General features: G+C 62.4%; 206 protein-coding genes and 3 pseudogenes (2 of these 209 only partly in view). 73 read left to right on the top strand and 136 right to left on the bottom strand.

Annotated features, from left to right (window positions below; translation table 11 throughout):
• The 10 genes from ACTJKL_RS10620 to ACTJKL_RS10575 all read left to right on the top strand — a co-directional run.
• On the top strand, nt 1-1,041 hold the 3' portion of the coding sequence (locus ACTJKL_RS10620) for a glycosyltransferase family 4 protein (protein ID WP_411933553.1). 51 nt of this gene lie to the left of the window's left edge; 1,041 of the gene's 1,092 nt are visible here — the last part of the coding sequence; its start codon lies beyond the left edge, outside the window; the stop codon is at nt 1,039-1,041.
• 366 nt (nt 1,042-1,407) lie between these two features.
• Nucleotides 1,408-1,620, top strand: coding sequence for a hypothetical protein (locus tag ACTJKL_RS10615; protein ID WP_018099148.1), 213 nt, complete (start codon nt 1,408-1,410; stop codon nt 1,618-1,620).
• Between the two features lie 39 nt (nt 1,621-1,659).
• Nucleotides 1,660-2,517, top strand: coding sequence for an N-formylglutamate amidohydrolase (locus ACTJKL_RS10610; RefSeq protein ID WP_411933554.1), 858 nt, complete (start codon nt 1,660-1,662; stop codon nt 2,515-2,517).
• A complete protein-coding gene (locus ACTJKL_RS10605; RefSeq protein WP_440852850.1) occupies nt 2,514-4,400 on the top strand; it encodes a flavohemoglobin expression-modulating QEGLA motif protein in 1,887 nt (628 codons plus the stop codon). Before ACTJKL_RS10610 ends, ACTJKL_RS10605 begins: the two co-directional genes overlap by 4 nt.
• Nucleotides 4,401-4,411: 11 nt before the next feature.
• Nucleotides 4,412-5,458: a glutathione synthase gene (locus ACTJKL_RS10600; RefSeq protein ID WP_440852849.1), complete on the top strand. Its 1,047-nt coding sequence runs from the start codon at nt 4,412-4,414 to the stop codon at nt 5,456-5,458.
• Between the two features lie 160 nt (nt 5,459-5,618).
• Nucleotides 5,619-6,581, top strand: coding sequence for a galactofuranose ABC transporter, galactofuranose-binding protein YtfQ (ytfQ, locus tag ACTJKL_RS10595; protein WP_004434596.1), 963 nt, complete (start codon nt 5,619-5,621; stop codon nt 6,579-6,581).
• 142 nt (nt 6,582-6,723) lie between these two features.
• Complete coding sequence (ytfR, locus tag ACTJKL_RS10590; RefSeq protein WP_440852848.1) at nt 6,724-8,241, top strand: galactofuranose ABC transporter, ATP-binding protein YtfR; 1,518 nt, start codon at nt 6,724-6,726, stop codon at nt 8,239-8,241.
• A gap of 8 nt (nt 8,242-8,249) precedes the next feature.
• The gene (locus ACTJKL_RS10585) at nt 8,250-9,263 is read left to right on the top strand and encodes an ABC transporter permease (protein ID WP_411933570.1); all 1,014 of its coding nucleotides are present in this window, start codon (nt 8,250-8,252) and stop codon (nt 9,261-9,263) included.
• Nucleotides 9,260-10,228, top strand: coding sequence for a galactofuranose ABC transporter, permease protein YjfF (gene yjfF / locus ACTJKL_RS10580; protein WP_411933557.1), 969 nt, complete (start codon nt 9,260-9,262; stop codon nt 10,226-10,228). Before ACTJKL_RS10585 ends, yjfF begins: the two co-directional genes overlap by 4 nt.
• 18 nt (nt 10,229-10,246) lie before the next feature.
• Nucleotides 10,247-10,981, top strand: coding sequence for a FadR/GntR family transcriptional regulator (locus ACTJKL_RS10575; protein WP_411933558.1), 735 nt, complete (start codon nt 10,247-10,249; stop codon nt 10,979-10,981).
• Between the two features lie 136 nt (nt 10,982-11,117).
• Here the strand turns inward: ACTJKL_RS10575 and ACTJKL_RS10570 are convergent, their stop codons facing one another.
• The 6 genes from ACTJKL_RS10570 to ACTJKL_RS10545 all read right to left on the bottom strand — a co-directional run bounded on the left by ACTJKL_RS10570 (nt 11,118) and on the right by ACTJKL_RS10545 (nt 17,350).
• Nucleotides 11,118-12,269 (bottom strand): ABC transporter ATP-binding protein, encoded by a 1,152-nt coding sequence (locus ACTJKL_RS10570; RefSeq protein ID WP_440852847.1) that lies wholly within the window; start codon nt 12,267-12,269, stop codon nt 11,118-11,120.
• On the bottom strand, nt 12,266-13,093 hold the full coding sequence (locus tag ACTJKL_RS10565) for a carbohydrate ABC transporter permease (RefSeq protein WP_411933559.1): 828 nt from the start codon (nt 13,091-13,093) through the stop codon (nt 12,266-12,268). Before ACTJKL_RS10565 ends, ACTJKL_RS10570 begins: the two co-directional genes overlap by 4 nt.
• Nucleotides 13,090-13,992, bottom strand: a complete 903-nt coding sequence (locus ACTJKL_RS10560; RefSeq protein ID WP_100670334.1) for a carbohydrate ABC transporter permease — start codon at nt 13,990-13,992, stop codon at nt 13,090-13,092. Before ACTJKL_RS10560 ends, ACTJKL_RS10565 begins: the two co-directional genes overlap by 4 nt.
• Nucleotides 13,993-14,106: 114 nt before the next feature.
• Nucleotides 14,107-15,339, bottom strand: coding sequence for an ABC transporter substrate-binding protein (locus ACTJKL_RS10555; RefSeq protein WP_440852846.1), 1,233 nt, complete (start codon nt 15,337-15,339; stop codon nt 14,107-14,109).
• Nucleotides 15,340-15,402: 63 nt separating this feature from the next.
• Nucleotides 15,403-16,305, bottom strand: a complete 903-nt coding sequence (locus ACTJKL_RS10550; RefSeq protein WP_275599080.1) for a sugar phosphate isomerase/epimerase family protein — start codon at nt 16,303-16,305, stop codon at nt 15,403-15,405.
• A 13-nt stretch (nt 16,306-16,318) separates the two neighbouring features.
• Nucleotides 16,319-17,350, bottom strand: coding sequence for a Gfo/Idh/MocA family protein (locus ACTJKL_RS10545; protein WP_440852845.1), 1,032 nt, complete (start codon nt 17,348-17,350; stop codon nt 16,319-16,321).
• A gap of 222 nt (nt 17,351-17,572) precedes the next feature.
• Between ACTJKL_RS10545 and ACTJKL_RS10540 the strand changes: the two genes are divergently transcribed.
• Both ACTJKL_RS10540 and ACTJKL_RS10535 read left to right on the top strand, forming a co-directional pair.
• On the top strand, nt 17,573-18,622 hold the full coding sequence (locus ACTJKL_RS10540; protein ID WP_411933562.1) for a LacI family DNA-binding transcriptional regulator: 1,050 nt from the start codon (nt 17,573-17,575) through the stop codon (nt 18,620-18,622).
• Nucleotides 18,623-18,821: 199 nt separating this feature from the next.
• Entirely contained in the window at nt 18,822-19,121 is a 300-nt protein-coding gene (locus tag ACTJKL_RS10535) for a hypothetical protein (RefSeq protein ID WP_100670339.1), read from the top strand.
• A gap of 85 nt (nt 19,122-19,206) precedes the next feature.
• Here ACTJKL_RS10535 and ampC read toward each other — a convergent pair whose 3' ends face one another.
• From ampC to arfA, 7 genes are all read right to left on the bottom strand, one after another.
• On the bottom strand, nt 19,207-20,397 hold the full coding sequence (gene ampC, locus ACTJKL_RS10530) for a class C beta-lactamase (protein WP_440852844.1): 1,191 nt from the start codon (nt 20,395-20,397) through the stop codon (nt 19,207-19,209).
• Between the two features lie 278 nt (nt 20,398-20,675).
• Nucleotides 20,676-21,596, bottom strand: coding sequence for an ArsR/SmtB family transcription factor (locus ACTJKL_RS10525; RefSeq protein ID WP_018096984.1), 921 nt, complete (start codon nt 21,594-21,596; stop codon nt 20,676-20,678).
• A 126-nt stretch (nt 21,597-21,722) separates the two neighbouring features.
• Nucleotides 21,723-22,547 (bottom strand): carbohydrate ABC transporter permease, encoded by an 825-nt coding sequence (locus ACTJKL_RS10520; protein WP_440852843.1) that lies wholly within the window; start codon nt 22,545-22,547, stop codon nt 21,723-21,725.
• Between the two features lie 3 nt (nt 22,548-22,550).
• Nucleotides 22,551-23,426: a carbohydrate ABC transporter permease gene (locus tag ACTJKL_RS10515; RefSeq protein ID WP_018096985.1), complete on the bottom strand. Its 876-nt coding sequence runs from the start codon at nt 23,424-23,426 to the stop codon at nt 22,551-22,553.
• A gap of 79 nt (nt 23,427-23,505) precedes the next feature.
• Nucleotides 23,506-24,774 (bottom strand): ABC transporter substrate-binding protein, encoded by a 1,269-nt coding sequence (locus ACTJKL_RS10510; protein ID WP_440852842.1) that lies wholly within the window; start codon nt 24,772-24,774, stop codon nt 23,506-23,508.
• Between the two features lie 85 nt (nt 24,775-24,859).
• Complete coding sequence (locus tag ACTJKL_RS10505) at nt 24,860-25,948, bottom strand: ABC transporter ATP-binding protein (protein ID WP_440852841.1); 1,089 nt, start codon at nt 25,946-25,948, stop codon at nt 24,860-24,862.
• A gap of 61 nt (nt 25,949-26,009) precedes the next feature.
• Nucleotides 26,010-27,530, bottom strand: a complete 1,521-nt coding sequence (gene arfA, locus ACTJKL_RS10500) for an arabinosylfuranosidase ArfA (RefSeq protein WP_440852840.1) — start codon at nt 27,528-27,530, stop codon at nt 26,010-26,012.
• A 277-nt stretch (nt 27,531-27,807) separates the two neighbouring features.
• On the opposite strand from arfA, the gene ACTJKL_RS10495 reads away from it, so the two are divergent.
• Nucleotides 27,808-28,929 carry a site-2 protease family protein gene (locus ACTJKL_RS10495; RefSeq protein ID WP_440852839.1) on the top strand — a complete coding sequence of 374 codons (1,122 nt, stop codon included), beginning with the start codon at nt 27,808-27,810 and terminating at the stop codon, nt 28,927-28,929.
• 122 nt (nt 28,930-29,051) lie between these two features.
• Nucleotides 29,052-29,552, top strand: a complete 501-nt coding sequence (locus tag ACTJKL_RS10490) for a DUF1772 domain-containing protein (protein WP_440852838.1) — start codon at nt 29,052-29,054, stop codon at nt 29,550-29,552.
• An 8-nt stretch (nt 29,553-29,560) separates the two neighbouring features.
• Here the strand turns inward: ACTJKL_RS10490 and ACTJKL_RS10485 are convergent, their stop codons facing one another.
• A complete protein-coding gene (locus ACTJKL_RS10485) occupies nt 29,561-30,043 on the bottom strand; it encodes a DUF1772 domain-containing protein (protein ID WP_440852837.1) in 483 nt (160 codons plus the stop codon).
• Between the two features lie 175 nt (nt 30,044-30,218).
• On the opposite strand from ACTJKL_RS10485, the gene ACTJKL_RS10480 reads away from it, so the two are divergent.
• Entirely contained in the window at nt 30,219-31,469 is a 1,251-nt protein-coding gene (locus tag ACTJKL_RS10480; RefSeq protein ID WP_440852836.1) for a S41 family peptidase, read from the top strand.
• A 52-nt stretch (nt 31,470-31,521) separates the two neighbouring features.
• On the opposite strand, the gene ACTJKL_RS10475 is transcribed toward ACTJKL_RS10480, so the two are convergent.
• Together ACTJKL_RS10475 and ACTJKL_RS10470 are read right to left on the bottom strand one after the other, a co-directional pair.
• Complete coding sequence (locus ACTJKL_RS10475; RefSeq protein WP_004434515.1) at nt 31,522-32,520, bottom strand: ABC transporter permease; 999 nt, start codon at nt 32,518-32,520, stop codon at nt 31,522-31,524.
• A gap of 29 nt (nt 32,521-32,549) precedes the next feature.
• A complete protein-coding gene (locus ACTJKL_RS10470) occupies nt 32,550-33,290 on the bottom strand; it encodes an ATP-binding cassette domain-containing protein (RefSeq protein WP_440852835.1) in 741 nt (246 codons plus the stop codon).
• Between the two features lie 417 nt (nt 33,291-33,707).
• On the opposite strand from ACTJKL_RS10470, the gene ACTJKL_RS10465 reads away from it, so the two are divergent.
• Nucleotides 33,708-34,697, top strand: a complete 990-nt coding sequence (locus tag ACTJKL_RS10465; RefSeq protein ID WP_004434499.1) for a sugar-binding protein — start codon at nt 33,708-33,710, stop codon at nt 34,695-34,697.
• 58 nt (nt 34,698-34,755) lie between these two features.
• On the opposite strand, the gene exsH is transcribed toward ACTJKL_RS10465, so the two are convergent.
• Nucleotides 34,756-36,153, bottom strand: coding sequence for an endo-1,3-1,4-beta-glycanase ExsH (gene exsH / locus ACTJKL_RS10460; protein ID WP_440852834.1), 1,398 nt, complete (start codon nt 36,151-36,153; stop codon nt 34,756-34,758).
• Between the two features lie 177 nt (nt 36,154-36,330).
• Between exsH and ACTJKL_RS10455 the strand changes: the two genes are divergently transcribed.
• Nucleotides 36,331-39,054, top strand: coding sequence for a PAS domain S-box protein (locus ACTJKL_RS10455; protein WP_440852833.1), 2,724 nt, complete (start codon nt 36,331-36,333; stop codon nt 39,052-39,054).
• Nucleotides 39,051-39,434: a response regulator gene (locus tag ACTJKL_RS10450; protein ID WP_100670348.1), complete on the top strand. Its 384-nt coding sequence runs from the start codon at nt 39,051-39,053 to the stop codon at nt 39,432-39,434. Before ACTJKL_RS10455 ends, ACTJKL_RS10450 begins: the two co-directional genes overlap by 4 nt.
• Before the next feature lie 91 nt (nt 39,435-39,525).
• Here the strand turns inward: ACTJKL_RS10450 and ACTJKL_RS10445 are convergent, their stop codons facing one another.
• Nucleotides 39,526-39,777, bottom strand: a complete 252-nt coding sequence (locus ACTJKL_RS10445; RefSeq protein WP_018097005.1) for a helix-turn-helix domain-containing protein — start codon at nt 39,775-39,777, stop codon at nt 39,526-39,528.
• Nucleotides 39,778-40,614: 837 nt separating this feature from the next.
• Here ACTJKL_RS10445 and ACTJKL_RS10440 point away from each other — a divergent pair.
• Nucleotides 40,615-42,435, top strand: coding sequence for an ABC transporter ATP-binding protein/permease (locus tag ACTJKL_RS10440; protein WP_440852832.1), 1,821 nt, complete (start codon nt 40,615-40,617; stop codon nt 42,433-42,435).
• Between the two features lie 46 nt (nt 42,436-42,481).
• On the opposite strand, the gene queE is transcribed toward ACTJKL_RS10440, so the two are convergent.
• Genes queE through queC form a run of 3 tightly spaced genes read right to left on the bottom strand, consistent with a single transcriptional unit; the run spans nt 42,482 to nt 44,282 of the window.
• Nucleotides 42,482-43,219 carry a 7-carboxy-7-deazaguanine synthase QueE gene (queE, locus tag ACTJKL_RS10435; protein ID WP_440852831.1) on the bottom strand — a complete coding sequence of 246 codons (738 nt, stop codon included), beginning with the start codon at nt 43,217-43,219 and terminating at the stop codon, nt 42,482-42,484.
• Nucleotides 43,216-43,572, bottom strand: a complete 357-nt coding sequence (queD, locus tag ACTJKL_RS10430; RefSeq protein ID WP_440852830.1) for a 6-carboxytetrahydropterin synthase QueD — start codon at nt 43,570-43,572, stop codon at nt 43,216-43,218. The genes queE and queD overlap by 4 nt, the downstream gene beginning before the upstream one ends.
• On the bottom strand, nt 43,572-44,282 hold the full coding sequence (queC, locus tag ACTJKL_RS10425) for a 7-cyano-7-deazaguanine synthase QueC (protein ID WP_411922476.1): 711 nt from the start codon (nt 44,280-44,282) through the stop codon (nt 43,572-43,574). The genes queD and queC overlap by 1 nt, the downstream gene beginning before the upstream one ends.
• A 413-nt stretch (nt 44,283-44,695) precedes the next feature.
• Between queC and ACTJKL_RS10420 the strand changes: the two genes are divergently transcribed.
• From ACTJKL_RS10420 to ACTJKL_RS10410, 3 genes are all read left to right on the top strand, one after another.
• A complete protein-coding gene (locus tag ACTJKL_RS10420) occupies nt 44,696-45,235 on the top strand; it encodes a hypothetical protein (protein ID WP_440852829.1) in 540 nt (179 codons plus the stop codon).
• A 64-nt stretch (nt 45,236-45,299) separates the two neighbouring features.
• The gene (locus ACTJKL_RS10415; protein ID WP_440852828.1) at nt 45,300-45,677 is read left to right on the top strand and encodes a hypothetical protein; all 378 of its coding nucleotides are present in this window, start codon (nt 45,300-45,302) and stop codon (nt 45,675-45,677) included.
• A gap of 11 nt (nt 45,678-45,688) precedes the next feature.
• Entirely contained in the window at nt 45,689-46,135 is a 447-nt protein-coding gene (locus ACTJKL_RS10410) for a hypothetical protein (protein ID WP_440852827.1), read from the top strand.
• A 156-nt stretch (nt 46,136-46,291) separates the two neighbouring features.
• On the opposite strand, the gene ACTJKL_RS10405 is transcribed toward ACTJKL_RS10410, so the two are convergent.
• Nucleotides 46,292-48,106: an ABC transporter ATP-binding protein gene (locus ACTJKL_RS10405; RefSeq protein ID WP_018097013.1), complete on the bottom strand. Its 1,815-nt coding sequence runs from the start codon at nt 48,104-48,106 to the stop codon at nt 46,292-46,294.
• Nucleotides 48,107-48,638: 532 nt separating this feature from the next.
• Here ACTJKL_RS10405 and galE point away from each other — a divergent pair.
• The gene (gene galE, locus ACTJKL_RS10400; protein WP_026168811.1) at nt 48,639-49,625 is read left to right on the top strand and encodes a UDP-glucose 4-epimerase GalE; all 987 of its coding nucleotides are present in this window, start codon (nt 48,639-48,641) and stop codon (nt 49,623-49,625) included.
• 87 nt (nt 49,626-49,712) lie between these two features.
• On the opposite strand, the gene exoZ is transcribed toward galE, so the two are convergent.
• From exoZ to exoY, 4 genes are read right to left on the bottom strand one after another with little or no spacing between them, the layout of a single operon-like run.
• Nucleotides 49,713-50,720 (bottom strand): exopolysaccharide production protein ExoZ, encoded by a 1,008-nt coding sequence (gene exoZ, locus ACTJKL_RS10395; RefSeq protein WP_440852826.1) that lies wholly within the window; start codon nt 50,718-50,720, stop codon nt 49,713-49,715.
• Complete coding sequence (locus ACTJKL_RS10390) at nt 50,717-52,024, bottom strand: O-antigen ligase family protein (protein ID WP_440852825.1); 1,308 nt, start codon at nt 52,022-52,024, stop codon at nt 50,717-50,719. Before ACTJKL_RS10390 ends, exoZ begins: the two co-directional genes overlap by 4 nt.
• Before the next feature lie 7 nt (nt 52,025-52,031).
• Complete coding sequence (gene exoF / locus ACTJKL_RS10385; protein ID WP_100670360.1) at nt 52,032-53,297, bottom strand: exopolysaccharide production protein ExoF; 1,266 nt, start codon at nt 53,295-53,297, stop codon at nt 52,032-52,034.
• 53 nt (nt 53,298-53,350) lie between these two features.
• Nucleotides 53,351-54,031 carry an exopolysaccharide production protein ExoY gene (gene exoY, locus ACTJKL_RS10380; protein WP_100670362.1) on the bottom strand — a complete coding sequence of 227 codons (681 nt, stop codon included), beginning with the start codon at nt 54,029-54,031 and terminating at the stop codon, nt 53,351-53,353.
• 770 nt (nt 54,032-54,801) lie between these two features.
• On the opposite strand from exoY, the gene exoX reads away from it, so the two are divergent.
• Together exoX and exoU are read left to right on the top strand one after the other, a co-directional pair.
• Entirely contained in the window at nt 54,802-55,098 is a 297-nt protein-coding gene (gene exoX / locus ACTJKL_RS10375; RefSeq protein WP_440852824.1) for an exopolysaccharide production repressor ExoX, read from the top strand.
• Nucleotides 55,099-55,231: 133 nt separating this feature from the next.
• Nucleotides 55,232-56,260: a succinoglycan biosynthesis glycosyltransferase ExoU gene (gene exoU, locus ACTJKL_RS10370; protein WP_440852823.1), complete on the top strand. Its 1,029-nt coding sequence runs from the start codon at nt 55,232-55,234 to the stop codon at nt 56,258-56,260.
• On the opposite strand, the gene exoV is transcribed toward exoU, so the two are convergent.
• Nucleotides 56,251-57,201: a succinoglycan biosynthesis protein ExoV gene (gene exoV / locus ACTJKL_RS10365; protein ID WP_440852822.1), complete on the bottom strand. Its 951-nt coding sequence runs from the start codon at nt 57,199-57,201 to the stop codon at nt 56,251-56,253. The genes exoU and exoV overlap by 10 nt on opposite strands.
• A 114-nt stretch (nt 57,202-57,315) precedes the next feature.
• Nucleotides 57,316-58,275 carry a succinoglycan biosynthesis glycosyltransferase ExoW gene (gene exoW, locus ACTJKL_RS10360; protein ID WP_440852821.1) on the bottom strand — a complete coding sequence of 320 codons (960 nt, stop codon included), beginning with the start codon at nt 58,273-58,275 and terminating at the stop codon, nt 57,316-57,318.
• Between the two features lie 124 nt (nt 58,276-58,399).
• Between exoW and exoT the strand changes: the two genes are divergently transcribed.
• From exoT to ACTJKL_RS10335, 5 genes are all read left to right on the top strand, one after another.
• Complete coding sequence (exoT, locus tag ACTJKL_RS10355; protein ID WP_440852820.1) at nt 58,400-59,884, top strand: succinoglycan biosynthesis transport protein ExoT; 1,485 nt, start codon at nt 58,400-58,402, stop codon at nt 59,882-59,884.
• A 375-nt stretch (nt 59,885-60,259) separates the two neighbouring features.
• The gene (locus tag ACTJKL_RS10350) at nt 60,260-60,835 is read left to right on the top strand and encodes a thermonuclease family protein (RefSeq protein ID WP_275599051.1); all 576 of its coding nucleotides are present in this window, start codon (nt 60,260-60,262) and stop codon (nt 60,833-60,835) included.
• 19 nt (nt 60,836-60,854) lie between these two features.
• Nucleotides 60,855-61,112 carry a hypothetical protein gene (locus ACTJKL_RS10345; RefSeq protein WP_018097026.1) on the top strand — a complete coding sequence of 86 codons (258 nt, stop codon included), beginning with the start codon at nt 60,855-60,857 and terminating at the stop codon, nt 61,110-61,112.
• A gap of 142 nt (nt 61,113-61,254) precedes the next feature.
• Nucleotides 61,255-61,545: a type II toxin-antitoxin system TacA family antitoxin gene (locus ACTJKL_RS10340; protein WP_018097027.1), complete on the top strand. Its 291-nt coding sequence runs from the start codon at nt 61,255-61,257 to the stop codon at nt 61,543-61,545.
• Nucleotides 61,538-62,062: a GNAT family N-acetyltransferase gene (locus ACTJKL_RS10335; protein WP_440852819.1), complete on the top strand. Its 525-nt coding sequence runs from the start codon at nt 61,538-61,540 to the stop codon at nt 62,060-62,062. The genes ACTJKL_RS10340 and ACTJKL_RS10335 overlap by 8 nt, the downstream gene beginning before the upstream one ends.
• A 444-nt stretch (nt 62,063-62,506) precedes the next feature.
• Here ACTJKL_RS10335 and ACTJKL_RS10330 read toward each other — a convergent pair whose 3' ends face one another.
• The 11 genes from ACTJKL_RS10330 to osmF form a co-directional block, all read right to left on the bottom strand.
• Nucleotides 62,507-62,890 carry a VOC family protein gene (locus tag ACTJKL_RS10330; RefSeq protein ID WP_440852818.1) on the bottom strand — a complete coding sequence of 128 codons (384 nt, stop codon included), beginning with the start codon at nt 62,888-62,890 and terminating at the stop codon, nt 62,507-62,509.
• Nucleotides 62,891-63,038: 148 nt separating this feature from the next.
• Nucleotides 63,039-63,539: a GNAT family N-acetyltransferase gene (locus ACTJKL_RS10325; protein ID WP_440852817.1), complete on the bottom strand. Its 501-nt coding sequence runs from the start codon at nt 63,537-63,539 to the stop codon at nt 63,039-63,041.
• A gap of 2 nt (nt 63,540-63,541) precedes the next feature.
• Nucleotides 63,542-64,672: an ABC transporter ATP-binding protein gene (locus tag ACTJKL_RS10320; protein WP_440852816.1), complete on the bottom strand. Its 1,131-nt coding sequence runs from the start codon at nt 64,670-64,672 to the stop codon at nt 63,542-63,544.
• 88 nt (nt 64,673-64,760) lie between these two features.
• Nucleotides 64,761-65,990 (bottom strand): ABC transporter substrate-binding protein, encoded by a 1,230-nt coding sequence (locus tag ACTJKL_RS10315; RefSeq protein WP_018097032.1) that lies wholly within the window; start codon nt 65,988-65,990, stop codon nt 64,761-64,763.
• A gap of 29 nt (nt 65,991-66,019) precedes the next feature.
• The gene (locus tag ACTJKL_RS10310; RefSeq protein WP_440852815.1) at nt 66,020-66,877 is read right to left on the bottom strand and encodes a carbohydrate ABC transporter permease; all 858 of its coding nucleotides are present in this window, start codon (nt 66,875-66,877) and stop codon (nt 66,020-66,022) included.
• Nucleotides 66,874-67,758 carry a carbohydrate ABC transporter permease gene (locus tag ACTJKL_RS10305; protein ID WP_102764449.1) on the bottom strand — a complete coding sequence of 295 codons (885 nt, stop codon included), beginning with the start codon at nt 67,756-67,758 and terminating at the stop codon, nt 66,874-66,876. Before ACTJKL_RS10305 ends, ACTJKL_RS10310 begins: the two co-directional genes overlap by 4 nt.
• 12 nt (nt 67,759-67,770) lie before the next feature.
• Complete coding sequence (locus ACTJKL_RS10300) at nt 67,771-68,931, bottom strand: Gfo/Idh/MocA family protein (protein WP_018097035.1); 1,161 nt, start codon at nt 68,929-68,931, stop codon at nt 67,771-67,773.
• A gap of 187 nt (nt 68,932-69,118) precedes the next feature.
• Complete coding sequence (locus ACTJKL_RS10295) at nt 69,119-69,856, bottom strand: ABC transporter permease (RefSeq protein ID WP_440852814.1); 738 nt, start codon at nt 69,854-69,856, stop codon at nt 69,119-69,121.
• A complete protein-coding gene (locus tag ACTJKL_RS10290) occupies nt 69,856-70,794 on the bottom strand; it encodes an ABC transporter ATP-binding protein (protein ID WP_018097037.1) in 939 nt (312 codons plus the stop codon). The genes ACTJKL_RS10295 and ACTJKL_RS10290 overlap by 1 nt, the downstream gene beginning before the upstream one ends.
• Nucleotides 70,791-71,990: an ABC transporter permease gene (locus tag ACTJKL_RS10285; RefSeq protein WP_018097038.1), complete on the bottom strand. Its 1,200-nt coding sequence runs from the start codon at nt 71,988-71,990 to the stop codon at nt 70,791-70,793. The genes ACTJKL_RS10290 and ACTJKL_RS10285 overlap by 4 nt, the downstream gene beginning before the upstream one ends.
• A 78-nt stretch (nt 71,991-72,068) precedes the next feature.
• The gene (gene osmF, locus ACTJKL_RS10280; RefSeq protein ID WP_018097039.1) at nt 72,069-72,986 is read right to left on the bottom strand and encodes a glycine betaine ABC transporter substrate-binding protein OsmF; all 918 of its coding nucleotides are present in this window, start codon (nt 72,984-72,986) and stop codon (nt 72,069-72,071) included.
• 238 nt (nt 72,987-73,224) lie between these two features.
• Here osmF and ACTJKL_RS10275 point away from each other — a divergent pair, with 238 nt between their 5' ends.
• A complete protein-coding gene (locus ACTJKL_RS10275; RefSeq protein WP_440852813.1) occupies nt 73,225-74,598 on the top strand; it encodes an FAD-containing oxidoreductase in 1,374 nt (457 codons plus the stop codon).
• A gap of 216 nt (nt 74,599-74,814) precedes the next feature.
• Here ACTJKL_RS10275 and ACTJKL_RS10270 read toward each other — a convergent pair whose 3' ends face one another.
• The 6 genes from ACTJKL_RS10270 to ACTJKL_RS10245 form a co-directional block, all read right to left on the bottom strand.
• Complete coding sequence (locus tag ACTJKL_RS10270) at nt 74,815-75,609, bottom strand: dimethylarginine dimethylaminohydrolase family protein (protein WP_102762391.1); 795 nt, start codon at nt 75,607-75,609, stop codon at nt 74,815-74,817.
• Between the two features lie 32 nt (nt 75,610-75,641).
• Entirely contained in the window at nt 75,642-76,070 is a 429-nt protein-coding gene (locus ACTJKL_RS10265) for an OsmC family protein (RefSeq protein ID WP_440852812.1), read from the bottom strand.
• Nucleotides 76,071-76,089: 19 nt separating this feature from the next.
• Nucleotides 76,090-76,545, bottom strand: a complete 456-nt coding sequence (locus tag ACTJKL_RS10260) for an RbsD/FucU family protein (protein ID WP_437411545.1) — start codon at nt 76,543-76,545, stop codon at nt 76,090-76,092.
• 119 nt (nt 76,546-76,664) lie between these two features.
• Nucleotides 76,665-79,049, bottom strand: a complete 2,385-nt coding sequence (locus ACTJKL_RS10255) for an aldehyde dehydrogenase family protein (RefSeq protein WP_440852811.1) — start codon at nt 79,047-79,049, stop codon at nt 76,665-76,667.
• 4 nt (nt 79,050-79,053) lie between these two features.
• Nucleotides 79,054-80,058, bottom strand: a complete 1,005-nt coding sequence (deoC, locus tag ACTJKL_RS10250; RefSeq protein ID WP_275599044.1) for a deoxyribose-phosphate aldolase — start codon at nt 80,056-80,058, stop codon at nt 79,054-79,056.
• Between the two features lie 126 nt (nt 80,059-80,184).
• Nucleotides 80,185-80,928, bottom strand: coding sequence for a DeoR family transcriptional regulator (locus ACTJKL_RS10245; RefSeq protein ID WP_440852810.1), 744 nt, complete (start codon nt 80,926-80,928; stop codon nt 80,185-80,187).
• A gap of 262 nt (nt 80,929-81,190) precedes the next feature.
• Here ACTJKL_RS10245 and ACTJKL_RS10240 point away from each other — a divergent pair, with 262 nt between their 5' ends.
• Nucleotides 81,191-86,638: an alpha-2-macroglobulin family protein gene (locus ACTJKL_RS10240; RefSeq protein ID WP_440852809.1), complete on the top strand. Its 5,448-nt coding sequence runs from the start codon at nt 81,191-81,193 to the stop codon at nt 86,636-86,638.
• An 8-nt stretch (nt 86,639-86,646) separates the two neighbouring features.
• Complete coding sequence (gene pbpC, locus ACTJKL_RS10235) at nt 86,647-88,791, top strand: penicillin-binding protein 1C (protein ID WP_440852808.1); 2,145 nt, start codon at nt 86,647-86,649, stop codon at nt 88,789-88,791.
• 40 nt (nt 88,792-88,831) lie between these two features.
• Here pbpC and ACTJKL_RS10230 read toward each other — a convergent pair.
• From ACTJKL_RS10230 to ACTJKL_RS10215, 4 genes and pseudogenes are all read right to left on the bottom strand, one after another.
• Nucleotides 88,832-89,121, bottom strand: a pseudogene (locus tag ACTJKL_RS10230) (DUF982 domain-containing protein).
• A 48-nt stretch (nt 89,122-89,169) separates the two neighbouring features.
• Nucleotides 89,170-89,574 carry a type II toxin-antitoxin system VapC family toxin gene (locus ACTJKL_RS10225; protein WP_440852807.1) on the bottom strand — a complete coding sequence of 135 codons (405 nt, stop codon included), beginning with the start codon at nt 89,572-89,574 and terminating at the stop codon, nt 89,170-89,172.
• A complete protein-coding gene (locus ACTJKL_RS10220; RefSeq protein WP_100670420.1) occupies nt 89,571-89,804 on the bottom strand; it encodes an AbrB/MazE/SpoVT family DNA-binding domain-containing protein in 234 nt (77 codons plus the stop codon). The genes ACTJKL_RS10225 and ACTJKL_RS10220 overlap by 4 nt, the downstream gene beginning before the upstream one ends.
• 348 nt (nt 89,805-90,152) lie before the next feature.
• Complete coding sequence (locus ACTJKL_RS10215) at nt 90,153-90,458, bottom strand: DUF982 domain-containing protein (RefSeq protein ID WP_275599037.1); 306 nt, start codon at nt 90,456-90,458, stop codon at nt 90,153-90,155.
• A gap of 375 nt (nt 90,459-90,833) precedes the next feature.
• Here ACTJKL_RS10215 and ACTJKL_RS10210 point away from each other — a divergent pair, with 375 nt between their 5' ends.
• Together ACTJKL_RS10210 and ACTJKL_RS10205 are read left to right on the top strand one after the other, a co-directional pair.
• A complete protein-coding gene (locus tag ACTJKL_RS10210) occupies nt 90,834-91,313 on the top strand; it encodes an Hsp20 family protein (RefSeq protein ID WP_275599763.1) in 480 nt (159 codons plus the stop codon).
• A 119-nt stretch (nt 91,314-91,432) separates the two neighbouring features.
• A complete protein-coding gene (locus ACTJKL_RS10205) occupies nt 91,433-91,939 on the top strand; it encodes an Hsp20/alpha crystallin family protein (RefSeq protein ID WP_440852806.1) in 507 nt (168 codons plus the stop codon).
• Nucleotides 91,940-92,125: 186 nt separating this feature from the next.
• Here ACTJKL_RS10205 and guaD read toward each other — a convergent pair whose 3' ends face one another.
• Together guaD and ACTJKL_RS10195 are read right to left on the bottom strand one after the other, a co-directional pair.
• Entirely contained in the window at nt 92,126-93,469 is a 1,344-nt protein-coding gene (guaD, locus tag ACTJKL_RS10200; RefSeq protein WP_440852805.1) for a guanine deaminase, read from the bottom strand.
• A complete protein-coding gene (locus ACTJKL_RS10195; protein WP_018097053.1) occupies nt 93,466-94,704 on the bottom strand; it encodes a urate hydroxylase PuuD in 1,239 nt (412 codons plus the stop codon). Before ACTJKL_RS10195 ends, guaD begins: the two co-directional genes overlap by 4 nt.
• 149 nt (nt 94,705-94,853) lie before the next feature.
• Between ACTJKL_RS10195 and ACTJKL_RS10190 the strand changes: the two genes are divergently transcribed.
• Nucleotides 94,854-95,801 carry a LysR family transcriptional regulator gene (locus tag ACTJKL_RS10190; RefSeq protein WP_100670432.1) on the top strand — a complete coding sequence of 316 codons (948 nt, stop codon included), beginning with the start codon at nt 94,854-94,856 and terminating at the stop codon, nt 95,799-95,801.
• Nucleotides 95,802-95,812: 11 nt separating this feature from the next.
• Here ACTJKL_RS10190 and ACTJKL_RS10185 read toward each other — a convergent pair.
• Nucleotides 95,813-96,792, bottom strand: a pseudogene (locus ACTJKL_RS10185) (quinone oxidoreductase family protein).
• 100 nt (nt 96,793-96,892) lie between these two features.
• Between ACTJKL_RS10185 and ACTJKL_RS10180 the strand changes: the two are divergent.
• A complete protein-coding gene (locus tag ACTJKL_RS10180) occupies nt 96,893-97,285 on the top strand; it encodes a winged helix-turn-helix transcriptional regulator (protein ID WP_440852804.1) in 393 nt (130 codons plus the stop codon).
• Here ACTJKL_RS10180 and xdhC read toward each other — a convergent pair.
• From xdhC to uraH, 4 genes are read right to left on the bottom strand one after another with little or no spacing between them, the layout of a single operon-like run.
• Nucleotides 97,275-98,132, bottom strand: coding sequence for a xanthine dehydrogenase accessory protein XdhC (gene xdhC / locus ACTJKL_RS10175; RefSeq protein ID WP_440852863.1), 858 nt, complete (start codon nt 98,130-98,132; stop codon nt 97,275-97,277). The two genes, ACTJKL_RS10180 and xdhC, sit on opposite strands and share 11 nt — an antisense overlap.
• 35 nt (nt 98,133-98,167) lie before the next feature.
• On the bottom strand, nt 98,168-100,501 hold the full coding sequence (gene xdhB, locus ACTJKL_RS10170; RefSeq protein ID WP_440852803.1) for a xanthine dehydrogenase molybdopterin binding subunit: 2,334 nt from the start codon (nt 100,499-100,501) through the stop codon (nt 98,168-98,170).
• 13 nt (nt 100,502-100,514) lie between these two features.
• A complete protein-coding gene (gene xdhA, locus ACTJKL_RS10165; RefSeq protein WP_440852802.1) occupies nt 100,515-101,996 on the bottom strand; it encodes a xanthine dehydrogenase small subunit in 1,482 nt (493 codons plus the stop codon).
• Nucleotides 101,997-102,001: 5 nt separating this feature from the next.
• Nucleotides 102,002-102,373: a hydroxyisourate hydrolase gene (gene uraH, locus ACTJKL_RS10160; protein WP_100670442.1), complete on the bottom strand. Its 372-nt coding sequence runs from the start codon at nt 102,371-102,373 to the stop codon at nt 102,002-102,004.
• 167 nt (nt 102,374-102,540) lie between these two features.
• Between uraH and puuE the strand changes: the two genes are divergently transcribed.
• Both puuE and alc read left to right on the top strand, forming a co-directional pair.
• Nucleotides 102,541-103,956, top strand: coding sequence for an allantoinase PuuE (gene puuE / locus ACTJKL_RS10155; protein WP_440852801.1), 1,416 nt, complete (start codon nt 102,541-102,543; stop codon nt 103,954-103,956).
• A gap of 9 nt (nt 103,957-103,965) precedes the next feature.
• A complete protein-coding gene (alc, locus tag ACTJKL_RS10150) occupies nt 103,966-104,988 on the top strand; it encodes an allantoicase (protein WP_440852800.1) in 1,023 nt (340 codons plus the stop codon).
• 108 nt (nt 104,989-105,096) lie between these two features.
• Here alc and ACTJKL_RS10145 read toward each other — a convergent pair whose 3' ends face one another.
• The 4 genes from ACTJKL_RS10145 to ACTJKL_RS10130 form a co-directional block, all read right to left on the bottom strand.
• Entirely contained in the window at nt 105,097-105,504 is a 408-nt protein-coding gene (locus tag ACTJKL_RS10145; RefSeq protein WP_440852799.1) for a DUF2442 domain-containing protein, read from the bottom strand.
• Nucleotides 105,497-105,736: a DUF4160 domain-containing protein gene (locus tag ACTJKL_RS10140; RefSeq protein ID WP_440852798.1), complete on the bottom strand. Its 240-nt coding sequence runs from the start codon at nt 105,734-105,736 to the stop codon at nt 105,497-105,499. Before ACTJKL_RS10140 ends, ACTJKL_RS10145 begins: the two co-directional genes overlap by 8 nt.
• A gap of 169 nt (nt 105,737-105,905) precedes the next feature.
• Nucleotides 105,906-107,198: an NCS2 family permease gene (locus tag ACTJKL_RS10135; protein ID WP_440852797.1), complete on the bottom strand. Its 1,293-nt coding sequence runs from the start codon at nt 107,196-107,198 to the stop codon at nt 105,906-105,908.
• 278 nt (nt 107,199-107,476) lie between these two features.
• Nucleotides 107,477-108,187 carry a phosphoribosyltransferase gene (locus ACTJKL_RS10130; protein ID WP_440852796.1) on the bottom strand — a complete coding sequence of 237 codons (711 nt, stop codon included), beginning with the start codon at nt 108,185-108,187 and terminating at the stop codon, nt 107,477-107,479.
• 151 nt (nt 108,188-108,338) lie between these two features.
• Here ACTJKL_RS10130 and ACTJKL_RS10125 point away from each other — a divergent pair, with 151 nt between their 5' ends.
• A complete protein-coding gene (locus ACTJKL_RS10125) occupies nt 108,339-109,508 on the top strand; it encodes a M20 aminoacylase family protein (protein WP_440852795.1) in 1,170 nt (389 codons plus the stop codon).
• Nucleotides 109,509-109,514: 6 nt separating this feature from the next.
• Here ACTJKL_RS10125 and ACTJKL_RS10120 read toward each other — a convergent pair whose 3' ends face one another.
• The 10 genes from ACTJKL_RS10120 to ACTJKL_RS10075 form a co-directional block, all read right to left on the bottom strand.
• Nucleotides 109,515-111,296, bottom strand: a complete 1,782-nt coding sequence (locus ACTJKL_RS10120) for an adenine deaminase (protein ID WP_440852794.1) — start codon at nt 111,294-111,296, stop codon at nt 109,515-109,517.
• Nucleotides 111,293-112,216, bottom strand: a complete 924-nt coding sequence (locus ACTJKL_RS10115) for a nucleoside hydrolase (RefSeq protein ID WP_440852793.1) — start codon at nt 112,214-112,216, stop codon at nt 111,293-111,295. The genes ACTJKL_RS10120 and ACTJKL_RS10115 overlap by 4 nt, the downstream gene beginning before the upstream one ends.
• A 6-nt stretch (nt 112,217-112,222) precedes the next feature.
• Nucleotides 112,223-113,251 (bottom strand): ABC transporter ATP-binding protein, encoded by a 1,029-nt coding sequence (locus tag ACTJKL_RS10110; RefSeq protein ID WP_100670460.1) that lies wholly within the window; start codon nt 113,249-113,251, stop codon nt 112,223-112,225.
• Nucleotides 113,244-114,023, bottom strand: a complete 780-nt coding sequence (locus tag ACTJKL_RS10105; RefSeq protein WP_018097070.1) for an ABC transporter permease — start codon at nt 114,021-114,023, stop codon at nt 113,244-113,246. Before ACTJKL_RS10105 ends, ACTJKL_RS10110 begins: the two co-directional genes overlap by 8 nt.
• Entirely contained in the window at nt 114,020-114,847 is an 828-nt protein-coding gene (locus ACTJKL_RS10100; RefSeq protein WP_018097071.1) for an ABC transporter permease, read from the bottom strand. Before ACTJKL_RS10100 ends, ACTJKL_RS10105 begins: the two co-directional genes overlap by 4 nt.
• A gap of 88 nt (nt 114,848-114,935) precedes the next feature.
• On the bottom strand, nt 114,936-115,958 hold the full coding sequence (locus ACTJKL_RS10095; RefSeq protein WP_275599022.1) for an ABC transporter substrate-binding protein: 1,023 nt from the start codon (nt 115,956-115,958) through the stop codon (nt 114,936-114,938).
• Complete coding sequence (locus ACTJKL_RS10090) at nt 115,955-117,049, bottom strand: LacI family DNA-binding transcriptional regulator (RefSeq protein WP_440852792.1); 1,095 nt, start codon at nt 117,047-117,049, stop codon at nt 115,955-115,957. The genes ACTJKL_RS10095 and ACTJKL_RS10090 overlap by 4 nt, the downstream gene beginning before the upstream one ends.
• Nucleotides 117,050-117,162: 113 nt before the next feature.
• Nucleotides 117,163-117,912, bottom strand: a complete 750-nt coding sequence (locus ACTJKL_RS10085) for an FkbM family methyltransferase (protein ID WP_440852791.1) — start codon at nt 117,910-117,912, stop codon at nt 117,163-117,165.
• An 80-nt stretch (nt 117,913-117,992) separates the two neighbouring features.
• Entirely contained in the window at nt 117,993-118,457 is a 465-nt protein-coding gene (locus ACTJKL_RS10080) for a cyclic nucleotide-binding domain-containing protein (RefSeq protein WP_100670470.1), read from the bottom strand.
• Nucleotides 118,458-118,552: 95 nt separating this feature from the next.
• A complete protein-coding gene (locus tag ACTJKL_RS10075) occupies nt 118,553-121,264 on the bottom strand; it encodes an ABC transporter transmembrane domain-containing protein (protein ID WP_440852790.1) in 2,712 nt (903 codons plus the stop codon).
• 272 nt (nt 121,265-121,536) lie between these two features.
• Here ACTJKL_RS10075 and ACTJKL_RS10070 point away from each other — a divergent pair.
• Nucleotides 121,537-121,948, top strand: a pseudogene (locus ACTJKL_RS10070) (class I SAM-dependent methyltransferase); the annotation flags it as partial.
• Between the two features lie 127 nt (nt 121,949-122,075).
• Here the strand turns inward: ACTJKL_RS10070 and ACTJKL_RS10065 are convergent.
• The 9 genes from ACTJKL_RS10065 to ACTJKL_RS10025 form a co-directional block, all read right to left on the bottom strand.
• Nucleotides 122,076-123,248 carry a glycosyltransferase family protein gene (locus ACTJKL_RS10065; protein ID WP_440852789.1) on the bottom strand — a complete coding sequence of 391 codons (1,173 nt, stop codon included), beginning with the start codon at nt 123,246-123,248 and terminating at the stop codon, nt 122,076-122,078.
• The gene (locus tag ACTJKL_RS10060) at nt 123,230-124,477 is read right to left on the bottom strand and encodes a glycosyltransferase family 4 protein (protein ID WP_275599020.1); all 1,248 of its coding nucleotides are present in this window, start codon (nt 124,475-124,477) and stop codon (nt 123,230-123,232) included. The genes ACTJKL_RS10065 and ACTJKL_RS10060 overlap by 19 nt, the downstream gene beginning before the upstream one ends.
• Before the next feature lie 6 nt (nt 124,478-124,483).
• Nucleotides 124,484-125,698, bottom strand: a complete 1,215-nt coding sequence (locus tag ACTJKL_RS10055) for a glycosyltransferase family protein (RefSeq protein ID WP_275599019.1) — start codon at nt 125,696-125,698, stop codon at nt 124,484-124,486.
• Nucleotides 125,699-125,777: 79 nt separating this feature from the next.
• Nucleotides 125,778-126,953, bottom strand: coding sequence for an ABC transporter permease (locus ACTJKL_RS10050; protein ID WP_275599018.1), 1,176 nt, complete (start codon nt 126,951-126,953; stop codon nt 125,778-125,780).
• A complete protein-coding gene (locus tag ACTJKL_RS10045; RefSeq protein ID WP_275599017.1) occupies nt 126,950-127,948 on the bottom strand; it encodes an ABC transporter permease in 999 nt (332 codons plus the stop codon). The genes ACTJKL_RS10050 and ACTJKL_RS10045 overlap by 4 nt, the downstream gene beginning before the upstream one ends.
• A 1-nt stretch (nt 127,949) precedes the next feature.
• Nucleotides 127,950-129,851, bottom strand: coding sequence for an ABC transporter substrate-binding protein (locus tag ACTJKL_RS10040; RefSeq protein WP_440852788.1), 1,902 nt, complete (start codon nt 129,849-129,851; stop codon nt 127,950-127,952).
• Nucleotides 129,848-131,740 carry an ABC transporter ATP-binding protein gene (locus ACTJKL_RS10035; RefSeq protein ID WP_100670482.1) on the bottom strand — a complete coding sequence of 631 codons (1,893 nt, stop codon included), beginning with the start codon at nt 131,738-131,740 and terminating at the stop codon, nt 129,848-129,850. Before ACTJKL_RS10035 ends, ACTJKL_RS10040 begins: the two co-directional genes overlap by 4 nt.
• A 220-nt stretch (nt 131,741-131,960) precedes the next feature.
• A complete protein-coding gene (locus tag ACTJKL_RS10030; protein ID WP_440852787.1) occupies nt 131,961-132,929 on the bottom strand; it encodes a polysaccharide lyase family 20 protein in 969 nt (322 codons plus the stop codon).
• Nucleotides 132,930-132,937: 8 nt separating this feature from the next.
• Nucleotides 132,938-134,287, bottom strand: a complete 1,350-nt coding sequence (locus tag ACTJKL_RS10025) for an adenylate/guanylate cyclase domain-containing protein (protein WP_100670486.1) — start codon at nt 134,285-134,287, stop codon at nt 132,938-132,940.
• 447 nt (nt 134,288-134,734) lie between these two features.
• On the opposite strand from ACTJKL_RS10025, the gene ACTJKL_RS10020 reads away from it, so the two are divergent.
• Nucleotides 134,735-136,072: a nucleotide sugar dehydrogenase gene (locus tag ACTJKL_RS10020; RefSeq protein WP_275599014.1), complete on the top strand. Its 1,338-nt coding sequence runs from the start codon at nt 134,735-134,737 to the stop codon at nt 136,070-136,072.
• Here ACTJKL_RS10020 and ACTJKL_RS10015 read toward each other — a convergent pair.
• Nucleotides 136,062-137,264: a DUF3095 domain-containing protein gene (locus tag ACTJKL_RS10015; RefSeq protein WP_440852786.1), complete on the bottom strand. Its 1,203-nt coding sequence runs from the start codon at nt 137,262-137,264 to the stop codon at nt 136,062-136,064. The two genes, ACTJKL_RS10020 and ACTJKL_RS10015, sit on opposite strands and share 11 nt — an antisense overlap.
• 229 nt (nt 137,265-137,493) lie before the next feature.
• Between ACTJKL_RS10015 and ACTJKL_RS10010 the strand changes: the two genes are divergently transcribed.
• Nucleotides 137,494-138,324, top strand: coding sequence for an MBL fold metallo-hydrolase (locus ACTJKL_RS10010; RefSeq protein ID WP_440852785.1), 831 nt, complete (start codon nt 137,494-137,496; stop codon nt 138,322-138,324).
• Here ACTJKL_RS10010 and ACTJKL_RS10005 read toward each other — a convergent pair.
• From ACTJKL_RS10005 to ACTJKL_RS09985, 5 genes are all read right to left on the bottom strand, one after another.
• The gene (locus ACTJKL_RS10005; protein ID WP_411922503.1) at nt 138,311-139,081 is read right to left on the bottom strand and encodes a polysaccharide deacetylase family protein; all 771 of its coding nucleotides are present in this window, start codon (nt 139,079-139,081) and stop codon (nt 138,311-138,313) included. The two genes, ACTJKL_RS10010 and ACTJKL_RS10005, sit on opposite strands and share 14 nt — an antisense overlap.
• Nucleotides 139,078-140,175, bottom strand: coding sequence for a glycosyltransferase family 4 protein (locus ACTJKL_RS10000; protein ID WP_440852784.1), 1,098 nt, complete (start codon nt 140,173-140,175; stop codon nt 139,078-139,080). The genes ACTJKL_RS10005 and ACTJKL_RS10000 overlap by 4 nt, the downstream gene beginning before the upstream one ends.
• A 77-nt stretch (nt 140,176-140,252) precedes the next feature.
• Entirely contained in the window at nt 140,253-142,388 is a 2,136-nt protein-coding gene (locus ACTJKL_RS09995) for a mechanosensitive ion channel family protein (protein WP_411922505.1), read from the bottom strand.
• 261 nt (nt 142,389-142,649) lie between these two features.
• The gene (locus tag ACTJKL_RS09990; RefSeq protein WP_411922506.1) at nt 142,650-143,840 is read right to left on the bottom strand and encodes a glycosyltransferase family 4 protein; all 1,191 of its coding nucleotides are present in this window, start codon (nt 143,838-143,840) and stop codon (nt 142,650-142,652) included.
• 217 nt (nt 143,841-144,057) lie between these two features.
• The gene (locus tag ACTJKL_RS09985) at nt 144,058-144,204 is read right to left on the bottom strand and encodes a hypothetical protein (RefSeq protein WP_157813654.1); all 147 of its coding nucleotides are present in this window, start codon (nt 144,202-144,204) and stop codon (nt 144,058-144,060) included.
• 137 nt (nt 144,205-144,341) lie between these two features.
• Here ACTJKL_RS09985 and ACTJKL_RS09980 point away from each other — a divergent pair, with 137 nt between their 5' ends.
• Nucleotides 144,342-145,184 carry a sulfotransferase domain-containing protein gene (locus ACTJKL_RS09980; RefSeq protein ID WP_411922507.1) on the top strand — a complete coding sequence of 281 codons (843 nt, stop codon included), beginning with the start codon at nt 144,342-144,344 and terminating at the stop codon, nt 145,182-145,184.
• Nucleotides 145,185-145,221: 37 nt separating this feature from the next.
• Here ACTJKL_RS09980 and ACTJKL_RS09975 read toward each other — a convergent pair whose 3' ends face one another.
• The 4 genes from ACTJKL_RS09975 to ACTJKL_RS09960 all read right to left on the bottom strand — a co-directional run bounded on the left by ACTJKL_RS09975 (nt 145,222) and on the right by ACTJKL_RS09960 (nt 149,215).
• The gene (locus ACTJKL_RS09975; protein ID WP_411922508.1) at nt 145,222-146,412 is read right to left on the bottom strand and encodes a DegT/DnrJ/EryC1/StrS aminotransferase family protein; all 1,191 of its coding nucleotides are present in this window, start codon (nt 146,410-146,412) and stop codon (nt 145,222-145,224) included.
• A 68-nt stretch (nt 146,413-146,480) separates the two neighbouring features.
• The gene (locus ACTJKL_RS09970; protein ID WP_275599002.1) at nt 146,481-147,167 is read right to left on the bottom strand and encodes a PIG-L deacetylase family protein; all 687 of its coding nucleotides are present in this window, start codon (nt 147,165-147,167) and stop codon (nt 146,481-146,483) included.
• Between the two features lie 52 nt (nt 147,168-147,219).
• Nucleotides 147,220-147,900 carry a sugar transferase gene (locus ACTJKL_RS09965; RefSeq protein WP_411922509.1) on the bottom strand — a complete coding sequence of 227 codons (681 nt, stop codon included), beginning with the start codon at nt 147,898-147,900 and terminating at the stop codon, nt 147,220-147,222.
• 61 nt (nt 147,901-147,961) lie between these two features.
• On the bottom strand, nt 147,962-149,215 hold the full coding sequence (locus tag ACTJKL_RS09960) for a polysaccharide biosynthesis/export family protein (RefSeq protein WP_411922510.1): 1,254 nt from the start codon (nt 149,213-149,215) through the stop codon (nt 147,962-147,964).
• A 420-nt stretch (nt 149,216-149,635) separates the two neighbouring features.
• Here ACTJKL_RS09960 and ACTJKL_RS09955 point away from each other — a divergent pair, with 420 nt between their 5' ends.
• The 5 genes from ACTJKL_RS09955 (at nt 149,636) to ACTJKL_RS09935 (ending at nt 157,095) form a co-directional block, all read left to right on the top strand.
• On the top strand, nt 149,636-150,988 hold the full coding sequence (locus tag ACTJKL_RS09955) for a lipopolysaccharide biosynthesis protein (RefSeq protein ID WP_411922511.1): 1,353 nt from the start codon (nt 149,636-149,638) through the stop codon (nt 150,986-150,988).
• A 327-nt stretch (nt 150,989-151,315) separates the two neighbouring features.
• A complete protein-coding gene (locus ACTJKL_RS09950; protein WP_411922604.1) occupies nt 151,316-152,155 on the top strand; it encodes a sulfotransferase family protein in 840 nt (279 codons plus the stop codon).
• Between the two features lie 59 nt (nt 152,156-152,214).
• On the top strand, nt 152,215-153,450 hold the full coding sequence (locus ACTJKL_RS09945; protein WP_411922512.1) for a glycosyltransferase family 4 protein: 1,236 nt from the start codon (nt 152,215-152,217) through the stop codon (nt 153,448-153,450).
• Between the two features lie 50 nt (nt 153,451-153,500).
• Nucleotides 153,501-154,793: an O-antigen ligase family protein gene (locus tag ACTJKL_RS09940; RefSeq protein WP_411922513.1), complete on the top strand. Its 1,293-nt coding sequence runs from the start codon at nt 153,501-153,503 to the stop codon at nt 154,791-154,793.
• 313 nt (nt 154,794-155,106) lie between these two features.
• Nucleotides 155,107-157,095 carry a GumC family protein gene (locus tag ACTJKL_RS09935; RefSeq protein ID WP_411922514.1) on the top strand — a complete coding sequence of 663 codons (1,989 nt, stop codon included), beginning with the start codon at nt 155,107-155,109 and terminating at the stop codon, nt 157,093-157,095.
• 90 nt (nt 157,096-157,185) lie between these two features.
• On the opposite strand, the gene ACTJKL_RS09930 is transcribed toward ACTJKL_RS09935, so the two are convergent.
• The 5 genes from ACTJKL_RS09930 to ACTJKL_RS09910 form a co-directional block, all read right to left on the bottom strand.
• On the bottom strand, nt 157,186-158,634 hold the full coding sequence (locus ACTJKL_RS09930) for a pectate lyase (protein ID WP_411922605.1): 1,449 nt from the start codon (nt 158,632-158,634) through the stop codon (nt 157,186-157,188).
• Between the two features lie 40 nt (nt 158,635-158,674).
• Nucleotides 158,675-159,613 (bottom strand): sulfotransferase family protein, encoded by a 939-nt coding sequence (locus tag ACTJKL_RS09925; RefSeq protein WP_411922515.1) that lies wholly within the window; start codon nt 159,611-159,613, stop codon nt 158,675-158,677.
• A 67-nt stretch (nt 159,614-159,680) separates the two neighbouring features.
• Nucleotides 159,681-160,553 (bottom strand): ATP-binding protein, encoded by an 873-nt coding sequence (locus ACTJKL_RS09920; RefSeq protein WP_411922516.1) that lies wholly within the window; start codon nt 160,551-160,553, stop codon nt 159,681-159,683.
• A 307-nt stretch (nt 160,554-160,860) separates the two neighbouring features.
• The gene (locus tag ACTJKL_RS09915) at nt 160,861-161,163 is read right to left on the bottom strand and encodes an enoyl-CoA hydratase/isomerase family protein (RefSeq protein WP_411934378.1); all 303 of its coding nucleotides are present in this window, start codon (nt 161,161-161,163) and stop codon (nt 160,861-160,863) included.
• A complete protein-coding gene (locus ACTJKL_RS09910; protein WP_411922518.1) occupies nt 161,154-161,294 on the bottom strand; it encodes a hypothetical protein in 141 nt (46 codons plus the stop codon). The genes ACTJKL_RS09915 and ACTJKL_RS09910 overlap by 10 nt, the downstream gene beginning before the upstream one ends.
• Before the next feature lie 429 nt (nt 161,295-161,723).
• Here ACTJKL_RS09910 and ACTJKL_RS09905 point away from each other — a divergent pair, with 429 nt between their 5' ends.
• From ACTJKL_RS09905 to ACTJKL_RS09885, 5 genes are all read left to right on the top strand, one after another.
• Nucleotides 161,724-162,662 (top strand): methionyl-tRNA formyltransferase, encoded by a 939-nt coding sequence (locus ACTJKL_RS09905; RefSeq protein ID WP_411922519.1) that lies wholly within the window; start codon nt 161,724-161,726, stop codon nt 162,660-162,662.
• Between the two features lie 378 nt (nt 162,663-163,040).
• Complete coding sequence (locus ACTJKL_RS09900; protein WP_411922520.1) at nt 163,041-165,140, top strand: polysaccharide biosynthesis protein; 2,100 nt, start codon at nt 163,041-163,043, stop codon at nt 165,138-165,140.
• A 206-nt stretch (nt 165,141-165,346) separates the two neighbouring features.
• Entirely contained in the window at nt 165,347-166,573 is a 1,227-nt protein-coding gene (locus tag ACTJKL_RS09895; RefSeq protein WP_411934380.1) for a glycosyltransferase family 4 protein, read from the top strand.
• 65 nt (nt 166,574-166,638) lie between these two features.
• The gene (locus ACTJKL_RS09890) at nt 166,639-167,721 is read left to right on the top strand and encodes a glycosyltransferase family 4 protein (RefSeq protein WP_411922522.1); all 1,083 of its coding nucleotides are present in this window, start codon (nt 166,639-166,641) and stop codon (nt 167,719-167,721) included.
• A 255-nt stretch (nt 167,722-167,976) separates the two neighbouring features.
• Entirely contained in the window at nt 167,977-169,140 is a 1,164-nt protein-coding gene (locus tag ACTJKL_RS09885) for a calcium-binding protein (RefSeq protein ID WP_411922523.1), read from the top strand.
• An 81-nt stretch (nt 169,141-169,221) separates the two neighbouring features.
• On the opposite strand, the gene ACTJKL_RS09880 is transcribed toward ACTJKL_RS09885, so the two are convergent.
• The 7 genes from ACTJKL_RS09880 to ACTJKL_RS09850 form a co-directional block, all read right to left on the bottom strand.
• The gene (locus ACTJKL_RS09880; RefSeq protein WP_411922524.1) at nt 169,222-170,148 is read right to left on the bottom strand and encodes an NAD-dependent epimerase/dehydratase family protein; all 927 of its coding nucleotides are present in this window, start codon (nt 170,146-170,148) and stop codon (nt 169,222-169,224) included.
• 5 nt (nt 170,149-170,153) lie between these two features.
• On the bottom strand, nt 170,154-171,149 hold the full coding sequence (locus ACTJKL_RS09875; protein WP_411922525.1) for an ATP-grasp domain-containing protein: 996 nt from the start codon (nt 171,147-171,149) through the stop codon (nt 170,154-170,156).
• A complete protein-coding gene (locus ACTJKL_RS09870) occupies nt 171,146-171,886 on the bottom strand; it encodes a PHP domain-containing protein (RefSeq protein ID WP_411922526.1) in 741 nt (246 codons plus the stop codon). Before ACTJKL_RS09870 ends, ACTJKL_RS09875 begins: the two co-directional genes overlap by 4 nt.
• Nucleotides 171,887-171,932: 46 nt before the next feature.
• Nucleotides 171,933-172,769 carry a 3'(2'),5'-bisphosphate nucleotidase CysQ gene (cysQ, locus tag ACTJKL_RS09865; RefSeq protein WP_411934381.1) on the bottom strand — a complete coding sequence of 279 codons (837 nt, stop codon included), beginning with the start codon at nt 172,767-172,769 and terminating at the stop codon, nt 171,933-171,935.
• On the bottom strand, nt 172,766-174,667 hold the full coding sequence (nodQ, locus tag ACTJKL_RS09860; protein ID WP_440852783.1) for a bifunctional sulfate adenylyltransferase/adenylyl-sulfate kinase NodQ: 1,902 nt from the start codon (nt 174,665-174,667) through the stop codon (nt 172,766-172,768). Before nodQ ends, cysQ begins: the two co-directional genes overlap by 4 nt.
• Nucleotides 174,667-175,566 carry a sulfate adenylyltransferase subunit CysD gene (gene cysD, locus ACTJKL_RS09855; RefSeq protein ID WP_100670571.1) on the bottom strand — a complete coding sequence of 300 codons (900 nt, stop codon included), beginning with the start codon at nt 175,564-175,566 and terminating at the stop codon, nt 174,667-174,669. The genes nodQ and cysD overlap by 1 nt, the downstream gene beginning before the upstream one ends.
• A gap of 206 nt (nt 175,567-175,772) precedes the next feature.
• Nucleotides 175,773-177,002, bottom strand: a complete 1,230-nt coding sequence (locus ACTJKL_RS09850; protein ID WP_440852782.1) for an ROK family protein — start codon at nt 177,000-177,002, stop codon at nt 175,773-175,775.
• Between the two features lie 222 nt (nt 177,003-177,224).
• On the opposite strand from ACTJKL_RS09850, the gene ACTJKL_RS09845 reads away from it, so the two are divergent.
• The 6 genes from ACTJKL_RS09845 to ACTJKL_RS09820 all read left to right on the top strand — a co-directional run bounded on the left by ACTJKL_RS09845 (nt 177,225) and on the right by ACTJKL_RS09820 (nt 183,473).
• Nucleotides 177,225-178,463, top strand: a complete 1,239-nt coding sequence (locus ACTJKL_RS09845) for an extracellular solute-binding protein (RefSeq protein ID WP_411934384.1) — start codon at nt 177,225-177,227, stop codon at nt 178,461-178,463.
• A gap of 244 nt (nt 178,464-178,707) precedes the next feature.
• A complete protein-coding gene (locus ACTJKL_RS09840; RefSeq protein ID WP_100670577.1) occupies nt 178,708-179,589 on the top strand; it encodes a carbohydrate ABC transporter permease in 882 nt (293 codons plus the stop codon).
• Complete coding sequence (locus ACTJKL_RS09835; RefSeq protein ID WP_411922531.1) at nt 179,589-180,434, top strand: carbohydrate ABC transporter permease; 846 nt, start codon at nt 179,589-179,591, stop codon at nt 180,432-180,434. Before ACTJKL_RS09840 ends, ACTJKL_RS09835 begins: the two co-directional genes overlap by 1 nt.
• On the top strand, nt 180,431-181,456 hold the full coding sequence (locus ACTJKL_RS09830) for an SIS domain-containing protein (protein WP_411934385.1): 1,026 nt from the start codon (nt 180,431-180,433) through the stop codon (nt 181,454-181,456). Before ACTJKL_RS09835 ends, ACTJKL_RS09830 begins: the two co-directional genes overlap by 4 nt.
• Nucleotides 181,453-182,394, top strand: coding sequence for a PfkB family carbohydrate kinase (locus ACTJKL_RS09825; protein WP_411934386.1), 942 nt, complete (start codon nt 181,453-181,455; stop codon nt 182,392-182,394). Before ACTJKL_RS09830 ends, ACTJKL_RS09825 begins: the two co-directional genes overlap by 4 nt.
• The gene (locus ACTJKL_RS09820; protein ID WP_440852781.1) at nt 182,391-183,473 is read left to right on the top strand and encodes an ABC transporter ATP-binding protein; all 1,083 of its coding nucleotides are present in this window, start codon (nt 182,391-182,393) and stop codon (nt 183,471-183,473) included. The genes ACTJKL_RS09825 and ACTJKL_RS09820 overlap by 4 nt, the downstream gene beginning before the upstream one ends.
• 41 nt (nt 183,474-183,514) lie before the next feature.
• Here ACTJKL_RS09820 and ACTJKL_RS09815 read toward each other — a convergent pair whose 3' ends face one another.
• From ACTJKL_RS09815 to ACTJKL_RS09790, 6 genes are all read right to left on the bottom strand, one after another.
• Entirely contained in the window at nt 183,515-184,375 is an 861-nt protein-coding gene (locus ACTJKL_RS09815; RefSeq protein ID WP_440852780.1) for an IclR family transcriptional regulator, read from the bottom strand.
• Entirely contained in the window at nt 184,372-184,755 is a 384-nt protein-coding gene (locus ACTJKL_RS09810; RefSeq protein ID WP_275598974.1) for a RidA family protein, read from the bottom strand. Before ACTJKL_RS09810 ends, ACTJKL_RS09815 begins: the two co-directional genes overlap by 4 nt.
• Before the next feature lie 36 nt (nt 184,756-184,791).
• Nucleotides 184,792-185,559, bottom strand: coding sequence for an amino acid ABC transporter ATP-binding protein (locus ACTJKL_RS09805; RefSeq protein WP_440852779.1), 768 nt, complete (start codon nt 185,557-185,559; stop codon nt 184,792-184,794).
• 13 nt (nt 185,560-185,572) lie between these two features.
• Nucleotides 185,573-186,232 (bottom strand): amino acid ABC transporter permease, encoded by a 660-nt coding sequence (locus tag ACTJKL_RS09800; protein WP_411934390.1) that lies wholly within the window; start codon nt 186,230-186,232, stop codon nt 185,573-185,575.
• A gap of 5 nt (nt 186,233-186,237) precedes the next feature.
• Nucleotides 186,238-186,900 carry an amino acid ABC transporter permease gene (locus ACTJKL_RS09795; protein WP_411934391.1) on the bottom strand — a complete coding sequence of 221 codons (663 nt, stop codon included), beginning with the start codon at nt 186,898-186,900 and terminating at the stop codon, nt 186,238-186,240.
• Between the two features lie 63 nt (nt 186,901-186,963).
• Nucleotides 186,964-187,806, bottom strand: coding sequence for a transporter substrate-binding protein (locus ACTJKL_RS09790; RefSeq protein ID WP_440852778.1), 843 nt, complete (start codon nt 187,804-187,806; stop codon nt 186,964-186,966).
• A 157-nt stretch (nt 187,807-187,963) separates the two neighbouring features.
• On the opposite strand from ACTJKL_RS09790, the gene ACTJKL_RS09785 reads away from it, so the two are divergent.
• The 6 genes from ACTJKL_RS09785 to ACTJKL_RS09760 all read left to right on the top strand — a co-directional run bounded on the left by ACTJKL_RS09785 (nt 187,964) and on the right by ACTJKL_RS09760 (nt 194,635).
• Nucleotides 187,964-189,022, top strand: a complete 1,059-nt coding sequence (locus ACTJKL_RS09785) for a D-TA family PLP-dependent enzyme (RefSeq protein WP_411922539.1) — start codon at nt 187,964-187,966, stop codon at nt 189,020-189,022.
• Between the two features lie 265 nt (nt 189,023-189,287).
• Nucleotides 189,288-190,313, top strand: coding sequence for a sulfate ABC transporter substrate-binding protein (locus ACTJKL_RS09780; protein WP_411922540.1), 1,026 nt, complete (start codon nt 189,288-189,290; stop codon nt 190,311-190,313).
• The gene (gene cysT / locus ACTJKL_RS09775; RefSeq protein WP_018097151.1) at nt 190,310-191,176 is read left to right on the top strand and encodes a sulfate ABC transporter permease subunit CysT; all 867 of its coding nucleotides are present in this window, start codon (nt 190,310-190,312) and stop codon (nt 191,174-191,176) included. Before ACTJKL_RS09780 ends, cysT begins: the two co-directional genes overlap by 4 nt.
• Nucleotides 191,166-192,041: a sulfate ABC transporter permease subunit CysW gene (cysW, locus tag ACTJKL_RS09770; protein ID WP_411934392.1), complete on the top strand. Its 876-nt coding sequence runs from the start codon at nt 191,166-191,168 to the stop codon at nt 192,039-192,041. The genes cysT and cysW overlap by 11 nt, the downstream gene beginning before the upstream one ends.
• Before the next feature lie 15 nt (nt 192,042-192,056).
• On the top strand, nt 192,057-193,160 hold the full coding sequence (locus tag ACTJKL_RS09765) for a sulfate/molybdate ABC transporter ATP-binding protein (protein WP_411922542.1): 1,104 nt from the start codon (nt 192,057-192,059) through the stop codon (nt 193,158-193,160).
• Between the two features lie 110 nt (nt 193,161-193,270).
• Nucleotides 193,271-194,635, top strand: a complete 1,365-nt coding sequence (locus tag ACTJKL_RS09760; RefSeq protein WP_411934393.1) for an FAD-binding oxidoreductase — start codon at nt 193,271-193,273, stop codon at nt 194,633-194,635.
• A gap of 329 nt (nt 194,636-194,964) precedes the next feature.
• Here the strand turns inward: ACTJKL_RS09760 and ACTJKL_RS09755 are convergent, their stop codons facing one another.
• From ACTJKL_RS09755 to ACTJKL_RS09715, 9 genes are all read right to left on the bottom strand, one after another.
• The gene (locus ACTJKL_RS09755; protein ID WP_440852777.1) at nt 194,965-195,519 is read right to left on the bottom strand and encodes an RES family NAD+ phosphorylase; all 555 of its coding nucleotides are present in this window, start codon (nt 195,517-195,519) and stop codon (nt 194,965-194,967) included.
• A 6-nt stretch (nt 195,520-195,525) separates the two neighbouring features.
• A complete protein-coding gene (locus ACTJKL_RS09750; RefSeq protein ID WP_018097157.1) occupies nt 195,526-195,897 on the bottom strand; it encodes an antitoxin Xre/MbcA/ParS toxin-binding domain-containing protein in 372 nt (123 codons plus the stop codon).
• Between the two features lie 76 nt (nt 195,898-195,973).
• Nucleotides 195,974-196,759: a crotonase/enoyl-CoA hydratase family protein gene (locus ACTJKL_RS09745; RefSeq protein ID WP_411922545.1), complete on the bottom strand. Its 786-nt coding sequence runs from the start codon at nt 196,757-196,759 to the stop codon at nt 195,974-195,976.
• Nucleotides 196,756-197,625, bottom strand: coding sequence for a hydroxymethylglutaryl-CoA lyase (locus ACTJKL_RS09740; RefSeq protein ID WP_411922546.1), 870 nt, complete (start codon nt 197,623-197,625; stop codon nt 196,756-196,758). Before ACTJKL_RS09740 ends, ACTJKL_RS09745 begins: the two co-directional genes overlap by 4 nt.
• Nucleotides 197,622-199,610: an acetyl/propionyl/methylcrotonyl-CoA carboxylase subunit alpha gene (locus tag ACTJKL_RS09735; protein WP_440852776.1), complete on the bottom strand. Its 1,989-nt coding sequence runs from the start codon at nt 199,608-199,610 to the stop codon at nt 197,622-197,624. Before ACTJKL_RS09735 ends, ACTJKL_RS09740 begins: the two co-directional genes overlap by 4 nt.
• A 17-nt stretch (nt 199,611-199,627) precedes the next feature.
• Nucleotides 199,628-200,011 carry a RidA family protein gene (locus ACTJKL_RS09730; RefSeq protein ID WP_100670781.1) on the bottom strand — a complete coding sequence of 128 codons (384 nt, stop codon included), beginning with the start codon at nt 200,009-200,011 and terminating at the stop codon, nt 199,628-199,630.
• 14 nt (nt 200,012-200,025) lie between these two features.
• Entirely contained in the window at nt 200,026-201,633 is a 1,608-nt protein-coding gene (locus ACTJKL_RS09725; protein ID WP_411922548.1) for a carboxyl transferase domain-containing protein, read from the bottom strand.
• A 27-nt stretch (nt 201,634-201,660) separates the two neighbouring features.
• Nucleotides 201,661-202,824: an isovaleryl-CoA dehydrogenase gene (locus ACTJKL_RS09720; RefSeq protein ID WP_411922550.1), complete on the bottom strand. Its 1,164-nt coding sequence runs from the start codon at nt 202,822-202,824 to the stop codon at nt 201,661-201,663.
• Between the two features lie 184 nt (nt 202,825-203,008).
• On the bottom strand, nt 203,009-203,545 hold the full coding sequence (locus ACTJKL_RS09715; RefSeq protein WP_102764185.1) for a gluconokinase: 537 nt from the start codon (nt 203,543-203,545) through the stop codon (nt 203,009-203,011).
• Between the two features lie 250 nt (nt 203,546-203,795).
• Here ACTJKL_RS09715 and ACTJKL_RS09710 point away from each other — a divergent pair, with 250 nt between their 5' ends.
• From ACTJKL_RS09710 to ACTJKL_RS09695, 4 genes are all read left to right on the top strand, one after another.
• Nucleotides 203,796-204,254, top strand: a complete 459-nt coding sequence (locus tag ACTJKL_RS09710; protein ID WP_324763850.1) for a helix-turn-helix domain-containing protein — start codon at nt 203,796-203,798, stop codon at nt 204,252-204,254.
• Between the two features lie 83 nt (nt 204,255-204,337).
• Complete coding sequence (locus ACTJKL_RS09705) at nt 204,338-205,069, top strand: TfuA-like protein (RefSeq protein ID WP_440852775.1); 732 nt, start codon at nt 204,338-204,340, stop codon at nt 205,067-205,069.
• Between the two features lie 111 nt (nt 205,070-205,180).
• Nucleotides 205,181-205,771, top strand: a complete 591-nt coding sequence (locus ACTJKL_RS09700) for an ANTAR domain-containing response regulator (protein WP_100670625.1) — start codon at nt 205,181-205,183, stop codon at nt 205,769-205,771.
• Between the two features lie 40 nt (nt 205,772-205,811).
• On the top strand, nt 205,812-207,110 hold the full coding sequence (locus ACTJKL_RS09695; protein WP_440852774.1) for a CmpA/NrtA family ABC transporter substrate-binding protein: 1,299 nt from the start codon (nt 205,812-205,814) through the stop codon (nt 207,108-207,110).
• A 489-nt stretch (nt 207,111-207,599) separates the two neighbouring features.
• Here the strand turns inward: ACTJKL_RS09695 and ACTJKL_RS09690 are convergent, their stop codons facing one another.
• The 11 genes from ACTJKL_RS09690 to ACTJKL_RS09640 form a co-directional block, all read right to left on the bottom strand.
• A complete protein-coding gene (locus ACTJKL_RS09690; RefSeq protein WP_440852773.1) occupies nt 207,600-208,877 on the bottom strand; it encodes an L-fuconate dehydratase in 1,278 nt (425 codons plus the stop codon).
• Nucleotides 208,878-208,997: 120 nt separating this feature from the next.
• The gene (locus ACTJKL_RS09685; protein WP_018097170.1) at nt 208,998-209,843 is read right to left on the bottom strand and encodes a fumarylacetoacetate hydrolase family protein; all 846 of its coding nucleotides are present in this window, start codon (nt 209,841-209,843) and stop codon (nt 208,998-209,000) included.
• A gap of 23 nt (nt 209,844-209,866) precedes the next feature.
• Entirely contained in the window at nt 209,867-210,601 is a 735-nt protein-coding gene (locus ACTJKL_RS09680) for an SDR family oxidoreductase (protein ID WP_003534628.1), read from the bottom strand.
• Nucleotides 210,598-211,059 carry a MaoC/PaaZ C-terminal domain-containing protein gene (locus ACTJKL_RS09675; protein ID WP_102762312.1) on the bottom strand — a complete coding sequence of 154 codons (462 nt, stop codon included), beginning with the start codon at nt 211,057-211,059 and terminating at the stop codon, nt 210,598-210,600. Before ACTJKL_RS09675 ends, ACTJKL_RS09680 begins: the two co-directional genes overlap by 4 nt.
• A gap of 1 nt (nt 211,060) precedes the next feature.
• The gene (locus ACTJKL_RS09670) at nt 211,061-212,143 is read right to left on the bottom strand and encodes a Gfo/Idh/MocA family protein (protein WP_018097172.1); all 1,083 of its coding nucleotides are present in this window, start codon (nt 212,141-212,143) and stop codon (nt 211,061-211,063) included.
• Nucleotides 212,136-212,465 (bottom strand): L-rhamnose mutarotase, encoded by a 330-nt coding sequence (locus ACTJKL_RS09665; RefSeq protein ID WP_018097173.1) that lies wholly within the window; start codon nt 212,463-212,465, stop codon nt 212,136-212,138. Before ACTJKL_RS09665 ends, ACTJKL_RS09670 begins: the two co-directional genes overlap by 8 nt.
• 12 nt (nt 212,466-212,477) lie before the next feature.
• A complete protein-coding gene (locus ACTJKL_RS09660; protein ID WP_440852772.1) occupies nt 212,478-213,590 on the bottom strand; it encodes a mandelate racemase/muconate lactonizing enzyme family protein in 1,113 nt (370 codons plus the stop codon).
• A 1-nt stretch (nt 213,591) separates the two neighbouring features.
• Nucleotides 213,592-214,689, bottom strand: coding sequence for an ABC transporter ATP-binding protein (locus tag ACTJKL_RS09655; protein WP_440852771.1), 1,098 nt, complete (start codon nt 214,687-214,689; stop codon nt 213,592-213,594).
• Between the two features lie 6 nt (nt 214,690-214,695).
• Nucleotides 214,696-215,562: a carbohydrate ABC transporter permease gene (locus ACTJKL_RS09650; RefSeq protein WP_018097176.1), complete on the bottom strand. Its 867-nt coding sequence runs from the start codon at nt 215,560-215,562 to the stop codon at nt 214,696-214,698.
• Nucleotides 215,562-216,458: a carbohydrate ABC transporter permease gene (locus ACTJKL_RS09645; RefSeq protein WP_018097177.1), complete on the bottom strand. Its 897-nt coding sequence runs from the start codon at nt 216,456-216,458 to the stop codon at nt 215,562-215,564. Before ACTJKL_RS09645 ends, ACTJKL_RS09650 begins: the two co-directional genes overlap by 1 nt.
• Nucleotides 216,459-216,527: 69 nt before the next feature.
• Nucleotides 216,528-217,847: an ABC transporter substrate-binding protein gene (locus ACTJKL_RS09640; protein ID WP_018097178.1), complete on the bottom strand. Its 1,320-nt coding sequence runs from the start codon at nt 217,845-217,847 to the stop codon at nt 216,528-216,530.
• A gap of 167 nt (nt 217,848-218,014) precedes the next feature.
• Here ACTJKL_RS09640 and ACTJKL_RS09635 point away from each other — a divergent pair, with 167 nt between their 5' ends.
• The gene (locus ACTJKL_RS09635) at nt 218,015-218,797 is read left to right on the top strand and encodes an IclR family transcriptional regulator (protein WP_010975556.1); all 783 of its coding nucleotides are present in this window, start codon (nt 218,015-218,017) and stop codon (nt 218,795-218,797) included.
• A 50-nt stretch (nt 218,798-218,847) separates the two neighbouring features.
• Nucleotides 218,848-219,684, top strand: coding sequence for an amidohydrolase family protein (locus ACTJKL_RS09630; RefSeq protein ID WP_440852770.1), 837 nt, complete (start codon nt 218,848-218,850; stop codon nt 219,682-219,684).
• Between the two features lie 67 nt (nt 219,685-219,751).
• Here ACTJKL_RS09630 and ACTJKL_RS09625 read toward each other — a convergent pair whose 3' ends face one another.
• The 6 genes from ACTJKL_RS09625 to argH all read right to left on the bottom strand — a co-directional run bounded on the left by ACTJKL_RS09625 (nt 219,752) and on the right by argH (nt 226,123).
• Entirely contained in the window at nt 219,752-220,630 is an 879-nt protein-coding gene (locus tag ACTJKL_RS09625; RefSeq protein WP_440852769.1) for a polysaccharide deacetylase family protein, read from the bottom strand.
• Nucleotides 220,631-220,640: 10 nt separating this feature from the next.
• The gene (locus ACTJKL_RS09620; RefSeq protein ID WP_440852768.1) at nt 220,641-222,032 is read right to left on the bottom strand and encodes an MmgE/PrpD family protein; all 1,392 of its coding nucleotides are present in this window, start codon (nt 222,030-222,032) and stop codon (nt 220,641-220,643) included.
• Nucleotides 222,033-222,118: 86 nt separating this feature from the next.
• Nucleotides 222,119-222,949, bottom strand: a complete 831-nt coding sequence (locus ACTJKL_RS09615) for an ABC transporter substrate-binding protein (RefSeq protein WP_440852767.1) — start codon at nt 222,947-222,949, stop codon at nt 222,119-222,121.
• Nucleotides 222,950-223,011: 62 nt separating this feature from the next.
• A complete protein-coding gene (locus ACTJKL_RS09610) occupies nt 223,012-223,782 on the bottom strand; it encodes an amino acid ABC transporter ATP-binding protein (protein WP_018097183.1) in 771 nt (256 codons plus the stop codon).
• An 8-nt stretch (nt 223,783-223,790) separates the two neighbouring features.
• A complete protein-coding gene (locus ACTJKL_RS09605; protein WP_102762304.1) occupies nt 223,791-224,663 on the bottom strand; it encodes an amino acid ABC transporter permease in 873 nt (290 codons plus the stop codon).
• Nucleotides 224,660-226,123 carry an argininosuccinate lyase gene (argH, locus tag ACTJKL_RS09600; RefSeq protein ID WP_411926769.1) on the bottom strand — a complete coding sequence of 488 codons (1,464 nt, stop codon included), beginning with the start codon at nt 226,121-226,123 and terminating at the stop codon, nt 224,660-224,662. Before argH ends, ACTJKL_RS09605 begins: the two co-directional genes overlap by 4 nt.
• 183 nt (nt 226,124-226,306) lie before the next feature.
• On the opposite strand from argH, the gene ACTJKL_RS09595 reads away from it, so the two are divergent.
• On the top strand, nt 226,307-227,209 hold the full coding sequence (locus ACTJKL_RS09595) for a LysR substrate-binding domain-containing protein (RefSeq protein ID WP_440852766.1): 903 nt from the start codon (nt 226,307-226,309) through the stop codon (nt 227,207-227,209).
• Nucleotides 227,210-227,240: 31 nt separating this feature from the next.
• On the opposite strand, the gene ACTJKL_RS09590 is transcribed toward ACTJKL_RS09595, so the two are convergent.
• The 3 genes from ACTJKL_RS09590 to ACTJKL_RS09580 all read right to left on the bottom strand — a co-directional run.
• Nucleotides 227,241-227,717 carry a GNAT family N-acetyltransferase gene (locus tag ACTJKL_RS09590; RefSeq protein ID WP_440852862.1) on the bottom strand — a complete coding sequence of 159 codons (477 nt, stop codon included), beginning with the start codon at nt 227,715-227,717 and terminating at the stop codon, nt 227,241-227,243.
• Between the two features lie 4 nt (nt 227,718-227,721).
• A complete protein-coding gene (locus ACTJKL_RS09585) occupies nt 227,722-228,732 on the bottom strand; it encodes a glycoside hydrolase family 25 protein (RefSeq protein WP_440852765.1) in 1,011 nt (336 codons plus the stop codon).
• A 134-nt stretch (nt 228,733-228,866) separates the two neighbouring features.
• Nucleotides 228,867-228,916, bottom strand: the final stretch of a protein-coding gene (locus ACTJKL_RS09580) for an extracellular solute-binding protein (protein WP_440852764.1). It continues 1,081 nt past the right edge of the window; 50 of the gene's 1,131 nt are visible here — the last part of the coding sequence; its start codon lies beyond the right edge, outside the window — the gene reads right to left on this strand; it ends in the stop codon at nt 228,867-228,869.

The following is a 228,916-nucleotide window of genomic DNA, read 5'->3' as shown; positions in this document are numbered from 1 at the left end:
TACGGAGGCACGGAGCGAATCGTCCATTGCCTGACCGAAGAACTCGTAAGGCTGGGCCATGACGTGACCCTTTTTGCCAGCGGCGATTCGCTTACAAGTGCCGAGCTGGTGCCCTGTTGCGATGTCGCGCTCAGGCTCAATCCGAAAGTTCAAGATTTCCTTCCCCATCACATCGCAATGCTGGAAGAGGTCCGCCGCCGCGCGCCTCAATTCGACGTTCTGCATTTCCATATCGAATTCCTGCATTTCCCCCTGATCAGAGATTTCGCCGACAGGACGGTGACGACACTTCATACACGCCTCGATCTGCCCGATCTGCAACCCTTCTACCTCGCCTTCCCGGATATCCCCCTGGTTTCGATATCGCAGCACCAGCGAGCGCCGATGCCGCCGGTCAACTGGAGGGGCACCGTGCTGCATGGACTGGACCCGACGGTCTTGATGCTGCGGGAAAGACGATCTGACGGGTATCTGGCATTCCTCGGGCGCATTGCACCGGAGAAGGGTCCCGACCGCGCGATCGAAATCGCCGCACGGACCGGCATGCCTCTGAAGATCGCTGCGAAGATCGACACCCAGGATCGCGCCTATTGGGAAGCAGTCGTCGAACCTCTCGTCGCAAGCCATTCCAACGTCGAATACATCGGCGAAATAGACGAAAGCCAGAAGGCGGACTTCCTCGGCAATGCGGCAGCACTCCTTTTTCCGATAAACTGGCCGGAACCTTTCGGCCTCGTGATGATCGAGGCGATGGCCTGCGGCACTCCGGTGCTTGCCTTCCGCTACGGCTCGGCGCCGGAGGTGATCGACGACGGCGTGTCGGGGATCCTGGTCGACACGGTCGAGCAAGCGGTCGAAAGCCTCGAACGCGTGCTGGAACTCGACAGGCGTAAGGTTCGCGAGAGCTTCGAGAGACGGTTCACTACCGAACGGATGACACGCGATTATCTAGACATTTACCAGAACCTTCCGGGTGTCCTGAGGCAGACCGCCCCCACCCCGCCAGGTGAGCCCAAGAAAGTCGGCCTCGAGGCGGCATGAGGAACGCATCGGACAACGGATAATATTTTTCTGCGGCGCCTTTGACGAAAGACGCCTGACGCGAAGGATGCCATCGCGTCAGGCGTTATCCGTTCATGAAGGGCTCGCTCCTGTTGCTCCGAAACGGGTTCCTCGTGGCGCTCGGCTTTGCTGCAAGTTTCGCCGTCGTCTATCTGGCCTACCGGCTTCTGACGTCATGAGACTGATGGCTTAGTCGTTGGCGTCAAACCGGATTTTGCCTCCGGACCGGTACAATCGGGAGCAGGATCAAAGTCGCAATGGACCGGGAACGTCCAGAAGCCCGGAGCGTTTTCGCATATGTGGCAGCCGGCTGGCGTCGCGAAACTCAAGACCTGGAGTAGAGCCATGGAACTGACGAACGCGCGTAAACTTGCGACCGAGTACCTGCGTCTCGGCGGCCATCGCCGGGTGGTCATCGACGATAACCAGACATCGGTCAGGAATTGGGAGAACGAGCCCAAGGAGGCGGAAGACTTCTGGAGGACGAACATCGAGACGCTGTCGCCGCAGATGCAGCGCGAAGTGGAACTCCTCCTTCCGACGATCAATCGTGCCTGAGGCGCCTGGAACCGAAATCGCGATCCGGAATTTTAATCCGTGAACGCGCCCGCGGAAGCGACGGACATGAATCTTGCCTCTGAACAGTTGCTGGATCTGACGCCATCCGCCACATCCGCCTGGTGGACCCAGCACCGTGGCGATACGCCCGTCGTCGCGACCGCCATTCACGACGGCCATGGCACGCGTGCCGCGGTGCGGCGCATGTTCGCGATTTCCGAAGAAGAACGTCTGCGGGAGGAGGATCCCTTCACCGAGTTCCTGATCCGCGACTTCGCCAATCGGATCATCGTCCATCGTTCGCGGTTCGAGGTCGACATCAATCGTCCCCGCGGCGGCGCAGTCTACCTGCGGCCGGAACAGGCCTGGGGCCTGGAAGTATGGGCGGAAGAACCGCCGCAGGCCCTCGTCGATGCATCCCTTTCCATGCACGACGAGTATTATGCGATGCTGACATCGTTCCTGGCCGGTATCGAACGCTGCCACGGACGCTTCGTCGTCATCGACGTCCACAGCTACAATCATCGCCGTGCCGGACCGGAAGCGGAGCCGGCGCTTTCGACCGATGCGCCGGACATCAATATCGGCACCATCTCGATGGATCGCCGAAAATGGGCGCACGTGGTCGACACCTTCATGGCGGCGCTTCGCTCCTGCGATTTTCCCGGCCGACCACTGGACGTGCGCGAAAACATCGCCTTTCAGGGTCGGGGCGAACAGACGCGCTTCATCCATGAGCACTTCCCCGACACGGGCTGCGCCATCGCCGTCGAATTCAAGAAGGTCTTCATGGAGGAATGGACGGGCGAGCCGCGCCCTGAAGTGCTCGCAGCGCTCAGAAGATTGCTCGCCTCCACGCTGCCTGCACTCAACGACGCTTTGGAGCGGGGTCGATGAAGCTTGCGCGCATACCCATCGAGGCGGGGGTCGATCCTCCCGATTGGCTGGCGGAGGCGCTGGCCGCGATCGAGGCAGGCAGGGCCGTGCGCAAGGAGTTCGAAGGCGGCGGACGCCTCCACATCGACCGCGCCCTGCCCTTTCTCTGCGTGCACTTGGCCGGCAGCGACGGGGCACCCGTTGCGCGCGAAGTGGTCCGCGCGAACGCCTCCCACCTGCTCGCGCAGGATGCTGCCACGGCGAAACCTATCGTCGCCGCAATCGGAAAACTGCTCGAGCGTCGCTTCGGCGCCTTCATGGTGCTCGAAATGGACGAACTCGCGCAGGATGAGCTCCTGACCGACAATGCGCCTTTGCTGCCGCCCTTCAAGGTCGAAGTGATGGCGGGCGCCGAGGGAGATATTCGAGCCGCAGCAATGGCCTTCGTCGACGCCGTCGAAGCGATCCCCGCGAAGTTCCGAACGCCGCGGGTCGAACTCCATGAGCGGCCGCAGGATTCCGCACTGGAGGGAGAGACGCTCGAGCTGCCATTCCCCTCGATGCGGGTTCGTTTCGCTCCGGTCTACCGGCAGCGCAATTCCGGCCGGATCTTCCCGGAAGTGCGCGAGCGGCTGATCGCGAGCATCTTCGATGCCGCCCTGCACGCCTTCGCCGCCTTCGCCCGGTCGACGCGCAGCCTCGAATTCCCGACCCATCGCGCCCTCGGCAGAAAGGCATTCATCGATGCCGTGGAGCGTACCGACCGCAGCATCGACGAAGTCGCCTCGAGCTTCGATTTTCTTCTCGCCGTCACGCCGATAAACGCGGAAGCCGCCTGGAGCGAATTCGCGGCGGGCGATTTCGCGCGCGCGCCGCGTTTCCTCTACCGGCCTTTGATCATCGAGATAGAAGCCGCAAAGAAGACGCTGTTCTCGATCCCCTTCGATCACCTCGAAGACCCGGTGCTCTATCAGCTCTACCGTGAAAAGCAGCAGGAAGTCGATCTGCAGCTGACGATGCTCTCCGCCCGTGAAACGAAGAAGTTCGTCGAGTTCGGCCGTGCACTGTACGGTCCGGTCGAGCCGGACCTCCTGCGCGCGGCCGAAGAGATCCTCGCCCGCACCCGGAAAATCGCCGCGCACCCGCAAGCACCCGCCGAACGGCGTGCCGACAGCCGTTTCGTCGAAATGCGGGCGGGCGAGATGATCGCCGCATATGCCCGGCAGTATGCGGACTTCGAAGCGCTCGTGGAGGTGCGGGACGATCTTCCCGCCGGGTTGCTGGTTTCGGGAAGGCGGCTCTTGATCGCGCGCAGCACGGTCATGGAGCCCGATCGTGTCGATCCGATCCTCAGCCACGAAATCGGCGTTCACCTCCTGACCTATTTCAATGGATCGGCGCAGGGGCTTCGCCTGTTTCGCTCCGGTCTTGCCGGGTATGAAGGAATGCAGGAGGGCCTTGCGGTCTTCGCGGAATATCTTTCGGGGGGAATGACCGGCGAGCGGCTGCGTCTTCTCGCCGCCCGTGTGCTCGCCTGCGCCGCGATGATCGATGGCGCGTCCTTGCCGGAGGTGTACCGCCTGCTCGTCAAGGAACACGGATTCCAGAGGGCTGACGCCTTCAACGTCGTTCTGCGGGTATATCGCGGCGGTGGCCTCGTCAAGGACGCGATCTACCTGCGCGGACTTCTGGAACTCCTCGATCATCTCGCAGCCGGGGGCGCGCTCGAACCCTTCTGGATGGGCAAGATCGCCGCCTCCCATTTTGCCGTCATGCAGGAACTTCATGCCCGTGGACTGCTCGGCGGTCCTTCGGTTCGACCCATGTTTCTGGATGGTCCGGAAGCGCCGACGCGGCTTGCCAGAGCGCGCGAGCGGATGGCTCCGCTCGATATGCTGCAATAGGAGCGGCTCACATGCGCATCGCTTTTTTCGTCAACTCCATCGAAGGCGAAGCCCCCTATTACACGACGACATGGCTGGCGCTCGCGGCGCTCGCACGCGGCCACGAGGTCTGCTACGTCACGCCGGGCGATTTCGTGCTGCGCCCCGACGACAGTCTGCTGATACGCGCAACGACGCTGAAAGGCACGAAGCCGAAGAAGCCGGAGACGCTGCTCACCGCGCTCAAGGGCGAGCAGGCGCAGATCACCACGCTCGACCTGCGTGAGGTTCAGGTGCTTTTCCTGCGAAACGACCCTTCCGAAGACGCGGACACGCGGCCCTGGGCAGTCTATGTCGGCACGAATTTCGGGCGGCTCGCCGCCGCGCGCGGCATTCTGGTCGTAAACGACCCGGACGGTCTGTCGCTCGCGCAGAACAAGCTCTATTTTCAGGAGTTCCCTGAGATCATCCGGCCGACCAGCCTGATCTCGAGAAGCATCGAGGAGATCCGCAGCTTCATGGAGGATCACCCGGGCGGGGCTATCCTGAAACCCTTGCAAGGCTCCGGCGGCAAGAACGTCTTCAAGATCAACTCAAAGGACGAGGCCAATCTCAACCAGATCTTCGAGGTCGCCAGCGGCGGCGGCTACCTGATCGCGCAGAACTACATTCCCGACGCGGTCGCCGGCGACATTCGTCTGTTCCTGTTGAATGGCAGGCCGCTCGAGCGCGACGGCGTCTACGCCGCCTTCCGGCGCGTTCCCGCCGAGGGCGACGTACGCTCGAACATGCATGTGAGCGGCAAGCCGGAAGCCGCGACCGTTACGCCTCAGATTCTCGAGATCGCGGAACGGCTTCGCCCCAAGCTCATCGAAGACGGCATGTTCCTGGTCGGGCTCGATATAGTCGGTGACAAGGTGCTGGAAGCCAATGTCTTCACGCCGGGCGGTCTGCCCGAGATTGCAGCGCTCTGCGGTGTGGACTTCAGCGAAGAGATCATCATCGCGCTGGAAAACAAACTGCGAATCCACGAACTCTACCGCGGGACCATTCCGAACCGCACGTTAGCGGTCCTTTGACCGCGCGCCGGCATGCTCTTCCGATCTCGCGCACTGCACGATCTGTGGGCGAATCCACCGACGCGTCCCGTCGTCAGCAAAAGTGAGTTTACAAAAGTAATATAGTATGATTTTTTCTCGATCAGCTGCATGGAAGAGCAGCTTTCTTTGGGAGGAAATCATGAAAATCGTGAAGGCACTTGCGAGTGCAACGATCCTTGCTGCCTGCACTTTCGGCAGCGCTTCGGCCGCCGAACTGGTCGTCGGCTTTTCTCAGATCGGATCGGAATCCGGCTGGCGTGCAGCCGAAACGACGCTGACGAAGCAGCAGGCGGAAGAGCGCGGCATCGACCTCAAATTCGCCGACGCGCAGCAGAAGCAGGAAAACCAGATCAAGGCGATCCGTTCTTTCATCGCGCAAGGGGTGAATGCCATCCTTCTCGCTCCGGTCGTCGCCACAGGCTGGGATGAAGTCCTGGCGGAGGCCAAGGACGCGGAGATCCCGGTCATCCTGCTCGATCGGACCGTCGACGCCTCCGACGATCTCTACCTGACGGCGGTCACCTCCGATCTCGTCCACGAAGGCAGCGTGGCCGGCAAATGGCTTGTCGATACCGTCGCGGGCAAGCCGTGCAACGTCGTCGAACTTCAGGGCACCACCGGCTCCTCGCCGGCGATCGACCGCAAGAAGGGATTCGAGCAGGCGCTTTCCGGCAACGACAACCTGAAGATTGTCCGCAGCCAGACCGGCGACTTCACCCGGACCAAGGGCAAGGAAGTGATGGAAAGCTTCCTGAAGGCCGAGGACGGTGGCAAGAACATCTGTGCGCTCTACGCCCATAACGACGACATGGCGGTGGGCGCGATTCAGGCGATCAAGGAAGCCGGCCTGAAGCCCGGCAAGGACATCCTCGTCGTCTCGATCGACGCTGTTCCGGATATCTTCCAGGCGATGGCTGCCGGCGAAGCCAATGCGACGGTCGAGCTCACGCCGAACATGGCAGGCCCCGCCTTCGACGCGCTTGCCGCCTTCCTCAAGGACGGCAAAGAGCCTCCGAAATGGATCCAGACGGAATCGAAGCTCTACACGCAGGCCGATGATCCGATGAAGGTCTACGAAGAAAAGAAGGGCCTCGGCTACTGATCCCGCCAGTGCTCGGCCCGAAAAATCGGCACCGATTATCGGGCCGAGCGCACTGAGCTAGAACCCGCGGCAGCCGCCGCGGGCCATTCCCGTCGAACGGACGCCCGCTCGTTCGTCAGGCGGCATTCCAGAGACGGCAGCCATGCAGACCAGCAGCGACAATATCCTTTCGGCCACAAGGATCGAAAAGGGCTTTCCCGGCACGAAGGCGCTGGACAAGGTGGATTTTCATCTGCGGCGCGGCGAGGTTCACGCGCTCCTCGGGGAGAACGGCGCCGGCAAGTCGACGCTGATCAAATGCCTGACCGGCGCCTATCGCCGGGATGGCGGCAGCATGCTGCTCGACGGAACCGAGGCCGACCCGCGCGACACGTTCGATGCCCAGAGGCTGGGCATCGGGACCGTTTTCCAGGAGGTCAACCTGCTGGGGAACCTCACTGTTGCCGAGAACCTCTTTCTCGGACGCCAGCCCCGCCGCTTCGGCATGGTGGACACGCGCACCATGAACCGCAAGGCGCGGGAACTGCTCGCGGAATACGAACTGGACATCGACGTCACCCGTGATCTTGCGAGCTATTCCGTAGCGATACAGCAGGTCGTGGCCATCGCCCGGGCCGTGGATCTTTCCGGCAAGGTTCTGATCCTGGACGAGCCGACCGCGAGCCTCGACGCACACGAGGTGGAGATGCTCTTCCGCATCGTGCGGCGCCTTAAGGGACGCGGGCTCGGCATCATCTTCATCACCCACTTCCTGGAGCAGGTCTACGCCATCTCCGATCGCATCACCGTTCTGCGGAACGGGCAATTGGTCGGCACGCGCAACGCGGCCGATCTCGACCGGCGCGAGCTGATCGCAATGATGATCGGTCGCGAACTGGCGACGGAGATCCATTCCGCCCATTCCGACCCGGTCGCGGGTGAGCCACGCTACCGCTTTCGAAACTTTGGCCGCCGCGGAAAGATCGACCCCTTCGATCTCGATGTCCGCGCCGGCGAAGTCGTCGGCATGGCGGGCCTGCTCGGCTCGGGGCGGACGGAAACCGCCGAAATTCTCTTCGGCGCCCACCGTGCCGATAGCGGTACCGCCGAGATCGAAGGCCGGACCGTCGCTCTTTCCTCGCCGCGTGCTGCAATCCGGCAGAAGTTCGGCTTCTGCCCGGAGGACCGCAAGACCGCGGGCATCGTCGGCGATCTGTCCGTGCGCGAGAATATCGTGCTCGCCCTTCAGGCAAGGCGCGGCTGGACCCGCCCGATCCCCCGCGCGGAGCAGAACCGTCTCGCGGACCACTACATCCGGGCACTCGATATCCGCACCGCAGATCGCGAGAAACCGATCAGGCTGCTTTCCGGCGGCAATCAGCAAAAGGCCATTCTGGCGCGCTGGCTCGCGACCGAACCGGAGCTGCTCATCCTCGACGAGCCGACGCGCGGCATCGACGTCGGGGCGCATGCGGAAATCATCAGGCTCATCGAGAGCCTGCGCGAGAAGGGCATGTCGCTCATCGTCATCTCCTCGGAAATAGAAGAACTCGTCGCCTACAGCACGCGGGTGGTCGTCCTTCGCGACCACGCCCACGTCGCCGAACTCGTTGGCGGTCAATTGACTGCACATCGGATCGTCGAAGCGATCGCTGCGACCAACGGGAGGGAAGCGTCTTGATTCCGATTATGCGGACCTACGCCGGCCGCCTGCTGCCGCAGCTCATCGCGTTGACGGCAATTGTCATAGCGATTTCAATTGTCTTTCCCGGTTTTCTAAACCTGCAGATCCAGAATGGCCGTCTGTATGGAAGCATGATCGACATCCTCAACCGCGGCGCGCCCGTCGTTCTTCTGGCGATCGGAATGACCGTGGTCATCGCCACCAAGGGGATCGATCTGTCCGTCGGCGCTGTGATGGCGATCTGCGGCGCGGTTGCCGCCTCGCTGATCACGTCCGGGCATTCGCTTGCAGAAACCCTGCTCGCGACGCTCGCGGTAGGCATCATCTGCGGCATCTGGAACGGGGTTCTGGTCGCCTTCCTTGACATCCAACCGATCATCGCGACACTCGTGCTGATGGTGGCTGGGCGCGGCATAGCCCAACTCATCACCGAGGGGACCATTCTCACTTTCAACCACCCCGGCCTGATCTTCATCGGTAGCGGTTCCTTTGCGGGCCTGCCCATGCCGATCGTCATTTGGCTGGTTTTCGGCCTCATCGTTGCTCTCCTCGTTCGACGGACGGCACTCGGCATGCTTGTCGAGGCGATCGGCATCAACCGCCAGGCAAGCACGCTCTCGGGCGTGCTCACGCCCGTCCTCCTGGTGGCCGCTTACGTGCTCTCGGGCCTTTGCGCCGCGATCGCCGGCATCATCGCCGCCGCCGACATCCGCGGTGCCGATGCCAACAATGCCGGGCTCTGGCTGGAACTCGACGCCATCCTTGCGGTGGTCGTCGGCGGCACGTCGCTGCTCGGCGGTCGCTTCAGCATTGCGGCGTCTGTGCTGGGCGCCGTCATCATCCAGGCGATCAATACCGGCATTCTCCTGTCGGGCTTCCCGCCCGAATTCAACCTCATCATCAAGGCAGCGATCATCATCTTCATCCTGGTGCTCCAGTCACCGCGCTTCCGCACGGGGATCTCGTTTCTGAGTATCCCGAAGGCAGCCGGCAAGCCGACCGAGCGAGAAGCGAAATGAAGCAGAAATATCTACCACTTACGGCAACGATCTTAATCTTTGTCTTAAGTTACGCGCTCTGCGTCGCGCAGTATCCGAACATGCTCTCGACCCGCGTGATCGGAAACCTTCTGACCGACAATGCCTTCCTCGGCATCGCCGCCGTCGGCATGACCTTCGTCATCCTTTCGGGCGGCATCGATCTGTCGATCGGCGCTGTGGTCGCATTTGCCGGTGTCTTTCTGGCCGTCGTACTGGAGCAAGGCGGCATGCATCCGCTCGTCGCCTTCGCGTTGCTGCTGGCCATCACGACGCTGTTCGGAGCGCTGATGGGGGCGATCATCCATTATCTCGAAATGCCGGCATTCATCGTTACGCTCGCCGGCATGTTCCTCGCCCGCGGCATGGCTTTCGTACTGTCGATCGACTCCATTCCGATCAAGCATCCCTTCTACACGACCTTGAAGAGCCTCTATTTCAAGTTGCCCGGCGGCGGGCGTATCACCCTCATAGGCGGCCTGATGCTGTTCGTCTTCGCGGTCGGCATTCTCATCGCCCACCGCACCCGCTTCGGCACGAATATCTACGCGCTCGGCGGCGGCACGGCGACGGCGAAGCTCATGGGCGTTCCGGTCGCTGCCACCACGATCCGTATCTACGCGCTGTCCGGGTTGCTGGCCGGCCTGTCGGGCATCGTCTTCTCGCTCTATACCTCCGCCGGATACTCGCTGGCCGCCGTCGGTGTCGAACTGGACGCAATCACCGCCGTCGTTATCGGCGGGACGCTGCTCACCGGCGGATCCGGCTTCGTTGCCGGAACGCTGGTCGGCATCCTCATCCAGGGTCTCATCCAGACATACATCACGTTCGACGGCACGCTTTCGAGCTGGTGGACGAAGATCCTGATCGGGCTCCTGCTCTTTGCCTTCATCCTGCTGCAGAAGGGGATCATCCACCTGTCGCGCCCCGAACGGCAGCGGGCGTAGCCGCGGGGTCCGCGCGCCATGCCGGGAATCTTCGGAAGCCAACGGGGCAAACGCACGAGCCACAGGCTCGTCGTCGACGAACTCGGCCAGGCGGTGGTCAGCGGCGAGTTTTCCGTCGGCGACACGCTACCCGGCGACACCGATCTCGCTGCGCGCTTCAACGTATCGCGCACCGTGCTGCGTGAGGCGATGAAGACACTCGCCGCCAAAGGCCTCGTCGTCGCCCGCGCCCGCATTGGCACCCGGGTGCTGCCCCGGACTCACTGGAACCTCTTCGACAGCGACGTGCTCACCTGGCATTTCGGTGCCGGTGTCGACGAGGGTTTCCTGCGTCATGTGAGCGAGGTGCGGCTGGCCCTCGAACCCTATGCGGCGGCACTGGCAGCACGCCGCGCGAGCGACGCGGACATTGCGCGGATGATGCGGCTTGCCGTCGCGATGGGCGATGCCGGCCACAGCCCCCACACGCTGGCGCTCGCCGATCTCGAATTTCACCTCCGCCTCCTGGAGGCCTCGCTCAATCCGTTCATGCGAACGGTCGGCAGCCTGATCGAGGCGGCGCTGATGGGCGTTTTTCAGCTTACCAGCCCGACAGCCGATGAAACGGAGATCGACCGCGTCGCGATCGCGCATATCCGGATCGTCGAGGAAATCCGGCGCCGCGACGAGGAAGGCGCACGCAGCGCAATGGAGCATGTGATCCGCGTCGGTCAGGAGCGGTTGATCATGGATCTGAAGGGGCGGGAGAGTTAGCGACGCGATGGCCCCCAAATCCGGCCTGCCGGCCACCTTCTCCGCGCAGGCGGGGCGAAGGGGACTCGCGGAACCCTCCGCCTCACTTGCGACCCGCTGAAAGGATTGTGACGCAGCCGCTTGCCCCTTCTCCCCGTCAAGAAGGGGAGAAGGTCGCGGCAGCGGGATGAGGGGCGGCGCGAGGCGCAATTTGGGCGTCCAATTGCGCTCTTTTGGGTTCGAGGCGCTTGCCCGTTTCCGCATCGAAGAGATGCAATTGCTTCGGGTCTATCGCCAGACCGATAAGCTCCCCGCCCGATGCAGCGGAGCGTCCGGTCTCCACGACCATGAGTTCCGGCTGGGTCGCCGAAGTTATGTAGGTGGCCGAGCCGGTCGACTCCACGACGCCGACGGGAATGTCGAAGGCACCCTGCCCCGCGCCGACGATGCGGATGTGTTCGGGCCGAATGCCGACGGTGACCGACGCCCCCGGCGATACCGGGTCGATGAGCGAGAGCCTCGCTTTTGTTGCGCCGAGGTCCAGAGCCAGGTGGCCGCCGTCGTCCTGCACGACCGCGGGGATGAAATTCATGGCCGGCGAGCCGATGAACCCGGCAACGAAGCGGTTGGCCGGCCTGTCGTAAAGATCGAGCGGGCGGCCCTGCTGCTCGATGACGCCGTCGCGCATGACGACGACATGGTCCGCCATGGTCATTGCCTCGATCTGATCGTGCGTCACATAGACTGAGGTCGCCCCCAGCCGGTCGTGCAGCGCCCGGATCTCCTTGCGCATATGCACGCGCAGCGCCGCATCGAGATTGGACAAGGGCTCGTCGAAGAGGAATGCCTTGGGATGACGGATGATGGCGCGGCTCATCGCGACCCGCTGGCGTTGCCCGCCCGAGAGTTCGCGAGGATAGCGCTTCATGAGATGCGAAAGGCCGGTGGTCGTCGCCACCTCGGCCGCCGCCTTCAATGCGTCGGCCTTTTTCACGCCGCGTACGCGCAGGCTGTAGGTCAGGTTCTCCTCCACCGTCATATGGGGGTAGAGCGCATAGGACTGGAAGACCATTGCGACGTCGCGCTTGCGCGGCGGAACGTCGTTCATCCGCGCCCCCGCGATCTTCATCTCACCGGCCGAAATCTTCTCGAGCCCGGCCAATGACCGCAGGAGCGTGGACTTGCCGCAGCCGGAAGGCCCGACAAGGGCGACGAAGGTCCCCTCCTCTATCGCGAGATCGATGTCCTTGAGTGCGTGATAGGAACCGTAGAACTTGTTGACGCCGTTGAGCTCGATCTGAAGGGTCATTTGAGGGCTCCTGAAGTGAGGCCGGAAACGATGCGGCGCTGCAAGAGGATGAAAGCGGCAAGGATGGGCGTCACATAGATCGTGGCATAGGCCATGATATTGTTCCATTCATTGGTGTTTGGGCCCATGAAGGTGTTGAGGCCAACGCTTGCGGGCTGCAGCTCGACGGCCTGGATCATCGATTTCGAATAGACGAATTCGCCGAAGGCCTGCATGAAGATCAGGATCGCGCTGACGAGAATGCCGTTGCGGGCGAGCGGCAGCACGATGTTGAAGAAGGCGCCGATGCGCGAATTGCCGTCGACGAGCGCTGCCTCTTCGAGCTCCATCGGCACGCTCATGAAGGTTGCGCGGACGAGAACCACGAAGAAGGGCATGCTCTTGGCAGCGATCGCCAGGATCACGGCAAGACGGGGCGTATCGAGGAGGCCCACTTGCGAGAAGCCGACGAAAATCGGCGTCACCATCAGGGAAGCGGGCAACACCTGCAGCATCAGGATGAGGAACAGGCCGATGTCCACCCAAAAGTTGCGATAGCGCGCGAGCACATAGGCACAGCCCACGCCGAGCACGGCGATCAGCGCCACCGAGCCGAAAGCGATGACGAGCGAATTCCAGAGATACCGCGCCATGTTGCGGCTCTCCCAGACGAAGGCGTAGATGCTCCATTGCGGCTCGCTCGGCCAGAATTTCGGCGGGGTCGCAAACATCGCCGAGCCGGTCTTCAGGGCGGTGATGTACATCCAGTAGAGCGGGAAGAGATAGATGGCGGCGAGCACGAGCGCGACAGCCAGCATCAACCGGTTGCGGAAAGTGTCACTCATCCTCTGACCTCATGACGCGTCGAGCGGACATAGACGACGGAGGCGAACATCACGAAGACGATCATGATGACCGAGATCGTCGCGCCCTTGGCGAAATCATACTGACGGAAGGAAAGGTCCCAAGCCCAGTATTGCGTGACATTGGACGTGTTGTTCGGTCCTCCGGACGTGATGGCGGCGAAGAGATCGAACTGCTGCAAAGTGAAGATGAGCCCCAGCGCGACAATGGCACCGATCGTCGAGCGCATCATCGGCAGAGTGATCGTCCAGAAGCGCTGGAACGCATTGGCACCGTCGAGCTCTGCCGCCTCGTAGAGGTCCTTCGGAATACCTGACAGGCCGACCGATAGCAGGATCATGTTGAATGAGGTGCCGAGCCAGATATTGGCGATGATCACGGCCCAGAGCGAATAGTTCGGGTCCGAACGCCAGAAAATGTTGCCGGAAATCACGCCTGTTTCCCGCAGCAGAAAATTGAGGACGCCGAAATCGCCGGAGAGAATCCAGTTCCAGATGGCGCCGACAACGAGGCCCGGCATGACCCAGGAGACGAGGAAGAGGCCGCGCAGCCACGACGCACCGGGGAAATTGACCCAGAAGAAGAGCGCGAGACCGAAGCCTATGAGGAACTGTCCGGCGATCGAGGCGGTCACGAAGATGGCCGTGTTGAGGAGAATGGGCCAGGTTTCGGGTTGAGCGAAAAGATCGATATAATTCTTGAAGCCCACGAACGGCCGCGTAAAGCTGCCGAGGCTGAACATGTCGACTTCCTGGAAGCTCATCACGACATTGTAGACAAGCGGCAGCCCGGAGAGGATGAACAGGAATGCGAGCGGCAAGCTCACAAGACCGATATCGAAGCCCCTGCCATCCGTTATGCTCGATAGAATTCTTTTCATTGGCGATCACCTGTCCCTTGGGCCGAGTCTCGCGCGGCCTGTGCAGCGGCGACCCCGGCCGAAGCCGGGGATCGCCTCTCTCGGGAGAAAATCCTGGGCGGACCGTCGCGACAGTCAGCCGAGAACCGCCTTTATCTTCTCGGCCGCCTGGTCGAGCGCTTCCTTGGAACTCATCTGCCCGGTAAGCGCCGCCTGGATGGCGTCCTGAATGGCTTTGGAGATCTTCGGCCACGCGGGATGGGGGCCGCGGGGCTTCGCATATTTCAGCTGTTCCACGAAGACCTGGAGTGCCGCGTCCTTTTTCGGCTCGCCGGTCGCCGGAATGGCGATGTCGGAGCGCGGCGGCAGCTGTCCGAAGTCCTTGAACATCCGGTCGTCCTGAGAAACGAAATATTCGAGAACCTTGAAGGCTTCCTCCGGATGCTCGGTATTTGCGAAGACCGCCCAGTTGAAATCACCCATGGCCGAAGAGCGTTCGGCGCCGACTTCCGGTACGGGTAGCAGCGCTACGCCCCAATCGAACTTCGCTTCCTCGAGCATGCGATCGATTTCCCAGGGGCCGGAGATCGCCATGGCCGCGTTGCCGGAATTGAAAGTACCGGTGGCGTCCCATTGGCTACGCGTCAGCGTGTCCGGCGAGGCGAGCTTCTCGTCGATGATCGTTTTCCAGACGTCGAGCGCCTTGACCGCGCCCTCGGCGTTGATGTTGTCGTAACCGCCACCGGCCATCTGCGCCCAGGGCAGGAACTGGAATGTCCCCTCCTCGTTGGCTTTGGCTGAGAAGGTGATGCCGTAGACGTTCTGAGCCGGATCGGTCAGCTTGCGTGCCGCCTCGACGAGCTCGTCCCACGTTTGCGGGGGCTTGTTCGGGTCCAGGCCCTTCGCCTTGAACATGTCCTTGTTGTAGTAAAGGGCAATCGTGTTGGTGGCCTTTGGAATGCCGTAATATTTGCCGTCCCAGGTCACCGAGGCAAGAGGCCCCTTGAAGTAGTTCTCCGGCTTGACGACCGAGGACTTCGCGATCAACTCGCTCAGATCGAGAAATGCACCGCGGGACGCAAAGAGCGCGTGTTCGGGATTGTCGACGGCGATGATGTCCGGCGCCTGCCCCGTCGAATAGGCCCGCATGGCTTCGCTGACCACGTCATCGAACTGGATTTGCCGATATTCCACTTTAATGCCGGTGTTCAGCTTGTTGAAATCCTTTATCAAGTTAGGCGCCGGTTGGATGTCCCGGTCGAGCGACCAGACGCTGATCGTGACGTCCTCGGCGCTTGCCGAAAACGCCGGCAGGGAAACACTGGCAAGGGCGAATGCGCCCAGCATTGCAAATTTACGGATACCCATGGACTCCTCCTCTTTCGGGTTTTTCCGCAGCCGGCGCCCCCCGTGCCGGCCGTCGGGCATGTCTCAGGCCGGATCGGCGACGAAGTCGCCGCCGCGGCAGCCTTTCAGATAATTCAGAGCGTGCACCTGGCCCGTCATTTCCAGCGCATCGCGATATACCGGGTCATGCCAGCCTTCGATGTCGATCGAACCGGACCAGCCGGCAAGCCGGAGTTCCGAGATGATGTCGGTCCAATTGCTGTCGCCGAACCCGGGCGTGCGCATGAAGACGAACTTCTCCTTGCCGAAGATGCCGTGCTCGCGGATGACGTCCCAGCGGATCGTCGCGTCCTTGCCGTGCACATGGAAGATCTTGTGCGCCCATTTGCGGATCTGCGGCAGCGGATCGATCAGATAGACCATCTGGTGGCAAGGCTCCCACTCCAGGCCGATGTTATCGTCCGGCGTCTCGTTGAAGATGAGTTCCCAGGCGTCCGGATTGTGAGCGATGTTCCAGTCGCCGGTCGCCCAGTTGCCGTCCATGGCGCAGTTCTCGAAGGCGATCTTTACGCCCTTGTCGGCGGCGCGCTGGGCGAGCTCGCGCCAGACCTTGCGGTAGCGCGGCAGGCTGTCGGTCAGCGGCCGGTTGCGGATGCGTCCGGTAAAGCCGGCGACGCATGTCGCGCCGAAATGGTGAGCGTTGTCGATGCAGTCCTTCCAGCCCTGCAGGCTCTGGAGGTCGATGTCGGTCTCCTCCAGCGGATTGCCGAACATGCCGAGCGTCGAGATCGTGATGTCGCGGTCGCCGATGGCCTCACGGCAGCGCTTGCCGAGTTCGGCAAGGTCCTGGCCGTTGGTGGTCTGCCAGAAGAAGGGTTCGAAGCTTTCGAAACCCAGATTGGCGATCTCGCCTATGCGCTTCGCGGCTTCGCCCTTTGTGGCGCTGATCATGGTGCCGACGCGGATGGATTTGGCTGGATTGCTCATCAGATGCCTCACTTCAGATTGTCACGCGTTGCCGGGTGCGGGCGCTTTCGATCGCCGCAAAGACCATGGCAAGGCTGTTGATATTGTCGTCGCCCGCCGTCTCCGGCTTGGTGCCGGATCGGACCGCAGCGACGAAATCGGCGATGACGCTGGCATGCCCGTGCGTCTCAAGCGGATCGGCTGGTTCGGGAACTTCGACCGGTACGAGTGGACGGAAGAAGCCCTCGCTGCCGGCGACACGGTTGGCGCTCAGCGCCTCGGCGCCATCCCAGAGCAGCGTGCCCTTGGTGCCGATGATCCGCCACTCGCTTTCCCAGCTCGTATTGGCTCCTTCGGCACACCAGGAACCGCGATAGGTGAAGGTCACATTGTCGGAAAGCTCGAATATCGCGGTGGCGGCCGCGCCGTGCGCGTACCAGGAGCCCTGCGGGTTTTCTTCGTGGCAATATACGGCGAGCGGCGTCTTGTCGGCGATGAACCGGGCGGCATCGAAGGTGTGGATCGCCATGTCGAGAAGCAGCACATGCTCCATCTCTTCGCGAAAACCACCGAAATGCGCGCCGATGAAGAAGTCGCAATGGATGCCCGTCAGATCGCCGATCGCGCCGCTTTCGATAAAGCGGCGGATGCGGCGTATGCCGGAGATGAAGCGGCGGTTCTGTACGATTGCATGGATCCTGCCCGCATTCCTGGCGAGTTCGATCAGCTCGCGGCCGGCTTCGAGCGAGGCCGCCATCGGCTTTTCGCTCAGCACGTGACAGCCATGCCTGAGCGCGGTGGCGACCACGTCGCGGCGCGCCGTCGGTACGACAATGTCGAAGAGGATGTCGGGTGCCGCTTCCGTCAACACGCTATCGAGGTCCGAACCGATAACGGCGTCTTCGATCTCGAACTCCGCCGCGAGCGCACGAGCCGCTTCGGGGTTCACGTCGACAAGCCCGACGATCCGGATTGCCGACTGGAGTTCGCGGTCCGCGGCGATCGCCTTGAGCCAACCTTTGGCCATAGCTCCGCACCCGCACAGAACTGCGCGCAAAATCACCATTCTCCTCCCGCAAACCTGTGTTTCCGGCTTGTTTCAGCCACCGTAAACGTTTACGGAACTATGCGGACTTTCCGAAACATGTCAATAGGGATTCGGAAAACTGGGCCGGTGCCGGGAAATGGCGGACTGCTTATGGCCGCCTGACCGGTTCAACTGCACAGTATCTCGCTCGTGTCGATTGCCGGTCGAGTCACCGGTGACCAGAGAGGAAAAGCGCTTCGCATGAAGGGAATTCGGCGCCTGGCGCAACATCTCGATATTTCGATCGGAACCGTTTCGCGCGCACTGAACGGCCGCCCCGACGTCAATGAGGAGACGCGCAGGCGTGTTCTGGAGGCGGCTGAAAGGCTCGGCTATGTGGCGAACCAGTCTGGCCGCAGCCTGAGGCAGGGCACCACCAACATCATTGGCTTCATGATGCAGACCGGAACGGAGATCACCGGCCAGGGCGACACGTTCTTCATGAGCGTCTTCGACGGCGTGCAGGCGGTTTTCGCCAGGCACAAGCTTGACCTCGTTGCCCTGCTCTGCTCGTCGGAGGAAGATCCGACCGATTACCTGCGCCGCGTCGTCGCGCGCGGTTTTGCCGACGGGTTGATCCTTTCGGCAACGCGGCGCCACGACCGGCGCATAGAGTTTCTGGCCGAACGCAATATCCCCTTCGTAACGCTCGGCCGAAGCCTGACGGATGCCGGCCGCCCCTGGCTCGACCTCGATTTCGAGGGGATGGCGCAGATCGCCATCGACCGTCTGGTTGCGCGCGGACATCGCCGCATCGCGGTCACCCGTCCGCACGACGATGCCAACCTCGGCTACATCTTCGTCGACCGTTGCCGAGAAGCGCTTGCCGCGCATGGCCTTCCCTTGGAGGAAGAGTTGATCTTCCGATCGACGCCGAACGAGACCGGCGGCTATCAGATCGCGCGCGAACTCCTGGCGCTCGAGGACCGACCGACGGCGGCCCTGCTCGTCAATGAGACGATCGCCATCGGTTTCTACCAGGGCCTTTCCGAAGCGGGCGTCAGGCCGGGCCGCGACATTGCGGTGATCGGGCGCTACAGCCCGCATGCACACTTTCTCTCGCCGCCGCTCACCTGCTTTCGCTTGTCGCTGCGCAACCTAGGCATAGCGCTTGCGGAAACGCTTCTGTCGACGATGCCTGCCTTCAAGCACCATTATCCGCAAGCGCCGGTAAACGCGGTCTGGCCGATGGAACTGGTCGAGGGCGAAAGCGACGGCTTTCTCGTCAATGGCGACGAAAGTCGTGGCTGACATAAGCCCCGCCGAGGTGGATCATTTTACCGATCCGCAGGTTTGAAGCTTGCTGCACGATTCCTTAAATCCGAGCAGATTGCGGGGCAATGTCATGGAGCACGCAAAGTGCTGGGCGGGTTCTGCGCTTGGGCACACGCCGCCGTAGGAACCTGCCGGCTGCAGTCCGGATCGGTGACTGCTCCTGAAAGGAGACCCCATGCGCGGATTTTTCTTCCTACTCGCCGGGCTGTCCGCAACGACGGCCTTTGCCCACGACGCTCCAAGCGGTTGGCAGTATCCGAGCGCCTGCTGTTCAACAATGGATTGCCGCCAGGTCGCGCAGACCGCGATCAGCGAGCGACCGCAAGGCTATATCGTCAGAGCAACTGGCGAAGTCCTCCCCTATGCCGACAGCAGGGTCCGAATGTCGCCGGACGGCGAGTACCACTGGTGCTCTGCGGCGGGTAAAGCCTATGGGAAGACGATCTGTCTGTTTGTACCCCCGAGGGGTTATTGAATAACCGAGGCGTCGAGAACCGCACTTCTCGTCATGCGGGTCTGGCACCGCGCCCGATCGGAGCGCGGCACGATGGCGGCCGGCGTCAGCGGGCGCCTGCGGATCCGGGGTCGCTCTCGAGCGTCGACAGGATCCGGTATGCAGCTTTCACGCGGGCAGGAATCGGGTAGTTCCTGTTGGCCAGCATCACGATGCCGATGCGCTCGGCCGGGACGAAGGCTGCATAGGCGCCGAACCCGTTGGTCGAGCCGGTCTTGTTGATCCACACGTTTTCCCGGGGCGCCGCGGGTGGAACGAGTCTGGTGACCTTGTGCGGTTCGAGCGCCATCTGGCTGGAATTGCCGGCAAGCAGATCGTCGAGCTTCGTCGGATAGGAATACATCTCCCAACCGAGTCCCTGCGTCATGGCGCCGACCTTGAAATATCCCGTGTGCGTTGCGGCGATCGCGCGCCGCATCGTCTCGTCCAGGCTTGTGCCATCCATGTTCGCCTCAACGACGCGGATCAGGTCTGCAGCGGTCGTCTTTACGCCGTAAGCTTCAGAGTCGAGAACGCCGCGCGTAACGCGGATGGGCTTGCCGGCTTTCGAATAGCCATAGGCATAGTCGTCCAGCCGGTCCTGCGGCACGGCTATGAAGGTGCTCGTCAAGCGGAAGGCCGGGAATATCCTCTTCTCCATCAGGTCGGCGAAGGGTTCGCCCATGCTCTTTGCGGCGAGATAGCCGAAGAGGCCGATGCTCGGGTTCGAGTAGCGCCTGTACGTGCCGGCGGCATAGGTCGGGCGCCAGCCCCTGTAGTAGTCGATCATGCTCTTCTGATCGGTAACGGAATCGGGAAACTGCAAGGGCAGTCCGCCGGCGGCATAGGTCCCGAGATCGAGAAGGCTGATGTCGTCGAAGCTCGTTCCGGCGAGCCCTGGCAGGTATTTGCCGGCGGGATCGGACAGGACCAGATCCCCACGCGCTTCGGCATAGGATGCGAGCGTCGCCGTGAAGGTCTTGCTGATCGAGCCGATCTCGAACAGCGTTTCGTCGGTGACCTTCTGCCCGCTCGCCTTCGACGCTAGGCCGTAATTGAAGATGTACCTCTTTCCGCGGGCGGTGACCGCGACCGCCATTCCCGGAACGCCATTCTCCTTCATCAGCGGCCGGATCGTCTCGTCCACTACGCGTGCAAGCTGTCCTTCATCGCTTCGGTCGGCGGCGTGCGCACCGACTCCGCAGCAGAGCAAAGCAGCCGCAGCCATTGCGAATTTCGTCGCGGAAATCTTTGTCATGACGGGTGTCTAGCCTCGTGTTCGTTTGGATCTCCCGCATAGCGGGTGCGGCCGTCCGTCAACCTGGATGCGCCGGAGCTGCGGCGCGTGCCCGGCGCACAGCAACCGGACGAGGCAAACGGACGGGACATGCTTATGAGCCCTGTGCGCATTTCACAAACGACAAGAACTTGCGCGAGCCATTAGAAGAACTTGGGCATCGCATTGCATGTGGTCGCCTCCGGGCCCGGCATGTCGAGACCACGAACCGGCGCTACCTTTTGCCCGACACCGCGACCCTAGAAATAGATCGTCATGACGATGTCCTGATCGAAATCGCCGAAACCCTTTCCGAAGATATTCAGCCCTCCGGGGTTCTCCGCCTTCTCGTCGATGCCTATCCGGAACCGTATCGAATGATGATCCGGTATGCCGAGGGAATTTATCGTCTGAGTCGACACCATCGCGCCGTCGATCCATGTACCGCGGTCGTCGATGGACCAGGTCTTGAGCTTGCCGTATTGCGAGCCGCTGAGTTTCCACCAGGCCGGCGAATACATGCCCCGCCGGTCGCCATAATCACCGGGCGACGTCCAGTAGCCGGCCTTGATGCCATTGATCCAGATGGAGATATCGGAGGGCCAGTTGGCGTTGGTGGCCGGCGTCTCGGAGCTTAATTCGGCGGAGAACTCGATCTTCCGGACCGTCCGTCCCGTGACCTTGGCATTGTTCGGAAACTTGTATTCGACATAGCCGCGCGTGAACCAGAGCAGTGCGGCCTGCATGCGCTGCGGATCGAGAAAGACTTCCTGGACGTCGAGCATGCCTATGACGTTGTTGACCGAACAGAGTCCGCAGGGCGCTTCCACCTCGAATTCGGTGAAAAGGCCGATCGGCATGCTGACGGTCACGACGTCGTCCGCAAGATTGGTGCGGTCGTCGAAACGGATGAGGATCTCGCCGTAGATGCTGGAACAGATCTTCTGATTGCCCTTGGTCGCCTTCATCGTATGCGTCTGGATGAGGCCGGCCCTCTCCAGAGACTTGAGGTTGGTCGCCGTCGTCGATTGAGGCAGGCCCATATGGGTCGCGATCTCGTTGACGTTCAGAGGCCCCTTCAGGCGCAGAAGGTTGAGTATCTCGATGCGCGTTGCCGAGCCCAATGCCTGGACGACATCCGCATCCTTGATCGGGTCCACTGTAAGAAGCTTCGTCTCCATACTCTGCTACTGCCGCTCCGGCTCAGGCGTGATCTGCGCTGATAACACGCCCCTCCGCCATTTGTCGCACTGTTTCGTTTCACGAATGCCGATCCGAGGCGGTCGAAACCGCCGCGGATCGCCCGCTCAGCCCTTGATGCCGGATGACAGCATCAGCGCCTGCGTCACCCTCTTCTGGAAGAGCAGATAGGCGAGCGCGACCGGCATCGCCGCAAGAATTGCGACGGCCATGTCGCGTGCATATTTCACGCCGAAGGCGTCGTCGACTTGCGTGATACCGACGGTCACCGTCATCATCTCCTCCGAATTCGTCACGAGGAACGGCCAGAGGAAGGCGTTCCAGGCCATGATGTAAGTGATGATCGCCAGCGCCGTCGTGATCCCCCAGTTGAGCGGAAGATAAAGCCGGAACAGGATCTGGAAATCGCCGCAGCCGTCGAGCTTCGCCGCCTCGCGCAGCTCTTTCGGCACGGAGTCGAAGAATTGCTTGTAGACGATCACGACCACCGGGACGATGAGCTGCGGCAGGATGATGCCGCCCCAGCTGTTGATCAGGCCAAGGCGGTACATCAGCACGAATTGCGAAACGACCAGGGCCTGGGAGGGAACCATGAAGCTCGCGAGAATGATCCCGTAGAGGAGCCGCCGGCCCGGAAAGACGATCTGCGACAGCGCATAGGCGCACATGACGCTGATCAGGATGACGACCACGGTGACCGTTATCGAGGTGACGAGCGAGTTCACATACCAGGTTGCGAGATTGGTCTCGAACAGAGCGAAATAATAGGCCGAGAAGTTGAAGACGTCGGGGATGAAGGTCGTCTTGCTGATGACTTCCTGTTCCGGCTTCATCGACGTCACCGCCGCCCAGTAGAGGGGAAAGGCCCACATGCACGCGACGCACAGGGTAAGAAGCAGAAGAAGGATATTGCCGATGGATTTCCGTTGCATCGCTCAGCGCCCCCTCACGCGCAGAAGCTGGTACTGAAGCACCGATACGGTCACGATGATCAGGAACAGGAAGACCGCCACAGCCGAGCCGAGCCCGCCGTGGTTGAGGCGGAACGCCTCGCGATAGACGAGCTGAAGCAGGACGTAGGTCGAGTTGAAGGGACCGCCTTCCGTCATCAGATAGACCTGATCGAAAATCTTGAGCTGCAGGATGAGTTGCAGTGTCAGGACGAGCGCGGTGACCGGCCAGATCAGCGGCCACGTGATGCGCTTGAAGCATTGCCACCGCGTCGCGCCGTCGAGCATTGCCGCCTCGTAATAGTCGGCCGGAATGTTGCGCAGGCCGGCTATGAAAAGCAGAAGATTGAAGCCGTTGGTCCACCAGACGGTGACGAGGGCCACCATAGGCATTGCCCACAGAGGGTCGCGAAAGACACTGATGCGCCTGCCGGTGACGAATTCGATGACATGTTGCGCAATCCCGAATTGCTGGTCGAGCACCCACTCCCAGATCTGCGTCACGACCGAGACAGGCAGGATATAGGGCAGGAAGAACAGCACCAGGATGAGGCTCTGAAGCCAGCCTTTGAGGCGCACGACCATGAGCGCCAGACCGAGACCGATCAGCGTGTTGGGTACGACGGTGAGCACGACGAAATAGCCCGTGTTCCACACCGATGTGAAGAACAGTTTCTGGTTGAGCAGCTTCAGATAATTGTCGAAGCCGACCCACTCGCCTTCGCCGATCAGCGGCGCGTTGGTAAAGCTCAAGGCGAACATCTTGTAGACGGGATACGCGAAGACCGTCAGATAGGTGATCACGAACGGTGTGATCATCAGAACCGCGGTCAGCGTCTTGCTCCGTCTCTCGCTCGTCATCACCGAAATAGTCCTCCCCGTTGCCGAATGTACGAACCATCGGCCGGCGCAGTGGCCGGCCGGTTCGTTGATTTTCGCGTTACATCTGGCTCTTCAGTTCTTCGCGCATCTGCTCGATGGCATCCGCCGGATCGAGCTGGCCGTTCAAGGCAGGCACGATGAAATTCTGCGTCGCCTCGTAGATCGGTCCGCCAACGCCGGCCAGCGGAGAGACGGGATCGAAGACCGCGGTGTCGGCGAGCTTGACGTAGGTCGAATTCGGCTGCATCGCTTTGAATTCGGCGCTCTCGGTCACCGGTTTATAGGCTGGAATGTGGCCGGCACCGGCCCAGGAGATGCTGTGTTCGTTCATCCAGGCAATGATCTGGAGAACCGTTTTCAGCTTCTCCGGCGAGATCGGCTTTTCTTCGCTGTTCGGAACGGCAAAGGCATGGGAGTCGGCCCAGGTTGCAGGCTGTCCCATCAGAACCGGGATCTGGACAGCGCCCCATTCGAAGCCGAGATCGTTGTTCTTCTCGAGATCGACCATCGTCGGCACTTCCCAAACGCCGTTGATGTGCATGGCCGCCTTGCCGGAGGTGAAAAGAGCGATCGAAGCCTCATAGGATATGAGTTCCGGCGAATAGCCGGACGAAACCCAGTTGGCCATCGATGTCAGCGCCTTGACGCCGGCCTCGCCGGGCAGGATCTCCTCGCCTTCGATGAACTTGGCGCCCTGCTGGGAAAGGAGCGTGTAGAACACCCGCCACATCGAGCCGCCTTCGTCGGTGTGGAGCGAAAGCGGATATTGGACCTTGCCGGTCGCCTTGATCTTTTCGAGGGCGGCGTTGAAGTTGTCGAGGCCGTCCAGGCCCTTCGGCAGGCCGTCGTCCCCGAGCAGGCCCGCCTCCTTTAGAATGTTCTTGTTGTAGTAGAGGACAACCGAATGCACGTCGAAGGGAATGCCATAGGTCTTGCCGTCGGCAGAAGCCGAGTTCCAGCTCGCTTCGACATAGTTTTCCTTCTTGATTCCGGCTGCCTCGAGTTCTTCAGGTGCCAGTGGCCGCAGAACGCCCGAGGGTATGGCAAGCGGGAAGCGTGACAGATGATAGGTCATGATGTCGGGCTGCTGGCCGACGGCGGCCGCCGTCTGGACCTTGCTGTAGAAGGGTACGCCCCATTCGAGCGTGGTCGCGTTGATGCGGATGTCCGGGTGCGTGTCGTTGAACTCCTTGATGAGCGCCTTCATGCGGACGCCGTCGCCGCCGCTCAGGAAGTCCCACCAGGTAATGTCCGTCTGTGCATGGGCAACTGCCGAAGGCAGGATCGCCAGCGCACCCGCAAGGGCAAGTTTCAGTAGCTTCTTCACGTCTCTCTCCTCCTGTTTTGAAGTTCAATCCACCGGCTTGCGCCGCATTGCTCCTCGCCCGGATGGGATCCCATCCGAACCGCTTTCAACGGAGCCGATCGCCGCTTCCCTCGAAGGCGAACATCTCCTGGGGTGCCAAGGTCAGGCGGACCGCCTGCTTGGGTTGCGGCCGCTCATCGCCGCGGCACTCGATGGTCATTTCCTCCCCCGTCGTCGTGAGGGCATGCAGGTAGCCGGTCCCGCCGAGTTCCTCGATGAACTCGGCCGTCACGACCAGGCCGACGCCGCCCTCCCGTTCGCCGAGCGTGATGTGCTCCGGCCTCACCCCGATGAAAATCTCTTCGCCCGCGGCGACACCCGCCCGAGCCGGAATTTCGAACGGAACTCCGGGGGCGTCGTGGAGCTCGATCGTGAGCCTGTCGCCGCCGCCGGGAACGACGCGGGCCTTCAGGAAATTCATCCCAGGCGAGCCGATGAAGCCCGCAACGAACATGTTGTCCGGATTGCGATAAAGCTCGAGGGGCGCACCCGTTTGTTGAACGACGCCGGCCTTCAGCACGACGATCCTGTCCGCCAGCGTCATCGCCTCGACCTGATCGTGGGTGACGTAGACCATCGTCGCCCCGATCTGGCGGTGCAGCCGGGCAATCTCCATGCGCATCTTGACCCTGAGCTCGGCATCGAGGTTCGAAAGCGGCTCGTCGAAAAGGAAGACCAGCGGCTCGCGCACGATTGCGCGCCCGATTGCGACCCGTTGACGCTGGCCGCCCGAAAGCTGGCTCGGCTTGCTGTTCAGATAGTCCGAGAGCCGAAGGATTTCCGCGGCTGCCTTGACCTTCTGCTCGATCTCCGCCTTCGGCCGGCGGGCGATGGAAAGGCTGAACGCCATATTGTCGAATACGGAGAGGTGCGGATAGAGCGCATAGGACTGGAAGACCATGGCGACGCCGCGCTTCGATGGCTCCCTATGGGTGACGTCCTCGGCATCGATCCTGATTTCGCCGCCGGTCGTCTCCTCCAGCCCCGCGATCATGCGCAAGAGTGTCGACTTCCCGCAGCCCGAGGGCCCGACGAAGACAGCGAACTCGCCCTGCCCTATTTCGATATCGACATCATGGATCACCTTCACGGCGCCGAACGACTTGCTGACGCCGGTCAATTTGATTCCGGACATTGAACCTCCCCGATAGTGAATTCCGGCCCGGGCGTCACCCGGCCGCCCGGGCCGGAAAGGCTTATGCAGAAGCGACGGACAAAAGGACGAAGTGGTAGGAGCGCGGCGGCAGCGAACCGACCAGCGTCCCCACATCGTCGATGGCGAGTTCCCTGCCAGCCTTGGGAACGATGCGGTGCTGATCCTCGACCGAGTTACGCGCCTTCAGGTCGTCGCCTGCGAGCATCTGGTGCTCGACGATCTTCGCCCCCTTGAAGCCCTGCAGATCGAGGGTGAGGCCGAGCGGCTCGTCGAGGCTGCGGTTGATCGCGAAGACGGCGATCGACTTGCCGTCCTCGTGCAGCACCGCCGACAGGTCGAGATAGGGCACGTCCTGAGCCACCTCGCAATCGTAGGTGGGGCCGGACTGCGCCACGGTGAGCGCGGTGCCGCGGCCGTATTTCGAGGCATATTGAAGTGGATAGTAGATCGACTGCCGCCAGGCGGGGCCGCCGGCCTTGGTGAGGATCGGCGCTATGACATTGACGAGCTGTGCCATGCAGGCGATCTTGACGCGGTCCGATCTCCGGATGAAGACGTTCAGCAGAGAGCCGACGAAGATCGCATCCTCGAGATTGTAGAGCTCTTCCAGCAGCGGCGGCGCTTCCGGCCAGTCCCAGCTGGCGATCCGCTCGCCGTCCTCCTTGCGGTCGTGATACCAGACGTTCCACTCGTCGAAGCAGATCTTGACGTCGCGCTTCGAACGCTTCTTCGCCTTGATGTAGTCGATCACGCCGCCGATCGTGACTATGTACCGGTCCAGCTCGATCGCCTTGGCATAATAATTGAGGGTGTCCTGCTCCTCGTTGCCGAAATATTTGTGCAGCGAGATGTAGTCGACGCTGTCGTAGCTCGCTTCGAGAACCGTCGCCTCCCATTCCGGGTAGGACTTCATCTTGTCGTTCGAGGAGCCGCAGACGACGGTTTCCAGCGTCTTGTCGAAATATTTGAAGGCCTTGCTCACCTCGTTGGCGAGATGGCCGTATTCGGCCGCACTCTTGTGGCCGACCTGCCAAGGTCCGTCCATCTCGTTACCGAGGCACCAGATGCGTACATTGTGCGGCTCCTTGTAGCCATGCTTGGCGCGCAGATCGCTCCAATAGGTGCCGCCGGGATGATTGCAGTATTCGAGGAAGTTGCGTGCGTCGTCGAGACCGCGCGAACCGAGGTTCATCGCCAGCATCATCTCGGTACCTGCAAGCTTTGCCCAATCGGCGAACTCGTTGACGCCGACCTGGTTGGTTTCGCGCGTGCGCCAGGCGAGATCGAGGCGCACCGGACGCTCCTCGCGCGGCCCGATACCGTCCTCCCAGCGATAGGCGGAAACGAAGTTGCCGCCGGGATAGCGGACGATCGGCATATCGAGATCGCGCACCATATCCAAAACATCGGTTCGAAAGCCGTCCTTATCCGCATTTTCGTGGCCGGGCTCATAGATCCCCGTATAAACGGCACGGCCCATATGCTCCAGGAACGAGCCGTAGACCCGCTTGTCGACGGACGAGATTGTATATTCCCGATTAAGGGTAGCCTTCGCTCGCATGGTGTTTCCTCGTTTATTGAAGTCGATTTTGGATAACGCTAAATTGTATGATCTTTTATTTCAAGAGTTTTGTTTTGTATCAAAATATCCGATACAGACGCGAGCACCTCGCTCGATTTTTCGCCCTCGGCCTCGTCTCGCCGCCGCCTGCGGAACGATCCCCCGGCCAACCGATTAGACGGCTAAGGGCACCTGCGATTGTGTGGCGCGGCAGCAACTGTCATGATGGAACGGCGCTTCCTCAGCGGGCCTGAGAACTGGACGGAGCATATCGCTCATGGCTTGGTCCTTCAGTATCGGAACGATTGCCGGCACGGTAATTCGCGTGCACGTGACCTTCGCGCTGCTTCTGATCTGGATATGGCTGATGCACTACCGGATCGGCGGCACACCGGCTGCGATGGAGGGGATTGCTTTCATAGTCGCCGTCTTCGTCTGCGTCGTGCTCCACGAGTTCGGCCACATCGCGGCGGCACGCCGTTTCGGGATCAAGACGCCGGACATAACGCTGTTGCCGATCGGCGGCGTCGCCAGACTCGAGCGCATGCCGGAAGAGCCCGGCCAGGAATTCGTAATCGCCATCGCCGGTCCTCTGGTCAATGTGGCGATTGCCGCGGTGCTCATCGCCATCCTCGGCAGCTCGGCGGGCATGGAGCAGATAGCGGGCGTCGAAGACCCCCAGAGCGGATTTCTGGCAAGGCTTGCCGGCGTCAATGTTTTCCTCGTGCTCTTCAATATGATCCCCGCATTCCCGATGGACGGCGGCCGCGTATTGCGGGCCGCACTCGCCTCGCGGCTCAGCTGGTCGCGTGCGACCCAGATCGCCGCAACGATCGGCCAGGGCCTTGCCTTCGTCTTCGGCTTCGTCGGTCTGTTCTACAATCCTCTTCTCATCTTCATCGCCATCTTCGTCTATCTGGCCGCAACGGCGGAAGCCCAGAACGCCCAGATCCGCGAGATCTCCGGCAGCGTGATGATCTCAGACGTGATGATCACCGAATTCGCGACCCTTGACCGGTCGGCGACCATCGACGACGCCATCGACACGCTGCTTGCCACCACGCAGCGCGAATTTCCGGTGGTCGATGCCGCAGGCCACTTCGAGGGATTGCTGACGCGCGACGACATGATCCGCGCTCTGAAGGAGAAAGGCCCATCGACACCGGTGGTCGCCGCGATGCGCCGCAACCTGCCGACGATCCATCATCGCAAACGCCTCGAGGAAAGCCTGCGGCTCATGCAGGACTCCCATTCGCCGGCGCTCGCCGTTCTGGACGGCTCCGGCCGCCTCGTCGGGCTGATGACGCACGAAACGATCGGCGAGATGATGATGGTGCGCGCGGCCGCCCCGGGCCGCTTCCGATTCGGCCACCTGCGGCAGACCGGAAGCCGAGGCTGAGCCCGAAGAATGATGGAACCGAATCGGCGCTCCGGAGTTCGGGCCACAACCCTACGGCGCCGCGCGTCCTGGCGAAACACGCAAGGTCCAGGAACCTGCAGCAGGCAAATCGGATCGACTTAATGCTCGTGACGGTAGAAGTTCTCACGATCGTCCTGGTCGCGATAGCAACGGCACTGGCCCTTGCTCATGCACTCGAGTTGCCCGGCAAATTGCGATTGCCTAGAGAACAATATCTGGCGATGCAGGCAATCTACTATCCGGGCTTCACCATCGGGGGCGCAGCAGAGCCGGCGGCCCTGCTTCTTACTGCCGCTCTCCTCTTCCTGATGCCCGGCGGGACGACGGCCTTCTGGCCGACGGTCGGGGCATTCGCCGGCTTGCTGGCGATGCATGCGGCCTATTGGATCCTGACGCACCCCGTAAACAACTTCTGGCTCAAGGATACGCAATTGGGAGGAACGGGGGCGCGCTTTTTCGTTTTCGGCGCCCCGCGCGCTTCGACGGCCGCGGGAAGCACGGACTGGACCGCCCTGCGGGACCGCTGGGAGCGATCCCATGTCGTACGGGCCGTTCTCGGCCTCGCCAGCCTCGTATTGCTCGCAACGGCGATAGCTCTCTGAGGACTGCCCTATGTGCCACTACCAAGGCGCGGTGCCAGCAGGGCGATAGAAATCGACCCGAAGCCGAGGACCTTCAACGCGGCGACGGCCATGTGGCCCGTCTCCCATCTGAGGCGTATCGCTTCGAAGTCCGGCGGGATCGGGCCTGGTTTCCAGGTGGCCAGGATCGCATTTGCCGGAGCGACCAGCGTGAACCACGCCGCCAGCGCTCCAGCAAAGAAAACCGCGCCGGCGAGGGCGAACCAGAACGCCGGCCGCTCATTGGCGAGCAGGTAGGAAAGAAAGCACGCCGCCAGTATCGTCGTGACGTCAAGCGGCCCGCCGACCTTCGCAAAAAGCGCGAACTGGCCGTTGAAGACGGTCGCCTCGCGCCACAGTTCCGGCGCCCAGACGAACAGCCGGGGAGGTGCCTCCAATACATGGGCGAAGGAGGGGCCGAGGCTGAGAGCGGCGAGCAGCAGCGATACAAGGCCTGTAAGATAAACGACCATTTCCCGCCTTTAAGTATGTCATCGGCAGCCTGGCCTACAACTTTGACGATGGGCAAGTGTTCCATGAAAAAGAGAGACTATGCCGCTCTCGCCGACCTCACGGAATGTTGTTGAGAGAGGCCTCACTGCAGTCGCCGATGTGCCGGTATGATCCCCGGAGAACGGAGATCGATCCATGCACGCGAAGATGCCCGGGGGCCTGTTGGCCGGGTTCCTGCTTCTCCTCGCTCCTGCCCAGGGCTTCGGCCTCGACCTGCCGCGCTCGGGTCATCCGATATTCGACCGCGTCGTCACGCTTGTCGTCGACAACTTTCACGATCCCGCAGCGCTCGACGGCTTCGGCGCAGCGGTGCGGCAGGAACTCGACGGCGGCGACCCGCTGAACGCGAAGAGCACGGAGCCCCGGCTCGACGCTGCGGTCGAGAGAGTCCTCGCGAGCCTCGACGCGTCGCATACGGCTCGCTTCACGCGGGATTCGATTGCCTATTACGAACTCGCCGACATATTCCGCTATGCTATCCGCCACGACATGAAGCGGCTGTTCCCGCCGGATGGCCGGGCCAGCTATGCCGGGGTCGGCATGGTCGCCCGAAGGGAAAACGGCCTCCTGTTCGTCAGCGACGTCTATGACGGCTCGCCTGCGGACAAGGCGGGTATCCGGGTGGGCGACGAGGTTCTGTCGGTGGATGGCGCGCCGTATCGCGAAATCGAATCCTTCCGCGACAGGATCGGACAAAAGGTGGAGATACGCCTGCGCCGTAATCGCGACGCACAGCCCTTCACGGCCAGTGTCGCGGTCGAGCGGCTGCGGCCATTGCCCACATTCGAAAAGGCGATCGAGGACAGCGTGTCCGTCAACGAGAGCGATGGGCGGCGCATCGGTTATCTGCGTCTTTGGACCCTTTCAAGTCCCGACGGTCTCGACATCGCGGCGCGGGAACTGGCGACCGGCCGTCTCAAAGACGCCGATGGCGTCGTCGTCGATCTGCGCGGACGCTGGGGCGGCGGTCCGCCCGACGCGGCGGAGCTCTTCGTCGGCGATACGCCGAACTTCAGGCTGATCTCCCGCAACGGCAAGGATATGCTCGCCAATGTCCGCTGGCGACGCCCGATCGTCGCCATCATAGACGAGGGATCGAGAAGCGGCCTCGAACTCTTCGCCTATGCGTTGAAGACCAACGGAATCCCGCTCGTCGGGGCGCGCACGGCGGGGGCGCTTCTCGCAGGCCGCGCCTATATCCTGCCGGACGACAGCATTCTGGAGCTTGCGGTTTCCGACGCGGTGATCGATGACGGCGTGCGTCTGGAGGGGCGCGGCGTCGAGCCGGACGTAACCGTTCCGTTCCCCCTGCCCTATGCCGACGGACGCGACCCCCAGCGTGAAGCCGCCATGGAAGAGATGCGGCGCATCCTCGCCAAGGGCTGAGCCGGCGAACCGGTTCTTGAATGCGGGCCGCGTCGGCCCGCCCTTCCCTCGTCTATTCGCTTTGCCGGAAGTTTCGGATCCGGTCGAAAAGCACCGCGAGGACGATGGCGCCTCCGATGAAGGCGCCCTGCCAGAATGCGTTAATCCCGAGCAAGCCGAGGCTGTTGCGGATCACCTCTATCAGCGCAGCTCCGATCAGGGCGCCGGAAGCCGTGCCGGCACCGCCGGCAAGATTGGCGCCGCCGATGACGGCAGCGGCGATGACCTGAAGCTCCATTCCTGCACCGATATTGGTCGTCACGGCGCCGAGCCAGCCGGTCTGGATGATGCCGGCAATCCCCGCCGCGAGCGCGGAGATCATGTATACGGCAACCTTGATCCTTCTCACCGGAACGCCGGTGAGCGTCGCGGCGTGCTCGTTGCCGCCGATGGCGAAGACGTAGCGGCCGAACTTCGTCCAGCGCAGAACGAAGCCGGTGAGGAGCGCCAGGACGATCATGTAGAGCACCGGATTGGCGATACCGAGGAACCAGGCGCCGCCGCCAAGAGCCAGGAGCGTGTCGTGGTCCGGGCCGAACTCGAATACGACCGTATTGTTGGAGGCAACCATCGCCAGGCTTCGCGCGATCGAGAGCATTCCGAGGGTGATCACAAAAGGTGGAAAGCCGAGATAGGCTATCATGACCCCGTTGAATGCGCCGGCGACCAGCGCTGTGCCGATCGAGGCGGCAATACCCACCTCTATGCCGTAGCCGGCATGCATGACCACGGCCAGCACCATGCTGCACAGGCAGAGGACCGACCCCACCGACAGATCGATGCCGCCGGTAATGATGACCAGCGTCATTCCGAGCGCGATGATCGCGACGAAGGTGAAGTTGCGCGTGATGTTGTAGAGGTTTTTGGCCGTTGCGAAGGAGTCGGTGGCAACCGACAGGAAGAGGCAGGCGAGGATGACCGCCACCAGGACCCAGAATGCCTGGCTGGCCAACAGGAACGAGAGCCATCCGCGGTCTCTCTGTCCGACTGCTCGATCGAGCGTAATTGCCATTGTCGACCTTCGCTTTCTTTCCGAATGGTTCACACCTGTTCGATGGCGCCGGTGATCAGGCCCGTCACCTCCTCCGGCGAACTCGCGGCGATCGGCTTGTCGGCAACCTTCCTGCCCCGCCGCATGACGATCACCCGGTCGGCGACGGTAAAGACGTCCGGCATACGGTGGCTGATCAGCACGACGGCGATGCCCCGGTCGCGCAACTCGCGGATCAGGTTCAGCACCTCGGCCACCTGCCGCACCGAAATGGCCGCCGTCGGTTCGTCCATGAGCACGATTTTGGCCTCTGAAAGCATCGTCCGCGCGATTGCAACCGCCTGCCGCTGACCGCCCGACATTTGCCTGACCAGGTTGCGCGGCGGCGTCTCCGACTTCAGTTCTTTGAAAATCTCGCCGGCGCGGCGGTACATCGCCCTGTAATCGAGTATGCGCAGCGGCCCTATGCCGCGCCTGATCTCCCGCCCGAGAAAGACATTCGCGGCAGCCGTGAGGTTGTCGCAAAGCGCCAGATCCTGATAGACGATCTCGATGCCGTGCTGCCGTGCTTCGACCGGGCGATGCATCACGAGTTCCGCACCGTCGAGCCGGATCGTTCCATGACTCGGCCGGAAGTTGCCGGCCATCATCTTGACCAGTGTCGACTTGCCGGCGCCGTTGTCGCCCATGAGCCCGACCACCTCGCCGCGGTCGAGCGAGAGCGACACGTCGCTGACAGCGTGAATGGCGCCGAAATGCTTGGAAATATTGACGAGTTCGAGAACTGCCACAGCCGTCTAGCCTCCCGAAGCAGCGGGCTGCCTCCTCGGTCGCTTGCCCCCGCTCTCGCGCTCTCCCGGCAAGGCGACCGCTTCCATTTACGCAAATGCGCGGGAAAGCGTCAATCAATAGTCCTACAAATCGCTCCGCACATACGCTGAAACGCATATTGTCATACAAATAGTCGTTGACGTGCCGTTCGCGCGGATATTAGCTGGTGCTGGGAGGAGAGCATGCTGATCCTTGTCCCCGGGGCACGGACAGGGTCAGGCGGACCTCATCGCGGCGCTGCTTGACGATCCGCGCGCGACCGGCCGCTCTTCAATGCCTCGATGGATCGACGGCTGCGCGACGCCGCCGCCTACCCGAAACTCTGATATTTCAAGGCGCGGGCACGCGCGTGTCCGCTTGTTTCAAGGGAGGAAGGAATGAGGAAGGCACTATTGCTTGCCGTTGCCGCTCTGGCACTCAGCGCCGGAACGGCCATGGCCCAGAAGAAACAGCTCGTCATCGTGGTGAAGGGGCTGGACAATCCCTTCTTCGAAGCGATCAACCAGGGTTGCCAGAAGTGGAACAAGGAAAATCCGGACTCGGAATACGAGTGCTTCTACACGGGTCCGGCTTCGACCTCGGATGAGGCCGGCGAGGCGCAGATCGTTCAGGACATGCTGGGCAAGGCTGAAACCGCCGCAATCGCCATCTCGCCATCCAATGCGAAGCTCATCGCCCAGACGTTGAAGACCGCCAATCCATCGGTTCCGGTCATGACCGTGGACGCGGATCTCGCCGCCGAAGACTCTGCCCTGCGCAAGACCTATCTCGGGACCGACAACTATCTAATGGGCTACCGCATCGGCGAGTACATCAAGAAGGCCAAGCCCGATGGCGGCAAGATCTGCACCATCGAGGGCAATCCCGGCGCCGACAACATTCTGCGCCGCGCCCAGGGCATGCGGGACGCCCTGACCGGCCAGAAAGGCCTGGCGGAACTCAAGGGCGAAGGCAACTGGACCGAAGTGGCGGGCTGCCCGGTCTTCACCAATGACGACGGCGCCAAGGGCGTGCAGGCGATGACCGACATCCTTGCCGCCAATCCCGACCTCGATGCTTTCGGGATCATGGGCGGGTGGCCGCTGTTCGGCGCGCCACAGCCCTATCGCGATCTGTTCAAGCCGATGGCCGACAAGATCGCCAAGAACGAATTCGTCATCGGCGCTGCCGATACGATCGGCGAGGAGGTCGCCATCGCCAGGGAAGGATTGGTCACCGCTCTCGTCGGGCAGCGGCCATTCGAAATGGGCTACAAGGCCCCGCAGGTCATGCTGGACCTGATCGCCGGCAAACCGGTCGAAGACCCGGTCTTCACCGGCCTCGACGAGTGCACCAAGGAGACCGCGGATACCTGCATCCAGAAATAGCCGGTCGAAGGCCGGCAGCCTGCAGCGCCCAGGATTGCCGGCCTTCGCACTCCCTGGTTCAGATCTGCCAGTCCGCGTCGAGCGAATAGGCTTTGATGTAGTCGATCTTCATTTCGGACCCGTCTGCGAGACCGTCGCTGGGCGTGCCGGCGATGCCGCCGACCGCCAGGTTGACGAGCATGTACATCGGGTCGTGCATGTCGGAAGGCGTATCGGCGCGCGCGATCGCCGCATCGTCGAAATACCAGACGATCTCTTCTTCCGTCCAAAGCACCCCGTATGTGTGAAACCCGCTCGCATCTGCGACCTTCACTGCATTTTCGATGCTCGTTCTCGAGCCCGTTTCGTTGGAATGCACCGTGGCGATGACAGTATTCGGGTCCTGTCCGCGCATTTCGACGACATCGAGTTCCGGCGGCCAGGAACCGTCGGCGGGCAGCAGCCAGAAGGCCGGCCAGACGCCCTGGTCGTCCGGCATGTCCGCGCGCATTTCGAAATAGCCGTAGGTTTGGGCAAAGGACGAGTAGGTCGTCAGCATTCCGGACGTGTAATCATAGCCGTTGATCTCGGCCTGGATCGCCTCCGACGCCGGCGCGGCCGTGATCGTCAGCACGCCGTTATGGACGGAGAAGGGGTTGACGGAAGCGGTCGGCTCATAGCTCGGATTGATGTACCATTGCTGCTCGCCGTTACTGGAAAGCGTCGCTCCTTTTTCCGGCGCCCACCAGAATTTGGCGTCCCAGACTCCGCTTGTACCGTTTCGAAGCTGAAGCGTATTGAAGTCGTCCGAGAAAGTCTGAGACAGGACGGAGCGGTCGAGGCTCAGCCTGAACTGGTGCGCCTGCAATTCGTCGGCGGTGGTGTTCGCGAATACCAGACTCTCGCCATCGGCGAGATGGAGCCGGAGATCGGCGCCCTCCTGAGCCACATTGGACAGAATCTGCTCGAACGACGTGAAGCCGTAGCCGTCGAGGCGTACGATGTCGTCATAGTTGAAATCGGTAATCAGGTCGCTTCCGTTGCCTCGCGCAAACACGAAGGTGTCGGCACCGCCCGCGCCGATCAGGACGTCGTTGCCGCCGCGCCCGTCGATCGTCTGCGTTCCCGACGCGCCCTTTATGATGTTGTTCGTATCGTTGCCGAATGCGAAACGACCGCTTCCGGTAACCGTGAGGTTCTCGAAGTTCGCCGGCAGGGTGTAGCTCATCCACGTGCTTATCGTGTCGACGCCCTCGCCGGCCGCTTCCGATGCCCGGTTGATCGACGAATACAGGTAGTAAATGTCGTCGCCTCTGCCGCCGATCATGGTGACGTTCACGGAGCTGTCGCCCCACATGGAATCATTGCCGGCAGTGCCATGGAGCGTGGGGCCAGAGCCGGTGGCGGAGAACCAAGCAGTCGAACTGCCGCTGTAGTAAAGCGGCGTTCCCACGGCGTTCAATACGGTTTTGCTCATCGAAATGTCTCCGGTTTGATGTTCGGTTTCCTCCGCTCACCCCGGCGCTGATCGCGTCCTCAGGCCTAATCTAGACGGGGCTGCCGTTTTAATAACCCCCAAGAGTTTGGGGGACGGGCGCGGAACAAAGCAGCGATGGCTGCGTTCTTTGAAGTTGGCGGCGGCTGCGGAGGGAACATGCACGGCGCAGAAATTCTACCCAAAACGACGATCGACGATGTCACGACTTCAGAGGCGACCGATTATCGGGCCGTGCTCGACGCACTCGCGGTGCCGGTATACGCGACCGACGCTGAAGGTATCGTCACTTACTGCAACGCCGCGGCGGTGGCCGTTGCGGGGCGCGAGCCGGAGCTCGGTAAGGATCGCTGGTGCGTCAGTTGGCAACTGAGGCGGCCGGACGGCTCGCCTCTTGCGCACGACCAGTGCCCGATGGCGCGCGCATTGAAAGAAGGGCGGCCGATAAGGGGCGAAGAACTTATCGCGGTCCGTCCGGACGGCACCTCGGTCCCGCTTCTCCCGCATGCGACGCCGATCTTCGACGACACGGGCGCATTGACAGGAGCCGTCAATCTTCTCGTGGACCTCAGCGGCGCGAAGGATATGGAGCGCAGTTCCCGCTATCTCGCCGCAATCGTCGAATCTTCCGACGATGCGATCGTCGCGAAGAACCTGGACGGGATCATCACCAGCTGGAACCGCGGCGCGCAGCGGCTTTTTGGCTATACGGCGGAAGAAGTTATCGGCAAGTCGATCACCCTCCTCATACCACCGGAACGTCTGAGCGAGGAGCCCGGCATTCTCGAACGCATTCGTAGAGGCGAACTGGTCGATCATTTCGAGACCAAGCGCCGGCGCAAGGACGGGACTCTCGTCGATATTTCGCTCACCGTTTCGCCCGTCAGGGATGCAACCGGCCGCATCATCGGCGCCTCCAAGATCGCCCGCGACATCACCGAGACGAAAAGCGCGGCAGAGGCATTGGCTGCGCGCTTTCGTGAGCAGGCCGCACTGTATCGTCTGACCGAAAGGGTTCAGCGTACCAAACGGATAGAAGAAGTCTACGAGGCGACACTGGATGCCATCCAGGGCGCGTTGAATTGCGACCGTGCGTCGATTCTGCTTTTCGACGATTCCGGGACCATGCGGTTCGTCGCCGCCCGCGGCCTTTCAGAGCATTACCAGCGCGCCGTCGACGGACACTCCCCTTGGCATACGGGAGCGAACGAACCCGAGCCGATCTTCGTCGAGAATATCGACGAGACGGAAATCTCGCGAGAGCTGAAGGAGAGCATAGTCGGCGAAGGTATTGGCGCGCTCGGCTTTTTCCCGCTCGTCACGGAAGGCAGGCTGATAGGCAAATTCATGACCTATTACGACCGGCCACATCAGTTTGCGGAAACCGAGATCGGCATGGCGCTTACCATCGCGCGGCAACTCGGATTCAGCATTCAGCGCATGAGAGCCGAATATGCGCGGCGCCAGGCGGAAGAGCAGTTGCGCCGCAACGAGGCCAACGAAAGGGCGCGCGCGGCCGAGTTGGCCGCGATCATGGAGGCCGTCCCGGCTTTGATCTGGATGGCGCGCACGCCGGATTGCCGCGTCATCAGCGGCAATAACAGCTCCTACGAGATTTTGCGGCTACCGCACGACAGCAACCTTTCGATGTCGGCGCCTCCCGGCGAGCACCCCACCAACTTCCGCGTTTTCTCGGAAGGGCGCGCATTGTCGCCGGAGGAGATGCCCGTACAAAGGGCGGCGCGCGGCGAAGAGGTGCAGAACTTCGAGCAGGAAATACGCTTCGACGACGGAAGCTCCCGTCATATCTTCGGCAACGCGACTCCGCTGCGCGACGTCACAGGCGAAGTGGTCGGAGCCGTCGCTGCCGCTGTCGACATCACCGGACGCAAGCAGGCCGAGGAGGCGCTCCAGGAAAGCGAACGGCGCCTGCAGCTCGCACTGGATGCCGGACATATGGGCGCCTGGGAGTGGAACCTCGAAACGGGTGAGGTGATCTGGTCGCCGGGGCTGGAGGCGCTTCACCGTATCGAGCCCGGATCGTTCGGTGGAACGCTGGCCGACTTTAAGCGCGACGTACACCCGGACGATCTTCCCTTGATCGAGCGCGAGATGGCCAGGGCGATCGAAGCAGAAGGAGACTACCACGTCGTCTACCGTGCTCAGTTCCCCGATGGGGCCATCCGGTGGATCGAGGCTTTCGGACAGCTTTCGCCGCGCAACGGCCCCAAAAGGCGTTTGATCGGCGTCTGCATGGACATCACGGAGCGCCGGGAGGCCGAAGCGCAGCGCAATCTCCTCGTCGCCGAGCTCAGCCACCGTGTGAAGAACACGCTGGCGATCGTCGGCTCGATCGCACGACAGACCTTCTCGACCAATCCGGACGCCACCGCGGCGCACCGTTCCTTCGATGCGCGCATAAGGGCGCTCGCGCAGACGCATACGCGCCTCGCGGAGGCGAGCTGGTCTGGAGTTTCCCTGAAAACCGTGCTGTTCGACGAACTGGCACCCTATCAGGACGACGGCAGGACCAACGTGACCCTTGCGGGGCCGCCGGCGATGTTGCCGCCCAAGCATGCGCTCACCCTCGGCATGGCGGCGCACGAGCTTGCAACCAACGCCGCGAAACATGGGGCACTCTCCGTCAAGAGCGGAAAAGTCGATATCGAGTGGATGATCGACGTGGCAAGTGAACGGCTGCGGATATGCTGGAGCGAGACGGGCGGACCGGCGGTTGTTGCGCCCAAGCACAACGGTTTCGGGCGTCTGTTGCTCGAGCGGGTCCTCGCCTCTGATCTTGGCGGTGAAGTGCATCTCGAGTTTGCGCCGCAAGGCCTGGTTTGTACGATCGACGTTCCTTATCCGCGCGGAGCTCCGGGATGAACCCCGGCGACCGATGCCGTGTGCTCGTCGTCGAGGACGAGTTTCTTGTCGCGCTTCAGATTGAGGACGATCTCGTCGCGGCGGGCTATTCGGTGATCGGCCCATTCACGAGCCTCGCACAGTCGATTTCCGCAGTCCGCGCACACCCGTTCGATATCGCGACCCTTGACCTGAACCTACGAGGCGAGTTCGCCTATCCACTTGTCGATGAACTCATGGAGCGCGAGGTGCCGGTGCTTCTGTTGACCGGTTACACCGTGTTTGACTTGCCTGAACGATTTCGTGCCCTGCCTCGCCTGGCAAAACCCTTCAACGGCACGCAGCTCATCCAGAAGATAAAAGGCCTTCACCCGTTTCATGGCAGCCCGGCCGGCGTATGAGCNGAGCCGGCCGGGCCAGATTAAAAACGGGTCAAGGTGCTGAGCGCTTCCGGCAGAGGATGGCGGAACCGCGCACCTCGTTCTGCCGATCTCACATTTCCGTGGGCAGGAAATGGGAAAGCGGCACCTGCAGTGCGCCGGCGACCCGCTTGAGCTTCGCCGGGCTGAACTCCGTGCCGTTCTCGATATCGTTGATTTCGACGACGGCGAGGCCGCAGGTGACCGCGAGATCCTCGATGCTGTAGCCGACCGCTTCACGCGCGGCCTTGACGCGAGCGGCGATGTCGCCGTTGGGCATCGGAGCGGCTTCCTTGTCGCCAATGTTGGAGGGTGAAATAGACATAAATGTCTCCTTCTCTTGGCATGAAAATTCTTACGAATTTTGCTGTTGAGTACGGGTCGACACGCGTCACTGCATGCCCCCTGAACCGCGATTCAAGGGAAAAGACATGCAACAGATAAAAGTGCTGCAGCAACCTTTGTGCGCGTGAGACGCGCGGCGCTGCAGGACGGCGGTAACGTTTTATGTCATCGCTGTAACATGGACAAGCCGAAATCGCTCTTGTGCACCGGAAGCGGCAGTCGGGCACTGGAACGTGGATTCGGCACCGGGGGGTTGCGATGTCCCGATTCGGCGACCGGCCCGAGAATCGCGCTCAATATTGCTGGCGACGGGCAAATGTCCGGCCGCGATAACGGTCAGGCCTCGTAGATCACAAAAGTTTACTGTGTAGGCGGTGGGACCTGTCAGGTACTTCCCAAGCGACAATTGCAGAAGAAAATCGCGAATACATTCAAAGGGTCGCACGTCGCGGCTGCATGCGCAGCGATGCCGTTCCGGAAAACGGGTGGGGTCCGACTGTCTCGGAACGGATCAAAATCCGGTTTTCAGGCGGCGCCGTTGTCCATACATTGAGCAGTATGGGGATTTCTAATTTAGCTCTATTACAGATTTTTAACGGCCTATTTGCTTCGTACCGACTGTTGCTCGGCACTGAATCTCCACTTGTCGGACCGCCGCCGCCGAGCATGAAACCGGGCGCTGCCATACGGCACTTGCCCCGGCCGGCAGATTGTTCAAGCCACAGAGGCGACCGTAAACACAACGTCCCGGATCTTTTCCGTTCGCGCTTTTCGCGGATTAGACTGGGATGCCGTGCGCGCCGAGGAGAAATTGGAGATGAAGAACCAAACCGGCAATGAGGCTCAGGCCCGAACGCCCACCGCCCCACCGGAAAGCAGCAGTATCTGGCAGCAGTTCGAGATGATGCGGCACGCCTTCGTCGACTCGCCGGTTTTGAAGCCTATCCTGTGGCTCGCGGCCGGCAGCTTCACCATAATCATCGTCACCGCCATCGGGCAGATCGTTCTCAATCGCTGGTACCGGCCCTTCTTCGACGCGATCGAGCGGCGTGATCTCAACAGCTTCTTCTATCAGCTCATGCTGTTCGTCCTGCTCGCCGGCGTCCTGCTGGTGTTCAACGTCGCCCAGCAATGGCTCAATCAGATGGTGCGCTTGAAGCTGCGCGAAGGGTTGACGTTGGACTTGATCGGCGAATGGATGCGGCCGCGACGTGCCTTCCGGCTGGCCAATGCCGGCACGATCGGCGTGAACCCGGATCAGCGCATGCAGGAAGATGCCGGACACCTTGCCGATCTCACGACCAGCCTCGGATTCGGGCTTTTGCAATCGTCGATCTTGCTCATTTCGTTCGTTGGCGTCCTCTGGTCCCTTTCAGCGGGCTTTGCCTTCCAGATCGGCGAACGATCGCTGGAAATTCCGGGCTACATGGTGTGGGCTGCAATCCTCTACGCCGGCTCCGCGTCGTGGCTGAGCTGGCTCGTCGGCCGCCGGCTGATCGTTCTGAACGGCGAGCGCTACGCCCGCGAGGCCGATCTTCGCTTCTCGATGATGCACGCCAACGAGCATATCGACGGCATCTCGCTTGCGGGCGGCGAGGCTGGAGAGCGACGGCGTCTGCAACTCGACCTCTCCTCCGTGCTCGACGCCACGCGCAACATATTCCGAGCCGAAATCAATCTTGCCTGGGTTCAGGACGGCTATGGCTGGGTCACGGTCGTCGCGCCGATTCTGGTTGCGGCGCCCGTCTATTTCGCGGGAAACATCAGCTTCGGCGGCCTTATGATGGCGGTGGGGGCGTTCAATCAGGTGCATTCGTCGCTGAAATGGTTCGTCGCCAATGTGAGCGCGATAACGGACTGGCGCGCAACGCTGCTGCGCGTTGCCGCCTTCCGCCGCGCGCTGATCACCGCAGACACGCTGCATGGCGACGAAAAGCGTATCGACTTCGTCGAGAACGACACTGCCACCATGACGTTCGAGAACCTCGAGGTGGTCTCCCGCTCGGGGCGAACCAGGCTGGCAGAGTCTCGTATCGAGATCGCCCCCGGTCAACGGGTCAACATCATCGGCGATCCGCGTGCCGGGAAGACGCTGGTCTTCCGCGCGCTCGCCGGGCTCTGGCCCTGGGGAAGCGGTCGCGTGGGAATGCCTGCCGGCGAAACCGTGGCCTTCATTCCTCGCGCGCCTTATTTCCCCCGCGGCCGGCTGCGCGACGCCCTTGCCTATCCGCACGCCGACAGTTTTCCCGACAAAGTGCTCGTGACTGCGCTTTCGAAGGTCGGGCTCGACCACCTTGCGACTTCGCTCGATCGCGAGGCCCGTTGGGAACGCGAACTCGGCGACGACGAGCAGCGCCTCCTGGCCTTCGCCCGGCTTCTCGTGCAGAAACCCCGCTGGGTCGTCATCGACGAAGCGCTGGAGACCATGGACGCCGATGCCCTGAAAGGGGCACTTTCGATCTTCGAGGCCGACCTGCGGGAGACCGCGGTAATCAAGATCGGCCGAACGCCGCGGAACGGAGTGCAGTTCTCTCGCGTGCTCCATCTCGTCAAGGACGCCGAAGGCCCGGCCCTGAAGCCGGTTCGCCTCGGCGGAGGCGTTTCGGGCCTGGAGGTGGCCGCACGCGGTGCGCCTTGAAGTCGGATCAGCGTGCTGCGGCCTGACGAGACGCGCGACTGCTGCTTCAAACACCCCGCCTGTTGCCCCAGATGAGGACATGCAGTTGCGGCAGGACCCGCGCCCCGAACCAGCGGTCTGCAACGACCCTGTCGACCAACCACCGCATCCGCTCCATCACGCCGTCTATATCGATCGGCGCGTCCGCCTGGTCCGCGGGCGGCGGCGTATGATTGCCGGGCTGCAGATAGACGGGCAGATCCGGCTGGCGCGCGGCGGCGGCCCGCGCATAGGCATAATCCCTCTCGTCGAAGACCACGAACTTCAACACCGTCTGCGGCTTGCTCCCAGCACTGCGGCGACAGTCGTCCAAGGCTTCCCAGTCGGTCTCCATCCCGCTCGAGGGCGGCTTGGGACTGAGCACCAGAACGTCGAGAGCTGCGAACCAGTCGCGGGCAAGCGAACCTTGCGTTTCCAGGGCAAATCGATAGCCCTTTTCGAGCCCGCGGGCGATCAGATCGCCGAACGGCTGTATTGCCGGGTTGCCGCCCGATAGCGACACCATCACAGCTTCTCCGCCCGAAAGCCGAACGATTTCCTGCCAGACCTCCTCGGTCGACATCTTTTGCCATTCGTGCCGGTAGCTGCTGTCGACGGCATGGAGGCTGTCGCACCAGGAACAACGGAAATCGCAGCCGCCGCTCCTGACGAATACCGTCGGCAGGCCGATCAGCACTCCCTCCCCCTGGATCGTCGGTCCGAAGATCTCGCTAACGCGGATTTCGTCGGATCGGGTGTGGATCATGGGCGATACTCCGCCCAGGTCTTTGCCGTCTCGCTGACGCGAACGGCCGTCGTCTCGGGTAGCCGGGCTCTGCACCATTCGTAGAAATGCTGCGCCAGGCATTCCGCCGTCACCCGATCGTGCCCGAGCACGTCGTTCAGATGGCGGTGGTCGAAGCACTCGTCGATATATTGCTTCAGCGGTGCGAGCTCGTGATAGTCGCGCACGAATCCGTGCTCGTTCAGCCTTTGGCCGGAAAGCTCGACCTCGACGATGTAGTTGTGCCCATGCAGCCGGGCGCATTGATGCTCGGCCGGAAGGTTCTTCAGCTGGTGCGAGGCGGAGAAATGGAATTCCTTGGTGATGCGGAACATCATTTCACCTCTTCGGCAACGAAGGAGCCGGTCGCCGCGACCCAGAAAAGCGGATCGTCGTACTCTGTCGGATCAGGGACACCCGCGAGGTGAAAGGCTTCGCGCCGTTCGACACAGGTACCGCAGCGCCCGCAATGGTGGGCGCCGCCCTTGTAGCAGGACCATGTCTCGGCAAAGGGCGTGCCGTGCCTGGCTCCGTCCGCTACGATGTCGGCCTTGGCGACGTTCACATAGGGCGCATAGAGCGCAACATCCGCATATCCGTCGAGCGCGCGGTTCTGCATCGCCTGGAAAGCGTCGATGAAACCCGGCCGGCAATCGGGATAGATGAAGTGGTCGCCGCCATGCACGGCGGTCGCGACCGCATCCGCCTTGCGGGCTGCAGCGACGCCGAAGGCGATGGCAAGCATGATGGCGTTGCGGTTCGGCACCACCGTCGCCTTCATCGTCTCTTCGGCATAGTGCCCGTCCGGCACGTCCAAATCGTCGGTCAGCGCCGATCCGGTGAGATGGCGGCCGATCTCGCGGATGTCGATGATCTGGTGCGGGACGCCGAGGCGCATGGCGCAGGCGGCGGCGAAATCCAGTTCCTTGCGGTGCCGTTGGCCGTAATCGAACGACAGGAGGCCGGAAAGCGACTGTTCAGCCGCGACCTTGTGCGCAAGCGAAACGGAATCCAATCCGCCGGAGCAGATTACAATTGTCTTCATGACAGGTGTCCTTGTTTTGACCGGGTAGGCTGCGACCGGAGTTCTACTGCGCGCCTTCTAGGCCATAGAGGACCGTTTGTGAATGGCCGACCGGTATGGAAGGAACGGATTGTCCAACGGCCAAAAATCAAAAACTGAGCCACAGGGCTCCCCCCGGGAGCAAGCACTGTCAGTTTGTTGAAAAGGGTTGCCCGAAAACCAAGGGCACAAAACGAACCGCATGCCAGCCCGGTTCCATTCGCAATCGCCGCTCGGACCTATGCACGCGCCGAACGGACAAAGGTCCGATCGTCTTCCAGACTATGTGCCAGCATCCCTTCGGTCCGAAGTCCCAGCCCGGAACACGTTACGCGGGTTTGGGTTGGTAGGCAGGTTGCAGCCTCAAGGACATCAACGTCAGGAAAGGAACTCCAATGCGGTATTTCATCAGGACGGCCCTCGCGGCGGGCCTTCTCGCGGGCACCACCCTCGGCGCGTTCGCGCAATCGAGTACAACGATCGGCACCGGCGGCACCAGCGCCGGCGGCGGGACCTCAAGCAGCACCGTCGGAACGGGCGGAAGTTCGGCTGGTGGCGGTTGCGATCCGAACACCAGCGATTGCCAGTCCGGCTCTGCATCGACACTGGGAACGGGCGGATCTTCGGCCGGCGGCGGTACGTCAAGCAGCTCGGTCGGGACGGGCGGATCGGCCGCCGGCTCGGGTAGCGCCGGCTCCGCTTCGACCCTTGGCACCGGCGGCTCGTCCGCGGGCGGCGGAAGCTCCAGCAGCTCCGTTGGAACCGGTGGTTCAGCCGCTGGATCGGGTGGCGGAACATCGGATGAGGCCACCGGCAGTGTCCAGGGCGATGAAAACAGCGCCCGCGACGCCGCCCAGGATGATGAGAGCAACAAGAATTGTCCTCCTGGCCTCGCCAAGCAGGACGCCTCCAAGGGCAACAAACCGTCCTGCTGACGTCAACTCGGCTGGCTTCGGAGCGCCCTCCGAAGCCAGCGTTCTTCAAAAAGGAGGAGCTCCGATGACCTCCAGTTCATTTTTAATCCCGGCTGTCACGGCACTGTTCGCGGCTGCTATGGTCGCCCCGGCCCATGCCGTGGCGAAAGAGATCAAACTCGACGACGGTTCGACATGCATGGTCATCGAACAAGAACAGTCGGAAGGGGGCGGCGTTTCGTCGTCGGTCACAGCGGGCTCTGGCAGCGTATCCTCGTCCACGACGGTTGGCGGCGGCACGGCAGCGAGCGGTGGGTCTGCCAGCAGCAGTTCCGCATCGTCGGCGACGAGCGGATCCTCCGGCGGAGAGAGCTTTGCGACCGCGAGCGTGACCCGCCCCGACGGCACCACCATTACGCGCCGGTCGGATGGAACCTGCGCAATCATCCAGCCGAAGAAGTGAAAGGAGCTGTGATGCTTCGAAGAACGATACTTGCAATTTCCGTCGTGATGTCGGCATCGGCTGCCTTCGTACCAGCGCACGCTCAGGACTGCGATGTGGCCGGAACTGTCGGATCTGGCGGAAGTGCCGCGGCCGGCGGCACCTCAGCCAGCACGTTGGGAACGGCCGGCACATGCAGAACCGATGACGGAACGACATCGTCGATCGGCGTCGGCGGAAGCGCAGCAACCTCGCAAGGAAAGGCAAAGAGCCAGACGAAGGTAAACGAGAATCCCTCCCAGCTGCAGGGCCAGTCCAAGGCTCAGGCCATGGACAAAGGAACGTTCAGCAAGTCACAGACCAAGACCAAGGTTACGGACGACGAACTGCAGAGCCGGACGAAGACCATGTCCCATGTTCCGGGCGAGCAGCCGACCAAAAGCACGACGAATACGTTGATTCCGTTGCCGCAAGAGTGACTGCGGCATTCGGACCTCAGGCAGGCCCAAGGCCTTGTAACTCGTTGAAAATTGGCGCGGCCCTGCCCGCCGAGCCGTGCGCCTGTCTACACGACCGGTCGATCGCCGCATCTTTGCTCGCAGCGGTCGACCGGCCGTTTGCCCGGGCTTGTGGCCTCATCCCTCGCTGAGAATGAGCCCCTTCGTCAGCTCCAGTGCCTGTCTTTCGAAGAGACTGCGATAGATGCCGCCCTTGACGCGGATGAGTGCCCCGTGATCGCCTTCTTCCGCAATGCGGCCCCGATCGAAGACCAGCAGCCGGTCCAGCGCACGCACCGTGGAAAGCCGGTGTGCGACCACGAGCGTGGTGCGCCCCGTCATCAGTCGCTCCATCGCCTGCTGGATCAGCACCTCGGACTCCGAATCGAGGCTCGAGGTCGCCTCGTCCAGGATGAGGATGGGTGCATCCGCCAGAAAGGCGCGGGCAATAGCCACCCGCTGGCGCTCGCCGCCTGAGAGCTTCACACCACGTTCGCCGACCAGCGTCCCATAGCCCTTGGGCAAGGCGGCGATGAAGTCATGCGCGCTGGCAAGCCTTGCCGCCTCCTCGATCTCGCGTTGCGTCGCTCCCGGCCGTGCATAGGCGATATTCTCGGCAAGCGAGCGGTGAAACAGGATCGGCTCCTGCTGCACGATGGCGATCTGCTGGCGCAGAGACGCCTGGGTGAAGTCGGCGATATTCTGCCCGTCGATGCGGATCTCGCCGGCATTCAGATCATGCAGACGCTGGATCAGCTTGATGAACGTCGTCTTGCCGGAACCGGAATGCCCGACGAGACCGACACGCTCGCCGGCCGCGATATTGACCGAGAATCCCTCGTAAAGGGGTGCGCGATGGGCTCCGTAGTGAAAAGTCACATCGCGGAACTCGATCTCGCCCTCGGTGATGCGGATGGGCTTTGCGCCCGGCCGGTCCTCGACGCCGAGCGGCTGGCCGTGAATGGCGACGAGCTCCTCCATGTCGTTGATCGACCGCTGCAGGTTGCGGATATGCATCCCCACCTCCCGCAGATAACCCTGCAGGATGAAGAACGAGGTGAGCACGAACGTTATGTCGCCTGCAGTCGCCTGCCCTCTCGCCCACAACAGGAGGGCAAAGCCGATCACGGCCGCGCGCAGGACGAGCAGCATTGCGCCCTGCGCCGTACCGTTGAGCGTGCCGCGCGACCAGGTACGACGCGTCCGGTTCTCCCATTTGCGGAGAACCTTGGCGAGACGCGCGTCCTCGCGCCCTTCCGCACCGAAGGCCTTTACGACGGTATTGCAGCTGACCGCATCGGCGAGCGCCCCGCCAAGCCGTGTGTCCCAGCTGTTGGCAAGGCTCGCCATCGGCGCCACATAGCCGAGCGACAGGGAAACGGTAACGGCGATGAAGGCGATCGAGCCGAGACCGATGATCACACCCATCATCGGCCAGTACCAGGCCATCAGCGCCGTGGACCCGACCAGCATGACGATAGAAGGGAAAAGCGCGACGAGAAGCGTATCGTTCAAGAGATCGAGCGCCCACATGCCGCGCGTCACCTTGCGGACCGTGGAACCGGCGAAGCTGTTGGCATGCCAGTCACTGGAGAACCGCTGGATGTGATGAAAGGCGGCAGCGGCGATATCCGACATCATCTTCAGCGTGAGGCTGACGATACCCATGAAGGTCACATGCCTGAGGATGATGGCTCCGAACGACAGGGCCATCAACATCATGAAGGCCGCCATCGCCGCGTTCCAGGCAACCTCGTCGCTCGCGGCACCTGAAATCACCGCGTCGACCAGCCGACCGGAGTAGAGCGGCGTAAGCACATCGGCGAGCGTCGAAAGCAGCACGGTTGACAGTAGAGCCGCGAGCCGCACCGGCTGCTTCTTCCAATGGGCCCAGGAGAATCGAAAAACGCTACGGAAGGCGCGGTTGCGCGCCGTGAAACGAGTAAATGCCATAGGTGTTGCCCGGTGACGAGCGCACCGGCCTCAATATTTCGAAAGCATGAAAATGCCGTTGGGGAAAGGGTCAGAACGGCATCAGCGGATCGCCGGCTTCTAAGAAGAAGCGGTGGGGCGATGACAATTCCTGCCTGCTGTGAAGAAGCGCGGACGCTTGCGTCACAGGGTCAGGATCGTGGATCCGCCCCGTAGGGAGAAGAAAATGCCTGCATCGTAACCTCCCTAATCTGATTGCCGGAGGACCGCTTATAGTTGAGGACGCGGCGCACGCCAAGCGCCTATATTGTATTTTCCTGCAAGCAGAGCCGGCGTGCTGCAAGTTTGCAACAGTCTGCCGGATCACGGCGCGACATGCGGCCATAGCCTGCGGCATCCGGAATCGAACGTCGGTTCAGTCCGCGGTTCCCGCCGCGAAGCTGTTGAAAATGCCGCGATTTTGCAGAACCTTCATAATGTGTTGGAAATTTCGCCGCTATTCATTGCAAAGCCTGCCCTGTCGAATTTCAGAAATCATCCTCAGAGGTTGCCCGTGCAGAACAACAACATTCTCGTGGTCGGCGGCGCCGGCTATATCGGCTCGCATACCTGCCTTCAGCTTGCGGCAAAGGGTTACCAACCCGTCGTTTACGACAACCTCTCCAACGGCCACGAGGAATTCGTCCAATGGGGCGTCCTTGAAAAGGGCGACATCCGTGACCGGCAGCGTCTTGAAGAGGTTCTTGCCCGGCACAAGCCGCGGGCGATCCTGCATTTCGCGGCGATGATCGAGGTGGGCGAGTCGGTCAAGGACCCGGCCGCCTTCTATGACAACAACGTCATCGGCACGCTGACCCTTTTGTCTGCGGCGCTTGCCGCGGGCATCGATGCCTTCGTCTTCTCATCGACGTGCGCGACCTACGGACTGCCCGACAGCGTACCGATGGACGAGAGCCATAAGCAGGCGCCGATCAATCCCTATGGCCGCACCAAGTGGATCTGCGAGCAGGCGCTGAAGGACTACGATCTCTACAAGGGTCTGCGCTCGGTCATCCTGCGCTATTTCAATGCCGCGGGCGCGGACTTCGAGGGCCGCATCGGCGAATGGCACGAGCCTGAGACCCATGCGATCCCGCTCGCCATCGATGCGGCACTTGGGCGGCGCGAGGGCTTCAAGGTCTTCGGCACCGACTACGACACGCGCGACGGAACGTGCGTCCGCGATTATATCCACGTCCTCGATCTGGCGGATGCCCATGTGCGGGCGGTCGACTATCTCCTGGAGGGTGGCGAGAGCGTCGCACTCAATCTCGGGACCGGCACCGGTACCACGGTGAAGGAGCTGCTGGACGCGATCGAAAAAGTGGCCAAGCGACCGTTCAACATCGGCTACGCCGAACGCCGGGAAGGCGACTCGACCACGCTTGTCGCCAACAATGACAAGGCGCGTCAGGTTCTCGGCTGGGAGCCGCAATACGATCTCGCGGCGATCACCGAATCGGCCTGGAACTGGCACTCGCGCAGAAATCAGGGCGGCTGATCTTCCCGACCAGCGACCGTGGCTGCCGGAAATGACGGGGCAGCCCGGCCTTCCAGGTAAACCGTTCGGGCTTTTCCTGGAGGTGCTCTATTCGGCCGCTCGGCGTGCCGGGCCCGCCGTGACACGCCGGGCGCGGCCGCGCCGCAGCAACGGGCGTTCGAGCATCATATAGGCAGCGATCCCTATGAGCGTTCCCGAAAGAACCCCCGCGAACATCGTCACGGGTGCGCCGAGCCCGATCGCAAGGCCTGCCTTGGCCACGACAGAAATCGCAAATGTGTGCCAGAGATAGATCGAATAGGAGGCGTCTCCTAGAAGCCCCGGCAGCGGCAGCGCCCGCACGCAGCCGTTCACCTCGAGCGAAAGCACCCCGGTGACGAGCAGAACCGCCAGCGGCCCGGTCGTCAGTTCGTCGAATGGCAGACCGAGCACACCGATGAGAGCGAAGCCGCCGAGCGAGCAGGCGAGCAGCGCAAAACCGACCGCGAGCGGCGGTACCCTGCCCTTCAGCCAGAACTCCCCGATGATCATGCCGGCCACGAATTCCAGAATGACCGGTCGCGAATAGGTCAGCATCACCGGATCGTCGAAGGCGACGACGCGGCCTGCGATCACCAAGGCAAGGAACAGCCCTGTGACGACGGGCAGCCGCCAGTTGCGCGGCATGAACAGCGAGCCGGCGAAGACCGCGTAGAAGAGCATTTCGAAGTTGAGCGTCCAGCCCTGCACCAGCACAGGCCATATCTCTCCACTGCTCGGCGAGCGCGCGGGGACGAAGAACAGCGACGACAGAACATGTTCCAGTGTCAGCACCAGATTGGGGAACAGACCCGCCAGTGCGCCCGCGACCATCACGGCGGTCGCGAGCCAATAGACCGGCACGATGCGGCGGCAGCGATCGGCGATGAATTCTACGGGGGTCACGGATCGGCGGTCGCTGATGACCCACATGATGAAGCCGCTGATGACGAAGAAAACATCGACGCCGGCGGCTCCGATCGTGAAATGATGGCCTGTCTTTTCCGCAGCATGGAAGAGCACGACGGCGATTGCCGCAGCCGCGCGAAGATATTGAATACCGTAGATCGTCTTCAATGGCCGTCTCCCGGCCGCGGCACCATCGGGCCGAAAGATCGGCCGTAGGGCGCCGGATGGAATCCTGCCGGCCAGAGCAGGGTCGCTGCCTGCCGGCGACGCGGTATCGTCAGTTTCCCCGCCGTGAAGTACAAAAGGAAGGATCCGACGTGGTAGGGGGTGAGAATATCGATTTCGACGAAGGCACGAACGAAGAGCAGCGCGCCGACACCGAAGAGCACCATCGCCTCCGGATCGCGATCCTCCGCAAGGAGGCGCTTCAACTGGCCGACGAGCGCTGTGACCAGCACCATGGTAAGCAGGATCAGGCCGACCAGGCCCGTCTCCACGACCGCTTCGATGAAGGTGTTGTGGAAATGGAACCCGGCGCGCGAACCGATATAGAATTCCTCCCATAGCCGCTCGGCCTCGGAGAAGCCCTGCACCCAATAGGCCTGGTAGCCGACGCCGAAGAGCGGCGACGCCTTCGCCGCCTCGATGCCCTGCTGCCAGAGATAGGTGCGCCCGGTGAGCGTGGAATCCTTGCCGAAGGCGCCGAGGATCAGATCGACGCCGCCGGCATAGATCATCGCGACGGCGGCAACGCCGCCGAACACCGACGCGGCAATGAAGAGGAGCTTCCTGCTCGCGGGACGCAAGGCCGTGATCGCCCGCATCCCGATGCAAAGACCGATGACGGCCGCGGTCGTCAACACGGAGGTCGCCGATTGCGACGTCAGCAGGCAATAGGCGGCAAGCAATCCGGCAACCCCTGCCGCGCCCATCCACAGGCCCTTTTCCCCGAGCACAAAGACGGCCGCGAAGGCGAAGTAGATGCCGAGCGAGGCGTAGAAGCCCAACTGGTTCTTCGACGCGAATGCGCCAACGAAGCTGTAGGTGCCGTCCAGCGGATCGTAATGATAGGTACCGAAGAGCAGCGAATAGAGGAGCACGATTGCGGCGCCCGCAATCATGCCGCGCGTCAGCGTGCGGGTGTCGATCGTGCGCATCGCGATGAGCGCGCAGACGACATGGCTCAGATACTGTATTCCGGTGCGCAGCGACAAGGACGGGGCCGCAGACCAGAAGATCGAAATGCAGGCGAAGATGGTGAAGGCGAATATCCAGAGATAGCTGGCGTAGTTGCCGAGAACCTTGCGGTAGTCCACGAGGACGAGCGGCAGCCACAGGCCATAATAGGCGAGGATAGAAACCTGTCCGAAGCGCGCCGAATAGGCAAAGACGAAGAGCGACAAGGCCAAGGCGAAGATGCCGTAGACTTCATTCGCTCCAGGTCTGACAAGGCTCGCCTTGGATATCCTCATGCCTGCCTCACCGCATTGCCAGGGCAGTATTCACCTTGATGACATCGCCGGGGAGCACGGGTGTGTTCTCGTCGGCGGCGATTTCGGTCGGCTTGCCGTCCTTGTCGCGAATGATCGAATAGGTGATCTCGGCGGCCTGATCTTCGAGCTGGGCGGCATCTGCCGACTGCAGCAGCGCCTCGGTCATGAGATCCCGGCTGGTGCCGAGCTTCAACGTCAGCGTGTCCAGCTCGGCTTCGGTGTTCTGCAGTTCCTGAGCGAGCTGAGCATCCCAGTCGTTGCGGAGATTCGTTTCGTCCTGCGCCGCCTTGCTCGCATCCTGCTTTGCCTTGAGGGATGCGGTGTCGATGTCCAGCAGTGACGCCTGAACGTCTGCGACCCGCTGCTCGAGGGACAGTTTGCGCTGGCTGAGCGCCAGCCCTTTTTCGGCAAGGCTGTCGACCTTGTCGCGATCCTCGGTGGCAAGGTCGAGCTGGCGCGCCTGCGTTTCGGCTTTCTTTGCGAGTGCTTCTATCTCGCTTTGAAGAAGGGATCTCAGATCGGCAAGCGCATCGAGCTGACGCTTCTGGCGCTTGTCACGCGATTCCATAAGCGCGATCTCGCTGGCGAGCAGCTTGTCGGCGTCCGGAACGTTCTTGAGCTCCTCGGGCATGGGGATTGTGTCGCGCTTGCCGATTTCGGCAAGCAGTCGCGCGCGGCGAATGAGCAGGCGGCTGCGTTCCGCAACCTGCACCGCGGATTCCCCGCTGGCATTGATGTAGTCGCGCGCGAATCGCTGGCCGTTATCCGCCCGCCGCAGCCCTCCCCCGAGACTGACGGCCTTCAAGACCGTCAAGTTGGGAGCATAGGGGTATTCTCCCGGCGTCTGCACCTCGCCGGAGAGATAGATCGGACGATATTGCGCCATCTCCACCGACGCGGATGGGCGATCCCTGAGGCCGAAAAGCTTCTGCATCTTGACGCCGATCTCTTCGGCCACCTCCTGCGTCGTCTTGCCGGAGGCAGGCAGATCGCCGACGAAGGGCAGGGAAAGGTTGCCGGATGGGCCCACCGTATAGTCGCCGCTGACGGCAGACCAGTCGCGGACCGTTCCTTCGGCGGTTTGCCACTCGGCCACGCGAACCCGAAGCTTGTCCATGACGCCGAGCCGGTATTCATCGGCCGACGCCAGCGACGCCCCTGAGGCTGCGAGTGCAGCAAGGAGCGCCAGGCGGGTAAAATAGGAAGCCATGCGGGAACCAGCGGATTTCGCTGATCGTCTATTCGATTGCATTTTTGGATATTTCCGTTGCTCGACGTTGCCCGTGCCGGGCCGGCGCCAAGATTTCAATAGCTGCCGCGGGAGAGGCAGACGGCAGGGATCGTCTTGAAGACAATGACAAGGTCGGCGAAAAGCGACCAGTTCTGGACATATTGCGTGTCGAAAGCGACGCGCGTGGCGTAGGAGACGTCGTTGCGGCCGCTGATCTGCCAGAGCCCCGTCAGGCCGGGACGCGAGCGCAGATAAAACACGGCGGCCGAATCATAGAGTTCGAGTTCGTCTTCGACCACCGGACGGGGGCCGACGACGCTCATTTCACCGCGAATGATGTTGAGGAGTTGCGGCAACTCGTCGAGGCTGAGCTTACGCAGGACTGTCCCGACAACGGTGACACGCGGATCATTCTGAAGCTTGCGGGTCGTACGCCATTCTTCGTAGGCGTCGGGATTGTTCCTGAAAAACTCTTCCAGGACCTGGTCGCCCTTTTCCATCATCGTACGGAATTTCAGGCACTTGAAGGATTGGCCGTTGTGACCGATTCGGCGATGGCCATAAAAGACACTGCCGCCGTCCGAGAACTTGACGAGGGCCATGATGAGCAAAAAGAGCGGGCTGAAGAGAAGGAGGGCCACGGAGGCGGCAAGAATGTCGAAACTGCGTTTTGCCATGCCCCCGATCGGTCGGACTGCCCCGGTTTCCTCGGGGATAAAAAACGGCGAACTGGCCGAGCGAGTCGCGGACTTCATAGAGGTGACTCCATTTACGTTGGCGATTGTCGGTCCCGTGGGACGCGGGCTCATCTAACGTGAGTGTGTGGTCAGAATTTGTTTTTTAAAGGCGGAATGATGGCAGCCCTCCGACGCCCTTCCCCCAGAGGCTTCAAGCCAGCTAAAGTCGCGAAATATTACGAAGAGTTAATTTCGGAGAGCGCAAATCAGGGTCAGGATAGTTCCCCGCGGCATCACACACCGGAAACATCATCGAGGGCTAGTTATTTCGAATTATAAAGTATTGTTAATAGACGCATCATTCTGCACTGGCGGACGGCGGACCACTGGCGCCCGAAATTGACGCGCGGCAACTTTCCTCGACAGTTTTTGCATTGCAACATTTTATTGCGGCGCACAGTTGCTCGGGCTACCCGCCCAAACAGGTGTAACAAAAGTTGATTGGAAAAAAGGGCCGGCTACACGCCGTTAGAGGCAGCGTGCAAGACAGCTTTACGAAAGGCCCTGCAATTTTAGGGGCACGGCCGCCGCGTTCGCTCCGCATCCATTTCATGCGGCAAACTGCCCTCGAAATGGGGAACTTATCCTCGATCACACCCGTTTGAATTGTGCGAAATGGAGCCAATGCTTAAAGACGGCGGAAAGATTTCCGATGTATGGTCGACTGCAACAAAATAGCGTTTCCTGGTTGAAGAGAAAAGCGGGCGCTAATATAGTGGCCGGGCAGGAGGAGAGGGCAACAACTCTAATGAGGTTCCCAATCGCAGACCCGAAGGTAGGTTAGCGCCATGTTCGCACCGCGTGTTTTTCTGAGCATGATCGGCGCGTTGGCGGCTTTTGCCCTTGCAACTTATTACCTCAACGGATCGCTCGCCTCGACGGCGATTCAGACCCTGATCTGCGCAGTCCTTATTCAGGTCGGCTACTTCGTCGCCGTCCTGTTCCTCGTATGGAAAGAGGCACGGGAGCGCCGCAGGCTTTCTTCTCAGAAGCAGTTCGTGACGGCCGAAGCCGCCAACGATGAGAAGCAACCGGGGAAGGTCTCGTTGCGCAGACTGAACCGGCCTCATCATCTCAATTCCTGAGCGGCTGACGCTGCTCTCCTTCGCACTTGCAAAAAATTTTTCGCCTGACGCGTTTGCGACATGATCGCGCGGCATGGTTCGGCACCTTCGCGCCCTTGAGGCGCGGCAGCCGATAACTTGCTGGAGGCCTCACATGACCGCAGCCGCGCCGACGGACGTCTGCATCATCATTGCCGCAAAGAATGCCGCCGACACCATCGCACGCGCGATTGCTTCGGCGCTTGCCGAACCGGAGGCGGCAGAAGTCGTCGTCATCGATGACGGCTCGACCGATGATACCGCTTCGGTGGCACGCGCTGCGGATGACGGAACGGGGCGGCTGAATGTCGTTCGCTTCGAAGAAAACCGCGGCCCCGCGGCCGCGCGCAATCATGCGATTGCGATCTCGCATTCTCCGCTTATCGGCGTGCTCGACGCGGATGATTTCTTCTTTCCGGGACGTCTGGGCCAATTGCTTTCGCAGGACGGCTGGGACTTCGTCGCCGACAACATCGCCTTCATCGATGCCGCGCAGGCGGCAAACGCGCATGGCAGGATCGACCGATTCGACCCTACTCCCCGGCTCATCGATCTTGTCGGCTTCGTCGAAGGAAACATCTCGCGGCGCGGCTTGCGGCGCGGCGAAATCGGTTTTCTGAAACCGCTGATGCGGCGCGCCTTCCTCGACCAGCGCGGCCTGCGCTACAACGAGACACTGCGCCTCGGTGAAGATTACGATCTGTACGCTCGCGCCCTCGCCAATGGCGCGCGCTACAAGATCATCCACAGTTGCGGCTATGCCGCGGTCGTCCGCGGCAACTCGCTGAGCGGCAGTCACCGGACGATCGACCTCAAGCGTCTCTATGAGGCGGACCGTGCAATTCTCGCAGGGAGCCGACTGAGCAGCGACGGCGAAGCGGCGGTCCGCCGGCATGAGCGGCACATTCGCGACCGCTACGAACTACGGCATTTTCTCGATCTCAAGAATCAGCAGGGCTTTGGTCGTGCAATCGGCTACGCCCTGACCCATCCGGCCGCACTGCCGGCGATCGTTGGCGGAATTCTTGCGGACAAGACCGAACGTTTTCGTCCGTCCGGTTCGCCCGCGCCCCTCGCTCTCGGTGGAAAGGGCGAAGTGCGCTATCTGCTCGAGACTCTCGCCGTGGATCAGCCTCAAAAATAATCCCGGCGTATGCCGTCGAGCACAGTGCGGAAACGCTCCTTGCGCTCTGCCAGCGCACTGTCCCTGCTCAATTGCGGCGCCGCGCGGCTTGCCTGCCACAGCGCCAGCGTCGCCGGCGCAGCGAGCGCTCGCTTGGCGGCAGCGCGCAATGAAGTCTGGCGTGGTTCACGCTGGGCGACGGCCAGGTCTCCGTCGATCTGCCGGCGGTTCGGGTCCTCCGGCTGCGGCTCTTTCGCCTTGAAATCCATGCCCCAGAAACGGGCACCCTTGATCATGGCTTCCGCCCGCGTCGATACCGGCACCCGCCGGGGGCGATAGGTGACACCGAGGGTCTGGGCCCAGTCGTTCCATTTGAAACTGTTGATGCTGTGCGACGTACTGACCGCGGTCCAGGGAACGCGGAACGCGTCGGCCAGGATGGCGCCGTGCATGGATTCGGCGACGATAAGCTCCGACTGGCCGATCTTTCGGATGACGTCCTTGGCCTCGCCACGCGGGTCGATATAGTTGAGCCCGACCGCGTCGCAGATCGCCGGCCACAATCCGGCGATCGCCGATTCCCAGTGTGGTACGAAGCTTCTTTTATAAATCTTTCGAAGGTCTTGAAACTCCGGAAGGTCAGCGACCATCACCGCAGGATCGATGATGCCGAGCTCGGGAGCCACGCCGACCTTCGCAGCCGTCAGCGGGCCGCGGACCGAGCGGATATCCCACTCCTTAGGGTCGCTCATCTCGGGAAGCGTGCCGTAGCCGAAACCGCTGCCGATGACGAGCTTATGGGTGGCCTCGGGCAGCAGTGCGCGGTTCAAGACCGTTCCGACCCCGACGAGCAGCGTCTCCGGGTGGACCTCGCGAAAACCGGGCAGCAGGAAATCCCAAAGCCACAGGTTGAGGTCGTCACCAAAATTTCCGTGCTGGGATTCCCAATAATACGGCTTCATGACCGTCTCCGTTTGCAATGTGAGGCGACCCGACACGCGCCGCGGCGAATGTCGTCGCTTGATTTCCGGGTATTGTCAGCGCAAGCGGCGCGTGCCCGATCGGGCCGAAGGAGGTTAGCGGGATAGTTTTCCAACCGCCAACTCGGCGGCGCTGCCGATCAATCGCGGGTCTCGCCAGAGCCAGCGGGCAAGAAGATCGAATTGCGGCAGTTTCCTGCGCTTTATCCGGCGTGCCTGGCTCCATAGCGCCTGCCGACGCGCCGTATGCTTGTAGGATCGGATCGCCTCCATCGCCTTTGGCCGGTGACGATATCGGCCTTCGAGCGTGTCGAGTGCAACCCAGGTGTTGAACTGCTGCTTCAGGAACTGAGGCGAGTCGTTATCGATCGAATGAAAGATGTTGAGCCCTTCGCCGCGCACCGCGCCCGCTGCATCGCAAAGAACGACGCGCTTGGATGCGAGCACGCAGTCGCAGAAGAAGAGCACGTCCTCGGCCGCAAGCTTGAGCGTGGCCTCGAAGCGCACCTTTTCGAAGAGCTTGCGCCCGATCACCATGCAGGACATGTGAAGAAAGCTCCAGTTCTTCAGCATGACGTCCTGAAGCTCGGGGAGCTCGACGACGAGCGGGCTTTCCGAGAGGCGGGTGACCGTCTCGCTCTTTTCGAGATCCGCGACCCCGAAATGATAGTAAAAGGCGTCGCCGCCCGTGATCGAGGCCCAATAGCAGTCGGCGTCGAAACGCGTCATGCTTTGATAGGCGTTCAGGAGATGATCCGGCGTCCAGACGTCGTCGGAATCGAGGAAAGCGACGAAGTCGCTGTCGGCAGGAACATTATCGAGACCGGTATTGCGCGCGCCACCCGGCCCGCCGTTAGGCTGGCGGATGACGGTGATGCGCTCCCTTTTTTCCTGGGCGAGACCGGCAAGCTCGTCCGCTATCGGATAGGGGGATTCGTCGTCGATCACGAGAACGTGGAAATCCTCGAGCGTCTGAGCAAAAACGGATGCCAGCGCGCGCCGGAGAATTCCGGGTTCCTTCTGGTAGTATGGAATGACAACTGTGAGCTTCGCCATCTTTTCGCCCCTGCGGTTTCTCTAAAAAGAGTCTGCGTGGTCTCCTCCCACCGGGTCGCGGCCGTATATCTAGAGTTTGTCCTTTGCATTCCTCCTTCAAAGGACTTTCACGGAATCCTCGCCAATGACCCCAACCGTTAACGCAAAAACCGTAACGCGCAACGTCGGCTGGAGCGTTCTTTCCAAGACAGGGACATTCGGGCTTAAATTTGTCACGGTGCCGATTCTGGCCCGCATTCTGTCTCCCGAGGAGTTCGGCGCCGTCGCCGTTGCGCTCACCGTGGTGCAGTTCCTCGCCATGATCGGCGGCGCCGGCCTCACCTCCGCACTCGTCATCCAACAGGATGAGGAGATGGAAACCGTGCATTCGGTTTTCTGGGCAAACCTCGCCATCGCGCTCATGATGGCGCTCGGACTGTTCGTATTTGCCGAGCCTCTGGCCACGCTGCTCGGCGCGCCGGAGGCTGCCTACCTGCTAAGGATCATGAGCCTGCTGATCCCGTTGCAGCTGGGCGGCGACGTCGCCTATTCGCTGCTTGTCCGGAGGATGAATTTCCGCAAGGACGCCGTGTGGAGCATGATCTCCGAATCGCTCGGTGCCGTTATTGCCGTCCTTCTGGCGCTGCTCGGTTTCGGCATATGGTCGCTGCTCGCCCAGCTTTTCGTCTCGGCGCTGGTGCGCCTGTCCGGCCTCTATGCCGTTTCCCGCTACGCACCGCGCTTCGTATTCTCGCTGCAACGCGTTCTGGCGCTCAGCCGCTTCAGTTTCGGCATGATGGGCTCCGAGATCGCGAACTTCATCACCTTCCAATCCCCGATGGTCGTCATATCCCGCTATCTCGGGCTGTCCGATGCCGGTGCCTATTCGGCGGCAAACCGGTTCGCGAGCATCCCGAACCAGGTCGTCCTCTCCGCCGTCATGGGTGTGCTGTTCCCAACCTTCGGCCAGATGATGCATGATCGCGAGCGGCGATCACAGGCGCTGATGCTCAGCACTCAGGTGACCACCGTCCTGCTGGCGCCGATGATGTTCGGCCTCTGGGCACTTGCCGAGCCGGCGATGCTCGTACTTTTCGGGAGCCAATGGGCCTATGCCTGGCCGGTCCTCGGACTTCTCGCGCTATCGAAAGGGATTCTCACCCCCTGCAGCACGTTCATCCCCTATCTGAAGGGGGTCGGCCAGGGAGCCGTCCTGTTCTGGTGGGCGCTGATTCGCGCGATTGCGACAACGGGTGCGGTCGCCTACGGAGCCATCGACGGCTCGCTGGTGGAGGCGATGATCTGGCTGTGCATCGTCAATGCCGTAACGCTTGTCGGATACTCCTGGGTGGTGTTTCGTGCCGACAGCACGCCCTTCGTCAAGGGCTTGTTCCTATCCAGCCGGCCGATGATCGCGGCGCTGCTGATGGCGCTCGTCGTCCGTTTCCTGCTCGAGCATTTCGGCGCCCATGTGCCGAACGCCGTTCTGCAATTGGTCGCCGGAACGGTCATCGGCACCGTGATCTACACGGTTCTGATCCTTCTGACGGAGCGATCGCTGTTGCGGAGGCTCCTGGAAATGGCGCGAGCACGCAAGCCGAGAGCCGCTCCCGCAGGAGCCGCCGAATAGTCAGACGAGCCCGACTGTTGAGAAAAAGGGACGAGTCGTCCCGCCCTTTTGTTACCGCCAGGGCGCGGCCGCGGGAACGGTTTGCGGCACGCCGCGTTACAGTTCGACGGCAACAACATGGATGGTCGAGATGAAAGGCATTATTCTTTGGTTGATGGGCGTTCCCCTCATCGTCATTATCCTGCTCTATATGTTCGTCTTCTGACCGCGCGGCATCGCGAATCATCCGCCTGACGAGCAAAAGTCGCGCCATTACACGCGCTCAGTCACGCCGTTATGCACGCCGCGGTGGCATTCACCCATAGTTTTGAAGGATGTGAATGGCACCCACCTGGGTTAGCCTGTTCGGGTATTTCGGCTGGACGGGGATGGGGCATGATCGGCATCAAAAGCGCGGTAGCTGCCGGCGGCAGGCGCGCACCGCACTCGGCACGACCGGTCTCTGCCGGCGCGCGGGCACTCGGCGCCGCTCTGGCGACGCTTCTTATGACCCATAACGCCGAGGCCGCAGATCCGATCATTGGTCACGCCTCGGTGATCGACGGCGATACTATTGAAATCGCGGGCGAACGCGTCCAACTTAACAGTGTGGACGCGCCGGAAGAGTGGCAGGTCTGCCTCGATGAAAGAGGAGCAGATTATCGGTGCGGCAAGGAATCGGCCTCGGCCCTGGATGCATTCTTGTCGGCATCCCGTCCGACCCGCTGCGAGTTTGCCGGACGGGATCGTTACGGCCGCTTCGTCGGAACGTGTTTCCGGGCGGATGGCAAGGACGTGAACCGCTGGTTGATCGAGTCCGGGAATGCAGTCGATCGCGACACGGACAACAAAGGCCTCTATGCATCCGCGCAGCAAACTGCCAAATCGAACGGTGCTGGAATCTGGCGCGCACAGCCCGAACACGCCTGCGCGGCGCGCGTCGGCCGGGTAAACCGAAAGCCGAATTGTTGAAGGCTGCAAACGAGAGCCAATGATCTTAGAATTCTGGATACTGTGCGCCATTGTTACCGCCGTCGTCGCGGCGGTCAGAGGCGGCCATAGTCTGCTCTGGCTGCTCATCGGCTGTCTTCTCGGGCCGATCGGTGTTCTGGCGGCGATCTTCGTGCCTTCGCTCAAATCGAAGGACCCTTTGGTTGCGGCAAAACGCCAGAGCGAGGTTGACGAGCTGGCGAAGCCGCTTCGCGAAGGCGACACCAAGACCGTCTCCGCAAAGCCAAAGGATCGCTGAATCCCGATAATTTCAGGTCGGACCGTGCGTCCTTGGAGCGACCTATGGCCTGGCTCCGCCGACTGCACGGGCTAGGGCCGTTGAGCGTCATCTTGATATTCTTCTATGGTACGGCTATTATCCGTACATATAGGAGATCGATATGGCCCAGATGCAAGCTAATCGTGACGACCGCATCGAACTGCGCACCACGCGCGACGAAAAGCGGCTTCTCACCGCCGCCGCCGCCCATGAGCGGCTGGACGTAACCAGCTTCATCATGCGCGCTGTCCTGCCGGCCGCGCGCGAGGTGGTTGAGAACGCGGAACGTATTTCGCTGTCGGAGCGGGATTCCCTGCGCGTGCTCGATCTTCTGGAAAATCCGCCGGCCCCGACGCCGGCTCTGCTCGCCGCAGCCCGCCGCCGTATCGCACGAGACGGCAAGAGTGCTTGACTGGCGGGAGGAACCTATCGGACGCCACCATGACCGCAAGGCGTTCGATTGCGGCACGCCGGAACTGAACGAGTATCTACGCCGGCAAGCCCGTCAGAACCACGAAGGCGGCGGCTCCAAGACCTTCGTGGCGGTGGCTCCAACCGCGCCCGAAACCATACTCGGCTACTATTCCATCAGCCCCGCTTCAATTGCCTTCGCAAAAGTCCCCGCCCCCCTGACCAAAGGATTGGGCCGCTACGAGGTCGCCGTGTATCGGCTTGCCCGTCTGGCGGTGGCGCTTCCGCTGCAGGGTCGGGGGCTTGGCGGCGATCTTTTGCTGGCAGCCGGTGCGCGAGCGCTTGCCGTTGCCGCGCAGGTCGGTGGGGTGGCGCTTGCCATCGACGCCAAGGACGAGAAGGCGGCGTGCTGGTACGAGCGTTTCGGCGCAATGCCGCTGCTCGACAGCAGCCCCCTTAGCCTGATCCTGCCATTCAAGACCATCATCGACGCTCTGGATGCCGCGCAGGGCGAATAGCCGATCAGAAAAGGAACAACGAGACCGTCTCCGCAAGCCAAAAGATCGCTGAAGCCCGATAACGACCTATGGCCTAGCTCTGCCGACTGCACGGCCCTCAGGCCTGTTGAGATCGAATACCCGCCGCCGCTTGTTGAATTCCTCATTCCTGCGCTTGTCACAGGAATCCAGCCAGACCAAGTCCTTGGGCTGAAAGAACGCTTCCCGCGCCGCAGACGCGGCGCTGCTTTCATCTGTGACAAGCACAGAGATGATCGGCTACGATCAAAGGAAACATGCAGTGGGCGCACGGTGGTACTCAAGAAATTCAAGCGCATCGCCATTCGCCCTCTCGACAGGGACGGTGGATACGACATCTTTCGGGCGCACGTAGCTTCAAAGGGCTATAGCGTTTCACTGTTTCACAGGAACAGTGAACCACTCTCGACCCGGAACCTGCAACCGTCAGCGAGCCGCTGGCTGAAACAGCTCCACCATATTGCCGGAGGGATCGATCAGCAGTATCTGCGATCCGCCGGGTCCGGTCACGACGTCGTTGCGAAACCTGACGCCGGCGACACGCAGGCGCTCGACCTCGACAGCCAGGTCGTCGACGATGAGATGAATCCGGTTCCAGCCGCCCGGCGAAGGACGTTCGCCGTCAGGCATCGGCCGTCCCGCAGAGCTCAATGGGCCGCTCAGCAACAGCCGCAGGGCACCCCGCCTGACATCCGCGAAAGCGCGAGCGTGGTTGGAGAGAAGCGAAAAGCCGAGATGCTTCGTGTACCATTCGACCGCAGCCTCGACGTCATCCACCATGTAACGCACGTTGACGGTTGTATCCGACATTCCCGCCTCCCGATCCGAGTTCACCAAAACAGCCCAAATACGCTACCGATTTTCGCGCGATTACTGGCGACGTCAATGTCCCTTTCGCGGCTGCTGGTCCCCACCTCGTGCGGCGAGGGGGCGGCCCGCACGTCAGACGGGCCGGCACTCAATCGGCGATGCGTTTCACCATGATGACATCGTCAATCTCCCGGCCCTCGTGAAGAAAACCGCCTGGAATGCGGCCGGCTACAGAAAAGCCCTCGCGATGGTAAAATCGGATCGCCGTCGGGTTGTCGGCGCTGACGGCAAGCTCCAGCTGTTTGATGCCCCCATTTCGTGCGTAGTCCGCGACAGCATCCAGAAGCCGCCTCGCGAGCCCGGTTCCGAGCAGTTCCCGGCGCAAATAGACCATGACGAGCGTCGCGCGATGCGCCATCTTGCTGGCGCTCTGACGCATCAGGCCCATGATACCGACTGGGACATCGTCGTGGAAGGCAACGAAGACGGGGTTGTCGACGGTTCTGCGCCGCCACTCCTCCTCCGGCAGCTTTTCCCAATCTTCGGCGCTGCTGGCAAAGGAGGCAGGCTCCGTCGGAAGCGCCTCCAGCCGAATGCTGCGGAAGGTCGCGACATCGTCGATAACAAGCAGTCTTATCGTCGTGCTCACGATCAAGCCGCCGGGTCGAAGAGCGCCATGTCGATGTCGGTCATCTCGACCCGGCGCTCGAAGGCGACCCCGTTCTCGTGGAAGAGATGGCAGTCGGCGGCGCGGATGCCGGTCCTGATCGTTTCGTCCGCACGGATCGCGAGCGTTCCCGGCAGCATGGCGCAATAGTTCTCGCCCTCCCCGTCGAGCGCCACATAGGCCACGGTGTGAGCGCCGAGACGCTCGATTACCGATGGGGTGACCGTCAGCGTCAGGTCGGCGGCACCCATCTGGATGTGTTCCGGCCGGACTCCGAGCGTCAGGGATCGGCCGGCCATGCCTGCGCGGGGCATGACCGGCACAAGGACCGTCTGCCCCTTGTAGTCCACTTCCACGCCGGCCTCCGTGACGCCGGTGCAGATGACCGGCAGGAAATTCATCTTCGGGTGCCCGATGAAGCCGGCGACGAATATATTGGCGGGCTTGTGATAGAGCTCGAGCGGCGCTCCCGTCTGGGCGATCTCACCGGCATTCAGCACGACGATCCGGTCCGCCATCGTCATCGCCTCGACCTGGTCGTGCGTGACGTAGATCATCGTCGCCTTCAATTGGCGGTGAAGTTTCGCAAGCTCGATGCGCATGTCGGCGCGCAATGCCGCGTCTAGGTTCGAAAGAGGCTCGTCGAAGAGGAAGATCTTCGGCTCGCGCACGATCGCCCGCCCGATTGCCACACGCTGGCGCTGGCCGCCTGAAAGCATGCCGGGCTTCTGCTCCAGCCGCTGGTCGAGATGCAATATGCGGGCGGCATGCTCGACCTTCGCCTTCAGTTTCTCCTCGGGCATTTTCTCGACCCTGAGCGGAAAGGCGATATTCTCGAACACGCTCATATGCGGGTAGAGTGCATAGGACTGGAAGACCATGGCGATGCCCCGCCTGACCGGCGGCAGATCGTTAACGCGCTTCCCGTCGATGACGATGTCGCCGGCGGTCGTCTCGTCAAGCCCCGCGATCATTCTGAGCAAGGTGGACTTGCCGCAGCCGGAAGGCCCGACAAAGACCACGAATTCGCCATTCCCGACTTCGAGCTCGATGCTCTTCAGCACCTCGTAGGTGCCGTAGAATTTCTGAACCTTGTTGAGAGTGAGCTGTCCCAATAATCTGTCTCCGGCCACCGGCGAAGCGGCATTTCCGCCACTATGGAAGGCGGGACCGCCGAGCCGAGGCCCCGCGGTCCCGGCGGGCTTATTTGTACTGTTCGAGGTCGTCGGCCGCCTTCTTCAAGGCATCCGCCGGCTCGGCATTGCCGGTCACCACCGACTGAACCATCTCGATCATCGTGTTCTGGAAACCTTTGAAGTCCTTGAAGAGCGGCTCCGGACCACCATAGGCTATGCCGTCGATAAACGGCTTCCAGGACGGATCGGCCTTGACGAATTCGTCCACCTTCGGAGACGGCCGAAGCGGCGTCAGACCCGCACCGCCCTGCAACTCGTACTCGCCCTGCGGGCCGGGTGAGGTGATGAACTTGGCGAACTCGATCGCTTTCTCCTCGACACCCGTATCCTTGAACACCACAAGGCTGTCGGTGATCAGCAGGGTGCCTTCGCCCTTGGCCGAAGGGCCGAGCGGCAGCGGCGCTACACCCCAATTGACCTTCGTTTCCTTCAGTCGGGCGGCAGCTCCGGAGCCCGACTGGATCATGCCGACTTTCCCGTCAAGGAAGATGGCGCGGATTTCGTTCTGCTCGTAGGCCGTCGCCCCTTCGACCGAATAGGGGGTGATGTCCTTGTAGGCCTGCAGGGCGGCAAGGACTTCCGGGCTGTCGATGACGATATTGTCGCCGTCGATGACCTTGCCGTTATTGGTGTAAACCCAGTGCATGAACTGGTGCATGGTGTTGTCGAAGGTCTTGGCCGGAAGTCCGTAGCCCGCAATGCCGGTCTTTTCCTTGATCTGCTTGGCGAAGGCGATCTCTTCGGCCCAGGTTTTGGGCGGGACTTCCGGATCAAGACCGGCCTGTTTGAAAAGGTCCTTGTTCCAGTAGAGCGCCTTGGTGGAAAATGCGATAGGCACGCCCCACTGCGTTCCCTCGAAGGTTACCGTGTCGACGATATTCGGATAGTAGCCTTTTTTCTCGTCCTCGGTCATGGGGACCGGAACGATCAATTCGTTCTCGGCGAACTCCTTGAGCGCGCGCGATCCGACATAGGCCATGCCGACAGGAGTCCCGGCCACGGCAAGCGTCGTCGCCTTGTCCTGACACTGGGCCCAGCCGACGACTTCGGGCGTGACCTTCCAGCCGGGATTCTTCCCCTCCCATTCCTTGATGTATTTCTCGTGGATAGGATCGATCGTGTCGCCGCAATAGATCCAGCTGATTTCCTGGTCCGCGGCCTGTGCGGCAACGCTGCCGAGAGCGGTCGATCCGAGCAGCGCAAGCGTGAAAAAGGTAGCTTTGCAAGCAATAGTCACTGATGAAACTCCCCTGTTTTAATGGTTGCTTATTGTTTCACCGCGCCGGCGGTCAGGCCGCTGACGAGATAGCGTTGAAGGAAGAAGATCACGATCACGGCCGGAGCGATGCCGACGAAGCTTGCCGCCATGAGCTCGTTCCAGACCACCTCCTGCCGGCCGAAATAGGCGAAAAGGCCCACGGGCAGCGGCATGTACTCGCTCTTTGAGTTGAAGGTCAGCGCGAAAATGAACTGCTGGGCATAGGAGCCGATGAAGGTCGTGATTGCCACAACGGTGATACCCGGCATGGCGATCGGCAGGATCACCCGGCGAAGCGTGTAGAAGTGGCTCGCACCGTCGACGAAGGCTGCCTCGTCCAGCTCGCGCGGGATGCGCATCATGTAGGTGCGCAGAAGCCAGATAGCAGACGGGATCAGGAAGGCGACACCCGGCACGATCATGGCGAAATAGGTATTCAGCACGCCGAAGCTGCGCATCAGCCGAAAGAGGGGGATGAGCAGCACGGCGCCCGAGAACATGTTGACCGCCAGGAAAGCGGCAAGCAGCGCCCCGCTGCCGCGGAACCTGAACCGCGCAAAGGCATAGGCCGCCGGCACCACCAGCACCAGCACGACGGCTGTCACGATGATGGAAATGAAGAAGGAGTTGAAGATATAGCGGGCGAAGCCCGGCACGCTCACCCACATGGTGCGATAGGCTTCGAGGGAGCCGTCCTCCGGCCAGAAGCGGTAGGGAGAGGAAAAAAGGCGGCTCAGCGGCTTCAGAGATACGAGGAAGCCTTCGACGAACGGCGCGAGGATGAAAGTGAGGAAGACGAAGATGCCCGCATAGATGCCGACGAGCTCGTACCAGCGATAGCGGTTGATCATTGCGGGCTGGCTCATCGGCTTTCTCCCGTGGCAAGGCGGTGCGTGACGCGGAAATAGGCGATGCAGAAGATCGACAGGAAGATGCAGATCAGTACGGCGCGCGCCGCGCCCTCCCCGTATTTCTTCGAGCCGATCGCGGTTCGGTAGGTGTCGATGATCATCGTCGTCGTGTCGCCGTTCGGCCCGCCCTGGGTCAGGATCCAGATGATGTCGAACGAGTTGAAGGTGGCGATCAGCGACAGCATCGACATGGTGATCATCGACGGCACGAGGAGCGGCAGGGTGATGCGGCGAAAGCGGTAGAAGCGCCCTGCTCCGTCGGTCCAGGCGGCCTCGTAGAGATCCTGCGGGATCGCCTGCATCGAGGCGAGCATATAGAGCGTTACCAGAGGCACGCCGATCCAGACGTCGGTGACGATGGTCGCCCAGAAGGCGGTGGAGCCATGCGCCAGGAAGGCGACCGGACCGTCCACCAGCCCCCAGTTCTGGAGCATACCGGAGATCATCCCGAACTGGCCGTTATACATCCAGCCCCACATGAAGATGCCGATCGCCATGGGCACGATCCATGGCGGCATGGTGAGCAGGCGAAAAAGCGCCCGCCCCGGCACTGCGGCGTTCAGCATCACGGCGCCGAATGTGCCGATGATCATCTTGATCGTCACCGAGAAGGCGGTCCAGACGAAGGTGCGGAGGATCACTTCCGCGAAGGTGGCGTTGAAGATCTTGTCGTAATTGGCTGTGCCGACCCAATTGGTCGTCTTCTTCAGCGAGGCATCGGTGAAGGACAGGATGAAGGTATCGACCAGCGGATAGGCGACGATAACCGTCACGTAGAAAACGGCCGGAAGAAGCAGGATCCAGGCGAAGATGATCGTGCTGCGCCGAACGCTCATCCCCTCCCCCTCTCAAGCCGCACGGGCATGCAGGGCTTCGTCGAAGCGGTCCCAGAGGGGCCGAAGATCGACGACCGTCCGTTTCATCCGCGCCTCATCCATGGACAGCGCCAGTATGCCCGCTTCCAACGCGTCGAGCGGCGAGACCGGAAGGGGACCGCCATCCCGCACATGCGCGATGATCTCGGCCGCCATCTGCTCGTCGGCGCCGTAGTGTTGCGAAAGCGCCGTCTCTTTGGCGTAGCGCTTCTCGACGACCTTCCTGCCCGACAGCACCTCGTGCACGTCCAGATAGCCGCGAATGAAGTCGCCTTCCGCCATGCCGCGCGAACCGACGACGCAAAAGCGGCGGAACTGATCCGGCACGTTGAGGTTGGTGTGGAAGTTCATCGCGACGCCGTTGGCATATTCGACGATGGCGACCTGATAGTCGATGATATCGCCGTCACTGTCGAAGACCTTGTCGGATCCGAGCCAGCCGCTCGGCTTTCGGTGGAAAAGCTGCAGGTCGTTGACGCCGTCGCGGCTGGGGTCATTGGCCGGAATGAAGCTCTTGCGGCCGCCGAAACTGGCGACGCGTTCCGGGCGCGCGCCGACGACGCCATTGTAGAGATCGAGATCGTGGCAGCATTTCTCGAGCATGAAGCTTCCGGCATAACGTCCGTAGCGGCGCCAGTCGCGCATGAAGAATGCGCCGTGATAGGGCTCTATGTGCTCGGCGGCCTCGATCGAAACCACGTGACCGAGCGTTCCCGCGGCTTGCGCAGCGCGCAGGTCACGATAGAGCGGCGCATAACGCAGCACGAGACCGACCATCAGCCGGTCGGGCCCGTGTTTCGAAAGCAGCGCCGCAAGTTCCAGGCTCTGCTCGATCGTACTGACGATCGGCTTCTCGCAGAAGACCTTGATGCCGGCCTCGAGACCGATGCGGATATGATCGAGATGCATGTGGTTCGGCGAGCCGATCATCAGGAGATCGAGCTCTTCGCCGGCGATCAGCTCCTCAGGCGTGGCGTAGGCCCTGCCGGCGGAAATGCCTTTTTCGGTAAGCGTGGCAAGGCCGGCTGGTTCGGGATCAACATATCCCGCGATCTCGAAGGCTTCGTCGATCGCCTTGAAGACATAGCCCAGATATCCCAGACGGAATCCGAGTCCGATTATCCCGACTTTCATGCTCGCGCTGTTCCCTTGTCTCCGCGTAATTATTTTTCGTAGACTGGGACAGAATTTTCACCTCGTCAATAAAAAATCGGAAATTGCGGCAGATTGTGAAATTCATTTTCATTCTCGGGCGTCAAGCTTAGCGCACGCGCCAGCAGCGGCCCAACGCATCCCACCATTCGATGGGACGCGAGGCGCTTCAGATGTGCGCTCGACCGGCGAATGCCCGTTCAAGCCCCTGGAGCGCATCGTGAATGAGGACGGCAAGCGCGCCGACGATCAAGCCGCCCTGGAGGACAAAGGCGAGGTTGTTGGACTGAAGCCCTGCGATGATGACCTCGCCAAGCGTCTTGGCCGCGACGGTCGAGCCGATCGTCGCCGTCGCGAGACTGATCACGACGGAAAGGCGGATGCCCGTCAGGATCACCGGCAGCGCCAGCGGAAGTTCGATCCTGAAGAGGCGTTGGCGCCCGGTCATTCCCGCGCCGCGTGCGGCCTCCATCACCGTCGGCGGCAGCGTCGTCAGACCGGTCAGGGCATTTTCGAAGATCGGCAGAAGGCCGTAGAGGAAAAGGGCGATCAGGGTCGGCTTCTCGCCGAAGCCGTAAATCGGGACCGCAAGCGCGAGGACCGCCACCGGCGGGAACGTCTGGCCGATGTTCACCAGACTGCGCGAGAGCGGCAGAAACTCGGCGCCGGCCTTCCGCGTAACGATGATCGCCAGTGATACGGCGACGAGGGTCGCGGCCACCGTCGCGACGAATACAGTACGCAAGTGCAGGACCGTCAGCCAGAACAGGCTGCCCTGGTTGTAGACGGCCGGCGCGTTCTCCTGCACCAGAGGTCTAAGCAGCGGTTCGAACCAGGCGGGCTGCAGCAGGAAAGCCAGCAATACGGCGAGCACGGTCAGCCGAAACAGATTGGGCAGGGTGACCATCACTGCCGCCTCGCCGCACGCTTCACGATCGCTTCGAGCGTGATCTTGCCCAGGATCGCGCCGTCCGCCGCCGCGACCGGCAGTGCCGAACGGCCCGTCCACAGAAGCTCCGACAGCGCGTCTCGCTGGCTAAGAACCTCCGGGACCGGCCGACCCTCGGCCGAGCCGGGCTCGACCGCCTCGCCGACTGTCTCGATGCCCAGTAGCCGGAATGGACGCTCGCTGGCGCCGACCAGCGTCTCGACGAAAGGTGTGGCGGGCCTGACGAGCATTTCGGCGGGCGTGGCATATTGCACCACCTCGCCCTTGTCCATCACCGCGATCCTGTCGGCAAGGTGGAAGGCCTCTTCCATGTCGTGCGTGACCAGGATGATCGTGGTGCCGAAATGTTTCTGGATGGCGGCGAGATCGTCCTGCGCCTTGGCGCGGATGATCGGATCGAGCGCGCCGAAGGGCTCGTCCATCAGGAGCACGTTGGGCTCCGCCGCCAGTGCCCTTGCAACGCCCACCCGCTGCTGCTGCCCGCCGGAAAGCTCGTGGGGGTAGCGCGGTCCGAATTCCGCGGGATCGAGCTGGAATAGCTTCAGCAGCTCCTCGACCTTGGCATCGATGCGGGCTTTTTCCCAGCCGAGCAGCGTCGGCACTGTCGCGATGTTCTGCGCGACCGTCCTGTGCGGGAAGAGGCCATGGCCCTGAATGGCGTAGCCGATGCGCCGGCGCAGCTCGAAACCGGGAATCGACCGGTTGTCCTCCCCGTCTATCCTGATCGTCCCGGCCGTCGGCTCGACGAGGCGATTGATCATTCTGAGGAGCGTCGTCTTGCCGGAGCCGGAGGTTCCGACGACGACGGTGACCGTATGCGGCGCGACCGTCAGCGACACGTCGCTCACGACCGCCGTATCGGCATAGCGCTTGGTTATTCCCTCGATTTCGATCATGCGGCGTTGCCTCGGCTGCGGTTCGGCATGGTCATCTCGATCAGGGCGTCGAGCACGATTGCGGCGGTAAAGGCCAGCACGACGGTAGGAATGGCACCGAGCAGCACCAGGTCCATCGCCGTCTGACCCACCCCCTGGAAGACGAAAACCCCGAACCCCCCGCCGCCGATAAGGGCGGCGATCGTCGCAAGCCCGATGTTCTGCACCAGCACGATGCGGATGCCGGTCAGGATCACGGGAAAGGCCAGCGGAAACTCGATCGCGACCAGGCGCTGCCGATCCGTCATGCCGATGCCACGCGCCGCGTCGGTGGCCGCGTGCGGCACGCCGGCAAGCCCGACGACCGTATTCGCGACGACAGGCAGCAGGGAGTAGAGGAAGAGCGCGACGAATGCGGGGGCGGCCCCGATGCCGCGGATGCCGATCGCCGCAGCGCCGGGAACATTCGCCGCGACCCAGCCGAGCGGCGCGATCAGAATGCCGAAAAGTGCAATGGAAGGGATCGTCTGGATGGCATTCAGGACATTGAGCACGCCGGCCCGCAACCGTTCGACGCGGTGACAGAGAATGCCGAGCGGCAATCCGACGACGGTCGCCGCGGCAAGCGAGCCGAGCGCCAGCGTCACGTGACGGCCCGCCTCGGTCCAGAACAGTTCGGCGCGGTTGGCATATTCCTTCATGATCGAAAGGTCGTCCCAGCGGCCGGTGACGAGCATTCCTCCAGCGAGGACGAGGACGCCCGCGAAAACGAAAAGTCGCAGACCAGGCCCCGGGTTGAGGCGGGTCAAGGCGTCCGCGAGCAACAATGAGAAGGCAAAGACCAGGACCCAGAAGCCGGAAGCCGGAGACACGCGTGCAAAGCTGTTGTCGGGCGGCGTCAGGTGATCGGCTGCCACCCCGATCAGAAGGGCGAGAGCTGCCAGCGCAGCCAGTGCCACGCCCATCCGCAAGAGGCGCGGCGTCCTCATAAACGCGACGGCGGCGCCGGCGACCACGAGGGCGAGGAGCCCGTAGCCGAGCGGCGGCGGAAGTGCCTCCAGGATGGCCCGCGCTTCGCCCTGAATGATCCGGTTTGCACGAAACGTCGCGAAAGGCGCAACGAAAGCGCCATAGAGGACGAGGATCGCGATGATCAGGCCGAGCTTGTCGAAACGGAAGGCCAAGCGTTCCTTTTTCTGGATGATGCCAATCGCCATTCAGCCGCCCGTTCGACGCAGGATGAGGGAGAGCGCGGTCGAAGTCTTATCGGACCAGCGCCCTTCCCCGGCGTCAAGCTATTTCAGGAAGCCGTTCGCCTTCAGGAAATCCTCGGCAACGGCCTTGGCCGACTCGCCCCCGACCTGCACGCGGCCGTTGAGCTCCTGCAGGGTGGTGAGGTCGAGCTTTTCGAAGACGGGCTTCAGGATCTCTTCGATCGCCGGATTTTCCTTGAGAACCGCCTCGCGGATGATCGGCGCCGGCTGATAGACCGGCTGGACGGCCTTGTCATCCTCGAGAACCACGAGACCGGAGGGCGCGATCCCTCCATCGGTGCCGTAGACCATTGCCGCGTTGGCGCCGTTCGTCTGGTTTGCCGCAGCCGCGATCGTCGCGGCAGTATCCCCACCGGAGAGCGTGATGAGCTGTTCCGGTTTCAGCTTGAAGGAATAGGTCGTCTGGAACGCAGGCAAGGCGGCGGCGGAATTGACGAATTCGGACGAAGCCGCGAGCACGACCTCGCCGCCGTCAGAAACGAATTTGCCGAAATCCGAGAGGGTCTTGAGGTTGTTCTTCTCGGCAACGTCCTTACGCAGCGCGATTGCCCAGGTGTTGTTGGCCGGCGACGGCGTCAGCCAGACGATCTTGTTGGCGTCATAGTCGAGCTTCTTCGCCTCTTCATAGGCTTTCGCCGCATCCTTCCAGGCCGGGTCGTCGGCCTTCTCGAAGAAGAAGGCGGCGTTGCCGGTATATTCGGGATAGATGTCGATTTCGCCGGCGATGATCGCCTTGCGCACGACAGGAGTGGCGCCGAGTTGCACGCGATTCGTCGTCTTGATGTCGTTGGCGTTCAGGACCGAGAGGATGATGTTGCCGAGAACGCCGCCCTCCGTGTCGATCTTCGAGGAAACGACGACGTCGGCTTCGGCAGCCGCGGTGGTGAGTGCAAGCGCAATGGCGGCACCGATCAGTGTCCTGGTGAAGTTCAGTCGCATGATTGTCTCCCTCGGTTTTGACCTCGAATTTTGATCACGCTTTCCGCGCTGCGTCCGGCCAAGACGTTCCATATATGTCAGCTTTCCGGAAAAAATCGAGCTTAAGCTGTCTGCACTTGATATCCGTTCCATGGCGCCCTCCGGATCGGGCGGCGCGCGTCGCCGTCGATGCGCATTGCAATCGGACGTAATGTGGACCACTCTTCCGCCCGGCGCCAGCATCTCCTCGGGGGTTGTCATGAACAAGCATTTCGATGCGATCATCATCGGTGCCGGCCAGGCGGGACCTTCACTCGCCGGACGGCTGTCCGATACGGGCAAGACCGTCGCGCTCATCGAGCGCAAGCTCTTCGGCGGCACCTGCGTCAACACCGGCTGCATGCCGACCAAGGCGATGGTCGCGAGCGCCTATGCGATCCACACGGCCCGACGCGGAGCCGAATACGGCATGACGACAGGACCCGTCTCGGTCGACTTCGGTCGCGTCATGGCGCGAAAGGAAAAAGTCCGGCTCGATGCCCGCTCAGGCGTCGAGAAGTGGCTCAAGGGTATGAAGAACTGCACCGTCTTCGAGGGCCACGCCCGTTTCGAAGGTCCGCGTGAGGTCCGCATCGGCGACGAACTGATTTCGGGGGAGCGGATCTTCGTCAATGTTGGCGGCCGCGCCGCGGTTGCCGATCTGCCCGGCGTGAACGAGATTCCTTATCTCACCAACAGTTCGATCATGGACCTTGACGAGCTGCCTGAACATCTCGTCGTGGTGGGCGGCAGCTATATCGGGCTCGAATTCGCCCAGATGTTCCGCCGCTTCGGCTCCGACGTCACCGTCATCGAAAAGGGCCCGCGGCTGATCGGGCGGGAGGATCCGGAGGTCTCCGACGCAATCCGTGAGATCCTCGAGAACGAGGGCATTCGAATACGCGCGAATGCGGAATGCATCCGCTTCTCTTACCATGCGGACGGCATCGTCGTGGGCGTTGATTGCACGTCGGGCGAGCCCGAGGTGACCGGCTCGCATGTGCTGCTTGCAACCGGCCGCCACCCTAATACGGATGATCTCGGCCTGGACAAGGCGGGCGTGAAAACCGACGAACGGGGCTATATCGAGGTCGACGACAGCCTGCGCACCAATGTTCCCCATATTTTCGCAATGGGCGACTGCAACGGCCGCGGCGCCTTCACGCACACGTCCTATAACGACTTCGAGATCGTTGCCGCCAATCTCATCGACGACGATCCGCGCCGGGTGAGCGATCGCATCCAGACCTACGCCCTCTATATCGACCCGCCGCTCGGCCGCGCTGGCATGACCGAAACCGAGGCCCGCAAGAAAGGTCACAAGCTCCTGATCGGGACGCGCCCCATGACACGGGTCGGCCGCGCAGTCGAAAAGGGCGAGACGCAGGGCTTCATGAAAGTCATCGTTGATGCGGAAACCAAGGACATCCTCGGCGCATCGATTCTCGGAACGGGCGGCGACGAGGCGATCCAGAGCATTCTTGACGTGATGTATGCGAAGAAGCCCTACACGACGATCGCCCGCGCGGTGCATATCCACCCGACCGTATCGGAACTCATCCCCACGGTGTTCGGAGATCTGTCGCCGGCGTAGCGTCGGGGGATTGCCCCTCATCCGCCTGCCGGCACCTTCTCCCCGCAAGCGGGGCGAAGGGACCCCTGGGTCCCTTCTCATGCTTCAACTCCGCTGGAAAACTGTGGCCGCGCCGCTTGTCCCTTCTCCCCGTTTCGGACGGGGAGAAGGTCGCGGCAGCGGGATGAGGGGCAGCATCCGGCCTATTATGTGGAACGCGGTCCTCGCCGGCTCCCGTCAAGCCTTTTCGCTGAACCACCTCAGCGACATGCAGGAAAGCCCCGCGTCGATCTTGCCTATTTCCGTGGTCTTCAGCGGCACGACCCTGTAGCCCGCCTTGTCGAGCATCTCGATCGTCCTGGGAAAATCGGAGCCGACCAAGACCACGTCGTTGACGCGCAGCGCGTTGGCCGCCGGCTCTTCGCCCTCCGGAATGATCATCTGCCGGAACTTCCCGAAGACGCCGGATCGTACAAGACGATCGGTGGAGAGGATCGTCTCGTCGTCGAGGAGCGAGCAGTCGGTCTTGAAATGCAGGACGCCCTCCGGGGTCGCGACGACCTCGCTCTTGCGCCCGAGCTTCTCGAGGCAGGCCTGCAGCGCCGCCGCGCCCGCCTTGTCGGTTCTCGCCGACAGGCCGATCATCACGCTTTCCCGCGTCGTCAGCACGTCGCCGCCGTCCGCATAGCCTTGCGGCAGCTCGAGCACCGTCTCGAACATGTCACGCAGCGTCGGCGCGATTTCCTCGACTTCCTTGACGCGCGTGGCCGCTCCCGGCCGAAGCAGGACTGCCCCCTCTGTGAAGACCAGAGCGGGGTCCTCCACGAAAATCGAGTCCGGAAAGGTCTCGAGCGCCGGCAGGACCGTGACCTTCACGCCGGCATCGCGCATCGCCTCGACATAGGCGTCGTGCTCGGCCTTCACTCCCTCATAGGTGGGGCTGCCGCGATCCTCCGCGCGCAAGCCGTTGACGACCGATCGTGACGGCGAACGCACGATGATGGAATTGAATCGATAGGCCGGACGCGTCATTGCGGACTCTTCTCCCTCAGTTTGACTTTTATTTAAGCCGACACAGTGCTTACGAAATCCGGACTGCCGCGCAACGTGTTGCTGACTGTGCAGATCTCCTCCTCCGCCGCCTCCATGATGGCGTGGCGTACGGTGTCGTCGAATTCGCCCGTGATAACGAAGGCGATGTGGAACCGTGCGACCCGCGACGGTTCGTCATGGGCCTTCTCACCGGTCACCTTGACCGAAACTTCCGCGAGCCGGTCGAGCACGCCGAAACGGCTCGCGGCGATGCGGGCGCTGAGCACCAGACAGCTCGCGAGCGATGCATAGAGAAGGTCGAGCGGCCCGAATCCCGGCTGCGAAGGACTGGTGACGATATCGAGTTCGCCGCCGGTCAGCGATCTCACACGCGGAAAGCCGGTGCGGCCGACGACGGCGGTCGCGCCAGTTTCCCGCGTCCTTACCTTGAGCTCGGCCATGGGCGTAACCTCGCGCGGCTCAGACGTTTTCCGGCGGAACGACGCCCTTGGTGAAAAGAAAGCAGCCGTAGAAGCGGGTCTCGCCGGTGGTGATGACGCAATAGGCCTTCTTTGCTTCCTCGTAGAAGGCAAAGCGCTCGATGCCGTACATCGGAGCGGGCTTCCCTTCGGCGCGGTCGATCTCGGCCTGCACCTCCCGCTGCACTGTCGGGACCTCGTCCGGCGCCCCCATGACTTCCATGCGCCCGGCCGAAGGCTGAAGCGGCGTGTCCAGGGGTAGGACTGAAAGGATCGCCCTTGCCGCGCGCGCCGCCGGAACATTGTCGATGTGCAGCAGTTTGCCGAGCGTGGTCTGCCGCGCGATGGAATCCGATGGGAAATTGGTATCGGAAATCACCAGCGTGTCGCCATGGCCCATGGATCGCAGCGCGTGCAGCACATCGGCATTGAGAGCCGGGTCGATATTCTTGAGCATTCCTGTCCTCCTCCAAAGCGCGGTCGCATCAGGCCGTTTCTGGCGCGCGCCGTCAACAGCCTGTTGCTCTTTCTCCACGCTTCGATGGGACGACCACCCGCTCATCCACGAGCGGGATGCTATTCGCCGTAGGGAATCCAGATATTCTTGACGTCGACCGCTCGCCGCAGGAACGCCTGCCCTTCGGCCGCCGAGCGATTCGTCCAGTCGATCGCCCTGCCGTAATCGACGAAGGTGCGCTTGAGATTGCCGACGGACAGCTTCTCGACCAGTGTCGAAAGCTCCGGCGAGCCGAACGCCCAGAGCGCGTCCACGTCGTTGTGCGCGGCGAGTGCCTTGGCGAGTTCGATCGCAGATCCGGTGACGATATTGATGACGCCCGGCGGCACGTCCGAGGTCTCGAGGACCGAATAGAAGTCGGTCGCAGCCAGAGGATGCGCTTCGCTCGGCACGGCGACCACCCGGTTTCCGACCGCAATCAGCGGTGCAACGAGACTGACAAGTCCGAGCAGCGGTGCTTCCGGGGGGCAGATGACGCCGACGACGCCTTGCGGTTCGGGCATGGCCAGCGCAACGCCGCGCAAGGGCGGCTGGTGCACGGTGCCCTCATACTTGTCCGCCCAGGCTCCGTAGCTGAAGAGCCGCGCGATCGAAGCTTCGACCTCCGCTCGGGCATTGGCTGCCGAAGCCCCGGTCATGGCGGCGATGCGGTCGGCGAATTCCGCCCCGCGGCTGCTCAGGTTCTCGGCGATGTAATAGAGGATCTGGGCGCGGTTATGCGCAGTTGCCGAAGACCAGCCCGTGGCGGCCCGCGCCGCAACGACGGCATTGCGGATATCCTTGCGGTTGCCCTCGCCGACTTCGCCGATCACTTTGCCTTTCGGGGAAAGCACAGGCCGCGAATAGTTCCCGTCCGGCCGAGCCTGCTTGCCGCCGACGAAGAGCTTGGCAGTGCGGTCGAGCGCCGGAACGGCGAAATCACCGGCGGCCTGCTTCGCAGCCGGCAAGCCGTACTCGGCGCGCAGCTTGCGCCCCATCCAGGCCTTCGGCTTCAGATATTCGTAGCAACCTTCGCGCCCGCCCTCGCGGCCGAAGCCGGACTCGCGTTTTCCGCCGAAGCCGCTCGATGCATCGAAGAGGTTGGTCGCATTGACCCAGACGACGCCGGCCGCAAGCTTGGCGGCAACATGCAGGGCAAGACCGATCGTTTCGCTCCAGACGCTGGCCGCAAGGCCGTAGCGGCTATGATTTGCAAGCTGGATGGCCTCCTCAGGCGTGCGGAAGGTCATCGACACGGCCACCGGCCCGAAGATTTCCTCGGTCGCGACGACGGAAGTCGGCTGGACCCCGGTCAGCAGCGTCGGCCGAAAGAAGCTGCCACCCTTCGGCAGGTCGATCTTCGGCTGATGCATCGAAGCGCCTTCGGCGACACCCTTCGCCACCAGCTCTTCGATGCGCTGGAGCTGCACCGGCGCGACGATCGCCGCCATATCGATCGCCTTGTCGAGCGGATGACCGACGCGGAGCGTCTCCATGCGCCGCTTCAGGCGATCATGAAAGACCGGCGCCACGCCCTCCTGCACCAGAAGGCGTGAACCGGCGCAGCAGACCTGGCCCTGGTTGAACCAGATCGCATCCACGACGCCCTCGACCGCCGCGTCGATATCGGCATCGTCGAAGACGATGAAGGGCGACTTGCCGCCGAGTTCCAGCGTCAGCGACTTGCCGCTCCCTGCCGTCTTCTCGCGGATGAGGCGTCCGACTTCGGTCGAGCCGGTAAAGGCGATCTTGTCGATATCCTCGTGTTCGACGATCAGCGCCCCCGTCTCGCCCTCGCCCGTCACCACGTTCAGCACGCCCGCGGGGAGGCCCGCTGCAGCGGCAAGCTCCGCGAAGAGCAACGCCGTCAAGGGCGTAAACTCCGCAGGCTTCAGGATGACGGAATTGCCGAGCGCCAGCGCCGGGGCAACCTTCCAGGCGAGCATCAGGAAGGGGAAGTTCCAGGGGATGACCTGTCCGACGACGCCCACGGGCACCTGGTCGGCGAATTCCGTCTCCTGCAGCTGTGCCCAGCCGGCATGATGATAGAAGTGGCGAGCGGCGAGCGGAATGTCGATGTCGCGCGTTTCCCGGATCGGCTTGCCGTTGTCGAGCGCTTCGACGACCGCGATCAGGCGCGCATGGCGCTGGATCATTCGCGCGAGTGCATAAAGGTGTCGGGCGCGCGCATGTCCGGAGAGCTTGGCCCACGGGCCTTGCGCCTTGCGCGCCGCCGCCACCGCCGCGTTCACGTCGTCGCGCCCGCCATGTGCGATTTTCGCGAGCAGTTTGCCCGTCGCCGGCTCGAACGTGTCGAACGTCTTGCCGGAAACCGACCCGACAGAGGCGCCGTTGATGAAATGGCCGAACTTGCCTTCATGCCGAGCGAGCCAGGCGCGCGCCTCGGTGTCGGCTTCGGGGGCCGGGCCATAGGACATATCGTCGAAGAAAGTGGCAACGCTCATCTGATTATCCGATCGGGTGTCTGTTGAGGGCCGAATACGCGCCGCTGACATGATGTTCGAGCTGTCGCTCGATATCGGCGAGCAGGCTCGATGCGCCGACGCGGAAAAGGTCGGGCTCGAGCCATTCCCGCCCAAGCTCTTCCTTCATGAGGAACTGATAGTTCAGCACGTCCTTCGCGACGGAGATGCCGCCGGCCGGCTTGTAGCCGACCTTGATTCCGGTTCGCTCCTCATAGGCCCGGATCATCCTGAGCATGGCGAGCGTGACGAGCAGGGTCGCGTTCACCCCTTCTTTTCCGGTCGACGTCTTGATGAAGTCGGCGCCCGCCATCATGCAGACGAGCGAAGCCCGCGCGACGTTGCGAAGCGTCTTGAGATCGCCGGTCGCGAGGATGGCCTTGACATGCGCATCGCCACAGGCCGCGCGGAAATCGCGCATTTCGTCGTAGAGCGCCTGCCAGTTGCCGGTCAGTACGTGCTCGCGGGTGATGACGATGTCGATTTCCCGAGCACCATCGGCAACCGAGGCCTTGATCTCTCTGAGCTTGACGTCATGGGGAACGAGACCCGCCGGAAAGCCCGTGGACACTGCCGCCACCGGAATTCCGGAACCCTCCAGGGCCTCCACCGCGGTCGAAACGAATCGATGATAGACACAGATCGCGCCGGTCGTGATACCTCGATCGCCCATGCCGAGCGCTTCGAGAATGTCCTGACGCACCGGCTGGCGCGCCTTGGCGCAGAGGCGTTTTACGCGCTCGGTCGTATCGTCGCCGTTGAGCGTCGTGAGATCGATGCAGGTGACGGCTTTCAAGAGCCAGGCGGCTTGCGCATCCTTCTTGACGGTGCGCCGGCCAGGCAGCGTCTGAACGCGGCGCTCTGCCGCAGAGAGATTGACGCGCTGATCGAGCACCCAGGACAGGTCGAGCTCGACACCGTCATTGCGCGGCCAGTTGTGGCCCGCGCCGGCGGGGTGCACCGCCGCGCTTCTCAGAGCAAGGTCTTCCAACCGATTTCTCCCCTCTACCCGGACCACCGGCGGCGCGCTTCAAGAGCGAACACCAGAATGTTAGTTTTCTAACACGATATTTGTTAAACTTTCATCATTTCCGCCGCCTGTCAAGGCTGCGCCCGCTCAAACTTTTCCAGGCGCCGGGGTCAGCACGGTTTCGCCGTCTTCCGTAATAAGCGATCGGAAAGCACCGGGTGGAGCAAAGAAAGCCGCCTTCAGCTTGCCGAGCTTGCTGCTGTCGGCGACGAGGTAATTCTCGCGCGCCAGCGAAATCACCTTCTGCTTGACGGGCACCTCGTGGAAATGAACGCAGGTCGCTCCCCTCGCCGGGTCTATCCCGGCCGCAGAAAGAAAGGCGACATTGATGCCGAGCTGGTCGAGCGTCTCGATGCCGGGCGCACCGGAAAAGGAAGCCGACGACGGGTGATAGACGCCGCCCAGCATTACCATGCGGAGATTTTTCTTCCGCGTCAGCCTTTCGGCCGTGTTCAGGGAATAACAGATCGCCGTAATTGCGTAATCGTCCGGTATCAGCTCGACCAGATATTCCAGCGTCGTACCACAATCGATGAAAATCGTCTCGTCCGGGCGAATGTGCCGGGCGGCATGAATGCAAGCCTGCCGCTTGGCGGCGGCGTGACTGTCGGCCGCGCGGGCAAGTTCGTAGGGCGCATCGCTCTCGATCTCGGCGGCCGGGACGATATGGCCGCCCAGATATCCGAACAGCCTAGGATGGTCGGCGACATCACGCCGGACGGTCATTTCCGATACGCCGAGCAGCGCCGCTGCCTCTTTCAGATGCACGACGCGCCGCGCCGAAAGCGCGTCGGACAAGGTGGCGATGCGTGTTTCCCTGCGGCTGGCCATGGCTCTTCCAAACTATAAAGAAAGCATTTTGCGCAATGTTAATCTGTGAGAAATATCACAGGATTGCCTCGGCCCGCAAGCGATCCACCGGGGCAAAGCTGGACGGACGAGCTGGTCTATGGGCTCGTGCTTCAAGGCACAACGGGCGCCGCACAGCCATAGGGTGTCCCCTGAACTCGCCGTTTCCTCGATTGACAACGCCCGGCGAAGGTTGAAAGAGTGATGTACAATCGAAGTGGCCAGCGTGGGGGGACTTTTGTCTATGCGCGCGTTTCTCGGTCTTTCCACTCTTCTCTTCACACTCGTTTCCCTGGGGATGCCGAGCGCAGCGGCCGAGCCGGAACGCCGGATCGAGATTACGAATGATGCCGACTATTTCGGCTTCGATCTGCGCACCGAGCAGAACGTATCGCTCGACCAATGCCAGAGTGCCTGCATCGCCGACCGCTCCTGCAGGGCCTTCACCTACAATCCAAAGGTGAAGTGGTGCTTCCTCAAGTCCGACTTCAACCAGTTGAACACGTTCCCGGGGGCCATTGCCGGCAAGGTCGTCGAAACCGCCGCGGGCGAAGCCGATATCGGGGCACCGCCGCGCCTTGACTTCGTCTCGGACGATCTCCTGCAGCAGGCGCGCGATGTGAAGGCGAATCTCGTTCTGGCCGACGAGCAGCAGGGTTTCGGGGTCAACGGCCTCATCGAGACGGCGCGCAGCGAGTTGACGGCCGGCAACTTCGTCGCCTCCCTGCGGGCCTTCCGCGGTGCGCTTGCGGTAACGCCGGATGACAGCGCGTTGTGGCTGGAGGCGGCTGAGGCCGCCAACCGGTATACGGGCGGCACGGACCTGGCGAGCGAAGCCGCCCTTGCCGCGCTTAACGGCTATCAACTGACGCGGACCGCGCAAAGTCGCGCGCATGCACTGGCTATTCTCGCCCAGGCGCTCGACAGGCTGCAGAACTATCGTGCCGCGCTCCAGGCCTACAAAGCGAGCCTCGAACTCGTGCAGGCAAAGTCGGTCGAGACGGCTTATCTTGATCTCAAGGCACGGCAAGGCTTTCGGGTCACCGGCCACACGGTCGATCCAGACAGCGCCAGCCCCCGCGCCTGCGTGCACTTCTCCGAGCCGCTACTGAAGAACGGTCCCGATTATTCCTCCTTCGTAACCCTCGATGGCGCCGCGCCGAAGGCGGTGGAAGCCAAGGGCAGCGAAATCTGCGTCGAAGGCCTGGCGCATGGCAAACGTTACAAACTCGTGCTGAGGCAGGGCCTGCCCTCCTCCGTCGAGGAAGTCATCGAGATCCCCATCAGCCTCGACGTGTACGTGAAGGACCGCGGGCCGATGGTCCGCTTCACCGGCGACAGCTTCGTTCTGCCTTCGACTGCGCGGCGCGGCATTCCGATCGTCTCGGTCAATACGGAAAGCGCCAAGCTCAAGCTCTACCGTATCGGCGACCGCAACATCTCTTCGCTGCTCACGAGCTCCCAGTTCCTGACCCAACTCGACGGCTACAGCGAGGAGCGCATCAAGGACGAGAGCGGCGAGCTGGTCTGGCAGGGCAGCATCGACATCGCCACCGAGCTTAACAAAGAAGTGGTGACGAGCTTTCCGGTCGACGAGGCTCTGCCGCAGCGCAAGCCCGGCGTCTACGTGCTGACGGCGAGCTCCGGAACCGGGCTTACACAGGATTGGGACGCCCGCGCCACGCAATGGTTCGTCGTGTCCGACATCGGCATATCGACCTTTGCAGGCACGGATGGGCTTACCGTCTTCGCGCGTTCGCTTGCGAGCGCCAAGCCTCTTGCAGAGGTCGAATTGCAGCTGGTCGCCAAGAACAATGAGGTGCTCGGGACGGCGACGACCGATGCGGAAGGGCGCGCAACCTTTTCCGCCGGACTGATCCGCGGCACGGCCAGCATGACGCCGGCGGCGATCACCGCCCGAAAGGGTAGCGACGACTACGTGTTCCTGGACATGACGCGCGCCGGCTTCGACCTTTCCGACCGAGGCGTCACCGGACGCGCCGCACCGGGTGCGATCGACGTCTTCGCCTGGACGGAACGCGGCATCTATCGCGCGGGCGAAACCGTTCATGCCGCAGCGCTCACCCGCGACGTCAACGGTGCCGCGATCGAGAAGTTGCCGCTGACCTTCGTTTTCCTGCGCCCGGACGGCGTCGAGGACCGCCGCCTCGTCAGCGACGGCGGCAAGCTCGGCGGGCACACGCTCGATCTGCCGGTCCCAGAAAATGCGATGCGCGGCACCTGGACGATGCAGATATTCACCGATCCGAAGGGCTCTGCGATCGCCGAGAAGCAGTTCCTCGTCGACGATTTCGTGCCGGACCGCACCGAGTTCGACCTGACGAGCGAGGCAGAGGCGATCGAGGCCGGCACCCCCGTCGAAATCGCCGTCGACGGACGCTATCTCTACGGCGCACCCGCCGCGGGCCTGACGCTGGAAGGCGAAATTGCCGTCAGGCCGACGCGCCGGAGCGAAGCGTTCAACGGCTATTTCTTCGGCCTCGCCGACGAAGAGGCAAGCGAGGACACGCGCCTGCCGCTGGAAGGTCTGGAGCCGCTCGATGAAAACGGCAAGGCGGTTTTTGACGTCGATCTGACCGAGGTCCCCGGAACGACGCAGCTGCTCAACGCCAGTGTGACGGTTCGCATGCGCGAGGCCGGCGGCCGCGCGGTCGAGCGCACATTGACCCTGCCGGTGAAACCCGAGGGTCCGATGATCGGGATCAAGCCGGAGTTCTCCGGAGACCTCGCCGAAAATTCTGTCGGGAAATTCCACGTCATCGCCGTCGACGCGGACGGCACCAGGACCGCGATGCCGGGTCTCCCCTGGAAGCTGATCAGCGTCGAACGGAACTACCAGTGGTATCGCGACGGGACCGCCTGGAAATACGAGCCGGTCGTCTCCACGAAACAGGTGGCGAGCGGCTCGGCCGACGTGACGGAGGACGGCGCCGAAATTTCCGTCCCGGTCGGCTGGGGCCGTTATCGGCTGGAGATCGAGGCGGCAGCCGTTGACGGGCCGGCTTCGAGCGTTGAGTTCGATGCGGGCTGGTATGTCGAGGCCTCCTCGACGGAGACCCCGGACGGGCTGGAGATCGCACTCGACAAGGAAAACTATGCGGTCGGCGAGACGGCGAAGCTCAAGGTATCGCCGCGCTTTGCCGGCGAACTGCTGGTGACTGTCGGCACGGAAACCCTGGTGACGACGAAGACCGCGGCCATTGCCGAAGCCGGCGGCGAGGTGGAACTGCCGGTGACGGCCGAATGGGGTACGGGCACCTATGTCACCGCGACGCTTTACCGCCCGGGCGAAGCGCAGGAGAGCCGCATGCCCATGCGGGCGATCGGCATCAAGTGGCTGGCCGTCGATCCCGCGGATCGAAAGCTCGCCGTCAGCCTGGACGCGCCCGAGAAGACCGAGCCGCGCCGGCCGCTCGATATCGGCCTTCAGGTCCGGGGCGCCGGCGCCAACGAAGACGCCTATGTCACGGTTGCCGCAGTCGATGTCGGCATCCTGAATCTGACGCGCTACGAGGCTCCGGACCCGGACGGATGGTATTTCGGCCAGAGGCGGCTCGGGCTCGAGATGCGCGATCTCTACGGACGATTGATCGACGGCTCGCTCGGCGCGACCGGCCGGCTGCGCACGGGCGGCGACGGCGGACAAATGCCGCTCCAGGGCAGCCCCCCGACCGAAAAGCTCGTCGCCTTCTTCTCGGGCGCCATCAAGCTCGACGCCGAAGGCATGGCGAATGTCCGATTCGACATTCCGCAATTCAACGGAACGGCACGGATCATGGCGGTCGCTTGGACGAAGTCCGGCGTCGGCCATGCCGTGAAGGACGTGGTCATCCGCGATCCGGTCGTCGTGACCGCAAGCCTGCCGAAGTTCCTGGCGCCGGGAGACCGGGCCGAATTGCGGCTCGATATCGCCAACACCGACGGGCCGGCGGGCGATTATCAACTGCAGGTCACGACCAACGGCCCGGTCACCGTCGAACAGACAGCGGCCGAAATGGTGAACCTCGGCGCCGGCGGCAAATCCGCTCTTACCCTGCCGCTCGCCGGGCAGTATCCGGGAGACGGTCTCGTCACCGTCAGGCTCTCGAACGCCTCGGGCCTGTCGTTGGAGCAGACGCTGAACATTCCTGTCCGCCCTGCAGCCCTGCCGGTCACTCAGCGTCATGTCGTCAATGTCGCCGCCGGCAGCAGTCTCACGGTGGACGAGCAATTGCTCGCCGACAGCCTGCTGCAGGGCGCTTCGGTCAGCCTCAACGTGACGCGTTCGGCCGCCTTCGACGTGCCGGCGCTTCTGATGACGCTCGACCGCTATCCCTATGGCTGCGCCGAGCAGACGACGAGCCGCGCCTTGCCGTTGCTCTATCTCAGCGAGCTTGCCAAGCAAGCCGGGCTTGCCGACGACGAGGGCGTCAAAAAGCGCGTGCAGGAGGCGATCTATCGGGTCCTTGCCTATCAATCCTCCACCGGCAGTTTCGGCCTTTGGAGCCCCGGCTCCGGCGATCTCTGGCTCGATGCGTACGTCACCGATTTCCTTACCCGCGCGCGGGAGCAGAAATTCGACGTGCCGGAACAATCGATGGTGCAGGCGCTCGAAAACCTGCAGAATGCGCTGAGCTACGAGACCAACGTCAAGGACCGCGGCAACGAGATCGCCTATGCGCTCTATGTCCTGGCGCGCAACCGCAAGGCCGCGATCAGCGATCTGCGCTATTATGCGGACACGATGCTCGGCGATTTCCCGACCCCGCTCGCCAAGGCCCATATCGCCGCGGCGCTCGCGCTCTATGGCGACGCCCGGCGCTCGCAGGATATCTTCGCGGCCGCGGCCAACATGTCGACTGGGCTCGTCAATGTCAGCCTCGCCCGCTCCGACTACGGCTCTTCGCTTCGCGACGGCGCGGCCGTGCTGGCGCTGGCAGCCGAGAGCCGGCCCGTGCCGCCGATCATTCCCCAGCTTTCCAGGGTCGTCGCACGGGAATGGCGGCAGGCGAGATACACGAGCACCCAGGAGCAGACCTGGATGCTCCTGGCCGCACGCGCAATCCAGGGGGGCGACGAAGACATGAGGATCGAGGTCAACGGCGCAGCGCGCACGGGCAGTTACGCAGCCCGCATGACCGGCGATGCGCTGATCGAGCACCCGGTCGTTATCCGCAACGAGGGCACCGACATGGTCTCCGCCGTCGTGACGACGGTGGCGGCGCCAGCCCAGCCGCTCTCGGCCGGCGACGAAGGCTTCTCCATCGAGCGGAGCTATTACACGCTCGAGGGAACGGCCGCTAATGTCAGCGAGGCCCGGCAGAACGAGCGCTATGTCGCGGTGCTGAAGGTGACCGAGAGCAACGACTGGCCGTCCCGGGTGCTTATCACCGACCTCCTGCCCGCCGGATTCGAGATCGACAACCCAAGCCTCGTCGACAGTGCCCAGCTTTCGAATTTCGAATGGATCGGCCAGGTAGAGGCTGCCCATACCGAATTCCGCAGCGACCGCTTCGTGGCCGCCTTCGACCGTTCGGCTGGCGACAACCGCGAAATCACCCTCGCCTATGTCGTACGCGCGGTGACGCCCGGCACATACGACCATCCGGCCGCGAGCGTGGAGGACATGTACCGGCCGCAATTCTCGGCGCGCACGGCGACGGGACGCATGGAGGTGCAGGCAGCCCAGTAGGACGCAGGATGATGTTCTCTCGGCGAAAGTCGAACCGCAAAGGCATTGTGGCAGCAACCCCACGCGACCCATCCAGACGCGGCCGGGCGATCGTCGCCGTATCCCTCGTCCTGATCCTGTCCGCTCTCGCAGTCTTCACCCTCGAATGGGCCGACAGGGCCTTTCCGCCGCCGCTCTCCGAAGCCGAAACGGTCTCGGCCGAAGTTCTCGACAGAGACGGCCACCTCCTACGCGCCTTCGCGACCAAGGATGGCCTGTGGCGGCTGAAGACGACCGCGCAGGATGTCGACCCGCGCTTCATCGCAATGCTGATCGCCTATGAGGACCAGCGCTTTCGCGAACATCACGGGGTCGATCCGTTGGCGCTCGCTCGTGCCGCGCTGCAGTTCATCACCAGCGGCCATGTCGTTTCCGGCGCTTCCACGCTCTCCATGCAGGTGGCGCGGCTTATCGAGCCGCGGGAGAGACGCACGCTGGCGGCGAAGCTTCGGCAGGTGGCGCGCGCCATCCAGATCGAACGGCGCCTCGGCAAGGACGAGATTCTCGATCTTTATCTGACCCATGCGCCCTATGGCGGCAATCTCGAGGGCGTGCGCGCGGCAAGCCTCGCCTGGTTCGGCAAGGAGCCGCGGCGCCTCTCGGCTGGAGAGGCAGCACTGCTCGTCGCGCTGCCGCAACTGCCGGAAAAGCGCCGGCCCGACCGCAATCTTGCCGCCGCCGAAGCGGCCCGCAAACGCGTGCTCGCCCGCGCCGCGGTCGCCAGGGTGATCGGCGAAGGCGAAGCGGAGCGGGCGGCGATGACCGCCATACCGACGCGCCGGCTGCAGCTTCCCGCCCACGCTGCCCATCTCGCCGAGGCGGCGCGACGGAAGCATCCGGCGGAGCGCAGGCATCCGACAACGCTTAGCCGCAATATCCAACGGGGCCTCGAAGGCGTCGCCCGCGAAGGTGCTGCAAGGCTCGGCCCCAAGGTGTCGGTCGCCATGGTCATGGCCGATAGCAGGACCGGCGAGATCGTCGGCGAGGTTGGCTCGGCCGACTATTTCGACGCAAGCCGCTCGGGCTGGATCGACATGACGCGGATCACCCGCTCCCCCGGATCGACGCTGAAACCCTTCATCTACGGTCTTGCCTTCGAGGAGGGCCTCGTCAGCCAGGAGACGATCATCGAAGACCGGCCGGCGGACTTCTTCGGCTACCGGCCACGCAATTTCGACATGAGTTATCAGGGCGACGTCAGCGTGCGTGAGGCGCTGCAACTGTCCCTGAACGTGCCGGCGATCCGCCTGCTCGATGCCATCGGTCCGTCGCGCCTGATGGTGCGCTTCCGGCGCGCCGACGTCAGGCCGAAATTGCCGCCGCACGAGGCGCCGGGGCTTGCGATCGGCCTCGGCGGCGTCGGCATCACGCTTCGCGAGCTCGTGCAGCTCTATGCGGGCCTGGCGAACCAGGGCTGGCCGGTGCGCCTCGGCGACGGCATCGAAGGCGTGCCCGGCCCCATCGACGGCGAACCGCTCCTGTCGACGGTCGCCGCCTGGCATGTCGCCGACATACTCTCCGACGTGCTGCCACCGGCGGGAAGCCGCCGGCACGGCATCGCCTATAAGACCGGCACCAGCTACGGCTATCGCGATGCCTGGTCCGTAGGCTTCGACGGCCGCTATGTGCTCGGTGTCTGGGTCGGCCGGGCCGACAATGGCGCCGTCCCCGGCCTGACCGGTTACGGTGCGGCGGCGCCGATTCTCTTCGAAGGATTTGCCAAGGCGGGGATCGCGATAACACCCCTGCCCGGCCCGCCCGCGGGCGCCGTCCGGCTTGTTCAGGCCGATCTGCCGATCAGCCAGCGGCGCTTCTCGGTCACGGCGAACGGGCTGCTTTCGGCCTCGGCCCGTGAAGCGGCGCCGCAGATCGTGTTCCCGCCGGAAGGCGCCCGCGTCGAGCTTGGCGCGCATGGGGACGGCGAGATCACGCCCTTGACGCTGAAGCTCCAGGGCGGCCGGGCGCCCTTTCGCTGGCTTGCCAATGGCCGCCCGCTACCCGACGTGACCCGACGGCGCGTCAGCCAGTGGCTGCCGGATGGCGGCGGCTACTCGACACTCACGGTCATCGATGCGCTGGGGCGTGCCGCCAGCGTACGCGTCTTCGTCCAGTGAGACGATACGGACGCTCCACGCGACCGCCGGTCCGCCTCCTTCACGCCGTTTGCGCAGCCTTGACGCTATCGTCTTGCGGCTCGCGGGCCGGCGATGCCATGACGAGCGGCATGCCCGCTTCAAGGCAAGCGGCGATGAAGGCTCTCGCGCCACTGCCGCCGGCGTCATCCGGTTCAACGCCCGCCGACAAGTCCGCACCGCCCGTTCGTAGCGCTCGCCATTCCTGAGCGGCCACTCGTTTTCCAGGAAGTCGAAGGCCTCGTAAACGGAGGCAACAGTGTGCGTCAGACCGTTGGAAAGGCGCACGGTGAGAGGGACCGTCCAGGGGATCTGTTGCTGCTAGAGCCCACTTCCGGCGCATCCCCGCGATTAAGCGACTTATCGGTCCGGCGTAATCAACGTTACAGTCGGGAAATGCCTCCGATACCGCCCCGTATCCCTCGTCAACAGATCCAACCGGTCGACGGCGGCATGCGCGCCGATGAAGAAATCCGGCAGGACGCCAGTGCGCTGTCCACCTGCCTTGCGATATTTCAGGAACACCTTGCCAGCCAGAAAAAGCGCCGGCCGCGGCATGGCGGCGATATCGATCCCGGCTTCCGACACAAACGCATCCAGTCGCTCGATCTGCTCGTAGCGCACCGCAAGTTCGGCATAGACGACATCATTGATCAGAAGCGGCCCCCGCAACGCCGCGGCTTCGAGTTGCCCGATCGACCAATCCGCCCAGGTCGGATCGTCGGTCACCACATCGAGCAGGACGTTCGTATCGACGAACGTCACTCGTCACCGCGCGTCAGCGCCATGATGGCATCGGTGCTCAAACCCTCCCCGGAATGGCCGCGCAACTTGCTGAAGCGGCTCGCAGGCCGCTTCTCATCCGCCCGCGTCAAAACCACGGTGCCGTCTGCGGCACGCAGAAAATCTACCCGTGTACCCGGCACGATGCCAAGGAAGTCCCGCACCGGCTTCGGGATGGTCACCTGACCTTTTGTCGTCACTGTCGCGCTCATCATCTACCTCGGTAAGGAATGCTCTAATTAAGGTATTACTTTACACGGTCGATTTCAAGAACGGAGCGTGCAAGCATGCGCTCGACGAGTGATAGGCCTCGTCGAGCACGGCTTCCACATCGGGAAACGCCCCCTCCCAACTGCGCGCCCGGCCAGCGATCACACGCAATTGCTCGCGCGTACAGCCGCAGCATTTACCGGCGTCGCGCGTATCTGGTAGCAGATCATCGTCCGGCCCCCGCCCGGAGGCCATTTCGTCGTCTTAACAGACGTTTCCCGTCGCCGAAATGAAGACGGCGCCGCGGCGCGCATGCCGGGGTCTGTGCATGATTACCTGATCCGCCTCCTTTACGCCGTTTGCGCAGCCTTGACGCTATCGCCTTGCGGCTCGCGGGACGGCGGTGCCATGACGAGCGGCATGCCCGCTTCAAGGCAAGCGGCGATGAAGGCTTCCCGCGCGACTGCCGCCGGCGTCATCCGGTTCAACGCCCGCCGACAGGTCCGCACCGCCCGTTCGTAGCGCTCGCCCTTCCTGAGCGGCCACTCGTTTTCCAGGAAGTCGAGGGCCTCGTAAACGGAGGCAAAAGTGTGCGTCAGACCGTTGGAAAGGCGCACGGTGAGAGGGATCGTCCAGGGGATCTCATTGAGAAGCATTTTTCCTCCTTTCCTATGCCGTCAATGAACTGCACGCCCGCTGCACTCTCACGGGTCGAACGAACCAGGCAGCGCTGCGAGGTGCCGTATTGATCTCTGCGCGTCTCGAAAACGTATCGCGCTCACCAGATATTGGAGCGGAAAAGGTAAATTCAAGAACCTCGATCAGCGGCTTGAGCCCTCGTTCGAACGGCCGGTTTTTGCGGCCACCGCCGGCCCGGAGCAACGGACGAAAATCGATGCCCGGAGTCCCTTGAAACCCGGCTTCGAATGACTAAATCGGGTGCGAGAGCCGCCTGTAAGGGGCTCGCAGTCGAGGGGCTCCGTTCTCTTCGGCGCTCCTCATCGTCCATGTTGCTCAAGGAGGATATGGCTATGAGAACAAGCTTCGATTTCTCGCCGCTGTCGCGCTCCAGCGTTGGCTTCGAACATCTGTTCGACCTCTTGGATTCTGCAAGTCGCCTGGCGCCTAACGACAACTGGCCGCCCTACGACATTATGCGGGTCGGTGAGAACCAGTACCGGATCGCAATGTCGGTAGCGGGCTTCGCCCCGGACGAGATCACCATCACGCACGAGCAGCAGATGCTGACCGTTACGGGTGCGAAAACCGGGGAAGACGACACCGAGTATCTCTACCGCGGTATTGCCGCACGCAACTTCGAGCGTCGCTTCCAGCTCGCCGACTTTGTCAGCGTCACCGGCGCTAACCTCGCCAACGGCCTGCTCAAGATCGACCTCGTCCGTGAGCTTCCCGAGCAGATGAAGCCGCGCCGGATAGAGATACATCAGGCAGAGGCATTGCCGGCCGGCGAGGCCTCGAAACAGATCGAAGGCGAGAAACACGCAGCGTAGCTGCGCATGCCAATCGCACCGAAGCGCCGGCGGACGCTGACGCTTCGGTTCCGGAATGGGAGCGGGAGAGGCCGCAAGACCCCACACTCCGCTCCTAGTGCAAAGAAAGGAACGGACCGATGAATGTACGTGATCTCATCCCATGGGGCCGCGCGCAGGGCCAGGTGCCGGCTTCCTATCGCGACAACGACCGAAATCCCTTCCTGGCGCTCCACAGGGAAATGAACCGCCTGTTCGACGACGCCTTCCGCAGCTTCGAAACCCGCCTGCCCTTCAGCGGCCTTACGGGTTTTGCAGGCGGCTGGCCGAGCGTGGAGGTCTCCGACCGGGATAAGGAAATCAAGGTGACCGCTGAACTGCCGGGTCTCGAGGAAAAGGATGTCGAACTGTCCTTGTCCGAGGGCGTGCTGTCGCTGCGAGGCGAAAAACGGGCAGAGACCGAGGACGAGGAAAACCAGTTCTCTGAGCGATATTACGGTCGCTTCGAACGGCGCATTCCGCTCGGATACGAGGTGGATGAAAGCAGGGTGAATGCGACCTTCCGCAATGGCGTCCTGACGGTGACCCTGCCGAAGACGGAGCAGGCCCAGTCGAAAGCCAAGCGCATTGCGATCAACGGGCGGTAGTTGCCTGTTGCGGTCCCCGCCGTCGGCGAAGGCCCTTCACCCGCCGGCCGGCACCTGCTCCCCACAGGCGGGGGCGAAGGGGTTCGCGGCACCTTCCCCGTCCCTCGCGAAGCTCACTATCTAAATGGGCGAGCTGCCGGCAGGCGGATGCACCCTGCTGCACGCTTCCTTTGATCGTACTTTCAGCTATGCCGTCGCCAGTGCCCTCACGGCCTCGGCCTTCGTCTCCCGCCGGCCGCTCTTCATCGGCTCGCCCGCCACATATACCTCGGCCACCGAGCGGTCGTCGCCCATGGTCTGCAGAATGAAGAGCTCTTCGGCAAGCGTCGAGGCAACCTGCATCCTGAGCTCCATGGCCGGCTTGGCGCGGCTGTCGAGGACGACGATGTCCGCATCCGCGCCGGCATGCAGCGAGCCGATCCGGTGTTCGAGATCGAGCGCGCGCGCATTGCCGAGCGTCAACATGTAGAAGGAATTGAGCGGCGAGAGCCGCTGGCCCTGCAGGTGCAGGACCTTATAGGCTTCGTCCATCGTTTCCAGCATCGAGAAACTCGTACCGCCACCGACATCGGTCGCAACCGCATGGCGTGCGCCGAGCCTGTCGAAACGGTCGCGATCGAAGAGCCCGCTGCCGAGGAACAGGTTCGAGGTCGGACAGAAGACGCCGACCGCTCCGGTCTCTGCGAGGACCGATATCTCGCGGTCGCTCAGATGGATGCAATGGCCGAGCAGAGTCTTGCGGCCGAGCAGCTCGTAGCGCGCATAAATGTCGGTATAGTCCTTCGCTTCCGGATAGAGCGAGGTGGCGAAAGCGATCTCGTCCCGGTTTTCGGACAGGTGGGTCTGAACGTAGCAATCCGGATGCTCGGCAGCGAGCACGCGGCTCACCTCCATCTGCTCCCGCGTCGAAGTGATCGCGAACCGCGGGCTGATCGCATAATGCGCGCGGCCGCGGCCATGCCACCTGGCGATGAGCGCCTTCGTCTCGTCATAGCCCTTTTCCGGCGTGTCTTGCAGCGCGTCCGGCGCGTTGCGGTCCATCATCACCTTGCCGCCGATCATCAGCATGTTTCGCTCTTCGGCCGCGGTGAAGAAGGCATCGACGCTTTCCGGATGCACCGAACAATAGGCAACTGCGGTGGTCGTGCCGTTGGAGAGGAGTTCGTCCATGAAGCGGCCCGCGATGAAGGCGGCGTGCTTGGGCGACTTGAACTTCTGCTCCTCGACGAAGATATAGGTGTTCAGCCATTCGAGGAGCTGCGCACCGTAGGAGGCGATAGCCTGTGTCTGCGGGAAATGCAGGTGCGTATCGATGAAGCCGGGCAGTACGAGGTGCGGCCGATGATCGGCGACCTCTACGCCGGGCCCCGCCTGCCCCGCTATGTCGCCGTAAGGGCCGACGCCCTCGATCTTGCCCTTCCTCACGAAAACGGCGCCGTCCTCGAGGTAGCGATAGGAGCCGGCATCGTCGATGCTCTCGGGTTCCTTGACGAAAGTCAGCACGCGGCCGCGGATCAAGAGATCGTTCATTGGACCTTTCCTTCCTTTACGGTCGTCTCGTACCAGGAGGCGATAAGCTGGCGTTCCTCCTCGGTGATGCCGGTGACGTTGGCAGGCGGCATGGCATGCGATCGCCCCGCCTGCAGGTAGATTTCGCGGGCATGCGCGACGATGTCGCGGTCGGCTTCGAGAACGACGCCCTTCGGCGGCACGATTATGCCTTCCCATCCGGGCTCGCGCGCATGGCACATGGAACAGCGGCCAAGCACGGTATCGCGCACTTTGGAAAAGTCCGGCGACGCGACGACGGCCTCGACGGCCGTCGAAGCCCTGGCCTCTCCGCCTTCGGAGAGGACCTTGGGCACGGTGGAGAGCCACATGATGGCGATGAACAGAAGCACCGTCGCGAGCCATGTCCAGGTCGGGCTGCCCTTGTTGGCGTGGCGGGTGTTGAACCAGTGACGGATCGTGACCCCCATGAGGAAGACCAGCGAGGCGATGATCCAGTTATACTGCGTGCCGAAGGCGAGCGGATAATGGTTCGAAAGCATCAGGAACAGCACGGGCAGCGTCAGATAGTTGTTGTGCGTCGAACGCTGCTTCGCCTGCTTTCCGAGCGCAGGATCGGGCGTACGGCCTGCGATCAGGTCGGCAACGACTTTCTTCTGGTTCGGGATGATGATGAAGAACACGTTGGCCGACATGATGGTCGCCGTGAAGGCGCCGAGATGGAGATAGGCCGCCCGGCCCGTGAAGAGCTGGGTGTAACCCCAAGCGACGGCAACGAGGATGAAATAGAGCAGCACCATCAGCCGCGTATTGTCGTTGCCGAACGGCGAACGGCAGATCGTGTCATAGGCAAGCCAGCCGAAGCCGAGCGAAGCCAGCGAGATGGCGATGGCCATCGGCTTCGAGACGTCGAGCACGTTCGGATCGATGAGGTAGAGGTCCGCGCCGGCATAGTAGACGAGCGCAAGCATGCCGAAACCGGAGAGCCAGGTGACGTAGGACTCCCACTTGAACCAGATCAGGTGCTCAGGCATGTTTTCCGGCGCAACCAGATACTTCTGAATGTGATAGAAGCCGCCGCCATGCACCTGCCACTCTTCGCCGTAGGCGCCGACCGGCATGCCCGGACGCTGCTTCAGCCCCAGGTCGAGCGCGACGAAGTAGAAGGATGAGCCGATCCAGGCTATGCCGGTGATGACATGCAGCCATCTCACCGCAAATGTCAGCCAATCCCAGGCGATGGCATACTCGTACATTGAGTTCTCCCCATTTCTCTCGCGCTCATTATGTGTCATTGCTTGGCGAGGCGGGAACGGCGCCATCGCACCAACTCTTTCAAAAAAAACTATAAAATCGAAGAGGGGCCGGAGCGCTACGTTCGCGCCGGAAGAGCAGAGGCGGAAGCATGTCCTATCTCGATAATGTGCGTGTGTTCGTGCGCGTCGTGGAACTTGGAACGCTGTCGGCAGCGGGCCGCGATCAGCGCGTCACGCCGGCGGTTGCCAGCAACAGAATCAAGGAGTTGGAGCGGCATATGGGCGTGCGCCTGTTCAACCGCACCACCAGAAAACTGACGCCGACCGAGCACGGACGAGTCTTCTACGAAGGCGCGGTAAAGATCCTCGAAGCGGTGAACGAGGCGGAGAGCGCCATCGCCGATCTTTCAAGAAATCCGAAGGGAGCGCTGAAGATCACCGCCCCGCTCGGCATCGGCAGGCGACTGATCGCGCCCGGCATACCGGAGTTTCACGACCGCTACCCGGATATCGAGGTGCGGTTGCGCCTCTCCGATCATAATGTCGATATCCTTGCCGAGGGCGTCGACATCGCCTTCAAGCTCGGGATACTCGAGGATTCGAACCTGCGCATGCGCGGCATCATGAACTGCGACCGCGTGCTCTGCGGGTCGCCGCGCTATTTCGAAAGGCGCGGCATCCCTTCGTCGCCGGACGACCTCCTAAGCCACAGCCACGACTGTCTTCTGCTGCGCTATCCCGGGTCGAAGGAGTATTACTGGACCTTGCAGACACCGGATGGCGTTCGCAAGTTCGAGGTCGGCGGTCCCTATGATTCGGATGATGGCGACGTGCTCACCCAGTGGGCGCTTGACGGACGCGGCATCGTCAACAAGCCGCTCTTCGAGGTGAAACAGCATATCGACGAGGGCTTGCTCGTCCCGGTGCTCGAGGAGACGCCGCCGCTCGGCGCCCAGCTTGCGGCGATCTACCCGCACAAGCGCTTCCAGGATCCGAAGGTCCGGCTGATGATTGACTTCATGGCCGAGCGCTGTCAGCGGCTGATCGGCAAGATGCTTGCCGAGCCTCATGAGGTGCAGGAGCGTTCAAGCGCTTGAGCGCAGCGCCCTCAGGGCACAAGCACGACCTTACCGATCGTTCGGCGGCTCTCGATCGCCCGGTGTGCGTCCGCTGCCCGATCCAGCGAAAAGCGGCTGTCGATCGCGACCGTCAAGGCGCCCTCTTGCGCCCGGTTGAAAAGCTCGGTGAGATCCGCCTTCGATCCGGCGAGGTTCAAGAGCGGCAGTAAGGCGAAGCCGCGCAGGGATTGGTTCAGTGCGAACATCGATTCTGCTTGCCGCGCGCTCAACGCAAACCTGCCGAGGGCCCCGAAAACCAGCTCTCCCGCCGGTGCCAGCAGATCGATCGCAGCGTCGGTAAATTCGCCGCCGACGAAATCGTAGAGAATGTCGACCCCGCCACCGTTCAAAGCCCTCCTGAGCGTTGCCGTCCAATCAGGGGCCGCATAGTTGATGCCGACGTGAGCACCGATCGAACGGGCGAAGTCGAGCTTTTCCTCCGAACTCGCAACGGCAACGATCGTCCGCGCACCGCCTTTCCTTGCCAATTGCACGAGCAGTGAACCCACACCGCCTGCCGCAGCGCTGATCAGCAGCGTTTTGTTCTGCAGCGCGCTTTGCCGGACGAGATAAAGAGCCGTGAGGCCCTGCACCATCATGGCAACAGCCGCTTCGAAGGAAAGTCCGTCCGGGATCGGCACCAGCATCGCGGCCTCGACCGCCACATATTCGGCATATCCGCCGGTACCCCGCCCATGAGCGAACATCGGGGCCGCGACACGACTGCCGACGAGATCTTGAGGAAGATCCTCTCCGACCGCTGCGACGACGCCGGCGACCTCCACACCCGGGATCATCGGCAGTTCGGGCGTGACCGCGTAGCGGTCCTGCCGCATCAGAACCTCGAAATAGTTGACGCCGACGGCACCCACGCGGACGAGCGCCTCGCCTCTGCCCGGGCTCGGTGTAGGGACATCGACGCTCGGAGCACGTCTGGCGCCCCGAAGCGGCGAAATTCAATGGCCTTCATAAGAACTTACCTCGAAACTGTTGGTTTGCGCGGTTATTTAGGGGTAGTCTCCGGACCACATCTACACACTCTTTCGTTCCATACTGACCGATGGGTAACCATGGCCGACATCATAAAGAAATTGCCGGTGCTGCCCTCCGAGCGCGCACTCAAGGTGATCTCCGGACGCTGGAAAGCCATCATCCTCTACCATCTGTTCGATAGGCCGAAGCGGCTTTCCGAGTTGCGAAGGCTGATACCCGCCGTCAGCCAGAAAGTGCTGATCCAGCAGCTCCGCGAAATGGAGGAGCATGGCCTCGTACGCAGGGAGATTTTCCGCGAGATACCGCCGCGCGTCGAATATTCTGCGACGACGCTCGGCCTCAGCCTCGAGCCAGTCCTGCTGGCACTCTGCGAGTGGGGTCAGCGCCACGCCGCCGAGCTGAACGAGGCCGATCGCGTGACAGACTGCGTGATCCGCCCGCGAAAGGGCGACAACCGGCCTATGCCTTGATCGATCTCTGGCTCTTCGGGGTGAGCGCGCGAGGCTGCAGATGGCGGTTCAGCGCCGCGGTCATTATCTCGGCCGCGGTCAGGGCTGCGATCACCGGCGGCCGCTTGTCCTTCACCACCGTACCACCGATCGGGCAAACCAGCCTCTCGAAAAGCTCAGGACGATTGACCTCTCGCGACAGCCAGTTCTTGAAAGTCGCGCGCTTCGTCTTCGAACCGATCATGCCGACGTAACTGGCGTCTTCGCGCCCGAGCGCCTCAGTCGCGATCAGGAAGTCGAGTGCGTGATCGTGGGTGAGGACGACGAAGGCGCTGCCCGGCGGCGCGTCGCGCACGACGGCTTCGGGCATTGCGGTCAGGCAGGTCTCGATACCCGGTACGTCGGCGGCCGAGAGCTCATGTTCGCGGGTGTCGACGAGAACGGTCCTGAGCGGCACGTGCGACAGCGCCATGGCGAGCGCGTTGCCGACGTGCCCGGCGCCGAAGATATAGACATGCGGCCGATGCGCGATCTCATCGTCGCTGCGCTCGATGAGTGTCGCACGCGTGTCCGCATCGACCTTTTTGAAGGAAAGCGCGACGTGGCCGCCGCAGCATTGGCCGATCTCCGGGCCGAGGGGGATCGGCAGTCGAAGGTCCGCCTTCGCCCCCTGAACGAGTTTCCGCGCGTGGTCGATCGCCATGAATTCCAGCTGTCCGCCGCCGATCGTGGCGAAGGTGCGGTCTTTTGAAACGAGCATCCAGGCATCGGTATCGCGCGGCGTCGAGCCTGCCGCGCTCGCCACCTCGACAAGCACGCAGGCCCTTTCACGGCTCAGGAAATCCCGGATGTCTTCTCGGCGCGCCATCTCAGTCATCCATTATCTTCGCCGCGCGATCGTCCCTACCCGTCCCGGTGGGCGCGCAGGCGCTCGACCGCCATCAGCACGCGCTCCGGCGTCGCCGGGGCATCGATGCGCGGCGGAATACGATAATCCGCAACGCTCGCCGCTGCCATGGATATCGCCTCCAGAACCGAAATCCCCAGCATGAAAGGAGGTTCCCCGACCGCCTTCGAGCGCCGGATCGTCTCCTCCCGGTTGACGGACCATTCGGCCAGGCGCACGTTGAACACGCGCGGGCGATCGGAGGCGAGTGGGATCTTGTAGGTGGAGGGCGCATGCGTCCGCAACCGGCCCTTGGCATCCCACCAGAGTTCCTCCGTCGTCAGCCAGCCCATGCCCTGCACGAAGGCGCCTTCGACCTGGCCGAGGTCGAGCGCCGGGTTCAGAGACTTGCCGACATCGTGGAGGATATCGGTCCGCTCGACCTGGTACTCGCCGGTCAGTGTGTCGACGCTGACCTCGGAGCAGGAGGCGCCATAGGCGAAGTAATAGAATGGACGCCCCCGCCCTTCGGCGCGACTCCAGTGGATCTTCGGGGTCTTGTAAAAACCGGCCGCCGAAAGCTGGACGCGCGCGGCATAAGCCCCCTTGATAAGATCGGTAAAGGCGATGCGTCCGGCGCCGATCCGGACCGTGTTCGGCTCGAAGGCGATATCAGCTTCGCTCACCCTGTAGTGCTCGGCCGCGAAGCGCACGAGCCGCTCCTTGATCTGCTGACAGGCATTGGCGGCTGCCATGCCGTTGAGGTCCGAGCCGGACGAAGCGGCCGTCGCAGAGGTGTTCGGCACCTTGCCGGTCGAGGTCGCGGTCACCTTTATATGGTCGAGATCGACCTGGAACTCGTCCGCTACGACCTGCGCCACCTTGGTGTAGAGCCCCTGCCCCATCTCCGTGCCGCCGTGGTTCAGCTGGATTGAGCCATCCGTATAGACATGGACCAGGGCGCCGGCCTGATTGTATTCCGTCTTGGTGAAGGAGATGCCGAACTTCACCGGCGTCAGCGCGATGCCGCGCTTGATGACGGAGCTCTCGCGGTTGAATGCGACGGCCGCCTGCCGCCGGGCGGCATAGTCGGACGAAGCCTCGAGCTCCTCGATGATCCGGCCGATGATGTTGTCCTCCACCGTCTGGTGGTACGGCGTCAGGTTACGCCCCTCGCCGCCATAGAAATTGAGCTTGCGGATTTCGAGCGGGTCCTTGCCGAGCACGTAGGCGACGTCTTCGATTATCCGCTCGCCGCCGACCATGCCCTGCGGTCCACCGAAACCCCGGAACGCGGTGTTCGAGACCGTGTTGGTCTTCAGCGGCCGCGAGCGCAGCCGGACGTTCGGGTAGAAATAGCAATTGTCGGCGTGGAAGAGCGCGCGATCGGTCACCGGTCCGGAAAGGTCGGCCGAGAAGCCGCAGCGGGCGGCGAAGACCGCGTCCACCGCCTCGATGCGGCCCTCGTCGTCGAAGCCGACCTTGTAATCGACGTGAAAGTCGTGGCGCTTGCCGGTCGCCGTCATGTCGTCGTCGCGGTCCGGGCGCACCTTGACCGCGCGGCGGTATTTCCTCGCGGCCACTGCCGCAACCGCAGCGAAAAGATTTGCCTGCGTCTCCTTGCCGCCGAAGCCGCCGCCCATCCGCCGGACGTTCACGGTCACTGCATTCGACGGCACGCCCAGCACATGGGCGACCATGAGTTGCGTCTCGCTCGGATGCTGGGTCGAGGAAAAGACCGTCACTTCGTCATCCTCGCCGGGGATCGCAAAGGAGATCTGGCCTTCGAGATAGAAGTGATCCTGGCCACCGATACGCATTTCGCCCGAAACGGTGTTTGTCGCCTTGGCAAAGCCGGCATCGATGTCGCCGCGCTCGAGCTTCAGGGGATCGATCACCAGCGGATAGTTCGCAGCCGCCGCTTCGAGAACATCCGTCACATGCGGCAGATCGCGATAATCGATCTTTACCTTGGCGGCCGCGCGCCGGGCGGCCTCGCGCGAGGTCGCGATGACCGCGAAGATCGGCTGGCCGTGGAACTCGACCTTGCCGGTCGCGAAGACGGGATCGTCGTGCTTGTGCGCCGGACTGACATCGTTCTCGCCGGGTATGTCCTCCGCCGTGAGCACTCCCACGACACCAGGACTGTTACGCACCGCCTCGAAATCCACCGACAGGATTTCGGCATGCGCGCGCTGCGAGAGCCCCAGATAGCCATGAAGGGTGCCCGCGGGCTCGGGAATGTCATCAATGTATTCTGCGGTTCCGGAAACGTGCTTGTGACCGGATTCGTGGCGTTCCTTGTCGTGGACGGCGCCGCGGACGCGATCGACGGGCTGCATCACATTCATGGGTCCACCCTCTCTACATAGCCACCGCGACCGTGCGGTCGATCCGGATATTGCGCGTTTCCTGCGTTTCCAGATGGAAGCGCCGCAGAAGATTCCTCGCAACGAGCATCCGATATTCGGAAGAGGCGCGCCAGTCGGTGAGCGGCGTGTAATCCCGCTCGAAGGCCGCTACGCCAGCCTCGATGGCAGCGTCGTTCCATTGCGCGCCCTTGAGTGCGGCCTCCACGTTCGACGCGCGCTTCGGCGTGCCCGCCATGCCGCCAAAGGCGATAGCCACGTCGGCAACCTTGCCGTCACCGTCGAGCTTCACGCGAAACGCGCCACAGACTGCGGAGATATCTTCATCGAAGCGTTTCGTGATCTTGTAGACGGCGAAGCGGTCGGTCTCGTCCAGGAAGGGGATCCGGACAGTCTCTACGAATTCGCCGGGTTCGCGATCCTGCTTGCCGTATTCGATGAAGAAGGCTTCGAGGGGCAGCGTGCGGCGGCGTGTTCCCTTGCGCAGGATCACCGAAGCGCCAAGTGCGATCAGCGCCGGCGGCGTGTCGCCGATCGGCGAACCGTTGGCGATATTGCCTCCGACCGTGCCCATATTGCGCACCTGCTCGCCGCCGATACGATCCCAGAGCTCGCGAAGTTGCGGGAAGTGCCGGACGATGACCGGATAGGCCTCCGTGTAGCTTACGCCGGCGGCAAGGCTGATCCCGTTCGCATCGACGGAGATCCGCCGCAGTTCTTCAAGATGCGAGAGATGGACGACCGGCGCGATGTCGCGCATGAATTTGGTGACCCAGAGCCCGACATCGGTCGAACCGGCGACGATCGTCGCCTTGGGGTTCGTCTCAAGAACCACAGCGAAATCGTCCAGCGAGGCCGGAAGCACGACGCGCTCGTCTTTGCCTCCGATCTCGACGCGCCGCCCGTCCCGAAGCGCCTCCAGTTGCCGCGTGATCTCCTCACGTTCCACGATCAGCGGATCCTTGCCGAGCTCGCCGACCGATGCAATCGCTTCCGCCGCCCGAATGATCGCCGCATAACCGGTGCAGCGACAGAGGTTGCCCTGCAGCGCCTTCTCGATTTCCTGAACGCTCGGCTTCGCATTCGTCATCCAGAGGCCGTAGAGCGACATCACGAAACCGGGTGTACAGAAACCGCATTGCGAGGCGTGCGTGTCGACCATCGCCTGCTGCACGGGGTGCAGCGGCCCGTTCGGCTGCGCAAGCGCTTCGACCGTCACCACATGGCAGCCGTCAAGCGATGCGACGAAGCGGATGCAGGCGTTGACGGATTCGTATTTGAGCTTGCCGTCGAGAAGCCGGCCGACAAGCACGGTGCAGGCGCCGCAGTCGCCTTCCGCGCAGCCTTCTTTCGTCCCGCGCAGACTCCGGTCGATGCGCAGAAAGTCCAGCAGCGTCTGCACCGGCGATACATCGGCAAGCTCGACGGGCCGGTGGTTCAAAAGGAAACGGATCGTATTGCGGATTTCGGTCGTCATTGCCGTCAGCTCCCGCGATAGGTGGAATAGCCGTAGGGCGAAAGCAGGAGCGGCACGTGATAATGCGCGGCCCGGTCGGCGATCCCGAAGCGGATAGGGATCACGTCGAGAAACGGGTGCGTGCCGCGCTCGTCCGCAGTGCCGAGATATTCTCCGGCGTGAAAGCGCAGCTCGTAGGTTCCGGTTGCCATCGTGGAGCCGTTGAGAAGCGGCGCATCGCAGCGCCCGTCATCGTTGGTGCGGGTCGAGGAAAGAAGCTCCGTCCGTTCACCTTCAATCCGGTAGAGATCGATGCGCAGATTGCTTGCCGGTTTCCCGCTCGCCGTGTCCAATACGTGGGTCGTCAGGCGCCCGGGCGTTCCGTCTTGAACTTGCATTCTGTCGCTCCTCCGAAAGTCAGCATCGAGGATAGAGTATCCGGGGGGCGGGTGCCCTTGTGTAGCGGGCTCAACCTTCGAGACTTTCAAATTTTTCGGGGGGAATGGGAGAGCGGAATTCTCGCTACGAATTGGGCGACGAGACAATCTCTGGAGGAGCTGCTGCTATGAGATATCCCCGCGATCTCCTGGGCCATGGTCCGAACCCGCGCATCGCCTGGCCCGACGGCGCCCGGATCGCCGTGCAATTCGTGATCAATTACGAGGAGGGCGGAGAGAACTGCGTGCTTCATGGCGACGCGGCGTCGGAGGCCTTTCTCTCGGAAATCGTCGGCGCTCAGGCCTGGCCAGACCAGCGCCACTGGAACATGGAATCGCTCTACGAATACGGCGCGCGCGCCGGTTTCTGGCGGCTGCACCGGTTGTTCACCGAAAAGGAGATACCGGCAACCGTCTACGGCGTCGCCACGGCTCTCAAGCGATCGCCCGCACAGGTGGCCGCCATGCAGGACGCCGGCTGGGAAATCGCTTCCCACGGCCTCAAATGGATCGAGCACAAGGATTTCGACGCGGAGCGCGAGCGCGCCGAGATTGCCGAGGCGATCCGCCTTCACACGATCGTAACCGGCGAACGGCCGACCGGCTGGTATACCGGCCGCTGTTCCGTGAACACACTCGACCTCGTGACCGAGACCGGCGGCTTCGACTACGTCTCCGACGCATATGCGGACGACCTGCCCTACTGGCACGAACATGCCGGCCGGCACCAGCTCGTCATCCCCTACACCCTCGACGCCAACGACATGCGTTTCGCAACGCCACAGGGCTTCAACAGCGGCGACCAGTTCTTCAGCTATCTGAAGGACAGTTTCGACATTCTCTACGCCGAGGGCGCTGCCGGCGCGCCGAAGATGTTGAGCATCGGCCTCCACTGCCGTCTAGTCGGCCGGCCCGGCCGCGCCGCCGCACTGGCGCGCTTCCTCGACTATGTGAAGAGCCACGAGAAAGTCTGGCTTGCCCGCCGCATCGACATTGCCCGCTACTGGGCAGAAACCTATCCGTTCCAGCCGAATGAAAACCGACCGTCGCGATTGTCGAAAGATGACTTCATTGGTCGCTTCGGAGGGGTGTTCGAGCACTCGGACTGGATCGCCAGACGCGCCTTCGCAGGCGAACTCGGCCCCGCCAACGACACCGCGTCGGGACTGCACGCGGCGCTCTGCGCGGTCTTTCGCGAGGCAAGCGACGAGGAACGGCTAGCCGTCCTCATCGCCCACCCCGATCTTGCCGGCAAGCTCGCCCAGGCGAAGCGCCTGACCGAAAGCTCGACTTCGGAGCAGGCTTCCGCGGGTCTCGACGCGCTGACGGATCAGGAGCGCGAGCGCTTCACGGCCCTCAACCACGCCTATGTCGAGAAGTTCGGCTTTCCCTTCATCATGGCCGTCAAGGGGCGCAGCAAGGACGAGATTCTTGCCGCCTTCGAGAACCGTATCGGCAACGATCGGGAGACCGAGTTCAACACCGCGTGCCGCCAGGTGGAGCGGATCGCGCTGTTGCGGCTGCGCGACACTTTGGCGGGCTGAGGCGGCGCCATGACGCGCGCCGCTGAAGTTCCCCCCGCCTTTGCGGGCGGGACGATCAACCTCGCTTCCGCGGGTCTCGGCGCCCGCGCGCTCTTTGCGACGGACGAATTCTTCGGCCCGGTGGAGCGCATGCTCAAGGACGAGCCGGCCGCGTTCCACCCCGGCCTTTACGACGATAACGGCAAATGGATGGACGGCTGGGAAACCCGCCGCCGCCGCGGTGCCGGCCACGACTACGCGGTCATCGCGCTCGCCGTGAAAGGGCGGATTGCCGGCTTCGACGTCGACACGTCGCACTTCACCGGCAATTATCCGAGCGCCTGCTCGATAGAAGCCTGTCATTCGGCGGAAGATCCGGACGAGGCGACCGAGTGGATCCAACTGCTGGCGGTCACCGCCCTCGGACCGAATGCACATCACTTCTTCGCCGTGCACTCCGACGCGGTCTACAGCCACGTCCGGTTGCGTATCCATCCGGATGGCGGTATCGCCCGGCTGCGGGTCTACGGCACTCCGGCCCTCGATCTCAAGGCTATGGCGAACGAGACGATCGATCTCGCCTCCTGCCTTTCCGGGGGCCGGATCGTCGCCTTCTCCAACGGCCATTACGGCCACGAGCGCCTCATTGCGCCCGGCCGGGGTACGAATATGGGCGATGGCTGGGAAACGCGCCGACGCCGCGAACCGGGCTACGACTGGATCATCGTCAAGCTTGCCGCACGCGGGCACGTCGATCGCATCGTCGTCGACACGGCGCACTTCAAGGGCAACTACCCGGACGGTTGCTCGCTACAGGCGGCTGACCTCGCAGGCGTGGCTGCCGGGTGCGACATGCTCGCCGCCTCCTCCGCGATGTTCTGGGAAGAGCTTCTGCCGCACCGGAATCTTTCCGCCGACAGCATCCATGAGTATGGGGCAGATATGCTTGGACATGCCGGTCCGGTCACGCATGTGCGCCTGAACATCTACCCGGATGGCGGCGTCAGCCGCCTACGCATTTACGGCCGGGTCGCCGAGGCGAGCATATCCTAGATCAGAATGACATTAGGTCGGGTTGACCTAGAGTCGTGAGTGTGATCGATTCAATAGGTTAGAGCGGGACGTGGGCGGCAGACCGCGCACACTTTTCCTCATCCCGCTCTAGCCGCGGGCCGTTTTGCGCGGCCGCCCGCCCTTGGCACCATTAGCACGCGCGGCTGCTGCCTTCGCCGGCGATGTCACTTGCCCCGCCCGCCGCGCCATATAAGCCTTGGTGCCGAATATGCCGGCCAAAAGGCCCGGAATCGAAAGATCGACGTCCAAGGCCTCCCAATGCAGGCCATAACCTTGCCCAAGGATCTCGACTGCGGCGAGCTGATCGCTGCTCCCATCTTCCAGTCCCTGCGCCAGGCGTGGCGGAAAAGCGAACGTGCAGCCATTGGTCAACTCCACAACGATCCGGCCGCTTCGCTCGTCATAGCGCGCAGATGCAGCACGGGGCTCTGTTTCTCGCGCCATCCGGCCGCTCTCCAAAGCTGCTTCGATTTGGGTGTCCGTCAATTCAGCCATGAATCGCCCTCCATCTGCCGAGGAATTGCTGTTGCCGTTCGTTGACGATCTGGACGGCCCGGCGTACATCGCTCCGCTTCATGCCATCAGCCCAAATCAATTCCGGAACGCCATCCGGTCCGATCAGGTTGATCTTGACCTGCCCATCGCCAAAGACATGTACATGGGCCGGTTCATGATCGTCAGTAAAGATGACGACGCTCAGGCCGTTTGCGCGATAGATCGTGGCCATATACGCAAGTAACCTATCATGATGGGTTACTCAAGTCCAACTTTGTCACGCGAGCGCCGCGAAGTATGTCTTAAAGTCCGGCAAGAACGCGAGAGGTTTGACGGCTTGTCAACGACCGTGGCGGCTTGGAGGGCCGCGCCGGTCGCGACCCTCCCCCAACCATGCTCCGTCACTCGGCGAAGAATGCGAAGCGGACGATGAACAGTGCCGCGACGAGCTGGGTCGCCGGGTGGATGACGTTCCACTTGCCGGTGCAGACCTTCAGGACGACATAGCTTACGAAGCCGAAGGCGAGACCGTTGGCGATCGAATAGGTGAAGGGCATGGCGATGGCGGTCAGCGCCGCGGGTGCCGCCTCCGTCAGGTCGTCCCATTCGATCTCGGTGAGCTCGCGCATCATCAGGCCGGCAACGTAAAGCAGTGCCGGCGCGGTCGCATAGGACGGAACGGCGGCGGCAAGCGGCGAGATGAAGAGCGCGGCGAGGAACAGCACCGAGATCGTCAGCGCCGTTAGACCGGTGCGCCCGCCCGCCTGCACGCCCGAGGCGCTTTCGACATAGGCGGTCGTGCTGCTGGTGCCCATCAGCGAGCCGGCGACGATGGCCGAGCTGTCGGCAAGCAATGCACGCCCGAGACGGCTGGGCTTGCCCTCTTCCACCAATTTCGCGCGCTTGGCGACACCGATCAGCGTGCCGGTCGCGTCGAAGACCTCGACGAGCACGAAGACGAGAATGACGTGGACAAGACCGCCATGCAGGGCGCCCATGATGTCGAGCTGGAGGAAGGTCGGCGCAATGCTCGGCGGCGCAGAGACGATGCCCTGGAATTCCGACACGCCGAGAAACATCGACAGGACCGTTACCACCAGGATACCGATGAGGATGGATCCGCGGACATTGAGCGCGTCGAGAACGGCGATGACGAAGAAGCCGAGGATCGCGAGCAGCGGTCCCGTCTGCTTGATATCGCCGAGGCCGACCAGCGTCGCCGGATTGTCGACGACGATGCCGGCGTTTTTCAGGGCAATGATGCCCAGGAACAGGCCGATACCGGTCGCGATCGCGCTGCGCAGCGAATGCGGTATGCCTGCAATCAGCCAGCTTCGGACCCCCGTGACCGTCAGGAGCAGGAAAATGATGCCGGAGATGAAGACGGCGCCGAGTGCCTGCTGCCAGGTGAAGCCGAGGGCGGCGACGACCGTGAAGGCGAAAAATGCGTTGAGGCCCATGCCCGGCGCCATGCCGATCGGCCAATTGGCAACGAGAGCCATGACGGCGGAGCCGAGAGCGGCCGCAAGACAGGTCGCGACGAAGATCGCGTTGCGGTCCATGCCCGTGGTCGACAGGATGTCAGGATTGACGAAGATGATGTAGGACATCGTAAGGAACGTCGTAACGCCGGCGATCACTTCCGTGCGGACGGTCGTGCCGTGCTCCTTAAGCTTGAAAAGTCGTTCAAACATTTTTCCTCCCTTGGCAGACGTCATCTCGACGCAGCCGAACGACAGAGACCGGGTGTGTTGCTCCTCCAAGAGCCCGGCCATTGCAAGTTGATCGCGCCCCGATATTTCTTCAGGGGGTATGATCCAGGCCGTGCGGCCTCGCCGGATGGGACGCCATCGCAAGCACCCGATTGTGCGTTTTCGCGCGCATGATCGCTAGCCACCGATTTCGACGCCGGGAGCGAAAGACTTTCAAGTTTTCGAGGGCATTCCCGGCGCTCCTGCGGGCACCGGCAACGTCAGATCCGGGTATCGGACGCGGTCCAGGCGCCGTCTTCGGCCCGGACGAGCATCGGCGTCGCGAAGACGCCTACGGTCCGCTCCGGCCATTGCGGAGAGAGGTCGGCGAGCGGCTTGCGCCACCGGTCCGACTGCAACATGGCGGCAGCGATCGCGACCGGCTCGATGCCGCAGGCCGCCATCAGCGACAGGCCGGCAAGTATCGAGGCCCCGCTCGATATCACATCATCGATCAGGGCGACTCGCCGGCCCCTCAACAGCGGCAGCATGCGGGGATCGACGTAGAGTCGCTTCTTCTGGCCCGGTGTCGTGATGGACGACAGGGGAACGGATAGATCGTCGACGTACCAGAATTTTCGCGAGGTTCCGAGCGGCACATAGCGCTTGTGGCCGAGCTTGCGGGCAACGGCTGCGGCAAGCGTCAGGCCGAGTGTCGGAAGACCCGCGACGATTTCCGGTCGGAAGGGTGAAAGTCGGGCGGCCAGTTCCTCCGCGAGCGCGTCCTCCACCTCGAAGCTCGCCTGATTGATGATCAGCGAGGCCAGCGCATGCTTGCCGTCCGCAAGCGGCCGGATCGGCAGGAGGATCTGGCGTCCGTCCGCGAGAGTGGCCGGAAAAGAGGCGCGGAAGCCGCCGTGCCCGACAAAGCTACCGGGTGGAAAGACCTCCTGCCAGTAATCGTGCGGCTCGATCGCCTTCGTTTCCGTCATGCCAAGCGTCCGTTCGGGTGAGTAAAAGGTTCTGATCCCAGAGTTTTTCGTCTATACCCATTGCCGCTTCGATCAAACCGAAAGGGCACACCCGAGCGCCAAAAGCTGGGGAATTCAGGCCCTTTCCAGACTGCTCAAGGAATGCCTGCCGATGCGCGTGCCCCCCGGGATTGTCGACGATCTCACCTTTCTCACGGCCTTTCGCCGCGACCTGCACGCTTATCCCGAACTCGGTTTCGAGGAAGAGCGGACGAGCGACCTCGTAGCGAAGCTCCTCGAAGAAGCAGGCCTCAAGGTCCACCGGGGCCTCGGCAAGACAGGCGTCGTGGGCACGCTGCAGGTCGGCAACGGCACGCGCGCGATCGGCCTGCGCGCCGACATGGATGCGCTCGCGATGCCGGAATTCGCCGATCGGCCTTACAAATCCAAGATAGCGGGAAAGATGCATGCCTGCGGCCATGACGGCCATACGACGATGCTGCTCGGCGCTGCGCGCCACCTTGCGGCCACGCGTGACTTCTCGGGAACGGTCCATTTCATCTTCCAGCCTGCCGAGGAAGGCCGCGGCGGCGCCAGGCGCATGGTGGAGGACGGGCTGTTCGACCTTTTCCCTTGCGACGCGGTCTATGGATTGCACAACATGCCGGGCCTTGCAGTGGACGAGATGGCCGTCGTGGCGGGGCCGCAGCTTGCCTCGTCCGACAGCTGGCGCCTCACCTTCCGCGGCGTCGGCACGCACGGCGCCAAGCCGCATCTCGGCCGCGATCCGATCACGGCGGCAGGGACGTTTCTTGCTTCCCTGCAAACTGTGGTCGGCCGGGTGGTCGACCCGCTGCAGCCGGCGGTCGTCAGCGCCTGCGCGCTGCAAGCAGGCGATCCGAAAGCCCTGAACGTCATTCCGGACACGGTCGAGATCGGCGGCACGGCGCGCGCCTATACGCCGCATGTGCGCGACCAGCTGCAAGAAGAGATCGGTCGGTTGGCGCAGGGGACCGCGGCGATGTACGGCATCGAGGCCGATTATCGTTTCGAGCGGCGTATTCCCCCGGTCGTCAACGATCCGGACGCGACGGCACGCGCACTTTCGGCCGCCCGGTCCGTCTTCGGCGAGAAGGCGCTGACCAGCTTCCCGCCCTCGACCGCCGGGGACGACTTCGCCTTTTTTGCGCTGGAGACGCCCGGCTGCTATGTCTGGCTCGGCAATGGCCCCGCCGTCGACGGCGCGCTGCACCATAACAGCGCCTACGACTTCAACGACGCGGCGATCGGTCCCGGCGCTGCCTTCTGGACCGCGCTGGTGGAACAGGAGCTCGAGGCCTGAAGAGCGTCAGAACGTCTCCAGGACCGGGCTTTCGAGCAGCTTGCCGGTCGCCACGTCGGCAATGCCGCGATCCGTCTGGTGCGGCCCGGCATTGCAGGCGAGCGTCGCCCCGAAGCAGGCCTTGAACACGAGATAAGGAGGCTGCCACTCCACGATTCCGCCGGCAGCCTCGCGAATGGCCGCGAACCCTGCTGCGACTTCGGCCAGCGACGTGTCCGAAACAAGCCCGCAAAGCGGCAGAGGCAGCAGCGCCTCGACCTTTCCTCCGGCAGCGACCGCCATCCCGCCGCCGGCTTCAATCACCGCATTGGCCGCAACCATCATGTCGCGGGGGTTGCCGCCGAAGACCGTCAGATTGTGGCTGTCGTGCGAAACGGTCGTCGCAAAGGCGCCGCGCCACTCGCCCCAGCCTTCAAGCAAACCGACCCGCGGACGGCTGTCGGCGCGGCCATGCCGATGGGCGACGGCGATCAGCGTCGTACCCTTCGGCGGCACCAGATATCCGCCCGAAACCTCGGCTCTCGTCTCGCCCCATCGGGTGAAGCGCGGCCGGTCGATCGTCACGACCCGGGCCGTGCTGCCAGTGGCAGCGATGCGAAAATCGTCCACTGTCAGCGGTTCGATCTTCATCGTGTTGCGCAAGGGCGAGACATCGGCCGCGACGGGCGCCTGAAGCATCCCACCGCCGCTCGCCACCAGCCTGCCGTTCGCCAGCACATGCCGCGCACGGAAATCACGAATGTCCTCGAAGAGCACGATGTCGGCACGGCGACCGGGAGCGATCAGGCCGAGATCGGCCCTTCCGAGCCGCCGGGCGGCATTGAGGGTTGCCGCCTGCAGCGCCCACTCGGCCTTGAGCCCGTAGCGCACGAGGCGGCGGACCACGTCGTCGAGGCCGCCGTCGCGGTGAAGATCGTCCGGGAACACGTCGTCGGTACAAAGTGTGACCGTCTGCGGCAGATGCCCGAAAGCACCGAGCGCTGTCACGAACTCGGGAAGAAGGTGATCGTGCGAGCCCCGCAGCTCGATGGTCAGTCCCGCGCGGAGCTTCGCTATCAGGTCGTCGCCGGAGACGAGTTCGTGATCGGAGCTGACGCCGGCCGTCACGAAGGCCTGCAGGCCGGCTCCCGCCAGGCCGCGCGCATGCCCGTTTACCTGTTTGCCCGCCTTTAGCCCCGCCTCGACGATCGCAGTCATGCGCGGATCGCCGTCGATGACGCCGCGCATGTTCATGACCTCGGCAATCCCGCCGATCTCCGGCCAGGACAGCATTTCCGCGACGGCATCGGCGTCGAAATCCGCGCCGGCGACCTCCAGACCGGGAGCGGAGGGCACGCAGGACGGCGCCAGCACCACGGCGCGCAAGGGCAGACCGCCCATTGCGTCGACAGCCCAGCGCACGCCGGCAAGTCCGCTCACATTTCCCAGTTCGTGTGGGTCCCAGACGACTGTGGTCACGCCGCGCGGCACCACGGCGGCAGCGTAGACCGCGGGCGTCACCATAGAGCTTTCGACATGCATATGCGTGTCGATAAGGCCGGGCGAAAGGTAGGCTCCCGCCGCATCGATGACCGTGTCCGCGTCGCTGCGCGACCCGGGTGCATGGACGCTCGCGATGAGCGCGCCGACGATCCCGACATCCGCTGCCCGGCATTCACCCGTCACGACATCCACGACCGTGCCGCCGGCCACGAGCACGTCGAAGGGCGCATCTCCGCGTGCGGCGGCAACTGCGCGCGCCCGCAAGCCGGCGTCATCGAGATCGGCGGGTTGCTGCAGGTCCTTCATCTGGCGGCTTCCTTGGCGAGCGCACCCAGCAGGTGCCCGCGGACACGCTCCGCATCCACGTCGACCGCATAATGGGCGTTGAATGTCTCGTGGCTCCCCCGGGTCTCGACCACCGTCCGGCCGCGCGTCAAGGCACCGGCAAGCTCGACATCGATTCGCGCCGGGCGAAACGACACAGCGTTTCCATCGACCAGCGCAACGGCTGCGCAGGGATCGTAGATCGCCATGCCCACCCTTCCACGGCTCGTGCCGATCGCGACGTAGCCCGCGAGAAGGTCGGCAAGCAGCGCGGCCTTCGCGCCACCTGCGATGCGCATGGCTTCCACATCGTCCGGATAGGCGATGACCTTCCGGCAGAGGTCGAGATCGACCATCCGGAACGGCACGCCGTGGGCAAGCACGATGGCAAGCGCTTCCGGATCGGCGAAGGCGTTGAACTCGGCCGACGCCGTATGATTGCCACTGGAAACACCGCCACCCATCCAGGTGAGCTCGTCGATCCGCGCGGCGAGGTCGGGACGTGCCAGAGCAAGGGCAGCGATATTGGTTAGCGGCCCGAGCGCCAGGATGCGATGCGGACCGCCGCCGTCCTCCAGCCAGCGGCAGAGAGCACGGAACGCGTCGCTGTCCGGCAGGGCGGGTGCATCGGGGAGGCTCATTCCCGCCGTCGGAATGCCGGTCCTGCCAAGGATGCGCTCCGCCGTCTCGAGCTTCCCGAGCACGGGTAGCGCCCGTCCCTGATGGATCGGAAAGGTCCAACCGAAGGCCTGCGCTGCTGCCGCGGCGTTGCGCTTCACCTGCTCGAGCGGAACATTACCGTAGACCAGCGAGACGCCGTCGACGGCCTCACCGGCGTGAAGGACGACGAGCATCGCGGCGATGTCGTCGAAGCCCATATCCGTGTCGATCCAGATGCCCATGGCGGATCAATTGAACCTTTCCAGCCTCGCGGCCCTTTCGACCGGCAGATCGAAGGCGAGCGTGGTGCCTGCGGCGTGCGCGGGCACGGCCGCATCCACTTCGGCCTTCAGTGCACCGAGCGGCGTATCGAGCAGGTATTCGCGCGTGCTGCCCGAAAAAGAGGCCCCGCGCACTGTGCCCGTGAAAGGACCTGACCCCAGGGTCACCATGCGCGGGCGCCAGGCAAGCCCCGCCGCACCATGCGGCAAAGGCCCGGGAAGCTCGATCGGCCCGTTTCCGGCGCGCAATTTGCCGTTCTCGATGGCAAAGATATTCTCGAAGCCGACGAAATCGGCCACGAAGGCGGAGGCCGGCCGGTTATAGATCTCTTCCGGCGTGCCGATCTGCTCGATCGCACCGTTCAGCATCACCACGATGCGGTCGGCCAGTGACAGCGCCTCGCCCTGATCATGGGTGACGAAGATCATCGTGACGCCGGTTTCCCTCTGGACCCGCTGCAGTTCCGTGCGCATCTCGAGCCTCAGCCGCGCGTCGAGGTTGGAAAGGGGCTCGTCGAGAAGAAGTACCTTCGGCTCCATCACCATAGAGCGGGCAAGTGCTACGCGCTGCTGCTGACCGCCGGAAAGCTCGGCCGGTTTCCGGTCGGCAAAGCTCGTCAGCCCGACGGATTTCAGGCCGGTCCCGACACGGGATTCGAGCTCCGCGCCGGAGAGGCCCTTCAGCCGCAGACCGAAGGCGACATTTTCGAAGACGGTGAGATGCGGGAATAGCGCATAGGACTGAAAGACAAGACCGACGGAACGCCTGTTCGCGGCAACGCGGGTGATGTCGGCGCCGTCGAGGCTGATACGGCCCGATTGCGGCTTCAGCAGGCCGGCGATGGAGCGCATCGTCGTGGTCTTGCCGCAGCCCGAAGGTCCGAGAAAGGCCACAAGCTCGCCTTTTCGAATAGACAGATCGAGATCCTTCACCGCGACGGTGTCGCCATAGGCGAGCGTCAGTTTTTCGAGGCTGAGGAAGGCGGGGTCAGACATAGCGGGAAAATCCTAGGAAACGCTCGGCGAGGAAGACGATGCCGATGGACATGAAGGCGAGAAGCGCCGAAAGCGCCGCGACCGATGGATCATAGGTGATCTCCATGTAGGAGAGCATGTCGATCGGCAGGGTGCGCACGCCGGGGCCGGAAAGGAACAGCGAAACCGGCACCTGATTGAAGCTGGTGACGAAGCCGAGGATGAAGGCGGCGAGAATGCCGCTGCGGATATTCGGCATGACCACACGGAAAAAGGCGCCTGAACGCGACGAGCCGAGCAGCACGGCGGCCTCCTCGATATCGGATCGCAGGTTGTTGAGGCTCGCCGAAACGACCCGCACCGCATAGGGCAAGACGAGCGCCGTGTGTGCCAGGAAGAGCGCGAGCGTGATGTTGAAGCCGAAGGGGACGACGAGATAACGCAGCAGCGCGAGGCCGACGATGATGCCAGGCACGATGATCGGCAGGGAGACGACGGTGCGCACCGTTTCGCCGAAAGGCAGCCGGTAACGCGAAAGCGCGTAGGATGCCGGGATGCCGAGGGTGAGCGCGGCAGCCGTCCCGCCGATGGCAAGCAGCATCGACATGGTGAAGCTCTCGCGGAAGCTCTCGACCTCGAAGACCTTTGCGACCCATTTCAGCGACAGGCCCTGCGGCGGAAAGGCAAGCGTTTCGCCCCCCGACAGCGATGCCGCGACGATGATGAAGAAGGGGCCGATCAGAAACGCGGTGACGAGTACGAGCACCGTTACCGGGAAAAGACGGGAATTCATCGCTTGCTCCTCGCGGTGGCAAGCCGCTTCAAGAGAAGGTTGGCTGCGAAGCTCATGACGATCAGGATGAAGGCGATGACGCTTGCGGAGACGAAATCATTGGCGACGGTCACACGCTGATAGAGGAGCGTCTCCAGCATCAGGACCTTGGAGCCCCCGAGGATCGCCGGCGTGATATAGGCTGTCAGGGAGCCGGTGAAGACGAGCGTTCCGCCGATCACCAGACCTTCCTTGGTGAGCGGCAAAATGACCTTCCAGAAGACCTGAAACCAATTGGCGCCGAGTACCCGCGCGGCGGGGATCGCGTCCTTCGGCATGTTTTCGAGCGCGCTGATCAGAGCCAGGATCATCAGCGGCAGGAAGAGCTGCAGGAGTCCGACGAAGACCGCCGTCTCCGTGAACAGGAAGCGCACCGGTTCGTCCGTCAGGCCGACGCTCGTCAGTGCCTGATTGACGATCCCGGTCCTTCCCAGAATGACGATCCAGGCATAGGTGCGCGCAACCGGCGATATCATCAGCGGCAGCACGACGAGACCGATCATCCGGCCCTTGCCCTTCGGCGGCAGGTTGACGATCGCGAAGGCAGCGGCATAGCCGATGACGGCGGCGACCACGGTTACCGTCGCGCCGAGCCGCAGCGTGCGCAGGAACACCGTCCGGTTGAGCGGATCGGAAAGGAAGCCGGTATAGGCGGATACCGACCAGCCCTCCGCATTGCGGAAGCCTTCGGCGAGCAGAATGACAACCGGCGCCAGAAAGACGACGGCGGCGAACACGGCCGCCGGCAAGGCAAGCGCCAGCGCCTCGGCCCGGTTGTGGAACATCTCTACGCCTTTCCGCGGCAGTGCCGCCGTTGGATACGTGGCGCGACGCCGGCAGATTCTGGCGTCGCGCGAAACAGGAGCCCGGCTCTTACTGGCCGACCTTGGCGTTCCATTCGGAAAGCCAGGCTTCCCGGTTGTCGAGCGCCACGGCCGACGGGATCAGTTTCAGGTTCTTGACCGTCTCTTCGCCGTAGGTGAGATTCTCGGCAATCTCGGGCGAGACTTTCACCTCCTTGTTGGCCGGGCTGTCGACCAGCTTTTCGGCGAGCGCCGTCTGGATTTCCGTCGACAGCCAGAAATCCATGAACTGAAGCGCCAGATCCTGGTTCTTCGAGCCCTTGGCCAGGACCATGACGTTCATGCCGCCGGTCTGGCCCTCCTTCGGAGTCGCCCACTTGATCGGCAGATCCATCTTGGTGAAGCCCTCCCAGGAGAAACGGCCGATCGGCGCTGCCCAGATTTCCTCCTGCTGCATCAACTGCACGAGTTGCGAGGATTTGACGTAGAAAGTGACGATATCGTCCTTCTTCTCGCCGACGGCGGCGATCGCAGCCTTGAGGTCAGGCGCATTCTGCCCCAGCGCCTCACCGATCATGTAGAGCGTGGGCGGGCCCTGATTGGTCGTGACGTTCGGAAGAGCCACATGCCCGGCGAGCTTGTCGCCGAGCAGATCGGCCCAGGACGTGACTTCCACCTTATCGGACCGATAGACGATCGAGGTGGCGTAGAAAGTGTAGCCGACGCTCATGCCGTCGCCGTTCGGATCCTTGGCGATGTCGTAGAGCTTGTCGAAATTGCTGAGCTTCGAGGTATCGATCTTTTCGATCAGGCCGGCCCTCGTAGCGGAAAGCGCGTCCGCCATGGAAACGACTGCCATGTCGATGACCGGATTTGCCTTGTTGGCCTCCATCTTGGCGAGGCGCTCGACGCTGTTGCCGGTTTCGACCACGAGCTTGCAGCCGCACTTGGCTTCGAAGGGATCATAGACCAGCTCCTTGAACGCGTCCTGGGCGAAGCCGTAGACGGAGATGGTCAGTGTCTTCTCCTGAGCGGATGCGGCATGGGCGCCGATCAAGAGAAGTGCGCTCGAGGCGAGCAGGATGTTCTTCATGGCTGCGGTTCTCCTTCGCTGACAATGGGTGGCTGGACGTTGGGGGGTGGCTGCACGTTGGGGGGCGGCTGCACGTTGGGGGGTGGCGTCGCCGTGGACTGGCGGACGACGAGTTGCATGGGCACTTTCGAAATGGTGGCTGCAACGGGCGCGCCAAGCGGGCGAGGCTCGGCTTCTCGGGTGCCGATCGCCTGCACCAGCGCTTCGATCGCAATCGCTGCGATGCGCGCCATGTCCATTCTGACCGTCGTCAGCGCCGGCGTCACGACCGGCGACCAGATCAGGTCGTCGAAGCCGGTAACGCTCGCCTGCTCCGGGACATGGATACCGGCGCGCTGCAGTTCCGTCAGCGCTCGCAATGCGTGAAGGTCGGAGACTGCCGCGAAGGCAGTCACGCCCCGCGCTACCTTCCCGGCCAGCCCCAGCGGGCAACCCCTGCCGGCTACCTGCTCCAGCCGCTCGATCCACAGCGTCTCGACGCGCACGCCTTCACCCAAAGCCGAGCGAAGGCCGCCAATGCGGTCGTTCTGTACGTTCGAGGCTGGATTGTTTCCGATGATCAGCAGGCGCCGATGGCCGAGCTTCAGGAGATGTTCGGCGATCTGGCGTCCACCGTCCCAGTGATCCGCAGCCACCGTGTTGCCTGGCGTCGACGGCGTGTCCACCACTGCAACCGGGCAACCGACATCGGCAATGCGCGTCCCGCGGCGCGGCACGATGACCATGCCCTCGACGCCCCGTTCGATGAGCCGCTCGATCGCTCTCGTCTGGACCGCGACGTCGCCGCGGGAATCGGCGATCAGCACGCCGTAGCCGGCAGAAGACGCTGCGAACTCGATGGCCTGGGCGATCTGGGGAAAAAGCGGATTGCTGATATCGGGCAGCACCAGCCCGATAACGCCGCTCCTGCCTGTCCTGAGCGCCCGCCCCGCCTGGCTCGGCACGTAACCGAGCTCCGTCGCGGTGGCGCGGATCTTTTCGGCGAGTTCCGCCGAAACACGCCCCTTGCCCGAAAGCGCGTTGGAAACCGTCGCCGCGGAGACGCCGAGAGTAGTGGCTATCCTCGTCAGTTTAGGTCCGGGACGTGCCAAGGTCCAGTTTTCCGCCGCAAGCTGATTAAACGATTAACCAGCGATATATCAGCCGATTGACCCTGTCGAATCATTTTTCCCAAGAAGCTGTGGATCGAGCGCTGCTCGGGCACCTACCGCGCGACGAAGAGCAGGTCGAAGCCCTTGATCTCACCTTTGGAGATCGATTTACGTATCGCGCGCCAGAGCGCCGCCCGGTTTTCCAGGCGAAAGCCGCGCAGACTTCTTATCAGACGGAGGGTCGCCACCGCAGTCCTGGCCAGCCGCAGAACGGCAGGCCCGGAGAGCGACGCTGCCAGTATTTGCGGATGCACCGCGAGAAGCACGCTCGCGGTCCTCTTCCGGTCGATCGCCCGAAACTGGTCGAGCACCTTGTACTCGTAACCTTCGATATCGATCTTGAAGCAAAGCCGTTCGGTCCTCGCCATCGCCTGAAGCTCGGGAATGGTGATCGTTTTTGCCTCGATGGACATGCCAGTGTCGTCGGCGATCAGCGCAGACGTTTCGGAGCTTCCGAAACCGCCACCCACTGAATTGAGAACGAGGCATTCGTCCTGCGAGAGAGCCGCGTTGACGAGTTCGACCTCGCCGGCGTTTCCATCTTTCATCTCGATGAGGATCCCGAAACAAACCGGGTCGGGTTCGACAACGATGACATTGTCGGCGCTTTGCGCCGCCCAATAGGGCGTCACGCCGATCCACCCGCCGATATCGATATAGGTCGTTTTCTCGTCGACGAAGCGCGCGATATTGCGAAAGGTGCCTGGCTCCCATTGGCCCGCCTGGAGGCGACTGAAGAAGCGTGCCTTTTCCGGCTTGTCGGGGAAGTAGACGGTTCGCTTGTGATAGGTGATGGCGCGCATCGCGCTTCTCTAGCGCATGAATTCACAAAGCGGAACCGTTTTCCGGGAAGTCGCGGGAGACAGGTAAGGGTGGCCGAAACTCAGGCCTCTGCCCTCTGGGCGCGGCTGCGCGCCTCCGTCAACTCGGAAGTCGTCTGGCTGAGACGGTCGGCCAGCACCCGCATGATCTCGACTGCCATCTCCGGGAAATCAGCCAATAGTTTGAGGAAATCATCCTTCCGGATCCGCAATGCTTCGAGTGAGGTGGTCGTCTTGACGGTTGCCGTACGCGGCGTGTTGCAGAGGATGGCGATCTCGCCAACGATCGAATTCTGCTCCACTTCGGCGACTTTCAGCTGTCCGCTCGGCGTCGAAACGAGCACATCCGCATTGCCCGAAAGGATCACATAGGCAGCGTCGCCGATATCCCCCTGATGAAACAGATCTTCTCCCGCGCTGTACATCACCCGGTCGGAGGTGAAAGCCAGAAGCTTGAGCTTGGCAGGCGGAAGTCCGGAAAACAGCGTTATCCGGCGCAGCATTTCCACTTCATCTTTTAGGAGCATAACAGTCCGCTTCTCCGAATGCGTCGCGCTTGGTGCAAACAGGTTCTAACCCGGCCGGCGGGAACATATGCTTGCCTCCTGACAACAATATTACATCAAGATGCCAGTTCCTTGTAGTCGCTGTCTCTTGAGTGCGTTTCCACCGGTTCGTCGTGCGCCAACCGTCCGTTTTCGAAATGGGCGACGCGGTCGAAGAGTTCCGCCAGATCCTGATTGGCAAGAACCCACAATATAGCGGGCTTTCGCTCGCCATTCCTCAGGAAAGCGAAGGCCTTCCGGGTGATCTGATCCTGCGTGCGCTGGTCGAGCGCCAGAAGCGGCTGATTGAAGACGTAGAAATCCGAGACCCGGATCAGGGCACGCGCGAGATTGAGCTTCTGGCGCTGGCCGGACGTCAAACGCTTGCCGCCGGCGCCGACGTCGAAATCCAGCCCGAACACGAGCACCTTGTTGTAAAGCCCAAGCGACTCGAACAGGTCACGCACGATTGCGCGTATCCGCTCGGACCCGTCCGTGTGCTTGTGGCCGATGCGGCCGAACAGCACGTTGTCCAGGATCGTCGCCGAGGCCATGTAGCGGTCCGGCTGGTAATGCTCGATGATGCCGACGAGATCGGCCGGGAGGCCGTCGCTGAACTCACGGCGCGCCTCGACGATCTTCTGCATGAGATCGTCCGTCAGGAGACCGAAGCGATGCCGCGGCTCGATATAGCCGAAACACAGGCGGATGATCCTGATGGCATCATCCTCGGACACCTCCTCGAGCGGTTTTCCCCTCACCTTCTGAAGAAGCGCCTCGTAGGCGGGGATTTCCTCGGCCGTCATGAAGGTGAGCTGCTGGAAGAACGGGTGGTCCGGCGGCAAGTCGCGGAACAGTTCAACGACGTTCTCGGCGATTTCCAGCCCCATCTCGTAGAAGGTCTCGTGCAGGCCCGCCCGCTTCAAAACGGTCTTGAAGAAGGGATGGTCCTCGAGCGCCTTCTCCCATCGGTTGCTGTCGGTGACCGTGCCGAAGAGCAGGTTCTCCCCGACGGTCGCCTCGACATTGTAGGAGCCCGGTTCGAAGAAGACGACGAGGTCGCTGAGCTTCTCGGCCTCGAGCCTTTGCCGAAGCGCGCTGCGCATCGCCACGATCTCGCCGGCGAAAGCCTCGTGCTCGGTCGGATCGATCGTCGAACGGACAGCAAGCGCAAGGACGTCATTGCTCAAGAGAACGACGTCCAGCACGGCTCTGATCTTCGCGAAGAGGTCGTCCGGCCCCGTCGCGCCCGCGGCCGGGTAATCGATCCAGTCACTGTTCAGGTCGTAATGCGGATTGCCGGCGAGCTTCGCCTCCACAAGTTCCCACCTGCGTTGAGCTTCACTGTCGCCCTCATAGACGACCTCCGTCAACGGAGCATGCTTGAGGCCGTAGAGCAGATTGTCGCCGAGGCTGCCCTGGAAGGCAAAGACGTCGGAGGAGGCGTAGGATATTCGCCTGCCCACCACCGATTCCGGCAACTCATGAATATCGACGTCGCCTATGAGGATTCGGCCGGTTGCGGGCCAGGTCAGCCGGCCGAATGCCTCGGCCAGCGCCTCGCCGCCTCCGGACGTACCCCCGGTAACCGCGACCGTTTCGCCGGGTTGGACCTGCAGCGATACATGTTCCACGACCTTCGAGCCGCCGTCGTCGGCGACCGAAAGGTTGACGGCCGCCAGCGCTCCGGTGAGCGGCGTTGCCGGGTCGAGGGAAATCGCCTGCACCTTGGGGTCGATCAGCGGTTCGACGCTGAACTGTTCTACGACCTGGGCATATTTGACCTGCACATCCTGGCGCGCCTGGTCCCAATCGATCAATTCCTTCAAAGGACCCGGCAGGTCCTTGTAGGCGCCGATGACCGCGACAAGCTGGCCGATATCGAGCCGGCCCTGAAGCGCAAAATATCCGCCGATCGAATAGAACAGGAACGGCGTCACCTGGGCCAGGAAGTTGTTCAGGAATTTGACCAGAAACTTCCACTGATAGAGATCGTAGCGGATCTTGAATATCCGGCCGAGCCGCGCGGCAATGTCGGCCCGTTCGAAATTCGAGGTATCGTGGGCGCGGATCGTGCCGATGCCGTCGACGATCTCGCTGACGCGCCCCGACAGCTCACGCGCCGTCAACTGACGCTCGCGGCCGAGCACCAGCAGTCGCCTGCGCATGCGCGGGATAATGACGGCCTGAACGGCGACTATGGAGGCTGCGATGATGCCCAGCCAGAAGCTCTGGAGGAGGATGAAGATGAGCGCCGTCAGAGCCTGGCCGCCGAGAAGGGCGGGCTGTACGAAGGCGTCTCCTGTGAAGCCGCCCATCGGCTCCACCTCGTCCTTGATCATGGTCGAGATTTCGGCCGGCTTGACGCGCTTGAGATAGCCGGGGGGAAAGCGCAGAACCCGGTCGACGAGCTCGAAGCGGATTCGCCGCAGAAGCCGTTCGCCGAGCCGGCCCTTGTAGGTGTTGATATAGAATTTGAAGAGCCCGTTGATGATCACGAGCAGCAGGAATACCAGGCTCAAGGCCAGCAGCATGCCTTCCCTGCCGAGATCGAAACCCGAGAAGAGGTTGACCTCACCGAAGAACGGCAGGTTGAACGAAATCGGCAGGAACGGTTGAGTCGCCTCGGGGCCGTCGAAACCTGCACCCTGGATCGGTCCGTTGACGATCTGCTTCGGCAGATCGAACGACAGGAAATAGGGAACCATCGACAGCGCCACGACCAGCAATATCCAGAGCTGCTGCTTGCGGGTGTGAGTCCAGATGTAGCGGGAAAGACGTGGTTCCATGTGCCGGTAAAGAGACCTATCTGAAATTCGGGATCGCTCGGCTGTTCTGCCGGCGGACTACAGCGCCGCAATTGGTGCCGGTCCGCCTGATCGTCAATGGGCCTGCGCTACCTCCACGAAATCGTGACTACCCGGCATGAGAGCAGAGCGATGCGCTATGTCAAGCCTCGATAGATACGCAGTACCGCTCATCTGCGCAGGCGTCTTGCCTCCACTCCTGCGGCCCACTCCGGCGCCTTGCGCTCAACTGGCCGTGAGCTTACAACAGCCGCATGACGCATGCCAGCCACTCTTCCCGCCTTCCCGAAGATTGGCGCGAAAGCGCCCATGACCTTGCCCGGGGTTGGCTGCGTATTCCGGCAGCCGGCTCGTCGGTGGCATAGCCAGGGTCATTGCGAAGCATCCGCACGCGAACATTGCCAACGCCTTCAACCACAAGCAGGTCGACTGAAAGATGTGGGCGCGCGACAAGCTCTTCGAGAGCATCGGCGCAGATTGTCGCCGGGTCGTCGTGCTCGGCGGCAGGTACGGCGTCCTGTCGGCCATGCTGCTCGAAGATTTGCGCTTCGACATCGAATTCGCCGTGAGCTGCGACCTCGATCCCGCGGTCGAGCCGATACGCACACGCTCGACTATCGCGCCCTGAATGCGGATCTGCTGACCAACACGAGCTGCGAGCAACTCGCCACGCGCGTCATGCTGATCGGGTCGGTCTAACTCCTGGAGCGGGATGAGGAAAAGTGCGGTTTTCCGCCTGCTTGCCTCGTCTCGACTTATTAGCACATCATGATCCAGGTCGATCCGACCTAAATCATCGTGATCTAAAGCGCTGTCTCGACAAAAGGCGCTCACCGATGATCCTCGCCGTTCCTGCGGCTCCGTCGAGGTCGAGCGGCGGGATGGCCGGTCTCGGTCGTGCAAGCATCGCCCTCACCTTCGCGGCCAGAAGCTCGGGCGTGATCCCCTCCTCCGGCAGCACCCCGGCGAGATCGAGCTGTTCGAGCCGTGCCGCCCGCGTGCTCTGTTCGGTCTCGCCACCCGCGGTAAAGGGGATGAGGAGGCATGCGCATCCTGCACGCAGAATGTCGCACACGGTGTTGTAGCCGGCCTGCGAGACGGAAAGGCGGGCACCGCCGAGCAAGCCACCGAAATCCCGCCGGAAACGAAAGAGGCTGACGCCCTCCGGAGCCGCGGCCGCGAATGTGTCGAAATCCGCCTGCGGCAGGTTCGGGCCTGTTATCAGGCACCAGCGAAGCGCATTCGGCAGAAGCTTCCCGGCCTCGAGCGCCGCGCCGATCAGCTCCCTGCCGACAGCGCCTCCGCCCGCCGAAACCACAATGTCGAATTTCTCGGCCGCTTCATTCGGCGGCGGCGGGGCGATGAGGCCCGTATAGATGACCTTGTCGCGGATTTCGTCGGCAAGGGGAAATGTTTCCTCGATACGGGCGAATCCGGGATCGCCGTGAACGAGTACGAGATCGAAATGGTTCTTGACGAGTTCGACGGTTTCTTCGGCCCTTCCAGGCTTGACCCTCTCCTGCAGAATGTCGCGCAGCGACGTCGCCACGAGCGGCGGCCGGTCGCTCGCCGCAATTTCAGCGAGCAGCGGCAGCAGTTCGAACCGCATCTGCCGGCGCCCGAAGGGGAAGGCCTCGATGATGACGACGTCCGGTTCCGCGCGTCGGAACGCCTCTATGAGCAGATCCCGTCGGTGCTCCTGAAAAAGGGCCGTGACCGGGTTTCCGTCGCCGTCGACAAGCCCGGAAAACCCTTTGTCGCCGGCAGTCACCGCCGGTAGCGCGACGGTCTGCACGCCTTCCCCCGGAAAGCCCGGCACCGGCGTGCCGCCGGTCACCATCGTGACCTCGAAATCCCGTTCGACCAGCGCTCCGGCAATGCGGCTCGCGCGCGCCAGATGCCCGATACCGAGTAGATGCTGCACATAGAAAAAGACGCGGGGCCTGCTCAAGGGCTTCTTCTCCATTCGCTTTCGAAGAGCCCGACCAGCTGACCGACGCTGGAGTGATGGTCGAACTCGTTGCGCACGCGCCGTTCGCCGGCGGCGCCAAGTCGCCGGCGAAGCTCCGGGTCGCGGATCAGCCGCTCCAGTGCCGCGGCAAGAGGCTCCGGGCTTTCCGGCGGCACCACAAGCCCGTTTTTGCCATCTTCAAGAAGTTCGGGAATGCCGGAGACTGCGGTCGAGATACAGGCAAGCCGCTGGCTCGACGCTTCCACGAGCACATTCGGCAGCCCGTCGCGGTCGCCATTGGCCGTCACCCGACAGGCCAGTGCGAAGATGTCGGCCTCGCGGTAGCGGTCCAAAACGTCCTTTTGATCGAGCGCCCCGTGCCAGCGGACGCGATCCTCGATGCCAAGCTTTGCAGCAAGCGCCTGGAGCCGGCCGGTGAGCTCTCCCGCACCGATGTGCTCGAAGCGCCAGTTGGCATCCGCAGGCAACAACGACAGCGCCTTCAGGAGGACGTCATATCCCTTCTTGGGAACGGCGCGCCCGACGCTGACGATGCGCACCGGATCGTCGGGATCCGAGCCGTCGCGCCGGGTATGCTCGCCTTCGAAGGCCGGGAAACGATCGAGATCGAGGCCGTGATAGCTCAGATGGACCCGGGTCTGGTCCTTCGACAGGTCCCGCAGATGCTCATAGCCGCTTCGGGTGCAGGTCACAGTCCAGCGGGCCCGGTCGAGCTTGCCCGAAAGCTCCCAATCCTCAGAGGTCCAGATGTCCTTTGCATGGGCGGAGCAAGTCCAGGGTATGCCGGTGATGATGCTCGCATAGTCCGTTACCGAGGCCGGCGTGTGAATGAAATGGGCATGCAGCCACGCGGCGTCTTCCGGCCATTCGGTTACGAGCACCAGCGCCTGGCCGAGACGGCGGAAGCGGTTGCGTGAAACGTCTCGCGCGAGGTCCCGGAGGAACGGCCCCAGCACGCGCCGGAAGCCGGGCTTCCGGACGGTCTTCACCAGCGCGCGGAGAACGCGCCACGGCTCCTCATGCAGATATTCAGGCAGGTAATGGACGGCCGCGCGTATTTCGTCATGGACGGGATGGCGCTTCCTGTCAGTCGGACGGCGCAGGGCGACCAGGACGAGCTCATGCCCTGCTCTTTCGAGGCCCAGCAGTTCCTGCGCAATGAACGTTTCCGAAAGGCGTGGATAACCCTTCAGCACGACGGCGATCTTCGGTTTCGGTAACACGTGTCTTCAGTTCGATCTTTTCACGACGGCCAAATGCTCCTTCGATCTATGATCGAGCCATTCGCCGACGATGTCGGATATGTGGACGAGGCCTTCCAGCCTCAGGCCATTGGCGCGGAGCGACGGCGGTGCGCGCTGCGGCAGCGCCTTCAGGGCCGCAGCAAGGCGCAGCGGCTCCTCCGCTTCCTGCGGAAGCAGCATGTCGACGAGCCCGAGTGCGGAGGCACGCTGGGCGCGGATCAATTGTTCTTCGCGTGGCTGAAGACGCGGCACGATCAGAGCAGGCTTGTCGAAAGAGAGAATCTCGCAATAGGTGTTGTAGCCGCCCATCGACACCACACCCCTGGCGCCGGCTACCAGTTCCTCCATGCGATTGTCGAACTCGATAATCTTGATGAATGGGATCTTGCTTCCCTTCTTGATCAGCTTGTTGCGCTGCTTTGCGGGCATGTAGGGGCCGAGGACGACGAGCGCGTTATGCGTGAGTTCGGGATCCTCCTGATAGGCGTGGATCACGTCATGGATGAGGTCCGCTCCGTCGCCGCCGCCGCCGGTGGTGACCAGTATGTAGTCGCCTTCCGGCTTATGGCCGTGCAGCGCATCGTGGGAAACGCTTCTTTGCAGAAAGCCGACGAAGTTCATGCGATCGCGCACGGCAACGGGCACGTCGAGCCCGACCAGCGGATCGTAGAAATCCGGCGGTCCGTAGACCCAAATCGAATCATAGAACTGCTCGATCTTGCGCATCGTGTCGCGCCGCTTCCATTCCTCTTCCAGGAGGTGCGGCGAGTCCATCACTTCCCTTAGGCCAAGCACCAGCCTGGTGCCGTGCGTCTTCAGGTAGGCGAGCGTATCCTCCACCTCGCCGCGCAGGCCCATCGGCTCCTTGTCGACGACGAAAATATCCGGCCGGAAGTTTTCCGCCGTCGACCGGATGATCGACTGCCGCATTTTCAACGTTTCGTGCAGCTCGATGTGGCGGTCCAGCGAAGTATATTCGCCGTTTCGGAGCTTTATGACGCTCGGAATCTTCACGAAGTCGACGCGGGCGCGATAATCGAAGGCGCCGGCGATTGTCGCACCGGAGATGATCAGGATCTGCAGTCCGCTGTAATCTTCCACCAGGGCATGGGCGATGGCGCGACAACGTCTGAGATGGCCGAGCCCGAAGGTATCGTGGCTGTACATGAGGATGCGGGCATCCTCGAAGCGCCGTGTCATACGAAAAACCTTTCGCTCAAAGATAGAAACGTCGAAGTCTATTGCAGCGATCGCTTGCAGCCAACAGCGATACCGGGGCTTATTTGTAGGGATCGGCGGCGTCGCGCAACCCGTCTCCCAGGAAGTTGAACGCCAATATCACAAGAATGACCGGGATCGTGGGGAAAAGCAGCCACGGATAGAAGGCAATGACGCTGACGCTCTTTGCCTCGGTGAGCAGGATGCCCCAGCTGGTTATCGGAGGACGCAGCCCCAGGCCGAGGAAGCTCAGCGCCGTTTCTCCAAGGATCATGCCGGGTATGGAGATCGTTGCCGTGGCGATGAGATGGGACATGAAGCCCGGAACGAGGTGGCGCCCTATGATGCGTCCGCTTTTCGCGCCCATCAACTGCGCGGCAAGGACATAGTCTTCCTCCCTGAGCGCCAGCAGCTTCGAGCGCACGGCGCGCGCAAGGCCGGTCCAGTCGAGAAGGCCCAGGATGACGGTTATACCCAGATAGATGAGAAGCGGGCTCCATGTCGCCGGCATGATCGCCGCCAGGGAAAGCCACAGCGGAATGCTCGGGATCGACTGCAGGACTTCGATCAGTCTCTGAACCACAAGGTCGAAGATCCCGCCATGATATCCGGCAAGCCCGCCGATGACGATGCCGAGAACGAAGCTGACGGTGATGCCGAGAAGTCCGATCGTCAGCGATATCCGCGCTCCGTAGATGATCCGCGACAGCACGTCGCGGCCGAGACGGTCCGTGCCCAGGAGGAAAAGCTGCCCTCCCTCCGCCGGGCAAACCAGATGCAGATTGCTTTCGAACAAACCCCAGAAACGGTAGTCGTCCCCGCGGCAGAAGAACCGGATCCGCTCGACGGCCGTCGTATCGTCCGTGTAGTTGCGCTTCAGCGTGTCCATGTCCAGCTTCATCGTCCGGCCGTAGACGAAGGGGCCGACGAATTCACCCTCGTGGAAAAAGCGAACGCTCTGCGGCGGCGCGTAGATGAAATCGACATTGCGTGTATGCAGGTTGTAGGGCGCGAGAAACTCGCAGATCAGGATCATCCCGTAGAGCATCGCGAGGAAGATGCCCGAGACGAGCGCGACCTTGTGGCGCTTGAACTTCCACCACATCAGACGCAGCTGCGATGCCTGGTTCACCCGCACCTGCTCCTCGGTCATGACCTCCACGGAATAGGGGTCGAAGGGCGCGGTCGAAACGTAGTGCGGAAGGGGCTCGCCGGGCGCCGGGATCGGTGACGTCACTTTGTGCTCCTGCCTTGCAGACGAATTCGAGGATCGAGGACGGCGAGCGCCAGATCGGAAACCAGCACTCCGATCACGGTGAGGAACGCGAGGAACATCAGGAACGACCCGGCGAGATACATGTCCTGGCTCTGCAGCGCCTTGATCAGCATCGGTCCGGTGGTTTCGAGGGACAGCACGATTGCCGTGATTTCCGCACCCGAAATGATCGCCGGCAGGATCGACCCGATATCCGAAATGAAGAAATTGAGCGCCATGCGCAGCGGATATTTGAGCAGGGTTCGGGTGGGCGAAAGCCCCTTGGCGCGGGCGGTCACGACATATTGCTTCTGGAGTTCGTCGAGCAGATTGGCCCTGAGGCGCCGGATCATGCCGGCGGTACCGGCCGCGCCGACGATGATGACCGGGATCCAGATATGCTCCAGTATCGACTTCGCCTTTTCCCAACTCATCGGCTCGGAAAGATACTTCTGGTCCATCAAATGGCCGATCGAAGTTCCGAACCAGATATTGGCGAAATACATGAGGACCAGGGCCAGCATGAAATTCGGGATTGCGATGCCGATGAGTCCGATCAGCGACAGGCCGTAGTCGCCCCAGCTGTACTGGTGCGTGGCAGCATAGAGGCCGATCGGAAACGCGATGACCCAGGTGAAGATGATGGTGAAGAAGGAGACCAGGACCGTGAGCCACAGGCGCTCGCCGACGACCTCGCTCACCGGCAATTCATATTCGAAGGAATAACCGAAATCGCCCTGGAGCATCCCCGCGACCCAGTGGACATAGCGCAGGATCGGCGGCTGGTCGAAGCCATACTGCTTACGCAGCGCCTCGATCTGTTCCATGTTGACGCCCTCGCCCTGCGCCCTGATCTCGGCAATGTAGCTTTCGAAATAGTCGCCCGGGGGCAGTTCGATGATGGCGAAGACGAGCGCGGAGATGATGAGGAGCGTCGGGACCATGACTGCGATGCGCCAGAGAATGTACCGCAGCATCTCAGTCGTCCTGTTCCAGCCAGAAGGTGTCGGGCTTGTAGGCGCCGAGGTAGCTCGTCGGGTCGAAACCGTACAACCCTTCATCGGGGAAATTGCGCAGCTTCTTCGTGACGAGGATCGGCTGCAGCGAGCTGTTGACCAGCCCGATCGAGAAGACCTGATCCGTGTAGATGGACAACATCTGTCTCCAGATGTCGGCCCGCTCGGCATCGTCCGCGGAATGCCTCCAGCGCTTGAGCAGGTCGAGGAGCTCGACGACCGCGGGAAGGTCGGGTGCCTCGCCCATTTCGCCATGCGACATATAGTTCAAACCCCAGACGGGCCACTGCAGCTGGTCGTCCGTGGTCGGTGCAAGCTGGCTGGGGCTCATGTCCGCGGTCGGCACGCCGTTGTCGAGACCGAACCACATCGACATGATGATCTCGCCGCCGACAGCGCGGCTGCGGAAGGTGTCGCGCTGCGAGGTGCGAATGAAGAGCGAAATGCCGACCTCACGCCAGTAATCGGTTATGAGCTGCAGTACATCGGTATCGAGCGTGCTTTCGCCGGCCGTCTCTACGACGATCTGCGCCTTTCGGCCGTCGGGAAGAATACGGATTCCGTCGCCGCCGCGCTTGGCCAGTCCGGCCGCGTCGAGCAGCGCGTTCGCCTGTTCCGGATCATGGGCGATCCAGGCATTCGCGAATTCGGGCCGGAAGAGAGGACTTTCAGGCAGCACAGTGTCGGCGCTTTCCTTCGTCAGCCCATAAAAGGCGGCCATGTTGATTTCGCGACGGTCGATTGCAAGCGACAGCGCACGACGGACGCGCACGTCCCTGAGCAGCGGCCGCCACACCGGGTCGGCAGAGTTGAGGTTCGGCAGCAGCGCCAGGCGTGACCCCGACGTCTTCTTCCAGAGCTTTACCTCGACCGGGTGCCGCTTCTCCGCATCTTTGAGATAGGTATAGTCAACGAAATCGACCCCATAGGCCTGCAGGTCGCTTTCGCCCGTGCCGGCCTTCGCCGGAATGAGCGAGGACGAACTGACGCTGAGCACGAACCGGTCGATATAGGGCAGTTGCAAGCCGTTTTCGTCCACCCGATGGTAATAGGGATTGCGTTCGAACACGAACTGTTCGGCCGGCAGGGGCGTGGTGTTGCGCCACGGGTCGAGGGTCGGCAAATCCGGATTTTCGGGCCGGTAAGAGCGCGCCATCCGCATGTGCAGCTGGCTCCACTTCTTGACCCGCTGTTCCTTCAGGAACGTCTTCAGCTTGTCCTCGTCCTGATATTTTGTGTGGAACTGCTTGAGATAGGCCGAGGGCATGACGACGACCAGCGGCTGTGGTGCAGCGAGTTCCTGCAGGAAAACCGGGTTCGGCATCGACCAGGAATAGCGGACCGTTCGCTCGTCGACGATTTCGAACTTAGGCGCCTGCCCGTCCATGACCATCGCCGGCGGCAGGCCGGCCGGGGTAAGATTCTCGTTGAGGAGCACGTCTTCGAAGCAATAGCGGAAGTCCTCGGCCGTCAAAGGCGTGCCGTCCGACCACTTGTGTCCCTCGCGCAGATGAAAGGTGAAGATACGATCCTCGACCGTCTCGTAGCTTTCGAGAATATCGGGCTGGAGATTGAGCTTCTCGTCGTAGCCGACCAGGCGGGTATAGCCGTAGATCGTCATCAGGCGAATGTCCTTCGCACTGCCGATCAGGCTGCGGATCGTGCCGCCGTGGCGGCCGGCCTTTCGTCCCATCGCCGCGACATCGATCACCCTCGGCGTCTTCGGCAATCGTTCGCCGACCGGCGGAAGCTTGCCTTCCTGAACGAGGGCGGCGAGCGCGTCGGTTCCGCCTGCGGCCGCGAGCATTGCTTTTGGAAACGCAGCCGACGCGAGAATGCCAAGCGCGGTTCTTCGGGTGATCATCGGCGTAACTCCCTGGCATCCACCGATTCGCGGGCGAGGACATAGTGCCCGCCACCGAGGTCGGCGGGAATAAGAGCACCGTTCTCGCCGCCGTCGGAAAATTGCGCGCCCCAGCGCTCCTGGTCCGATCCGCCGCTCGCCGCAAGGGAATCGAAGTCGAGCTTACGGTCGAGGTCGGGATAGGGAACGGCGGCGAGGAGCGACTTCGTGTAGGGGTGGACCGGATTGCGCATCAGCACCTCGCGCGGCGCCAGCTCCACGATCCGGCCCGCGCACATGACCGCGATCCGGTCGGCCATGTAGTCGACGACCGCGAGGTTGTGCGAGATGAACAGCATCGTCAGGCCGAGCTCTTTCTGCAAGTCCTTGAGAAGATTGAGGATCTGTGCCTGCACAGAAACATCGAGCGCAGAAACGGGTTCATCGCAGATCAGAAGCTGCGGCACGAGCGCGAGCGCCCGGGCGATCCCGATGCGCTGCCGTTGCCCGCCGGAGAAGCTGTGGGGATAGCGATTGATGAAGCGCTGGTCGAGCCCGACCGCCTGCAAAAGGGAGCGAACGTGTTCCTCACGCGATTTCGGCGTCCCTCGGCCGTGAATCTCCAGCGGCTCGCTGAGGATGTTCTTTACGGTCATGCGCGGCGAAAGCGACGAGACGGGATCCTGGAAGACCATCTGGATCTTCGCCCGCAAAGCCTTGAGTTCCCCGCCGTCGAGCTTCAGGACGTCGAGCGCGCCCTCCCCGTCGTCGAAGGTAATCGTGCCCTTGTCAGGCGTCACGGCCCGCATGAGGATCTTGCTGACGGTCGTCTTGCCGCAGCCGCTTTCGCCGACGAGCCCGAGGCATTCACCGCGGCGGATGTCGAAGCTGACATTGTCTACAGCGCGATGCCGATATGCGGTGCCGCTGCCGAACCAGCCGGAGCTGCGCGTGGAAAACGTCTTCGAAAGATTGCGGACGGACACGAGGACATTGGGACCCGCGGCTTTCTTGACTTCGCGGTCGCCGACGATCGCGCCGGCCTTGACCGGCACCTCGCGCAACGCCTTCAGCCGCTCGCCCGGTTTCATGTCGAAGTGCGGCACGGCAGCCATCAAACCCTTGAGATAGGGATGCCGGGGATTGCGGAAGATCGCATCCACAGGTCCTGCCTCGACGATCTCGCCGTGGTAGATAACCACCACCTCGTCGGCCATGTTGGCAACCACCCCGAGATCGTGGGTGATCAGAAGCATGGCCATGTTGAGCTTGCTTTGAAGCTCGCGCAAAAGCTGCAATATTTGCGCCTGAACCGTCACGTCGAGGGCCGTCGTCGGTTCGTCCGCGATGAGCAGCGCCGGTCGGCAGATCAGCGCCATCGCGATCATCGCGCGCTGTCGCATGCCGCCGGAAAGTTCGAAGGGATACATGTCGTATGCCCGCTTCGGATCGGAAAAGCCGACATAGCCGAGCAGTTCCTCCGTTCTCTCGCGGCGCCCTGCCTTGTCGGTATCCGTATGGATCTTCAGCACTTCCGAAATCTGGTTGCCGATCGTGTGAAGCGGCGACAACGAAGTCATCGGCTCCTGGAAGATCTTGCTGATGCGTGCGCCGCGGATCTCCTGGATATCGCGCCCGTCCGTATCCAGCGAAAGCAGGTCGACGCCCTTTGCCTCGGCTTCGGGATCGTTGAACAACACCCGGCCGCCGACGCTTGCCACGCTCGGCAGGATGCCCATGATCGCCTGGCTGATGGCCGATTTGCCGGACCCGGACTCGCCGACGAGCGCCGTCACCCTTCCGGGCAGAATTCTGAAATTCGCTCCCCGAACGGCTTCAACCTCGCCGCCTAGCACCGAGAATGTGATCCGCAGACCCTCAACTCGCAGCAGGTCCGCTCCTGACGTCATCGCAGCACGCTTCCCTCAATACCCCTCCTGCACAATTCCAACTCGAGGCCGCCCCCAAAATAAAATCATGCAGCCACTTTCTGCAGCGCCGCGCGTCTGACCCCGCGTGCAAAGCTAGCCCCGCCGGAGGCACCGTAACTTTTTGCCACTCAAAAACAGTAGCCTAGGTTAAACGGGCTGTCCAGCAGGCCACCGGAAGGTCAGGAAGCGTGGAGCGGCATTAAGAGAAGGGGCAGCTGCCGTTGGTCAGGACGTCCTCGCAGCGCGGCGAACGCCGGAAATCGTCGTAATAGAGCGTCCAATCGGTCGTATCGGCGGCCCGATAAGGTCCGAACTTGAAGTACTGGTTCTCACCGAGGCCCTTGTCCGCATGGCCCACATGGCCTTTGACGGAAACGATCGGCTGGCCGTTGGCAAAGAGCTCTATGTGGCCCGAGCCGTCGGGACCGGGTTTCGTGAAGACGACGAAATCGATCCAGCCGGACTTCGGATCCGGCAAGGGATTGCCATGGCTGGTAATGGTGATCCCGTCCGTGCATGAATTGAAGAGGCTGCCGTCTTCCGGCTTCCAGTTGCCGTCGGTCGCCACCAGCATGCGCATCTGGTTGACTTCCGGACGGAGCCAGACCGGCGCCTGGCCTGGGGCGCAACGCGCCGCTACGCCATCAGGGCCGGCGGTGACCGGAGGCAGATCGTTGGTTTCGACCGTGGCGAAGAGCTTTCCAAAATTCATGCGCAGCGCCAGGAAGGGGCTGAAGTCGCCCTCGGCACCGGGATCGATCTCTCGCTTCCACTGTGCGATGAGATAGCGGTGGTCGTCGCTCGGCACCGGATCGTCGAACTTTACCGAGAAGCCGTACCAGACCCCCTTGTCGTAGGGTACTCGCAACTCGGTCTTTTCCCAGATCTCCGCGCGTTCGCTGCAGCCGTCGTGATCCGCAGGGCAATTCGGCACGATGCTAAGCTTCAGCCCTCCGTTGCCGCTGCGTTTGACGGCGCTCTGGAACTCGTATGTGCCGGCGCTCTGCTCGAAATTCTTGCGGTAGTAGAGCCCCCCGTCAGGCGCGAAATCCGTGCCCTCGAAACCATCGAACAATTTCCGTTCGTAGACTGCCGGCTCCTCCGCCGACTGGGCATAAGTGAGACTCGGCAAGGCAATCGCCGAGGCCAGCAGAGCTATACGAAACATCGGTCCCCTCATTGCAGCATCTTGTCGATCAGACCGCGCGGGCCGGGCGGCCGCTTCTTGTTGCGGTAGAGCAACATGACATGCTCGGCCTCGGAAAGTCCATCCTCGGTTGCATCATATGCCCGCTCCTGCGCGATTGCGGCAAGTGCGGTATCCCGCGGGTAGAGGACCGTGAACTTCTGACGAACCCCGCGCAGTTTCTCCTGCCCGAGCGTTTGCCATTCCCCGCCGCAATAATTCACGAAGGCCTCGCTCGCGACGACGCTGTGGTCATATTTCTTCGTCAGATTCTGCAGCCGCTGTACCTCGTTCACCGCAGAGCCGAACACCGAGAAGGTCAGCCGGTCGCGCAGGCCGACATTGCCGAACATGACGTTCCCGACATGCAGGGCGATGCCGTAGCCGATTGGGTCGCGGCCCTGCGTCCTGCGTTCCGCGTTGAGGGCGGCCATGCGCGCCGTCGCCGCGCCCACGGCGGCGAATGCCTCGCGGCTGGCCATCTCCGACGGCTCCTTATGTCGGCCGCAGGGGTAGACGCCGATGAAGCCGTCGCCGATGAAGCTCAGTATCTGTCCGCCGTTGCGGTTGAAGGGCGTGGCGATCGCGTCGAAGAATCCGTTCAACGACTCGATATAAGCCTGCCGGCCTTCCTTTTCGGCAAGCATCGTCGACTGGCGCATATCCGCCATGACGAGAACTGCGCGCACCGTCTCGCCGTCGCCCCGCCGGACCTGGCCGCTCATCACGCGGCGCCCGGCATTGGCGCCAAGATAGGTGGTCAGCATGTTGTCGGCGAGCTTGCCGAGCACGGCCACTTTGGCAGCGATCGCCAGATGGTTCTGAAGTCTGAGAAGGGCCGCAATGACGTCGTCGCTGAAACCTCCCTGACGGTCCGTCGTCCACGAGCCGACCATTCCGTGTTCGGATTCGGCTCCAAGAGGTTGCATGAAGGCTATGTAGTCGGTCGCTCCCTGCTCCTTCAGCTCGTCCAGAATCGGAAACTCCGAGGGCAAGGCGGGATCGATCCGGCGCCTGACATGATCGAGATTGTTGCTGAGCAGGTAATAATACGGGCTGTGCAGGAATCGCTCGGGATTGAGCGCCAATTCCTCATGGCGCAGACCGCTCACCTCGACACCCTGACCTCGCCACCAGGTGAAGCCGAGGGCGTCGTAAAGCGGGTGAAGCATCGAGAAAGACAGATGGACGCGCATGAGCGGCAGGCCCGCCGCCGCCAACCGCTCACAGAAACCGCGCACGATGGTTTCGAGTGTTTCGTCGCTGAGCGAGGTTCGCATGAGCCAGTCGGCGACCTTGTCCAGGAGGATTTGGGAAACGTTGTCGTTGATCGGGCTCATGCCATGTCCTCATCGTCGCGGCAACGGTCGCCACCGGCGCCGACCGCGAAGCAGCGATCGCTCGCTCGCGGTAGCACTGAGTGGGTACCCGTCGGTGAAAGAAGGCTCCCGCCGCCTCCCGCGGCCGTTCGTGCAGCGATCGGGTCACCGCTGCGCTCCTGCAGATATTCACCGGGGAGCACATTTTCCAGAGACCACGAGCGATTTTTGATCGTTGCCGGATCGTACACGCAACAGCCCTGCGCATTGCACCCTGAAATTGCTGGGGTCCCTCACGACCGCGCGCCTGCCCGGGCCAGACAAAACGACGCAGGCCTTGAGGCGTGCGGCTTCGCCGACGGCGCGCCGCGCTTGACTTGCGGTGGCTTTCCCGCCAACAAAGCGGCACCGGGCTCCGCAGCCGGATCGCTGAAGCGGCCCTCCCGGCAACAGAACTGGAAGCCAATCTTGACCTCTCCGCATCACGACAGGCTGCTCGAATCGATCTCCCGCCGCACCGCCCGCGTCGGTGTGATCGGCCTCGGCTATGTCGGCCTGCCGCTTGCCGTTGCAATCGCGCGCTCCGGCTTCCATGTCACCGGTTTCGACATAGACCCGGGCAAGATCGTCGCGCTCGACGCCGGGAGCTCCTATATCGAAGCGGTTTCGGACGCGGCGCTTGCCCGTGAAGCCGGCGCCGGGCGGTTCCGCTCCACGACCGACTTTTCGGATCTCGGCCTTTGCGACGTCATCATCATCTGCGTGCCGACCCCGCTCACCAGGCACCGCGATCCCGACCTCTCATTCGTGGAGAATACGTCGCGCGAGATCGCTGACCGCTTGCGGCCGGGTCAGCTCGTCGTTCTGGAGTCGACCACCTATCCCGGCACCACCGACGGTATCGTGCGCTCCATCCTGGAGGAAACGGGGCTCAAGTCCGGCGCCGACTTCTTCGTCGGATTCTCGCCGGAGCGGGAAGACCCGGGCAATCGCGCTTACGAGACCACGAGCATCCCCAAGGTCGTGGCCGGAGACGGCCCAACGGCCGCAGCGCTGATGGAGCGGTTCTATGCCGCCGTGGTCACGACGGTGGTTCCGGTTTCGTCCAACGCGACCGCAGAGGCGGTGAAACTGACCGAGAATATCTTCCGCGCCGTCAACATCGCCCTCGTGAACGAACTAAAGGTCGTCTACGAGGCGATGGGCATCGATGTCTGGGAGGTGATCGATGCCGCCAAGACGAAGCCCTTCGGTTACATGCCCTTCTATCCGGGACCCGGGCTCGGCGGCCACTGCATTCCCATCGATCCGTTTTATCTGACATGGAAATCCCGGGAGTACGAGCTGCCGACGCGCTTCATCGAGCTCGCCGGGGAGATCAATTCGGCAATGCCCCGTCACGTTGTGGCAAGGCTCGCCGAGGCGCTCGACCGGCGGGAGGGAAAGGCGCTCAGCCGCTCGGCGGTCCTCGTCATCGGCCTCGCCTACAAGAAGAATGTTCCGGACATTCGTGAAAGCCCCTCCCTGAAGCTGATAGAACTCATCGAGGAGCGTGGCGGCAGGGCCGCCTTCTACGACCCCCATGTGGATGAAATTCCCTCGACCCGAGAACACATGGCCTTGAAGGGCCGGCGGTCGGTCGTCTTCGACCAAGCGACGGTTCGCGGCTTCGATGCCGTGCTTATCGCGACCGACCACGACGCGGTGGACTATGCCGCGCTTGCCGACTGGGCGCCGCTGATCGTCGACACGCGCAACGTCTTCGCGCGCCACGGCCTTGCTGCCGAGCACATCGTCAAGGCTTGACCGCGGGGGGAATATCCCCGGTGCTCGACAGGTCCGCTTCGGCAAGACCGGCCTTCAGGTTCCGGGCGGCCACCGCATAGCCGCCGGCCGCACCGTCGATGAAGTGCATGTGGTCTCTGCTCATCGGGCTCGGAACGATGCACGTCATCAGCGCCGAATCCTGCCGGTGCAGCCCGTAGCGGCATATGCCCGCCGCCGCTCCCTGCTTCAGCCGTTCCTCGATACGGCGCAGCCGATCGAGACTGACGTCGATCGTCATCTTCAGCGCGTCGTCGAACTTGCGGAAGTCCGAATTGCTGGCGAGGTCGCGCGCGTATCGCTTGACGTCGAACGGTCCGAAATTGATGCCGAGCCTGAAACAGAGAAACAGTGCAAGGCTCTGCGCCGCAACGAAGGACCAGGCGAGGAAGCGCCGGCCCCTCGGCGCGACGGCGCGCGATTCCACCGTAATGCCGCGCACGGAAAGGTGCGGCTCGGGTCCTTTTTCCGGTACCGGGTGCCCGCCTCGCTCCTCCCCCTCGGCCAGGGACACGATGTCGCCGATCAGCGCCTGGTATTCCGGACCGATGCCCCGCTCCCCCGGCACCGCGATAATGGAGACGATCGCTCCGTGGTGCGAGACGATCGGATTCCAGCGGCATGACAATCCTGTCAGGTCGGGTCTCGTGCCGGGCGGCGCGGCCTCGATCTGGTAGCGGCCCGCCTTCATTTCCGCTTCCGCCCAACTGGCACCACCGCCGGAAAACATGGCGTAGGAGACCTCCTCGCTCGCCTTAAAGCGGGCGACACGCATGTCGAACCCGCTGGCGCGCACGTCTGATACCGGGACGATTGCGGCGCGAAGCTCAAGGCCCAGTTCCTCCGCCACCCATGTCTTGGCCGCGGCGAGCACGTCCCTCGCTTTTGCCGCCAGCGTTCCGGGCACGGCAGCGAGCGCCCCGTCGCCACCGAAGACGAATGCGAGGTTTTTCTCGTCGAGCCCGTTCATGAGCGCCGAGATGACGCTCGCGCCCGCCATGTTCACGCTCTTGTATCGCCCTTCGGCGATCGCTCCCGTCGAATTGACGATATCGGCAACGGCGAGCCACCAGCCGTCGGGCAAGGGCCGGTAGTTGGCCTCGTCGGCGACCCCTTCGAATGCCGCGAAAAGAGGAAGGCCCGCGTAAAATTCCCTGTCGGCCGGCTGCACCATCGTTGCCAAACTCCTAGAGGCGACATCTGTTGCTGATTTCCAGGCTGGAGCGATTTTCAGCCGATTACGACGGATAAAGCACCTTCGCTTCGATGGATAGATTTCTCTTCTCGCCATGCAATGCGTGCGCGACGGCGCCAATGGCATTGCAGGACCCTCATGATTTGTGCTTGTCTAATCACTACGCCCGGGCAAAATGCCACGGCAGGCAGGATAAAGCCGGAACGGAATGCAGGACGATACATTTCGAGTGAAGTTTTGGGGCGTAAGAGGCAGCTTGCCGGTATCCGGCGAGCAGTTCCTGCACTACGGAGGAAACACGCCCTGCATCGAAATTCGCTGCGGCAAAGAGGTGCTGATATTCGACGCGGGCTCGGGCCTGCGCGAGGCCGGGCTGTCGCTGATGTCCGAAGGCATCGCCGAATTCGACGTTTTTTTCACCCACACCCATTACGATCACATCATCGGCCTGCCCTATTTCAAGCCGATCTACCGCTGCAGCTCCGCCGTCCGCTTCTGGTCCGGCCATCTCCACGGCACGATGTCCACGGCCGAAATGATCAACGAGTTCATGAGGCCGCCATGGTTCCCGGTCGGAACGGGCATCTGTCAGGCGAGCCTCGACACCGTCGATTTCCGTCCGGGTGAAACACTATCGCCGCGAGAAGACATTTCCATTCGCACCATGAGCCTCGTGCATCCCGGGGGATGTGTCGGCTACCGTATCGAATGGGGCGGACGGGCGGTCGCGCTCCTCTACGACACGGAACACGAACCCGGGATTCTCGACCCCGCACTCCTCGATTTCATTGCCGGAGCCGATCTGATGATCTATGACTGCACCTATCTGGAAAGCGAGATGCCGACCTTTCGCGGCTACGGACACTCGACCGGGATGCATGGATCAAAGCTCGCCAAAGCCGCCGGCGTCACGCGTCTCGCCATGTTCCACCACGATCCGTCGCGCACCGACGCCGCACTCGCCGCCATCGAACAGGAAGTCCAGGCTTTCTTCTCGGGTGCCTTTGCCGCGTGCGACCGTCAGGTCATCGATCTATAAGATCCGCAACGCTGCGCCAGCGGCAGGCAGCGTGCGAGGCGGTGATGTCGAAAAGTCTGGATAGGAATTCCCATACGCTCTCGTCGTGAACGAGGTGGTGGATAAGAATTCCCACCGTCCCGCCGCGCTTCTCGATTTCATCCAGCCGGCGATCGATGTCGCGAAGAATCTCGCCATGAGGACGGCAGCCGCGGGTGCCGTGCCAGTCCATCACATCCACATGGGCGTTTATGAGCTGCAGCCCCGGAGCGCGTAACACCGCGGATTTTGCCCCGTCCTCCGGTCCGAAAACCGAAAGGGCCCTAAAGCCGATCTCGTACAGTCCGGGCACCAGCCCCGGGTCGATCCGGTTCCATGGCGGAACGAGGAGCGGCACCAAAGCGGCGGGATAAAGCGCGCGCAGACGCGCCCAGCCGGTGCGCAAGTCGGACGCAATCATCTCGCGCGACCTGTGCCCTCCCAGTTCCTGGCGTTTTTCCGTAGGGGGGGCGTGGTTTTGATGGGACCACCCGTGGACGGCAACATCGACAAGCGGGCGGCCGGCAAGGCAGCGCGAAAGGCGCTCGTCGGTACCTGCTGGTATGACGGCCAAGGTCACCGGTACCGAAAAGCGGTCGGTGAGGTCGAGCAATCGGTGGAGCGCGGCCGTCGGCTCGATGGCGTCGTCGTCCCGCAGCCAAAAGTCGACCGATTCGCCTGCCTCCTGCAGGCGATCGAGCCTGTCGGCCAGCGTTTCCCAGATCGATGCGATCGTCATTTCGCACTCCCAACGAACTCGGCGAAGATTCCCGAGAGACGTGCGGCGGCGGCGGGAAGCGAGCGGTGCTCGAAAACGAAGCGCCGCGCGCGCTCGCCAAATTGTCTGCGTAGGGATCCGTCCAGGAGGAAGCGCCGCACCGCTGCCGCCAGTGCGTCGATGTCCCCGGACGCCGTCAGATATCCCGTTTCGCCGTCATGTACGACTTCCGGCACACCCGCCGTGCGCTGCGCGACGACCGCGAGGCCTGCAGCCTGCGCCTCCAGATAGGACAAGCCGTAGGCCTCCCCGCAGCCTGGCCAGACATAAAGGTCGCCGCCGGCGAGAATCTCCGGAATCGCCTGAGGCGGCCTTTCGCCAAGCCAATCCAGCCGTTCTGCGGGCACGGCCGAAAAGGCTTCCGATACGTCAGCCCGTGCAGGGCCGTCGCCAACCACGGTCAGCGTCCAGGGCACATCGGCGACGAGCGCGAGCGCGCGGGCAAGCATGCGATAACTATCCATCTTGTCGCCCTGACGCATCATCGCAACGGCAAGCAGGCGGTTGCCGCCGGCCCCGGTCCTTCGCAGGTCACGAAACGGCGACACATCGATGAAAGGGGCGAGCAGCGCAGAGCGCACTTCGGGTACCACCTCTTCGAGACCCTCGCGGTCACGATGGGTGAAACAGATGTTGACCGCAGCCTGCCTTGCACCGGCGGCGACCTCATCTTGCGCAAGTTTCCATGACCCCAGGTTGCGCCGAAAGGAATAAGAACTCTCGGCAGTAACGTATGGAATGGAGAACTCCGCCGAAAGCGCGGGACCAATGAGATCCGGAGCCTTGTAGTACGGGTGGTAGCAAAACCAGAGGTCGGGCGGCCCTTTCGACTGCCAGAGCCGCCGAAGCCGTGCGATCTCCCCTTCGGCCTCCTTGCGGAACGCTGAAAATGCCGCATCCGAGGCTTCACGCGAGAAGGTGCGCAGCTCCGAGGCAATGCCGACCTCGTGACCTGCCAGCCGCAGCGCTTCGATCAGCATGCGTGCCATCTGCCTGTCGCCGGAAGGGACAGGGTGGTCGGGTGATTTCAGTGGCGCATGAAAGGCGATGTTCATTCGGCGCGAGCTATCCCGCCTCCCGTCGCGATGTCAACAGGCCCCCAGCCCGCCGATGTGCGGCTGCAGTGCACCGGCTATTCCGCCGCTGCCTCCCCGCCTTGGGCGAGCGCCGCGTTCTTCTTGGCGATGGCGTCGCGTGTCGCAGCAGCTGCCGCCGGCGCCGATTGCACGTCGTCTCCGGCCACCTGGACCGTCGGCGAGGCGAACTGGATGCCGTTGGTCTTGAAGGCCTCCTTGATCATGGCCTGGGCCCTTCTTCTCACCTGGGTCTGGTGGCCCGGCTTGGTTTTCATGGCGAAGCTCAGCGTTATGCCGTAATCGCCGAACTGCTCGACGCCTTTCATCTTCACCGTTTCGATGATCATCGGCGCGAGCTCCGGGTCTTCGAGCAAGGAAGCCCCGATGCCCTTCACGACCTTCTTCACCTTGGCGACGTCGGAGTCATAGGAAACATTGATCAGGAACTTGTCGATGACCCAGTCGCGGCTCATGTTCTGCACCGCGCCGAGCGAGCCGAAGGGCACGGTGAACACCGGTCCCCGGTGATGTCGCAGCTTGACGGAGCGGATGCTGAAGGACTCCACCGTGCCCTTGTAGCTGCCGCTCTGTATATATTCGCCGACCCGGAAGGCATCGTCCATCATGTAGAAGATGCCGCTGATGATGTCCTTGACCAGCGTCTGGGAGCCGAAGCCGATGGCGACGCCGAAAACCCCGGCGCCGGCGATCAACGGACCGACTGCGACGCCAAGACCCGAAAGCACCATCATACCGGCGACGACCGCGATGAAGGCCGCTAGGAAATTGCGCAGGATCGGCAGCAGCGTGCGCAGGCGCGTGTTGCGCGCGAACTCGGCGGAATCCTGCACGGTCAGGCTGGCGCGCGCCATGCGCACGTTGATGGATTCCTTGGCAAGCTGCCAGACGAGATCGGCCGCAAGCAGTATGACGATGCCGGCCAGCACGCCGCGGAAGATGCGGTTGAAGGCATCGTCCTGCATCATCTGCGCGCCGTCGATGCGGAAGGTCATGGCAAGCCACACGGCCGCGAGCGCGATGATCACCAGCCTCGCCCCTCGCTCGATCAGAACATTGCGCAGGACGCGGAAGTCCTCCGCCGCGGCAGCATCCAGCATCGCTCTGGTCGCGGCGCTGGTGAAGCGCAGCAGAGGCGGCAGACCGAGGGCATAGACGCCGAGCCAGAACAGCACATCCATGCCTGCAACCCAGAAGACCCAGAGCAAGACCAGGAAGGAAACGATCAAGGCATTTCGCAGGATGCGACGCGCGGGCGCCATCTCGGCAATCGGCCGGCGCAAGGTCGTGTCGATCGCCAGTCCGAGAACGAAGAGCCCCAGGACCGCGCCGGTGAGGTTGCGCACGTCTTCGGGAAACGCGAGCGCGCGCATCATATCGCCGATGGCCCATACGAAAGCGACGGTGCAGATGAAGTGCACGGACCGCCTGAGCCAGTAACGGGCACGATGCGGAGCAAGCGTTACATACGACCTCGCCTGATCCGTGGCCGCCCCCGAGATGGCCGGCGTCAACACGGCCGATGCGATCGCGATCAGAAGTCGAGCCACGATCCAGGCGATCAGGAGCGGCGCCACCGCTGCCCCGAGGTGACGCGGCCAATCGGCGATCACGAAAGCAGCGACGGCCGCAATGGCGAAGGCGACAAGCGGCGCAATGCGAACGAAGGCCGCCAATCCGCTTCCTGCTCGCACGTGGTTGCGGCTGGCGCTTCGCCGCAGGAGATGGCGCAGAAGGAACTCGGCGCCGTAGCCGATCAGCAGAACCAGGGCAAACGCCCAGATGATCGGCAATCTTCCCTTGCCCTCCATGTCCCCGTACACACGGTCTCGCGCCGCCTGCCATTCGGGCAATACGCGCGGCGCGGCATTCAGAAGTGCAGTAAGGTGCCTCCTGGCCTCGGCCATCCAGCGCGAAGCGAAGCTCTGGGGCGGCGTGACGGCAACGGGCCCGGAGGCCGCCTGCCTGGGTTCGATCCCTTGCCTGGTCTCGATCCCCGGCCTGGTCTCGATCCATTGACGGACCTCGGGATCATCCAGCAGCTGAATGAGCTGCTGCACCTTGGCCGGAGGCGCCGCCCCCGGCTCTTGAGCCGCCGAGAGAGCCGCAGAAGCAAAGATCAGTTGAAGAAAAAAGACAACGACTGCTGCGACGCGCCCTACACCTGCACCCATGCGATAGCCCCCTGATCGCCAGACCACTCGGCGGTGATAGTGGCATATCAACACATACGCGTCACCCCGCAATCCCGTAGCGCTCCGAAGGATGCATGATCGGGTCTCGCGCCGAAGTGCCGGCGCCCGTGCATGTCTTCCTTGGTCGCAGCCGGTCAAAGGAGACATGCAACAGATCAAAGTGCCACAGCGACCTTTGCGCGTCCGGTAAGACGCCCGGCGCTGTAGGCCGGTGCAAGGCTCTCCGGATTATGGTCCGGCTCAAGCCGAACCGGCTTCAGCGGCCGACACTGTGGAGGCATGTTCGCGGGCCGAGTGTTTCAGGGCCGACGACGCAACCGCGTCCCACTGCGAAAGTATGCGTTCCGGCAAGTATCTCTTGGCGCTCGCCTCGGCATTGGTAGCTAAGCGACCCCTGAGTTCACCGTCGCCGAGCACCCTGGACAGTGCCTCGGCAAGCGCATCCACATCGTTGGTGGGAACGAGGATTCCATCCTCGCCATGCTTTACCATGTCCGAGGGGCCCCACTCGCATGCAAAAGAAACCACGGGAAGCCCTGCAGCCATGGCCTCGAGCAAGACGATACCCCATCCCTCGTAACGGGACGACAATACGAAGACGTCGGCCGTCTCCACCCATAGCCCTGGTCTTTGCGTCACGCCCGGTAACTCAACCCTGTCCTTCAGGTCCAGCGCGTCCCGCAGTGCCTCGAGCGATTTCCTGTCATCGCCCTCGCCCCAGATGACGAGCTTCCATTCGGGGTGCCTCGTGGCAATCCGTGCAAAGGCCTCGATCAGGAGATCGAAGCCCTTCTGACGCGTGAGCCGGCCAACAGCGGTCAAGATATTGTTGCCGCGTCTCTTCTGCCATTCGCCGGGCAGGTCGACGGCATTGGCGATCACCCACCCCCTGCTGCGCATCTTCTCCGGAAAATAGTCGAGCGCGCCCCTGGTCATCGTCACCAGACCGAACGCGCGCGGATACAGACGGCGCTGAACCCATTTCCAGACTGGGCCGAAAGGCTGGAGGGCCGGATTGTTGCGCTCGGAAACGATCACCGGAGCCTGCAGCCCAACCGTCGCCAGCAGCGTCAGTACGTTCGTTCGGGTCAGGAAGCTCAACACGAAATCGGGTTGCGAGCGGCGAATGGCGGAACGCAGGCGATAAATTCTCTTGAGCACGAGCAGGCCCGCCTCGATCTTCCCAGCCCTTTGCGGCGGCAAATCGAGACGTTTGATCGCGATCTTCGGATCCAATTCGTAGTAGGGCTTCGCATCCGGCGGCTCGAGAGTGATCAGCGTGACCATGCAGCCAAGCCGGGCCCAATGGTTGGCGACAAGGTTCACCACGTGCTCCGTGCCCCCGGCGCCAAGGCCCGGTAGGACGATCGTCACACGCGCTCCGGAAATATTCGACGACTCAAGCGCCGGGGAATTCGAACTGCCGTTCATTTCGAAATTCCCCTCCCCTGAAGCCCCGCGAACGTCCGGCCCAGGGGTCATGGCTGCCGCCACAGCAACGGTTTCTCTTCGCCCAAGGGACATCATCTGGTGCCTCCATTCCGTCTTCGCGATGCAAAACATCACGATCTTCACCAATGCTGTTTGGAATGTTACCGGGCGCGCCTCACGCCCTATGCAAGCACGTTATTGACAGAATGCTTGTTTTTCATTTCATATTCAAATTGCTAAAACGAATGCCTGAAATTGCCAGCCACGGGACGACCGGCACCATAAGCTTAATTAATTGCTTCAAAGAATCAATACCACACAAGACGCGCGACCACTGCACACGCAAAGAATTTCTTTTTTTCATTCCAAATCTCCTTATGAAATAGGCGGTAGATTTATTTCTGTAACGACATATTGTTCTATTCCGCGCGATCAGTGCGCCAAAACTACTTTTACCATGCGTGCACGGCGCGCCGGTGATCTCAATTTGAGGGACAAACGATGGCAAGCATTCTCAGGCGGGCATGGCGTCGGGTCGAGAAGCGGGTACGGCTTACCAGCCATGCTGCCCAAGCCGACAGCTTCCTGATCTCCTATCCAAAATCGGGGCGCACCTGGTTTCGATACGTTCTTTCCCACTATCTTGCGGCAATCTCGCGGGTGCCGGAGCCTATTGACCTTCACAATATGTTTTCGATCGTACCGAACTTCGATCTTGACCCGGTGCGCGGCATGCCGGGCTACCGCTTCCGCGAGGCAAAAGACGCAATCCCGACGATCCTCGTCAGTCACCTGGACTATCGCGCCAGCTTGTTCCTCAGGCGTCCGGTCATAATGATGGTAAGAGACCCGCGCGACGTGATCGTGTCGGCCTATTTCCATGCGACCCGGCACAAACACCGTTTCGCCGGCACCCTTACGGAGTTCATAAAGGACGATGACCAGGGTATGCCCAAGATGATCAGTTATCTTAATCGCTGGGCAGCCGGTTTGTCCAACCGCGCCCACTTCGTTCTGAGCTACGAGGGGCTCTCCGCCGACACGGAAGGACGAACCGAGGCGGTGCTGGAATTTCTCCGCTGTCCGGTCGATCGAGCGGCGCTCCGGGCTGCAGTCGAGGCTGGGCGGTTCGAGGCCATGCAGGACAGGGAACGGGTAGAAGGCATTCCGGCTCATGACTACGATCGGAACGACGTGGAAAGCCTGCGCATGCGCCGTGGCAAGGCAGGTGGGTTCAGAGACTACCTGGACGAGGCGCAGGTCGCAGAGGTCGAGCGTTTGTGCGCGGCCGACCTGACGGTCGCCGCCAAACGCCTCGTCGGCCACACGGGATTGAACGTCTGAACCCGCACCTGCGCACCCGTTTCCGGATAGAACTGATCTAACGCCGCGCGGCATCGAGGGCTGGCCTGCCGATGCTGGCCCTTGCAAACACCTCCCGCAGGACATGCGCCGTCTTCTCCATTGCCGCCGTATCGAGCGCGGGATCGACCAGGAAGGCCAGGCTCGTCTCGCCGAGCTCGCGCGCGTCGGGCAATCTCTGCGTCGGGACCATGCCGATGTCCGTAAAGGCCTTTTCCAGGTAGATTTCCGAGCAACTGCCGCTGAAGCATGCGACGCCGGCGCCGTTGATTTCGGCAATGATCCGGTCCCGGCTCCAGTCGGGCCGCAGGCGCTCCGGCCGAAGAAACGTATAGAACCTGTACCACGCGTGCTGAATCCCACGGGGCGGCAGAGGCGTGCGCAAAGCCTCGATCTCCTCGGCCGCTCTGGCGACAATGGCCGCGTTGTGCGCTCTTATGCTGCGCCATTCCGTCAGGCGCTGCAACTGACGCGATCCCATGACCGCCTGGATCGACATCATGCGCCAGTTGGTCCCGATGGACTCATGCAGCCAGCGGAAACCCGGAGGGTGCTCCTTGTTGTAGACGGCGTCATACGATTTGCCGTGGTCCTTCCGGCTCCAGGCCTTCTTCCAGAGCTCGTCGTCGTTCATGGCCACGAGCCCGCCCTCGCCTCCAGTGGTGATGATCTTGTCCTGGCAGAAGGAAAAAGCCGCGATATCACCGAAACTGCCGACCGGTCGGCCGTCGATTTCGGCGCCGTGCGCCTGGGCGCAATCCTCTATCACCCACAGCCCCTTTTCGCGGGCTAGCGCCATGATGGCGGGCATGTCGCAGGGCCAGCCGGCCAGATGTACGACGATGACGCCCTTGGTCTTCGGCGTCAGCTTCGCCCTTATGGTTTCCGCGGTGATGTTCTGGCTGTCGCGATCGACGTCGGCGAAAACCGCAACTCCACCCGCCATCGGCACCGTGGAGGCCGAGGCAATGAAGCTGCGCGGCGTCACGATGACCTCGTCGCCCGGCTCAAGTCCGAGCGCGTAGAGCGCGAGGTCCAGCGCCACCGTTCCGTTGGCGAGAGCCACCGCATGTTTTACGCCGAGAAAGCGCTCATACGCAGCCTCGAAGTTGCGTACGTGCGGTCCCGTCCAGGCATTCACTTCGCCAGATCTGAGGATCGACACGACATCCTCGATCTGCTCCTCGTCGTAAACCGGCCAGCGTCCCATCTGTCCCTCCGAATTGAATTGGGTCTTATGGCGTTAGTGAGAAATTCCGAGTGACGCCGTTCCTCAACCTAAACGACGTGCCGGACCAATACGAAAGCTTCGGCCGCTTGCCGCATCACGGTCGCGCCGCGCAAGGTCGCCAGCGCCCTGAGGGTCGCAATCGAGCGCTCATGCGGCGGCTGGCGTACCTGCGAAGCAAACATCTCCATCGCCTTGAGCTTTGCCTCGAGATGTTCGCTGATATCGACGAAGACGTTCGGCACGAATGCCGGAGACAGATAGGGCGCGTTCCAATTGGTCTCGGACAGGGTCTCGTAGGCGAGAACGAGCTTCGGGAATTCCGCCTGATGCGGGCGGCAGGCGACCAGCGCCGACGTGAAGGTCAACTGATGGTCCATGTGCATGTCGCCCACGAAGGGCAATAAGACGGTTTGCGGCGACAGCCGGCGAACGAGCTCGAGCAAGGCGGCATTGACGGTCGCATGCGCCGTTTCCGCAAGCTGTGCCGCCGGCAGCCGGAGCCATATGGTTTCCGTCACGCCCAAGGCGCGGTGCGCTTGCCTCGCTTCCGCCTGTATCCGCGCAGTTCCCTCCGGATCAAAGGCGGGAGGCTTTCCCTCCGTCACGACCGCGACGAACACCTCTTCGCCTTCGGCCGCAAGCCTTGCGATCGTCCCGCCTGCGCCGAGCACCTCGTCATCGGGATGCGGCGCCACGACCAGAGTGCGCCCGAAAGATATCTGCCCGCCACCCATAAAACCTCCTGATCAAAAATATTGTCGCCTTGGCGCGTGCTCATCCGCCGCATCACGCCTTCGGCGTCTCCGCGCCGAGACGACGCGAAACAAACTCCCTGGCCTCTTGCAGATGCCGTTCATGAACCCGCTCGCCGGTGACCAGCGTCTTCACGGTCAACAGGAGGATCCGCGCATCCAGCCAGAGACCGGCGTGTGCGACATACCAGAGGTCGAGAGCGATCTTCTCTTCGTCCGAAAGCCGCGTATTGCCGTTCACCTGTGCCCAGCCGGTCATGCCCGGGGCGACGCGGCAGCGCATGCGGCCGAGTTCGCCGAAGGCGGCGACGGTCGCCAGGGGAAGCGGGCGCGGGCCTACCATCGACATGTCGCCGGAAAGCACGGCAATGAGTTGCGGCAGCTCATCGAAACGCAGCCGCCGCAACAGAGCGGTTGCGGCGGTCTGCCGCATCGCATCCGGCAAAAGCGTGCCGTCAGGCGCCCGCGCATCCGTCATCGTGCGGAATTTGGCAACGGTAAAGACGCGCATCCCCGCACCGGCACGCGCCTGAGTGAAGAACAGTGGCAGGCCGAGGCTAGCCCAAACGACCGCTGCCGTGACCGCCATCAGCGGCAGGCACAGGACGAAAACGGTTCCGGCAAACAGGCAATCGAGGAAACGCTTGAGACGGTAAAATCCCAAGGTGGCAGGCAAGCCAAAGCTGACGGCCGCAGGTTCTCTGTAGGTTTTCAACTCAATATTCCCTTGGCGCAGGGCGCTTAAAGCCTGTTTTAAAAATATCTGAAATTAAGTCTTACATTCCGGCAATTGACACCATGAGTACGTCGCCCGGCACGAGTTCAGTCAGGGTCGATGCCTTTATGCTCGTCGGGGTGCCGCCGACCGGGTTCCGGCGAATCTCATAGGTATATGAAATCTGATTTTTCTTGGACTCGTCTTCGGCCACCGCGGCCATGAGGAGTATTTGCTCTTCGGCGGAGTGCTTTCCGGAAATCAGCTTTTTGATAGCGATCTCACGCGCCTGAAGCTGCGTCAGTATGTCTTTCTCACGATCGGCTGCAAGCTTTGCCAACTGCAGCTTCAACCCGCTCAACTCCTGGCGCGATCGCGCAAGTGTGGCAAAGGTCTCCAGAAGCTGCGCCTGTTCGGCCGAAGCATTGTTTTCCGCGCGGGAAAGATCGCTTTCGGTGTTCAGCCCGCGTTTGCGCAAGGTAGCGATACGCTCCACATCTTCCTTGCTGTTCTGGACCACGTCCTTTTGCTGCAGGATGAGTTGGTTCAGTATCTCGATGCCGCCCTCTGACTGGGTTATGCCCTCAGCCAGGATCTGCGCTTGCGACTTGTTTGCGGCGAGGTCTGCCCTCAGAATCTTTTCTTCGAGCTCGATTACGCCATCGAGGGGCACGCCGTTTACATAGTCGCGAGCCACCTGAGGCACATCGGCAAGGTCAATCTTGTCGCTGGATTTCAACTGAGCCACAAGCCGCGCCGCATAGATGGCCTCGTGGATGATCTCGGCGTTGGCGGCCTCCGCCTCCGCACGCAGACGGGCGCGTGCGACGATCCGGTCGGATGCGCTCGCCGCAGCGACCTGCATGCCTCCGGCAAGACCAATTGCCTGCTCGACGGTCAGCCCGCTGTAGAAAGGAAACGAGCCCGGGGTCTTGACCTCTCCGAGCACGAAGATCGGCCGAAAAGTCGAAATATCGAGAGAGATTTTCGGATCGACGAGAACGTCGCGCCTGCGGTACTCGCCGCGGAGCTTCGCCAGCGCTTCCGGCACCGTGAGGCCGACGACCTCGACCCCGCCGATGAGCGGAAACTGCGCTACGCCGGCGCCCGAGACGGTCGCAGTAACCGGCAAGTCGGCATCGTCAAGGAAGTCGAAGGTCAGAACATCTCCCGAGTTGAGCCGGTAATCACCGGCCTGAGCGGGCATAGACGCAAATATCGGGAACGCGAGCGCCCAAAGAACCATCAGCAGCAGGAACGCCCCAAGCTTCCAACGGGGCAAAATCGTCCCACAAACGGCCGGTGAAATCCCCATCTCACAGCCTCCAAAAAAGGAATAAAGAAAACTCTACCAAAAAATATTGGGCGACTATATTCTTCGATGCGCTATCACGTCAAAGGTTTTTAACTATTCGCAGCCTCATTGTTGGATTTGATCCTTGAGCCATCCCTCTCATGGATGAAAATTTTATAATATTTCAAACCGTTGCAGAAACTTATTGCGTCTTTAGAGGAGCGTCGGCGGGGGAAAGGGCGGTTCACCTTGCAACAAATGCGGACGGCTTGCGAGCTTGTCGGCACGGTTTTCGCCGGCTCTTCCCCTGACGAGATTCACTTAAGGCTACACAAGAAATCATGGCGGATGGTCCGTTCCTGAGCGGCGTACGACTACCGGCTCCGCACAAAGCATTTGCATATACCTATTATCTTATCTCTTAAATCATAGGCGGTTCCAGTGGCGTTCCGAAAGAAGCTTCTCAAGAAAATCGGCAGCTTGCGGCAAATTCTCAGTCGAGAGAAAACGATGCTGGAGCGCCTGCAAAGCATTGCGCACCTGCTCACGGGAAACATTCTGAGCTCGGTCATCGGCCTTATCGGCTTTGCGCTCACGGCCAGGGCACTCGGTCCGGCAGGCTACGGTGTCCTCGCGCTATGCTTCTCCTACACGCGCGCGGTCGAACGGATCGTCAGCTTCCAGTCGTGGCAGCCACTGATCAAGTATGGCGCGCATTCGCTCGCGGAGAACGCCGACGATGCGACCGAACTTCCGGCCTTACTCAAATTCGGCCTGCTGCTCGACATCTCCGCGGCACTGGCGGGATGGCTGGTTGCCGTCCTGCTAATCCTGGTAGCCGCGCCCTGGTTCGGCATATCGGGGGACGGGGCGAACCTTGCCATTCTCTACTGCACGGTCCTGCCGTTCCAGGTCTCCGGCATGCCGACCGCCGTGCTGCGCCTCTACGGGCGCTTCATGGCGATCGCCTATGGCCAGGTCGTCACGAGCGTTCTGAGGGTCGTTCTTTGCGCCATCGGCGTCGCCACCGGCGCAGGCCTATTCGAATTCGCGCTGATCTGGATGGCGGCTCAGATTCTCGGCACCGTCGTCCTGGTGATTTTCTCGCTGGCCGAACTGCGACGGCAGGGCGTCCTTTCGGGCCTGATGAGCGCTCCGCTTCGCGGCATTACCAAGCGGTTTCCGGGTCTGTGGAAGTTCGCGATCTCGGCGAACCTCTCGCTCACCATTCGTTCAAGCGCAAATGAGCTCGATACGCTGCTCGTCGGCTATCTTGCCGATCCGACCTCCGCCGGCCTGTATCACATTGCAAAACGCATCGGCCGCATCGCACAGCAGGCCGGCGTGCAAGTTCAGGCAGTCCTCTATCCGGAACTCGCCCGGGCATGGGCAACCAAAGCCCTCGGCGCCTTCCATCGCGCGGTCGCGCAGATGCAGGGACTGCTTCTCGGTTGCGGCCTGCTGCTGATCGGCAGTCTTTACCTCGTGATCGACCCGCTGCTCACCTGGGCCGCCGGGCCTGATTTCGCAGCTGCGGGCCCCCTCGTCGTGGTGCAGTCGGTCGCAGTGACCATGACGCTGTGCGGTGCGGTCGTCCGCTCGGCACTTCTCGCAATGGGACGCGAAAACGAAATACTGCGCAGCGTAACGATCGCAGCGATCGGCTTTCATGCCACCGCCTTCGCCCTTATTCCGGTCATAGGCGCGATGGGAGCGAACGTTGCTCACATCGTCATGGCCTCGATCTGGCTGTCCACCATGATGCTGAGCTACCGCCGAACCCCTGCGCCGTGAGGGTTGAAACGCAAAGTTAAAGAAGCATCTTGCCTCCAGCCTGTTTTTCTGTGAAATTCGGCGTCAGATTTTATTTATTTCAAATATTGCTGGGATTAACACTTAAAACTGAGGTCGCTTTTCCGGATCTTTCGCGCAAATTCTGCTGCTTCGCCACGGAACCTCAACCTATACCTTCAATACCGACGGCCGACCGTAGCTGCACCCCATTCACGCTAGCGAATTTCGGAAGCACTGTTTGACCCAGGACCAAAGCCCCTGTTGGGGGGCGGCGAACCGTTCGTTTCGGTGCAATCGCCCTGGAGGCGATCGATGAAAGGGCCAAAGATGGAAATGCGGGATATCGACTTCCTGATCATCGGAGCGACGAAGAGCGCGACGACGTGGCTTCAGCAATCGTTGCAGCAGGACCCGGGCATATTCATGCCCGATCCCGAACTGCACTATTTCAGCCGCTATTACGAGCGCGGCGACGAATGGTATCTGGAACATTTCGCAGGCCAGGAGCACCGGCGGCTGCACGGTGAAAAATCCAACTCCTACATGGATGTGCCGGAAGCGGCGGAGAGAATAAGGGAAAAACTGCCCCAGGCCCGCCTGATAGCGCAGCTTCGCAATCCGGTGGACCGAGCCTATTCCGATTATTGCATGCTTTATCGCCGCGCCGAGGTCGGGCGCGACATCGCCCAGTACCTCGATCCGCGACAAGGAGCGGGCGGGCGCTTCCTGAACGGCGGTCTTTATTTTCAGCAGTTGCAAGGCTATCTCGATCGGTTCCCCATGGAGCAGCTTCTGGTGCTCCTCTACGAGGACCTGAAGCTCGACGCCCGCGTCCAACTCGCCCGCGTCCGCGGCTTCCTCGGGCTCGAAGCCGATGTTCCGCTGAAGCCGCTTGCAAAAAAGGTGAAGGACAAATCGGAACCGGTCGTCAATCCGACCCTGCGCCGTCTCCTGCGTCCCTTAAAGCCGGTTGCTGCTCCATTCCGGCAGAATACCGGTTTCAAGAAACTGCGCTCGCTGATTGCCGGCGAGCTTCAATACGCACCGCTCAGCCATGATCTGCGCGCGCGGATGACCGATTACTTCGCGCCTGAAACGGAAAAACTCGGCGCCCTCGTCGGAAGGGATCTGACGGGCTGGCTGAGAAACAGAGGCCCCGAGAAATGACATCCGGCCCGGCGTACCGGGTGATCAAGCCCTTCAACAGTTCCTTGGGGTCTAAGGCAATGACGTCTTCTGCAGCAGTTGATCTGAGCCAAGCGGAAACGCCCAGCATAGGCAGCGGCGATCAGGTGGTCGTGTGCCTTCCCTTCATTGGAGATCTTGTCGGCGGGAGTCACATGTCCTCGCTGGGCCTGATACGAAATCTCCCAAGATCGCGTTTCATGCCACTCGTCGTGCTGCACGACACCGATGGACCGGTCGCAGATTTGTTTCGCCGTGAGGGCATCGACTTTGTCGCCGCTCCTGTTCTGAACCGCCTGAAGCGGGCGGCTCCGCGCAACAGCGCTGCAATCGTCAATGTTATGCGCACACTGCCCGCGCTCGTCCGATTCTTGCGAGCGAACAATGCCTCGATCGTACACACGAACGATGGCCGCACACACCTCATCTGGGGTCTCGCTGCGCGCGTCGCAGGGTCGAAGCATCTCTGGCATCATCGCGGCGACGCGACTTCGTTCGGTCTGCGCCGTGTCGCGCCATGGCTTCCCAATCGCCTTGTGGCCGTATCGAAATTCGCATCGCCCCGCCCCGGGCTTTTCTCGGCTGCGGGCAAATGCAGTGTCGTGCACAGCCCCTTCGACGTCACGAAGATGGCCGGATTCGAGCGCAAGCAAGCCCGCGACAATGTGCTGGGCGCGATCGGGTGTACGCCCGAGACGAAGCTTCTCGGCTATGTCGGGACCCTGGTTGACCGTAAGCGACCAATCCTGTTTGTCGAAGCGGTTGCCGCCCTGAAGCGGCTTTCGCCTGAGACCAAGGTTGCGGGTCTGTTTTTCGGCAATGCGCTCAACGGTCTGGACGAGGCCGCGAAAGCGCGTGCCGAGGCGCTTGGAATTGCCGATTGCATACACTTCATGGGTTTCCGTTATCCGGGCGAGCCCTGGATCGCCGGATTGGACGCTTTGCTGGTGACGGCCGTCAACGAACCGCTCGGAAGAACCCTCGTCGAGGCGATGCTTCTCGGCACGCCGGTCGTCGCGGCCGACTCGGGCGGAAATCCGGAAGTGGTCGAAGATGGCCGGACCGGCATGCTCGTGCGCGCCGACGATCCGGATGAATTCGCCAGGGCGTGCCGGAAACTGTTCAGCGATGCGGCGCTTCGCGATCGGATCGTGGAAACGGCGCGCGGCGAAGTACGATCCCGTTTCAGCTTCGAGCGCCACGTACATGCGATTACTTCGGTCTACGAAGAGCTGACAGGCATCACCGCCATGCAGCGCTCCGCCAGAGCGGGATGAGGAAGAGTGCGGACGGGACATATCCCGCCCTCATTAGTTGTGAGGCGATCGTGTCAGAATCCGGTTTGACAACGGCACATCAATTTCGTTTTGCGAGCCAGCCCAGCAGAACGAACCTTCGCCTTGCGGCGATCGAACGTGCCGTCGTCTATTTGGCCGTTTTCCTGGCGCCGTACGCGACATTCCGGTTTTCCGAACTTTTCTTCACGTTCAGCGATTTCTTCTTTTGCTTGAGCCTGTTCCTTCTTCTGATCACCGGGCGTATCAGGAGCAGACCGCTCGAACAAACGACGTCGATATGGCTTTGCGCTTTCACTCTGTTGTTCATCGGGATCATGCTTGGCAGCCTGTTTCACGGCAGTCCGCAGCGCGGGCTGATCGTGATGGGGCAATATCTCTTCGCCTACCTGATCTTGATGGTCATCCTCATTCGTGAGGACCCAAGGGAAGCCTATCGGCTGGCCGCCATCTTCCTGGCCAGCGTCATCCTCATCGATATTCACGGAATTATCACGTTCTACACGGTCGGGTATGTGCCTGGAGAAGGTAAGGGCGTCGTGACCGGCGGGAAGCGCCTCGCTACCGTCTTGCGCAACCCAAACCTTGCCGCGGCGATAAACGCCCTGACGCTGCCGATTCTGCTGTTTTTCTGGTCTTCGGGCCGCCTGAAATCGTACCTCGCTTTGCCTGCTCTCGCGATCGTCATCGTCACGGTCGTCCTGACGAGTTCGAACAGCGGGCTGTTTTCAACAGCGCTTTGTCTTGCCGTCTTCATCGCGATGATTTCGACGCCGCGGCTGCTCTTGCGACTGGCACTTGGATTGGCCATCGTCGTTGGCGGCGCGGCACTATTCGGCAGTAAGGAGATGCTGCCTAAGACATTCCAGACACGCGTTTTGGGCGCGTTGTCCTCCGGAGACATATCCGAAGCGGGGACGTTCCTCTCCAGAGCCGCGCTGATGGAGGAGGCGATGCATATAATCTCGGAGGATCAGATCCGGCTCGTGGGGCTCGGTGCGGATCAATTCCGTGAGAGAAGCGTTCAAAGCGCCCCGGTTCATAATATCTATCTTCTCCTCTGGGTCGAGGGCGGACTGCTCGCGCTTGTCGGCTGGTTGATGTTTTCGGGCGTCGGCATGCTGCTGGCGCTCGCGATTTTGAAGGTTGGCGGAGACAAACGCGCGCTCGCGGCGGTGGTGACGACAATCCTGGTCTTCCTGGTAATTGCTCTCTTCAATCCGCATATGTATGCGCGATATTGGACCATGCCGATTCTTCTGTGTTTCGGACTGGGCCTTACGCAGCTGAGAGGTGTCGGACCAACCAAGGCTCAAAGCCCGTGAACCATGCAAGCGACGTCCCAATCAAAAGGCACCGTCAGCAACCGAGGACATTCAGGTTACGATTTTTACTGGCCGTGCCGCGAAATCCGGGGTATCCTCAAGTTTGTAACGCCCTTCGTTTTTGATCGTGGCGTATCGATATAGTATCTGCGACTTCATCTGCGCCGCGGCATGGACGAGGCCGCGAGTCAAAGAGAACGTGCTTGTGCAGCCGAAGTAAATTTTTGCCGCATCGAACTAATTCATTGCGCCTTATTCAATATTTTACTAAAGTAACTGAATATAGAAAATTTTTTGATATTAGCAGGTTTCCATGACGACATTCGTTCCCGATGGCAGCCTATCTGCCCGCGCTCATCACCGAGAAACCGTCGATTTTGCCGCTCAGCAGAGTGGGACTACAGTCGGCCTCTTCGATCTCTGGGCCGTGGTAAAGAGGCGATTCTGGCTTCTTGCGTCAATCATCGTCGGCTGTACCTTGCTGTCTGCAATTGCTTCTTTCTCGCTCCCTAAAACCTATACCGCCAGCTCGGAAGTGGTCCTGGAGCGCAAAGATGTCCGGCCATTTGCCACCGATGCAGCTTTGACATCCATCGACCGCGACCGCTCAGCGGCGGAAACCGAGATGGACGTGTTGCAGTCGCGCAAGTTCGCCGGCCGCATCGTGGATCGGTTGAATCTCATCGGTGATCCCAGTTTCAATCCTTATGCGCCGGGCGGGGATAAGTCGGGCGACCGGGGCCTTGTTGACGACATCAAGGAATTCATCGGTATCGGCAGTTCGTCGACAACCGTTCGGGTCGTACCGGATGTGAGGACACAAAGGGATCACGCGATCTCCGCTCTGCTGTCCCAGTTCGAGGTGAGCCGGACCGGCGAAAGCCTCGCCGTGCGGCTTGTCGTAACCAACCAGAATCCGAAACTCGCTCAGCAAATCGCAAATACGATCGCCACCCTCTATGTCGAAGCCTCTCTCGAATTCAAGCAGGACGAGCGGGTCGCGGACAAGCAACGCGCGCTCAACACCGGCGGTGCAGTGGCTTTTCTTCGTCAGAGCATGACGCAGCCGCTTCTGATCACGTTGCGGAACGAAGAGGCTCGGTTGCTGCAGAGCAAAGCCGAACTCGCTGCCAAATACGGCAAGAATCATCCTCAGATGATCGATGCGGATTCGCAGATAGCAGGCATTCGCAGCATGATCGAGGATGAAGTTCAGCGTATCCTGTCCGACCTCGAAGCCGAATCCCTGAAACCCAGCGCACGAATCGTATCGACAGCGGAACTCCCCAATTCACCGTCGTTCCCCAAGCCCGGCCTTATTATTCCGGCCGCATTCGCCGGTTCTACGCTGCTTGCCTGTGTGCTCGCGCTGCTGCTGGAAACGACCGACACCCGTGTCCGTAGCGGACAGCGCACGGCGCAACTGCTGCGAATCCCGAATCTCGGCTATGTTCCGAAGGTGCCGAAGCATCTCACCTCTCCGCGCGCCAAGCGGTCCTCGTGCATTCCGGACTGGAGCAATTTCACGTCCGCTGAAGCGGAGCGGGCGGTTTATATGGCCGGTCGCTATTCCGACGCGAAGCAACTGCGGCGCATCGTGATGGTCACCTCCTGCGTTCACGACGTCGCAAACGCGTCGACAGCTTGGGGAATCGCAACAGCCGCAGCAGCGGACGGCCGCCCTACCGCCTTCGTGAATCTCGACTTCAATCGCCACAACGTTCCCTATCTGAAAAGCATGGAACGTTCACCGGAACCGATCGAACGCTATCTCCGAAATCAAGCGGTGATAGGCGAGATCGTCCAGTCCATCCCGACTTTGCCCGGTTTCGGGTTCATCGACGCGACGCACGTGATGACGGAGCCATTCAGATCGCTGGACTCCGACAAGCTCTGCGAGCTCATCATGGATATTAAGCAAAGCGGATACGACTTCATCGTGCTGAATGCTCCGCCGGCGCTCGCCTCCGGCGATGCAAGTTGGCTGGCGCCCTTTGTCGATGGCGTGATCCTCATAGCCAATTGGGGCAAAACGACTGAAGAGCAACTGCTGGAAGCTGCTACGCAGCTCCGGATGAACCATGCGCATCTGATCGGCACTGTGATCAATCAGGTCAATCCGGAAACCCACAGGCGCCACCACTATGGCGGTTTCGTCATCACGTCCAAGCGCATTCCGGCCGGCCGCTGGCATCGCGTCCGAGGCAATGGCGCATTTCCCGAATGGGCGGACACGGACGTCAACACGCTTCATGCTCCCGCGGCGAGACCTTCGATCACGCGCCCGTCGAATGTCGCTTAGCTCACCATGGGGTGAAAGAACTCTTCCAGCGCCGCAAACGCGGCGCTGCTGGGTCTTTGGTTCCTGTGACAAGCACAGGATGAGGAGTCCTTAGTCCGCGGTATCGCCCGCTATGAAATGGAGAAATGCTTCGAGATTCGTCCATCCGTCGCCATCCAAGTCTTGTCGACCATCGCTGGCATCTGCCGGGTTGGTACCGTTTTCGACCTCCCAGTCATCCGAGATACCGTCCATGTCGCTGTCCGGATACGGCACCCCGGCATCGAGGTCCGGCCAACCGCCGACGTCCTGCGGATCGTTCACGAGCAATCGCCCGCTGCGGTTCCTGACCGCCTCGGTGATGCGGCGATCGACGGCGTCGCGGCGGGGCTTCGTCGCACCGGCACCCGCCAGGACGTCCTCGTAAGCAATTTCGGGTGCAGAGGCGCGGACCGCGGGTGCATCAAAAGCCGAGGCTGAAACGAATCTTCTTTGTTTCTCGGCTAAAACGAGGCTGTCATCTTGGCTGGCGCCGGTGCGATAGGGTTCGTCGTAATTGTCCTTCAGATAAATCGCGTGCCCGCGTCCGCTTTCTTCGAAGAGATGAACCATATGGTCGTTTCGCAGCTTTTCCCCAGCGATCTTGTAGTTGCCGACCACATTGGCCTGGATCCGCGCCCATTCATCGCCGAAGCTCAAGACATATTGCCATTTCGGCGAGAAAAACACGTTGTTCACGACATCCGCGACGGCGCCTGGAATTTTCATCTTTATCAGCGGATTTCTGAACTGGCCGAAAGCGAAGAGAGAGTGATGCACGGAGACGTTGCCGCCCTTCGTGAACAACATGTTGCGCGCCCGCTTGTCCTTCCCGGGGCCGCCCCGCAGCAGCGGTTCGCTCGCAATACCCCACTGCCAGGTGAAGTTGCTCGCTTCTTCCGAATCGATCGTCTCGTCTGATCCCCAACTGGCGGAGATATGATCAAGCATGATATCCTTCGCTGAGTTGGAATACATTCCGAGGCCTCCGGAACAGCAAGCCTTCACGGCATGCGGACCGGGGCGAAGACGAATGTGCCTGATGATCACGTCATTGGTCACGATTTCGATTGAAGGGCGAATTTGCGTCTCGCCGTTCCGGATGGCGATCCCCCCGCCCGGTGCCGTCTCTCCGGCAATCGTCAGGAATGGATGTCGAACGACCAACGATCTTTCACGAAGAACAATGGTGCCGCCCGTGCGGAAAATACAAATGCGCGGGCCGGATGCCTCGATGCACGCACGCAAGGAGCCCTGCCCCGACTCGTTCGTATTGACGACATAGATCACCTTGCCCCCCCGCCCTCCAAGAGAGCCGGCGCCGAAGCCTTCGGCCGTGGGAAAGGCACGTTGTCTCCCGTCTGGAAGCTTGGGTGAAAGGGGCTGGGCCAGTGCCGCCTGTGCTAGAGCTTCCCGCGAGAAGCCGACCCATGATCCGCAGACCAACCCCGCCAAAATCAGGCAACGCGCTATGGTGAAACCAAATGCCCTTACGTCATGCGCCTGGTAGATTACCGTCATGCTATTGCGCCGCCATCCTGCAGAAGTATGACACCGACCTTCAAAGATAGCCGTAGCGTCGAAGCATCCAACCGCCCAGCCGTTCGAAGGAAACCTGCTGACGGGTCGGCATCCGTGTTCGCCACGTTTCATCCTTGTTGAGCGCGATCGACGCGTTCATGCGCAGCCGATTGCCTGCCACCTGATGTCCCGGCCCCATAGCCTCGCCGTTCTGCAGCGATGTACCCACCTGATTGAGGTCAAGCTCGAGGAACGTCCCGATTTGCTGCATAACAGCAACAGGGTCAGACGCGAAATCCTCGTATCTGACACGCATGACCTTTTCAGAGCCCAATTTTCGCGAGAGATATTCGACCGCAAGATTGACCATGCTCCAGCGCAAGGCTGTCCTGAATACCGATTTCGGTTTGATTTCCTTCTGCAAGCCCGATTTGGCATCGCGCTCGTAACCCTTCAGCAACGACCAGGCTACACCGCGCCCGTCACGCACCAGATGAATGACCCGCATGTCGATCCCGGGTATCTGTGCAACGGCCATCGCCCTCCCCGGCAGCTTCGAGGAATCGACGATCACCTGCCGGCCCGAGCACGACTGCATTGCGCTGAACAGGCGCTTCGTATGAAGCATATACAAAGAAAATTGTTTTCCGAGACCCATGCCGCCGAGCAATCTCGTCATCATCGAAAGCCCTTCGAACTTCTGCTGAAGGGCGCAATACTCCTCCATTAGCCCGGGATCCTGGCCGGCGGACCACTCCCGGCGGACCGAACTCCAGAAGGAGCAGTCGCGAATTGCATTGCCGCACGCACAATATTCGTTGTGACGCCAGACGTGACGTGTGAGCGACGTTATCTCTCCGGCTCCCACCACAGCAGCATGCTGTCCCAGCGCAATGTCGAGTATGGTCGACCCGCTGCGTCCGTAACCTGCGATATAAGCGATGCGAACTTGTTGCGAGGGCATCATGAAGCCTTCCATTCTCTAGAAGTTTGATCTCCGCTTCGGGAGACCGCGACGTTCCATTCCGGCCATGTATGGCTCCGCCTCACGATGCCCGGAAATCCAGCAGAAGCTTTTCGATCTCCGATCCGCCCCCGACGCGTTCCAGCGCGGCGAAAGAACCATCCTCCTTGAGCTCGAACAAGGTTCCGGCGTTTTCCTGCGCGCGGTTCGTTCGGGTCACCACGACCAGGGCGCCCGGACCGCGGAGATAGGAGTGGATGTTCTCGATTGCTGTCCGGATCTGATCCAGCGAAAAGTAGTTCGTATTCAAAATGTTTGCGGCTCTCACGAGATCGAACCGACCGGCAAGGTGCTGCGACCGGCTCATAATATCGTCTTCGACGAAATTTATTTTGCCGTTCTCGGGCAATGATCGCGTGATCATCTGCACCTGCCTGCTCTTGCCTTCCCGTACGCGGTCGCGAAGGCGCGGTTGCAAGAGGACGCGCGCCAACAGGAGCGGGGCAAATGCCAGCGTCACGTAGTCAAGTCTTCTGATCCAGGGCCGAACAGCGACGCCGCGCAGATCATATTGTAGCGGCCAGCCTTCCGGGTCGCAAAAGACCGTGATTCCGGGAGAAAATTCGACGATGTGGGCCTCTACGAATAGATCGGTCGCTGTAATGTGGACCGCGGCGCCGCAACTTTCGAGAAATTTTGACAGTTCCACCGTCGTCAGTCCGGTGGAGACACCCACATCCAGGATGTCGTGGAGGAAAGTAGCGCGCTCGGCGATGAACGGACGGAACGCGACCTCCAGCTCCCGAAATCGGGACGGCTGAGTCAGTTTGAAGGTGCCATTACGCATCTTCAACCGGGCGAAAAAAGCTGACTCCGAGACCAGATCGAACGTGTTGGAACTCAATGAATAAAATTCTTTGGCACTTACGGTCATGGCGTGACAATCCGTATCCATTCAACCAAAAGCGAATATTTTTCTCGGAACTTGAAATACCGTTCCGTCGCAGGGCGGGTGTCGCCCTCTTAAAAAATTTGCCACGACGTGGCGTCTTCTTATGCGTTTTTAATATTCAAAACTTATCTAATGACTGGCGGCGTTATCCGCTCAGCCAAGACGTATCATAATTTCCGAGGCGCAGCAATTTGCAACGTCAGCTGGTGGTGCCGATTTATTCGGCCGCCATTCAGGCCGCAGAAGCCGGAGCATTCTATGCAACGCATGTTTCCGATCTCGGTAATGACGGTCCGTGCCGCCGGGTCGCTTATCTGCGCCGGAAAACCGGGCTGCGCTTTTCTTTGAATGCGGCACGCCCGTCCGCCGCGTATTCCGTCGCGAAACAGATCGTCTGCAGTTGCCGTTCGTATTCAATCGCCTTTTCGAGTGGCATCGAGACCGCGGCCTTCAGATTCGCTTTGGCCGACCCCGCAGCTATGGGTGCCCGCGATACAATGACCGCTGCGATGGCACGTGCGCGCGCCATCAGTTCCCCTTGCGGGACCACTTTACTCACCAGCCCCCATGCGAGACCCTTTTTTGCGCTGACGAGATCCCCCGTCAGAGCCATGAGAGCAGCATTCGAAGCGCCCATCGAATGCGCAGATGTGCCGCCATGCCGCCGCCCCCTATCCAGCCGAGCTTGATCTCAGGCGCGGGAAACTGTGCGCTTTCCGATGCGACGCGAATGTCGCAAGACATCGCAGTTTCCAGGCCGCCGCTGCTGCGGGACAAGGTGACGCTCCGCCCCATGTAACGAGAGCGGAGCAACTCAGCAAAATCCGGCCGATTTGACTTGCGTCGCGCATCGAGAGGCAAAGCCCGATGCTTGCCTGCAAAGCGGTAGCTACCGAAGGTGGGGCCGATACAGTTCCTTGCGATTTCTGCAAGCACCTCGGGCGAGAACACTGCCTTCGAGGGGCTGCAGGCAGCCGGCATCGAACGCCTCCTCGCCGACACCGACCCCCCAAGCTGTTGCGAATGCAGGCTTCACGACGAAAGTATTTTTCCCGGAACGGCTCTGGACTTCCCCGCAGCAATTGTGTTCGATGGGGCGATATTGATCTTGAATTTCTTTGAAGTCCCCCTCGACCTCAGTCAGTGATTTCCTATTCAATTTATGGTGTGACCATGCGTATCGTATTCGTCGGCGCCGTCGAGAGCTCCAAGATTGCTTTGGAAGCGCTGATAAGCGCAAAGCGCACTCCGGTGCTCGTAATAACGCTGCCGCCCGAAGCGGCGGGGCGCCATTCCGATTTTGCGGACCTCGGCGAGATCGGGCGGGCGGCCGGAAGCGCGATCCATTATACGACAGACATAAATTCCCAGGCGACGCTGGAGGCCGTTGCAGCGGCCGCCCCGGATCTCTCGCTCGTTATCGGCTGGTCGCAGGTCTGCCGGCGCCCGTTCAGGGATGTGGCGCGCGCGGGCACCGTCGGTTTTCACCCCGCAGCCTTGCCGCGTCTGCGGGGCCGCGGCGTCATCCCCTGGACCATCCTGCGGGGTGAGGAACGAACGGGCTCGACCCTTTTCTGGCTGGACGACGGCATCGACTCGGGACCGATCCTGTTACAGCGGCAATTTCCCGTCGCCCCGGACGAAACAGCGCGCAGTCTTTATACAAGGCACACCGAAAACCTGGCTGAGATGGTCGTCGAGGCGGCGGCACAGGTCGAATCGGGAAACGCGGCCCGGATCGGGCAGAACGAAGCGGAGGCAAGCTATTGCGCGAAGCGCACCGCGGAGGACGGCCGGATCGATTGGCAAGACCCGGCCGCATCCATCTTGCGGCTGATCCGCGCGGTCGGAGATCCCTATCCGGGCGCCTTTACATTCTACAAAGGCCAGAAAATTCGCATCGATGCGGCAACCCCGGTCGAGAACTCCAGGCAATATATCGGCCTGACCGGGCAGATTCAGGCGTATACGGAGCGCGGGTTCATCGTGCGTTGCGGTGACGGGGAATGCATCGAGGCGCACGCATGGGAATGGACCTCGGACACGCGGCCTCCGGTTCACGGCAAGCTCGGCGGGTCGGACCCGGTCCAGGCTTCTGGGCAAAATACATAAGAACAGTAGAAAACTATAATTGGGCCAATACTGAAAAACTGTTTACAACCCATTAAAGACGTGCTTTTTTATTACGGTATTCGAATATGCCTAGGAATTTTGCGTTGCGGTTGAAATGATCGCGAACGCCTATTTTTGTTGAATTCATTTTATCTAGCCTTTCGAGCAGGTCGAACAGACACACAACAGACGCACTGTTCTTAACCACCATAAGAGCTTTGGGGGTCGTGCGTTCGTCGTTCGGCGGAGCTGTAGGGCTTATAAGTATTGGAAGGGGCCGTCATGCAGCGTATACACGCCGCCGCGAAGGCAGTTCGTAATCATTTCCTGACGTTACCGACTATTTTGGGAAGAGAGGGCAGCAGAGCACCGGCCAGAATGTTCTGGGCGATCTGCGGAGCCGCCCTCGATATCGGCTTCAGGCGGGTAAGGGGAGCGGTCCGCAGCGTTCAAAAATATCCTGCCCTCTATCTCACCGACCTGGCATCGGTCGGCGTCGCGCTCGCGATGGCATTATTGCTGCGCTACGGCGTCGGAGAGCTTTCCGCACGACCGGAGACCGCCTCGGTGCTGTTCTGGTCCGGTGTGCAATACCTCGCTATATGCGCACTCGTTTTCCCCCTCTCGGGCCTTTACAGCCGTAACTGGAAATATGGCTCCATTTCCGACCTCTTCATCATTTTGCGGGCGGTGTTGCTGACCTCCCTGCTGCTCGTCACGCTGCTGTTTTTCTCCACCAGGCTCACCGACATCCCGCGCACCGTCGTTCCGATGCAGTCTCTCCTGCTCATCGCCTTCCTGGCAGCAGCAAGGCTGAGCTTCCGCGCCGAGGAACTCGCGCTGAGGCGGCCCGTTTTCAAGTCCGGGCGCAGCAAGGACGCGCAGGACGACAACCGAATTCCGCTGCTGCTTATCGGCGCGAGCGATGCCGCCGACCTTTATCTTCGCGCTCTCGCACGCGATCCCAACGCGACCTATAAGCCCGTCGCATGCCTCGACAGAAGCGAGGATCAGATCGGCATGAGCCTGCGCGGCGTGCCGATCGCAGGCCGTATCCAGGATTTCGAAGGGGTGGTTGCGGAGTTGCAGCAACAGGGAAAGCAACCGCGTCATATCGTCTTTACCGAGGCCCCAGCGGCCTTTGGAGAGGAGGCTTCCGACGGCCTGCTGAGATCCGCCGAAAGGCTGGGCATTGCCGTTTCGCGCCTGTCGCAGATGACGGAGCTGAAGCGGGCCAAGGGCGACAACCCCTACGAGCTGCGCTCGATCGAACTGACCGACCTCCTGGAGCGGCCGCAGGCTGCGCTCGATCGGGAGGCGATCGGTCGCCTCGTTCGCGGGCGCCGGGTACTCATCACCGGGGCCGGCGGCTCGATCGGCAGCGAGTTGACGACTCAGGTCGCCGCCTGCGATCCGGCGGAGATCGTCTTGATCGACAACACGGAATACAATCTCTACGCAATCGATATGACGCTCACGGAAAGCTTCCCCCAAGTCCCGCGGTGGAGCTATCTTTGCAGCGTCCGCCGCAGCCAGCGGGTCGAGGAGATATTCGAGCGGCACCGGCCTGAACTCGTCTTTCATGCCGCGGCTCTGAAACACGTGCCCATGGTGCAGATGAATCCTTGCGAGGGCGTGCTCACCAATGTCGTAGGCACCATGAATGTCGCCAACGCCGCCAAGAAATACGGCACGCTCGCTATGGTCCAGGTGTCGACCGACAAGGTCGTCAATTCGACGAGCGTCATGGGCGCGACGAAGCGTCTTGCCGAGCTCTACTGCCAGGCGCTCGACCTGAACGGCATCGAAACGGGTCTCGGCCCGCGCTTCATGACGGTCCGCTTCGGCAACGTGCTGGGTTCCAGCGGTTCGCTGATCCCGCTCTTCAAGCGCCAACTGGCCCGGGGCGGCCCGCTGACCGTGACCGATGCGAATATGACGCGGTTCTTTATGACGATCCGCGAAGCGGTGGAACTCACCCTGCAGGCTTCCGCCTATGGCTTTGAAAAGCAGCTCGGCCAGGGCGAAATCTTCGTGCTGGATATGGGCGAGCCGATCAAGATCATCGACATCGCCCGCCGGATGATCCGGCTTGCCGGCTTCACGCCGGACCAGGAGATCGAAATCAAGATCATCGGCTGCAGGCCGGGCGAAAAGCTCTTCGAGGAGCTTTTCGACGAAACCGACAAGCGCATAAGCTCGCCGGTGCCGGGCGTTCTTGGAGCGGTGCCCGAACCCATTCCGCTGCCGACGCTGAGGGACGCGTTCGCGCGCCTGCAGCGCTATTCGGAACGTGGCAACGAGGCCAGCGTCGTGGCGGTCATGCGCGAATTGCTGCCGAGATATGAGCACGAGGCGGATCGCAAAACGGCGGCGGCGAGCACACGCACGCCATTGCGGCCGAAGAGCCGGATCAGGGCCAAGGCAGCGAAATCACCACGCGGCTACGGCGCGGAGGTCCGCCTGCCCGGGAGGTGACGACGCCGTACACGATCGGTGCTGATGCATCGTGACGGCATTGCGGCCGCCTGCGAAAGTCCGCCGATCGGAAGCCGTGTCGCGCGCCGATCTTGCAGCAGACCAGTCGGCGCCCCCCGCGCGGCCCGCGTGTACGGCCGACGCAGTTGGAAGTTGAACGTTGAATACCACCGCTCGACGGTGGAGCCGATCCCGGGAGACGAGCAGTGGATCTTGTTGAAAAGGTTTCTCGAACCGAAGCCGAGGACTTTACGGACCGTTCGGCAAAACACGACGGAGTGGCGCGCCCGTTGCCGCAGAAGCGCGTTGTTGCCGTCGTCGCCAGCCTGACAGCCTCTCTCGTGATCTTTCGGCTCGAGCTGCTGAAGCGATTGGTCGCCGCCGGGCACGATGTCATAGCCTTCGCACCCGAACACGACCCCCGTGTCGAGCAGGAGCTTGCGCGCATCGGCGTGCGCTTCATCCAGATCCCCATGGCGCGCACCGGGCTCAACCCGCTGGAGGACCTGCGGACCTTCTGGACGCTAAGGCGCCACTTCGCCCGCTTGCAACCGGACATCGTCCTTCCCTATACCATGAAGCCGATCATCTACGCCGGGATCGCGGCCAGGACGCTCGGGATAAAGGAGCGCTGCTTCCTCGTCACGGGGCTCGGCCATATATTCTCGGAAGCCGCCGGTGCTTCGCTCAAGGCACGGGCAATCCGACACCTGTGTGTCCGGTTATACCGTTCGGCGCTGCGGGGCGCCCGCGTCGTCTTCGTTTACAACGACGCGGACGACGACGACATTCGCCGCTACCGAATGTTGCAGGGCGGCCTGTCGCCGACGATGATCTCCGGATCGGGCGTCGATCTCGACCATTTCGAATTCTCGAAGCCGCCTCGGGGCGGGCCAACTTTCCTGATGGTCGCCCGGCTGCTGCGCGACAAGGGCGTCGTCGAATATGTCGAAGCCGCACGGATCGTGCGCCGTTCTTTCCCGCATGCCAGATTTCAGCTGCTCGGCCATTTCGACAGTAACCCGACGGCGATTTCGCGCCAGGAAATCGATGGCTGGGTGCGCGAGGGAATACTCGACTACCTCGGCACGACAGTGGACGTGCGGCCCTATCTCGCGGCGTCCAACGTTTTCGTCCTGCCTTCCTATTACCGTGAAGGAATTCCGCGGAGCATTCTCGAGGCCCTGGCGACGGGACGCCCGGTAATCACGACGGATCTGCCGGGCTGCCGGGACACCGTGCAGCCGGGAACCAACGGGATGGTCGTGAAGGCGCGCGACGTCGCAGCGCTCGCCGACGCCATGGCCGCTTTTGCGCGGGACCCGGACCTCGCGGAGAAAATGGGAAAGCGGTCGCGAGAGCTCGCGCAAACCAAGTTTGACGTCCACATGATCAACAGGATGCTGTTTGCCGGCATGCACCTGGCCGATTGAGGGATTTTCATGGTGCTGCAGATCAGCCACGTAGAACGTCGCCGCGGCAGACATGGGGCACCGCGATGATAATGCATGTCATCACCAATTTCACCGCGAGTGCCGGCGCCGAAACGATGCTGGCACGGCTGCTGCACGGAGCGACGGACGAGCGCATCGTCGTGGTTTCTCTCATCGGCGTTTCCGAGCGGAACCGTCGCCTCGCCGACAATCCGAGGGTCGCCTATGTCTCGCTGGGTGCCGCTTCGCTCGCGGCGCTTCCGGGCGCGATCCTGCGGCTTGCCCGGCTAATCCGGAAGGAGCAGCCCGACGTGATCCTCTGCTGGATGTACCACGCGATGGTCGCCGGCACCCTGGCGGCGGGCATGGCTCGGCATGGAGCGCCGGTCTTCTGGAACGTGCGCCAGTCGCTGGACGATCCCGCTTCCCTTACGCGCAGTTCCCGCGTCGCGATTGCGGCCGCGAAACTGTTGTCGCACCGGCCGAGCGGCATCATCTACAACAGCGCCCGCGCGCTCGAACTGCATCGCGCCTACGGCTACGCAAATCGGAACGCGGTCGTCATTCCCAACGGCTTCGACCTTCCGCAAGTCGCGGCTCCCGAACCGCGAACGGCCCGGCGGATCGGTATCGTGGGTCGCTTCCACCCGCAGAAAGATCACGGAACCTTCTTCAAGGCGGCCGCTCAGGTGGTGAAGACCCACCCGCAGGCAGTCTTCTCCGCGGCCGGCAACGGCCTCGTCCGCGACAACCCGGCCGTCGTCGAGCTGATGGCACAAGCCGGTCTTCCGGCCCACGCCGTCGATCTCCGGGGGGAGATCGGCGACATGCCTGCATTCTATCAAAGCATCGATCTTTTGGTCCTCTCCTCGCGGACCGAAGGCTTCCCGAACGTCATCGCGGAGGCGATGAGCTTCGGCAAGCCGATCGTCACGACGGATGTCGGTGACGCGGCCGCGATCGCCGGAAAGGCCGGTATCGCAGTACCGGCGCGCGACCCGCAAGCTCTTGCCGGTGCGATGCGCGCCTTTCTCGACCTGCCGGAGGCGGAGTATGCGCGTTATGCGCGCGCGGCGCGCGAACGCATCGAAAGTGAGTATGCGATTGCTGCGGTGACCGCAAAATATTCAGATTTCCTCGCGGCTTGACTGAAGCAATACATATGTCTAACCCGTTTGATTATCTCCCTGCTATCGTGTTTCCGGCAAGGTGCACACAAGAAATTTCGACAAAACTTTCTACACGATTGAAAGTAATTGATGAATTCTAAGATAAGTAGTATGAATGGATTTTATTGGAAGAGTAAATAATTCCTGGTGGCGGCAAGAGACTTAGGCTGAGGATCACTTTGCGCCCTATTCTCAATTTACCCGCCCTCCGGCCCACAGCTAGAGGACATCAAAATGATTCTGAAGGGAACCAATCTTTCCGACACGATCCGCGGCGCTCTGAGCGACGATGAGCTTTGGGGCTACGCGGGCGACGATTATCTCGATGGCGCCGAGGGCAATGACATGCTTTTTGGCGGCGATGGAAACGACTTCATCGTCGGCGGCCCCGGCGACGACTATGCCGAAGGCGGCACGGGTAACGACCGGATCGACGGCGGCCTTGGCCACGACAGGCTGAAGGGCGGATTAGGGAACGACATCTTAGATGGCGGTGACGGCAGCGACATTCTCGAGGGCGGCGACGGCCATGATCAGATCTTGGGCGGCCGGGGTCATGACAAGATTTTCGGCGGCGCAGGAGAAGAATATATCGACGCAGGCGATGGCGACGACATCATCTATGCCGGTTCGGGAGACGACGGCTTCAACAACCGGGTAAATCCCGCAACCGGGCAGGTCACGCAGCAGGCGGTTGCCGGCGGCGCCGGCCACGACAGGATATATGGTGAAGAAGGCAACGACGCTCTCAAGGGCCAATCCGGCAACGATTGGGTCTATGGCGGCGTCGGCAACGACATCGTCGACGGCGGCGACGGCAACAACTATCTCGACGGCGGCGACGGTCATGACGTGTTGGACTCCGAGGGCGGCATCGACGAGGCCCACGGGGGCAGCGGCAATGACAAAATCTTCGTCGGCGCCGGCGACGATCGGGTCTTCGGAGATGACGGCGACGACATGCTGTACGGCGAAGCGGGCAACGATTCCTTGAACGGCGGCAACAACTACGACCGCATCTTTGGCGGCGACGGCAACGATATCCTGCACGGCGACGCCGGTCAGGACGTCCTCGTTGGCGAGGCGGGAACCGATATTCTCTGGGGCGGAGCCGACGCCGATCGTTTCGTCTTCAAAGGCGCCCCGGCGCTCAGCGGCCAGGATACCGTCATGGATTTTCAGGATGGTGTCGATTTCCTCGTGATAGAGAAGCTCGGGATCAAGCAATACTCCAGCTCAGGCGCTGCAGGCACCGTCTACGCCTATGATGCCACCGGCGGAGACGTGCTCGTAAAAGGCTACGACTCCTCCGGCAAAGCCTTCTCCATTCTGCTGGACGATCCCGACGGCACCCTTAGCGCTGCGAACTTTTCGAGCAGCGATTTCCTTTTCGCCTGATCGGTGAAGGAAGGGTCGGCGCAACGCCGCGTGTATGGACGCGCGGCTGCGCTTCAACCAATTTTCGGAGCCTCTACGCGTTCACGCTCCCGCCCTGAAATCCGTCAGGCCGGTCATCGATTTCCATTCTTCGATGCCCTCACGGAAGGAGAGCGGCGCATAGTTCAGTTCGTTTGCGGCCTTGGACACATCGAGAGCCCTGAAGCCGAGCGGCGGCGCATCGGTGCCGGCGCTCTCGACGGCAATGAGCTGCCGTTCTGCTCCGACGGCATCGGCGACGATCTGAGCGGCTTCCAGTGAAGTAGAAGCACGCCCGCTCCCCGCATTGAAGACGCCGCCTTCGGCTCTCTCCGCAGCCTCGAGAGCCAACGTCACGACGTCATCGACATAAACGAGGTCGACGCTGTACTGGCCCCCGTCCTGAATGACCAGGGAGCGCCCGTTTCTGAGCGTCCGCACGAAGACGGGCACCATACCGGTGTTATGCATGCCGGGGCCGTAAACCGATGCGAGGCGGAGCACCGTCACCGGCATCGCATTGGATTTGCCGAGGGCGAGCAGGCAGATTTCGGCGGCGAGCTTGCTTGCCAGATAATAGCTCGCGCGGTGCACGGGAAAGGCCGGGCTCGCTTCCGAAGCGGGGCCCGCGCCAAGAGCATAGACCTGCGCCGATCCGAACAGGACAAATCGCTTCACGCCTTGCGATGCCGCTTCCATGCCGACCTGGATGGCCCCGTTCGTGTTGATCTCGAAACATCTGGCGGCCTGACGCGCATCGCTGAGATCGGCGGGAATGTAGGCGGCAAGATGAAGGACCGCATCGGTTCGACCGAGCGGCGGGAGGGGATCGCCAACCGACCATCTCTCGATCCGGAGGCCCGAGCCCATTCCGGCTGCCACCCGCTCCGGATCGCGCGCAAGTGCGGTGACCTCGTAGCCCCTGGATAGGGCTCGATCGATCAACCTGGCACCGATGAACCCGGTCGCGCCGGTAACTGCCAGCCGCATTTCCCCTACACCGTTTCGTCGAGCTTCGCAGAAGAAGCAGTGACCAGATCGCCGGGTCTCACTACGGTTTCAGACCAGTGCCGCAATATCGTCACCGGCGTGATCTGCGGCTGCTCGATCGGCTCGTCAAAGAGGAGATGGCGGATGCACATTTCCACCTCGTTGAAGCCCGCATGAATCCTGACCGCCGTCGTTCCGGAGAACCGCGCATTGATCTCGAAGATGCGGGGAACACCGTCGTCCAAACGAAACTGGAAATTCGCCGGACCATAGGCGCCGAGGGCATCGGCAGCTTCTGCCATGGCCTTGTTCAGCGCGGGGAAAGGCTCGGCAAATGCCCTGTAGGTGTTGCCGTCCCGAAGGTCCCTGCGCATGACGATCGTCGCACGGCATTTCCCGTCGAAAGTCAGCGTCCCGGCGGTGTACTCGCTCGTTTCGGAGCCGACATGTTTCTGGATCACGATGCCTGGCTGCTCCTCGATTGCGCGCGCCAGTTGCTCCCGATTGCGCACGACACTAAAGCCGATCGAACGGGCGCCAACTCTCGGCTTGACGACGAGCGGAAATCCGCACTCCTCGATCAGCGTGTCTTCGTCGCCCGGCAGACAGGAGGGAACATATCCCAGGCCCCGTTCGCGAAAGAACTCGGAGGTCAGCCATTTGTCGTTGGCAATCGACACCACCCGCGGCGAACTGATGATTACTTTGGTTCCGTAGGTTCTCTCGATCGCTTCCCTGTTCGCCGCGAGAATCGGAAGTTCCACGTCGGTTCCCGGAATGAGGATGTCGGGCCGTTCGGCACGCAGGAGTTCGCCAAGCCGGTCCAGATAGGAAGGGTCCTTGGCCATCGGCACGAGATAGGCGGCATCCCCCCAGTAAAGCCCGGCCGAGAGCGGACTTGGGTCCCCCACGATTATCCTCGCGTTCAAGGTCGAGCGCCGCAGAGCGCGAATGATGCCTTGTCCGAGCAGGGCACCTGCCCCGGTGATAAAGACCTTCATGACCGCCCTGCTCCCAATTCGATTAGCTGATCTCTACAATAGCCCAGTTCGCTCAACCGGTGTGCATCGGAACCGATCGAAACGAATGGATTGACCTCCTCGCACAGAGCCAGAAACGCCGGCATGTCGACGAGGTAGGAGGAATTGATCTCGATCGCGATCAGCCGTTCGAGCGTCGCTTTCATCAAGTCCCTGAAATAGGTTTCCGGAAAACGCCCGTGCCGCCTCAGGCTCATGCCGCCCGGGTGCGCTAGGACGTCAATGGGCGCGTTCCTGACCATTCCCATCGACAGGCGGAACTCGATTTCGGCCACCTCTTCATAGGAAAGCTGCTTGAAATCCAGATAGCCGCCGCGTCCGTCCGGGAGCCTGTGAACGACGCCGAGCACGATATCGCATCGATCCAGCACGTCCTGCGACACATCCAGCCTGCCGTCGTCATCCATCGCTTTCGTCTCGCAGCCGACGTAGACGCTCATATGATCGAAACCGCGCGCAGCGGAGCGGATCTCATCCCTGAACTCAGGAAACCATGACGTGTCTTCGCGTACGTGCTCCGTGAAAGCCAGCGCTGCGAGACCGCGTTCACTGGCCGTTTGCAGGATTTCAAGCGCAGTCGCCTGCCCGTCGGTCCAACTCGTATGGACCTGGAACTCCACGTTCAGTTGCTCTCGGCTGAGATCCCGATAGCGGCAGAACACAGGCTTGCCAGCACGGATCTTCTCCTGTCCATTCATGCGTCACTCGGCCCTTTGACAAACGCTGCGGCGGACATCTCGCTGTTCACAACAGCGCGTAAGCCGGCTGAAGCCCCTCACCGGACAGGTGCAGCAAGGACATGTCCGCCCAGGCGATGAAGTGCGGGTTTGCGAAGGCGCTGTCCTCCTCCTGCACCGTCTTGCCGTAGAGGAGGCGCGAGCCGTCCAAGCGAACGACCGATCCGCCGGCAGCTTTCAGCACCGCATCGCCGGCGGCCGTATCCCACTCCATGGTGCGGCCGAACCGCGGATAGACGTCCGCCTTGCCTTCCGCCAGCAGGCAGAATTTCAACGACGAGCCGACGGAAGCGTAGTTCATGACGCCATGGCCGGTGAGGAAGGCCTCGGTCTCGGAACTGTTGTGCGAGCGGCTGGCGACCGCCGTCAGTTCCGCACCCCGCATCCGCACGCGGATCGGCTGCCGGTGCTCGAGTGCCCATGCGGGATCGAGCAGAAGCTTTTCCGCCCTGCCGCCATCGGCGACATAGGCACAGCGCTGCGCGGGTGCATAGACGATGCCGGCAACCGGCACATTGCCCTCGATGAGGGCAATGTTGACGGTGAAGTCGTTGCGGCGATTGATGAATTCCTTCGTGCCGTCGAGCGGATCGACGAGAAAGAACGTACCGCCGCTGATATCCGGAACGCGGCCCGAGGAAACAGACTCCTCCGCAACCACGGGGATGTGCGGAAACGCCGCCGCAAGTCTCTCGAGAATGATCGCTTCGGCCCGCTCGTCGGCCTCGGTGACGGGCGATTGATCGTCCTTGTAGCAGACTTGGGGACCGGCGTCGTAGACGTCGAGAATTGCCGCACCCGCATCGAGCGCTATGCGCTCCAGCATTTCGCAAAGGGGCGTCATTTCCCCTCCATCCTGCGGTCAAGGAATTCCTCGATCGCGAGCGCCAGGTCGGTCGGTTCATGGCCGACGGTGCGTATATGGAGTTCCGGATTTTCCGGGGTCTCATAGGGCGAGGATACGCCAGTGAAGTTCGCGATCTGGCCGGCGAGCGCCTTCTCGTAGAGCCCCTTCGGATCGCGGCGCGCACACTCGTCGAGCGGCGTGTCGACGAAGATCTCGATGAACTCGCCCTCCCGCATCAATTCCCGCGCCATACGCCGTTCGTCCCGGAACGGCGAGATGAAGGAGACGAGAACGATCAGGCCGGCATCGGCCATGAGCTTGGCCACCTCCGCCACGCGGCGGATGTTCTCTACCCGGTCCTCCTCGGTAAAGCCGAGGTCCCGGTTGAGGCCGTGACGTATATTGTCGCCGTCGAGCAGGTAGGTGTGCTTGCCCTGAGCGTGGAGGATCCTGTCGAGCTCGTTCGCGATGGTCGATTTTCCGGAGCCGGAAAGCCCGGTGAACCAGAGAACGGCAGGGAGCTGATTTTTCATGGCGCTGCGCGCGCTCTTGTTCACCTCGAGCGCATGCCAGTGGACGTTGTCTGCACGCCGGAGGGGAAAATCGATCAACCCCGCACCGACCGTGGCATTCGTCACCCGATCGACGATGATGAAATTGCCCGTCGCCCGGTTGTCCTTGTAAGCGTCGAAGGCGATCGGAGCCTGTGTCGAGATGTTGCAGACACCGACTTCATTCATCTGCAGCGACTTCGCCGCCTCACGGATGAAGCTGTTGATGTTGACCTGGTGCTTGAGCGCGGTGACCGTCGCGCTGACGCTGTCGGTCTCCGTGCGCAGGATGTAGCTTCGTCCCGGCATCATCGGGTTCGCATCGAACCAGATCACATGCGCCTGGAACTGGTCCGCCACGAAGGGCCGGGCACCGGGGGCGACGAGCATATTGCCGCGGGACGCATCCACCTCGTCAGAGAGGACCAGCGTCACCGCTTCGCCTTCCCCTGCCGTCGCAAGCTCCCCGTCATAGGTCACGATCGCCTTGACCGATGTGCGCTGCCCTGTCTTCGCGACGACGACCGGATCGCCCACGGAAATCCTCCCGCAGGAGATCTGCCCGGCATAGCCGCGAAAATCCGCGTTCGGCCGCATGACCATTTGAACCGGGAAGCGGAAAGGCTTTGCCTGGTCCGTTGGCTCGAGTTCTACCGTTTCCAGATATTCGAGCAGCGCCGCCCCTCTGTACCAGGGCGTATTGGCCGAAGCCGAGATGACGTTGTCGCCGTCGCGTGCCGAGATCGGGATCGGCCGTATGCTGGCAAAACCGAGCTCTTTGGCGAAAGCCATGTAGTCAGCAACGATTTCCTCGTACACCTGTTGTTGAAAATCGACGAGATCGATCTTGTTGACGGCCAGCACGACATGACGAATGCCGAGCAGCGAGGCGATATAGGAGTGGCGGCGGGTCTGCTGGAGAATGCCCTGCCGGCTGTCGATGAGGATGATGGCGAGATCTGCCGTCGAAGCTCCGGTCACCATGTTGCGCGTATATTCCTCGTGGCCGGGCGTATCGGCGACGATGAACTTGCGTTTTGACGTGGCAAAATAACGATAGGCCACGTCGATGGTGATGCCCTGCTCGCGCTCGGCCTCAAGCCCGTCGAGAAGCAAGGCGAGATCGATTTCCTTGCCGTTGGCGGCGCCGGGAGAGCCGACGCGCCCGAGGTTCGCGAGCTGGTCCTCGAAGACCAGCTTCGCATCGTAAAGCAGCCGCCCGATCAGGGTCGATTTGCCGTCGTCGACCGAACCGCAAGTGATAAATCTGAGGATCGACTTGTTGTCGTGCTCGGCCAGATGCGCTTCAATGTCATGCGGCGGTATGGATTGAACATACGACATCAGAAGTAGCCCTCCCGCTTCTTTTTCTCCATCGCCCCGACTTCATCCGTGTCGATCAGCCGGCTCTGACGTTCAGACGTGCGCACCGTCAGCATTTCCCGCAATATCTCGGGAACGGTGACGGCGTCGGACTCGACCGCCCCGGTCAGCGGATAGCAGCCAAGCGTGCGGAAACGCACCAGCTGTCGGGTAACCTCCTCTTCGGGCTGGATGGGCATGCGGTCGTCGTCGACCATGATCAGCATGCCATCTCGTTTGACGACCGGGCGCCTGGCCGCGAAATAAAGCGGCACGATCGGAATTTCTTCGCGCAGGATGTACTGCCAGATATCGAATTCGGTCCAGTTGGAGAGCGGGAAGACCCGCATCGTCTCGCCTTGCCCGACCCGCGTATTGTAGGTCTTCCACATCTCGGGCCGCTGGCGCTGGGGATCCCAGCCATGCTGTGCGCTGCGGATCGAGAAGATGCGTTCCTTGGCGCGCGACTTCTCCTCGTCGCGCCGCGCGCCCGCGAGCGCCGCGTCGAAACCGTATTTCTCGAGCGCCTGCCGGAGCCCCATCGTCTTCATGACATGGGTGTGCACGTTGGAGCCGTGGGTAAAAGGGCCTATGCCCTGATCTATCCCGTCCTGATTGACGTGAACGAGGAGATCGAAGCCGAGCTCTCGCGCCATCCGGTCGCGAAACTCGATCATCTCCCGGAACTTCCATTTGGTATCTACATGCAGGAATGGAAATGGCGGCTTGGCGGGGTAGAACGCCTTCATCGCCAGGTGCAGCAATACCGAGGAGTCCTTGCCGATCGAGTAAAGCGCAACCGGGTTTGAGAATGTTGCAACAACTTCTCGAATGACATGGATCGCTTCGGCTTCGAGCCGCCGAAGATGGGGAAGAGACATATCGCAATCCCTCTGATTTTAAATAATAAAAATGGCATGCAAATAAAAAGTAACCGCCTGCGAAATGTTGCAGACGCAATCAAATAATCGTTCAGCAGTTAAATGTGATCCCGCCGACTGGTGCGCATTTAAGCGCTATATCGGCAATATTTCAAGTAAGAATAACAATCCTCATTTCCGCGGGCGATTCGCCGCCCCGGTAGCGCTCAGGGCGACCCCACGGCCCGCGTCTTCAGGATCGCCGAGAAACGCGGATCGAAGGTCCGACTGATCGGCTCGGCGGCGGCACCGATCGCAACCGCCCACGGGTCCGTGAAACCCAGTTGCAGCCGCGGCGCGCTGCGTTGCCTCCGCTCGGCGATCGACGGCAGCAGCGGGTGGAGAGCGTCCATGAGAAGGCGGGCGAGCCCGGACGGCATGCCGCCGCACAGAATGATCGTCTGCGGATCGAAAACCGTTTCGAGCAACTGGATCGTCGCCCGCAATTCGAACGCCGCGTCTGCGATCCAGGCAGCTACGCGACGATCCTTCGAACAAGCGATGGCGTCGATGCGGCCGTAGAGATCGCCATCGGCGGGATCGATCTCGAGAATCTTGCACAGCGAGGCGATCGATATACGATGCTCCAGCGGTGCCCTCCCGTCGTCGGCGCCCCCACGCGGCCTGCTCAGAATCATGCCGATCTCGCCGGCATTGCCATGCGAGCCGCGATAGAGTTCGCCATTGAGGATCAGCCCCGCTCCAAGCCCGTAACCGAGATAAACGCAGAGGGCGTGGTCCACTCCATGGGCAGCGCCGACCATCTTTTCCGCGGTCGCGGCCGCCGCCGCGTCGTTCTGGAGGCGCACGTCGAGACCGGTCCCCGCCGAGAGCCTTTCAAGCAGGGGAAAGCTCTGCCAGGCAGCCATCATCCAGGGATCGTCGGCCTCGGCGTCGACGCCGAACGGGCCCGGCATAGCAACACCCAGACCAACGAGACGGTCCCTGGATTGCGGTGCGATGGTCGAAAGTTCCTGCCGTGTTTCGTCGATCAACGTCAGTATGGCCCCGACACCCGTCTCAGGACCGCCGGCCGGCAGGATTACCTCGTTGCGGGCGAGGACTGTGCCGACCAGGTCGACGGCGACCGTGCGCGTCACGTGGCGGTCGATCTGAAGACCGATGGCAAAAGCGCCTTCCGGCACCAGCCGATAGGGCGTCGATGGCTGCCCCCGCCCCTTGCGCACCGCGGCAAGCGACGCCACGAGCCCGTCGTTCTCGAGCTCCTCGATGATGTTGGAAACGGCCTGCTTGGTGAGTGCGGTCGCACGCGCCAGATCGGCCCGCGACAAGCGCCCGTTCAGCCGCAGAGCGTCGATCATGACACGGCGGTTGTGTGCGCTCGCGCCTTCCTGATTGGTACCGCTCTTCGCCCGGATCGGACGGATCTCGTTCATGAACAAATCCTCTTGACACATCTGGACTATTGAACAAGAAATAAGTCAAGACAATTGACTTATTAAGAGGTCGAAGAACCTCGGGGGAACGAAAGCGGCCCGAAATGCCCGCGAGCGCTCCGGTTTGATTTGTCGACGGCGGCCGCGAGAAGCGGCGGAATTCCTGTTGGCGCGCGGCAGGCGCGCCGCGAAGACTGCAACGGTCAGCTACTGGAGGCGACAATGTTGAAATCCACCCGCAACGCTTTGATCGGCGCGACGCTCATCGGGGCTGGCTTCACCGGCCATGCCCAGGCCGAAACGACGCTGAACGCGCTGTTCATGGCCCAGGCCGCTTATAGCGAGGCCGATGTCCGCGCCATGACGGAGGCTTTCGCCAAGGCCAACCCGGACATCAAGGTCAATCTCGAATTCGTTCCCTATGAGGGACTGCACGACAAGACGGTGCTCGCCCAGGGTTCCGGCGGCGGTTATGACGTCGTCCTCTTCGACGTGATCTGGCCTGCCGAATACGCGACCAACGACGTCCTCCTCGACGTTACGGACCGCGTTACGGACGAGATGAACAAAGGCGTCTTGCCGGGAGCATGGACGACCGTGGAATATGACGGCAAACGTTACGGAATGCCGTGGATCCTCGACACGAAGTATCTCTTCTACAACAAGGAAATCCTTGACAAAGCCGGGATCAAGGAACCGCCGAAGACCTGGGAGGAACTTGCCGAGCAGGCCAAGGCGATCAAGGACAAGGGGTTGCTCGAAAGCCCGATCGCCTGGAGCTGGTCTCAGGCGGAAGCGGCGATCTGCGACTACACGACGCTGGTCAGCGCCTACGGCGGCAAATTCCTCGACGGCGGCAAGCCGGCCTTCACCACCGGCGGCGGGCTCGATGCGCTGAACTACATGGTAACGAGCTACACGTCGGGGCTCACCAACCCGAACTCGAAGGAATTCCTCGAGGAGGATGTACGGAAGGTCTTCCAGAACGGCGAAGCCGCCTTCGCGCTCAACTGGACCTACATGTACAATCTCGCCAACGATCCCAAGGAGAGCAAGGTGGCCGGCAAGGTGGGCGTCGTTCCGGCCCCGGGCGCCGCCGGCAAGAGCGAGGTTTCGGCGGTCAACGGCTCCATGGGGCTCGGCATCACCGCGACCAGCAAGCACCCCGAAGAAGCCTGGAAATACATCGTACATATGACCTCGCAGGAGACGCAGAACGACTATGCCAAGCTGAGCCTCCCGATCTGGGCCTCTTCCTATGAGGACCCCGCAGTGACGAAGGGCCAGGAGGAGCTGATCGCTGCCGCCAAGCGTGGACTTGCCGCCATGTATCCGCGCCCGACGACGCCGAAATATCAGGAGCTCTCGACCGCCCTGCAGCAGGCGATCCAGGAAGCACTGCTCGGCCAGTCTTCTGCGGAAGACGCCCTGAAGAGTGCCGCCGAGAACAGCGGTCTCTAATGACGGCTCCGTCGGTAGCGGACGCGTTCGCCGTCCGGGCCGGCGCCCCCGCGCGCGGTCGGTGCGGCGGCGGCGTTTCCTCGTCATCCCTGTGCTTGTCACAGCGATGCTTCGGCGCCGCGTCTGCGGCGCTGAAGGAGCTTTCAGCCCAAGAACCTGGGCTGGCTGGATTCCTGTGACAGGCACAGGAATGAGGGTCCTGATTGCGTATTGCCGGTAGCTACCGAAGAAGAGGTTTCCATTCATGACCGGCACCTGGATTTCGACGCGCGCTTGGCTTCTGATGTTGCCGCTCCTCGTGGTGATGACCGCCGTCATCGGCTGGCCGCTCGTCGACACCGTTCGGCTCTCCTTCACCGATGCAAAGCTCGTCGGCACCGAGGGCGGTTTCATCGGACCGGCGAACTACATAAAAATGCTGACCGGATCGAATTTTCAGCGGGCACTCGTCACCACGACCTGGTTCGCAGTCATTTCGGTTGCCGCAGAAATGGTGCTCGGCGTCCTTGCCGCGCTCCTTCTCAACCAGCAATTCCGCGGGCGAACGGCGCTTCGGGCATTGATGATCCTGCCTTGGGCACTGCCGACGGTGGTCAACGCGACGCTCTGGCGGCTCATCTACAATCCGGAATATGGCGCGCTCAATGCCGCGCTGACGCAGCTCGGCCTCCTCGACAGCTATCGCTCCTGGCTCGGCGAGCCGGGAACGGCGCTCGCCGCGCTGATCGTCGCGGATTGCTGGAAGAACTTTCCGCTGGTGGCGCTGATCGCACTCGCCGCGCTCCAGGCCGTGCCGCGCGACATCACCGCTGCATCGCTCGTCGATGGGGCCGGTCCGTTCAACCGTTTCCGCTTCGTCATCATGCCCTATCTCGCCGGCCCGCTGCTGGTGGCGCTGGTGCTGCGAACCATCGAGGCATTCAAGGTCTTCGACATCATCTGGGTGATGACGCGCGGCGGACCGGCAAACAGCACGCGCACGCTCTCGATCCTCGTCTATCAGGAAGCGTTTTCCTTCCAGCGCGCCGGCTCCGGCGCGTCGCTTGCACTCATCGTCACCCTGCTCGTGACAATTCTTGCCGCCGCCTACGCGGCGCTCCTCCGAAAGGCCGCCGGAGCTTCGTGATGGAACGCCAAAGCCCCCTCTTTTCCGTCTTCATCCATGCGAGTGCCCTGCTTCTGGCCGTGGTCATCCTCGCGCCGGTCGCCTGGCTGTTGATCATGAGCATTTCGCCTGCCGCGGACCTCAGTGCCAAGCCGCTGGCCTGGTGGCCGAGCGACATCGACCTCTCGCGGTACCGCACGCTGTTGTCGGCTGTCGAAAACAGTGCCGGTGCGGCCTTCATCGCCTCGCTCCTGAACAGCCTCAAGGTCGCCGGAATGGCGACGCTCGCCGCTGTGGCCGTTGCCGTTCCGGCCGCCTGGGCCGTTTCGCGCACGCCGGCCGTCGCCTGGTCGCTCTATGCCGTAATCGCCACCTATATGCTGCCGCCTGTCGCCCTTGCCGTGCCACTCTATATGGGTCTTGCCTATTTCGGCCTGCTCAATTCCGTCTTCGGCCTGGCGCTCGTCTACCTCACCATTCTCGCCCCTTTCACGACCTGGCTCCTGAAATCGGGCTTCGATTCCATACCGCGGGAGATCGAGAGCGCGGCGATGATCGACGGCGCGCGGCTGGACCAGATCCTGAGGCTCCTGACGCTGCCGCTTGCTGCCCCTGTCATGGCGACCTCTGCGCTCTTCGCCTTCCTGCTCGCCTGGGACGAATTCTTCTACGCGCTGCTCTTCACTTCCGACCAGCGCGCCAAGACCCTCACGGTCGCCATCGCCGACCTCGCCGGCGGCCGTGTTTCGGATTACGGGCTGATCGCAACCGCCGGGGTCCTTGCCGCCCTGCCTCCGGTGTTGATCGGCCTTATCATGCAAAGAGCCCTGATTTCCGGGCTCACCAGCGGCGGCGTCAAGGGATGACCATGAGCATATCGAAGGACCGCCCGGCAGGGCTCATTGCAATCGACCGGGAGATGGCGCGCCAGCATGCCGACGCGATCGCTTCCTACGAGGGAGCGACGGCCACAGCGCAACGGATCGCCGCATCGCTGAAAGCGACGGGCCGACTCCTACTTCTCGGCATGGGCGGTTCGCATGCCGTCGGCCGCGCCGTCGAACCGCTCTATCGCGCCCTTGGCATCGAGGCGGTCGCCGTCCCGCTATCCGAACAGCTCGGCGAGCCGCTATCGATCGAAGGCAAGACCGTTCTCGTCACTTCGCAATCGGGCGAAAGCGCGGAAGTGCTGCGCTGGTTCCGCGAAACGGACGGGGGCACAAGCGAGACATTCGGGCTGACGCTCGAAGAGGACGCATTCCTGGCCAAGGCCGTGCCTTCGCTCGTCGGATCAGGCGGGACGGAGCGGGCCTTTGCGGCCACGCGCAGCCTGACGGTGACCTTTGCGCTGCACCTGGCGGTCCTCGCCGCCCTCGGCGCCGACCCGGCCGACGCACTTCACGCCCTTACGGATCCCGAGGCGCCGGCAATCGACGGCGCGCTCGCGATGCTCGCCGATGTCGGCGCGATCGTCACCTCCGGCCGCAAACTGCAGGGTCTCGCCGAAGCGATCGCCCTTGGGCTTACGGAACTCTCACGTCTGCCCTGTTTTTCGCTCGAAGGCGGGCAGTTGCGCCACGGACCGATGGAAATGCTGGGGCCTCCTGTCGGCGTCGTCCTCTTCCGCGCCGCCGATCCGACCGCCAAGCTCGTCGGAGCCATGGCAACCTCGGCAGCCGAAGCCGGCTCGCCGGTTATCGTCTTCGACGCATCGGGCGAGCCTCCAGCCGCGGGTGCCACGACAATCCCCTTCAAGCCGGCGGCCGGCATGGCCGCGATCGTCGCCATGCTTCCGGTCGCGCAATCCCTGATGATCGCCTTTGCCGACGCCCACGTCGAAAACGCCGGGACGCCGGTGCGATCCACCAAGGTCACCCGGAGCGAATGACGATGCGTCCGCTTGCAGCCATCGGCAACGTCAACGTCGATCTGATACTCGGCCCGGCCGAACCCTGGCCGAAGCCCGGCACCGAGGTCATCGTCGATCATGACGAACTGCGCGTCGGCGGCTGCGCCGGCAACAACGCTCTTGCCTGGGATTCGCTCGGCGTGGATTATGTGATTGCGGCCAATGTCGGCAACGATCAGTTCGGCACCTGGCTGAAGGAGGCGTTCGGGAAGCGCTCGCACGACTGGCCGGTGGAAGCGGCCGGCACGACGCTTTCGGTGGGCATCACCCACCCGGATGGCGAACGCACCTTCTTCACGACGCGCGGCCATCTGCCGCTGTTCAGCTTCCCGCAAGTGCACTCGATGCTAGACGGCAACCGACTTCGAGGCGGCTATGCGCTGCTTTCCGGTTCCTTCCTGACGGACGCGCTCACCCTTGCCTATGACGCGCTTTTCGACTGGGCGGATGCCCACGACATTGCCGTGGGCCTCGACACCGGGTGGCCGCTCGAGGGCTGGACGGAGATCAACCGGCTCAAGACGCTCGGCTGGCTGAAACGCTGTCATTGCGCCCTCTTCAACGAGGTGGAGACGACCACGCTTACGGGTCTGTCCGACCCGGCCGAAGCCGCGCTGAGCCTGAAGGGCGAAATGCCTGCGGACGCCATCGTCGTCGTCAAGCGCGGCCCCAATGGAGCGCTCGCCATCGATCGGGACGGCGGAATTTTTTCCGTGCCGGCGCCGCAGGTTCAGGTCGTCGATACGATCGGCGCCGGCGACGTCTTCAATGCGGGCTTCCTGGCGGCACTCGCCGCCGACATGCCGCTCGAAGCCTGCCTCAAGACCGGGGTTACGATCGCCTCGCAAGCGATCTCCACCCTTCCGCGCCGCTACGGCAAGCCCCTTTCTGCCTTTCTCGAGGAATCCAGGCGATGAGCGCTCTCGAAATCCGCAACATCCACAAGCGCTACGGCGAAGTGGAAACGCTGAAGGGCATCGACATCGCGCTCGAAAGCGGCGAGTTCCTCGTGCTGCTCGGTTCCTCCGGCTGCGGCAAGTCCACGCTGCTCAACATCATTGCCGGGCTTGCCGAACCGACCGGCGGCGACATCCTGATCGGCGAGCGTTCGGTCCTCGGAGTCCATCCCAAGGATCGCGACATCGCGATGGTGTTTCAGTCCTATGCTCTCTATCCGAACCTGAGCGTCGCCCGAAACATCGGTTTCGGCCTCGAAATGCGCCGCGTGCCGCCGGCCGAGCGCGACAAGGCGGTGCGCGACACCGCAAGGCTGCTGCAGATCGAGAACCTGCTCGACCGGAAGCCGGGCCAGCTTTCCGGCGGCCAGCGCCAGCGCGTCGCGATCGGCCGGGCCCTGGTGCGCAACCCCGAGGTGTTCCTCTTCGACGAGCCGCTGTCGAACCTCGACGCTAAGCTCCGGATGGAGATGCGCACCGAACTCAAACGCCTGCACCAGATGCTGAAGACGACGGTCGTCTATGTGACCCACGACCAGATCGAGGCGATGACGCTCGCAACCCGCATTGCCGTGATGCGCGACGGCCGCATCGAGCAGCTCGCCACGCCAGAAGAGGTCTACGACCGCCCCTTAACACTCTATGTCGCCGGCTTCGTCGGCTCGCCGCCGATGAACATTCTAGACGCCGAGGTGACCACAAGCGGCCTGAAGCTCGACGGTTGCGAGGAGGTGCTTTCCCTGCCGGCAGCCTTTAACGGGGCCGCCTCGGCAGGACGGCGCGTGAAGGTCGGCATTCGTCCGGAGGCATTGCGGTTCGCAGCCGGGTCAGAGGCTCGGCGATTGACCGCGCATGTCGAGGTTGTGGAACTCACAGGGCCGGAACTCGTGACCACGGCCACAGTCGGCAGACAGCGCATCACCGCCTGCCTGCCGCCGCGCACGGCAGTCGGAATGGGATCGGCTCATGCCTTCACCTTCGACGAGACGGCTCTGCATCTGTTCGATCCGGAAAGCGGCCGTTCGATCAGAATGGAATAGAGAGAAGGGCGATCTACCACCACCAGATGCGGAGGCGGCTGTCACCGTCCGGCAGCCGCTCGTGCAGAAGCCTCCCGGTCGCGGCGATAGCCAAGCTTCTCGGAGAGCTCGCCAGCTCCGTCGATCAGCACGCGGAGATAGGCCTCGCGATTGCGCAGACCGTCCTCTTTCGGTGCGACGAGGCAGAGCGTCGCGATGCAGACCGCTTCCGCGTCGTAGACCGGGACGGCGAAGCAATGGGTGAAGCTGTCGACGATGCTGTTGAAGGTGAAATAGCCTTCCTTCTTGGCTTTGCGGACTTGAGCGATGAATTCGGAGGGCTCGAGGCGCGTGCCATCCGGCAGGACGAAATCCTCCTGCGGTATGAAGGCCAGGATCTCCTCGTCGCTCATGTGATCCACCAGGAGACGGCCGGATGCCGTCCACGGAATGGCGACCGGTTCGCCGATATTGGTGGAGATTCGGAACGGGCGGCTCCCCTCGTTCATCAGAACGACGGCATATTTGTTGCCTTCGAGCTGGCACATCTGCGCCGTCTCGCGCGTCTCCTCGGCGATCCGCGCCAGAAGATGCTCGCTTTCGCGCATCAGGTCGAACTGTTCGGCATAGGCCGCGCCGAGGAAATAGAGCTTGCGCCCGAGAAAGACACGGCCGTCATCGCCGCGATATTCGATGATCCCCTGGCGGACGAGCAGGTTGACGAGCTCATAGACCGACGAACGCGGCGCGCCAATTCCTTGCGCGATCTCGTTGGGGCGCAAGGGCTGACGCTGCAGACGCAGGAAATCGAGGATTTCGAAAGCCCGGTCGAGACCCCTGGCCCTGCGATTTATCGTGTCTTCCGCCTCGGCCACCGCGCCCTCCTTGCCGCTTCTATTCCGGTCCTTCAGAATTGACCTCAATTAGCCTTGTAGGCGACGCAGTCAACTTCGACCTTGCAGTCGACCATCATGCGCGACTGAACGCAGGCGCGGGCCGGCGGGTTGGCGCCGAAATACTCCGCATAGACGCCGTTGAAGGTCCAGAAGTCACGGGGGTCGTCGAGCCAGACGCCGACACGCACAACATCTTCGAGCCCATAGCCGGCTTCGTCCAGGATTGCGATCATGTTCTCGATCGCCTTGCGGCTTTCGGCGACGATTCCGCCGCCGACGATCTCGCCCGCCTCCATGGCGACCTGACCGGAAACATAGAGCCATCCGTTCGCCTCCACGGCGCGTGCAAATGGCAGGGGCTGCTTGCCCGCACCGGTTTCGCCCGTTCCATAACGCTTGATCGTCACGCTTCACTCCACTTCTTCATCAAATTCATTGCTTGCTCAGTTGAACGTCGAGGTCTTCAAAAACTCCGCCAGGCGTTCGGTCCTTGGTTTCAGGAACATCACGCGCGGATCCCCCTCCTCGCCGATGCGCCCCTCGTTCATGAAGATCACCCGGGACGAGACCTCGTAGGCAAAGCGCATCTCGTGAGTGACGATCAGCATGCTCATCCCATCCTCGGCGAGACCCTTGATGACCTGCAGCACCTCGTTGACGAGCTCCGGATCGAGCGCCGAAGTGACCTCGTCGAAGAGCATGAGCTTCGGATTCATGGCGATGGCACGGGCGATCGCCACGCGTTGCTGCTGGCCGCCGGAAAGCTGCCCCGGATAATGATCCTTGCGCGAGAGCAGGCCGACCCGGTCGAGCCATTTCTCGGCAAGCACCCTCGCCGCGTCGCGGCCCATCTTTTTCACTTTAAGAAGCCCGAGCATGACATTGGCCGCGGCGGTCATATGCGGAAACAGGTTGAACTGCTGGAAGGCCATGCCGGTCAGTGCGCGCTGACGGGCGATCTCCCGCTCGGACTTGCGCCTTCGGGCGCCTCCTGCCGTCTCGTAGCCGATCTCCTGGCCGTCGATGGCGATCGTGCCGCCCTGAAACTCCTCCAGCATGTTGATGCAGCGAAGCATCGTCGTCTTGCCCGAGCCGCTGGAGCCGATGATGCTGATCACCTCCCCCTGGCGCATCGAGCAATCGACGCCCTTCAGCACCTCGACCGTGCCGTAGCGTTTGTGAAGATCGCGGATTTCGAGAAGATTGGTCATCGGATTGCGAGCCTCACGATGGAACGGCGGTCTTGCGCTCGACGTAACGACCAAAGCGCTCGATGCCGTAATTGATGACGAAATAGAGAAAGCCTGCGAAGAAATAGAATTCGAGGCTCATGAAGGTGCGGGAGATCACTTCCTGCGTCCGCAACAGCAGCTCGCTCACGCCGATGATCGAAAGCAGCGTCGATGCCTTGACCATCTCGGCCGCTGTGTTGACCCAGGCAGGAAGTGCCTGCCGCAAAGCCTGCGGGGCGAGCACATAGGCGAAGGTTTGCGCAAAGGTCAAACCGATCGCCTTGGCGGCTTCGGTCTGCCCCTTGGGGATCGATTGCAGCGCGCCGCGCACCAGTTCGCCGACATGCGAGCTGCAGAAGACGGCAAGGGCCAGAACACCGGCCTGGAGCGGTCCGAGATCGATGCCGATCGTGCTCAGGACGTAGTAGCTCGCGAGCACCAGGACGAGCACCGGCGTGCCGCGGATGAAATCGGTGTAACCGCGCACGACCCATTTGAAGGGACGAAACCCGTAGACGAGCGCCAGACCGACGAAGACACCGAGCACGGTGCCGACGACGATCGAGAGAAGCGATATCGAGACGGAGACGCCGAGCCCTTTGAGGAGCGGTATCCGGGCAAGCCAGAGCTGGTCGAGAAACGAGAAATCCATGACGGTCACCTCGGTACTGCAAGACGCCGCTCGGCGGCGCGCATAAGCGCGGCCAGCAACGAGCAGGTCGCGACATAGAGGCAACTCGCAACGATCCAGGTCTCGATGACGCGGAAGGTCTCGACGTTGATCTTGCGTGCCTCGAAAGTGAGTTCCGGAACCGCGATCGCGGCGGCGAGCGAGGTATCCTTGAAGAGCGAGATCATCGTACTGCTAAGCGACGGCAGGACGCTGCGCAGCATCAGCGGAATGATGATCGACGTGCGTATCTGCATCTCCGTAAGCCCGATCGCGAGCCCCGCCTCGCGCTGGCCTGGCGGTATGGCGATGAGGCCGCCGCGAAACACTTCGGCAAGGTAGGCCCCCGAGTAGATTGCAAGCGTCGCGACGAAGCTCTCGATCTTGCCGAGACGGACTCCGAGTTCAGGAAGCGCGAAATAGCTGAAGAGGACGAGGACGAGGATCGGCGTGTTGCGGATCACGGTGACGTAGAGCCCGGCAGGCTTGCGTAGCAATGCCCTTCCGGAAACGAGCCCAAAGGCCGTGATCAACCCGATCACGCAACCCGCGAGGATCGCGACAAATGCGAGGCCGAGGCTGAGCGCCAGACCTTCGAGAAGCAGGTCGAACGAGCGCCACACGGCCGCGAAGTTCAAGGAATATGTCATGGAACCAGCCGTTTCGTGGAACAAGGCAGCTCCACCAAGAGGCGGAGCCGCCATTGGCAGGGCTCACTTGTACTCGATGGGGAAACCGATCTGCGGCGGGGTGAGGTCCTTGCCGAACCAGGTCTTGAACGACTTCGCATAGAAATCGAATTCGACACCGGTCATGGCTTCGTGCAGCGCCGTGTTGACGAAGTTCAGCCAGTCCTGATCACCGCGCCGGACGCCACAGGCATAGGTCTGGGGGTTCCAGCCATAGCCGGCGTCCTTATAGCGCCCCGAGTTCTGGGTCATGTACCAGGCGAGCGAGGACTGGTCGGTGGCGGCGGCATCGGCGCGGCCGGATTCGAGCGCCTGATAGATCAGGTCGACGGATTCATACTGGTCGACCGTCGCCTCCGGCAAGGCCGCATGGACCATGTCCTCGGCATAGACGTTCTGCAATACGGAAATCGTCACCGAAGAGCCGGCAGCTTTCAGCGCTTCATAATCGGCATACTCGCCGTCCGCCTTCAGCATCAGGCCGACGCCTTCCCGGTAGTAAGGGATAGTGAAGGCGATCTGCTGAGCGCGTTCCCCGGTAACCGTCATGAATTGGCAGGTGATATCGACCTTGCCGGTGGTGATGTTCGGAATGCGGGCATCGGACGACTGGTTGACGAACTCGATCTTCTCCGGATCCCCGAACAGCGCCTTGGCGATGATGCGGCCCATGTCGACATCGAAACCCTGGAGCTTGTCTTCGGCGCTCTTGAAATGCCACGGCGCGTTGGTGCTGCCGGTGCCGAGTATCAGATGGCCGCGGCTCAGAATTTCGTCGAGCTTGCTCGATGCCTGTTGTGCTTGCGCCGGCATAGCCGCCAGCACGGCCGCGATGAAGGTCGCGGCGACCGTGAACTTGCTGATCATTGAAAGACCTCCCCTTTCGCTCCCACTCATATATTCCGGTATAATGGACATGCGTCCTGAATAACGGATTGACCCATCAAATGCCTTGGGCCATTACTTGTCAAGCAGGATCGGCTACATTCGCCGCCGATCCACTTCGCATCGAGGAAACGCCCGCATGACACTGCCGATCGAAACCCCCGCCGTGCTGGTCGATCTCGATATCGCCCGGCGCAATGTCCTTGCGTTTCAAGCCTATGCCGACCGGAACGGCATCCGCGTGCGCCCGCACATAAAGACCCACAAGCTTCCGCAGATGGCCGAGCTGCAGCTCGATGCAGGGGCGATCGGCATCACCTGCCAGAAGGTGACGGAGGCGGAGGCGATGGTCGACGGCAGCGCCCGGATCGAGGATGTGCTGATCACCTACAACCTCCTCGGGACCGAGAAGCTCGCGCGGCTCGCGCGACTGAACGAAAAGGTGACGGTCAGCGTCGTCGCGGACAATGGGACCGTCGTCGACGGGCTCGCAGCTTTCTTCGCCGATGCCGGCAAGCCCTTGACCGTACTTGTCGAATGCAACACCGGGGCAGATCGTTGCGGCGTCGGGACACCGTCCGAGGCGGCGCGCCTTGCCCGGCGCATAGCCGAGGCACCGGGACTGCGCTTCGGCGGATTGATGACCTATCCGCCGGCCGATGGCGCCGCACGCGTCCAGACCTTCATGAGCGATGCGAAGCGGCTGATCGAGGCAGAGGGGCTCGAAGTTCCCTGCATTACATCAGGGGGCACGCCCGGTATGATGCAGGCAGCCGAGGCGCCGATAGCGAGCGAGCACAGGCCGGGTACGTATATCTATAACGACCGGTCGCTGGTTGCCCGTGGCGTGGCGTCATGGGACGACTGCGCCCTCACCGTTCTCGCGACCGTGGTCTCGGTTCCCAGCGAAAACCGGGCGATCATCGATGCCGGCAGCAAGGTCCTGACCTCCGACCTGCTGGGTCTCACCGGCTACGGCCACGTGCTCGGCCGCGACGACATACGTATCGATCAGCTCTCCGAGGAGCATGGCCGCCTCGTCTCGGACGGTCCTATCGGGCTAAAGGTCGGCGAACAGGTCCGCATCGTTCCGAACCATGCCTGCGTCGTGACCAACATGGTCGACGCGGTCCACGTCATCGAGAGCGGCACGCCAAAAGGAACATGGACGGTCGTCGCCCGCGGCCGCGTCCTTTGAGCGGGCTCCCGGTCACGGCGGCGCCTGGTGAGCCTTAAGAGCCCGCCGGGGACCCGAAAACCATTAGTCCACAATTTTAGTGCATTTCTAAAATGTCGTGCTATTTTATCGGCGCAGAGAGCCAAGACCGATAACGGGCACGGCATTCTTTCAGCAGCTCGCATATTGACAGGACTTTTCAAGAAACCGCCTCCAGGCGTCATAAGTTTGCGTTGAAGTAGTCTACCAAATCGATAGCTTTATCTGGCAAAAGATGGAGGTCGAAATGAGCTCGAATAGTCTTGCCGGAATAGTCAAATTAGCGCTTATCGTCGGAAGCCTGCAGCTTGGCTCGATTGGCCTCGCGGCTGCGGACACGACGATCCTGAACGTGTCCTACGACCCGACTCGGGAACTTTACAAGGAATTCAACGCGGCCTTTGCCGAAAAATGGCAGGCCGACACGGGCGAAACCGTGACGATCCAGACATCGCATGGCGGTTCCGGCAAGCAGGCCCGTTCGGTCATCGACGGGCTGGAGGCCGACGTCGTGACGCTGGCCCTCGAAGCGGATATCGACGCGATCGCCAAGGAAAGCGGCAAAATTCCCGCCGATTGGAAGTCCCGCTTCGATAACAACAGTGCGCCCTACACCTCGACCATCGTCTTCCTCGTCCGCAAGGGCAACCCCAAAGGCATCAAGGATTGGGGCGATCTCGTCAGGGAGGATGTGCAGGTAATTACGCCCAACCCGAAGACTTCGGGCGGCGCTCGCTGGAACTTCCTGGCCGCCTGGGCCTGGGCACGTGCCGCCAATAACGGGGACGATGCGAAGGCACAGGAATATGTGGCGCAGCTTTTCAAGCATGTGCCGGTTCTCGACACCGGCGCGCGCGGCGCGACGACCACCTTCGTCCAGCGCGGCCTTGGCGATGTGTTGCTGGCCTGGGAAAACGAAGCCTATCTATCACTGGAAGAACTGGGCCCCGACAATTTCGACATCGTCACGCCGTCGATCTCGATCAAGGCGGAGCCCCCCGTTGCGCTGGTCGATGGCAACGTCGACAGCAAGGGTACCCGCAAGGTCGCCGAGGCCTATCTCGACTATCTCTACAGCGATGTCGGGCAGAAGATCGCGGCCAAACACTACTACCGGCCGTTCAAGCCTGAACTGGCGGATCCCAAGGACACCGCGCGCTTCGCCGAATTGAAGCTCGTCACGATCGACGACTTCGGCGGCTGGAAGGAAGCTCAGCCGAAATTCTTTGGCGATGGCGGGGTCTTCGATCAGATCTACAGGCCGGGGCAATGATATCGATGACCGCTCGCAGCAACACGCGGTGGCGGTTTCGGCAGCCGAGCGTTATTCCGGGTTTCGGATTGGCGCTCGGCGTGACGCTGGCATGGCTCACCATCATCGTTCTCATTCCTCTCTCCGGACTGCTGTGGCGCTCGAGCGGCCTCGGATGGTCGAAATTCGTGGAACTGGCGCTTGACGAGCGCACGGTCAACGCACTGACGATCAGCTTCGGCACGGCCTTCATCGCCGCCGTTGTCAACCTGGTCTTCGGCGTGCTCCTCGCCTGGGTTCTCGTGCGCTATCGCTTCCCCGGCAAGCGCGTGATCGACGCCATGGTCGATCTGCCCTTCGCCCTGCCGACCGCGGTCGCCGGCATTGCGCTCACGACGCTTTATGCGCCGAACGGCTGGATCGGCTCGCTCCTCGCTCCGCTCGGCATCAAGATCGCCTTCACGCCGGCCGGGATCGTCGTGGCGCTGATCTTCGTCGGCTTGCCCTTCGTCGTGCGTACCGTGCAGCCGATCATGGAAGAGATCGACAAGGAAGTCGAAGAGGCGGCTGCGACCCTCGGCGCCACCCGCTTCCAGACGATCAGCCGGGTCTTGTTGCCGGGTCTCCTGCCTGCGGGATTGACCGGCTTCGCACTCGCCTTTGCCCGCGGCGTCGGCGAGTATGGTTCGGTGATCTTCATCGCCGGCAACCTTCCCTATGTCTCGGAGATCGCGCCGCTTCTGATCGTCATCCGCCTCGAGGAATTCAACTATCCGGCAGCAACCGCGATCGCCGCGGTAATGCTCCTGCTTTCCTTCATGATGCTGCTGGTCATCAATGTGATCCAGGCGTGGAGCAGACGGAGATATGGTTATGGCGCATGATGCCGGCTACGCTTCCAATACGCTTGTGACGGCCGCAACCTCGGAAACGCCGCTTTCACGCGTGGTCCTGACCGCCGTGGCGCTCGGTTTCGTCGCGCTCTTCCTGCTTCTGCCGCTCGCCACGGTGTTCATCGAGGCGTTCCGCAAAGGAGCGATGGAGTTCTTCACGGCGCTTGGCGATCCCGAGACCTTTTCCGCGATCCGTCTGACACTGCTCGTCGCGGGGATCGCCGTGCCGCTCAATCTCGTCTTCGGGGTGGCGGCCGCCTGGGCCATCGCGAAATTCGAGTTCAAGGGCAAGGCGTTCCTGACGACGCTGATCGACCTGCCCTTCTCCGTCTCGCCAGTGATCTCCGGCCTCGTTTTCGTGCTGCTATTCAGCTCTCACAGCGCGCTCGGACCGATCCTGCAAAGCTACGGCATCCAGATCCTCTTTGCCGTTCCGGGTCTCGTGCTCGCCACCGTCTTCGTGACCTTCCCCTTCGTCGCGCGTGAATTGATCCCGCTGATGCAGGAACAGGGAACGGCCGACGAGGAAGCGGCACTCTCGCTCGGCGCCACCGGCTGGCAGACCTTCTGGCATGTGACGCTTCCCAATATAAAATGGGGCCTGCTCTACGGCGTGCTTCTCTGCAATGCCCGCGCCATGGGCGAATTCGGTGCGGTCTCTGTCGTGTCCGGCCATATTCGCGGGCAAACGAACACCATGCCGTTGCAGGTCGAAATCCTCTACAATGAGTATAATTTCGTCGCCGCCTTCGCGGTGGCGGCGCTCCTGGCGCTCCTGGCGCTGGTAACGCTCGTTTTGAAGACTGCTCTTGAAATTCGCTACAGCGACGAGATCGCTGCCAGCCGCAGGCACTGAAAGGTCCAGACCTCCATGGAAGTCCGCGTCCAGAATATTCGCAAGGAATTTGGCCGTTTTCCCGCGCTCGAGGACGTTTCCCTCGACATCCGCTCGGGTGAACTGATCGCGCTCCTCGGCCCCTCCGGCTCCGGCAAGACCACGCTGCTCAGGCTGGTCGCCGGGCTCGAAAGCCCGACCGAAGGCACGATTTTCTTCGGCGACGAGGATGCGTCGAAGAAGACCGTGCAGGAGCGCAACATCGGCTTCGTTTTCCAGCATTATGCGCTTTTCCGCCACATGACGGTGCTCGACAACGTCGCTTTCGGTCTGAAGGTGCGGTCCGCCAAACGGCGACCGGCGGCTGCCGACATCCGCCGCAGGGCGCTCGACCTGCTGGAACTCGTGCAACTCTCCGGGCTGGAGAAACGCTACCCTGCCCAGCTTTCGGGCGGGCAGCGCCAACGCGTCGCACTCGCCCGCGCCATGGCCGTCGAACCGAACGTTCTGCTCCTCGACGAGCCCTTCGGCGCGCTCGATGCGCAGGTGCGCAAGGAACTGAGGCGGTGGCTGCGCGAAATCCACGATCGCACCGGCCACACCACGATCTTCGTCACTCACGACCAGGAGGAAGCACTCGAGCTTGCCGACCGCGTCGTCGTGATGAGCAAGGGCGCGATCGAGCAGGTCGGCACGCCCGACGAGATCTATGACCATCCGGTCTCGCCCTTCGTCTACGGCTTCATCGGCCAGTCCAACTGCCTCAACGTCACCCTCGCCAATGGCGAAATCTGGCATGAGGACCGCCCGATCGGCCTTCGTGCCGGGAACGAACCGGACGGCGCCGCAACCCTCTATTTCCGCCCGCACGACGTGGAACTCATCGACGGCTGCGGCGGTTGCCTCGCCGGCCTCGTCACGGCCAGCCGGCGCGTGGCGGGCACCCGGCATCTGGAACTCGGCCTCGGACGTACGCACCCTCCGGTCGAGATCGAGCTACCGCCGGAACGGGCCGCCTCCACGGACCACACGCGCATCGCCTTCCGGCCGACGCGATGGAAGCTATTCCGCAAGGGCGGACAAAAGGAAGCACCGCCGATAGAGGCGGAGGCGCCGGTGCTCGCGGCCACCGGCACGTGAGGCGGTGAACCCGGGCTGTGGAAGCGCGGATTCGCCCGGTCTGGACGCCGGGCGTTGATCTGCCGAATTAATCGTTCCGATCAAATGAATCCTGCGGTAGAAACCGTCCAATGTCTGTTATCGATGATCTCACGAGCGCACTCGGCGATGCCGTTCTCACCGGCGACCGGATCGCCGAACGTCACCGCGGCGATGCAAGCCTCACGGGCCGGATCCTCCCCCTGGCGGTCGTTCGCCCGGCAAGCGTTGCCGAGGTCGCCGACGCGCTGAGGATCTGCAACGCGCATCGCCAGGCCGTGGTGCCGCAGGGTGGCTTGACCGGGCTCGCCGGCGGCGCCAATCCGTGCGCTGGCGACGTTGCCATTTCGCTGGAGAGACTTTCCGGCATTGAGGAGATCGATGCTGCGGCAGGGACGATGACGGTGCTCGCCGGAACACCCCTCGAAGTCGCCCAGCGCGCGGCCGAGGATGCCGGTTTCCTGTTGCCGATCGATCTGGGGGCGCGCGGCTCCTGCCAGATCGGCGGCAATCTGGCCACGAATGCCGGCGGCATCCGGGTGATCCGCAACGGTGTGGCACGCGACAATGTGCTGGGGCTCGAGGCCGTTCTTGCGGACGGAACCGTGATTTCGTCGATGAACAAGATGATCAAGAACAACACGGGCTACGACCTGCGGCAGCTCTTCATCGGTTCGGAAGGCACGCTCGGCATCATCACGCGGGCGGTATTGCACCTGCGCCCGCTACCGGCCGGGCGGCTGACGGCGCTCTGCGCGCTCGACAGCTATGAGAATGTCGTCGCTCTGCTCAAGCGGGCACAGATGGAACTCGCCGGCCTCTCCGCCTATGAGGCGATGTGGGAGAGCTATTTCCGTTTCAACTGCGAGGCAGAAAAGCTCAGGCTTTTCGAAGCCACTCCCACTTTCGCCGTCATCATCGAAGAGGACCTGCAGGGCCATGAAGCGGAACGCGAACGGTTCGAAATGTTTCTCGGGCGAGCCCTGGAGGACGGCGTAATCGGCGACGCGCTGATCGCGCAATCGCAAAAAGAGGCTCAAACCTTTTGGCGTATCCGCGAGGGTCACGCGCTGGATCGGCTGCCCCTGCTTCTCAACTTCGATGTCAGCGTGCCGATCGGCGCAATCGGCAGCTTCGCCGAGGAATGCGGCACGGCGCTTTGGACCAAGTTCCCCGAAGCGCACGTGTCGTTCTTCGGCCATGTCGGCGACAGCAACCTGCACATCGCCTTCTCCGTTCCAGGCGCAACCGAGGACACGGCGCACGCGATCGACGCCGTCGTCTACGGACTGGTCGGCACCTATGGCGGCTCGGTTTCCGCCGAGCACGGGATCGGCCTCCTGAAGCGCGACTTTCTCGATCGCTCCCGCAGTTCGGCGGAACTCGAACTCATGCGGCGCATCAAGAATGCCTTCGATCCGAACGGTATTCTCAATGCCGGCAAGGTCTTAGCCTAAGGCCTGTTGAATTTCATTTTGAGTTTATGACGGCTGCCGCGAGATGGATAATGGCGTTGAAGCTCTGTCGGTTTTGTCGGCATGATGCGCTTGAATTCCTTGAGTACCGACCTTGCGCTGCTGCATGTCTCCATTGATCGTAGCCGATCAATGGACAAAAACGTGCAATCTCTCCTCCGTTCTCATCGTGCTCGTCACAGGGATGAGAGCAGCGCCGCGTCTGCGGCGTGGAAAGAGTTCTTTCAGCCCAAGGACTTGGTCTGGCTGTTTTCCTGTGACGAGCACAGGAATGAGGAAATCAAACAAGCGGCGGCGGCTGGCCCGAATCTTCAAACCCATGAGGCGGGCGATTTCGGCAGCCGGCCATCGGGGTCGATGACGCCGAGCCGCGGTTCTTGCGGACCGTTCCAACGCCAGAGCGCAATACAGGTGCCGCCCGGCGACATGAAGGATGGATAGATCACCCCATGGAAGGCGCGCGCCAGAAGCTCCGACTGGAGCCTGTGGGTCTCCGGCACCGCGCCCTTGTCGAGCGCATCACGCCATTCGCAGCGATGGATCGCCTCATCCACACCAAGCTCCACAAGAAGCCTGACATCCGTGAGGTCCGCGAGCCTCGCCCCGCGCAACTCGAGCTGCACGATCAGCGCCGGATGCTGTACGAAACCCTGATTGTATTCGGCCCAGGCGGTGGAAAGCTCGCGCGCGCCATAGATCGCAGGCACGCCGATCGGGTTCCAGCGGCCACCGAAGCGAGCAGCACCCGCGCCGGATAGCGGCATATGTGCCCAGCGTGGAACGAAGGCGCGCCAGAGCGTTATCGGCTCGACCGACGCCGTCGGTTCCGGATCGGGCCGCGATGCGGGCGGAATGTGTTTCCTCATCCCGTCTTAAGCGTAGACGCCGGCGCGTACCGATTCGAGATAGGCGAGCACCTTGTCGGCCTTGCCTTCACCGACCAGGTCGAATGCCGTCTTGCCGGCCCAGCCGGGAATAGGCTGGTGCTTGAACCAGATGACGGCGCGGGCTTCGTCGCCCGCCATTTCGGAAGCCATGGCCAGGATGCGGACGACCTTGCTCAAGGCGCTGTCGACCTTCCGGGCGCCGGATTTCGCCGTCAGCGTATTGCGGGCGACACCAATCAGCTTGGCGAGTTCGGCGAGCGTGACGCCCAATCGGTCGGCGACTAGGCGGGCCGAGAGAAACGGGGAATGATCGTCCCCAAAACGGGCTGCAGGGATCTGGAAATCGAGGGCAATCATGAGAAATCGATCCTGTTTTGATCGGGTCCCTATAAAAATAGGATCGATTTCCCGTCAATTCAAGCGCAATCTCGGCTCATAGCCGCCAGGAGGGATTGCGCCGTTCAAAGAAGGCCGACACGCCCTCCCGTGCTTCGTCCGATTCCCAGCTATCGGCAAGCTGCTCTATCGTCGCGGCGATGACGGCGTCGGTGATGGGAAGACCCAGCGACCGCGCAAGCCGCTTCGCCCGCCCGGCGGCGCCCGGAGCCGCGACGAGATAGGCCGTCACCGCGGCTTCGACGGCTCCGTCCAGCATGGTGCCGTCGACGACCGTCGTCACGAAACCGGCGACCTTCGCCTCCTCCGCACCGAAGATCCGCGCCGACATGAACAGCGGCCGCGCCCGCGCCTCGCCTGTCCGGGCAACGACATAGGGGCTGATCGTCGCCGGGATCAGCCCGAGGCGCGTCTCGGTCAGGCCGAATTGGGCGCCGGAAGCGGCGATCACCGTGTCGCAGACGCTGATCAGCCCGACGCCGCCGCCGAAGGCGTTCCCATGCACGCGCGCAATCAGCGGCTTCGACAGATCGTTCAGCGCCTTCAACATCATCGCAAGCCGCGTCGCCTCGGCGATCCGCGTCGGCCGGTCGGCGGAAAACTGCTGACGCATCCATTCGAGATCGCCGCCGGCACAGAAACTCTTGCCTTCGGCGTCGAGAATGACTGCCCTGATCGATGTGTCGGTTGCGAGCCGGCCTGCGACGGCCGTCAATTCGCCGATCATGGTGGCGGAAAGCGCATTGTGCTTTGCCGAACGGGCAAGCGTCACCCGGGCGACGCCGCGCTGGTCGATGGCACAGCGGATCGTATCGAAGTTCATGCTGTGCTCCTCAGCGATAGTGCAAAAGCAGCGGCGCGCTCGAGTTTTTCCGAGTCGAGGCCGCTGGTAAAACCCCGCGCCTCGAGAAAGGCGTTCACCGCAAGCGTATCGACATTGCCGGCCGCTCCCGGCGCATAGGGACAACCGCCGAGCCCGCCGGCCGAAGCGTCGAAAACCCGGATACCGCGCTCCAGCGCTACCGCGATATTCTCCAGCGCCCGGCCGGACGTGTCGTGGAAATGCCCGGCGAGTTTCTTGACATCGATCTCGCAGAGCGCCGCTGTCAGCATGGCATCGACCGCTTCCCGCGTGCCGCGCCCGATCGTGTCGCCGAGACTGATTTCGTAGCAGCCGAGGTCGGCAAGCAGCCGCGCGACGCGAGCGGTCTGCGCCGGCGCGATCGCGCCCTCATAGGGACATTCGACGACACAGCTCACATAGCCGCGAAGGGGAATGCCTTGGCGCCGGCTTGCTTCGGCGACCGGCCGAAAACGCTCGATGCTTTCGGCAATCGAGCAGTTGATGTTCTTCTCGGAGAAGCTTTCCGACGCCGAGGCAAAGATCGCGACCTCGTCGGCGCCAGCCGCAAGCGCCGCCTCGAAGCCGCGCATATTGGGCGTCAGTGCCGCGTAACGCGTGCCCGGACGCCGGACGATATCAGCCATGACAGCCGGCGCATCGGCCAATTGCGGTACCCAGCGCGGACTGACGAAGCTCGTTACTTCGATGCGCTCGTAACCGCAGTCGGACAGCAGATCGACGAGCCTGACCTTGTCCTCGGTAGCGACGAGCCGCGACTCGTTTTGAAGACCGTCGCGCGGCGCCACCTCCACAATCGTGACGCGCTCCTTTGCCGGCGACGTCATTGCGCAGCCTCCTCCGTCAGCGTCACGAGCACCGTACCCTCGCTGACCTGAGCGCCTTCCGTCACATGCACATTGGCGATCGTGCCCTCGCGTGAGGCCGAGAGCGTCAGTTCCATCTTCATCGCCTCCATCACGACGAGTGCCTGTCCCTTTGTCACCGCGTCGCCGGCGCCGACCCGCACGAGCTTCACGAGGCCCGGCATCGGCGCCACCAGTTCGTCGTCGGCGATCTCGCTGCTCTGCCCGCCGGTCAATCCGTCCGGCAGTTGGAACACCAGGTTGCGCCCGCCATGGAAGAGCGTCAACGCCTCGCGATCCCGCGAGAAACGGATCAGGCGCTTCTGTCCGGCCACCTCGAGCCGGGCACCACCCTGGAAGCGGTCGAGCACGAGGACGGGCAGCGTGCTCGCGCCGGCACGCACGGCGAACTGGTCGCGGCCGCGCGAAGCCAAGGTCACGGTTACGCGGTCGTCCGCATGCTCGATCACCACCATGCGGTGCGCGTCGCCCCAGATTTGCCAGGAGCCGAGCGAAGACCATGGGTCGCTCGACTTGTTCGGATCGAGCGCGCCGGTCGATATGATCGCCGCCAGCGCCAGCGCCTCGTCGCCGGGTGCGACCGGCGCGGTCAGGCGCTCGATCTCGCGGTCGATCAGCCCCGTATCGGGATGGCCGGAGCGGAAATCGTGCTCTTCCGTCAGGCGGATGAGAAAATCGCGGTTGGTAACGGTGCCGCCGATGCGGCATTCCTTGAGCGCGTCCTGCAACCGACCGAGCGCCGCCGAACGGTTCTGGCCATGCACGATCACCTTGGCAATCAGAGGATCGTAATAGGGCGCGATCGTATCCCCCTGCCGGACGCCGGAATCGATCCGCGCAGTATCCTCGGGAAAGCTCAATTGCGTCAGCCGGCCGGTCGCCGGCAGGAAGCCCCGGGCCGGATCCTCCGCATAGAGGCGCGCCTCGAAGGCCCAGCCGTTCATGGAAATATCGACCTGTTTCTTCGGCAGCGGCTCGCCGCTGGCGACCCGCAACTGCCATTCCACGAGATCGATGCCGGTGATCGCTTCCGTGACCGGATGCTCCACCTGCAGCCGCGTGTTCATCTCCATGAAATAGAAGTGATCCGGCCAGAGACCGTTGGTCACATCGGCGATGAATTCCACCGTGCCGGCGCCGACATAGCCGATTGCCTGGGCGGCTCTGACCGCTGCATCGCCCATCGCACGGCGGACCTCGGCCGTCATGCCGGGCGCCGGCGCCTCCTCGATCACCTTCTGATGTCGCCGTTGCAGCGAGCAGTCGCGCTCGAAGAGGTGAACGATATTGCCGTGCCGGTCGCCGAAGACCTGCATCTCGATGTGACGCGGCTTCGTCAGATAGCGCTCTATAAGCACCGAACCGTCGCCGAAGGCGGATTCGGCCTCCCGTCGTGCGGCCTCCAGCGCCGGGCCAAAATCCTCCTGCCGCTCGACCCGGCGCATGCCTCTGCCGCCGCCGCCCGCGCGCGCCTTGATCAGCACCGGGTATCCGATCTCCCGTGCCCTCTCGGCAAGAACGGATGCATCCTGCTCATCGCCGTGGTAGCCGGGCACGACCGGTACTCCGGATCGTTCCATGAGCGCCTTGGCCGCGTCCTTGAGACCCATGGCGCGGATCGCGGCCGGCGGCGGCCCGACGAATATCATGCCTGCCTCTTCGACAGCCTCGGCGAAATCGGCGTTCTCCGAGAGAAAACCATAGCCCGGATGAATGGCTTGTGCGCCGACGCTTCCTGCCGCTTGAACGATGGGCGCAATCGCCAGATAGCTTTCGGTGGCGGGCGCTCCCCCGATCCGGATCGCCTCGTCGGCGAGCGCCACATGCAGCGCGTCTCCGTCTGCGTCGGAATAGACGGCGACGGTGCGAATGCCGAGCCGTCGCGCGGTGCGGATGATGCGGCAGGCGATCTCACCGCGATTGGCAATCAGGAGCTTCGAAAACATGCGCCTCTTTTCCGGTGCTATTGCGCCGCTACCACTTCGACTTCCATGAGCCAGGCCGAATCGAAAATGCCGGTGATCACCACCGTCATCGCCGGCGCCAGCGAGCCGAGATAGTCGTTGCGGATTTCACGGTTTGCCACGACATGCTGCCTGTCGGCGAGATAGGTCGTGACCTTGACGATGTCGGTCTTGGACATGCCGGCCGCCTTGAGCTGCGCATCGACGTTCAGCCAGACCTGGCGCGCCTGCGCTTCGAAACCTTCCGGCACGACGTCGTCCGACGTCACCGGAATTTGGCCGCTGACGAAAAGCATCCGCCGGAAATCCTCGACGCTGACAGCCTGCGAATAACCGCCGCGCGGCTGCGGTGCATTCAGGGCATTGATGTTGTCGCGTTTCATCTCGGGACCTCTCGTCACATTCTGAACAGTCCGAAGCGCGTCTCCTCGATCGGCGCGTTCAAAGCCGCCGACAGAGACAGCGCCAGCACGTCGCGGCTCTTGCGCGGATCGATCACGCCATCATCCCAAAGCCTTGCCGATGCGTAGAGCGGATGGCTCTGCCGTTCGAACAGATCGAGCACCGGCTGGCGAAAGCGTGCCTCCTCCTCTTCGCTCCACGGTTTCCCCGACCGTCTCAAGGCTTCGCCGCGCACCGAGGAGAGGACGCCTGCCGCCTGTTCGCCGCCCATGACCGAAATGCGGCTGTTCGGCCACGTCCAGAGAAACCGCGGCGAGAAGGCGCGCCCGCACATGCCGTAATTGCCTGCCCCGAACGAGCCGCCGACCAGCATGGTGATCTTCGGCACCTTCACGGTGGCGACTGCGGTCACCAGCTTGGCGCCGTGCTTGGCAATTCCCTCCGTCTCGTATTTGCGGCCGACCATGAAGCCGGTGATGTTCTGCAGAAAGACCAGCGGAATCCTGCGCTGGGCGCAGAGCTCCACGAAATGGGCGCCCTTGACGGCCGATTCCGAGAAGAGCACGCCATTATTGGCGACGATGCCGACGGGAATTCCGTGGACATGGGCGAAACCGCAAACGAGCGTGGTGCCGAAGCGCGCCTTGAACTCGTCGAAACGGGAACCGTCGACAAGCCGGGCGACCACCTCTCGGATCTCGTAGGGCGTCTTGAGGTCGGCGGGGACGATGCCGGCGATTTCCTCCGGATCGTAGAGTGGCGGCTCCGGCTCGATGCGCTCGACCGGCCACGGCTTCTCACGGTTCAAGGCCGACACGGCCCGGCGCGCCAATGCCAGCGCATGCGCATCGTCGCGCGCAAGGTGATCGGCAACGCCCGAAAGACGCGTGTGGACGTCGGCGCCGCCAAGGTCTTCGGCCGAGACTACCTCGCCGGTCGCCGCCCGAACGAGCGGCGGCCCTGCGAGAAAGATGGTGCCCTGCTTTTCGACGATGATCGCTTCGTCGGACATGGCCGGCACATAGGCGCCGCCCGCCGTGCAGGATCCCATGACCACCGCGATCTGAGGGATGCCGGCCGCCGACATGTTGGCCTGGTTGTAGAAGATGCGGCCGAAATGATCCCGGTCCGGAAAGACCTCGTCCTGGTTCGGCAGGTTCGCGCCGCCGGAGTCGACAAGATAGACGCAGGGGAGCCGGTTCTCCACCGCGATCTCCTGCGCGCGCAAATGCTTCTTGACCGTCAGCGGATAATAGGTGCCGCCTTTGACCGTCGGATCGTTGCAGACGATCATGCACTCGCGGCCGGAAATCCGGCCAATGCCGGTGATCAGGCCCGCGCCCGGCGCATCGTCGTTGTACATTCCATGTGCGGCGGTCGCTCCGACCTCCAGAAAAGGCGTGCCCGGATCGATGAGAGTAGCGAGCCGATCCCGCGGCAGGAGCTTGCCGCGGCTGACGTGGCGCTCGCGCGCCGTCTCGCCGCCACCGGCTGCGGCCAGGCGCACCGCGTCCTCGACCGTCGCGATGGCCTCCGTCATGGCCGCGCGGTTCGCCTTGAACTCCTCCGAGGACGGCGAAATATGCGAACGCAATACTGTCATGCTCCCCCCAAGCGTTACCTATTCGGCCTATTTCGTTTCGGCGAAGAGCTCCCGTCCGATCAGCATGCGACGGATCTCGCTCGTGCCCGCACCGATCTCGTACAGCTTGGCGTCGCGCAGCAGCCGGCCTGCCGGATAATCGTTGGTGTAGCCGTTGCCACCCAGCGCCTGTATCGCCTCCAGCGCCATGGCCGTCGCCTTTTCCGCCGCATAGAGAATACAGCCGGCCGCGTCCTTGCGCGCAGTCTCACCACGGTCGCATGCGGCCGCCACGGCATAGACATAGGCCCGCGCGGCATTCGTCGTCACATACATGTCGGCAAGCTTTCCCTGCATCAACTGGAACTCGCCGATCGGTTGCCCGAACTGCTTGCGCTCATGGAGATAGGGGACGACGACATCGAGGCAAGCGGCCATGATCCCGAGCGGTCCGGCAGAAAGCACGACCCGCTCGTAATCAAGGCCGGACATCAGCACCTTGACGCCCTCGCCGACGCCGCCGAGCACGTTTTCCTCCGGCACCTCGCAGTCCGTGAAGATGAGTTCCGACGTGTTCGATCCGCGCATGCCGAGCTTGTCGAGCTTCTGGCCGGCCGAAAAGCCGGGGAATGCCTTTTCCACCAGGAAAGCGGTGATGCCGCGCGGTCCGGCTGTCGGATCGGTCTTGGCGTAGACGACCAGGACATCGGCGTCAGGGCCATTGGTGATCCACATTTTGCTGCCGTTCAGGACGTAACGGTCGCCGCGCTTGTCGGCCCTGAGTTTCATCGAAACGACATCGGAGCCGGCGCCGGGCTCGGACATGGCAAGCGCCCCGACATGCTCGCCTGAAATGAGCTTCGGCAGATATCTGCTCTTCTGTGCCGGTTTGCCGTTGCGGTTGATCTGATTGACGCAGAGATTGGAGTGGGCGCCGTAGCTCAGGCCCACCGAAGCGGATGCACGGCTGATCTCCTCCATCGCCACGCAATGGGCGAGATAGCCGAGTCCCGCACCGCCATGAGCCTCGTCGACGGTAACGCCGAGCAGGCCGATCTCCCCCATCTCCCGCCAGAGCGACATCGGAAAGGCGTTTTTGCGATCGGCATCGTCCGCAAGCGGCGCGATTCGCTCCGCTGCGAAGCGGCGCACGCTCTCGCGCAGCGCATCGATCTCCTCGCCAAGCGCGAAGTTCAATCCAGCTTCAAACATTTCCATCTCCTCCCGACGCCCGCTCCACGATCTCCCCATCGCCGAGCAGAGGTGAGCCGCTGCGATGCGTCGCCGCACGTCCACCTCGCGAACGATAACATCGCCGCCGGCTAATTTCCTTCCAAAGAGCCGGCGTGCCAAGCACGATCTGCAAAGACCACGGCAGGCATTGCGAAACGCAACCTTAAAGGCGGGCGAGACCTGCAAGCGCCTCGCGGACGATCTCCGCCAGCGGTTGGGCGACGTCTACGGCGACCGTCCTCACCTCCCCTGTCGGATCCTCGAGCGTCGCAAGCTGCGTCTGCAGCAAAGAGGACGGCATGAAATGCCCTGTGCGGTGGTGCATCCGCTCCGCAAGCACGGACTCGCTGCCGTGGAGGAAGACGAAGGCCAGGCCACCGGGTGTACTTTCGCGAAGCTTGTCCCTGTAGCTGCGCTTGAGGGCGGAGCAGGAAACGACGACGGGCTCCCGGCTCGCCAGCTGCTCTCCGATCGCAGCGAGCCACGGCCAGCGGTCGTCGTCGGTGAGCGGAATCCCCTCGGACATTTTCCTGATGTTTTCCGGAGGATGGAGCGCGTCGCCTTCGATGAAGGGATATCCGCAAGCTTCGGAGATCGCCTCCCCCACCGACGATTTGCCGCTGCCGGAGACGCCCATGACGACAATCGAGCCGGCAAAGCGCCGTGGCGGGGTTGCTTCTGATTTGGACTCAACACTCATTATCGCAGGCTTCCACTCATTACTGATGTTCCCTTAAATCCTATCCGATTCGACGACAACGTTCCGGTAGATGAATGCTGCGACTTGCCCCTGGTACGGCAAGTTCTCTGCCGACCGGCGTTTCGAACCCGACAATCATTGGAAACTTGCGTTTTGCCACAGAAAGCGACGCGTGCTGATTGCATCGCGGCGTTCATTCAAGCAAACTTATATGCCATAAGCTGAATCGAACTCGCGAGGAGACTACCAGATGAACAAGAAGGATCCTAACCCGATCGATGCCTTTGTCGGCTCGCGTGTTCGCATGCGCAGGCTGATGATAGGTCTGAGCCAGGAAAAGCTCGCCGATGGGCTCGGCATCACCTTTCAGCAAGTCCAGAAATACGAAAAAGGGACCAACCGCATCGGCGCCAGCCGGTTGCAGGCGATCGCCGACATACTCGGCGTTCATCCGAGCTTTTTCTTCCAGCAGGACGAGGGCAGCGCCCAATCGGGCAAGCCCGCTGCAGATGTTCATGAATCCCAGGAGATTTCATCCTTCGTCGCCTCGAAGGAGGGTATCGCACTCAACCGGGCCTTCCTGAAGATCACCGACCCGGTGCTTCGCAAGAAGATCATCTCTCTCGTCGCGGCGATGGCGCAGACGCCCGAGTCGGATCAGACCCACGCCCAATCCGGAACCCGCCCCGCGGAATCACTTCATGGCTGAAGATCGCCATGAACATGGCTGTCCATGAAGACAATTGACGGCGGACAGGCTGCCTCCGCCGTTTTCAAATCCACTGAGGCGGAATGAAAGTCGTATTCGTTGGCCCGACCGTTCCCGACGCTGTACGGTTGGCCGGCGATGCGCTCACGATCCGCCCGCCTGCCAGGCAGGGCGATGTTCTCCGGGCGGTGCACGACGGCGCTGCGGCCATCGGCCTGATCGACGGCAACTTCGAACATGTCGCCCCCGTTTGGCACAAGGAAATTCTCTTCGCCCTTTCCGAGGGCGTGGCCGTCTTCGGCGCAGCGAGCATGGGTGCTCTGCGCGCGGCCGAATGCGCCGATTTCGGAATGGCGGGCATCGGCGAGATCTTTCGCCAATATGCAAGCGGCGAGGCCGAAGACGATTCCGACGTAGCACTGCTCCACGCTCCCGAGGAACTCGGCTACGCGGCGCTGACCATTCCCCTCGTCAATGTCAGGGCCACCCTCCGCCGGCTCCTGGAATTGCGATCGTTGTCCGTCGAAGATGCCGCTGATGTCGAGGAAGCCGCCTCCTCCTTGTTCTACAAGGAACGGAGCTGGGGTGCGATCGCTGCGAACGCCCGGCTGATAACGGGCGGCGATGCACTAATCCGGAAGCTGCGGGCGGGCTATGTGGATCAGAAGCGGGCCGACGGCCTCGAGCTTCTGGAAACGCTGCGCAGCCACACAGGCGAACGACAGCACGCGCAATGCCAATGGACGTTTCATGCGACCAGCCTCTGGGCGAGAGCGCTTGACCCGTTGCCGACTTCGACAAATAAGCCTGCCTGAATTTACGCCAGACCGACGGTCATTAGCCTATTATTTAGGCACCACAGTATATCGCAAAATATTTGGGCATATCCATATTGCGGAAATTGCTGCATCGCATCATGATACGGCATGACCCATCGCGACCTCACCATTCTTGTGATTGACGAGAACGCCATCCGCGCCTCGATCATCGAGGAAGGATTGCGCGAAGCAGGACACGGCAAAGTCACCGTGATCCATGAGGTTCATGGCGTCGCCCGGGTCATCGAGACGCTCCGCCCGGACGTGATCGTCATAGACATCGAAAACCCCAACCGGGACATGATGGAACATCTTTTCCAGCTGACCCGCACGGTCGGTCGCCCGATCGCGATGTTCGTGGACCGCTCCGACACGGCCTCTATCGAAGCGGCCGTCGAGGCAGGCGTCTCGGCCTATATCGTCGACGGATTGAAGAAGGAGCGCGTCAAGCCGATCCTCGACATGGCCGTCAGCCGCTTCAAGGCCTTCAGCCGGCTTCAGCGCGAACTGGCGGAAGCCAAATCCGCACTCGAAGAGCGCAAGCTCGTCGAGCGCGCCAAAGGCATCCTCATGAAAATGCGCAGTCTTTCCGAAGAGGAAGCCTTCGCGCTGCTGCGTCAGACGGCGATGAACGAGAAGAAAAAGATTTCGGAGATCGCGCAAAGCGTCGTGACCGCCGCCGGATTGCTGATCCGGTGACCGGCCGCTCTTCTGCTGCGGCACCTCGGGAGACACCGGAGTGAACATATTGACGAACAAAAGTGAACTCACCGGCAAGAAGCTCGCCGCCGGCGGTGCCATGCCGGCGCCAGGTCGCATCCGCCACGAGGGATCGCGCACCGTCCGCGCAGGATTCATCCCCCTCGTGGACGCGGCCGTGCTGATCGCCGCCGCCGAATTCGGCTTTGCACAGCGCGAAGGCATCACCCTCGAACTCGTCAAGGACGTCTCCTGGGCGAATGTACGTGACAGGCTTGCCTTTCGACAGTTCGACGTAGCCCACATGCTTTCACCCATGCCGGTTGCCGCCATGCTCGGCCTCGGCTCCAATCCGTCGCCGACGATTGCGCCCTTTTCCCTGGGGCGCGGCGGCAACGCAATCACGCTGTCGAGGCGGCTCTACGGGCTCATGCAGGAGGCAGGAGGGCTCGGCGCAGGCGAGGATGCATTGAAGAATGCCGAGGCCCTGGCGGCGGTCATCCGCAGCGCGCAGGCAGCCGGCAAACCGCCGCTGACGCTCGGCGTCACCTACCCCTTCTCGTCCCATAACTACGAGTTCCGCTACTGGCTCGCGGCCGGCGGCATCGATCCCGACCGCGACGTCAAGCTGGTCGTGGTGCCGCCGCCAATGACCTCCGACGCGCTCGCCGCGGGCGCCATCGACGGCTTTTGCGTCGGGGCGCCCTGGAACATGGTCGCATCCGAACGCGGCGTCGGCCGCATCGTCGCGACCAAGCAGGACATCTGGCCCTCCGCACCGGAAAAGGTCATCGGTATGCGTCCCGAATGGGCGGAAGCCAACAGGGACACGGTCTCGCGCCTGATCGTCGCGCTCGACCGCGCCGCCCGCTGGTCGGACGAGCCGGGCAATCGCGGCCGCCTTGCGGAAGTGCTGGCAGAGGAACGTCACGTGGCAGCACCGGCCGACATCATCCGCCGGGTGCTTGCGGGCGAATTCGCAGTCGACCCGGAAAGAAACCGCCGCGTCGTCGAGAACTATCTCGTCTTCCACGCAGACTTTGCCAACTTCCCGCGTCCCAGCCAGGCGCTCTGGACCTACAGTCAAATGGTGCGCTGGGGACAGACATCCTTGTCGAGGCAGGGAATTGGCGCGGCCATCTCCGCCTATCGTCCGGACCTCTATCGCGAGGCGCTGGGCAAGGGTGCCTTGCCGGCCGACGCGGACGGCAGGCTCGAAGGAGCAACCGACGGCGATCGTTTCATGGACGGCCACGTCTTCGATCCGGGCAGGATCGACGACTATATCAGGTCCTTTACCGTCGGGGGCAATGGCGGGGGTGCAGCACCCGGGCGATGATATCTGAGCTAGACTAAGGCCTGTTGAGATGACGGCTGCTGCGAGATGGATAATGGCGTCGAAGCTCTGGTCGGTTTTGTCGGCACGCAGGGCGATGCGCTTGAATCATTGAGTACCGAGCGTGCGCGTCACATGAGACGCGCGGCGCTGCAGGAGGCGTATCGGAGGACTGCAATCTCTCCTTTTACCTCGTCCCTGTGCTCGTTACAGGGATGAGAGCAGCGCCGCGTCTGCGGCGCGGGAGGCGTTCTTTCAGCCCAAGGACCTGGTCTGGCTGGATTCCTGTGACGAGCACAGGAATGAGGAAATCGACAGACGGCCGCGGGTGGCACACCTCGAGAATTTCTGTGGCGTCGCAGTAAATCTCGCCTCCCTTCGGTCGTGACCTCGGGCTCCTTCGTCAATCCCCGGGCGGTCGCCATCCTCGTGTCTGGCCCGGGCTTGGCCCGAGAATCCACATGCGAGCCTGACAAAGTCGGAGCGCTCACATCAGCCTTCAAACGTGTAGTCCTCGATCGATTGCTGCTTCATTTCGATCGAGAAACCAGGCCGCTCGGGCGGCATGTAAGCGGCGTTACGGATCACGCACGGATCCAGGAAATGTTCGTGCAGGTGGTCGACATATTCGATCACCCGACCGTCCTTCGTGCCGGAAACGGCAACGTAATCGATCATGGAAAGGTGCTGCACATATTCGCAGAGGCCGACGCCGCCGGCGTGCGGCCAGACGGGCAGTCCGTATTTGGTGGCGATCAGCAGCACCGCCAGTACCTCGTTCAGGCCACCCATGCGGCAGGAATCGATCTGCACGATGTCGATCGCGCCCTCGGCGATGAACTGCTTGAACATGATGCGGTTCTGGCACATCTCGCCGGTCGCGACCTTGACAGGGCCGATCGCCTCGCGGATCTTGCGGTGTCCGGCGACGTCGTCCGGGCTCGTCGGCTCCTCGATGAAGAAGGGCTTGGCAAAGGCGAGCTTTTGCACCCATTCGATTGCCTCGCCCACTTCCCAGACCTGGTTCGCATCGATCATCAGGTACCGGTCGGGGCCGATCACTTCGCGGGCAATCCTCAGCCGGCGGATATCGTCGTCGAGGTCACGCCCGACCTTCATCTTGATGTGGTCGAAACCTGCGTCGACCGCCTCCTGCGCAAGCCGCCTGAGCTTTTCGTCGTCATAGCCGAGCCAGCCTGCAGAAGTGGTGTAGCAGGGGTAGCCCTCCTTTTCGAGCCTGGCGATCCGCTCGGCCTTGCCGGGCTCGGCTCGCCGCAGGATCTCGACCGCCTCGTCGCGGGTGAGAACATCCGTCAAGTAGCGGTAATCGACGATGTCGGCGATCTCTTCCGCCGACATGTCGGCGACGAGACGCCACACCGGTTTGCCGGCATCCTTTGCGAGGAGATCCCAGACGGCGTTGACGATGGCCCCGGTCGCCAGATGGATCGCGCCCTTTTCCGGGCCGATCCAGCGCAGCTGGCTGTCGCTCGTCAGGTGCCGCCAGAAGTGGCCGGGATGTTTCAAAATGCCGCCGATGTCCTGGCCGACCACGAGATGCCGCATGGCCTCGATCGCCATGCAGCATATGTCGTTGCCCCGCCCTATGGTGAAGGTGAGGCCGTGACCTGCCAGACCCGGCCGATCCGTGTCGAGGATGACGTAAGCCGCCGAATAGTCCGGATCCGGGTTCATGGCGTCCGAACCGTCGAGGCTCGCCGAGGTCGGGAAGCGAAGGTCGAAGACGCGAAGGTCGGTAATGCGGGTCATGTTTGCTCCAATACCTACAGCGCCGCGCGCCTTTTCGGACGCGCGGAGAACACTGCGGCACTTTGATGCTGCCTGTTCGTGTCCTTCAGTCGAATTGACCGAAGGAAACATGCGAGTAGCTCAGGTGTCGGCGCGAACGCGCTGCTTCTGACTGCCGAGGCCCTCTATGCCGAGTTCGACGATGTCGCCGGCCTTCAGATAGCGCGGCGGCTTCATGCCCATGCCGACGCCCGGCGGCGTGCCCGTCGAGATGATATCACCGGGGCGCAGCGACATGAACTGCGAGAGATAAGAGACGAGATAGGCGGCGCCGTAGACCATCGTCTTGGTCGAGCCGTCCTGCATCGTCTCGCCGTTGACCTTCAGCCACATTGCGAGATCCTGCGGATCCGCCACCTCGTCCTTGGTGACGAGCCACGGTCCGGTCGGCCCGAAAGTGTCGCAGGACTTGCCCTTCGTCCACTGACCGTGCCGTTCCGTCTGGAAAGCGCGTTCGGAGACATCGTGGACCGTGCAGTAGCCGGCGACGTAGTCGAGCGCCTCGGCTTCGCTCACATATTTCGCCGTCTTTCCGATGACGATGCCGAGTTCCACTTCCCAGTCGGTCTTCTCCGAACCCCGCGGCAGGATCAGATCGTCGTTCGGCCCGACGATGGCGGAAGTCGCCTTCATGAAGATGATCGGCTCCGGCGGCACGGTCGCGCCCGTCTCGGCAGCATGATCGGAATAGTTGAGGCCGATGCAGATGAACTTGCCCGTACCTGCGACGCAGGGACCAAGCCTCGGATTGCCGGACACGGCAGGCAGCGCCGCGACATCGAGCTTCGCGAGTTCGTCAAGCTTGCCGGGGTCGAGCGCGCCTGCGGCGAGATCGGGAACGTGGCCGGAAATATCGCGGATGATGCCGTCGGAACCGAGAAGACCCGGCTTTTCCTGGCCCGGCTCGCCATAACGAAGAAATTTCATGTGCTTTTTCCCTGATGAAGCGTTCAAATGGTCCAGCCGCCGTCGATGGCGTAGGCCTGGCCGGAGGTGTAGGTGGCGCCGGCGAGATAGACGGCGAGGTCGGCGATCTCTTCGGGCGTGCCGAGGCGGCCCATCGGCTGGCGGGAGATAAAGGCCGCGCGCGCCGTTTCGTAGTCTCCCTGTGCCCGCATGCGGCTTTCGAGCGACGGGCTTTCGACCGTTCCCGGGCAGATCGCATTGCAGCGAATGCCGTCGCCCACATAGTCCGCCGCAACGGCTTTCGTCAGTCCGATGACGGCTGCCTTGGTCACCCCATAGGCGAAGCGGTTCGGCACGCCTTTGATGCTGGAGGCCACCGAGGCCATATTGACGATCGACCCGTCCTTGCGGGCGATCATGCCGGGCAGCACCGCGCGGATGGTGCGGATCATCGACTTGACGTTGAGGTCGAAGGCGAAATCGAGGTCCTCGTCCTTCATCGTCAGCACCGAGCCTGCATGCACGAAACCGGCGCAATTGAAGAGCACGTCCACCGCCCCGATTTCTGCGACCAGCGCTTCGACCGCAGCGGTGTCGAGGACGTCCAGCCGGTGGGTGCTGATGCCCGCCTCGCCTTCGAGGCTGCCGACGGCGTCCGCATTGATATCGGTCGCATGGACCTTGGCGCCGGCCTTGGCGAAGGCAAGTGCGGTTGCGCGTCCTATGCCCTGCGCCGCAGCTGTGACGAGGACGACCTTTCCGGCAAGGTTCGCTGTCATTGGATGGTTCCCTCAAGTTTGCGTTCGACGATCAGAATGTGATCCGCGGCAAGAACGACCTCGCCGCGCTGGTTGATGACCTCGCACCGCTCGATGACCCGGCCGGCCCTCGGTCGCTTCGGATCGTCTTCCTTGGCGGCGATGGTGACGCGGGTGCGGATCGTATCGCCGATATGGACAGGGCGGACGAATCGCAGACGGTCGTAACCGTAAGAGAAGGCGACCGGGTTGATCAAGGAGGCGGTGAGCCCGACTCCGATTGAGAAGATCATCGTGCCGTGGGCAATGCGCTGACCGCCGGGCAGCGTTTTGGCGAACTCCGCATCCATGTGGTGCGGGAAGAAATCACCCGTATGCCCGGCATGGACGACGAAGTCCGTTTCCGTGATCGTGCGTCCGCTCGTCAGCCGCACATGGCCCTGTTCGTAGTCCTCGTAGTAGATCGTCTGCTCGCTCATTTCACTTTTCCGATGGAAGCGCTGCGATCGGCGTTGCCGGGCGCGCGCTCGATTGATAGGCGGCCTCCACCAGGGCCATCGTCCGCCATGCGTCCTCGACCGACCCGATGAGTTCATCGTCCTCGCCGCAGGCATGGCGTTGCAGATTGGCCATCCGGTTGGCGAAGGCGTCGGGGAACCACGAACCTTCAAGCGGCACCGAAATCCATTCGCTCTCCCCCGAGGGACGAATCCACAGCTCGTCCGGCTCACCGCGCGGATAGTCGAGATTGACGCCGAGCTTGACATAGGCGGCACCCCTCGTCCCGCAGATGCGGAATTCGCAGGCCTGGAACCTCCGCCCGAAATCGTGGTCGTGATTGACGGAAAGCACGCAGCGCACGGCATCGCCGTAATCGAGGATCGCGGCGGTGCGGGTTTGAGCCACATCGTGGTTCGGATGGCCGAGGGTCTTGGCGTGAACACCCTGGGGATCGCCTAGGAGACTGCGCACGAGGTCCAGGTAGTGGATGGAATGCATCGCGATCTCGATGCGCGGCAGTCCCTGCAGGAACGGCCAGAGCCCCCAGGGCGTCGCAAGCGCCAGCCAGGCGTCGAAATCGACAACCTCGCCGAGATAGCCCCTGTCGATCGCGTCCTTGAGCGCGAGCATCATCGGCGCGAAGCGAAGCTGAAAGTTCACCGCCGCCCCGATGTTCCGCTCACGGCAGATTTCGAGAATTCCGGTCGCCGCCGCAAGATCGCTGCCCATCGGCTTCTGTATCAGCGCAAAGGAGCCCTTCGGCAGTTGAGACAGGATCGAGGCGTGCGCGGCCGGCGGCGTCGCGAGATCGAAGATCGCGTTCTCCGCCGAAAGAGCCTCCCCTTCGCTCGTAAACGCCCTGACATCCCATTGCCGCGCGAGCGCCGCCGCCTTCTCCGCATCCGGATCGAAGATGCCGGCCACCGGGAAGCCTGCGTTTCTGTAGGCCGGAAGATGGGCGTCGCCGACGATGCTGCCCGCACCGAAGATGACGATGGGGCGTGGCGTAGCCGGCTTCGGCCACCATTGCCGCAGCGACGAGGGATCGAAGGTCTCAGTCATGGTGGAAGACTTCCTCCATCATAGCCCACCACTCGCCTTGCCTGCGGCTTTCGAGAGGCTTCTGACAGGGCATGCACACCGACCACCATTCCTGGTTTTTCGGATGTGCCGCCATCTTCGCCATGTCGGCTTCGAAGTCCTCCCCGACATATTCCCAGTAGCCGAAGAGAAGATTTTCCGGCTCCTTCAGGAAGATCGAGTAATTCGTGATGTTGCACTCGCTGATCAGCGCGAGAATCTCCGGCCAGACGGCCGCATGCAGCCGCTTGTATTCCGCCACTTTCGGCGGTTCGAGCCCGATCACCATTCCCATTCTCTGCATGACCGTTCCCTTCTACCGGCGGAACTCGCGGGTGAACTCGGCGACCGAGCGCGCCTGGACAGCCTCCCAATCCCAGGCGATGCCGATGCCCGGATCGGAAGGCGCGATCGCCCTGCCCTCCCGGATCTCCATTCCCTTTTGCGTCAGATCGTCGAGCTGCGGAATGTATTCCACATATTTCCCGTTGGGCACCGCGCAAACGAGGCTCACATGCAGTTCCATCAGGAAATGCGGGCAGACGGGAATGTCGAAGGCCTCCGCCGCGTGAGCCACTTTCAGCCAAGGGGTGATGCCGCCGATCCGCGCCACGTCCACCTGGACGATCGAGCAGGCGCCCTTTTGCATATATTCGCGAAAATGGCGGATGGAATAGACGGACTCGCCGACGGCGATCGGCGTCGGCGTCGACCGCGTCAGGCGGATGTGGCCGTCGAGATCGTCGGCCGGCAGCGGTTCCTCGATCCAGGCGAGATCGAGATCGCGGAGCCGGGCGGCGCGGCGGATCGCCTCGTCGACGGTGAAGCCCTGATTGCAATCCGTCATGATTTCGAAGCCGTCGCCAAGTGCTGCGCGCATGGCCGAGAGCCTGTCGTAATCCTCCGCCCCGCTCGGCTTGCCGATCTTGACCTTCGATCCGGAGAAGCCCTTGGCCTTCGCCTGCAACGCGTCGTCTACGAGGGCCTGCTTTTCGATGTGCAGCCAGCCGCCCTCGGTGGTGTAAAGCGGGCAGCTTTCCTTCGCCCCGCCCGCCAGTTTCCAGAGCGGCAGCTTCTGCTTCTTCGCCCGCAGGTCCCATAGCGCCGTATCGACGGCGGCGAGCGCCAAAGCCGTTATGGCGCCGATGGTCGTCGCATGCGTCGCAAACTCCATCTTGTGCCAAAGCGCCTCGATGCAGTCCGCGTCTTCCCCGAGCAGGATCGGAACCAGATGATCGGAGAGCAGCCGCATGACGGACGACCCGCCTGTTCCGATCGTGTAGCTGTAGCCGGTGCCGGTCGCACCGTCCGCATCCGTGATCGTGACGATCGGCGTTTCCTGGCTCACGAAGCTCTGGATGGCGTCGGTCCGCTTGACCTTCGGCGGAAGATCCACCATCCGCAGTTCTATTTTCTCGATCCTTGCCATGTCAGCCTGCCAAAGCCTTTCCGGTCTCGCCGTCGAAGAGATGCGCCCGGGACAGATCGAGGCTCATGCGCACCGCCTCGCCCGGGCGCAGCGGCCGCGGGTTGAGCATGCGCGAGACCCAATCCCGCCCGTTGAACTGAGTGAAAACCAGGGTTTCGTTGCCCAGCGGTTCTGTGATCGTGACCGGAAGCTCGATCTCGTGGACGGCGTCCGCATCGCCCGCATGGAGGCCGTGCCCCGAAGGATAGACATCGTCCGGCCTAAGCCCGAAGGTCACTTTCTGGCCCTCGCGAACCGAGGAACGGAAGCGTGGCGGAAGCGGCAGGGTCGCTCCGCTTGCAAAGGCGAGCTTTCCGTCCGTCAGGACCGCCTCCTCCATGTTCATCGGCGGCGAGCCGATGAAGCCGGCGACGAACTTGGTCGCCGGGCGGCGGAAGACATCCTCCGGCGTGCCCACCTGCTCGATATGCCCGTCGCGCATGATGACGATGCGGTCGGAGAGCGTCATCGCCTCCACCTGATCATGGGTGACGTAGATCATCGTCGCCTGCATGCGGGCGTGCAGTTTCTTGATCTCGGTGCGCACCTGGGTCCTGAGCTTCGCGTCGAGGTTCGACAGAGGCTCATCGAAAAGAAAGACGTCCGGCTGCCGCACGATCGCGCGTCCCATGGCGACGCGCTGGCGCTGGCCGCCCGACAGTTGCGAAGGGCGACGTTCGAGAAGATGGCCGAGATCGAGGATCGCCGCCGCCTCGGCAACGCGCGTCTTGATCTCTTCCGCCGGACACCCGGCGATTTTCAGCGAGAAACCCATATTCTCGGCAACCGTCATATGCGGGTAGAGTGCATAGGACTGAAAGACCATCGAGATGTTGCGCGCCCGAGGCGGCAGATCGTTGACCGTTCGCCCGCCGATCTCAATCGCGCCGCCGCTGACCTCCTCGAGCCCCGCGATCATGCGCAGCGTCGTCGACTTGCCGCAGCCCGAAGGTCCGACGAGCGCAATGAATTCGCGATCCTTCACTTCGAGATCGATGCCGTGCACGACTTCCAGAGCGCCGTAGCGCTTGACGAGTTTCTTGAGCGTAACGGGCGCCATGAACGATTATCCTTTCACCGCGCCGAAGGTCAGGCCCGAGACGAGGTGCTTCTGAATGATGAAGGTGAGGGTCAACGCCGGAACGATCATGACGACCGCAAGCGCGCACATGCCGCGCCAGTCGATGGTGAATTCGGCGGTGTAGTCGAGGAGCCCCACGGGCAAGGTCTTGGAATTGACGGAGCGGGTAATCTGCGAAGCGAGTGCATATTCGTTCCAGGACGTCAGGAAAGCGAAGATACCGGCCGACGCAATGCCCGGGCCGGCAAGCGGAAACTCCACCTGCCAGAAGGCCTGCCAAGGGGTGCAGCCGTCGATCTGCGCGGCTTCCGCGAGATCTTTCGGCACCTGGCGGAAGAATCCGTCGATCAGCCAGATCGTGAAGGGAACGTTGAGCGCGACATAGGTGAGGATGAGCGAGAAATGCGTATCGATGATGCCGGTGCGCGCATAGAGCATGAAGAGCGGCAGCGACAGCGCGATGCCCGGCACCGCGCGCGTCAGCATGAAGCCGAGGAAGATGGCCGACTTCGCCTTGAACCGGTAGCGCGCGAAGGCATAGCCGCCGGCAAGGCCGATCGCCAGGGCGATGACCGTCGAGGTGACCGATACGATGAGCGAATTGCGGAAATAGTCCCAGACCGGGACGCCCCCCTGCCCTGCGCCCGAGAACATCGCCCGGTAGGCGTCGAACGAGAGCGTCTCCGGGATCCAGACCGGCGGCTTGGCCATGATCTCGACCGTCGGCCGCAGCGATGAAAGCACGATCCAGAGGCCCGGCAGGCAGATGACAAGCATGGCGAGAAAGAGCCCCACGAGGTGTGCCACCTTCAGCAACCGCCGCCGCAGGCGATGAGACGCGTTCGTATCCATTACCACTCGGCTCCGATCTGCTGGCGCGCCGCGGCGAGCTTGCGGAAGAAATAGACAGTGAAGACGATCGACAACAGGATGGCGACGTAGGCCATTGCGTTGGCCATGCCCATGCGGGCGTCGCCATAGGCGGTGCGTCCGATAAGCGTCCAGAGCAGTTCGGTGCGCTTTGCCGGGCCGCCATCCGTCATGATCTTGACGATGTCGTAGGCGCGCGCGACATCGAGCGAACGGATCGTCATCGCGATGAAGGCGAAGGGCATCAGGTAGGGCCAGGTGACATAGCGGAAGGTCTGCCAGGGCGTGCAGCCGTCGACATGGGCCGCTTCGACCGGATCCTTGGGCATGGCAAGCAGCCCGGCGAGAATGAGGATCGCGAAAACCGCGGTCGAAGACCAGACCTCTGCGACGATGATCGAGAAGAGCGCGAGATTGCCGTCGATCAGCCAGGGGATGGCACGATCGGTGAGGCCCAGCGACTGCAGCGCGTTGTTGACGAAGCCGATATTGTCGTTGAACAGGAACTTGAACTGGAAGCCCACCAGCACCGGCGAGAACATCATCGGAAACATCATCGCGGTCCGCAACGCCCGCTGGCCGTAAGTCGCCTTGTTGACCAGCAGCGCCAAGCCAAGACCGAGGAACATCTCGGCGTTGAGCGCGACGGTGAGAAGGAGCACCGTCCGGCCGAAAGCGACCCAGAATTCGGCATTGGTAAGGACGTTCACATAGTTGCGAAAACCGATGAAGACCCAAAGCGAGTCCGGCTTCGTCAGACGGAACGGGGTGAAACTCGAATAAAGCGAGAAGACGAGCGGCAGCACGATGAACACTGCCAGGACGATGAAGGCCGGAAGCAGCAGAAGCGTGGGTGCCGACAGTTTCGAGAGCTTCATCGGAGATCCTGGGAAGAGTTCACATGCGTGGCGGCGCCGAAACGGTCCGGCGCCGCCTTTCAATCGGGATCAGAGCTTGCCGGCGTCTTCGAGGATGCCGGTGGCCTTTTCGGCGGCGGCGTCGAGCGCTTCCTTCGACGTCTTGTCGCCGAGGATCGCTGCCTGCAGCTCCGGATAGACTGCGTTGGAGATCTCGATCCACTCAGCCGTCTGCGGCACCGGGAAAGCATGCTTTGCCGCTTCCTGGAACGCCTGCAGGACCTCGGTCTTGTAGGCGTCGCCTTCCGCGGCCTTGATATTGTAGTCCCAGACGGCGCTTCGCGTCGGCAGCGGGCCGGCGGCGGATTCGAGCTTCTGGCTGTCCTCATTCGTCAGCCACCAGACGAGCGAGGCGGCTGCTTCCTTGTCGGCGCAGGATTCGGTCACCGAGAAGCCGTGATGCCCGGACCAGCCGGTGCGCTTGCCGGAGGAGCCGGCCGGCTGAACCTTGACGCCGACATTCCCGGCGACCTTCGACGATTTCGGATCGTTGAAGAAGGATGCCCAGCCGGGCCAGTCGAGATTGACCGCGATCGAGCCCGAGGCGAAGCCCTGTCCGAGATCGTCCCAGAGATAGTTGGTGGTGCCCGGCGGTACCGCCTTGTCCTTGTAGAGCTTGACGAACCATTCGAGCGCGCGCACGCCCGCTTCCGAATTGAAGGCGGGGCGGCCGTCCTTGTCGAGATATTCCCCACCCTCGGCGACCAGCATTTCGTAGAAGCGGCCGTTGATCGCTTCCTCCTTGCCGGCAAACTGGGTGCCGTAGAAATTCGGCGGAGCGGCGAAGAATTCTGCCTGGTCGCTCACCTGAGCCCAGGTGTCCGGCGGCGCGAGGTCATAGCCGTATTTGGCCTTGAATTCGGTCTTCTTCGCCTCGTCCTGGTATAGGCTCTTTTGGAAATAGAGCGCGGAGACGTCGAACTGCGCCCGCGGCAGCATGACGAGCTTGCCGTCGAGCGTCGAGGCGTCGATTACGGCCGGTACGAATTTGGCCACTTCCTCGGAAGGGATGAGGCCGAAAAGGTCCGCATAGATGTCCGGATACTGCGGAGCGAAGGAGGAGTGGTTCGAACCGACGCACCAGGTGAGGCCGCCGGTGGCGATATCGGATTTGATCTCCTTGTCCAGTTCGAAGTGGTTCTTCTTCGACAGGATATTGACCTTGGCGCCGGTCGCCTTCTCCCATTCGCCGATGCGCTCATAGAGTTTCTCGTACTGCTGTCCACCGATCAGCTTGGCGTCGATGGTCACGCCTTCGAACTTGCCGGGCAGGTCCGCGGCATTTGCCGCCCCCATTGCGCAAGCAAGCATGATCACTCCGGCCGATACGCCGGAAAGCAGCCTGTTCATTGTACTTCCTCCGCTGAACACGCCCTTCTCCGAGAGCATGAGTCCTCATCCGTGAGAAACTAATTTATATACAAACGATAAATTTATGGATGGTCAAGGGCCATTCCCTTCCGTCTTCCGCTTTTCATGCGTATATGGAGGGGAATATTCATCTGGGAGAGACGCGGATGGACAATGAAGAGTCAGACAAGTATCGCGCGCCGGCACTCGACAAGGGCCTGGACATACTGGAGCTGCTTGCCAGCGTCGACGGCGGCCTCACGCAGGCTGAGATTTCGAAGAGGCTGAACCGCAGTCCGAACGAGTTCTACCGCATGCTCGACCGTCTGGTGCGCCGCGGCTACGTGACCCGTATCGACGGCGATCTCTATTCGCTGACCCTGAAGCTCTTCGGATTGGCGCAGTTGCATGCGCCCGTGCGCCGGCTCGCTTCCTTCGCCACGCCGCTGATGCGCGAGCTCGCCCAGCGGTCCAAGCAGGCCAACCAACTCGCCGTCTTCGACCGCGGCTCCGCCGTCGTGATCGCGCAGCAGGAGGCGCCGGACTACTGGGGCATTTCGATCCGGGTGGGCTCGCATATCAGCCTGTTCGACACCGGATCGGGCCACGTGTTGCTTGCATTCCGTTCGCCGGAGGAACGGGAAATGATGATCTCCGAACATGTGCGCAGCAGGGACGAGATCAACCTCACCCCGGAATTCTACGCCCGTCTCGACCAGATCCGCGAGCGCGGCTACGAGATGATGGCAAGTGCCCAGACCGCCGGTGTCTACAACCTCTCCGCCCCGATCCTTGGGCCCGACGGACGCAGCATCGCAGCGCTCACCTGCCCCTATATCTCCCTGGTCAACAATCCTTCGGCCCCTGATATCACCGAGACCATATCGCTCCTGCTCAAGACCGCATCGCAGCTCTCGGCGCTCGCCGGAGCCGATGTCGCGCAGGGTTGATCCGCGCCGGAAAAACAGACTTCCTATGTGACCGAAGAGGAGGAGCAGCCTTGATCATCGACACGCATCTGCATCTGATCGACAAATCCGCGCTCAACTATCCGTGGCTCGCCGGGGTTCCCGCGCTCGATCGGGATTTTCTCTATTCGAGCTATGCGGCGGAGGCAAAGCGCGTGGGCATTGCCGCCTCGCTGCATATGGAAGTGGACGTCGACCCGGCTGAGACCGAACTCGAAACGCGCGAGGTCGCGCGTCTTGCGGGTGAGCCCGGAAGCCTCCTCAAAGGCGCAATTGCCGCCTGCCGCCCGGAAGAGGAAGGCTTCGCCGCCTATCTCGCGCGGCAGGAGGAAAACGCCTTCGTCAAGGGCTTCAGGCGGGTGTTGCACGTCGTTGCCGACGATCTCTCCGAGCAATCTCTCTTTCGCCAAAACATCAAGCGGCTCTCCGGCACCCGCTTCACCTTCGATCTCTGCGTCCTGCCGCATCAGATGCCGAAAGCCATGGCACTCGCCGACCTCGCGCCCGACGTTCAGTTCATTCTCGACCATTGCGGCGTTCCCGACATAAAGGGTCACGCGGAGCATCCCTGGCGCGATCATATGACCGAGATCGCCCGCCGTCCCAATGTGATCGCCAAGATCTCCGGAGTGGTCGCCTATGCGGAGGAAGGCTGGACGCTCGCCTCCATCCGTCCTTATGTCGAGCACACGATCTCGGTCTTCGGCTGGGACCGCGTCGTCTGGGGCAGCGACTGGCCGGTCTGCACCCTCGGCGGCAACCTCTCCACCTGGGTCGCGGCCACCCAGGCTCTCATCGAAGGCTGCAGTCCCGAGGAACGGAGGAAGCTGCTCTCCGGCAATGCGCGGCGGATCTGGAACCTGCCCTGACGATTCTCTCCCTTGCCCCCTCACCCAGTGCTTGTCACACCGCAATGAGGGCGTGCGGGAGACGCCGTCATGATGCGCCGCGTTGCCGTTCCAGCGTCTCGAAATGGTCGGCGATCTCCTTGCCGGTCGCGATCCAAACGTCGCCTTTTGCCTGAACGTGACGCAGGAAGTCGCGAAGGAGGTGCCAGCGCATCGGACGGCCGGACACTTGCGGGTGCAAAACGAGCGTCGTGACGCCGCCCCAGGCATGGGTGGCCTCGAATTCGTCGATCCAGAGCGAAAGGACGGCTTCGCGGCCGAAGAGCGGTCGCGCGCTCGAGCGGCTGGACATCCCGAAATTCCAGTCGTCGAATGCGAAATTGACCGGAATCTCCACCGGGCCCGGCACGCCGTCCGCCGACGCGTGCCGGTAGGGCAGGATGTCGTCGCGAAACGAGCTGGAATAGCGGATGCCCGATTTGGCAAGATAGGCGATGAGCTCGGGAAAGTTCTCTCCGGAGGGTGCGCGGTAACCGACGGGACGAATGCCGAATGCCCGCTGCAGCGCCTCGAAGCCGCGGTCGATCTCCTCGAACGTCTCTTCCAGCCGATCGCGATCCGGCATCTTGTGAAGATAGCCGTGGTGACCGATCTCGTGTCCGGCCGCGACAATCTTCTCGCAGGCCGCGGGATGGGCAAGCGCCGTCCATCCGGGCGTGAAGAACGTCGCCTTCATCGCCAGCTCGTCCATCAGTTCGACGATCCTGGCAATGCCGACGCGCGCATCGTAGCCGCCATGGGAGGTGGTCACCATCCGATCGACATTCGAAGGATTGTTGCCGATCCATGCGGTTTCGGCATCCACGTCGAAGCCGATGAAGACGGCGCTCTTCGCGCCGTTCGGCCAGGTCAGCGCCGGCGTTTGCGGCGCCGGATTGAGCGGACGGGGCGTCAGGTCGTAGGTCATCACGAAATCCTCAGCAAAAGACGGGACGCTTGTCGCCGTCGCCAGCAAGCAGGGGCTCCAGAGCGCGGCAATCCTCGACGTGTTCGAGCTCGGCGAGCATCCGCCAGAGTCCGTCCGCCTGCTCCGTTTCGATGCTCATCGCGGCGAGCTCTTCGAACTTGGCGCGGATGGCGGCGGGGCGCATCGGCCTTTCGGCGGAGCCGGTCGCGCGGGGCACCATTCGTGCCAGACGGGCGCCGTCCTTGAAGAGAAGCGTGACGACCGGCTCGTCGAGCGGCTGCATCCCATCGTCTACCGTGAGCAGCATGCGGTCCATGACGGCCCGCAGGCGGGAATCGGCACGTCGGTCGGCGGCATAGGCCTGGAGCCCGGCCGTCAGGAACACGCAGCGTGCCGCAAGCGCATAGGGCAGGCTCATCTGCGTGGGCGCCATGGCGCCGCTCTCACGGGCGCCGCACATGCCCATCAGCATGGCGCTCAACCGCAACTCGACCCTGTCGATCTCAACTGCATCACGTCCCGTTTCCGAAAGCAGGTCGTCCAGCGCATCGATCGCCGAATGGGCGCCCCGGCAGGAAGCGTAAGGTTTGAGGACCGCACGCCTCACCTTCCAGTCTTCGTCCAGTCTTTCGCATAGCTTCTGCGGCTCGCAGACATCCTTGTTGAACGACAGGAAAAAGCCGCCCCAGACGTCGTCGAAGACCCTGGAGGGGCCGGCAAGGCCCTCCCCTGCCAACCGCGCCGCGAGCAGCCCGCCCTCGGCCGCGCGGCCGGCATGGACCTTCTTCGCCTGCGATCCGTCATGGATGAAGGCCCAGAGGCCGGAGGAGAAGCTGGTGGCGAGCGTGATCGCATCGCGCGTGGCAAGATCGTCGAAACCGGAAAGCCTGGCCACGGCCGCCGCAGCCGCAAGCGTGCCGCAGGTGCCCGTGGAATGCCAACCGAGCCCGTTGTGGCTGTCGTATCCGCCCGCCGCTTCGAGGACGCGCCGGCCGGTCTCGTAACCCGCGACCACGCTGGCGATGAGTTCCCTACCCGTCACCGGGCGCTTCGCTTCGGCAATCGCGGCCAGAACGGCGGGAATGACGACGGCGCCCGAATGGTCGCACCCGCCGGAATCGTCGAGTTCGAAAGCGTGTGCCGCGACCCCGTTTATGAGCGCGGCCTCACGCGCTGCCGCGCGATCGCCGGTGCCCCAGATCAGCGCGCTACCGGGCACACCGGCGGCCCTGCGGGCGATGCCGGCTTCCGCCGAGCGCGCGCCAGCCAGTGCTGCGCCGATTGTGTCCGCGATGTGGACTTTGGTCTTTTCGACGACATCGGGGGGAAGCGCTTCGAACTTAAGGGCTGCAAGAAAGGATGCCAGCCTGTCGACCGGCGCGTCGGCGGCAACGCGGGGCATGGAACTGCTCATGGTTTGTCGAGAATCGGTCGGCGACGGCGCATATTGCGGCCCCGCCTGTTCGGCGGGGCCGCAACGCGGCGAAATTACTTCACCGCTTCGCCGTTGACGTAAATGCCGTCGAGCAAGGTGCCCTCGAGGCCGTATTTGGCGAAAATCGCCTTGTACTCGCCTGATTCCATCAGGGCCTTCAGCGCTGCAGCATAGGCGTCGCGCAGTTCCGTGTCCTTCTTGGCGAAACCGATGCCCTGATAGACCACGGTGAAGGGCTCGCCCACGACGGCGTAGGTGTCCTTCTCGAGATCCATCAGATAGGGCAGCGTTTCGGAACCCTGGACGGCGGCGTCGAGCCGGCCTTGCTTGAGCTGGGCGCGGGCATCGGCGGAGCCTTCCGTGCCGACGACCTTGATGGCCGGCAACCCCTTGGCTTCGCAATTGGCAGCACTCCATTTCGCCGTCTCGTCCGGGAAAGAGGTGCGACGGCTCATGCCGACGGTCTTGCCGCAGAAATCGGCGAGCGTCTTGAACTCGTCCTTGCGGGCGAAGGACGTGTAGAACTGCGCGCCGGATTTCATGTAATCGATGAAATCGAGCGTATCCCGGCGCTTCGGAAGATCGCTCATGCCGCTATGGATAAGGTCGACGCGGCCGGTCTGAAGCGACGAGATCATCTGCTCGAAGCCGATATTCGACCACTCGACCGTGGTGCCGAGCTCTTTGGCGAGCGCGGCGCCGAGATCGATGTCGACACCCTTAAGCTCGTTGGTCGCCGGGTCGACATATTCCATCGGCGGATAGTTCGGCTGGTTGGCGACGACGACCTTGCCGGCCGACTTCACCCGCTCGGGCAGGCCGGCGGCATTGGCGGAGGTTGCGGCAAGGCATGCGACCGTGAGCGCTGCGATATGCTTGTTCATGTGGTTCCCCATCTTGTCCTGGTTCGAGCCGGCGGCTTCGTCTGCCGCCGTTTTTCTGTTCCTCAGCTGTGAACGGCTTTGATGAACTCCGCCGTTCGGGCGCTTTTCGGGGTGCTGAGAACCTCCGATGCCAAGCCGGTTTCGACCACCTTGCCGGTTTCCATGAAGGTGACGGTATTCGCCACGTTGCGGGCGAAGCCGAGCTCATGGGTGACGACGATCATCGTCATGCCGGAGGCGGCAAGGTCCCGCATCACATCGAGCACTTCCGACACCAGTTCAGGGTCGAGCGCCGATGTGGGTTCGTCGAAGAGAATGAGGTCCGGCCGCATCCCCATGGCGCGGGCGATAGCGACGCGCTGCTGCTGGCCCCCGGAAAGCTCGGAAGGGTAATGGTTCGCCTTGTCCGCGAGGCCCACCCGCTCCAGCAATGCCGAGGCCCTGTCGCGCGCTTCCTTCACCGGCTCGCCGAGCACCTGCACGGGGCCCTCGGTGATGTTTTCCAGGGCGGTCTTGTGCGGGAACAGGTTGAAGCGCTGGAAGACCATGCCGATCCGGCGCCGCTGGCGCGAAATCTCCGCATCGCTGATTTCGTGGAGATTGTTGCCGTCGCGGCGGTAGCCGATCAGTTCGTCCTCGACCCAGATCGCTCCGCCGTCCATCCGCTCCAAAAGATTGATGCAGCGCAGAAGCGTGCTCTTGCCCGAGCCCGAAGGACCGATGATGCAGCTCACCTCTCCGCGGGCGACGTCCAGGCTGACCTTGTCGAGAGCGCGGAACGTGCCGTAATTCTTCGTGACGTCGATAGCCTTGACGAGAATATCCTGGTTCATGACCGACCTCACATGGACGAGCGGATCGATTTCGAACCGCGGCCGAAATAGCGCTCGATATAGTGCTGCCCTATCGAGAGCACGGAGACGACGAGCAGGTACCAGAAGCTCGCGACCAGCAGCAGTTCGAGGACGCGGGTATTGGCGAAATAGATGATCTGCGCGTTGTGGAGGATCTCGGAATACTGGATGACGCTGGCGAGCGACGTCAGCTTCACCATGCCGATCACCTCGTTGCCGACCGGCGGCACCATGACGCGCATCGCCTGCGGCAGGACGATACGGCGCAGCATCATCATCTGCGTCATGCCGATCGTGCGCGCAGCCTCGTACTGGCCGCTGTCGACGGACAGAAGCCCGCTTCGCACGACCTCCGAAGTATAGGCGCCTTGGGATATGCCGAGCCCGAGCACGGCGGCGACGAAGGGCGTCATGACGTCGACCGTCCTGAACTCGAACAGTCCCGGAATGCCGAGCGTCGGGAAGATGAGCGCCAGGTTGAACCACAGCATCAACTGCAGCAGCGCCGGGGCGCCGCGAAAGACCCAGATATAGCCGATCGCGATCGACGACAGCACCGGATTGCCGGATATCCGCATGATGGCGATGACGACGCCGAGGACGATGCCGAGCCCCATGGCGGCAACGGTCATCAGCAGGGTGTTGTAGAGGCCGGCGAGGATTGCGGGTGCGAAGAGAAAATCGCGGACATAGCTCCATTCGATCTGCCCGACGCTGAAGGCCCGCACAAGACCCACAAACAGCAGGAGCACGATCCCCGCCGCAATCATCCGCCCGATATGGCGCTTCGGCACCAGTTTCAGGTGGGCGATCTCGTATTTGGAATCCGCAGGCGGTGTTGCGAGGCTTGCCACATTCATCGGCGTCGCGCCTCCTCTGCGCCGTTCTTCGCGACCGCTAAGGCCCCGCCGGTCGGGCCGCCGGCAAAGGCGCGGCAGCCGGCAAGCGCCGTTTCGAAGCGGGCGATCTGCTCGCGAACCCGCTCCGGCGCCGTTGCACCGAAGCCGTTTCTGCTGGCAAGCGCCTTTTCGAGCGCGAGTGCCGCAAGCATCTCCGGCTGAAGCCGCGGATCGATCCCGGGCAGATCCTCAGCCGTCAGGCCGGATAGATCGTGGCCGCGCTCTTCGCAATAGCGCACCACGGCGCCGGTGATCTCGTGCGCTTCGGCGAAAGGCACGTCCCGGCCCACCAGCCAGTCGGCCACTTCGGTCGCGAGCGTGAAGCCCTTCGGCGCCTCCTCGCGCAGCTTCTCCACGTCGAATTCCAGCGTTCCCACCATGCCGGCAAAGGCGGGCAGGACCAGTTCGAGAACGTCGATCGTCTCAAACAGGCTGCGCTTGTCCTCGGCGAGATCGCGATTATAGGCGAGCGGCATCGCCTTCATGGTGGCGAGGAAGCCGGCGATGTTGCCGATCAGCGTGCCCGACATGCCGCGCGTCAGCTCGGCGACGTCGGGATTCTTCTTCTGCGGCATGATCGAGGAGCCGGTGGAATAGGAATCATGCAGCCGTACCCAGCTGAACTGCTTGGAGCTCCAGAGGCAGATTTCCTCCGCAAGCCGCGAGAGATCCACCGCCACCAGCGAGCAGATGAAGAGGAATTCGGCGACGTGATCGCGTGCGGCGACGGCATCGATGGAGTTCTCGCAAGCGGCCGAATAGCCGAGATCGATGGCGGAGAGATCGGGGCGGCGCGCGATGCCGGACCCGGCCAGCGCGGCCGCACCCAGAGGCGAGCGATCGAAGCGGCGGTCCCAATCGGCAAAACGCTGCAGGTCGCGCAGCAGCGACTGCGCGTGCGCCATGAGGTGGTGGCCGAGCACGACCGGCTGGGCCGGCTGAAGATGGGTAAAGCCGGGCATCACGGTCTCCGTATGCCGGGAGGCCTGCTCCATCAGTGCTTCTTCGATGGCGATCACGCCCCGGGAAAGCTCCCGCGCCATGCGCCGCAGATAGAGGCGCGTATTGTTGGCCGTCTGGTCGTTGCGCGACCGCCCGGCGCGAAGCTTGCCTCCAAGCGTGCCGAGGCGCGCCATCAACAGACGTTCGAGAAAGGTATGCAGATCCTCGTCGGCCGCAATAGGTTCTTCGCGGCCGGCACCGACATCGGCTTCGATGCCTTCCAGGGCCGCGCGTATCGCGGAGAATTCACTCTCATTCAGGACGCCGGCCCGCTTCAACTCCGAAGCATGGGCGCGCGAGCCTGCAATATCTTCCCTGTACAGGCGAAAGTAAGAGCGGGGCGCGCGGGACAGATTGGCAAGCGCTTCGGACGGTCCGGACTTGAATCGTCCACCCCAAAGCTGAGTGGGCTCGGTCATCTTCGTTCCCTTTATTTGTCATTCTTTCGAAGAAGCTCCCACGGGTGGCATAGCCCGGCAAGCGAAGTTATTTCACCAAGCTATGACAAAAACGACTAGCCTTGCTCCGGGCACTTATTTAGGGTCTGCGCAAGAACGGGGCGGAGCCGACGCGCATCGGCTGCATCTGACGGAGGAATTTTCATGGCTTCGGGACGGCGGCGCTTGCCTTCGACGACCGCGCTTCAGGTGCTGCTTGCGGTGGCCGAAAGGGGATCGACGAGCGCTGCCGCCGAAAGCACGTCGCTGTCGCAGAGCGCCGTCAGCAAGCAATTGCTGTCGCTCGAAGAGCTGATCGGCAGCCCCGTCTTCGTCCGGACACCGCGCGGAATGATCCCGACGGAAGTGGGCACGATCTATATCGAACAGGCGCGCACCGCATTGAAGGCGATGGAGGACGCCGCCCTTCGCGTCGCCCGCCTGAAACCGGGCCCGCGCGTGCTGAGATTGCAGGTGCCGCCTATTTTCGGGGACCGGTGGTTGCTGCCGCGCTTCCTTCGCTTTACCGAGCAGCACCCGGAGATCGAGGTGCAGTTCACGACGTTCGTTTCTCCGACACAGTCCCAGACGCCCGATGCGATATTCCGTTTCCTGAGCGAACCGCTGCCGGACGAGGAGACCAGCTATCTCTTCGGACGCGAGGTTCTCGTCGTCAGCGCCCCTTCCTACTGGGAGAAGAACGGCACTCCGGAGACGATCGAAGATCTCGCCGACGGCATCATGCTGGAGCACCCGCAGACGCCGCTGCACTGGAATTATTTCGCCAGAGGTCATGGCAAGGACGACCTCGCGGTCCGGCACACCACGCGCTTCGGCTATTATACGATGGTGATCCGGGCAGCACTTGCCGGACAGGGAATGGCCTTGATCCCGCGCGGCCTTATCCTCGATGACCTTGCGGCGGGAAAGCTCGTCAATCCGAACGGCTTCGGATATCGAAGCGACCATGGCTACTGGTTCGCGAAACCGCGGGACATCGCGCCGAGTGCTTCCATGCGGACGTTCGAGGCATGGCTGATGGCGGAAGCCGAAGGCATGGGCGACTGAGGGCGGCCGGCCCGGGCCGTGGCGCGCTATCTCAGTCCGCCAGCCGCGCGAGCGCCTCTCCGTCGAGCCGGAAGAAGACCTTGTCCGGTTTGCGTGCGCCGCCCAGTTCTTCATAGAAGGAGAGGAGCCGAGTGTTTTCCGCCTCCGCGGTCCAATCGATGCGCGTGAGCCCGCGCTCCTTCGCCAGGCTGGCCAGCTTCTGCATCAAGGCCCGGCCGAGGCCGCGGCCCCGCTGTGATCCGCTGACGTAGAGTTCCTTCAGAAAGATGCCCGGCTTCAGGCCCGGCCCGGGGTAAATCGCGGAGAAGGCGGCGAAACCGAGCACCGAACGATGCTCCTCGGCGACAAGGATCTCCGCGCCCGGCGGCATGGCTTCAAGCCCCGCGATTATCCCGGCGCGCGGCGGACAGGCCACGCGGTAATGCGCCTGCATTTCCTCCATGAGGGCCGCAAGTGCGGGGAAGGCCGCGTCATTGGCCTGCAGCAGGCGGATCGGCGTCACTTCTATTCCCTCAGCTCGAGCGCGCCGCCACCCAGTTGTGCCAGTCTTCCTCGCTGCCGTTGAAGACGTTGAGGTCGATCCGCCCGTCGACGCCGTGGGACAGGCCCGAGCCCGAATATTGCCAGAAGACCCATTTGCGCCCGGGATAGACCTTTGACGGGTGCGCCGCGACCGAGCGCAGCCAGAAGGGATGATTGGGGAACGCGCCCTGCAGATTATCGCGGTAGAAGTCCGGCGCGGTATAGATGATCGGGCGCTGGCCGTAGTGGCGCTCCAGCTTGTCCATGAAGACCTGCATCTTTTCCCGCACCCGCGCCGGCGACGGACGCCGCTTGCAGCTCGACTCGCCGTTCCACTCGACATCGATGACGGGTGGAAGCGCGCTCGGATCCCGGGGCACGTTGCGGATGAACCAGTCCGCCTGCTCGCCGGCCGTGCGGCACCAATAGAAGAAGTGGTAGGCGCCGCGTTTCAGCCCGGCCTCGTCGGCCCGGCGCCAGTTCTTCTTGAACATGGGATCGAGGTGATCGCCGCCGTCGGTCGCCTTGATATAGGCGAAGTTGGCGCCTTGCGTGCGCAGCTTCGCCCAGTTGATTTCGCCCTGCCAGCGCGAAACGTCGACGCCGTGAACGGCGAGTTTGCGCGGCGACCGGGTACCGAAATTGATCGGATGGGCATCGCGGAAGCTGTGGCTGTAGACGCGCGAGCGGCCGCGCGGCTCGCGCGCGGGATTTTCGGGAGCGAGCATTGCAATGGGTCGCTCGGCCGGAACCGGCATGCCCACCGTCCTTTCCGCCGGCATGAAGGCCTGCGGCTCGGGAACGGTTCCCGCCCAGGCAAGCGCCTCCGGCTGAGGCGCCGCTTGCGCAGGAGCGGCACTGACCTCCGCCGAAGGAACCGGACTTGCCGGACGGACGACGGAGCTCGTCGTCTCGCGCGAGGGCCTGCTCCCCCCGAAGCCGCAGCTCGTTAGAGCCAGGCAGGTTATGACGATCGCTGAGACAGCCGAAAAAGGACGCATGAGGACCCGCACGCAATACAAAAACCGACGGCAACCGCGCCGTCAGGACCCACTGACGAGACTTGCTAACGGGAAATTACCAAGAAAGATTGAATCCAATCTTTACGCGGGCAGAGTTGCGAGCGATTTCGCCGTCAGCGAAAACTCGCAAGAAACAGCCGGTTGAGCTCTTCGACCACGAGCC

The organism is Sinorhizobium sp. 22678 (genome assembly GCF_052044265.1).
In the GTDB taxonomy this organism is placed as follows: Bacteria; Pseudomonadota; Alphaproteobacteria; order Rhizobiales; family Rhizobiaceae; genus Sinorhizobium; species Sinorhizobium meliloti_A.
Note: the sequence above shows the minus strand (reverse complement) of the source record. Positions and strands in the feature narration are given on the sequence as shown.

Coding starts and splice junctions, on each gene's coding strand:
- ACTJKL_RS10450 (WP_100670348.1), top strand. CDS start 39,051: ATGAACCCCGGCGACCGATGCCGTGTGCTCGTCGTCGAGGACGAGTTT.
- ytfR (WP_440852848.1), top strand. CDS start 6,724: ATGCAGACCAGCAGCGACAATATCCTTTCGGCCACAAGGATCGAAAAG.
- ACTJKL_RS09825 (WP_411934386.1), top strand. CDS start 181,453: ATGACGATGCGTCCGCTTGCAGCCATCGGCAACGTCAACGTCGATCTG.
- ACTJKL_RS10135 (WP_440852797.1), bottom strand. CDS start 107,198: ATGTTTGAACGACTTTTCAAGCTTAAGGAGCACGGCACGACCGTCCGC.
- ACTJKL_RS09970 (WP_275599002.1), bottom strand. CDS start 147,167: ATGGGTGGCGGGCAGATATCTTTCGGGCGCACTCTGGTCGTGGCGCCG.
- ACTJKL_RS10120 (WP_440852794.1), bottom strand. CDS start 111,296: ATGAAGGACCTGCAGCAACCCGCCGATCTCGATGACGCCGGCTTGCGG.
- ACTJKL_RS10495 (WP_440852839.1), top strand. CDS start 27,808: ATGGCTTGGTCCTTCAGTATCGGAACGATTGCCGGCACGGTAATTCGC.
- ACTJKL_RS10410 (WP_440852827.1), top strand. CDS start 45,689: ATGCTTCGAAGAACGATACTTGCAATTTCCGTCGTGATGTCGGCATCG.
- xdhA (WP_440852802.1), bottom strand. CDS start 101,996: ATGACGACCGAAATCCGCAATACGATCCGTTTCCTTTTGAACCACCGG.
- ACTJKL_RS09890 (WP_411922522.1), top strand. CDS start 166,639: ATGATAATGCATGTCATCACCAATTTCACCGCGAGTGCCGGCGCCGAA.
- ACTJKL_RS09765 (WP_411922542.1), top strand. CDS start 192,057: ATGGAAGTCCGCGTCCAGAATATTCGCAAGGAATTTGGCCGTTTTCCC.
- nodQ (WP_440852783.1), bottom strand. CDS start 174,667: ATGTCGTATGTTCAATCCATACCGCCGCATGACATTGAAGCGCATCTG.
- ACTJKL_RS09985 (WP_157813654.1), bottom strand. CDS start 144,204: ATGAAAAAAAGAAATTCTTTGCGTGTGCAGTGGTCGCGCGTCTTGTGT.
- ACTJKL_RS09685 (WP_018097170.1), bottom strand. CDS start 209,843: ATGAAATTTCTTCGTTATGGCGAGCCGGGCCAGGAAAAGCCGGGTCTT.
- ACTJKL_RS10305 (WP_102764449.1), bottom strand. CDS start 67,758: ATGAGCGTTCGGCGCAGCACGATCATCTTCGCCTGGATCCTGCTTCTT.
- cysD (WP_100670571.1), bottom strand. CDS start 175,566: ATGTCTCTTCCCCATCTTCGGCGGCTCGAAGCCGAAGCGATCCATGTC.
- ACTJKL_RS09875 (WP_411922525.1), bottom strand. CDS start 171,149: ATGAAGGTCTTTATCACCGGGGCAGGTGCCCTGCTCGGACAAGGCATC.
- ACTJKL_RS10600 (WP_440852849.1), top strand. CDS start 4,412: ATGCGCATCGCTTTTTTCGTCAACTCCATCGAAGGCGAAGCCCCCTAT.
- ACTJKL_RS09655 (WP_440852771.1), bottom strand. CDS start 214,689: ATGGCGCCCGTTACGCTCAAGAAACTCGTCAAGCGCTACGGCGCTCTG.
- ACTJKL_RS09710 (WP_324763850.1), top strand. CDS start 203,796: ATGAACAAGAAGGATCCTAACCCGATCGATGCCTTTGTCGGCTCGCGT.
- ACTJKL_RS10270 (WP_102762391.1), bottom strand. CDS start 75,609: ATGACGCGTCCGGCCTATCGATTCAATTCCATCATCGTGCGTTCGCCG.
- ACTJKL_RS10480 (WP_440852836.1), top strand. CDS start 30,219: ATGCACGCGAAGATGCCCGGGGGCCTGTTGGCCGGGTTCCTGCTTCTC.
- ACTJKL_RS09690 (WP_440852773.1), bottom strand. CDS start 208,877: ATGACCCGCATTACCGACCTTCGCGTCTTCGACCTTCGCTTCCCGACC.
- ACTJKL_RS10300 (WP_018097035.1), bottom strand. CDS start 68,931: ATGAAAGTCGGGATAATCGGACTCGGATTCCGTCTGGGATATCTGGGC.
- ACTJKL_RS10350 (WP_275599051.1), top strand. CDS start 60,260: ATGATCGGCATCAAAAGCGCGGTAGCTGCCGGCGGCAGGCGCGCACCG.
- ACTJKL_RS10615 (WP_018099148.1), top strand. CDS start 1,408: ATGGAACTGACGAACGCGCGTAAACTTGCGACCGAGTACCTGCGTCTC.
- ACTJKL_RS10520 (WP_440852843.1), bottom strand. CDS start 22,547: ATGCAACGGAAATCCATCGGCAATATCCTTCTTCTGCTTCTTACCCTG.
- ACTJKL_RS10075 (WP_440852790.1), bottom strand. CDS start 121,264: ATGGAACCACGTCTTTCCCGCTACATCTGGACTCACACCCGCAAGCAG.
- ACTJKL_RS09615 (WP_440852767.1), bottom strand. CDS start 222,949: ATGAACAAGCATATCGCAGCGCTCACGGTCGCATGCCTTGCCGCAACC.
- puuE (WP_440852801.1), top strand. CDS start 102,541: ATGAGATATCCCCGCGATCTCCTGGGCCATGGTCCGAACCCGCGCATC.
- ACTJKL_RS10040 (WP_440852788.1), bottom strand. CDS start 129,851: ATGATCACCCGAAGAACCGCGCTTGGCATTCTCGCGTCGGCTGCGTTT.
- ACTJKL_RS09905 (WP_411922519.1), top strand. CDS start 161,724: ATGCGTATCGTATTCGTCGGCGCCGTCGAGAGCTCCAAGATTGCTTTG.
- ACTJKL_RS09800 (WP_411934390.1), bottom strand. CDS start 186,232: ATGGATTTCTCGTTTCTCGACCAGCTCTGGCTTGCCCGGATACCGCTC.
- ACTJKL_RS10080 (WP_100670470.1), bottom strand. CDS start 118,457: ATGCTCCTAAAAGATGAAGTGGAAATGCTGCGCCGGATAACGCTGTTT.
- ACTJKL_RS09700 (WP_100670625.1), top strand. CDS start 205,181: ATGACCCATCGCGACCTCACCATTCTTGTGATTGACGAGAACGCCATC.
- ACTJKL_RS10215 (WP_275599037.1), bottom strand. CDS start 90,458: ATGCTTCTCAATGAGATCCCCTGGACGATCCCTCTCACCGTGCGCCTT.
- exoX (WP_440852824.1), top strand. CDS start 54,802: ATGTTCGCACCGCGTGTTTTTCTGAGCATGATCGGCGCGTTGGCGGCT.
- ACTJKL_RS10085 (WP_440852791.1), bottom strand. CDS start 117,912: ATGCGCGCCATCACCTATCACAAGCGAACCGTCTACTTCCCCGACAAG.
- ACTJKL_RS09755 (WP_440852777.1), bottom strand. CDS start 195,519: ATGAGGAAACACATTCCGCCCGCATCGCGGCCCGATCCGGAACCGACG.
- ACTJKL_RS09885 (WP_411922523.1), top strand. CDS start 167,977: ATGATTCTGAAGGGAACCAATCTTTCCGACACGATCCGCGGCGCTCTG.
- exoU (WP_440852823.1), top strand. CDS start 55,232: ATGACCGCAGCCGCGCCGACGGACGTCTGCATCATCATTGCCGCAAAG.
- argH (WP_411926769.1), bottom strand. CDS start 226,123: ATGACCGAGCCCACTCAGCTTTGGGGTGGACGATTCAAGTCCGGACCG.
- ACTJKL_RS10550 (WP_275599080.1), bottom strand. CDS start 16,305: ATGAGCAATCCAGCCAAATCCATCCGCGTCGGCACCATGATCAGCGCC.
- ACTJKL_RS09760 (WP_411934393.1), top strand. CDS start 193,271: ATGTCTGTTATCGATGATCTCACGAGCGCACTCGGCGATGCCGTTCTC.
- ACTJKL_RS09835 (WP_411922531.1), top strand. CDS start 179,589: ATGGAACGCCAAAGCCCCCTCTTTTCCGTCTTCATCCATGCGAGTGCC.
- ACTJKL_RS10345 (WP_018097026.1), top strand. CDS start 60,855: ATGATCTTAGAATTCTGGATACTGTGCGCCATTGTTACCGCCGTCGTC.
- ACTJKL_RS10255 (WP_440852811.1), bottom strand. CDS start 79,049: ATGAGCGTTGCCACTTTCTTCGACGATATGTCCTATGGCCCGGCCCCC.
- ACTJKL_RS10605 (WP_440852850.1), top strand. CDS start 2,514: ATGAAGCTTGCGCGCATACCCATCGAGGCGGGGGTCGATCCTCCCGAT.
- ACTJKL_RS10095 (WP_275599022.1), bottom strand. CDS start 115,958: ATGAAGAACATCCTGCTCGCCTCGAGCGCACTTCTCTTGATCGGCGCC.
- ACTJKL_RS10540 (WP_411933562.1), top strand. CDS start 17,573: ATGAAGGGAATTCGGCGCCTGGCGCAACATCTCGATATTTCGATCGGA.
- ACTJKL_RS09740 (WP_411922546.1), bottom strand. CDS start 197,625: ATGACGTCGCCGGCAAAGGAGCGCGTCACGATTGTGGAGGTGGCGCCG.
- ACTJKL_RS10030 (WP_440852787.1), bottom strand. CDS start 132,929: ATGTTTCGTATAGCTCTGCTGGCCTCGGCGATTGCCTTGCCGAGTCTC.
- ACTJKL_RS10290 (WP_018097037.1), bottom strand. CDS start 70,794: ATGATCGAAATCGAGGGAATAACCAAGCGCTATGCCGATACGGCGGTC.
- ACTJKL_RS10220 (WP_100670420.1), bottom strand. CDS start 89,804: ATGAGCGCGACAGTGACGACAAAAGGTCAGGTGACCATCCCGAAGCCG.
- ACTJKL_RS10490 (WP_440852838.1), top strand. CDS start 29,052: ATGCTCGTGACGGTAGAAGTTCTCACGATCGTCCTGGTCGCGATAGCA.
- ACTJKL_RS10065 (WP_440852789.1), bottom strand. CDS start 123,248: ATGGAGAAGAAGCCCTTGAGCAGGCCCCGCGTCTTTTTCTATGTGCAG.
- guaD (WP_440852805.1), bottom strand. CDS start 93,469: ATGAACGATCTCTTGATCCGCGGCCGCGTGCTGACTTTCGTCAAGGAA.
- ACTJKL_RS10015 (WP_440852786.1), bottom strand. CDS start 137,264: ATGGTGCAGCCGGCCGACAGGGAATTTTACGCGGGCCTTCCTCTTTTC.
- ACTJKL_RS10505 (WP_440852841.1), bottom strand. CDS start 25,948: ATGTCCGGAATCAAATTGACCGGCGTCAGCAAGTCGTTCGGCGCCGTG.
- ACTJKL_RS10570 (WP_440852847.1), bottom strand. CDS start 12,269: ATGACCCTTCAGATCGAGCTCAACGGCGTCAACAAGTTCTACGGTTCC.
- ACTJKL_RS10515 (WP_018096985.1), bottom strand. CDS start 23,426: ATGACGAGCGAGAGACGGAGCAAGACGCTGACCGCGGTTCTGATGATC.
- ACTJKL_RS09795 (WP_411934391.1), bottom strand. CDS start 186,900: ATGACATATTCCTTGAACTTCGCGGCCGTGTGGCGCTCGTTCGACCTG.
- ACTJKL_RS10000 (WP_440852784.1), bottom strand. CDS start 140,175: ATGAACATCGCCTTTCATGCGCCACTGAAATCACCCGACCACCCTGTC.
- ACTJKL_RS10545 (WP_440852845.1), bottom strand. CDS start 17,350: ATGGTGATTTTGCGCGCAGTTCTGTGCGGGTGCGGAGCTATGGCCAAA.
- xdhB (WP_440852803.1), bottom strand. CDS start 100,501: ATGAATGTGATGCAGCCCGTCGATCGCGTCCGCGGCGCCGTCCACGAC.
- ACTJKL_RS09720 (WP_411922550.1), bottom strand. CDS start 202,824: ATGTTTGAAGCTGGATTGAACTTCGCGCTTGGCGAGGAGATCGATGCG.
- ACTJKL_RS09735 (WP_440852776.1), bottom strand. CDS start 199,610: ATGTTTTCGAAGCTCCTGATTGCCAATCGCGGTGAGATCGCCTGCCGC.
- ACTJKL_RS09650 (WP_018097176.1), bottom strand. CDS start 215,562: ATGGATACGAACGCGTCTCATCGCCTGCGGCGGCGGTTGCTGAAGGTG.
- ACTJKL_RS10535 (WP_100670339.1), top strand. CDS start 18,822: ATGCGCGGATTTTTCTTCCTACTCGCCGGGCTGTCCGCAACGACGGCC.
- ACTJKL_RS10265 (WP_440852812.1), bottom strand. CDS start 76,070: ATGGCCGAGCTCAAGGTAAGGACGCGGGAAACTGGCGCGACCGCCGTC.
- ACTJKL_RS09935 (WP_411922514.1), top strand. CDS start 155,107: ATGACGACATTCGTTCCCGATGGCAGCCTATCTGCCCGCGCTCATCAC.
- ACTJKL_RS10125 (WP_440852795.1), top strand. CDS start 108,339: ATGCGCGTGCCCCCCGGGATTGTCGACGATCTCACCTTTCTCACGGCC.
- ACTJKL_RS09850 (WP_440852782.1), bottom strand. CDS start 177,002: ATGAACGAGATCCGTCCGATCCGGGCGAAGAGCGGTACCAATCAGGAA.
- ACTJKL_RS09595 (WP_440852766.1), top strand. CDS start 226,307: ATGGCTTCGGGACGGCGGCGCTTGCCTTCGACGACCGCGCTTCAGGTG.
- ACTJKL_RS09780 (WP_411922540.1), top strand. CDS start 189,288: ATGAGCTCGAATAGTCTTGCCGGAATAGTCAAATTAGCGCTTATCGTC.
- ACTJKL_RS09660 (WP_440852772.1), bottom strand. CDS start 213,590: ATGGCAAGGATCGAGAAAATAGAACTGCGGATGGTGGATCTTCCGCCG.
- ACTJKL_RS10190 (WP_100670432.1), top strand. CDS start 94,854: ATGTCCTATCTCGATAATGTGCGTGTGTTCGTGCGCGTCGTGGAACTT.
- queE (WP_440852831.1), bottom strand. CDS start 43,219: ATGATCCACACCCGATCCGACGAAATCCGCGTTAGCGAGATCTTCGGA.
- ACTJKL_RS09670 (WP_018097172.1), bottom strand. CDS start 212,143: ATGACTGAGACCTTCGATCCCTCGTCGCTGCGGCAATGGTGGCCGAAG.
- ACTJKL_RS10555 (WP_440852846.1), bottom strand. CDS start 15,339: ATGGGTATCCGTAAATTTGCAATGCTGGGCGCATTCGCCCTTGCCAGT.
- ACTJKL_RS10110 (WP_100670460.1), bottom strand. CDS start 113,251: ATGTCTGACCCCGCCTTCCTCAGCCTCGAAAAACTGACGCTCGCCTAT.
- ACTJKL_RS09675 (WP_102762312.1), bottom strand. CDS start 211,059: ATGAGCGAGCAGACGATCTACTACGAGGACTACGAACAGGGCCATGTG.
- ACTJKL_RS09930 (WP_411922605.1), bottom strand. CDS start 158,634: ATGACGGTAATCTACCAGGCGCATGACGTAAGGGCATTTGGTTTCACC.
- ACTJKL_RS10525 (WP_018096984.1), bottom strand. CDS start 21,596: ATGGAGACGAAGCTTCTTACAGTGGACCCGATCAAGGATGCGGATGTC.
- ACTJKL_RS10105 (WP_018097070.1), bottom strand. CDS start 114,023: ATGAATTCCCGTCTTTTCCCGGTAACGGTGCTCGTACTCGTCACCGCG.
- ACTJKL_RS09705 (WP_440852775.1), top strand. CDS start 204,338: ATGAAAGTCGTATTCGTTGGCCCGACCGTTCCCGACGCTGTACGGTTG.
- ACTJKL_RS09960 (WP_411922510.1), bottom strand. CDS start 149,215: ATGGGGATTTCACCGGCCGTTTGTGGGACGATTTTGCCCCGTTGGAAG.
- ACTJKL_RS10055 (WP_275599019.1), bottom strand. CDS start 125,698: ATGACACGGCGCTTCGAGGATGCCCGCATCCTCATGTACAGCCACGAT.
- ACTJKL_RS10240 (WP_440852809.1), top strand. CDS start 81,191: ATGCGCGCGTTTCTCGGTCTTTCCACTCTTCTCTTCACACTCGTTTCC.
- cysQ (WP_411934381.1), bottom strand. CDS start 172,769: ATGACGCCCCTTTGCGAAATGCTGGAGCGCATAGCGCTCGATGCGGGT.
- uraH (WP_100670442.1), bottom strand. CDS start 102,373: ATGCAAGTTCAAGACGGAACGCCCGGGCGCCTGACGACCCACGTATTG.
- ACTJKL_RS10100 (WP_018097071.1), bottom strand. CDS start 114,847: ATGTTCCACAACCGGGCCGAGGCGCTGGCGCTTGCCTTGCCGGCGGCC.
- ACTJKL_RS10275 (WP_440852813.1), top strand. CDS start 73,225: ATGAACAAGCATTTCGATGCGATCATCATCGGTGCCGGCCAGGCGGGA.
- ACTJKL_RS10465 (WP_004434499.1), top strand. CDS start 33,708: ATGAGGAAGGCACTATTGCTTGCCGTTGCCGCTCTGGCACTCAGCGCC.
- exsH (WP_440852834.1), bottom strand. CDS start 36,153: ATGAGCAAAACCGTATTGAACGCCGTGGGAACGCCGCTTTACTACAGC.
- ACTJKL_RS09750 (WP_018097157.1), bottom strand. CDS start 195,897: ATGATTGCCCTCGATTTCCAGATCCCTGCAGCCCGTTTTGGGGACGAT.
- ACTJKL_RS10445 (WP_018097005.1), bottom strand. CDS start 39,777: ATGTCTATTTCACCCTCCAACATTGGCGACAAGGAAGCCGCTCCGATG.
- osmF (WP_018097039.1), bottom strand. CDS start 72,986: ATGCGACTGAACTTCACCAGGACACTGATCGGTGCCGCCATTGCGCTT.
- ACTJKL_RS10330 (WP_440852818.1), bottom strand. CDS start 62,890: ATGTCGGATACAACCGTCAACGTGCGTTACATGGTGGATGACGTCGAG.
- ACTJKL_RS09820 (WP_440852781.1), top strand. CDS start 182,391: ATGAGCGCTCTCGAAATCCGCAACATCCACAAGCGCTACGGCGAAGTG.
- ACTJKL_RS09665 (WP_018097173.1), bottom strand. CDS start 212,465: ATGCAGAGAATGGGAATGGTGATCGGGCTCGAACCGCCGAAAGTGGCG.
- ACTJKL_RS10210 (WP_275599763.1), top strand. CDS start 90,834: ATGAGAACAAGCTTCGATTTCTCGCCGCTGTCGCGCTCCAGCGTTGGC.
- ACTJKL_RS09845 (WP_411934384.1), top strand. CDS start 177,225: ATGTTGAAATCCACCCGCAACGCTTTGATCGGCGCGACGCTCATCGGG.
- pbpC (WP_440852808.1), top strand. CDS start 86,647: ATGATGTTCTCTCGGCGAAAGTCGAACCGCAAAGGCATTGTGGCAGCA.
- arfA (WP_440852840.1), bottom strand. CDS start 27,530: ATGCGAGCGAAGGCTACCCTTAATCGGGAATATACAATCTCGTCCGTC.
- ACTJKL_RS09805 (WP_440852779.1), bottom strand. CDS start 185,559: ATGACCAATCTTCTCGAAATCCGCGATCTTCACAAACGCTACGGCACG.
- ACTJKL_RS10415 (WP_440852828.1), top strand. CDS start 45,300: ATGACCTCCAGTTCATTTTTAATCCCGGCTGTCACGGCACTGTTCGCG.
- ACTJKL_RS10195 (WP_018097053.1), bottom strand. CDS start 94,704: ATGTACGAGTATGCCATCGCCTGGGATTGGCTGACATTTGCGGTGAGA.
- ACTJKL_RS09605 (WP_102762304.1), bottom strand. CDS start 224,663: ATGAATGTGGCAAGCCTCGCAACACCGCCTGCGGATTCCAAATACGAG.
- cysT (WP_018097151.1), top strand. CDS start 190,310: ATGATATCGATGACCGCTCGCAGCAACACGCGGTGGCGGTTTCGGCAG.
- ACTJKL_RS09900 (WP_411922520.1), top strand. CDS start 163,041: ATGTTCTGGGCGATCTGCGGAGCCGCCCTCGATATCGGCTTCAGGCGG.
- ACTJKL_RS10440 (WP_440852832.1), top strand. CDS start 40,615: ATGAAGAACCAAACCGGCAATGAGGCTCAGGCCCGAACGCCCACCGCC.
- ACTJKL_RS10180 (WP_440852804.1), top strand. CDS start 96,893: ATGGCCGACATCATAAAGAAATTGCCGGTGCTGCCCTCCGAGCGCGCA.
- ACTJKL_RS10010 (WP_440852785.1), top strand. CDS start 137,494: ATGCAGGACGATACATTTCGAGTGAAGTTTTGGGGCGTAAGAGGCAGC.
- ACTJKL_RS09880 (WP_411922524.1), bottom strand. CDS start 170,148: ATGCGGCTGGCAGTTACCGGCGCGACCGGGTTCATCGGTGCCAGGTTG.
- ACTJKL_RS10260 (WP_437411545.1), bottom strand. CDS start 76,545: ATGCTCAAGAATATCGACCCGGCTCTCAATGCCGATGTGCTGCACGCG.
- ACTJKL_RS10565 (WP_411933559.1), bottom strand. CDS start 13,093: ATGAGTGACACTTTCCGCAACCGGTTGATGCTGGCTGTCGCGCTCGTG.
- ACTJKL_RS09625 (WP_440852769.1), bottom strand. CDS start 220,630: ATGACCTACGACCTGACGCCCCGTCCGCTCAATCCGGCGCCGCAAACG.
- ytfQ (WP_004434596.1), top strand. CDS start 5,619: ATGAAAATCGTGAAGGCACTTGCGAGTGCAACGATCCTTGCTGCCTGC.
- exoF (WP_100670360.1), bottom strand. CDS start 53,297: ATGCAATCGAATAGACGATCAGCGAAATCCGCTGGTTCCCGCATGGCT.
- ACTJKL_RS10285 (WP_018097038.1), bottom strand. CDS start 71,990: ATGGCGATTGGCATCATCCAGAAAAAGGAACGCTTGGCCTTCCGTTTC.
- ACTJKL_RS10145 (WP_440852799.1), bottom strand. CDS start 105,504: ATGGCTGAATTGACGGACACCCAAATCGAAGCAGCTTTGGAGAGCGGC.
- ACTJKL_RS09840 (WP_100670577.1), top strand. CDS start 178,708: ATGACCGGCACCTGGATTTCGACGCGCGCTTGGCTTCTGATGTTGCCG.
- ACTJKL_RS10205 (WP_440852806.1), top strand. CDS start 91,433: ATGAATGTACGTGATCTCATCCCATGGGGCCGCGCGCAGGGCCAGGTG.
- yjfF (WP_411933557.1), top strand. CDS start 9,260: ATGAAGCAGAAATATCTACCACTTACGGCAACGATCTTAATCTTTGTC.
- ACTJKL_RS09725 (WP_411922548.1), bottom strand. CDS start 201,633: ATGACAGTATTGCGTTCGCATATTTCGCCGTCCTCGGAGGAGTTCAAG.
- exoT (WP_440852820.1), top strand. CDS start 58,400: ATGACCCCAACCGTTAACGCAAAAACCGTAACGCGCAACGTCGGCTGG.
- exoW (WP_440852821.1), bottom strand. CDS start 58,275: ATGGCGAAGCTCACAGTTGTCATTCCATACTACCAGAAGGAACCCGGA.
- ACTJKL_RS09585 (WP_440852765.1), bottom strand. CDS start 228,732: ATGCGTCCTTTTTCGGCTGTCTCAGCGATCGTCATAACCTGCCTGGCT.
- ACTJKL_RS10025 (WP_100670486.1), bottom strand. CDS start 134,287: ATGAGCCCGATCAACGACAACGTTTCCCAAATCCTCCTGGACAAGGTC.
- ACTJKL_RS10130 (WP_440852796.1), bottom strand. CDS start 108,187: ATGACGGAAACGAAGGCGATCGAGCCGCACGATTACTGGCAGGAGGTC.
- ACTJKL_RS09920 (WP_411922516.1), bottom strand. CDS start 160,553: ATGGATACGGATTGTCACGCCATGACCGTAAGTGCCAAAGAATTTTAT.
- ACTJKL_RS09745 (WP_411922545.1), bottom strand. CDS start 196,759: ATGAACTTCGATACGATCCGCTGTGCCATCGACCAGCGCGGCGTCGCC.
- ACTJKL_RS10485 (WP_440852837.1), bottom strand. CDS start 30,043: ATGGTCGTTTATCTTACAGGCCTTGTATCGCTGCTGCTCGCCGCTCTC.
- exoV (WP_440852822.1), bottom strand. CDS start 57,201: ATGAAGCCGTATTATTGGGAATCCCAGCACGGAAATTTTGGTGACGAC.
- ACTJKL_RS09610 (WP_018097183.1), bottom strand. CDS start 223,782: ATGAACCAGGATATTCTCGTCAAGGCTATCGACGTCACGAAGAATTAC.
- ACTJKL_RS09680 (WP_003534628.1), bottom strand. CDS start 210,601: ATGACAGCGAACCTTGCCGGAAAGGTCGTCCTCGTCACAGCTGCGGCG.
- ACTJKL_RS10575 (WP_411933558.1), top strand. CDS start 10,247: ATGCCGGGAATCTTCGGAAGCCAACGGGGCAAACGCACGAGCCACAGG.
- ACTJKL_RS10140 (WP_440852798.1), bottom strand. CDS start 105,736: ATGGCCACGATCTATCGCGCAAACGGCCTGAGCGTCGTCATCTTTACT.
- ACTJKL_RS09995 (WP_411922505.1), bottom strand. CDS start 142,388: ATGGGTGCAGGTGTAGGGCGCGTCGCAGCAGTCGTTGTCTTTTTTCTT.
- ACTJKL_RS09620 (WP_440852768.1), bottom strand. CDS start 222,032: ATGCCCCGCGTTGCCGCCGACGCGCCGGTCGACAGGCTGGCATCCTTT.
- ACTJKL_RS10245 (WP_440852810.1), bottom strand. CDS start 80,928: ATGGCCAGCCGCAGGGAAACACGCATCGCCACCTTGTCCGACGCGCTT.
- ACTJKL_RS10310 (WP_440852815.1), bottom strand. CDS start 66,877: ATGAGCCAGCCCGCAATGATCAACCGCTATCGCTGGTACGAGCTCGTC.
- queD (WP_440852830.1), bottom strand. CDS start 43,572: ATGTTCCGCATCACCAAGGAATTCCATTTCTCCGCCTCGCACCAGCTG.
- ACTJKL_RS09730 (WP_100670781.1), bottom strand. CDS start 200,011: ATGAAACGCGACAACATCAATGCCCTGAATGCACCGCAGCCGCGCGGC.
- ACTJKL_RS09980 (WP_411922507.1), top strand. CDS start 144,342: ATGGCAAGCATTCTCAGGCGGGCATGGCGTCGGGTCGAGAAGCGGGTA.
- ACTJKL_RS09990 (WP_411922506.1), bottom strand. CDS start 143,840: ATGAACGGCAGTTCGAATTCCCCGGCGCTTGAGTCGTCGAATATTTCC.
- ACTJKL_RS09715 (WP_102764185.1), bottom strand. CDS start 203,545: ATGAGTGTTGAGTCCAAATCAGAAGCAACCCCGCCACGGCGCTTTGCC.
- ACTJKL_RS10585 (WP_411933570.1), top strand. CDS start 8,250: ATGCGGACCTACGCCGGCCGCCTGCTGCCGCAGCTCATCGCGTTGACG.
- ACTJKL_RS10115 (WP_440852793.1), bottom strand. CDS start 112,216: ATGGGCATCTGGATCGACACGGATATGGGCTTCGACGACATCGCCGCG.
- ACTJKL_RS10295 (WP_440852814.1), bottom strand. CDS start 69,856: ATGGTCACCCTGCCCAATCTGTTTCGGCTGACCGTGCTCGCCGTATTG.
- ACTJKL_RS10045 (WP_275599017.1), bottom strand. CDS start 127,948: ATGCTGCGGTACATTCTCTGGCGCATCGCAGTCATGGTCCCGACGCTC.
- ACTJKL_RS09975 (WP_411922508.1), bottom strand. CDS start 146,412: ATGGGACGCTGGCCGGTTTACGACGAGGAGCAGATCGAGGATGTCGTG.
- ACTJKL_RS09910 (WP_411922518.1), bottom strand. CDS start 161,294: ATGTCTTGCGACATTCGCGTCGCATCGGAAAGCGCACAGTTTCCCGCG.
- ACTJKL_RS10035 (WP_100670482.1), bottom strand. CDS start 131,740: ATGACGTCAGGAGCGGACCTGCTGCGAGTTGAGGGTCTGCGGATCACA.
- ACTJKL_RS10420 (WP_440852829.1), top strand. CDS start 44,696: ATGCGGTATTTCATCAGGACGGCCCTCGCGGCGGGCCTTCTCGCGGGC.
- ACTJKL_RS10405 (WP_018097013.1), bottom strand. CDS start 48,106: ATGGCATTTACTCGTTTCACGGCGCGCAACCGCGCCTTCCGTAGCGTT.
- alc (WP_440852800.1), top strand. CDS start 103,966: ATGACGCGCGCCGCTGAAGTTCCCCCCGCCTTTGCGGGCGGGACGATC.
- ACTJKL_RS09830 (WP_411934385.1), top strand. CDS start 180,431: ATGACCATGAGCATATCGAAGGACCGCCCGGCAGGGCTCATTGCAATC.
- ACTJKL_RS09945 (WP_411922512.1), top strand. CDS start 152,215: ATGACGTCTTCTGCAGCAGTTGATCTGAGCCAAGCGGAAACGCCCAGC.
- ACTJKL_RS10005 (WP_411922503.1), bottom strand. CDS start 139,081: ATGACGATCGCATCGATCTGGGAAACGCTGGCCGACAGGCTCGATCGC.
- exoY (WP_100670362.1), bottom strand. CDS start 54,031: ATGAAGTCCGCGACTCGCTCGGCCAGTTCGCCGTTTTTTATCCCCGAG.
- queC (WP_411922476.1), bottom strand. CDS start 44,282: ATGAAGACAATTGTAATCTGCTCCGGCGGATTGGATTCCGTTTCGCTT.
- ACTJKL_RS09635 (WP_010975556.1), top strand. CDS start 218,015: ATGGACAATGAAGAGTCAGACAAGTATCGCGCGCCGGCACTCGACAAG.
- ACTJKL_RS10340 (WP_018097027.1), top strand. CDS start 61,255: ATGGCCCAGATGCAAGCTAATCGTGACGACCGCATCGAACTGCGCACC.
- ACTJKL_RS10475 (WP_004434515.1), bottom strand. CDS start 32,520: ATGGCAATTACGCTCGATCGAGCAGTCGGACAGAGAGACCGCGGATGG.
- ACTJKL_RS09950 (WP_411922604.1), top strand. CDS start 151,316: ATGGAAATGCGGGATATCGACTTCCTGATCATCGGAGCGACGAAGAGC.
- ACTJKL_RS09790 (WP_440852778.1), bottom strand. CDS start 187,806: ATGATCAGCAAGTTCACGGTCGCCGCGACCTTCATCGCGGCCGTGCTG.
- ACTJKL_RS09925 (WP_411922515.1), bottom strand. CDS start 159,613: ATGGAAGGCTTCATGATGCCCTCGCAACAAGTTCGCATCGCTTATATC.
- ACTJKL_RS09645 (WP_018097177.1), bottom strand. CDS start 216,458: ATGAAGCTCTCGAAACTGTCGGCACCCACGCTTCTGCTGCTTCCGGCC.
- ACTJKL_RS09785 (WP_411922539.1), top strand. CDS start 187,964: ATGACACTGCCGATCGAAACCCCCGCCGTGCTGGTCGATCTCGATATC.
- ACTJKL_RS10390 (WP_440852825.1), bottom strand. CDS start 52,024: ATGAGGATATCCAAGGCGAGCCTTGTCAGACCTGGAGCGAATGAAGTC.
- ACTJKL_RS10455 (WP_440852833.1), top strand. CDS start 36,331: ATGCACGGCGCAGAAATTCTACCCAAAACGACGATCGACGATGTCACG.
- ACTJKL_RS09915 (WP_411934378.1), bottom strand. CDS start 161,163: ATGGCTCTGACGGGGGATCTCGTCAGCGCAAAAAAGGGTCTCGCATGG.
- xdhC (WP_440852863.1), bottom strand. CDS start 98,132: ATGGCGCGCCGAGAAGACATCCGGGATTTCCTGAGCCGTGAAAGGGCC.
- ACTJKL_RS09870 (WP_411922526.1), bottom strand. CDS start 171,886: ATGAATGGACAGGAGAAGATCCGTGCTGGCAAGCCTGTGTTCTGCCGC.
- ACTJKL_RS09640 (WP_018097178.1), bottom strand. CDS start 217,847: ATGAACAGGCTGCTTTCCGGCGTATCGGCCGGAGTGATCATGCTTGCT.
- ACTJKL_RS10560 (WP_100670334.1), bottom strand. CDS start 13,992: ATGAAAAGAATTCTATCGAGCATAACGGATGGCAGGGGCTTCGATATC.
- cysW (WP_411934392.1), top strand. CDS start 191,166: ATGGCGCATGATGCCGGCTACGCTTCCAATACGCTTGTGACGGCCGCA.
- ampC (WP_440852844.1), bottom strand. CDS start 20,397: ATGACAAAGATTTCCGCGACGAAATTCGCAATGGCTGCGGCTGCTTTG.